Source organism: Massilia sp. 9I (assembly GCF_902506415.1).
GTDB lineage: Bacteria > Pseudomonadota > Gammaproteobacteria > Burkholderiales > Burkholderiaceae_D > Telluria.
This window is the reverse complement of record NZ_LR733275.1, coordinates 3,653,549-3,882,901: the sequence shown is the minus strand read 5'-3', so window position 1 is coordinate 3,882,901 and position 229,353 is coordinate 3,653,549. Positions and strand designations below refer to the sequence as shown.

197 protein-coding genes, 4 tRNA genes, 1 rRNA gene, 5 pseudogenes and 2 other annotated features (2 of these 209 only partly in view) are annotated in these 229,353 nt (G+C 63.6%); of the genes and pseudogenes, 89 read left to right on the top strand and 118 right to left on the bottom strand.

The annotated features are described in order from the left end of the window. The 15 genes from GV068_RS17370 to GV068_RS17300 form a co-directional block, all read right to left on the bottom strand. A protein-coding gene (locus tag GV068_RS17370) for a putative DNA modification/repair radical SAM protein (protein WP_159700523.1) crosses the window boundary here: on the bottom strand, positions 1–485 show its start. It extends 745 nt beyond the left edge of the window; 485 of the gene's 1,230 nt are visible here — the first part of the coding sequence; its start codon is at positions 483–485; its stop codon lies off the left edge, out of view. Positions 486–642: 157 nt separating this feature from the next. Then, on the bottom strand, positions 643–3,408 hold the full coding sequence (locus GV068_RS17365) for a pitrilysin family protein (protein WP_159700520.1): 2,766 nt from the start codon (positions 3,406–3,408) through the stop codon (positions 643–645). A gap of 187 nt (positions 3,409–3,595) precedes the next feature. Further along, positions 3,596–5,140 (bottom strand): SEL1-like repeat protein, encoded by a 1,545-nt coding sequence (locus tag GV068_RS17360; protein WP_159700517.1) that lies wholly within the window; start codon positions 5,138–5,140, stop codon positions 3,596–3,598. A gap of 3 nt (positions 5,141–5,143) precedes the next feature. Next, entirely contained in the window at positions 5,144–7,339 is a 2,196-nt protein-coding gene (locus tag GV068_RS17355) for a bifunctional diguanylate cyclase/phosphodiesterase (protein WP_229464566.1), read from the bottom strand. 25 nt (positions 7,340–7,364) lie between these two features. Then, positions 7,365–9,542: an HDOD domain-containing protein gene (locus tag GV068_RS17350; protein WP_159700514.1), complete on the bottom strand. Its 2,178-nt coding sequence runs from the start codon at positions 9,540–9,542 to the stop codon at positions 7,365–7,367. A 314-nt stretch (positions 9,543–9,856) separates the two neighbouring features. Further along, entirely contained in the window at positions 9,857–11,146 is a 1,290-nt protein-coding gene (locus GV068_RS17345) for a multidrug effflux MFS transporter (protein WP_159700511.1), read from the bottom strand. 6 nt (positions 11,147–11,152) lie between these two features. Beyond that, complete coding sequence (locus GV068_RS17340; protein WP_373888417.1) at positions 11,153–12,358, bottom strand: class I SAM-dependent RNA methyltransferase; 1,206 nt, start codon at positions 12,356–12,358, stop codon at positions 11,153–11,155. Between the two features lie 82 nt (positions 12,359–12,440). Beyond that, a complete protein-coding gene (locus GV068_RS17335; RefSeq protein WP_159700507.1) occupies positions 12,441–12,854 on the bottom strand; it encodes a CopD family protein in 414 nt (137 codons plus the stop codon). A gap of 14 nt (positions 12,855–12,868) precedes the next feature. Further along, positions 12,869–14,134 carry a glutamate-5-semialdehyde dehydrogenase gene (locus GV068_RS17330; protein ID WP_159700504.1) on the bottom strand — a complete coding sequence of 422 codons (1,266 nt, stop codon included), beginning with the start codon at positions 14,132–14,134 and terminating at the stop codon, positions 12,869–12,871. Positions 14,135–14,253: 119 nt separating this feature from the next. Then, positions 14,254–15,273: a DNA polymerase III subunit delta gene (gene holA / locus GV068_RS17325; protein ID WP_159700501.1), complete on the bottom strand. Its 1,020-nt coding sequence runs from the start codon at positions 15,271–15,273 to the stop codon at positions 14,254–14,256. 9 nt (positions 15,274–15,282) lie between these two features. Beyond that, positions 15,283–15,789 (bottom strand): LPS assembly lipoprotein LptE, encoded by a 507-nt coding sequence (gene lptE, locus GV068_RS17320; protein WP_229464282.1) that lies wholly within the window; start codon positions 15,787–15,789, stop codon positions 15,283–15,285. A 3-nt stretch (positions 15,790–15,792) separates the two neighbouring features. Continuing rightward, the gene (leuS, locus tag GV068_RS17315; protein WP_159700498.1) at positions 15,793–18,435 is read right to left on the bottom strand and encodes a leucine--tRNA ligase; all 2,643 of its coding nucleotides are present in this window, start codon (positions 18,433–18,435) and stop codon (positions 15,793–15,795) included. Positions 18,436–18,571: 136 nt separating this feature from the next. Next, the gene (locus GV068_RS17310; RefSeq protein ID WP_159700495.1) at positions 18,572–18,898 is read right to left on the bottom strand and encodes a barstar family protein; all 327 of its coding nucleotides are present in this window, start codon (positions 18,896–18,898) and stop codon (positions 18,572–18,574) included. 1 nt (position 18,899) lies between these two features. Next, positions 18,900–19,709 carry a 4-hydroxy-tetrahydrodipicolinate reductase gene (dapB, locus tag GV068_RS17305; RefSeq protein WP_159700492.1) on the bottom strand — a complete coding sequence of 270 codons (810 nt, stop codon included), beginning with the start codon at positions 19,707–19,709 and terminating at the stop codon, positions 18,900–18,902. A gap of 10 nt (positions 19,710–19,719) precedes the next feature. After that, positions 19,720–20,331 carry an outer membrane protein assembly factor BamE gene (locus tag GV068_RS17300; protein ID WP_159700489.1) on the bottom strand — a complete coding sequence of 204 codons (612 nt, stop codon included), beginning with the start codon at positions 20,329–20,331 and terminating at the stop codon, positions 19,720–19,722. 79 nt (positions 20,332–20,410) lie between these two features. Between GV068_RS17300 and fur the strand changes: the two genes are divergently transcribed. Further along, entirely contained in the window at positions 20,411–20,839 is a 429-nt protein-coding gene (gene fur / locus GV068_RS17295) for a ferric iron uptake transcriptional regulator (protein ID WP_159700486.1), read from the top strand. A gap of 12 nt (positions 20,840–20,851) precedes the next feature. Here fur and hrcA read toward each other — a convergent pair whose 3' ends face one another. Together hrcA and GV068_RS17285 are read right to left on the bottom strand one after the other, a co-directional pair. Continuing rightward, positions 20,852–21,868 (bottom strand): heat-inducible transcriptional repressor HrcA, encoded by a 1,017-nt coding sequence (gene hrcA, locus GV068_RS17290; protein WP_159700483.1) that lies wholly within the window; start codon positions 21,866–21,868, stop codon positions 20,852–20,854. A 68-nt stretch (positions 21,869–21,936) separates the two neighbouring features. Next, positions 21,937–22,647, bottom strand: a complete 711-nt coding sequence (locus tag GV068_RS17285) for an HAD family hydrolase (protein WP_159700480.1) — start codon at positions 22,645–22,647, stop codon at positions 21,937–21,939. Between the two features lie 241 nt (positions 22,648–22,888). On the opposite strand from GV068_RS17285, the gene GV068_RS17280 reads away from it, so the two are divergent. Together GV068_RS17280 and GV068_RS17275 are read left to right on the top strand one after the other, a co-directional pair. Beyond that, complete coding sequence (locus GV068_RS17280) at positions 22,889–23,476, top strand: hypothetical protein (RefSeq protein WP_159700477.1); 588 nt, start codon at positions 22,889–22,891, stop codon at positions 23,474–23,476. Positions 23,477–23,491: 15 nt separating this feature from the next. Next, positions 23,492–24,145: a hypothetical protein gene (locus tag GV068_RS17275; protein WP_159700474.1), complete on the top strand. Its 654-nt coding sequence runs from the start codon at positions 23,492–23,494 to the stop codon at positions 24,143–24,145. A gap of 176 nt (positions 24,146–24,321) precedes the next feature. Here the strand turns inward: GV068_RS17275 and GV068_RS24960 are convergent, their stop codons facing one another. From GV068_RS24960 to GV068_RS17255, 5 genes are all read right to left on the bottom strand, one after another. Then, on the bottom strand, positions 24,322–24,495 hold the full coding sequence (locus GV068_RS24960; RefSeq protein WP_201303306.1) for a hypothetical protein: 174 nt from the start codon (positions 24,493–24,495) through the stop codon (positions 24,322–24,324). A gap of 236 nt (positions 24,496–24,731) precedes the next feature. Then, positions 24,732–25,499, bottom strand: a complete 768-nt coding sequence (gene rsmA / locus GV068_RS17270) for a 16S rRNA (adenine(1518)-N(6)/adenine(1519)-N(6))-dimethyltransferase RsmA (RefSeq protein ID WP_159700471.1) — start codon at positions 25,497–25,499, stop codon at positions 24,732–24,734. 19 nt (positions 25,500–25,518) lie between these two features. Beyond that, positions 25,519–26,556, bottom strand: a complete 1,038-nt coding sequence (pdxA, locus tag GV068_RS17265; protein ID WP_201303394.1) for a 4-hydroxythreonine-4-phosphate dehydrogenase PdxA — start codon at positions 26,554–26,556, stop codon at positions 25,519–25,521. A gap of 10 nt (positions 26,557–26,566) precedes the next feature. Further along, complete coding sequence (locus GV068_RS17260; RefSeq protein WP_159700465.1) at positions 26,567–27,991, bottom strand: peptidylprolyl isomerase; 1,425 nt, start codon at positions 27,989–27,991, stop codon at positions 26,567–26,569. Between the two features lie 85 nt (positions 27,992–28,076). Then, the gene (locus GV068_RS17255) at positions 28,077–30,356 is read right to left on the bottom strand and encodes an LPS-assembly protein LptD (RefSeq protein WP_159700462.1); all 2,280 of its coding nucleotides are present in this window, start codon (positions 30,354–30,356) and stop codon (positions 28,077–28,079) included. A 96-nt stretch (positions 30,357–30,452) separates the two neighbouring features. On the opposite strand from GV068_RS17255, the gene GV068_RS17250 reads away from it, so the two are divergent. From GV068_RS17250 to GV068_RS17235, 4 genes are read left to right on the top strand one after another with little or no spacing between them, the layout of a single operon-like run. Next, positions 30,453–31,511 (top strand): aminoglycoside phosphotransferase family protein, encoded by a 1,059-nt coding sequence (locus GV068_RS17250; RefSeq protein WP_159700459.1) that lies wholly within the window; start codon positions 30,453–30,455, stop codon positions 31,509–31,511. Positions 31,512–31,522: 11 nt separating this feature from the next. Further along, positions 31,523–32,242, top strand: coding sequence for an N-acetylmuramate alpha-1-phosphate uridylyltransferase MurU (gene murU, locus GV068_RS17245; RefSeq protein ID WP_159700456.1), 720 nt, complete (start codon positions 31,523–31,525; stop codon positions 32,240–32,242). Beyond that, positions 32,239–33,582 (top strand): aminopeptidase P N-terminal domain-containing protein, encoded by a 1,344-nt coding sequence (locus GV068_RS17240; RefSeq protein WP_159700453.1) that lies wholly within the window; start codon positions 32,239–32,241, stop codon positions 33,580–33,582. Before murU ends, GV068_RS17240 begins: the two co-directional genes overlap by 4 nt. Next, a complete protein-coding gene (locus tag GV068_RS17235; protein WP_159700450.1) occupies positions 33,582–34,730 on the top strand; it encodes a UbiH/UbiF/VisC/COQ6 family ubiquinone biosynthesis hydroxylase in 1,149 nt (382 codons plus the stop codon). Before GV068_RS17240 ends, GV068_RS17235 begins: the two co-directional genes overlap by 1 nt. 276 nt (positions 34,731–35,006) lie before the next feature. Here GV068_RS17235 and GV068_RS17230 read toward each other — a convergent pair whose 3' ends face one another. The 4 genes from GV068_RS17230 to GV068_RS17215 form a co-directional block, all read right to left on the bottom strand. Continuing rightward, positions 35,007–35,231: a hypothetical protein gene (locus GV068_RS17230; RefSeq protein WP_373888416.1), complete on the bottom strand. Its 225-nt coding sequence runs from the start codon at positions 35,229–35,231 to the stop codon at positions 35,007–35,009. 281 nt (positions 35,232–35,512) lie between these two features. Beyond that, the gene (locus GV068_RS17225) at positions 35,513–36,970 is read right to left on the bottom strand and encodes an NAD(P)(+) transhydrogenase (Re/Si-specific) subunit beta (protein ID WP_159700448.1); all 1,458 of its coding nucleotides are present in this window, start codon (positions 36,968–36,970) and stop codon (positions 35,513–35,515) included. Further along, positions 36,967–37,308, bottom strand: coding sequence for an NAD(P) transhydrogenase subunit alpha (locus GV068_RS17220; RefSeq protein WP_159700446.1), 342 nt, complete (start codon positions 37,306–37,308; stop codon positions 36,967–36,969). The genes GV068_RS17225 and GV068_RS17220 overlap by 4 nt, the downstream gene beginning before the upstream one ends. Before the next feature lie 22 nt (positions 37,309–37,330). After that, positions 37,331–38,443 carry a Re/Si-specific NAD(P)(+) transhydrogenase subunit alpha gene (locus GV068_RS17215; protein WP_159700444.1) on the bottom strand — a complete coding sequence of 371 codons (1,113 nt, stop codon included), beginning with the start codon at positions 38,441–38,443 and terminating at the stop codon, positions 37,331–37,333. Between the two features lie 248 nt (positions 38,444–38,691). On the opposite strand from GV068_RS17215, the gene GV068_RS17210 reads away from it, so the two are divergent. Both GV068_RS17210 and mnmA read left to right on the top strand, forming a co-directional pair. After that, positions 38,692–39,174, top strand: coding sequence for an NUDIX hydrolase (locus GV068_RS17210; RefSeq protein ID WP_159700442.1), 483 nt, complete (start codon positions 38,692–38,694; stop codon positions 39,172–39,174). Positions 39,175–39,191: 17 nt separating this feature from the next. Next, positions 39,192–40,295, top strand: coding sequence for a tRNA 2-thiouridine(34) synthase MnmA (mnmA, locus tag GV068_RS17205; protein WP_159700440.1), 1,104 nt, complete (start codon positions 39,192–39,194; stop codon positions 40,293–40,295). A gap of 33 nt (positions 40,296–40,328) precedes the next feature. Here mnmA and GV068_RS17200 read toward each other — a convergent pair whose 3' ends face one another. After that, complete coding sequence (locus GV068_RS17200; protein ID WP_159700438.1) at positions 40,329–42,089, bottom strand: bifunctional diguanylate cyclase/phosphodiesterase; 1,761 nt, start codon at positions 42,087–42,089, stop codon at positions 40,329–40,331. Between the two features lie 153 nt (positions 42,090–42,242). On the opposite strand from GV068_RS17200, the gene GV068_RS17195 reads away from it, so the two are divergent. Next, the gene (locus GV068_RS17195) at positions 42,243–42,959 is read left to right on the top strand and encodes a GAF domain-containing protein (RefSeq protein ID WP_229464280.1); all 717 of its coding nucleotides are present in this window, start codon (positions 42,243–42,245) and stop codon (positions 42,957–42,959) included. Positions 42,960–42,984: 25 nt separating this feature from the next. Here GV068_RS17195 and GV068_RS17190 read toward each other — a convergent pair whose 3' ends face one another. The 4 genes from GV068_RS17190 to GV068_RS17175 form a co-directional block, all read right to left on the bottom strand. Then, on the bottom strand, positions 42,985–43,383 hold the full coding sequence (locus tag GV068_RS17190) for an ANTAR domain-containing response regulator (protein WP_159700436.1): 399 nt from the start codon (positions 43,381–43,383) through the stop codon (positions 42,985–42,987). Between the two features lie 12 nt (positions 43,384–43,395). Continuing rightward, positions 43,396–44,181 (bottom strand): 5'-3' exonuclease H3TH domain-containing protein, encoded by a 786-nt coding sequence (locus GV068_RS17185; RefSeq protein ID WP_159700434.1) that lies wholly within the window; start codon positions 44,179–44,181, stop codon positions 43,396–43,398. 74 nt (positions 44,182–44,255) lie between these two features. Then, positions 44,256–44,960, bottom strand: a complete 705-nt coding sequence (locus GV068_RS17180) for a DUF4214 domain-containing protein (RefSeq protein ID WP_159700432.1) — start codon at positions 44,958–44,960, stop codon at positions 44,256–44,258. Positions 44,961–45,067: 107 nt separating this feature from the next. Then, positions 45,068–45,736, bottom strand: coding sequence for a glutathione S-transferase family protein (locus GV068_RS17175; RefSeq protein ID WP_159700430.1), 669 nt, complete (start codon positions 45,734–45,736; stop codon positions 45,068–45,070). Positions 45,737–45,818: 82 nt separating this feature from the next. Between GV068_RS17175 and GV068_RS17170 the strand changes: the two genes are divergently transcribed. Together GV068_RS17170 and GV068_RS17165 are read left to right on the top strand one after the other, a co-directional pair. After that, positions 45,819–46,709 carry a DUF72 domain-containing protein gene (locus GV068_RS17170; protein WP_159700428.1) on the top strand — a complete coding sequence of 297 codons (891 nt, stop codon included), beginning with the start codon at positions 45,819–45,821 and terminating at the stop codon, positions 46,707–46,709. A gap of 41 nt (positions 46,710–46,750) precedes the next feature. Beyond that, a complete protein-coding gene (locus tag GV068_RS17165; protein ID WP_159700426.1) occupies positions 46,751–47,125 on the top strand; it encodes a hypothetical protein in 375 nt (124 codons plus the stop codon). Positions 47,126–47,131: 6 nt separating this feature from the next. Here GV068_RS17165 and GV068_RS17160 read toward each other — a convergent pair whose 3' ends face one another. The 3 genes from GV068_RS17160 to GV068_RS17150 are packed head-to-tail and all read right to left on the bottom strand — an operon-like array spanning position 47,132 to position 49,573. Next, a complete protein-coding gene (locus GV068_RS17160; protein WP_159700424.1) occupies positions 47,132–47,425 on the bottom strand; it encodes a DUF6587 family protein in 294 nt (97 codons plus the stop codon). Between the two features lie 5 nt (positions 47,426–47,430). After that, positions 47,431–49,311 carry a ferrous iron transporter B gene (locus GV068_RS17155; RefSeq protein ID WP_159700422.1) on the bottom strand — a complete coding sequence of 627 codons (1,881 nt, stop codon included), beginning with the start codon at positions 49,309–49,311 and terminating at the stop codon, positions 47,431–47,433. Between the two features lie 4 nt (positions 49,312–49,315). Next, a complete protein-coding gene (locus GV068_RS17150) occupies positions 49,316–49,573 on the bottom strand; it encodes a FeoA family protein (protein ID WP_159700420.1) in 258 nt (85 codons plus the stop codon). Between the two features lie 212 nt (positions 49,574–49,785). Here GV068_RS17150 and GV068_RS17145 point away from each other — a divergent pair, with 212 nt between their 5' ends. Together GV068_RS17145 and bfr are read left to right on the top strand one after the other, a co-directional pair. Beyond that, positions 49,786–49,995 carry a (2Fe-2S)-binding protein gene (locus tag GV068_RS17145; RefSeq protein WP_159700418.1) on the top strand — a complete coding sequence of 70 codons (210 nt, stop codon included), beginning with the start codon at positions 49,786–49,788 and terminating at the stop codon, positions 49,993–49,995. A 232-nt stretch (positions 49,996–50,227) separates the two neighbouring features. After that, a complete protein-coding gene (bfr, locus tag GV068_RS17140; RefSeq protein WP_159700416.1) occupies positions 50,228–50,698 on the top strand; it encodes a bacterioferritin in 471 nt (156 codons plus the stop codon). Between the two features lie 145 nt (positions 50,699–50,843). Here the strand turns inward: bfr and GV068_RS17135 are convergent, their stop codons facing one another. Further along, on the bottom strand, positions 50,844–51,764 hold the full coding sequence (locus GV068_RS17135) for a PfkB family carbohydrate kinase (RefSeq protein ID WP_159700413.1): 921 nt from the start codon (positions 51,762–51,764) through the stop codon (positions 50,844–50,846). A 17-nt stretch (positions 51,765–51,781) separates the two neighbouring features. Continuing rightward, on the bottom strand, positions 51,782–52,396 hold the full coding sequence (locus tag GV068_RS17130; RefSeq protein WP_159700410.1) for a glutathione S-transferase C-terminal domain-containing protein: 615 nt from the start codon (positions 52,394–52,396) through the stop codon (positions 51,782–51,784). A 147-nt stretch (positions 52,397–52,543) separates the two neighbouring features. Here GV068_RS17130 and purB point away from each other — a divergent pair, with 147 nt between their 5' ends. Next, positions 52,544–53,923 carry an adenylosuccinate lyase gene (gene purB / locus GV068_RS17125; protein WP_159700407.1) on the top strand — a complete coding sequence of 460 codons (1,380 nt, stop codon included), beginning with the start codon at positions 52,544–52,546 and terminating at the stop codon, positions 53,921–53,923. 34 nt (positions 53,924–53,957) lie between these two features. Here purB and GV068_RS17120 read toward each other — a convergent pair whose 3' ends face one another. Beyond that, a complete protein-coding gene (locus tag GV068_RS17120) occupies positions 53,958–55,904 on the bottom strand; it encodes a TonB-dependent siderophore receptor (RefSeq protein WP_159700404.1) in 1,947 nt (648 codons plus the stop codon). 222 nt (positions 55,905–56,126) lie between these two features. On the opposite strand from GV068_RS17120, the gene GV068_RS17115 reads away from it, so the two are divergent. The 3 genes from GV068_RS17115 to GV068_RS17105 are packed head-to-tail and all read left to right on the top strand — an operon-like array spanning position 56,127 to position 57,822. Continuing rightward, positions 56,127–56,663 carry a cytochrome b gene (locus tag GV068_RS17115; RefSeq protein ID WP_159700401.1) on the top strand — a complete coding sequence of 179 codons (537 nt, stop codon included), beginning with the start codon at positions 56,127–56,129 and terminating at the stop codon, positions 56,661–56,663. Between the two features lie 10 nt (positions 56,664–56,673). After that, on the top strand, positions 56,674–57,222 hold the full coding sequence (locus tag GV068_RS17110; RefSeq protein WP_159700398.1) for a YceI family protein: 549 nt from the start codon (positions 56,674–56,676) through the stop codon (positions 57,220–57,222). A 24-nt stretch (positions 57,223–57,246) separates the two neighbouring features. Further along, entirely contained in the window at positions 57,247–57,822 is a 576-nt protein-coding gene (locus GV068_RS17105) for a YceI family protein (RefSeq protein ID WP_159700395.1), read from the top strand. A gap of 92 nt (positions 57,823–57,914) precedes the next feature. Here the strand turns inward: GV068_RS17105 and GV068_RS17100 are convergent, their stop codons facing one another. After that, entirely contained in the window at positions 57,915–59,420 is a 1,506-nt protein-coding gene (locus GV068_RS17100; protein ID WP_159700392.1) for a glycine zipper domain-containing protein, read from the bottom strand. 287 nt (positions 59,421–59,707) lie between these two features. On the opposite strand from GV068_RS17100, the gene GV068_RS17095 reads away from it, so the two are divergent. The 3 genes from GV068_RS17095 to GV068_RS17085 all read left to right on the top strand — a co-directional run bounded on the left by GV068_RS17095 (position 59,708) and on the right by GV068_RS17085 (position 63,614). Continuing rightward, positions 59,708–59,977, top strand: a complete 270-nt coding sequence (locus tag GV068_RS17095; RefSeq protein WP_020656446.1) for a GlsB/YeaQ/YmgE family stress response membrane protein — start codon at positions 59,708–59,710, stop codon at positions 59,975–59,977. Between the two features lie 69 nt (positions 59,978–60,046). After that, entirely contained in the window at positions 60,047–61,324 is a 1,278-nt protein-coding gene (gene cls, locus GV068_RS17090) for a cardiolipin synthase (protein ID WP_159700389.1), read from the top strand. Between the two features lie 130 nt (positions 61,325–61,454). Continuing rightward, positions 61,455–63,614 (top strand): S46 family peptidase, encoded by a 2,160-nt coding sequence (locus tag GV068_RS17085; RefSeq protein ID WP_159700386.1) that lies wholly within the window; start codon positions 61,455–61,457, stop codon positions 63,612–63,614. A 43-nt stretch (positions 63,615–63,657) separates the two neighbouring features. On the opposite strand, the gene GV068_RS17080 is transcribed toward GV068_RS17085, so the two are convergent. Then, the gene (locus GV068_RS17080) at positions 63,658–65,280 is read right to left on the bottom strand and encodes a S41 family peptidase (RefSeq protein WP_159700383.1); all 1,623 of its coding nucleotides are present in this window, start codon (positions 65,278–65,280) and stop codon (positions 63,658–63,660) included. Between the two features lie 215 nt (positions 65,281–65,495). Here GV068_RS17080 and GV068_RS17075 point away from each other — a divergent pair, with 215 nt between their 5' ends. Then, positions 65,496–66,578, top strand: a complete 1,083-nt coding sequence (locus tag GV068_RS17075) for an alpha/beta fold hydrolase (RefSeq protein WP_159700380.1) — start codon at positions 65,496–65,498, stop codon at positions 66,576–66,578. On the opposite strand, the gene GV068_RS17070 is transcribed toward GV068_RS17075, so the two are convergent. After that, positions 66,541–67,206: a CatA-like O-acetyltransferase gene (locus GV068_RS17070; RefSeq protein WP_159700377.1), complete on the bottom strand. Its 666-nt coding sequence runs from the start codon at positions 67,204–67,206 to the stop codon at positions 66,541–66,543. The genes GV068_RS17075 and GV068_RS17070 overlap by 38 nt on opposite strands. Before the next feature lie 4 nt (positions 67,207–67,210). Then, positions 67,211–68,674 carry an APC family permease gene (locus GV068_RS17065; RefSeq protein WP_159700373.1) on the bottom strand — a complete coding sequence of 488 codons (1,464 nt, stop codon included), beginning with the start codon at positions 68,672–68,674 and terminating at the stop codon, positions 67,211–67,213. Positions 68,675–68,903: 229 nt separating this feature from the next. Here GV068_RS17065 and GV068_RS17060 point away from each other — a divergent pair, with 229 nt between their 5' ends. Further along, on the top strand, positions 68,904–70,091 hold the full coding sequence (locus tag GV068_RS17060; protein ID WP_159700370.1) for a globin domain-containing protein: 1,188 nt from the start codon (positions 68,904–68,906) through the stop codon (positions 70,089–70,091). Here the strand turns inward: GV068_RS17060 and GV068_RS17055 are convergent, their stop codons facing one another. The 10 genes from GV068_RS17055 to GV068_RS17010 form a co-directional block, all read right to left on the bottom strand. Further along, positions 70,092–70,970, bottom strand: coding sequence for a head GIN domain-containing protein (locus tag GV068_RS17055; RefSeq protein ID WP_159700367.1), 879 nt, complete (start codon positions 70,968–70,970; stop codon positions 70,092–70,094). A gap of 131 nt (positions 70,971–71,101) precedes the next feature. Then, on the bottom strand, positions 71,102–72,220 hold the full coding sequence (locus GV068_RS17050; protein ID WP_159700364.1) for an NADH:flavin oxidoreductase/NADH oxidase: 1,119 nt from the start codon (positions 72,218–72,220) through the stop codon (positions 71,102–71,104). A 71-nt stretch (positions 72,221–72,291) separates the two neighbouring features. Further along, positions 72,292–73,293 (bottom strand): succinylglutamate desuccinylase, encoded by a 1,002-nt coding sequence (locus GV068_RS17045; RefSeq protein ID WP_159700361.1) that lies wholly within the window; start codon positions 73,291–73,293, stop codon positions 72,292–72,294. A 4-nt stretch (positions 73,294–73,297) separates the two neighbouring features. After that, positions 73,298–78,007 carry an NAD-glutamate dehydrogenase domain-containing protein gene (locus GV068_RS17040; protein ID WP_159700358.1) on the bottom strand — a complete coding sequence of 1,570 codons (4,710 nt, stop codon included), beginning with the start codon at positions 78,005–78,007 and terminating at the stop codon, positions 73,298–73,300. Between the two features lie 189 nt (positions 78,008–78,196). Further along, positions 78,197–79,537, bottom strand: coding sequence for an N-succinylarginine dihydrolase (astB, locus tag GV068_RS17035; RefSeq protein WP_159705154.1), 1,341 nt, complete (start codon positions 79,535–79,537; stop codon positions 78,197–78,199). Between the two features lie 7 nt (positions 79,538–79,544). Beyond that, entirely contained in the window at positions 79,545–81,026 is a 1,482-nt protein-coding gene (astD, locus tag GV068_RS17030) for a succinylglutamate-semialdehyde dehydrogenase (RefSeq protein ID WP_159700355.1), read from the bottom strand. Then, a complete protein-coding gene (astA, locus tag GV068_RS17025) occupies positions 81,019–82,053 on the bottom strand; it encodes an arginine N-succinyltransferase (RefSeq protein ID WP_159700352.1) in 1,035 nt (344 codons plus the stop codon). The genes astD and astA overlap by 8 nt, the downstream gene beginning before the upstream one ends. 11 nt (positions 82,054–82,064) lie before the next feature. After that, the gene (locus GV068_RS17020; protein ID WP_159700349.1) at positions 82,065–83,093 is read right to left on the bottom strand and encodes an arginine N-succinyltransferase; all 1,029 of its coding nucleotides are present in this window, start codon (positions 83,091–83,093) and stop codon (positions 82,065–82,067) included. Between the two features lie 81 nt (positions 83,094–83,174). Continuing rightward, entirely contained in the window at positions 83,175–84,416 is a 1,242-nt protein-coding gene (astC, locus tag GV068_RS17015; protein ID WP_159700346.1) for an acetylornithine/succinylornithine family transaminase, read from the bottom strand. Positions 84,417–84,708: 292 nt separating this feature from the next. Further along, a complete protein-coding gene (locus tag GV068_RS17010; protein WP_159700343.1) occupies positions 84,709–85,650 on the bottom strand; it encodes a GlxA family transcriptional regulator in 942 nt (313 codons plus the stop codon). A 172-nt stretch (positions 85,651–85,822) separates the two neighbouring features. Between GV068_RS17010 and GV068_RS17005 the strand changes: the two genes are divergently transcribed. The 4 genes from GV068_RS17005 (at position 85,823) to GV068_RS16990 (ending at position 89,215) form a co-directional block, all read left to right on the top strand. Continuing rightward, complete coding sequence (locus GV068_RS17005; RefSeq protein WP_229464278.1) at positions 85,823–86,242, top strand: MarR family winged helix-turn-helix transcriptional regulator; 420 nt, start codon at positions 85,823–85,825, stop codon at positions 86,240–86,242. Further along, positions 86,239–86,520, top strand: coding sequence for a hypothetical protein (locus GV068_RS17000; protein WP_159700337.1), 282 nt, complete (start codon positions 86,239–86,241; stop codon positions 86,518–86,520). The genes GV068_RS17005 and GV068_RS17000 overlap by 4 nt, the downstream gene beginning before the upstream one ends. A 77-nt stretch (positions 86,521–86,597) precedes the next feature. After that, positions 86,598–87,431 (top strand): HDOD domain-containing protein, encoded by an 834-nt coding sequence (locus tag GV068_RS16995; protein WP_159700334.1) that lies wholly within the window; start codon positions 86,598–86,600, stop codon positions 87,429–87,431. Positions 87,432–87,802: 371 nt separating this feature from the next. Continuing rightward, positions 87,803–89,215 carry an FAD-binding oxidoreductase gene (locus GV068_RS16990; protein ID WP_201303305.1) on the top strand — a complete coding sequence of 471 codons (1,413 nt, stop codon included), beginning with the start codon at positions 87,803–87,805 and terminating at the stop codon, positions 89,213–89,215. 219 nt (positions 89,216–89,434) lie between these two features. On the opposite strand, the gene secF is transcribed toward GV068_RS16990, so the two are convergent. The 5 genes from secF to queA form a co-directional block, all read right to left on the bottom strand. Further along, positions 89,435–90,457, bottom strand: a complete 1,023-nt coding sequence (gene secF / locus GV068_RS16985; protein WP_159700331.1) for a protein translocase subunit SecF — start codon at positions 90,455–90,457, stop codon at positions 89,435–89,437. 2 nt (positions 90,458–90,459) lie between these two features. After that, positions 90,460–92,349, bottom strand: a complete 1,890-nt coding sequence (secD, locus tag GV068_RS16980; RefSeq protein ID WP_159700328.1) for a protein translocase subunit SecD — start codon at positions 92,347–92,349, stop codon at positions 90,460–90,462. Between the two features lie 65 nt (positions 92,350–92,414). After that, positions 92,415–92,747, bottom strand: coding sequence for a preprotein translocase subunit YajC (gene yajC / locus GV068_RS16975; protein ID WP_159700325.1), 333 nt, complete (start codon positions 92,745–92,747; stop codon positions 92,415–92,417). 214 nt (positions 92,748–92,961) lie between these two features. Continuing rightward, entirely contained in the window at positions 92,962–94,101 is a 1,140-nt protein-coding gene (gene tgt / locus GV068_RS16970) for a tRNA guanosine(34) transglycosylase Tgt (protein WP_159700322.1), read from the bottom strand. A gap of 9 nt (positions 94,102–94,110) precedes the next feature. Beyond that, on the bottom strand, positions 94,111–95,133 hold the full coding sequence (gene queA, locus GV068_RS16965) for a tRNA preQ1(34) S-adenosylmethionine ribosyltransferase-isomerase QueA (protein WP_159700319.1): 1,023 nt from the start codon (positions 95,131–95,133) through the stop codon (positions 94,111–94,113). Positions 95,134–95,238: 105 nt separating this feature from the next. On the opposite strand from queA, the gene recG reads away from it, so the two are divergent. Then, entirely contained in the window at positions 95,239–97,302 is a 2,064-nt protein-coding gene (gene recG, locus GV068_RS16960) for an ATP-dependent DNA helicase RecG (protein WP_159700316.1), read from the top strand. 74 nt (positions 97,303–97,376) lie between these two features. After that, positions 97,377–98,123 (top strand): tetratricopeptide repeat protein, encoded by a 747-nt coding sequence (locus GV068_RS16955; RefSeq protein ID WP_159700313.1) that lies wholly within the window; start codon positions 97,377–97,379, stop codon positions 98,121–98,123. A 1-nt stretch (position 98,124) separates the two neighbouring features. Here GV068_RS16955 and GV068_RS16950 read toward each other — a convergent pair whose 3' ends face one another. The 5 genes from GV068_RS16950 to pyrC all read right to left on the bottom strand — a co-directional run bounded on the left by GV068_RS16950 (position 98,125) and on the right by pyrC (position 101,773). Then, positions 98,125–98,493: a glyoxalase superfamily protein gene (locus tag GV068_RS16950; RefSeq protein WP_159700310.1), complete on the bottom strand. Its 369-nt coding sequence runs from the start codon at positions 98,491–98,493 to the stop codon at positions 98,125–98,127. Then, positions 98,493–98,828, bottom strand: a complete 336-nt coding sequence (locus GV068_RS16945) for a hypothetical protein (RefSeq protein ID WP_159700306.1) — start codon at positions 98,826–98,828, stop codon at positions 98,493–98,495. The genes GV068_RS16950 and GV068_RS16945 overlap by 1 nt, the downstream gene beginning before the upstream one ends. A gap of 65 nt (positions 98,829–98,893) precedes the next feature. Then, positions 98,894–99,907: a Gfo/Idh/MocA family protein gene (locus tag GV068_RS16940; protein WP_159700303.1), complete on the bottom strand. Its 1,014-nt coding sequence runs from the start codon at positions 99,905–99,907 to the stop codon at positions 98,894–98,896. A 13-nt stretch (positions 99,908–99,920) separates the two neighbouring features. Next, positions 99,921–100,712, bottom strand: a complete 792-nt coding sequence (locus GV068_RS16935) for a DUF3025 domain-containing protein (RefSeq protein WP_159700300.1) — start codon at positions 100,710–100,712, stop codon at positions 99,921–99,923. Between the two features lie 8 nt (positions 100,713–100,720). Next, on the bottom strand, positions 100,721–101,773 hold the full coding sequence (gene pyrC / locus GV068_RS16930; protein ID WP_159700297.1) for a dihydroorotase: 1,053 nt from the start codon (positions 101,771–101,773) through the stop codon (positions 100,721–100,723). Between the two features lie 279 nt (positions 101,774–102,052). Here pyrC and GV068_RS16925 point away from each other — a divergent pair, with 279 nt between their 5' ends. Further along, positions 102,053–103,114, top strand: a complete 1,062-nt coding sequence (locus tag GV068_RS16925) for an NF038122 family metalloprotease (protein ID WP_159700294.1) — start codon at positions 102,053–102,055, stop codon at positions 103,112–103,114. A 62-nt stretch (positions 103,115–103,176) separates the two neighbouring features. Here GV068_RS16925 and GV068_RS16920 read toward each other — a convergent pair whose 3' ends face one another. Continuing rightward, complete coding sequence (locus GV068_RS16920; RefSeq protein WP_159700291.1) at positions 103,177–103,902, bottom strand: amino acid ABC transporter ATP-binding protein; 726 nt, start codon at positions 103,900–103,902, stop codon at positions 103,177–103,179. 225 nt (positions 103,903–104,127) lie between these two features. Here GV068_RS16920 and GV068_RS16915 point away from each other — a divergent pair, with 225 nt between their 5' ends. From GV068_RS16915 to GV068_RS16905, 3 genes are all read left to right on the top strand, one after another. Next, the gene (locus GV068_RS16915) at positions 104,128–105,393 is read left to right on the top strand and encodes a dicarboxylate/amino acid:cation symporter (protein ID WP_159700288.1); all 1,266 of its coding nucleotides are present in this window, start codon (positions 104,128–104,130) and stop codon (positions 105,391–105,393) included. Between the two features lie 80 nt (positions 105,394–105,473). After that, a complete protein-coding gene (locus tag GV068_RS16910) occupies positions 105,474–106,757 on the top strand; it encodes an amidohydrolase family protein (protein WP_159700285.1) in 1,284 nt (427 codons plus the stop codon). A gap of 24 nt (positions 106,758–106,781) precedes the next feature. Then, on the top strand, positions 106,782–107,861 hold the full coding sequence (locus tag GV068_RS16905) for a type II asparaginase (protein WP_159700282.1): 1,080 nt from the start codon (positions 106,782–106,784) through the stop codon (positions 107,859–107,861). Between the two features lie 184 nt (positions 107,862–108,045). Here the strand turns inward: GV068_RS16905 and GV068_RS16900 are convergent, their stop codons facing one another. Further along, the gene (locus tag GV068_RS16900; protein ID WP_159700279.1) at positions 108,046–109,893 is read right to left on the bottom strand and encodes an ABC transporter ATP-binding protein/permease; all 1,848 of its coding nucleotides are present in this window, start codon (positions 109,891–109,893) and stop codon (positions 108,046–108,048) included. Between the two features lie 62 nt (positions 109,894–109,955). On the opposite strand from GV068_RS16900, the gene GV068_RS16895 reads away from it, so the two are divergent. Continuing rightward, entirely contained in the window at positions 109,956–110,396 is a 441-nt protein-coding gene (locus GV068_RS16895; RefSeq protein ID WP_159700276.1) for an acyl-CoA thioesterase, read from the top strand. 3 nt (positions 110,397–110,399) lie between these two features. Beyond that, positions 110,400–111,977, top strand: a complete 1,578-nt coding sequence (locus tag GV068_RS16890; protein ID WP_159700273.1) for an alkaline phosphatase — start codon at positions 110,400–110,402, stop codon at positions 111,975–111,977. A gap of 166 nt (positions 111,978–112,143) precedes the next feature. Here GV068_RS16890 and GV068_RS16885 read toward each other — a convergent pair whose 3' ends face one another. The 4 genes from GV068_RS16885 to GV068_RS16870 form a co-directional block, all read right to left on the bottom strand. Further along, positions 112,144–113,826 carry a long-chain-fatty-acid--CoA ligase gene (locus GV068_RS16885; protein WP_159700270.1) on the bottom strand — a complete coding sequence of 561 codons (1,683 nt, stop codon included), beginning with the start codon at positions 113,824–113,826 and terminating at the stop codon, positions 112,144–112,146. Between the two features lie 105 nt (positions 113,827–113,931). Continuing rightward, positions 113,932–115,617, bottom strand: coding sequence for a long-chain fatty acid--CoA ligase (locus GV068_RS16880; RefSeq protein WP_159700267.1), 1,686 nt, complete (start codon positions 115,615–115,617; stop codon positions 113,932–113,934). Positions 115,618–115,760: 143 nt separating this feature from the next. Next, a complete protein-coding gene (locus GV068_RS16875) occupies positions 115,761–116,849 on the bottom strand; it encodes an aminopeptidase (protein ID WP_159705148.1) in 1,089 nt (362 codons plus the stop codon). 25 nt (positions 116,850–116,874) lie between these two features. Next, a complete protein-coding gene (locus tag GV068_RS16870; protein WP_159700264.1) occupies positions 116,875–118,977 on the bottom strand; it encodes a molybdopterin-dependent oxidoreductase in 2,103 nt (700 codons plus the stop codon). 148 nt (positions 118,978–119,125) lie between these two features. On the opposite strand from GV068_RS16870, the gene GV068_RS16865 reads away from it, so the two are divergent. Then, positions 119,126–120,316: a M20 aminoacylase family protein gene (locus GV068_RS16865; protein ID WP_159700261.1), complete on the top strand. Its 1,191-nt coding sequence runs from the start codon at positions 119,126–119,128 to the stop codon at positions 120,314–120,316. Positions 120,317–120,360: 44 nt separating this feature from the next. Here GV068_RS16865 and GV068_RS16860 read toward each other — a convergent pair. Both GV068_RS16860 and GV068_RS16855 read right to left on the bottom strand, forming a co-directional pair. Continuing rightward, positions 120,361–121,281, bottom strand: a pseudogene (locus GV068_RS16860) (NAD(P)-dependent oxidoreductase); the annotation flags it as partial. Next, positions 121,254–121,952, bottom strand: a complete 699-nt coding sequence (locus tag GV068_RS16855; RefSeq protein WP_159700255.1) for a suppressor of fused domain protein — start codon at positions 121,950–121,952, stop codon at positions 121,254–121,256. The pseudogene GV068_RS16860 and the gene GV068_RS16855, both read right to left, overlap by 28 nt. Positions 121,953–122,094: 142 nt before the next feature. Here GV068_RS16855 and GV068_RS16850 point away from each other — a divergent pair, with 142 nt between their 5' ends. Both GV068_RS16850 and GV068_RS16845 read left to right on the top strand, forming a co-directional pair. After that, complete coding sequence (locus GV068_RS16850) at positions 122,095–122,655, top strand: acyloxyacyl hydrolase (protein WP_159700252.1); 561 nt, start codon at positions 122,095–122,097, stop codon at positions 122,653–122,655. 99 nt (positions 122,656–122,754) lie between these two features. Next, positions 122,755–124,200 (top strand): DHA2 family efflux MFS transporter permease subunit, encoded by a 1,446-nt coding sequence (locus GV068_RS16845; RefSeq protein ID WP_267874534.1) that lies wholly within the window; start codon positions 122,755–122,757, stop codon positions 124,198–124,200. A 6-nt stretch (positions 124,201–124,206) separates the two neighbouring features. Here GV068_RS16845 and GV068_RS16840 read toward each other — a convergent pair whose 3' ends face one another. The 10 genes from GV068_RS16840 to GV068_RS16795 all read right to left on the bottom strand — a co-directional run bounded on the left by GV068_RS16840 (position 124,207) and on the right by GV068_RS16795 (position 132,628). After that, positions 124,207–125,193, bottom strand: coding sequence for a retroviral-like aspartic protease family protein (locus GV068_RS16840; RefSeq protein ID WP_159700249.1), 987 nt, complete (start codon positions 125,191–125,193; stop codon positions 124,207–124,209). Further along, complete coding sequence (locus GV068_RS16835; RefSeq protein WP_159700246.1) at positions 125,190–125,693, bottom strand: hypothetical protein; 504 nt, start codon at positions 125,691–125,693, stop codon at positions 125,190–125,192. Before GV068_RS16835 ends, GV068_RS16840 begins: the two co-directional genes overlap by 4 nt. Before the next feature lie 48 nt (positions 125,694–125,741). Next, positions 125,742–126,020, bottom strand: a complete 279-nt coding sequence (locus GV068_RS16830) for a hypothetical protein (protein ID WP_159700243.1) — start codon at positions 126,018–126,020, stop codon at positions 125,742–125,744. Between the two features lie 113 nt (positions 126,021–126,133). Further along, positions 126,134–128,059 (bottom strand): DUF4214 domain-containing protein, encoded by a 1,926-nt coding sequence (locus tag GV068_RS16825; RefSeq protein ID WP_159700240.1) that lies wholly within the window; start codon positions 128,057–128,059, stop codon positions 126,134–126,136. Positions 128,060–128,336: 277 nt separating this feature from the next. Then, positions 128,337–128,450, bottom strand: a 5S ribosomal RNA gene (rrf, locus tag GV068_RS16820). A gap of 266 nt (positions 128,451–128,716) precedes the next feature. Then, positions 128,717–128,792, bottom strand: a tRNA-Ala gene (locus tag GV068_RS16815). 17 nt (positions 128,793–128,809) lie between these two features. Further along, positions 128,810–128,886 (bottom strand) — tRNA-Ile (locus GV068_RS16810). 158 nt (positions 128,887–129,044) lie between these two features. Continuing rightward, positions 129,045–129,171, bottom strand: a sequence feature (23S ribosomal RNA rRNA prediction is too short). Between the two features lie 254 nt (positions 129,172–129,425). After that, positions 129,426–129,501: transfer RNA gene (locus GV068_RS16805), tRNA-Ala, on the bottom strand. 9 nt (positions 129,502–129,510) lie between these two features. Next, positions 129,511–129,587, bottom strand: a tRNA-Ile gene (locus GV068_RS16800). A gap of 75 nt (positions 129,588–129,662) precedes the next feature. Further along, positions 129,663–129,830, bottom strand: a sequence feature (16S ribosomal RNA rRNA prediction is too short). 362 nt (positions 129,831–130,192) lie between these two features. Beyond that, on the bottom strand, positions 130,193–132,628 hold the full coding sequence (locus GV068_RS16795; protein ID WP_229464276.1) for a penicillin acylase family protein: 2,436 nt from the start codon (positions 132,626–132,628) through the stop codon (positions 130,193–130,195). Positions 132,629–132,889: 261 nt separating this feature from the next. Here GV068_RS16795 and GV068_RS16790 point away from each other — a divergent pair, with 261 nt between their 5' ends. The 12 genes from GV068_RS16790 to GV068_RS16735 all read left to right on the top strand — a co-directional run bounded on the left by GV068_RS16790 (position 132,890) and on the right by GV068_RS16735 (position 144,121). Continuing rightward, a complete protein-coding gene (locus tag GV068_RS16790) occupies positions 132,890–134,059 on the top strand; it encodes an OmpA family protein (RefSeq protein WP_159700236.1) in 1,170 nt (389 codons plus the stop codon). Positions 134,060–134,194: 135 nt separating this feature from the next. Then, a complete protein-coding gene (locus GV068_RS16785; protein ID WP_159700233.1) occupies positions 134,195–135,679 on the top strand; it encodes a B12-binding domain-containing radical SAM protein in 1,485 nt (494 codons plus the stop codon). Positions 135,680–135,748: 69 nt separating this feature from the next. Further along, positions 135,749–136,888, top strand: a complete 1,140-nt coding sequence (locus tag GV068_RS16780) for an ABC transporter permease (RefSeq protein WP_159700230.1) — start codon at positions 135,749–135,751, stop codon at positions 136,886–136,888. After that, on the top strand, positions 136,888–137,742 hold the full coding sequence (locus GV068_RS16775; protein ID WP_159700227.1) for an ABC transporter ATP-binding protein: 855 nt from the start codon (positions 136,888–136,890) through the stop codon (positions 137,740–137,742). The genes GV068_RS16780 and GV068_RS16775 overlap by 1 nt, the downstream gene beginning before the upstream one ends. 2 nt (positions 137,743–137,744) lie before the next feature. After that, positions 137,745–138,692, top strand: coding sequence for an MlaD family protein (locus GV068_RS16770; protein WP_159700224.1), 948 nt, complete (start codon positions 137,745–137,747; stop codon positions 138,690–138,692). 8 nt (positions 138,693–138,700) lie between these two features. Continuing rightward, the gene (locus GV068_RS16765) at positions 138,701–139,312 is read left to right on the top strand and encodes an ABC-type transport auxiliary lipoprotein family protein (protein ID WP_308637337.1); all 612 of its coding nucleotides are present in this window, start codon (positions 138,701–138,703) and stop codon (positions 139,310–139,312) included. Next, positions 139,309–140,487: a VanZ family protein gene (locus GV068_RS16760; RefSeq protein WP_159700218.1), complete on the top strand. Its 1,179-nt coding sequence runs from the start codon at positions 139,309–139,311 to the stop codon at positions 140,485–140,487. The genes GV068_RS16765 and GV068_RS16760 overlap by 4 nt, the downstream gene beginning before the upstream one ends. A 49-nt stretch (positions 140,488–140,536) precedes the next feature. Continuing rightward, a complete protein-coding gene (locus GV068_RS16755) occupies positions 140,537–140,866 on the top strand; it encodes a ferredoxin (protein ID WP_159700215.1) in 330 nt (109 codons plus the stop codon). A 21-nt stretch (positions 140,867–140,887) separates the two neighbouring features. Further along, positions 140,888–141,517, top strand: a complete 630-nt coding sequence (locus GV068_RS16750; protein ID WP_159700212.1) for an alpha/beta hydrolase — start codon at positions 140,888–140,890, stop codon at positions 141,515–141,517. Between the two features lie 100 nt (positions 141,518–141,617). Then, entirely contained in the window at positions 141,618–142,763 is a 1,146-nt protein-coding gene (locus tag GV068_RS16745) for a D-alanyl-D-alanine carboxypeptidase family protein (RefSeq protein WP_159700209.1), read from the top strand. A gap of 108 nt (positions 142,764–142,871) precedes the next feature. After that, positions 142,872–143,798, top strand: coding sequence for an aldo/keto reductase family oxidoreductase (locus GV068_RS16740; protein WP_159700206.1), 927 nt, complete (start codon positions 142,872–142,874; stop codon positions 143,796–143,798). A gap of 11 nt (positions 143,799–143,809) precedes the next feature. Further along, complete coding sequence (locus GV068_RS16735) at positions 143,810–144,121, top strand: metal-sensitive transcriptional regulator (protein WP_159700203.1); 312 nt, start codon at positions 143,810–143,812, stop codon at positions 144,119–144,121. 33 nt (positions 144,122–144,154) lie between these two features. On the opposite strand, the gene pssA is transcribed toward GV068_RS16735, so the two are convergent. Next, a complete protein-coding gene (gene pssA / locus GV068_RS16730) occupies positions 144,155–144,943 on the bottom strand; it encodes a CDP-diacylglycerol--serine O-phosphatidyltransferase (RefSeq protein WP_229464272.1) in 789 nt (262 codons plus the stop codon). Between the two features lie 139 nt (positions 144,944–145,082). Here pssA and GV068_RS16725 point away from each other — a divergent pair, with 139 nt between their 5' ends. Next, positions 145,083–146,057: a CAP domain-containing protein gene (locus GV068_RS16725; protein ID WP_159700197.1), complete on the top strand. Its 975-nt coding sequence runs from the start codon at positions 145,083–145,085 to the stop codon at positions 146,055–146,057. Continuing rightward, entirely contained in the window at positions 146,054–146,671 is a 618-nt protein-coding gene (locus tag GV068_RS16720) for an Hpt domain-containing protein (RefSeq protein ID WP_229464270.1), read from the top strand. Before GV068_RS16725 ends, GV068_RS16720 begins: the two co-directional genes overlap by 4 nt. Here GV068_RS16720 and GV068_RS16715 read toward each other — a convergent pair. From GV068_RS16715 to rpmH, 7 genes are all read right to left on the bottom strand, one after another. Then, positions 146,661–146,873, bottom strand: a complete 213-nt coding sequence (locus GV068_RS16715) for a hypothetical protein (protein ID WP_159700194.1) — start codon at positions 146,871–146,873, stop codon at positions 146,661–146,663. The two genes, GV068_RS16720 and GV068_RS16715, sit on opposite strands and share 11 nt — an antisense overlap. Positions 146,874–147,163: 290 nt before the next feature. Next, complete coding sequence (locus GV068_RS16710) at positions 147,164–147,736, bottom strand: DUF1439 domain-containing protein (RefSeq protein ID WP_159700191.1); 573 nt, start codon at positions 147,734–147,736, stop codon at positions 147,164–147,166. Positions 147,737–147,814: 78 nt separating this feature from the next. Next, entirely contained in the window at positions 147,815–149,191 is a 1,377-nt protein-coding gene (mnmE, locus tag GV068_RS16705) for a tRNA uridine-5-carboxymethylaminomethyl(34) synthesis GTPase MnmE (RefSeq protein WP_159700188.1), read from the bottom strand. Between the two features lie 67 nt (positions 149,192–149,258). Further along, positions 149,259–150,932, bottom strand: a complete 1,674-nt coding sequence (gene yidC, locus GV068_RS16700; RefSeq protein ID WP_159700183.1) for a membrane protein insertase YidC — start codon at positions 150,930–150,932, stop codon at positions 149,259–149,261. Positions 150,933–150,942: 10 nt separating this feature from the next. Continuing rightward, complete coding sequence (yidD, locus tag GV068_RS16695) at positions 150,943–151,209, bottom strand: membrane protein insertion efficiency factor YidD (RefSeq protein WP_159700179.1); 267 nt, start codon at positions 151,207–151,209, stop codon at positions 150,943–150,945. After that, positions 151,206–151,601 carry a ribonuclease P protein component gene (gene rnpA, locus GV068_RS16690; RefSeq protein WP_159700176.1) on the bottom strand — a complete coding sequence of 132 codons (396 nt, stop codon included), beginning with the start codon at positions 151,599–151,601 and terminating at the stop codon, positions 151,206–151,208. Before rnpA ends, yidD begins: the two co-directional genes overlap by 4 nt. Positions 151,602–151,634: 33 nt before the next feature. Then, the gene (gene rpmH, locus GV068_RS16685) at positions 151,635–151,769 is read right to left on the bottom strand and encodes a 50S ribosomal protein L34 (RefSeq protein ID WP_040378179.1); all 135 of its coding nucleotides are present in this window, start codon (positions 151,767–151,769) and stop codon (positions 151,635–151,637) included. A 459-nt stretch (positions 151,770–152,228) separates the two neighbouring features. Between rpmH and dnaA the strand changes: the two genes are divergently transcribed. The 3 genes from dnaA (at position 152,229) to gyrB (ending at position 157,533) form a co-directional block, all read left to right on the top strand. Further along, positions 152,229–153,632, top strand: coding sequence for a chromosomal replication initiator protein DnaA (gene dnaA, locus GV068_RS16680; protein ID WP_159700173.1), 1,404 nt, complete (start codon positions 152,229–152,231; stop codon positions 153,630–153,632). Between the two features lie 140 nt (positions 153,633–153,772). Next, positions 153,773–154,879, top strand: a complete 1,107-nt coding sequence (gene dnaN / locus GV068_RS16675) for a DNA polymerase III subunit beta (protein ID WP_159700170.1) — start codon at positions 153,773–153,775, stop codon at positions 154,877–154,879. Positions 154,880–155,031: 152 nt separating this feature from the next. Continuing rightward, on the top strand, positions 155,032–157,533 hold the full coding sequence (gene gyrB, locus GV068_RS16670) for a DNA topoisomerase (ATP-hydrolyzing) subunit B (RefSeq protein ID WP_373888415.1): 2,502 nt from the start codon (positions 155,032–155,034) through the stop codon (positions 157,531–157,533). A gap of 70 nt (positions 157,534–157,603) precedes the next feature. On the opposite strand, the gene GV068_RS16665 is transcribed toward gyrB, so the two are convergent. The 5 genes from GV068_RS16665 to GV068_RS16645 all read right to left on the bottom strand — a co-directional run bounded on the left by GV068_RS16665 (position 157,604) and on the right by GV068_RS16645 (position 162,003). Continuing rightward, positions 157,604–157,903 (bottom strand): hypothetical protein, encoded by a 300-nt coding sequence (locus tag GV068_RS16665; protein WP_159700167.1) that lies wholly within the window; start codon positions 157,901–157,903, stop codon positions 157,604–157,606. Between the two features lie 2 nt (positions 157,904–157,905). Further along, a complete protein-coding gene (locus tag GV068_RS16660; protein WP_201303304.1) occupies positions 157,906–158,088 on the bottom strand; it encodes a hypothetical protein in 183 nt (60 codons plus the stop codon). Between the two features lie 577 nt (positions 158,089–158,665). Further along, positions 158,666–159,952, bottom strand: coding sequence for an MFS transporter (locus tag GV068_RS16655; RefSeq protein ID WP_159700164.1), 1,287 nt, complete (start codon positions 159,950–159,952; stop codon positions 158,666–158,668). Positions 159,953–160,071: 119 nt separating this feature from the next. Beyond that, entirely contained in the window at positions 160,072–161,271 is a 1,200-nt protein-coding gene (locus GV068_RS25250; RefSeq protein ID WP_229464268.1) for an HNH endonuclease signature motif containing protein, read from the bottom strand. 165 nt (positions 161,272–161,436) lie between these two features. Next, entirely contained in the window at positions 161,437–162,003 is a 567-nt protein-coding gene (locus GV068_RS16645; protein WP_159700161.1) for a flavin reductase family protein, read from the bottom strand. Between the two features lie 139 nt (positions 162,004–162,142). Between GV068_RS16645 and GV068_RS16640 the strand changes: the two genes are divergently transcribed. Continuing rightward, positions 162,143–162,643: a hypothetical protein gene (locus GV068_RS16640; RefSeq protein ID WP_159700158.1), complete on the top strand. Its 501-nt coding sequence runs from the start codon at positions 162,143–162,145 to the stop codon at positions 162,641–162,643. Between the two features lie 12 nt (positions 162,644–162,655). Here GV068_RS16640 and GV068_RS16635 read toward each other — a convergent pair whose 3' ends face one another. Continuing rightward, positions 162,656–163,750 (bottom strand): hypothetical protein, encoded by a 1,095-nt coding sequence (locus GV068_RS16635; protein ID WP_159700155.1) that lies wholly within the window; start codon positions 163,748–163,750, stop codon positions 162,656–162,658. A 184-nt stretch (positions 163,751–163,934) separates the two neighbouring features. Here GV068_RS16635 and GV068_RS16630 point away from each other — a divergent pair, with 184 nt between their 5' ends. Continuing rightward, on the top strand, positions 163,935–164,933 hold the full coding sequence (locus GV068_RS16630; protein WP_159700152.1) for a PHB depolymerase family esterase: 999 nt from the start codon (positions 163,935–163,937) through the stop codon (positions 164,931–164,933). 75 nt (positions 164,934–165,008) lie between these two features. After that, positions 165,009–166,124 carry a serine hydrolase gene (locus GV068_RS16625; protein WP_159700149.1) on the top strand — a complete coding sequence of 372 codons (1,116 nt, stop codon included), beginning with the start codon at positions 165,009–165,011 and terminating at the stop codon, positions 166,122–166,124. On the opposite strand, the gene GV068_RS16620 is transcribed toward GV068_RS16625, so the two are convergent. From GV068_RS16620 to infA, 3 genes are all read right to left on the bottom strand, one after another. Next, the gene (locus tag GV068_RS16620; RefSeq protein ID WP_159700146.1) at positions 166,114–167,766 is read right to left on the bottom strand and encodes an ATP-binding domain-containing protein; all 1,653 of its coding nucleotides are present in this window, start codon (positions 167,764–167,766) and stop codon (positions 166,114–166,116) included. The genes GV068_RS16625 and GV068_RS16620 overlap by 11 nt on opposite strands. Positions 167,767–167,846: 80 nt before the next feature. Then, positions 167,847–169,028, bottom strand: a complete 1,182-nt coding sequence (locus GV068_RS16615) for a fatty acid desaturase (RefSeq protein ID WP_159700143.1) — start codon at positions 169,026–169,028, stop codon at positions 167,847–167,849. Between the two features lie 86 nt (positions 169,029–169,114). Beyond that, complete coding sequence (gene infA, locus GV068_RS16610; RefSeq protein ID WP_159700140.1) at positions 169,115–169,378, bottom strand: translation initiation factor IF-1; 264 nt, start codon at positions 169,376–169,378, stop codon at positions 169,115–169,117. 354 nt (positions 169,379–169,732) lie between these two features. Between infA and blaOXA the strand changes: the two genes are divergently transcribed. From blaOXA to GV068_RS16570, 8 genes are all read left to right on the top strand, one after another. Next, positions 169,733–170,521, top strand: coding sequence for a class D beta-lactamase (blaOXA, locus tag GV068_RS16605; RefSeq protein ID WP_159700137.1), 789 nt, complete (start codon positions 169,733–169,735; stop codon positions 170,519–170,521). A gap of 402 nt (positions 170,522–170,923) precedes the next feature. Then, a complete protein-coding gene (leuA, locus tag GV068_RS16600) occupies positions 170,924–172,603 on the top strand; it encodes a 2-isopropylmalate synthase (protein ID WP_159700134.1) in 1,680 nt (559 codons plus the stop codon). Between the two features lie 120 nt (positions 172,604–172,723). Further along, positions 172,724–175,561: a polymer-forming cytoskeletal protein gene (locus GV068_RS16595; RefSeq protein ID WP_159700130.1), complete on the top strand. Its 2,838-nt coding sequence runs from the start codon at positions 172,724–172,726 to the stop codon at positions 175,559–175,561. Then, the gene (locus GV068_RS16590; protein WP_159700127.1) at positions 175,558–176,025 is read left to right on the top strand and encodes a Tfp pilus assembly protein FimT/FimU; all 468 of its coding nucleotides are present in this window, start codon (positions 175,558–175,560) and stop codon (positions 176,023–176,025) included. Before GV068_RS16595 ends, GV068_RS16590 begins: the two co-directional genes overlap by 4 nt. Then, positions 176,015–176,488, top strand: coding sequence for a prepilin-type N-terminal cleavage/methylation domain-containing protein (locus GV068_RS16585; protein ID WP_159700124.1), 474 nt, complete (start codon positions 176,015–176,017; stop codon positions 176,486–176,488). Before GV068_RS16590 ends, GV068_RS16585 begins: the two co-directional genes overlap by 11 nt. Beyond that, a complete protein-coding gene (locus GV068_RS16580) occupies positions 176,482–177,327 on the top strand; it encodes a prepilin-type N-terminal cleavage/methylation domain-containing protein (RefSeq protein ID WP_159700121.1) in 846 nt (281 codons plus the stop codon). The genes GV068_RS16585 and GV068_RS16580 overlap by 7 nt, the downstream gene beginning before the upstream one ends. After that, positions 177,324–177,788: an MSHA biogenesis protein MshP gene (locus GV068_RS16575; RefSeq protein ID WP_159700118.1), complete on the top strand. Its 465-nt coding sequence runs from the start codon at positions 177,324–177,326 to the stop codon at positions 177,786–177,788. Before GV068_RS16580 ends, GV068_RS16575 begins: the two co-directional genes overlap by 4 nt. Positions 177,789–177,907: 119 nt before the next feature. Next, positions 177,908–178,648, top strand: coding sequence for an SDR family oxidoreductase (locus GV068_RS16570; RefSeq protein WP_159700115.1), 741 nt, complete (start codon positions 177,908–177,910; stop codon positions 178,646–178,648). A 9-nt stretch (positions 178,649–178,657) separates the two neighbouring features. On the opposite strand, the gene GV068_RS16565 is transcribed toward GV068_RS16570, so the two are convergent. Beyond that, positions 178,658–180,610, bottom strand: coding sequence for an FG-GAP-like repeat-containing protein (locus GV068_RS16565; RefSeq protein ID WP_159700112.1), 1,953 nt, complete (start codon positions 180,608–180,610; stop codon positions 178,658–178,660). Between the two features lie 168 nt (positions 180,611–180,778). Here GV068_RS16565 and GV068_RS16560 point away from each other — a divergent pair, with 168 nt between their 5' ends. Beyond that, positions 180,779–181,426: an HAD hydrolase-like protein gene (locus GV068_RS16560; protein ID WP_159700109.1), complete on the top strand. Its 648-nt coding sequence runs from the start codon at positions 180,779–180,781 to the stop codon at positions 181,424–181,426. Here the strand turns inward: GV068_RS16560 and GV068_RS16555 are convergent. After that, positions 181,398–182,393, bottom strand: a pseudogene (locus GV068_RS16555) (RtcB family protein); the annotation flags it as partial. The gene GV068_RS16560 and the pseudogene GV068_RS16555 sit on opposite strands and share 29 nt — an antisense overlap. 553 nt (positions 182,394–182,946) lie before the next feature. On the opposite strand from GV068_RS16555, the gene GV068_RS16550 reads away from it, so the two are divergent. The 4 genes from GV068_RS16550 (at position 182,947) to GV068_RS16535 (ending at position 187,291) form a co-directional block, all read left to right on the top strand. Beyond that, the gene (locus tag GV068_RS16550) at positions 182,947–184,185 is read left to right on the top strand and encodes a dsDNA nuclease domain-containing protein (RefSeq protein ID WP_159700106.1); all 1,239 of its coding nucleotides are present in this window, start codon (positions 182,947–182,949) and stop codon (positions 184,183–184,185) included. After that, on the top strand, positions 184,185–185,915 hold the full coding sequence (locus tag GV068_RS16545) for a hypothetical protein (RefSeq protein ID WP_159700103.1): 1,731 nt from the start codon (positions 184,185–184,187) through the stop codon (positions 185,913–185,915). Before GV068_RS16550 ends, GV068_RS16545 begins: the two co-directional genes overlap by 1 nt. A gap of 634 nt (positions 185,916–186,549) precedes the next feature. Further along, a complete protein-coding gene (locus GV068_RS16540) occupies positions 186,550–186,813 on the top strand; it encodes a helix-turn-helix domain-containing protein (protein ID WP_159700100.1) in 264 nt (87 codons plus the stop codon). 214 nt (positions 186,814–187,027) lie between these two features. Next, positions 187,028–187,291 carry a helix-turn-helix domain-containing protein gene (locus GV068_RS16535; protein WP_159700097.1) on the top strand — a complete coding sequence of 88 codons (264 nt, stop codon included), beginning with the start codon at positions 187,028–187,030 and terminating at the stop codon, positions 187,289–187,291. A 188-nt stretch (positions 187,292–187,479) separates the two neighbouring features. Here GV068_RS16535 and GV068_RS16530 read toward each other — a convergent pair whose 3' ends face one another. Then, entirely contained in the window at positions 187,480–187,866 is a 387-nt protein-coding gene (locus tag GV068_RS16530) for a hypothetical protein (RefSeq protein ID WP_159700094.1), read from the bottom strand. A gap of 1,569 nt (positions 187,867–189,435) precedes the next feature. Here GV068_RS16530 and GV068_RS16525 point away from each other — a divergent pair. The 10 genes from GV068_RS16525 (at position 189,436) to GV068_RS16480 (ending at position 200,472) form a co-directional block, all read left to right on the top strand. Next, entirely contained in the window at positions 189,436–189,873 is a 438-nt protein-coding gene (locus GV068_RS16525) for a hypothetical protein (protein WP_159700091.1), read from the top strand. A gap of 786 nt (positions 189,874–190,659) precedes the next feature. Then, positions 190,660–192,078 carry a TolC family protein gene (locus GV068_RS16520; RefSeq protein WP_159700088.1) on the top strand — a complete coding sequence of 473 codons (1,419 nt, stop codon included), beginning with the start codon at positions 190,660–190,662 and terminating at the stop codon, positions 192,076–192,078. A 13-nt stretch (positions 192,079–192,091) separates the two neighbouring features. Then, complete coding sequence (locus GV068_RS16515) at positions 192,092–193,483, top strand: multicopper oxidase family protein (RefSeq protein ID WP_159700085.1); 1,392 nt, start codon at positions 192,092–192,094, stop codon at positions 193,481–193,483. A 94-nt stretch (positions 193,484–193,577) separates the two neighbouring features. Beyond that, on the top strand, positions 193,578–193,928 hold the full coding sequence (locus GV068_RS16510; protein ID WP_201303303.1) for a copper-binding protein: 351 nt from the start codon (positions 193,578–193,580) through the stop codon (positions 193,926–193,928). Between the two features lie 92 nt (positions 193,929–194,020). Then, the gene (locus GV068_RS16505; protein WP_159700082.1) at positions 194,021–194,641 is read left to right on the top strand and encodes a DUF305 domain-containing protein; all 621 of its coding nucleotides are present in this window, start codon (positions 194,021–194,023) and stop codon (positions 194,639–194,641) included. A 91-nt stretch (positions 194,642–194,732) separates the two neighbouring features. Then, positions 194,733–195,161 (top strand): DUF4440 domain-containing protein, encoded by a 429-nt coding sequence (locus GV068_RS16500; protein WP_159700079.1) that lies wholly within the window; start codon positions 194,733–194,735, stop codon positions 195,159–195,161. Between the two features lie 30 nt (positions 195,162–195,191). Then, the gene (gene copC / locus GV068_RS16495; protein ID WP_159700076.1) at positions 195,192–195,560 is read left to right on the top strand and encodes a copper homeostasis periplasmic binding protein CopC; all 369 of its coding nucleotides are present in this window, start codon (positions 195,192–195,194) and stop codon (positions 195,558–195,560) included. A gap of 189 nt (positions 195,561–195,749) precedes the next feature. Then, the gene (locus GV068_RS16490; RefSeq protein WP_159700073.1) at positions 195,750–196,460 is read left to right on the top strand and encodes a copper resistance D family protein; all 711 of its coding nucleotides are present in this window, start codon (positions 195,750–195,752) and stop codon (positions 196,458–196,460) included. Between the two features lie 189 nt (positions 196,461–196,649). After that, positions 196,650–199,070, top strand: coding sequence for a heavy metal translocating P-type ATPase (locus GV068_RS16485; protein WP_201303302.1), 2,421 nt, complete (start codon positions 196,650–196,652; stop codon positions 199,068–199,070). 7 nt (positions 199,071–199,077) lie between these two features. Then, on the top strand, positions 199,078–200,472 hold the full coding sequence (locus GV068_RS16480) for a hypothetical protein (RefSeq protein ID WP_159700070.1): 1,395 nt from the start codon (positions 199,078–199,080) through the stop codon (positions 200,470–200,472). 57 nt (positions 200,473–200,529) lie between these two features. On the opposite strand, the gene GV068_RS16475 is transcribed toward GV068_RS16480, so the two are convergent. From GV068_RS16475 to GV068_RS16450, 6 genes are all read right to left on the bottom strand, one after another. Next, entirely contained in the window at positions 200,530–200,823 is a 294-nt protein-coding gene (locus GV068_RS16475; RefSeq protein WP_159700067.1) for an H-NS family nucleoid-associated regulatory protein, read from the bottom strand. Positions 200,824–201,100: 277 nt separating this feature from the next. Continuing rightward, entirely contained in the window at positions 201,101–204,271 is a 3,171-nt protein-coding gene (locus GV068_RS16470; RefSeq protein ID WP_159700064.1) for an efflux RND transporter permease subunit, read from the bottom strand. Between the two features lie 14 nt (positions 204,272–204,285). Then, complete coding sequence (locus GV068_RS16465) at positions 204,286–205,527, bottom strand: efflux RND transporter periplasmic adaptor subunit (RefSeq protein WP_159700060.1); 1,242 nt, start codon at positions 205,525–205,527, stop codon at positions 204,286–204,288. A gap of 9 nt (positions 205,528–205,536) precedes the next feature. Continuing rightward, positions 205,537–206,832, bottom strand: a complete 1,296-nt coding sequence (locus GV068_RS16460) for a TolC family protein (protein ID WP_159700057.1) — start codon at positions 206,830–206,832, stop codon at positions 205,537–205,539. A 73-nt stretch (positions 206,833–206,905) separates the two neighbouring features. Continuing rightward, positions 206,906–207,223: a DUF2946 family protein gene (locus tag GV068_RS16455; RefSeq protein WP_229464266.1), complete on the bottom strand. Its 318-nt coding sequence runs from the start codon at positions 207,221–207,223 to the stop codon at positions 206,906–206,908. Positions 207,224–207,311: 88 nt separating this feature from the next. Beyond that, positions 207,312–209,630 (bottom strand): cation-translocating P-type ATPase, encoded by a 2,319-nt coding sequence (locus GV068_RS16450; protein ID WP_229464264.1) that lies wholly within the window; start codon positions 209,628–209,630, stop codon positions 207,312–207,314. Between the two features lie 190 nt (positions 209,631–209,820). Here GV068_RS16450 and cadR point away from each other — a divergent pair, with 190 nt between their 5' ends. Then, a complete protein-coding gene (gene cadR, locus GV068_RS16445) occupies positions 209,821–210,264 on the top strand; it encodes a Cd(II)/Pb(II)-responsive transcriptional regulator (protein ID WP_159700048.1) in 444 nt (147 codons plus the stop codon). Positions 210,265–210,344: 80 nt separating this feature from the next. Here cadR and GV068_RS16440 read toward each other — a convergent pair whose 3' ends face one another. From GV068_RS16440 to GV068_RS16420, 5 genes and pseudogenes are all read right to left on the bottom strand, one after another. Further along, a complete protein-coding gene (locus tag GV068_RS16440) occupies positions 210,345–210,767 on the bottom strand; it encodes a hypothetical protein (protein WP_159700045.1) in 423 nt (140 codons plus the stop codon). Beyond that, the gene (locus GV068_RS16435; protein WP_159700042.1) at positions 210,760–212,637 is read right to left on the bottom strand and encodes a hypothetical protein; all 1,878 of its coding nucleotides are present in this window, start codon (positions 212,635–212,637) and stop codon (positions 210,760–210,762) included. The genes GV068_RS16440 and GV068_RS16435 overlap by 8 nt, the downstream gene beginning before the upstream one ends. After that, entirely contained in the window at positions 212,634–214,244 is a 1,611-nt protein-coding gene (locus GV068_RS16430; RefSeq protein ID WP_159700039.1) for a hypothetical protein, read from the bottom strand. The genes GV068_RS16435 and GV068_RS16430 overlap by 4 nt, the downstream gene beginning before the upstream one ends. Further along, positions 214,245–215,411 (bottom strand): tyrosine-type recombinase/integrase, encoded by a 1,167-nt coding sequence (locus tag GV068_RS16425; RefSeq protein ID WP_159700036.1) that lies wholly within the window; start codon positions 215,409–215,411, stop codon positions 214,245–214,247. A 533-nt stretch (positions 215,412–215,944) separates the two neighbouring features. Next, positions 215,945–216,199: pseudogene (locus GV068_RS16420) on the bottom strand (RtcB family protein); the annotation flags it as partial. 131 nt (positions 216,200–216,330) lie between these two features. Between GV068_RS16420 and GV068_RS16415 the strand changes: the two are divergent. Both GV068_RS16415 and GV068_RS16410 read left to right on the top strand, forming a co-directional pair. Continuing rightward, the gene (locus tag GV068_RS16415) at positions 216,331–217,386 is read left to right on the top strand and encodes a lipid A deacylase LpxR family protein (RefSeq protein WP_159700033.1); all 1,056 of its coding nucleotides are present in this window, start codon (positions 216,331–216,333) and stop codon (positions 217,384–217,386) included. 81 nt (positions 217,387–217,467) lie between these two features. After that, positions 217,468–217,905 carry a hypothetical protein gene (locus GV068_RS16410; protein ID WP_229464262.1) on the top strand — a complete coding sequence of 146 codons (438 nt, stop codon included), beginning with the start codon at positions 217,468–217,470 and terminating at the stop codon, positions 217,903–217,905. Between the two features lie 126 nt (positions 217,906–218,031). Here the strand turns inward: GV068_RS16410 and GV068_RS16405 are convergent, their stop codons facing one another. The 3 genes and pseudogenes from GV068_RS16405 to folE all read right to left on the bottom strand — a co-directional run bounded on the left by GV068_RS16405 (position 218,032) and on the right by folE (position 219,861). Then, positions 218,032–218,640, bottom strand: coding sequence for a phosphatase PAP2 family protein (locus GV068_RS16405; RefSeq protein ID WP_159700030.1), 609 nt, complete (start codon positions 218,638–218,640; stop codon positions 218,032–218,034). 176 nt (positions 218,641–218,816) lie between these two features. Next, positions 218,817–219,092, bottom strand: a pseudogene (locus tag GV068_RS16400) (transposase); the annotation flags it as partial. Positions 219,093–219,294: 202 nt separating this feature from the next. Further along, entirely contained in the window at positions 219,295–219,861 is a 567-nt protein-coding gene (gene folE / locus GV068_RS16395) for a GTP cyclohydrolase I FolE (RefSeq protein WP_159700024.1), read from the bottom strand. A 143-nt stretch (positions 219,862–220,004) separates the two neighbouring features. On the opposite strand from folE, the gene GV068_RS16390 reads away from it, so the two are divergent. Then, on the top strand, positions 220,005–220,859 hold the full coding sequence (locus GV068_RS16390) for a hypothetical protein (protein ID WP_159700021.1): 855 nt from the start codon (positions 220,005–220,007) through the stop codon (positions 220,857–220,859). A gap of 7 nt (positions 220,860–220,866) precedes the next feature. Here GV068_RS16390 and nudC read toward each other — a convergent pair whose 3' ends face one another. Beyond that, a complete protein-coding gene (gene nudC, locus GV068_RS16385) occupies positions 220,867–221,688 on the bottom strand; it encodes an NAD(+) diphosphatase (RefSeq protein WP_159705118.1) in 822 nt (273 codons plus the stop codon). Positions 221,689–221,872: 184 nt separating this feature from the next. Here nudC and GV068_RS16380 point away from each other — a divergent pair, with 184 nt between their 5' ends. The 4 genes and pseudogenes from GV068_RS16380 to GV068_RS16370 all read left to right on the top strand — a co-directional run bounded on the left by GV068_RS16380 (position 221,873) and on the right by GV068_RS16370 (position 226,024). Beyond that, a complete protein-coding gene (locus tag GV068_RS16380) occupies positions 221,873–223,552 on the top strand; it encodes a carbamoyltransferase C-terminal domain-containing protein (RefSeq protein WP_159700018.1) in 1,680 nt (559 codons plus the stop codon). Beyond that, positions 223,549–224,304 (top strand): annotated as a pseudogene (locus GV068_RS25495) (N,N-dimethylformamidase beta subunit family domain-containing protein); the annotation flags it as partial. The gene GV068_RS16380 and the pseudogene GV068_RS25495, both read left to right, overlap by 4 nt. Before the next feature lie 61 nt (positions 224,305–224,365). Beyond that, the gene (locus GV068_RS25245; protein WP_229464260.1) at positions 224,366–224,929 is read left to right on the top strand and encodes a N,N-dimethylformamidase beta subunit family domain-containing protein; all 564 of its coding nucleotides are present in this window, start codon (positions 224,366–224,368) and stop codon (positions 224,927–224,929) included. A gap of 42 nt (positions 224,930–224,971) precedes the next feature. Then, the gene (locus tag GV068_RS16370; RefSeq protein WP_159700015.1) at positions 224,972–226,024 is read left to right on the top strand and encodes a glycosyltransferase family 9 protein; all 1,053 of its coding nucleotides are present in this window, start codon (positions 224,972–224,974) and stop codon (positions 226,022–226,024) included. A gap of 337 nt (positions 226,025–226,361) precedes the next feature. Here GV068_RS16370 and GV068_RS16365 read toward each other — a convergent pair whose 3' ends face one another. The 4 genes from GV068_RS16365 to GV068_RS16350 form a co-directional block, all read right to left on the bottom strand. Further along, positions 226,362–227,471, bottom strand: coding sequence for a glycosyltransferase family 9 protein (locus GV068_RS16365; protein ID WP_159700012.1), 1,110 nt, complete (start codon positions 227,469–227,471; stop codon positions 226,362–226,364). Continuing rightward, positions 227,468–228,322 (bottom strand): glycosyltransferase family 2 protein, encoded by an 855-nt coding sequence (locus GV068_RS25240; RefSeq protein WP_159700009.1) that lies wholly within the window; start codon positions 228,320–228,322, stop codon positions 227,468–227,470. The genes GV068_RS16365 and GV068_RS25240 overlap by 4 nt, the downstream gene beginning before the upstream one ends. After that, positions 228,323–228,949 carry a DUF4254 domain-containing protein gene (locus GV068_RS25235; protein ID WP_159700006.1) on the bottom strand — a complete coding sequence of 209 codons (627 nt, stop codon included), beginning with the start codon at positions 228,947–228,949 and terminating at the stop codon, positions 228,323–228,325. 198 nt (positions 228,950–229,147) lie between these two features. Further along, positions 229,148–229,353, bottom strand: the end of a protein-coding gene (locus GV068_RS16350; RefSeq protein WP_159700003.1) for an MFS transporter. 949 nt of this gene lie beyond the right edge of the window; only the last 206 of its 1,155 coding nucleotides appear in the window; the start codon falls outside the window, past its right edge — the gene reads right to left on this strand; it ends in the stop codon at positions 229,148–229,150.

The following is a 229,353-nucleotide window of genomic DNA, read 5'->3' as shown; positions in this document are numbered from 1 at the left end:
TCGGCCCAGCGCCCCGCTTCCTCGATGAGCAGCGGGTCGGCGTCGGGAATGGTCTTGAGATGGATGTAGCCGCGGAACTTGTGCACTTCGCGCAGCTGGCGCGCCACGGCAACCAGCTGCTCCATGGTGTAGTCGGCCGACTGGATGATGCCCGAACTGAGGAACAGGCCGTCGATGTAGTTGCGGACGTAGAAGTCATGGGTCAGCTTGACCACTTCCTCGACCGAGAAGCGGGCGCGCGGCACGTTGGACGTGCGGCGGTTGATGCAGTACTGGCAGTCGTAGATGCAGAAGTTAGTGAGCAGGATCTTGAGCAGCGAGACGCAGCGGCCGTCCGGCGTGTAGCTGTGGCAGATGCCCATGCCGGTGGTGGCGCCGAAGCCGTCCTTGTCTTCGGACGAACGTTTCGGTGCGCCACTGCTGGCGCAGGACGCGTCGTATTTCGCGGCGTCGGCCAGGATTTCGAGCTTGTCGGTAAGTTCCATCGCGATGGCTGAACTGTATGGGCATACAGTATACTATCGCGGCGCAAGCACAGGGCGAACGGGGTCAACGGTGCGCCACGCTTTCCGGTTCAAAGCAGGGACAGAACGAAAAAAAGCCCGGTCATCGGACCGGGCTTTCCCTTACAACAAGTTCAGATCAGCGCAGCGGCTTGCCGTCCGCATCCACCACGCTCACCTCGCCCCAGCCGAGCGAGCGCACGCCCGCCTCGATCTTGCGCAGGTCGCCGATCACCATCCACACCACCTCGTCCGGCTTGATGAACTTGGATGATGCCGCGCCCAGCTGCTGCGGGGTGAGCGCGCGCACGTTGGCCGCGTACTTGCTCCAGTAGTCGTCCGCCAGGCCCAGGTTCACCGCCGACAGGCCGGCCGATTCCAGCGCATCGAGCGTGCTGAAACGGCCCGGCAGGCGCGCCGTCACGTTGCGCATGATGCTGTCGTACTCGGTGCCCACCAGCGGACGTTCGCCGGCCACGCCGCGCAGCTCTTTCTGGACTTCGCGCATCGCCTCGATCGTCTTGTCGGTCTGCACCGGCGCGATCACGATGAAGGGACGCTGGCCGCGCACTTCGGACAGGCGCGCCTGGGTGCCGTAGCTCCAGTGCTTGTCGAGACGCAGGTTGCGGTTCAGGCGCGAGGTCGCGATGCCGCCGAAGTTGGCCATCACCGGTTCCATCGCCAGGTCTTCAGGCTGGCCGTAGGCCTGCGACACGTGGGTCGCGACGATGGTCGATTGCGGCGCATCCGGCTTGTCGACCAGGATCAGGCGCTTGCCCTGGGTCGGCGGCACGCTGCTCATCTTCTTGGCCGGGGCCTGGCCCTGCTGCCACTTGCCGAAGCTCGCTTCGAGTGCCGGCAGCAGCTTGTCCATGGTGGTGTCGCCGGCGACCATGATGGTGGCGCTGCCGGGCTTGAACCAGGTGGCATGCCATGCGGCCAGGTCGTCGCGATTCAAGGCCTGCACGCTGCCTTCGTAGCCGGTGGCCGGCTTGCCGTAGGCGTGCTCGGCGCCGTACAGCACCGAGGGCACCAGGCGCAGCGCCAGGCTGTTCGGCTGGGCCTTCTCCTGGCCGATGACGGCGATGCGGCGGCTCTTCGACAGCGCGAACTGGTCCTGCGGGAAGCTCGGGGTGAGCGCGGCTTCCGCCATCAGCGCGAGCGAGGGCGCCAGGTTGGCGCTGGTGCCCTGCAGGCGCACGTAGGACATGTCCTGGCCGGTGCCGGTGGACATGCGCGCGCCCAGGTTTTCCAGCGCGTCCGACAGCGCAAAGGCGTCGCGGGTCTTGGTTCCCTTGTCCAGCAGGTCGAGCGCCAGCGAGGCGGCGCCGGCTTTCGCGCTGCTGTCGGATGCGGCGCCGGCATCGATCGCCAGCGAGACGTTGAAGATCGGGGCGGAATGGCGCTCCAGCAGCACCACCTTGAGGCCGTTCTTGAGCTGGGCGCGCTGCAGCGCCGGGAACTTGACGTCGGGCGCATCGCCCAGGCTCGGGAGGACCTTGCGGTCGATGGTCGACTTGGCGGCGGCCAGCTTGGGCGCCGGGCGCACCGTCATGGTGTAGTGGTTGGCGCGCAGCCAGCGGTTGGCGGCTGCCTTGACGTCTTGCGCGCTGCTGGTGGCGAAGGTCTCGAGGCGGTCGAGGTAGGCGTCCGGCTTGCCGCCGTAGGTCATGCTCTCGGCCAGCACGTCGGAGCGGCCGCCAAAGCCGCCCAGGCGCTCCAGGCTGCGCGAGAAGTCGGCCAGGTCGCTGGTCTTCACGCGTTTCAGTTCCGCATCAAGCGGGCCCTTGTCCAGCAGCTCTGCCAGGATGCGGTCCATCTCGCGTTCGACCTCGAGGGGATCGACGCCCGGCTTGACGGTGGCGATCAGGTTGAAGGTGCCGCCCAGTTCCGCATCGTTGACGCCGGCCGAGACGCTGGTGGCCCAGCCCTTGTCGTACACCAGGCGCTTGGTCAGGCGCGCGCTCTTCGAGCCGGCCAGCACGCCGGCCAGCAGGTTCAGGCGCGCGGTGTCGGCGTCCTTCCAGGTCGACACGTGCCAGGCGCGGTAGATGCGGACCTGCGGCACCTGGTCTTCCATCTCGTCGCGGATGTTGCGGTCCAGTTGCGGGATCCATTTTTCGGTACGCGGCAGCGCCGGACCCGGCGGGATCGCGCCGAAGTACTTGTTGACCAGCTCATAGGCGCGCTCCGGCGTGATGTCGCCGGCCAGCGAGATCACCGCGTTGTTCGGGCCGTAATAGGTGCGGTACCACTCCTTGATGTCGTCCAGCGACGCGGCCTGCAGGTCCTCCATGCTGCCGATGGTCGACCACGAGTACGGGTGGGAATACGGGTACATCTTGGCGCCGATTTCCTGCCACACGCGCCCGTAGGGCTGGTTTTCGCCCTGGCGCTTCTCGTTCTGCACCACGCCGCGCTCGCGCTCGAGCATCTCTTTCGAAATGTAGTTGCCGAGGAAGCCCATGCGGTCCGATTCGAGATACAGGGTGCGCTCCAGCGCCGACACCGGCACGTCTTCGAAGAAGTTGGTGCGGTCGGTGTTGGTGGTGCCGTTGCGGTTGTTAGCGCCGAGGTCGTCCATCGCCTCGCGGAAGCCGTGCGGATAGTTTTCGGAACCGTTGAAGAAGAAGTGTTCGAACAGGTGGGCGAAGCCGGTCTTGCCGCGCTTTTCGTTGCGCGAACCGACGTGGTACCACATGTTCACGCCTACCACCGGCACGCTGTGGTCGGTGTGGACCAGCAGGGTCAGGCCGTTCGGGAGCACGAATTTTTTATGTTCGATGCTGTAGGCCTTGCGGTCGAAGACGGTGGATTTGCTGGTGGTGGTCGGTGCGGCGGCGTGGGAAGGCAGGACTGCTGCGGCTGCGAGACCGAGCAGGAGGGGCAGAGCGAGTTTTTTCATGGGGCGTCTCGTGGACAGTTGTTGTATGTATGCGTCCCGTCCGATCACGCGCTGGTTGACCGCGTGGGCGGAAACCCGCCCACCCTACAGGAAGCGCTACGCTGACGCCAGTAGAAATAGATACATACGTAGGGTGGGCGGGTCTCCCGCCCACGCGTTCAAATCAGGTTTGAACAGCCTGACCGCGTCAGGAGAAGGACTGCGCCTGCGCCAGCAATTGCGGCTCCATGCGCGCCGCGATTTTCTTGAGGTAGCTGGAGGCGGCGGCGACGCCCGCGCCGCCGGCGCGCTGCACCCAGGCATAGGCCTGGACCAGGTCGCGCTGCACGCCCTGCCCCGCCGAATACATCACGCCGAGGTTGAACTGCGCCCGCGCATGGCCCTGGCGCGCCGCGCACAGGTACCAGAAGTGGGCCGCTTCGTAATCGCGCTCGATGCCCTTGCCGCAGTCGTGGCGCAGGCCCAGTTCGAACTGCGCCAGCGCGTGGCCCTGGTCGGCCGCCTTGTGGAACCAGTCGGTCGCTTCGCGCGGGTCGCCATGTTCGGAACGGTCGAGCAGCGCGCCCACCATGTACTGGGCCGGCGCGTAATCCTGATGCGCCGCGCGGCGGTACCATTCGAGCGCCTGGGTTTCGTCGCGCGCCACGCCGACGCCGCCTTCGTAGCGCAGGCCGAGGTCGAACTGGGCGCGCAGGTGGCCCTGTTCGGCCGCCTTGCGATACCAGTGCACCGCCTGGGCCGGATCGTGCGGCAGGCCGCTGCCGGCGTCGTAAAGCTGGCCCAGGTGGTACTGGGCCGAGGGCATGCCCTGTTCGGCCGCCTCGCGGTACCAGTGCGCCGCCTGGCTCGGGTCGCGTTCGACGCCCTGCCCGTGCTCGTAGCGCACGCCGAGGTTGTCCTGGGCGCCCGCGTGGCCCTGTTCGGCGGCGCGGCGGTACCAGTGCAGGGCCAGCGCTTCGTCGCGCGGCACGCCCTGACCGCTGTCGTAGATCAGGGCGAGGTTGAACTGGGAACTGGCGTGATTCTGCTGCGCGGCGCGCCCGTACCACTGGATCGCGCAGGCGCCGTCCTGCTCGACGTCCTGGCCCTTGTCGAAGCGCAGGCCAAGGTTGAACTGGGCCGGGGCGTAGCCCTGCTCGGCCGCCTTGCGGAACCAGTCGATGGCCTGCGCGCCGCTGCTGCGCAGCGCGAGGCTGAACTGCGAGCGCGCATAGCCCTGCTCCGCGGCGCGGCGGTACCACACGGTCGCCGCATCCTGGTCCTGGGGCACGCCCTTGCCGGTCTCGTACATCATGCCGAGGTTGTGCTGGGCGCCGGGCTCGCCCTGGTCGGCCGCCTGGCTGAACCAGTGCAGCGCCTGCTGCACGTCGGCCGTCACGCCCTGCCCTTTCGCATACAGCCAGCCCAGGTTGTACTGCGCCGGCGCGTAGCCCTGTTCGGCGGCGCGGCGGTACCAGTAAGCGGCCTGGCCATAGTCCTGGCCCACGCCCTGGCCCTTCTGGTACATCACGCCGAGGTTGTACTGGGCCAGTTCCAGGTCGGCGCTGGCCGCCATCCGGTACCAGGCCACCGCCAGCTCGTAGTTCTGGGGCACGCCCTGGCCACTGGCATACATGAAGCCCAGGCTGTGCTGGGCGGTCGGCACGCCGCGCTCGGCCATCCCCTTCAGGCGCAGGAATTCCGCCGTATGGCGTGCTTCCGTATCGCCGGCCTGAGCGGGGATCTCGACCATGGCTTACGCCTGGATGGCGCGCAGGCCGAACAGGGTCGGCTGGGTGCGCAGCGACTTGATGAATTCGCCCAGCGGGATCGGGCGGTAGTACAGGTAGCCCTGCATCGTCATGCAGCCGTTGGCGCGCAGGTAGCGTGCCTGTTCCTCGGTCTCGACGCCTTCCGCGATCAGGTTCAGCCCCAGGCCGCGCGCGATCGAGATGATCGCCAGGATGACCGGATAGTGGCCGCCCTCTTCGTGGATCTCTTTCACGAAGGACTGGTCGATCTTGACGGTGTGGATCGGGAAGCGGTGCAGGTAGGAGAGCGACGAATAGCCGGTGCCGAAGTCGTCGATCGCCACCGACACGCCGAGCTGGCACAGTTTGTTGAGCTGCTCGATCGCATACTGCGGATTGCGGATGCAGATGTTCTCGGTGATCTCGACTTCGATCTGGCCGGGTTGAATAGCGTAGCGCACCAGCGCGTTGCGCATCTTCTCGAAGAAGTCGCCGCGGTCCAGGTATTGCGGCGACAGGTTGAGCGACAGGCGCACGTGGTCGGTGCCGGAGGCGTTCCACTGCAGCATGTCGCGGCACAGCGCGCCGATCATCCAGTCCGAGATCGGCAGCATCAGGCCGTTCTCTTCAGCAAACGGCAGGAACTCGCCAGCCGACAGCACGCCGCGGGTCGGGTGGTTCCAGCGCATCAGCGCTTCGGCGCCGACGATGCGGCCGGTGAGCGCGTCGATCTGCGGCTGGTAGTACATCTCCAGCTCGTCCTGCTCGAGCGCGCGGCGCAGCGCCTGCTCGAGGGCGATCTTCTGGTGCGACACGTCCAGCATCGAGGTGTGATAGAAGCTGTGGCCGTTCTTGCCGAGCGCCTTGACCTGGTACATGGCGATGTCGGCGTGACGCAGCAGCTCGTCGATCGACTCGCCGTCGGTCGGGTAGATCGCGATGCCGATCGAGGCCGAGATGTGCACTTCGTGGCCGTCCAGGTCGAATGGACGCTGCAGGGTCTCGAGGAACTTGTCGGCGATGATTCTAGCGTCGTCGCGGTCGCGCAGTTCCGGCAGCACGATGGTGAATTCGTCGCCGCCCTGGCGCGCCAGGGTGTCGCCCTTGCGCAGGCAATCCTTCAGGCGCGTGGCGGCCTGCTGCAGCAGCTCGTCGCCCTTCACGTGGCCGAGTGTGTCGTTGACCAGCTTGAAGCGGTCCAGGTCGATGAACATCACGGCCAGCTCGGTCTTCTTGCGCTTGGCCTGGATCACCGCCAGGCCGAGGCGATCCTTGAACAGGATGCGGTTCGGCAGGTCGGTCAGGATGTCGTGGTAGGCCTGGTAGGAGATGACTTCTTCCGCGCGCTTGCGGTCGGTGATGTCGCGCGCCACGCCGTAGGTGCCGAAGAACTCGAGCTTCTTCACTTCCTGGTCGGGCACGTGCATGCCGATCGCGTTCAGCGAGATCGTCATCAGGGTGTTGTTGAAGGTGCGGTCCTGGCTGTTGCCGCCGCGGCACTTCAGGCGCAGCTCGACGTTGCGCGAAGCGCGTTCGTCGACGCGGCGCTCGTTGAACACGTAGCGCGCGCGCTCCAGGTCTTCCTCGTGCACCAGCAGCGAATAGTGCTTGCCGAGCAGCTCGTCGCGCGAATAGCCCAGCAGCTGGTAGGCGCGGTCGTTCACAAAAGTGAAGCGGCCTTCGTGGTTCAGGGTATAGATGATGTCCGGCGAAGAGTCCACCAGGTAGCGGTACATCTTCTCCGAGGCGTCGAGCTGGTTGGCCATGCGCTGGTTCTCGAGCGCCAGGCGGCGGCCCTTGAGCGCGTTGGCGACGGTCGCCAGCAGCTCTTCGCGCGAATAGGGCTTGCGCAGGTAATCGTAGGCGCCGCGCTTGAGCGCGCCAATTGCGGCCTCGATGCCCACTTCGCCGCTCATCACGATCACGTCGGCGTTGATGCCCTTCTCGTTGATGAAGTCCATGATCTCGTGGCCGCCGATGTCGGGCAGGCGCAGGTCGAGCAGGACCAGGTCGAAACGCAGGCGCGACAGGTGGGCCAGGGCCTCGCTGCCGGAGCTGGCGGTGGTCAGCTGGTAGCCGCGGTCGCGCAGCAGCTCGTACAGCGAGGAGAGCAGGCGCGGTTCGTCGTCGACCAGCAGCAGGCGCGGCTGGCTGTCGGCTTCCAGGGTCGGGGAATAGGGAGCCGGCTCGCCCGGAAACATGGCGTTGTGCGCGTTCATCATCACTTTATGCGGAACCCAGCGCGCGGGCCGGCAGCGCGACAGGCTCACCCAAGCCCGTGCCGACGCCGGCGCCGGACCACGCCGGCAGGAGAATTTCAAATGCAGTGCCGCTGCGGCCGCTGCGGCAGGCGATGTGGCCGCCCAGCTTCTTGACCAGGCTATGGACGATCGACAGGCCGAGGCCGTGGTGGGCGCCGTCCTTGGTGCTCTTCACCGGCGAGAACAGATGGGCCAGCACTTCGCGCGACAGGCCGGGGCCGTTGTCGCTCACGACCAGCTCCAGGTACATCTGGCGCTCGCGGTTCACATGCCCGCGGTTGACGATCTCGATGCGCCCGCCCGTGCTGCCCAGGGCTTCGATGGCGTTCTTCACCAGGTTCACCAGGATCTGCTTGAGCACGTCGGCGTCGCCCTCGATGCGGGTCGCCTCGTCGTGCATGGTGACCGAGATTTCAACCGCAGCCGGGACGAAGCCGGTGCTGCGGAACAGGCGCTGGACTTCGTCCACCACCTTGGCGACGTCGGTCGGCAGCGGGCCGGTGTCGAGCGGCTTGACCTCGGCCAGGCTGCTCACCAGCTGGCCGACGCGGTCGATCTCTTCGTTCAGGATCGACATCTCGGTGTTGACCGGCTCCTGGCGCGCCAGCTTGCTGTCGAGGACACTCAGGTAGTTCTTGATGATCGACAGCGGGTTGTTCACTTCGTGCACCACGCGGCGCGAGGCCTCGCGGTATTCCTCGGCCACGTGGGCGAGCTGGCGGCGCGCATGGCCGCGCTCGGACAGCATGTTTTCCAGTGCGGTGGCGGCCTGCGCCCCGAAGGACTGCATGAAGCGCTCGCGCCGCTGGCAGTACGGGATCTGCCAGGTGGCGATGCCGCCGATCAAGACGCCGAGGCAGCGCGCGCCTGCGACCAGCGGCACGCACACCATGCTGTCGCAGCCGAGCATGCGCAGCAGCTGTTCCTCGGCCAGGCCGAGCGGGCTGCCGTCTTCCGGTTCGCGTCCGATGAAGGCCGGACGGCGTTCCAGCGCGCTCTTGGCGATCGCGCCGCCTTTCGCGAGCGGCACGGCGAATTCGGCGATGCGCTGGCTGCCCTGGGTCGGCGCGCCCACCAGCGCGTGGCCGGTCGGGTTTTCAAGCAGGACCACGGCATTGCCGAAGTCGAACAGGATGCGCGCCGAACGCGTCATCGCTTCCAGCAGGCCGCTTTCGCCCTGCTGGCGCGCGAAGCTCTGGCCCACTTCCGAGACCAGCACCATGTTGCGCACTTCTTCGGACAGACGCTGCTGCACCGGATCGAGCGCGGGCGGCGCATAGGCCGGCGGCGCCGGGATGTCGTCGGCGCCGGCCAGATCGATGCCGAGGTGGGCGGCGGCCTTGTCGACCTGGCGCGCGGCGCCCGCCAGCATCTGGGCCGCCTGCTCGCCGTCGATGCCGCACAGGGCGGCGGCTTCGGCGACCAACACCTCGTCGTCCGGATGGCTGGACAGCACGTGGGCCAGGCGCACGATGCGGATCAGGGGATGCGCCGATTCCAGGCGCTCGCTCGGTTCGTGGTGGTACAGCACCGCGTCGGCCAGGAAGGAGTCGAGCTGCCAGCGTTCGATCAGCCAGGCGCCGGCTTCGGCGTGGGTGATCTGCAAGGTGCGCTGCTCGACGGCGCACAAGTCCTCGTCGTCGCGCGCGGTGAAGTTGAAGGCGTACTCTTTCGGGGCGGTGGCCAGCAGCGCCAGGCGGCCGACGTTGTGCAGCAGGCCCGCCAGGTAGGCTTCTTCCAGGTGCGGATACTCGGCCGCGCGCGCGATCTCCTTCGCGATCACCGCAGTGCTCAGCGAATTCTTCCAGAAGGCGCGCAGGTCGGTGCTGCCGGAATGCGGGAAGTTGTTAAAGGTCTGGAACACCGAGTCGCTGATGACCAGCGTCTTGATCATGTCGGTGCCGAGGGCAATCAGGGACTGCTCGAGATTGACGTTGCGGGTGTGGCGCTGGTAAGCGGAGCTGTTGGCCACCGCCAGCAGCTTTCCCGTCATGCCCGCGTCCTTCGAAATCAGGGCGGCCAGTTCCGGCATGCCGAGGTCGTCGGCCTGCAGGTGCTCGATGAGACGCACGAGGATCTGCGGCATAGCCGGCAGACGTGCAATCAGCAGACGATTGCGGATATCCTGATCCGATTGTTGCATGGTCTCAAACGTGGCCGCTTGTCGAGGGTTGTCCAGGCATCCCAGGACGGGCTGCCACACGGTCTTGCTCGTTTATCTACCAAACAGAACAATGTTTCGACGTTTGTTCTGGGCACGAAAAACTTATCTTAGCATATAGACATTTCTGATCGGGAACAATACTTTCTGTAAAAAGTGTTGTCGAGAAGTCGCTCTATTGCTAAAGAGGGGGCGGGACAGATGCTGGGCGAATGAAATATTATTTCATATATGCATGTGTTTGTGAAAGATTCTTTCATGCAAGAAAAAAGGCCCGGTGATGCGGGCCTCGTCGTTCAGGGCATCATCTCCCCATCGCGTATTTTCTGCCGGCGGTAGCGGCGCGCGGTCGCCCACAGGGCGATCGACAGCAGGGTGAAGCCCGCCTGGCCGAGCGCCAGCGACAGCACCGAGTGCGACAGCATGGGCGAGATCACGCCGGCCACGATCGCGCCGGCCAGGGTGGTGACGAAGGACTGGCACGAAGCCACGGTGCCGCGGATGTGGGGGAACAGGTCGAGCGCCATCAGGGTGGCGCCCGGCGCGATGATCGAGCTGCCGAAGGTGAAGAAGAACATGTGCGCCACGCTCCAGGGCAGCGCCGGCGGCAGGAAGCTGTGATACAGCACATTGAAGGTGACCGCACCTAACATGAAGAAGAAACCGACGCGGATCTGGCGCGCGAACGTCAGCTTGCCCGCCATGCGGTTGGCGGCCAGCGCCCCCAGGAAGATTCCGCTCACGGTCGGCACGAACAGCCAGGCGAAGCCCGAAGGACCGAGGCCCAGGTGCTCGGGCAGCATCACCGGCGCCGACGAGATGTAGAGGAACAGGCCGGAGAAATTCAGCGCCACCACGCCCGCCTTCATATGGAACAGGAAGGAGCTGAAGATGGCGCCGTAGCTCTGGGCCAGGAAGCGCGGATTGAAGGGCTGGCGCTTTTCCAGCGGCACGGTCTCCGGCAGGTGCTTCCACGAGAACCAGCCCAGGCCCACGGTGTACACGCACAGCCCCAGGAAGATCGCGCGCCAGTCGAAGAAGGTGACGATCCACCCGCCCAGCACCGGCGCGATGGCCGGCGCGATCGAGAAGATCATGGTCACCATCGACAGCAGGCGCGCCGCCGCCGCGTCCGAGTACAGGTCGCGGATGATGGCGCGTCCCACCACCACGCCCGCCCCCGCCGACACACCCTGCATGATGCGGAACACCCACAGGTAGTGCACCGAGCTGGCCGCCGCGCAGCCGAAGGTGCCGATCGCGAACACGACCAGGGCGATCAAGACCACGTTGCGGCGCCCGAAGGCGTCCGACAGCGCGCCGTGCCACAGCGACATCCCGGCGAAGGCCAGCATGTAGGCAGTCAGGGTCTGCTGGACCTCCAGTGGGGTGGCGTGCAGTTCGGCGCGGATCTGCGGGAAGGCCGGCAGGTAGGCGTCGATCGAGAACGGCCCCAGCATCGACAGCATGGCCAGCAGCGTGGCCAGGCCGCCGGCGGACAGCATCGCGATCTTGTGAGGGGTGGGCAGCGGAACCGGGGTGACCGGGTCCTTGGGCAGATCGTCTGGTTCGCTCGGCGGCAGCATCTAGGTCTATTCGTCCTGTTTGGGTTTCGCTTCCTCGCGGCGGTTGAAACCGGCCACCATGTCGAAGCGGAACAGGCGGCATTCGAGCGCGCCGTTGAAGAAGGGAGTCTTGCGCGATTCCTTCAGGCGCAGCAGCTTGGGCAGCTGGAGATCGGCCGTGAACAGGAAGGCGGTCCAGCCCGCGAAGCGCTGCTTGAGCGTGGTGCCGAGCGCGGAATAGAAGGACACCGCCATCTCGTCCTGCGGCACGGTGGAATCGCCGCGCACGCCGATACGCTCGCCGTAGGGCGGATTGGTCAAGAGGATGCCAGGCTCGCTGGTGGGCGGCGAGACGTGCTGGGCCTCGATCTGCTTGAGCGGCACCTCGAACAGGATGCCGGCGATCTTGAGGTTGTGGCGGGTCATCGCGACCATGTCGCCCGAGATGTCGGAGCCGAAAATGGTCGGTTCGGAAGGCAAGGCGTTCGGCTTGATCTCGGCCTTCAGCGCGGCCCAGGCTTCGCGCTCAAAACCGGCGAATTTCTCGAAAGCGAAATGGCGCCGCGCGCCCGGCGGAATGCCCTGCACCATCTGGGCGGCTTCGACCAGGATGGTGCCGGAGCCGCACATCGGGTCGAACAGTGGCACGCCCGGCTTCCAGCCGGCCACCCGCAGCATGCCGGCGGCCAGGTTCTCGCGCAACGGCGCATCACCCGTCTCTTCGCGCCAGCCGCGCTTGAACAGTGCCTCGCCCGAGGTGTCGAGATAGATGATGAAGTTGCGCTGGTCGAGGAAACCGACGATGCGCATGTCCGGCTCGCGGGTATTGACCGAGGGGCGCTTGTTGAACTGGTCGCGGAAGCGGTCGCAGACGGCGTCCTTGATCTTCAGCGTAGTGAATTCGAGGCTCTTCAGCGGCGACTTGACCGCGGTGACGTCGACGCGGATGGTGTGGTTCACGCCGAACCAGTCTTCCCAGGGCTGCTCGAGCACCAGGTCATAGATATCGTTCTCGTTGTTGTAGCTGCGCTGGCCCATGCGCATCAGCACGCGCGAAGCGATCCGCGAGTGCAGGTTGATGCGATAGGCGTCCGTCATCGAACCGGAGCAGTGCACACCGCCCGGCACCTGGTTGTGCACCCGCATGGTGGTGCTTTGTTGGGCGATTTCGCCCAGTTCTTCGGCAAGCGCCGCTTCCATGCCGCGCGGGCATGGGCAAAAGTATGAGGCCATGAGGGGTACCCTTTGTCCGTTAAAAAAAATGAGTCAGGCGCCGCCGGTCCGCACCGGCGGCAATGCAATCAGGTGATGCTGTTCAGAACGGTTTGACGACCACCAGGATCACGATCGCCAGCAGCAGCAGGACCGGCACTTCATTGAAATACCGATACCACTTGTGGCTGCGCTGGTTCGCGCCGCGCTCGAACTTCTTGAGCAGCGAGCCGCAGGCGTGATGGTAGCCGATCGTCAGGATCACGAGCGCGAGCTTCGCGTGCAGCCAGCCGCCCTTGATGCCGTAGCCCAGCCATAGCCAGAGGCCCAGCACCAGCGCCGGCACCATCAGGATCGTGGTGAAGCGGTATAGCCGGCGACCCATGCCCAGCAGGCGCTCGAGCGCGGCCGGATTGGTTTCCTGCGCCAGGTTCACAAAGATGCGCGGCAGGTAGAACAGCCCGGCGAACCAGGAGGCGATGAAGACGATGTGCAGGGCCTTGATCCAGAGGTACATGCGCTTCCTTATTGTTATTGACGGATTTCGCCGTGACCGAACACGACGTATTTCAGCGAAGTCAGGCCTTCCAGCCCGACCGGCCCGCGCGCGTGCAGCTTGTCGTTCGAGATGCCGATCTCCGCGCCCAGCCCGTACTCGAAGCCGTCCGCGAAGCGGGTCGAGGCGTTCACCATGACCGAAGCGGAATCCACCTCGCGCAGGAAACGCAGCGCGGCGCTGTAGTCTTCGGTGACGATCGACTCGGTGTGCTTCGAGGACCAGGTGTTGATGTGGTCGATCGCACCGTCCAGCCCTTCCACCACGCGGATCGCCAGGATCGGCGCGAGGTATTCGGTGCTCCAGTCCTGCTCCGTGGCGTGCTTCAGGTGCGGGTAGCCGGCCAGGATCGCATGGGCTTCCGCGTCGGCGCGCAGCTCGACCTCTTTCGTTTTGTACAGCTCCGCCAGCTGCGGCAGCACGCTTGGCGCGATCGCGCGCGACACCAGCAGCGTCTCCATGGTGTTGCAGGTACCGTAGCGGTGGCACTTGGCGTTGAAAGCCACGGGCAGCGCCTTGGCGATGTCGGCCTTGTCGTCGATGTAGACGTGACAGATGCCGTCCAGGTGCTTGATCATCGGGACCGTTGCTTCATCCATCAGGCGCGCGATCAGGCCCTTGCCGCCTCGCGGTACGATCACGTCCACGTACTGCGGCATCGTGATCAGGGCGCCGACGGCGGCGCGGTCGGTCGTATCGACCACCTGCACCGCATCGAGTGGCAGTCCCGCACCCTGCAGGCCTTCGCTCACCAGTTTCGCAAGCGCGCGATTGCAGTGGATCGCTTCCGAACCGCCGCGCAGGATCGCGGCGTTGCCGCTCTTGATGCACAGGCCCGCCGCATCCACCGTCACGTTCGGACGCGCTTCGTAGATGATGCCGATGACGCCCAGCGGCACGCGCATCTGGCCGACCTGGATGCCGCTCGGGCGCGACTTCATGTTGGTGATTTCGCCCACCGGGTCGGGCAGCGTGACGATCTGGCGCAGGCCGTCGACCATGGTCTTGATGGCGCTGTCCGACAGCAGCAGGCGGTCGAGCAGGGCCGGTTCCAGGCCGGCGGCGCGCGCGGCGTCCATGTCCTCCTGGTTGGCGGCACGCAGCACGGCCGCGTCGCGCTCGATGGCGTCGGCGATCAGGAGCAGTGCGCGGTTGCGCGTGGCGCCGTCGGCACGCGCCATCGCACGCGAGGCGGCACGGGCCTTGCGGCCCATGGAGTGCATGTGTTCGGTGATGTCCATCGTGTAGCCCGTTTCGGTTTTCGTAGGGTGGGCGGCTTGTCCGCCCACGCGTTCAAACAGCAGTTGAGTAGCGCGGCAGCCGGTTGGACGCGTGGGCGGGAGACCCGCCCACCCTACAGTTACGCGCCGCGGGCTACTTTAAGCGCCAGCTGGAGCATGGCATCCCACGCGTCCCCGGCGAAGGCTTTCGCGCGCAGGCCTTTGACCATGCGGTCGACCTGCGCCGCTTCCTGCAGGGCCGCTTCCAGCGTGGCCACCGACACGCGGCGCAGCGCCGGCTCCATCATCCGCTCGCGCGGACCCCAGATGCGGTATTCCTTGAGCAGCGCGCCCAGCGGGCGTCCCTGCGCCATCCCGGATTTCAATTTTAGCAGCGTGCGGATTTCTTCACTGACGGCCCACAAGACCAGCGGCAGGGCCTCGCCCTCGCCCTTCAAACCGTCGAGCATGCGCGCCAGGCGCGCCGGGTCGCCGTGCAGCATCGCTTCGGACAGCTTGAACACGTCGTAGCGCGCCACGTTGAGCACCGCATCCTGCACCTGCTCGAAGCTCAGCTTGCCCGGCTCGTACAGCAGCCCGAGCTTCTGGATCTCCTGGTGCGCCGCCAGCAGGTTGCCCTCGACGCGGTCGGCGATGAAGTCCAGGCTCTGGCGCTCGGCGCTCTGCCCCTGCGCGCCCAGGCGCATGCCGATCCAGCCCGGCAATGCGGGGCGCTCCACGTTCGGGATCTCGATGTAGACGGCCGCCTGCTGCAGCGCCGCCACCCAGGACGCCTTGGCGGTCTGCCAGTCCAGCTTCGGCAGGGTGACGAGGGTGAGGTTGTCGGGACCCAGGTCCTTGGCATACGCCTGCAGGGCGGCGCTGCCGTCCTTGCCCGGCTTGCCGCTCGGGATGCGCAGCTCGATCAGCTTCTTGTCGCCGAACAGGGACATGGCCTGGTTCGCCGCCAGCAACTCGCCCCATTTGAAGTTGCGCTCGACCGTGAGCACGTCGCGCTCGGTGTAGCCCTGGGCGCGGGCGGTCTTGCGGATGCGGTCGGCCGCTTCCAGCGCGAGCAGGTGCTCGTCGCTGGTGATCACGTACAAGGGCGCGAGGCCCTTGGCCAGGTGGCCCTCCAGGGCCTCAGGCCGCAGTTGCATAAGTCAGCTTCACACCGGTTTGATGGCCGCCAGGCGGCGCAGGATCTGCTGCACCAGGTCGGCCTGCATGTCGCGGTACAGGAGCTGCTCTTCCGATTCCTTGGCCAGCACCTGCGATTCGTCGAAGGCGATGTTGCGGCGCAGGGTGATCTCGGTCGGGGCCAGCAGCTCCTTGTTGTTGGCGTTGCGCACGCGGAACACCAGCGTATAGCTGAGCGAGTATTCGCGCACCCGGCCCAGGCTGTTCAGCGACAGGATCGCCTTGCCGCGCGATTCGGACAGCACGTCGAACAGCGCTTCCGCCTTGGAGGCGTCAGGCTCGATGCGCACGCCGTCGCCAGCGCGCAGGTTGCGCTTGAGCTCCGTGCCCAGCGGCGAAGTCTCGGCGAAAGCCAGGTAGATGCTCTTGAAGGGCATGTTGTACTGGCCGTTCGAGCCGCGCAGCTGGAAGCCGCAACCCGCCAGGATTGCAGCCGCCAGCAGCGCCAGGATGACGCGCACCATATTGGTCTTCATCGATTACACCACGATGTTGATGAGTTTACCCGGGACGACGATGACCTTCTTCGGCGTGCCTTCGATGAACTTCTGCACCGATTCCTCGGCCAGCGCGGCGGCTTCGATGCTCGCCTTGTCGGCGTCCTTCGCCACCTTGACCGAGCCGCGCAGCTTGCCGTTCACCTGGATCATCAGTTCGATCTCGGACTGTTCCAGCGCGGCCGGGTCGACTTCCGGCCACTGCACATTGAGGATGTCGCCGTAGACGGCGGCATAGCCCAGATCCTGCCACAGTGCGTGGGTGATGTGCGGCGCCACCGGGTTCAGCAGGCGCAGGAAGATCGAGAAGCCTTCGGCGATGACAGCGTCGCTCGCGACACCTTCCGCCAGCTTGCTGGACTCCAGCGTGTTCAGCATCTTCATGCAGGCCGAGACCACGGTGTTGTACTGGATGCGCTTGAGGTCGTAGTCGGCCTGCTGCAGCACCTTGTGCACTTCGCGGCGCAGGGTCTTCTGGGCGTCGTCGAGCGAACCTTGCTGCTGGCCTTGCAGCGCCGCCGCGATACGCTCGCGCTGCGCATAGCCATAAGCCCAGACGCGGCGCAGGAAGCGGCTCGCGCCTTCGACACCGCTGTTCGACCACTCCAGGGTCTGTTCCGGCGGCGAAGCGAACATGGTGAACAGGCGCGCGGTGTCGGCGCCGTACTGCTCGATCTGGGCCTGCGGGTCGATGCCGTTGTTCTTCGACTTCGACATCTTCTCGGTGCCGCCGATCTCCACCGGCTGGCCGTCCGACTTCAGGACCGCGCTCTGCGGGCGGCCTTTATCGTCGAAGGTCAGTTCGACGTCGGCCGGGTTGAACCAGGTCTTCTTGCCCGATGCATCCTCGCGGTAGTAGGTCTCGTTCAGCACCATGCCCTGGGTCAGCAGGTTGACGAAAGGCTCGTCGAACTTGAGCAGGCCGAAGTCGCGCATCACCTTGGTCCAGAAGCGCGCGTACAGCAGGTGCATGACGGCGTGTTCGATGCCGCCGATGTACTGGTCCATCGGCATCCAGTAGTCGTTGCGCTCGTCGACCATCTTGTCGTTCGAACCCGGCGAGGTATAGCGCATGTAGTACCAGGACGAATCGATGAAGGTGTCCATCGTGTCGGTCTCGCGGCGCGCCGGCTTGCCGCACTTCGGGCAATCGCACTTGAGGAAGGCTTCGTCCTTGTTCAGCGGGTTGCCGGTGCCGTCCGGGACCAGGTGTTCCGGCAGCACGACCGGCAGGTCCTGCTCGGGCACCGGCACCGCGCCGCAGTCGCCGCAGTGGATCATCGGAATCGGGGTGCCCCAGTAGCGCTGGCGCGAGATGCCCCAGTCGCGCAGGCGGAAGGTGACCTTCTTGTCGCCCAGGCCCTGTGCGGCCAGGTCGCCCGCCACGGCGTTGACCGCCGCGATGTAATCGAGGCCGTCGTACTTGCCCGAGTTGATGGTCTTGCCGTGTTCCTTGTCGCCGTACCACTCCTGCCAGGCGTCGAGCGAAAATTCCTGACCCGGGACTTCCACCACCTGCTTGATCGGCAGATCGTATTTTTTCGCGAAGCCGAAGTCGCGCTCGTCATGCGCCGGCACGCCCATCACGGCGCCGTCGCCGTAGGTCATGAGGACGTAGTTGCCGACCCAGACCGGCACCTGCTCACCGGTGACCGGGTGCGTCACGGACAGGCCCGTCGGCATGCCCTTCTTCTCCATCGTCGCCATGTCGGCTTCGATCACGGAGCCCAGCTTGCACTCGGCGATGAAGGCCTGCAGTTCCGGGTTGTTCTTCGCTGCGTGCTGGGCCAGCGGATGCTCGGCCGCGACGGCGCAGAAGGTCACACCCATGATGGTGTCGGCGCGGGTGGTGAAGACGTACAGCTTGCCGTCGTTGATGAGTTCACCGGCTTCGTCCATGATCACGTGCGGGAAGGCGAAGCGCACGCCGGTCGACTTGCCGATCCAGTTCGCCTGCATGATGCGCACGCGCTCCGGCCAGCCCGGCAGCTTGTTGTCAACGTAGTCCAGCAGCTCGTCCGCGTAGTCGGTGATGCGCACGTAGTACATCGGGATCTCGCGCTTCTCGATCAGCGCGCCCGAGCGCCAGCCGCGGCCGTCCACCACCTGTTCGTTCGCCAGCACGGTCTGGTCCACCGGGTCCCAGTTCACGGTGCCGGTCTTCTGGTAGATGATGCCCTTCTCGAGCATCTTGAGGAACATCCACTGGTTCCACTTGTAGTATTCCGGCTTGCAGGCGGTCATCTCGCGCGACCAATCGATGGCCAGGCCCATCGATTCCATCTGCCCGCGCATGTGCGCGATGTTCGAATAGGTCCACTCCGCCGGCGGCACATTGTTCGCCATCGCCGCGTTCTCGGCCGGCATGCCGAAGGCGTCCCAGCCCATCGGCATCAGCACGTTGTAGCCGTTCATCCGCAGGTAGCGGTACATCACATCGTTGATCGTATAGTTGCGCACGTGACCCATGTGCAGCTTGCCCGACGGGTAAGGCAGCATCGAGCAGGCGTAATACTTGCCTTTCGGGAAACGCGGGTCGTGTTCGACCGCCTTGTAGGCGTCGATCGACTTCCAGTAGGCCTGGGCGGCCTGTTCTACTTCGGCTGGACTATATTTTTCTTGCATGATTTCTGCAGACGTAATGAGGGGTGGAACCGGACATTATACTGTTTCGTATTGCACTGCGGCGAAAGGCAGAAGCGCAATAAAAAACCGCCATGCCTGTCTCGACAGGGATGGCGGTGATGGACGCTGTGGCCCCTTAGCGCAGCACGAGTTCCAGCGCCGGCTTCTCGCCGTAATCGTCGTAACGCTCGTTGATGCCGCCCACGCAGAAAGCGAGCTCTTCCAGCAGGTCGGGTGCGGCCGCCTTCATTTTTTCCGCGTCGAGGATGACGATTTCCAGCACCTCATCCGGCTTGAGCCGGAACTTGGTCATGTTCTCATCGTCGCGCAGGTAGCTCATGCAGTCCACCCAGGCGTCGATCGACTCCGCGTACGAATCGGGGAAGCCGAAGGCGCGCCGGCTCTCCGCGTGGAAGGAGGCTTCGTCGACGATGGCGGCGCCGTTCAGTTCTGCGACTGCCATCTCAAGCCTTCAGGCCCAGCACGTCGTCCATGCCGAACAGGCCGTTCGGCTTGCCCGCCAGGAAGCGCGCGGCGCGCAGGGCGCCATGGGCATAGGTCACGCGGCTGCTCGATTTGTGGCTGATCTCGATGCGCTCGCCCGTGCCGAGGAACATGACGGTGTGGTCGCCCACCACGTCGCCGCCGCGCACGGTGGCGAAGCCGATGGTCGACGGGTCGCGCTCGCCGGTCACGCCTTCGCGGCCATAGACGGCGCATTCCTTGAGGTCGCGGCCCAGGGCATCGGCGATCACCTCGCCCATCTTCAGCGCGGTGCCGCTCGGCGCATCGACCTTGTGGCGGTGGTGCGCTTCGACGATCTCGATGTCGTAGCCTTCGCTGAAGCTCTTCGCTGCCATTTCCAGCAACTTGAGGGTGACGTTCACGCCCACGCTCATGTTCGGCGCGAACACGATGCCCACCTTCTCGCCTGCCGCACGAATGGCAGCCTTGCCGGCGTCGTCGAAACCGGTGGTGCCGATCACCAGCTGCACATTGTTGGCGACGCAGTATTCCAGGTGCTGCAGCGTGCCTTCCGGGCGGGTGAAGTCGATCAGGACGTCGGCGTCCTTGAGGCCGAGGGCCAGGTCGGACTGGATGCTCACGCCAGTCAGCTGGCCGGCGAAGGCGCCCGCGTCCGTGCCCACGTGGGGCGAGCCGGCGACGTCCAGCGCGCCTGCCAGCTCGGCGTCGGGCGCGGCCTGGATGGCTTCGACCAGCATGCGGCCCATGCGGCCGCTGGCGCCGGCAACGGCGATTTTCAGCTTGCTCATGGCTGCGACCTTACGGTTGGATGACCGGAGCGCCGCCGATCTTCGCCGGTTCGACCGGACGCGATTCCGGCTTGGCCTTGGTGCTCACCTTGGCCGGGCCGGCAATGCGGTCGATGTATTCGCGCTCGGTCGGCAGGTTGCCGCCTTCGAAGCGTTCGACCTTGTCGTCCTTGAAGTAGACGGTGACGCGGCTGGTGGTCAGCTCGCCGTTGCCGCGCGCGAGGTAGAACGGGAAGTCCCAGCGATCGTCGTGGAACACGTCGGTGAGCAGCGGCGAACCGAGGATGAAGCGCACCTGGTCGCGGGTCTGGCCGACCTTCAGCTCCCTCAGCATTTCGGCCGAAACGAAGTTACCCTGCTGGATGTCGGGGCGGTAGGGCGAGAAGATCCAGAAGAACTTCTGCAGCTTGGACGCCTGGACGGTCTGGGCGCCGGCATTCGCGGCGGCGGCCGATTTCTGGGCGTCGGCGACGATGGTCGCCGGATCCGTCTCCACCGGTGCAGCCGGGCGGGTCTGGTTGCGCCAGGCCGCGCAGCCGGACAGCGTCAAGGTGCAGGCGAGGCCCGCCGCGAGTGCTGCCCGAGAGGAGAATCGACGGAAAACGGCTGGTTTGACATGCATAGGTAACCTCAAAACGTTTGAGCGGGAGCTCCAAAACGCTATATCATAAAGCACTTCCGCCAAACTACGAGTAACAAACATGAGTAACAACCCGACCGACCTGAAGGCCAGTGGCCTGAAGGCTACCCTGCCGCGCCTGAAAATCCTGGAAATCTTCCAGAACAGCAGCGTGCGGCACCTGACGGCGGAAGATGTCTACAAGATCCTGCTGGCGGATAACATGGACGTGGGCCTGGCCACGGTGTACCGCGTGCTGACCCAGTTCGAACAGGCCGGCCTGCTGAACCGTAACCACTTCGAAACCGGCAAGGCCATCTACGAGCTGAACGCCGGCTCCCACCACGACCACCTCGTCTGCCTGGACTGCGGCCACGTGGAAGAGTTCTACGACGAAGAGATCGAGTCGCGCCAGCACAAGATCGCGGTGGAGCGCGGCTTCAAGATTGCCGAGCACTCGCTGGCGATTTATGGCAATTGCGTGAAAGTGGGCTGCCCGCGCAAGGGCTGATAGAACTGAAGCTCACGGCTGGCTCAGGGCATTCGACAACAGCTTCGCCGTAATATCCACAATCGGAATCACCCGCTCGTAGGCCATGCGGGTGGGGCCGATCACCCCCAGGGTGCCGACGATGCGGCCATTCACCTCGTAGGGCGCCGTCACCACGCTCATTTCGTCCATCGGCACCAGCTTGGATTCGCCGCCGATGAAGATCTGCACCCCGCCCGCCTTGCTCGACACGTCCAGCAGCTGCATCAGGCCGGTCTTCTGCTCGAACATCTCGAACATCTGGCGCAGCGAGCTCATGTTGGACGACAGATCCGACACCGACAGCAGGTTGCGCTCGCCCGCGATCACCATGTCGTCGCCCTCGGCCATCGCCTCGCTGCCCGCCTCCACCGCCACCTGCATCAGCCTGCCCATGTCGTCGCGCAGCTGGCGCAGTTCGCCGCCCAGGCGCTGGCGCACCTCGTCGAAGGTGAGGCCGGCGTAATTCTGGTTCAGGTAGTTGGCCGACTGCGTCAGCTGGCTCGGGCTGTAGTCGACGTCGGTCAGCAGCAGGCGGTTCTGGACGTCGCCGCGCGGGTCGACGATCACCAGCAGGATGCGCTTCTCGGACAGGCGCAGGAATTCGATCTGCTGGAACACCGACTCGCGCCGCGGGCTTTGCACTACGCCGGCGAACTGCGTCAGCGAGGACAGCATCTGGGCCGCATTGGCAATCATCTTCTGGGGCTGCTGCACGGGCAGGCGCATGTGCTGGGCGGCGGCGGCCTGCTCGTCGATGTGCTGCACGGTGAGCAGGGTGTCGACGAACAGCCGGTAGCCGCGCGGCGTCGGGATCCGGCCGGCCGAGGTGTGCGGACTGGCGACATAGCCCATTTCCTCGAGGTCGGCCATGATGTTGCGGATCGTGGCCGGCGACACGTCGAGGCCGGAGATCTTCGAGAGCGCACGCGAGCCGACAGGCTGGCCGTCGGCGATGTAGCGTTCGACGAGGGCTTTGAGCAGGGTCTGGGCGCGGGGTTCGAGTTGCATGCGGGTTGCTGGGTCAGGAATGCGGAAGATCGCTCTCTATTATGCACGCTTGCGCGGCTGGCGCCAGTTCAGACGTGCTCGCGCTTGAGCCAGTCCAGCAGTCCGTCCAGATCGCTCACCTCGGCGTCCGGCCTGACTTCGTCCGGCAGGTAGTTGACCTGGCCGGTGCGGTTCATCCACACGGCGCGCAGGCCGGCGCGCTGGGCGCCGTAGACATCCAGGCGCAGGTCGTCGCCCACGTAGACCGCTTCGCCCGGCGCGACGCCGAGCAGGCGGCAGCCCTCCAGGAAGATCGCGCGGTCCGGCTTGCCGACGCCGAAGCCGGGCGCGGAGACCGAGGCGTCGAAGTGGCGCGCCAGGCCGATCGTCTGCAGATCGGCATTGCCGTTGGTGACGGAGCCGATCAGCACCCTGCCCTTCAGGCGCAGCAGGCCGGGCAGCACGTCGTCGTAGGGAATCACCGCGTTGCGGGCGGCGAAGAACTCGGTCATCGCCAGTTCCACCTTGCCGGCATCCTCGCCGGCCTGCTCGAAGGCGGCGATCAGGCCGGCGCGGCGCAGGGCGCCGAGGTCCAGCTGGAATTCCGGCTGGCGCGCCAGCAGCTCGAGCCGGGCCTGGCGCAGGGTCTCGATCGTGTACTGCTGGGCTACCCGCGGCGCATGTTCGCGCAGCCAGGCGAACAGGATCTGCTCGGCTTCGATGATGACCGGGGCGATCGGCCACAGGGTGTCGTCGAGGTCGAACAATACGGCTTTGGGCCAGGGACGGCGTGCGGTCATGGTGGGGGCGGTGGGAAGGTGGCGCTCAGGGCAAGGATAGCGAGCACGCCTGTAGAAATCAATCGTACGCAGCCTGCGGGCTACCGGCGGTTACACCGTGATACAAAGGCAAACCGTCCAGCTGCTTGCCAAATGGACTAAAATGTTGGGCGATTATTGTGTTCAATGGGTGTCCGACCGCGTGTTTGCGGCCACATTGCACATCCTTAGCACGTTCACCAGTCAGATTTTTGGAGAAATTATGAAGAGTTCGTACCTGCGTGCCGGTGCCGCGATGGCATGCGCGCTGGCGCTGACCGCCTGCGGCGGCAGCGATGGCGACCTGGTCGTCGGTGGTTCGTTTAGTGGCGTCACCAAGCCTGGCCTGGTCCTGCAGAACAATGGCGGCTCCGACCTGACGGTCGACCCGACCAGCACCGGCGCGGGAACCTTCTATTTCCCGAATTTGGTGGAAACCGATTCCAGCTACAACGTCACCGTCAAGACCATTCCGAGCAACGCCGAGAAGTGCGTGGCTTCCCAGAATACCGGCAAGGTGGCCTTCAACATCACCACCGTGCAGGTCGTCTGCACCATCCGCCAGCATGAGCTGAAGGGCACGGTCAGCGGCCTGGCCGGCACCCTGGTGCTGGTGAACGGCGCCGACCGCGTCACGGTGGCGCCTGGCGCCACCTCCTTCACCATGGCCAAGGTCAACGAAGACGCGCCTTACACCGTCTCGGTCCTGACCCAGCCCGACAACCAGACCTGCACCGTCGCCAACGGCAGCGGCACCGTGGGCCAGGCCGACATCACCAATGTCGCAGTGAGCTGCGGCCCGCGTACTTAATAAACTGGAGCAATCTTGATGAAGTTTTCCCTGATCCGTTCGGCAGCCATGCTGGCAGTGGCAGTGGGCCTCGCATCCTGCGGCGGCGGCGGCGACGATACCTACACGGTGGCCGGCACCGTCGAAGGCCTGCAATACCCTAGCCTGGTGCTGACCAATAACGGCGAAGACATCACCGTCGCGCCTCCGGCCAAGGCCGGCGACCCGGTGACCTTCAGCTTCCCGAAGAAGCTCGACTACGGCGATACCTACAGCGTCTCGGTCAAGGCCAACCCGCCTCACCAGAGCTGCGGCGTGAACCAGTTCTACCAGCTGAGCGCCGCGGACACCGCCGGCCGCCTGGCCGTGATCAACGCGCGTTTCTCGTGCGTCGTCAATGAATACACGATCGGCGGCACCATCACCGGACTGACCAAGGACAATACCGGCCTGGTGCTGGCCAACGGCAGTACCACCGGCAGCATCACGATCGGGGCGGCCGACACCAACACCACGGGCACCGCCTTCGAATACCAGATGCCGGTCACCGTTCCCTACAACCAGACCTATAGCGTCGCCGTGATCACCCAACCGAAGGGCGCCGTCTGCACCGTGGCCAACCCGAGCGGCACCATGGGCGATGCCAATGTCACCAACATCAACATCACCTGCGCCCAGACCGGCGCCTGATAGAGATATTTAATTAAATTATGTCTCGTATTTGAAAGGGAAATTGGACTTATATGCTGTGACGCAGCATAATAACTCCTGTCTCCTCCAACTCTCCTCAGAAAAGAATTGGATTTAAGCCCGCCTCAACAGCGGGCTTTTTTTTCGCCTACCCGCCGGAGGCAGCTGTCTGCGGATCAGGCCGGGCGCTTGGCCGACACCTTCACGACGGCGACCTGCGAGGCGCTGACCGACACCTGGGCATTGCCGGCGTCGGCTGCGCGGCCGATCGCAGCTTCTGCGTAGGTGCTGACGCCGGCGAGAGCCAGGGCGACGACGAAGATGGCTTCCATGTTCTTGAGGACGTTCATTTTGCGCTCCTTCAGCGTGTATTTAGTAAGCAGTTAGCCGTTGTTGGCTGTCGATGGAAGCACTTTATCGAATGGCCCTTGAAGGCTCCAGTCAGGTGCGACGGACTGCAGGAAACGGCGTCTGAAGGGCGGGAAATGCGCGATGCGCTGCGCTTGTGCAGCGCAATGCAGGGCTGGATACGGGGAGAGAATGGGCGCAGGCGGCGCGGCCGCCTGCGATCGGACGAGTCAGGAACTCAGAGCAGGTTGGCGAGCGCCACGTACTGCTCCAGGCCCACCGCTTCCGGCCTGGCGCCCGGATCGATCCCCGCCTCGACCAGCTGCGCTTCGGTGAACATCCCCGCTACGCAGTTGCGGATCACCTTGCGGCGCTGGGAAAAGGCCTTGGCCACCACCTTTTCCAGGGTGGCGCCATCGACTTCCAGCATCTGGCGCTTCGGGATCATGCGCACGATGGCGGAATCGACCTGGGGCGGCGGGTCGAAGGCGGTCGGCGGGACGATGAACATCAAATCCATGTCGTAGCGCCACTGCAGCATCACCGACAGGCGGCTGTAGGCCTTGGTGCCCGGCTCAGCCACCATGCGCTCCACCACTTCCTTCTGCAGCATGAAATGCTGGTCCTCGACCAGGGGCGCGAATTCGGCCAGGTGGAACAGCAGCGGGCTCGAGATGTTGTACGGCAGGTTGCCGACCACGCGCAGCTTTTGCCCTTCAGGCACCGGGATCGCACCGAAATCGAACTTCAAGGCGTCGCCCGAATGCACGGTGAGCTTTTCGCGCGGATAGGCTTTTTCCAGGCGCGCCACCAGGTCGCGGTCCAGCTCCACCACGTGCATGTGGTCGAGCGACTTGAGCAGCAGCGCCGTCATCGCGGCCAGTCCCGGCCCGATCTCGACCATTGTCTCGCCGCGGCGCGGCCCGATGGCGTCGATGATGTTGTCCAGGACGAGTTTGTCGGTCAGGAAGTTCTGGCCGAAGCGCTTGCGTGCGACGTGTTTCATGGGTGCTTTCTTCTTGTGTTTACTTGGTGCGCGATGCGGCCATTTGCATGGCGGCGCGGATCGCTTCGATCATGCTGCCGCAATCGGCCAGGCCCAGGCCCTGGGCGGCGAGATCAAGCGCGGTGCCGTGGTCGACCGAGGTGCGCACGATCGGCAGGCCGAGCGTGACGTTGATGCCGTGCCCGAAGGTGGCGTATTTGAGCACCGGCAGGCCCTGGTCGTGGTACATCGCCAGCACGCAGTCCGCATCGAGCAGGTACTTCGGCTGGAACAGGGTATCGGCCGGGTACGGGCCGCGCGCATCGATGCCGCGCGCCCTCGCCGCTTCCAGGACGGGCGTGATGACCTCGATCTCTTCGCGGCCCAGGTAGCCGTTCTCGCCCGCGTGCGGGTTCAGGCCGGTGACCAGGATGCGCGGCGCGGCGATGCCGAACTTGTTTTTCAGGTCGGCGTCGATGATGTCGATGACCTGGGTGAGATTGTCGATCGTGAGCGCCGCCGGGACGTCCTTCAGCGGCAGATGGGTCGTCGCCAGGGCCACGCGCAGGTAGGGCTGCTCGCCCGCCGGCTGCCCCGCCAGCATCATCACCACCTTGGACGTTCCCGTTTTTTCGGCCAGGTATTCGGTATGGCCCGAGAAGGCCACGCCGGCGTCGTTGATCGTGCTTTTCTGGAGCGGCGCGGTGACGATGCCGTCGAACCAGCCGTTCCGGGCCCCTTCGATCGCGAGGTCGAGGGTGGCCAGCACGGCGCGCCCGTTTTCCGCGTCCAGGGTGCCCGGCACCACATGGGCCGCGAGCGGCACGTCGATGACGGCCAGGCGATCCTTGCCGAAGTGCGGCAGGCCGCCGTTGCGCAGCGCCTGGGTCGACAGCGCCGAGAGGCGGATGGAAGGGTCGATCAGGCTGGCGGTGAGCGCCAGGAAGGCGGCGTCGCCGACCAGCACGCAGTTGGCGGATTCGCGCAGCGCCCAGGCCGCGCGGATCGAGATTTCAGGGCCGATGCCGGCCGGTTCGCCGACCGTGATTGCAAGCGCCGGTCGGGTTCCAGTCGACATCACCATGGGATTACTGCTCCTCGCGGAACTCGACGTAGGCGCGGTCGCGCACCTGGCGCATCCAGTCTTCCATCGCTTCCTGCAGCTTACGCTCGCGCAGGACCTGGCGGGCCAGGTTGCGCTCTTTCTGCGCGCTCTGGTCTTCGCTCTTGCGCTCGACGAGGCGCAGGATGCTGAAGCCGAACGGCGACTCGATCACATCCGAGATTTCGCCTGGTTTCAGGGTAGCCAGAGCCTGATCAAATTCCGGACCGGCGTCACCCGGCTCCAGCCAGCCCAGGTCGCCGCCCTTGGCCGCGCTGCCGGTTTCCTGGCTGTTCTGGCGCGCCAGGTCTTCGAAGGTAGCGCTCTTGTCGAGGATCTTCTGGCGCAGTTCGCGCAGCTTCTTCTTGACGTCGTCCGCCGTCATGGTCGGCGTCGGCTTCATGAGGATGACGCTGGCGCGGGTCTGCTGCACCACGGCGCCTTTCTCGGCAGCGGCGGCGTCCGCCAGGCTGCGCTGCTCCGACATCTTCAGGATGTGGAAGCCGACGTTGGTCTTGATCACCTGGGTGACCTGGCCCGGCTTCAGCTTGCGCAGTTCGGTGGCGAAGACCGGCGGCAGGCGGTCCGGGTCACGCCAGCCGATCTCGCCGCCCTTCAGCGCGTCGTTCGAATCGGAATAAGTGGCGGCCATCTTGCTGAAATCGGCGCCGGTGCGCAGCTGGCGCGCCACTTCCTCGGCGCGTGCGCGGCGTGCCGCGATCTGCTCCGGCGAGGCGTTCTCGGGCACCGCCACCAGAATCTGCGCCAGGTTCATCTCGACCTTGTCGGCGGCAAGCGCCTTCGACGCGGTGAGATAGGTGTCGATCTCGGCTTCCGAGACCTGGATCTTGGAGTCGACCTCGTGCTCGCGCAGGCGCTGCATCATGATCTCGTTGCGGATGTCGTCGCGGAACTGGCTGTAGGCCATGCCCTCTTTTTCCATCTGGTTGCGCATCTCCTGCACCGACATCTTCTGGTTCTCGGCGATGCGGCCGATGGTGGAGTCGAGCTGGCGGTCGTCGACGCGCACGCCCATTTCCTTGGCCAGCTGGATCTGCGCGCGCTCGACGATCATCGCCTCGACCACCTGGCGCTCCAGGGTGGCCTGGTCCGGCAGCTGCGTGTTGCGCGCCTTGAGGTTCTGCACGGTCTGGGCGACGCGGTTGCGCACCTCGTTCTTCGTGATCACTTCGTCATTGACCACCACGTGGATCGAATCGATCACCTTGGCATTGGCCGATGCCGGCGGCAGGAAGCCGCTACCCGGATTCGTGGCCGGCGCCGTCGACGGCACTTTGGCTTGGGCCAACACCTGGCCCGTGGTCAGCGCGCACAGCAGGGCCGTGGCGAGCGCGCGTTTTGCAGGCTTGCCTGCATGTTTAAGAACGTGGAAGCGGGTGGAACGCGTCATCTGGAAAGCACTCATTCAGGGTGAATAATCATTCTATTGCCAACGGAGCAGTCTACTGCAAGCCAGTTAAGTCGTCCTTAAAAATTCAGGGACGCCCCACGCTGGTGTTCAGCTGCGTATAGCCCGGCACGCTCCTGGTGAAGGCCCCGAGCGCGTCGCCCGGCCCCAGGCGCGAGAGGCCGTTGAGCTCGAGCTGGAAGAAGGCCGAGGTCGTCGTGGTCTGGGCAGCCGTGACGAAACGCTGGGCTCCCATGCGGAAGGTCCAGCAGTCGGCCTTGTATTCCAGGCCGACGAGGCTGTCGAGCAGCTTGCCCTTCCCGACCGGGGTCGCCCCGACCACGCCGTACGAGCGCAGCGCATAGCTCACGCGTCCGACCCCGTACCAGCGCGCCGAGATCGGCCACTGCCCCGAAAAATCGACGTTGCGGAAGCTGTCCCGCTGATAACGGTACTCGGCATTCAAGACCTTCATCCGCGCCGGCTGCCACTGCGTGCTCAGGTTCGAGCTGTACAGGTTGCTGCCGGTCGCGTCGTATTGTACGCCGCTATCGAAGCTCCAGGTCTCGGAAATGCGGCCCGAGGCCGCCAGCAGCACGTCGGAACGGCTCTGGTGCACCGGCTCGCCCGGCAGGCGCACGCGCGGCTCGTCGAAGTAGATGCGCTGGCCGAAAGCCAGGCGCAGGCGCTCGGCGCCGTCCGGCTGGATGTAGCGCGACACCACGGCGGCGGTCAGCTGGTTGGCGTCCGACACGCGGTCGGCGCCGACGTAGCGGTTCTCGCTGAACAGCTGGGCGTAGTTGAAGCCCGCGCGGCCGGTGTCGAAGTTCGGGAACAGGCTCTGGTCCTTGTACGGGGTGTACACGTAGAACAGGCGCGGTTCCAGGGTTTGCGTGACGCCGCGCCCGAACAGCGAGGCCTCGCGCTCGAACACCAGGCCGCTGTCGAGCGAGAAGGTATTCAGGCTGCGCGACAGCTTGGTCGGGCCGGTGTAGGTGGTGCCGCCCATGCTGCGGTCCAGGTCGTACCTGGTGTGGTGGCTGATGACTTTCGGGGTCACAAACCAGCCCGGGCGCACGATCGGATAGCTGACCTGGCCCACCGCCACTGCGCGGTTGCCGCGCACCCAGTCGGGGTGCCAGAAGCTCACCGCCTCGGCGTCAAAAGCCCAGTCGAAGCCGGCGACGTCGTAGCGGCCGGCGTGGAAGTTAATCTGCGGCAGGCGGTCGTAGGGACGCGGCACCGTCAGGCCGTTGGTCGGCGTGGCGGCCGGGTCCTGCAGCACCTGGTAGTTCTGGGCGCGCGCCGACAGGCTCCAGTACTGGCCGACGAGGTCGGTGCGCACCTCGCGCAGCAGCTGGCGCTCGGCGCTGGCCGCCACCGTGCGCGAGAAGTCGCTCGGGTATTCGTTGTCCGAAGCCGCGTGCAGGTTCCAGCCGTAGGACCAGTTCGGCGCCAGCGACTGGGTATGGATCGAGTCGACGCGCCAGCGGTCGGTGCCGGTCTCGCGGTCGTGGCGCAGGCCTTCGACGTGGGTTTCGCCGTTGTAGGCGCCGCGCTCGGTCACGCCGAGGTAGCGCCCGGTGGCACCCAGCTGCAGGCCGCGGTCGAACATCAGGCGCGGGAACACCGTCAGGTCGCGGTTGGGGGCGATGTTGAAGTAGTACGGCACCATCACCTCGGCCTTGCCCTTGGACCCGAAGTCCACGGTGGGCGCGAGCCAGCCGGAGCGGCGCGCGCCCGACAGCGAGAACGACAGGGCCGGCGTGGCGAGAATTGGCACGTCCTTGAAATAGAGCACCGTATTACCGGCCAGGCCGACGTCGCGCCCGCTGTCCAGGCGCAGCGTGCTGGACCTGAGGTACCAGTCCGGGTCCGGGCCTTCGCAGGTGCTGTAGGTGCCCTCGCGCACCACGGCGACGTCTTCGCCGAGGAAGTCGATGCGCGAGGCATTGCCCTGGGCGTTGTTCAGCTGCAGGCGGTATTCCGGACGCAGCAGGTAGCCCTTGCCGCTTTCCAGGTTCAGCTGCAGCTCGTCGCCCTTGTAGCGGTCGCCGAAGCGCCACATGTTGACATTGCCGGTGGCCGTGACCTGGTCTTCGACAACCAGGTAGCAGGCGGTGTCGGCGCGCAGGCGGGTCTGGCCGCGTGTCAGTTCGACATCGCGCGCCAGGTTCAGCTGGCGGTCGGGACGGCCATTGATGTCCTCGGCGCGGATCGTGATCGGCAGGGTGCTCTCATCAGGATGTGGCGCGGGGGGTACAGTCTGGGCGTACAGCGGCGCCGATGTGGCGATGGCGGCGCTCGCCAATACATACAGTGCGCGCGGCTGCCGCGGGGGAAATGGGTGGGCCGAAAACCAGCTCATGGAGAATCTGCGTGCGCCATAAAGGGCGGTATTTTTGGAATGAATCCCTTATTATATGGGAATTACCTCAACCAACCGGATTCACCAGGCCGTTTCATGTCTTCTTTGTATCAAAATTCCTTCACTTCCGCGGACAAGGACGCGCGCCTGCAAGCTTTGACCGAATGGCTGGTCTCGACCGGCCTGGTGGATGTGGAAAGCGGCCGCCCGGCATCGTCGGATGCGAGTTTCCGCCGCTATTTCCGTTACGACGTTGTCCCAGAGATGCACGAGAAGCTGGGCGCCACGCTGGTCGCCATGGACGCCCCGCCGGAGCGCGAGAACGTGCCGGCCTTCATCCACGTGCAGGGCCTGCTGATGGATGCCGGCGTCACGGTGCCGTCGATCGTCGCGCGCAAGGTCGAAAGCGGCTTCCTGCTGCTGTCCGACCTCGGCGTGACCACCTACCTGCAGCGCCTGGATTCGGACAACGCCGCCTTCATGTACTCGGATGCGGTGGACGCCCTGCTCAAGTTCCAGCTCGCCAGCGAGCCGGGCAAGCTGCCGGAGTTCGACCGCGCCTTCGCGATGCGCGAGATGAACCTGTTCCCGGAGTGGTACATCAATCGCCACCTGAACGTGACCCTGGACGACAAGCAGCAGAAGCAGCTGGACGGCGTGTTCGAGGCGATCTGCAGCAACGTGCTGGCGCAGCAGCAGGTCTACATGCACCGCGATTTCCATTCGCGTAACCTGATGTGGCTCGAACAAGGCAACCCGGGCGTGCTGGACTTCCAGGACGCGGTCTACGGCCCGGTCACCTACGACCTCGGCTCGCTGCTGCGCGACGCCTACATCCAGTGGGACGAAGAGATCGTGCTGGATTGGGTGGTGCGCTACTGGCAGAGCGCCAAGCAGGTCGGCCTGCCGGTGAACCCGGACATCGACGCCTTCTACCGCGACTTCGAATTCATGGCCCTGCAGCGCCACCTGAAAATCCTCGGCATCTTCTGCCGCCTCAACTACCGCGACAGCAAGCCGATCTACATGGGCGACCTGCCGACGGTGATGGATTACGTGCGCCGCACCGCCAACCGCTACACCGAACTGAAACCGCTGATCCGCCTGCTCGACGCGCTCGAGGACAAGGCGCCGGCGGTGGGCTACACCTTCTGAACGGAACGCCGATGAAAGCGATGATTTTCGCCGCCGGCCGCGGCGAGCGCATGCGCCCGCTCACGGACGCCTGCCCCAAGCCGCTGCTCAAGGTGCGCGGCCGCCCGATGATCACCTACCACGTGCTTAACCTGGTGCGGGCGGGGATCAAGGACATCGTCATCAACCACTCGCACCTCGGCCACATGATCGAGGAAGAGCTGGGCGATGGCAGCAAATACGGCGCGCGCATCGTCTATTCGCACGAACCGGCTCCGCTGGAAACCGCGGGCGGCATCGCGAACGCCCTGCACCTGCTGGGCGACGAGCCTTTCCTGGCTGTGTCGGGCGACATCTACGCGCCCTACTTCGATTTTTCCCAGGTGGTCGACGTCCTGAAGGACAAGGACATGCTGGGCATCCCCTACCCGCCGGACAAGCGCGACATCGCCTGGCTGTGGCTGACGCCGAATCCCTGGCACAACCCGGAGGGTGACTTCGCGCTCGACATGTACACCCTGCGCAACGACGGCCCGACCAAGTGGAACTTCGCTGGCATCGGCGTTTACCGCCCCGAGATGTTCGACGGGATCAAGGCCGGCGACTTCGTCAAGTTCGGTCCCCTGATGCGCAAGTTCATCGAGCAGGGCCGCGTCGGCGGCGAGCTGTACGAAGGCCAGTGGGTCAACGTCGGCACCGCGCAGCAGCTGGAAGAACTGAACGCGCCGCTGGCGGCCAAGACGGGGTCATGACCGCCACGGCCGGCGCTTATATCGAACGCCGTGCGCGCCTGGCTGCGCGCATGGAACCGGGATCGGTCGCGGTGCTGGCCACCGCGCCGGAAGTGCTGCGCAACGGCGACAGCGACTACCCCTACCGGCACGACAGCCATTTCTATTACCTGACCGGCTTCACCGAGCCGGAAGCGGTGCTGGTATTGCTTGCCCCTGTCGGCGAGCAGCCGGCGCGTTCGATCCTGTTCTGCCGTGACAAGAACCTCGAGCGCGAGATCTGGGACGGCTACCGCTACGGGCCGGAAGCGGCGCGGACCGAATTCGGCTTCGACGAGGCCTATCCGATCGACGAACTCGATGCGCAGATGGCGAAGCTCCTGGCGAACGTGCCGGCGCTGTACTACGCGCTGGGCCATAGCGCCGCGCTCGACGCCCAAGTGAGCAGCTGGCTCAAGGCGGTGCGCGCCCAGGGCCGCAGCGGCATCGCGGCGCCCGCCTCCGCCCACCACCTGCTCGGCATCCTCGACGAGATGCGCCTGTTGAAGGATGCGGGCGAGCAAAGCGCGATGGCGCGCGCCTGCAGCATCGCTGCGGCCGCGCACGCACGCGCGATGCGCTTCACGCGTCCCGGCGTGTTCGAATACGAGATCGAGGCCGAGCTGCTGCACGAATTCCGCCGCAATGGCGCCCAGTTCCCGGCCTATACCCCGATCGTCGCGTCCGGCGCCAATGCCTGCGTCCTGCACTACAACCAGAACAATCGCCAATGCCGCGAGGGCGAGCTGGTGCTGGTCGACGCCGGCTGCGAACTGGATGGCTACGCCTCCGACATCACGCGCACCTGGCCGGTGAACGGCCGCTTCAGCGCCGCGCAGAAGGCCTTGTACGAACTGGTGCTGCAGGCGCAGGACGCGGCCTTCGCCGCCATCGTCCCTGGCCGGCCCTACAGCTGCATGCACGAGGCGGCGGTGCAGGTGCTCGCAGCCGGCATGCTGGATCTCGGCCTGCTCGACAAGGCGAAGTATGCTTCCGCCGAGGATGCGATCGCCGGCAAGGCGCACCTGCAGTTCTACATGCACGGCACCGGCCACTGGCTCGGGATGGACGTGCACGACGTCGGAACCTACCGCGACCTGAGCGTGGCCGAGCGCCCTTCGCGCCCCCTGCTGCCCGGCATGGCGCTGACCGTGGAACCGGGCATCTACGTGCGTCCGGCCGAAGGCGTGCCGGAGGCGTTCTGGAACATCGGCATTCGCATCGAGGACGACGTCATCGTCCTTGATAAAGGCTGCCGTGTACTCTCCAGCGACGCGCCGAAAGGCGTGGCCGAGATTGAACAACTGATGGAGAAGCGCTGATGGCGGGCGAAGTGCTGGATGTCGATGTGGCGATCTGCGGCGCGGGCCCGGTCGGCCTGGCGCTGGCGGCGCACCTGGCGCGCCGCGGCATCGATGGCAAACGTATCGCCCTCATCGACGGCAAGTCGCTGGGCCAGGCGATCACGGACCCGCGCTCGATCGCCCTGTCCTGGGGCAGCGTGCAGCTACTGGAAGAAGTGCGGGCCTGGCCGCTGCCGGCGACGCCGATCCACGAGATCCACGTCTCGCGCCGCGGCCAGCTGGGCCGCAGCCTGATGGACCGCGCCGAGCACAAGCTGCCGGCGCTGGGCTACGTTGCACGCTATGGCGACGTGGTGGACGCGCTGGCGCGCGCCTGCGACAAGGCCGGCGTGCAGACCCTGCGTCCCGCGCGCGTCGATTCCTTCGATGAACAAGCCGATGGCGTACACCTGCGCCTGGACGACGGCCGCAGCGTATTCGCGCAGGTGGCGGTACAAGCCGAGGGCGGCGTCTTCGGCCAGCAGGACAGCAAGGCCCAGCAGCGCGACTACGGCCAGACCGCCCTGATCGCGCGCGTGAGCGTGAGCGAACCGATCGCACACCGCGCTTTCGAGCGCTTCACCGACGAAGGCCCGCTGGCCCTGCTGCCGCAGGACGGCGGCGACGGCCACCAGTACGCCCTGGTGTGGTGCATGACGCCCGAGCGCGCGACAAGCATCCAGATGCTCGACGACGACGCCTTCCTTGTCGCGCTGGGCGACGCCTTCGGCGCCCGCCTCGGCAAATTCACGTCGGCCTCCCCTCGCGTCGCCTTCCCCTTGGGCCTGAACGCCGAAGCGCGCGCAACGGCCCGCACGGTCGCCATCGGCAACGCCGCCCAAACCCTGCACCCGGTGGCCGGCCAGGGCCTGAACCTCGGCCTGCGCGACGCCACCGTGCTGGCGCGCCAGTTCGCCCGCGGCGCCGGACCGGAAGCCGTCGACGCCTTCATGAGCGAACGCGCGAACGACCGCCGCCTGACCATCAGCCTAACCGACACCATGGCACGCGCCTTCATCGGCGGCGGCCCACTCCAGCCTCTGCTGGGCCTGTCCCTCGCAGCCCTCGACCTCGTCAAACCCGCCCGCCTGCTCCTCGCCGACCTGATGATGTTCGGCCGCCGCTAATCCCAACAATTGGGGTCAGAGTCGAATTATTCGCCAAGATCCTCAGATCATCTGGCCATGATCAATTGATCGTAATCCGAACCAATTGACCCGAAGATCAAGCCCAACAATTCGACTCTGACCCTAATTTTCCAGACCAGAAACCTCACCCAATCCAATTAGGGTCAGTGTCGAATTATTTGCCAAGAACCCTGAAACAACCGACCACGCGCCATTTTTCATGGCTGCGCGCCAGATCGATCGATCAATTGGTCAACAATTTGACTCTGACCCTCATTAGGGAGCGAGGCGCTCGACGGTGTTTCGTTTGGGCGTAGCGTCTTCGTGGAACAGGTCGGCCAGATATTCAGCCAAGCCGTCTTCGCTTATATCAGGAGGGACGATGAAATCGGCGGGACGGCGTGTCCCGTCGTTGCCTGGATAGAAGGCAAGCCAGAATCCTGGCTTGCCCCGGATCACAATGAGCTTGCCAAACACCTTGAAGCGCAGTTCATCCATCATTGAATAAATAGGGTCAGAGTCGAATTATTGGCCAAGAATTTCGGATCAGTTGAGGAGGCGCCATGTTTCTTGAAGCGGCGACTGATCGTCGGATCAATTGGCAAACAATTCGACTCTGACCCTAGCTCGGATCAATTGATCCATCGATGGATAAATAGGGTCAGAGTCGAATTATTGGCCAAGAATCCTGGATCAGTTGAGGAGGCGCCCTGTTTCATGCAAGCGCGACTGATCGTTGGATCACTTGGCGAATAATTCGACTCTGACCCCATTTAACTTGATTACTCGACGGCCTTGACCATCGATTCGATCACCTTCTTGGCGTCACCGAAGACCATCATCGTGTTCGGCTGGTAGAACAGGTCGTTGTCCAGGCCGGCGTAGCCAGAGGCCATCGAGCGCTTGTTGACGATGATGCTTTTTGCCTTGTAGGCCTCGAGGATGGGCATGCCGGCGATCGGGGATTTCGGGTCCTTCGCGGCCGGGTTCACCACGTCGTTCGCACCCAGCACCAGCACCACGTCGGTCTGGCCGAATTCGCCGTTGATGTCTTCCATTTCGACCACCTGGTCATACGGCACCTCGGCCTCTGCCAGGAGCACGTTCATGTGGCCGGGCATGCGTCCCGCTACCGGGTGGATCGCGTAGCGCACCTGCACGCCGTGCTCGGTCAGCTTGTCGACCAGTTCCTTCACCGAGTGCTGGGCGCGCGCCACCGCCAGGCCGTAGCCGGGGACGATGATCACGGATTCCGCATTCTGCAGGATGAAGGCGGCGTCGTCGGCCGAGCCGGACTTCACCGGGCGCTGCTCTTTCGCGGCGCCGTCATCCACGGAAGCCTCGCCGCCGAAGCCGCCCAGGATCACGTTGAAGAAGGAGCGGTTCATCGCCTTGCACATGATGTACGAAAGGATCGCGCCGCTCGATCCCACCAGCGAGCCGGCGATGATCAGCATTGAGTTGTTCAGCGAGAAGCCGATGCCGGCCGCCGCCCAGCCCGAGTAAGAGTTCAGCATCGACACCACCACCGGCATGTCGGCGCCGCCGATCGGGATGATGATCAGGACGCCCAGCAGGAAGGACAGCGCGGCCATGATGATGAAGGGCGTCCACGCGGGCGCCACGTCATCCGAGAAGCAGAACACCAGCCCCAGCGCGATGATCGCGATCGCCAATACCAGGTTGAGGATGTGCTGCCCGGCGAAGCGCACCGGTGCGCCCTGGAACAGGCGGAATTTGTATTTGCCCGACAGCTTGCCGAAGGCGATCACCGAACCCGAAAAGGTCACCGCGCCCACAAAGGTGCCGATGAACAGTTCGAGCCGGTTCCCGAAAGGCAGTGCGCCGCCGCGCTCGGCGATGTTGAAGGCCCAGGGCTCGGACACCGCGGCGATCGCGATGCACACCGCGGCCAGGCCGATCAGCGAGTGCATCGCGGCCACCAGCTCCGGCATCTTGGTCATCTCGACCTTCTTCGCCGCCACCGCGCCGATCGCGCCGCCCACTACCACGCCCAGCAGCACCAGGCTGAAACCCATGCCGCTGCCGGTGGCCAGTTCCGCCTGCAGCTTGAACATCAGGGCGATGGTGGTGACGACCGCGATCGCCATGCCGGCCATGCCGAAGGTGTTCCCGATGCGCGCCGTCGACGGCGAGGACAGGCCTTTCAGGGCCTGGATGAAGCAGACCGACGCCACCAGGTAGAGCAGCGTCACGACGTTCATGCTGATGAAGTTCATGCCCGCTCCTCCGCGCCAGTCGCTTTCGCGGCCGCCTCGCCCGGGCGCTTCGGCTCCTTCTTCTTGAACATCTCGAGCATGCGGCGCGTGACCATGAAGCCGCCGAAGACGTTCACCGCGGCCAGCGCCACCGCCAGGGTGCCGGATACCTGCCCGGCCAGGCCTTCGGTCAGGCCGGCGGCCAGCATGGCGCCGACGATGATGATGGCCGAGATCGCGTTGGTCACCGCCATCAGCGGCGTGTGCAGCGCGGGGGTGACGTTCCAGACCACGTGGTAGCCGACGTAGATCGCCAGTACGAAGATGATCAGGTTGATGATGGTGTGGCTGATATCCATGCTTCGCTCCTCGTCTCCGTTTTTATGTCCTGAGCACCGCGCCGTCCGCGCACACCAGCGTGGCGCGCACGATCTCGTCCTCGCGGTCGATCACGAGCCTGTCTTCCTTGTCGATCACCAGCTTGAGGAAGTCCAGCACGTTGCGCGCGTACAGGGCCGAGGCGTCGGCCGGCACCAGGGACGCCAGGTTCGGCTCGCCGATGATGTGCACCCCGTGCTTGATCACGGTGTGGCCCAGTTCCGTCAGCGGGCAGTTGCCGCCCTGTTCGATCGCCATGTCGACGATCACCGAGCCCGGCTTCATTGCCTTGACCGTCTCTTCGCGGATCAGGATTGGCGCCTGGCGCCCCGGGATCAGGGCGGTGGTGATGATGATGTCGGCCTGCTTGGCGCGCTCGTGCACCAGCGCCGCCTGGCGCTGCATCCACGCGGCCGGCATCGGGCGCGCGTAGCCGCCCACGCCCTTGGCGATCTCGCGCTCCTCGTCGGTCTCGTAGGGCACGTCGATGAACTTGGCGCCGAGCGACTCCACCTGTTCCTTCACCGGCGGGCGCACGTCGGAAGCTTCGATCACGGCCCCCAGACGCTTGGCGGTGGCAATCGCCTGCAGGCCGGCCACGCCGACGCCCATGATCAGCACACGCGCGGCCTTGACCGTGCCGGCCGCCGTCATCAGCATCGGCATGAAGCGTCCGTAGGTGTTCGCGGCCAGCAGCACGGCCTTGTAGCCGGCGATGTTGGCCTGGCTGGACAGCACGTCCATCGACTGCGCGCGCGTGATGCGCGGCGCGGCTTCCAGGGCAAACGCGGTCAGGCCAGCGCCGGCCAGGGCGGCCAGGTTTTCGGTATCGAAGGGGTTCAGCATGCCGACCAGGACGCTGCCGGGCCGCATGCGCGAGCGCTCGGCGCCATCGGGACTGCGCACCTTGAGCACCATGTCGGCCCCGAGCGCACTGGCGCCGTCGACGATGGTGGCGCCGGCCGCCTCATACGCGGCGTCGGGGTAGGAAGCGCGCACGCCGGCCCCGGCTTCGACCAGGATCTCGTGCTTCGCAGCCAGTTTCTTGACGGTTTCGGGAGTTGCAGCGACGCGGGTCTCGCCCGGCCTTGTCTCGGCCGGTATGCCAATTCTCATGAATCCCTCCGTTCAGTGGACACATCTGTCCACAATCTACCATGTAATTACGGCAATTGCTCGACAACAAATACTAAAAAATCAATATTCGATTGTGGCGAAAACGCGGCAAAGCCACCAGCGTCACAGATGCATTGTTTGCAATGAATCAAGGCCATTTAACGACAGGCAAGCGCACTGGAGTGGGCATGGATGAGCAGAGGTGCCCGCTGTCAAGGTAGAATACCGGCTCATTTTCAAGGACGCGCATGACCGATATCTTCAAACCATCCGTGACCGTCGCCGCGATCATCGAGCGCGATGGACGTTTCCTGCTGATCGAGGAAGAGACGAGCGAAGGCGTGAAGCTGAACCAGCCGGCCGGGCACCTCGATCCCCACGAGTCGCTCGAGCAGGCGGTCATCCGTGAATCGCTTGAAGAAACCGCACACGAATTCATCCCGACCGCGCTGGTGGGGATGTACATGTCGCGCTACCATTCGAAATCGCGCGGCACCGACGTTACCTACCTGCGCTTCACCTTCTGCGGCCACGCCGGCCGCGAGCTGGACCAGCCGCTCGACGACGGCATCCTGCGCACCCTGTGGATGACGCGTGACGAGATCGCAGCCACGGCCGACCGCCACCGCAGCCCGATCGTGCTGCAGTGCGTGGACGACTACCTGGCCGGCCACCGCACCCCGCTGCACCTGCTGTACACCCATCCTTCGGTGTTCGAAGGCGGGATTTAAAGAATACGGAATCTGAAATGAGCAAGAAAAAAGTCGTGATCGGGATGTCGGGCGGTGTCGACTCCTCGGTCGCGGCGTGGATGCTGAAGGAACAGGGCTACGAAGTCATCGGCCTGTTCATGAAGAACTGGGAAGACGACGACGATTCGGAATACTGCTCGACCCGCCAGGACTGGATCGACGCGGCCAGCGTGGCCGACGTGGTCGGCGTGGACATCGAGGCCGTCAACTTCGCCGCCGAATACAAGGACCGCGTGTTCGCGGAATTCCTGCGCGAGTACCAGGCCGGCCGCACCCCGAACCCGGACGTGCTGTGCAACGCCGAGATCAAGTTCAAGGCCTTCCTCGACCATGCGATGAAGCTGGGCGCCGACCTGATCGCGACCGGCCACTATGCGCGCGTGCGCGAGAACGACGGCCGCTTCGAACTGCTCAAAGCCTTCGACCACACCAAGGACCAGAGCTACTTCCTGCACCGCCTGAACCAGGCCCAGCTCTCGAAGTCGCTGTTCCCGCTGGGCGAGATCCCGAAGACGGAAGTGCGCAAGATCGCCGAACGCCTGGGCCTGCCCAACGCGCAGAAGAAGGACTCGACCGGGATCTGCTTCATCGGCGAGCGTCCCTTCCGTGATTTCCTGAACCGGTACCTAGCGCACAAGCCGGGCCCGATGAAACTCGACACCGGCGAAACCGTGGGCGAGCACATCGGCCTCTCCTTTTATACCCTGGGCCAGCGCAAGGGCATCGGCATCGGCGGCCTGAAGTCGCGCAAGAATGCGGACGGCACCAGCGAGCCGTGGTTCGTGGCGCGCAAGGACGTCGCCAGCAACACCCTGTACATCGTGCAGGGCCACGACCACCCGTGGCTGCTGTCGCCGCACCTGGAAGCGGGACAGGCCAGCTGGGTCGCGGGCGAGGCGCCCGTCAGTGGAAAAGCACTGTCGGCCAAGACCCGCTATCGCCAGGCCGACGTGGCCTGCACGGTGAACGCCGACGGCTTGGCGCGCTTCGCGCTCGATTTCACGGATCCGCAGTGGGCGGTGACGCCGGGCCAGTCGGCCGTGCTCTATGACGGCGACGTGTGCCTGGGCGGCGGCATCATCGACAGCAAGGCGGAATAAGCTGGTAGCGGGCGGCGCGTCCGCCCGTGCCCATCAGCGCGCCGCCAGCCAGGCGGCCAGCGCCTCCGGCGCCATCGGGCGCCCGTAGAAGTAACCCTGCGCCTCGTCGCAGTCCGCCGCGCGCAGCAGCGCCGCCACCTCTTCCGTCTCCACCCCTTCCGCCACCACCCGGTGGCCGAGGTCGTGCGACAGCTTGATCATGGTCGTCACCAGCGCATGGGTGCGCTCGTCCTTCTCCATGCCGCGCACGAAAGACTGGTCGATCTTGACCACGTCGGCCGGCATGTCCTGCAGGTAGGACAGGCTGCTGTAGCCGGTGCCGAAATCGTCGATCGCGATCTTGACTCCGCCCTCGGCCAGGCGCGCCATGGTGTCCTGCGCGGCGCGTGGTTTACGCATCAGCGCACTTTCCGTCATCTCCAGCGCCAGGCAGGCCGGGTCCAGTCCGTGGCGCGCCAGGCCATCCAGCACGCGCTCGCAGAAATCGGGTTCTTCCAGGTTCACCGCCGACACGTTGACCGCCACCTGCAGCGTCACGCCCTCGGCATGCCAGGCCGCCAGCTGGCGCAGCGCGGCGGCCAGCACCCATTCGGTGGTGGCGCGCGCCAGCGAGGTGGTTTCGGCGATCGGCATGAATTCGCCCGGCCCGATCGGGCCGGCTTCCGGGTGGGTCCAGCGCAGCAGGGCTTCCACGCCGAAGCAGCTGCCGTCGCGCAGCGAGACCTTGGGCTGGAAGACCAGGTGCAGTTCTTCCGGCTCTGCCAGCGCGCGTCCCAGTTCGCTGATCAGCCAGAAGCGGTGGCGGTAGGCGGCGTCCTGCTCGGCCGAGTACACGCGCAGGCCGGACTCGGCGTCGCGCGCATCGTGGGCGGCGCTGTGCAGGTTGCGCAGCACGTCGAGCGGCGCGTCCTGGCCGACCGCGAGGCGCACGAGGCCCACGGTGGCGGTGGTGAGAAAGGCCGCCTGGCCCATCGGCGTGCGTTCGGACAGCCAGGACATCAGCTGGCCGCTGAAGCGCACCAGCGAGTGGCCGAGCGGCGCCAGGAAGGCGAACTGGGTGGGACCGACGTGGTAGACCTTGCCGCCGCCGGCGAGGCGGCGCAGGTCCGGCGCCGCGGCGCGCACGATGTCGTCGAGCCAGGCGCTGCCCATCACGCGCATGGCGTCGCTCAGTTCTTCCGGCGTGGCGAGGCTGACCAGGGCCGCCAGCTGGGGCTCGCCCTCGGCCATGACCAGGGACAGGTCGCGCACGTCGCTCACGAACTGGTTACGGTTGGGCAGGCCGCTGACCGGATCGATCCGGCCCAGCGCATGCTGCAGCTCGATCTGCGCCATCACCATCGCCGCCAGGTCGGTCAGCGTGGCGCGTTCCCCGTCGGTGACGGCGCGCGGCTCGGTCCCGAGCACGCACATCGCCCCCAGGCAGTGGCCGGCCTTGGTGACCAGCGGCGCGCCGAGATAGAAGCGGATCCCGCTCTCGGCCAGCGGACTGTCGCGGAAGCACTCGCTCTCCAGCAGGTCCGGCACTTCCAGCATGCGGCCGCTGTCCGCCACCGCCGCGCAGGGCGCCTTCAGGCGCGGGATCGTGCTGTGCTCGACGCCCACCTTCGACTTGAACCACTGGCGGTCGGTATCCGTCAGCGAGACCGCGGCAATCGGTAGCTGGAACAGCTGTGCGGCCATGCGGGTGATGCGGTCGAAGGCTTCGCTGGGAGCGGTATCGAGCAGTTCAAGCTGGCGCAGGGTTTCCAGGCGGCTGGCTTCTTGGAGTGGCAGGTGGTACGGTGCATTCATGGGGCGGCCTTGGCAGTCGCACACCTCGATGGCGCACGTATTTATCGGAAGTGACGATTATAGACCGATTTTTGGGAATAGTGATGCTTGTTGTCAATTTTTTGACATATAAATACGCATTTCCGTCAAATATTGTCGAGTTTCGGATAGAATGTGCCCATCGAACGACACGTAAGCAAGAACATGATCAAGGAAGATCCCGTCCTGACGACGCGCGAAGCTGCCGAGCTGCTGGGCATTGCCGTCAGCACCGCGCAGATATGGATGGAAAGCGGCGCCCTGCCGGCCTGGAAGACGCCGGGCGGGCATCGCCGCGTGCGCCTGAGCGCGGTGCGCCAGCTGCAGGCGCAGCAACAGGCCGCGCCGCCCGCGCCGCCGGTCAGCGCCGCGCCCGCGCCCGCCGTGGAAGCGGCGCCGTCCTTCGAGCCGCCATCGAGCCATGCCCTGCTCGACACGCCGCGCGAGGAAGTCTTCGAGCGCCTGGTGCGGCTGGCCGCCCACGCGACCGAGTGCCCGATCGCCCTGATCACGGTGTTGGCCGGGCAGCGCCAGTGGTTCAAGGCGCGCGTCGGGATCGCACTGCAGGAGACGCCGCGCGACTGGGCCTTCTGTAACGGGGCGCTGGCCACCGGCGCGCTGTTCGTGGTGGGCGATGCGGCAAGCGACGCGCGCTTCGCCGCCAACCCGCTGGTGACGCGGGAACCGCACATCCGCTTCTATGCCGGGGTGCCGCTGGAAGATGCGCAGGGACGCCGCTTCGGCACCCTGTGCGTGCTGGACCGCGAACCGCGCCGCCTGCGCGCGCGCGAAACCCGCGCGCTGCAGGAACTGGCGGAGATCGCGTCGGACGAAGTGAAGCGGCGCGGCTGAAAGTTTGCCTGCGCTGCGCGGAAAATCAGTCTGCGTTGCCGGAGGCCGCCTGCTGTTTGCGCACCACCGCGATCACGGTATTGCGGATGGTCTTCAGCACGGCGTCGGCCTTGAAGGGCTTGACGATGAAGCCGTGCACGCCGCGCCCGATGGCGTCCTGAATCGCGCCCGCGTCCAGCGTGCCGGAGACCATGAAGACCATCGCCTTCGGCAGCTGGGCGCGCAGTTCCTCCACCACCCGGCTGCCGTCCTCGACCTGTTCGCGCGCGATGCAGACGATCTGCGGGCGGTGCTTCATCGCCTGCACCAGCGCCGCATGGCCGGTATGGGTTTGCGCGACGACGTCGTAGCCGCCGTCCAGCAGCACGGTATTGAGCAGGCCGCGCGAAATGGCGCTGCCGTCCACGATCAATGCCTTCAGCATCGGCTCTTTCCTTCAATGTGATTCATAGGCCAGCATGTTCCAGGTGACGCCGAGGCGCATGTCGAGCTTGAGCGCCACCAGGCAGCGCGAGATCTCGAGTATCTCACGCTCCGCGCGCAGCCTCTCGCCCAGCGGCGTCTTGAGGATGCCGGCGCCGGCCACCACGGCGTCCAGGCTGCCGTAGGCGTTGAGCAGGCGCGCCGCGGTCTTCATGCCGATTTTCGAGACGCCCGGCACGCCGTCGGTCGGGTCGCCCATCAGCGCCAGCAGGTCGTGCAGCAGTTCCGGCGCCACGCCGAAGCGCTGGCGCACCCAGGCGTCGTCGTGCCACTCGTTCTTGAAATGGTCCCACACCAGCGCGCCATGGGCGACCAGCACATGCAGGTCCTTGTCGGTGGTCGCGACGATGGCCTCGCCCCGCGCCTCGTTCAGCCAGCGCATGACGCCGGTGGCGATCACGTCGTCGGCCTCGACCTCGGGTATGGCCAGCACCTGCAGGCCGGCCTGGCGCAGGCGCTCGTGAAACTCCGGCAGCGCCTCGCGCAGCGGCGCCGGCATCGCGGCGCGGCCCTCGCGGTAGCGCGGATACAGCGCGTGGCGCCAATTCGGGCCGCCGTAGTCGAAGGCCGCCAGCACGTGGGTCGGCGCATGCGTTTCCAGCACGTTGCGGAAGGACGAAAAAGCGTGGCGCAGGGCGATGCTGGCCTTCAGGTCGGAGTCCGGTTCGGGGCTGGCTTCGTAGACGCGGCGCACGATGTTCAGGCCATCGATCGCGAGCAGCTTTCCCTGTTTGCTCATGGTGGTGCGGTGTACGGGATGGTGGCGGCGCCGCCATGATAAACCGGGCGGCGCACGGCGCAAAGCGCGAAGGCTTAGCCCCGCGTGATCGCCGCCAGGGCCTCGTCGACCAGCGCGCGCAGCTCGGCGTCGGTGGTAGCGGCGCTGACCTTGGCCAGCACCTGGCGCAGCGCGGCGACCCCGCTGTCGCGCTGGTAGGCCGCCATCCGTTCCGGGGTGTCGAGGGCGGCGGTGAAGGCGACCGCCAGGTCGGTCTTGCGGTCGAAGGCCTGCAGGTCGGCCAGGGCCGCGCCGGCCAGCAGGGCCACCGGTATCTGCCCGCGCCGGAGCGCGCCGCTGGACAGCGCGCCGGACCAGTAGGCCAGGCCGCCCGGATCGGGATCGCGGTTGAACAGGTTGCGGTACATCGCCGTCACCGCCGCGGCGTCGCTGCCCGAATACAGCGCGACCGCTTCCGGGCTCTCGGCCAGGCTGTCGAGCACCTGGCGCACGCCGTTCTCGACGCCGTAGCGGAAGTAAGCGGCGCCCATGTCCATCGGCAGCGCGGCCTGACGGCTGACGTCCGCGAAGTAAGCCAGGCCGGCAGGTTCCGCGGCGCGGCCCAGGTAAGCCAGATAGAGTTGCTGCGCGATCCGCTCGTGGTCCACCTGCGAGACCGGCACCGGCGTCAGGGTGCGCGCCGGGGACGCGGCTTCCTGCTCCACGCCGCCGCAACCCGCAAGGGCGCAGGCGACGGCAAGCGCCAGCAGGGGGTGACGGGATGACGGCAGGACAAACATGGCGGCTCCGGGTTGGATGAAGCCGTCATTATGCCTGCGTGCATTACCAAATAGCTAACAGATAGTGCTATTTTGTAAAACTTGTGGCGAAAACGCCGCGACCCGGTTCAGGCGTAGTCGTACTTGCCGCCCCGTTCGAGCGCGCGTGCATAGGCCGGACGCGCATGGATCCTTTGCAGGAAGGCGCTCAGCTTCGGGTACTGGCTGCCCAGTCCCCCGCGCGAGGCGGCCGCCTCCAATGCAAAGCTCATCTGGATGTCGGCGGCGCTGAACTCCTCGCCAGCGAACCAGGTCGACTTGCCCAGCTCGGCTTCCAGGAAGTCGAGCTGGCTACGGATATTCGGCAGCACGAAACTGTCCTTCACCTTGCGTGCGATCGCGCGCGCGATCGGCTTGGCGAAGAAGGGCATGGGGCCGTTCTCGACCTTGTCGAACACCAGCTTCATCAACAGCGGCGACATGGCCGAGCCCTCGGCGAAGTGCAGGAAATAGGTGTAGCGCAGGCGCTCCGGGGTGCCGACAGCAGGCACCAGGCGCCCATTTCCATAGCGGCCGGTGAGGTATTCGACGATGGCGCCGGATTCGGCCACGACCAGGCCGTCATCGCTGATCACCGGCGACTTGCCGAGCGGGTGCACGGCCTTGAGTTCGGGCGGCGCCAGCATGGTCTTGGGATCGCGCTGGTACTTCTTGATCTCGTAGTCGAGCCCGAGCTCCTCGAGCAGCCACAGGATGCGCTGCGAGCGCGAATTGTTCAGGTGGTGGACGACGATCATGGGCGTATCAGTAGAGTTCGACAGGACGCCAGCTTAGCATGTTGTGCGCCTGCCAACGGACCCGGCCGCTATCCTTGGTCCCATGAATGGATCGGTCTACATCGGCATCTCCGGCTGGCGCTACGTGCCCTGGCGCGGCGTGTTCTATCCCAAGGGCCTGGCCCAGCACCGCGAGCTCGAATACGCGGCAGGCCAGTTGCCGAGCATCGAGATCAACGGCTCTTTCTATTCGCTGCAGCGGCCCGAATCCTACGCCGCCTGGCACGCGGCGACGCCGCCCGGCTTCGTGTTCGCGGTCAAGGGCAACCGCTTCCTCACCCACATGCTCAAGCTGAAGGACATCGAAGGCCCGCTGGCCAACGTGCTGGCCTCCGGTGTGTTCGAGCTGCGCGACAAGCTCGGGCCTTTCCTGTGGCAGTTCCCGCCGGTGATGAAATTCGACCCGCAGCGCTTCGAGCACTTCCTGTCGCTGCTGCCCCAGGATACCGACAGCGCCCTGGAGCTCGCGCGCCAGTACCAGCCGCGCATGGAGGGCCGGGTCTCGCTCGATGCGGGGCCCAATCGGCCGCTGCGCCACGCGGTCGAGATCCGCCACGAGAGCTTCATGGATCCTGCCTTCATCGCCATGCTGCGGCGCTATAAGGTGGCGCTGGTGGTGGCCGACACCGCCGGCCGCTGGCCGCTGTGCGAAGACGTGACGGCGGACTTCGTCTACATCCGCCTGCACGGCGACAAGGAGCTGTATGCGAGCGGCTATGGGGATGAGGCGATCGCCGCCTGGGCCGCGCGCATCCACGCCTGGCGCCAGGGCAGACAGCCGCAAGGCGCGCGCCTGGTTTCAAACGTGGCGCCGCCCAGGAAGAAGGCGCGCGACGTCTACTGCTACTTCGACAACGACATCAAGGTGCATGCACCCTACGATGCCAGGCGCCTGATCGCGGCGGTAGAGACAATGGCGGCGCCGAAGGACTAGAATGGAAGTCCACCCATGCAGTGCTTGACCAGGAGGCTATGATGAAAGTGCTTCGCGTCTGTACCGCTGTTACCACCCTGCTGTTCTCCACCACCCTGTTCGCCGCCGACAGCGCCCCATTGAGGACGGTGAACGGCATGCTCGTCGACAGCGCCGGCATGACGGTCTACACCTATGACAAGGACACACCGAACAGCGGCAAGAGCAGCTGCGTCGCCACCTGCGCCAAGAACTGGCCTCCGGTGATGGCGGAGGGTACGCCGGCCGCGCCCTACTCCGTCGTCACGCGCGAGGATGGCGGCAAGCAGCTGGCGCACAAGGGCAAACCCCTGTACACCTTCGTCAAGGACAAGAAAGCGGGAGAAAAGACCGGTGACGGCGTCGGCGGCGCCTGGCACGTAGTCGCCGGTGACTAGCTGCGGCTAGCGGCGCTGGTGGATCTTGATGACCTTGCCGTTGCCCTTGCCGGGCGGCGGCGCGGGCTCGGCCGGCCCGCAGGTATTGCAGCTGCTGCAGCCGCTGCCGCCAGTGCTGCCGCTGCCGCAGCTGGCCGAGGTGTCCAGCCACTTCACGAGCCAGGCCGCGGGCGCCGACTGACCGTCGTCTTTCGACAGGCGATGCACGATGGCGCGGCGCCAGCTCTCCGGCAGGTACTTGGCGCCGATATACAACGCGGCCAGCGCGACGATGATTCCTGTCACCAGTTCCTGCCACATGCGCGTCAAGCTCCCGTGAAGTACAAGGCCGTGCGGTAGACGATGAAGGCGGCCACGTAGGCCAGGCTGAACATGTAGCCCGCCATGATCCAGGCGTAGCGGCGGCTGCCGGTTTCGCGCGCCACCGTGGCCAAGGTCGGCAGGCAGTGCGGCGCGTAGACGTACCAGGTAAGGAGCGACAGGCCGGTGGCCAGCGACCAGGACTGGGCGATCAGCGGCGCCAGGGTATTGCCGACTTCATCGCCGCCCGACAGCGCATACACCTGGCCGAGGGCGCCGACCGCGACTTCGCGCGCGGCCATGCCCGGCACCAGGGCGATCGCGATCTCCCAGCCGAAGCCGATCGGGGCCAGGATGACTTCCAGGGCGCGGCCGATCATGCCGGCCACGCTGTAGTAGACCGGCGGATGGGTCGCGCCTTCCGGTGCGCCCGGGAAGCTCGACAGCACCCACAGCATGACCATCATGGCCAGGATCAGGGTGCCGACCCGTTTCAGGAAGATCTTGGCGCGCTCCCACAGGCCGGTCGCCAGGGCGCGCGGCTGCGGCCAGTGGTAGGCCGGCAGCTCCATCATCAAGGCATGCTGCTTGTAGTCGCTGCGGCGCTTCATGAACCAGGCCACCGCCATCGCGCTCAGGATGCCGGCCATGTACAGCACGAACAGCACCAGGCCCTGCAGGTTCATCAGGCCGCCCACTTCCCGGTCCGGGATGAAGGCGGCGATCAGCAAGGCGTACACGGGCAGGCGCGCCGAGCAGGTCATGAGGGGCGCGATCATGATGGTCACCAGGCGGTCGCGCGGGTTCTGGATGGTGCGCGCGGCCATGATGCCGGGAATCGCGCAGGCGAACGAAGACAGGAGCGGCAGGAAGGCGCGGCCCGACAGGCCGACGCTGCCCATGATGCGGTCCAGCAGGAAGGCGGCGCGCGGCAGGTAGCCCACGTCCTCCAGCAGCAGGATGAAGAAGAACAGGATCAGGATCTGCGGCAGGAACACCAGCACGCTGCCGACGCCGGCGATGATGCCGTCCACGATCAGGCTGTGCAGCACGCCTTCGCCCAGCAGCAGGCCGACCCGTTCGCCAAGGGCGCCGACGCCGGCCTCGATCAGGTCCATCGGCATGCCGGCCCAGCTGAACACGGCCTGGAAGATCAGGAACATCAGGGCCGCCAGAATGACCGGGCCCAGCACCGGGTGCAGCACGAGGTTGTCGATCTTCTCGGTCAGGTTGCCGCGGTCGGCGCCGGCAGAGACGGCAAGCTCGAGGATGCGGCGCACGTCGCGCTGGGTGTCCTCGACCGGCACCGCGTCGATCGCCGACAGCGGATTCGGTTGCACGGGCGCGCCGAAGCTCATGCGGTCGAGCTCGGCCAGCAGGGCCTCCTCGCCGCCGGTCTGGATAGCGACGGTTTCGACCACCGGCATGCCCAGTTCGCGCGCCAGGACGGCGGTATCGATGGCGATGCCGCGCTTCTTCGCGACGTCGACCATGTTCAGCACCAGCACCATCGGCAGGCCGAGGCGCTTGAGTTCGAGCACCATGCGCAGGTTGAGGCGCAAATTGGTCGCGTTGACCACGCACAGGACCGCGTCGGGCGCGGATTCGCCCGCGCGCAGGCCGGCCACCACGTCGCGCGTGATGGCTTCGTCCGGCGTCTGGGCACTCAGGCTGTAGGCGCCGGGCAGGTCGAGCACGCGAAATGCGCGGCCACCGGGCGAGGTAAAACTGCCTTCCTTGCGTTCGATGGTCACGCCGGCGTAGTTTGCGACCTTCTGGCGCGAACCGGTCAGGCGATTGAAGAGTGCGGTCTTGCCGCAGTTGGGATTGCCGAGCAGTGCGACCAGGGGCGTGCGCGACGCCACCTGTTGTTCCATGACACCCATTCGCTTATTCCGGCTTGATCGACACGAGGGCCGCTTCGAAGCGGCGCAGCGCGAAGGTCGACTCGCCGACCTTGACGGCCAGCGGGCCGCCCAGCACGCGCTTGAGCACGCGGATACGCTCGCCCGGCACGAAACCGAGTTCCATCAGGCGACGCTGGACGTCGAAGCCACCCTGCTGCGCAGGCGGCGCCAGGTGGATCACGGTGCCGCTCTGGCCGGGCTGCAGGGCGTCGAGCGTGGTGAGGGAAGGAGCTAAAGTCATGGTCGCGTCCGGTATGTGTAGCGCTGATGAGACAGATACTTAGCATCATAAACCTAAATGCGAATTATTTCTATTTGCGCTTTGATCACACCACAAAGAAAGATCACGCGAACACAAAATTCCTGTTGCAAACGGGGCCGAGTTTATGGAGAATAGAACACGAATGAGATTGATTCTCATTTAAATGCCAAGTTATCAAGGAACCCGAAGCGATGATCGTTTGTGTCTGCAATAACATCTCCGACCGTGAAATCCGCCAGGCGGTCGACCTCGGCATCACCTCGGTGGCCGAACTGCGCAAGGAACTCGGCGTCGGCACCATGTGCGGCAAGTGCGTCAGCTATGCACGCGAAGTCCTGCACGAACACGTCGAGAGCAAGACCACCATCACCGAAGTGCGCCGCATCCCGCAAGCGGCCTGAGCTGTACCAGATCTCTCTCCTGGCCCCGCGATGCGGGGCTTTTTTTCGCCCGTTCGGCGGGGACTGAGAAGCGTTTTCAGAGTGGACTGAGAACGCTTTTCATTCCCGCGCTTTTCTCGCTTTTTTGCACGATTTCGAGGGCTTTTTTCGTCTTTTTAAGCGATTTTGGCCCGAATCCGGATGGCTTGTTTGCTATCATGGAGCCCATTCAAAAACATCAAGGGCATCCCACATGAAAGGCGACCAGAACGTTCTTCGTCTGCTCAACGCACAGCTGACCAACGAACTCACCGCGATCAACCAGTACTTCCTGCATGCACGCATGTACCGTCACTGGGGCTTCGGCAAGCTGGCCAAGAAGGAGTACGACGAATCGATCGGCGAGATGAAGCACGCCGACAAGCTGATCGACCGCATCCTGATGCTGGATGGCCTGCCGAACCTGCAGGCGCTGCACAAGCTGCTCATCGGTGAATCGACGCAAGAGATGCTGGAATGCGACCTCAAGCTGGAGCGCGGGGCCCAGGTGACGGTCAAGGAAGGCATCGCGGCAGCGGAAGCGGCGGCGGATTACGTGACGCGCGATTTGTTCCTGATGATCCTCGAGGATACCGAGGAGCATATCGAATGGCTGGAAACGCAGTTGGATCTGATCGTGAAGGTGGGGATTCAGAACTATCTGCAGAGCCAGATCAGCGAGTAAGGCAGTTCTGCGTAAACTTGGATCCCGGCCTGCGCCGGGATGACGGTTTGAAGGCTAGCTAAGCAAATTTGGCCAACACAAGTTGAACCGTCGTTCCGGCGAAGGCCGGAACCCAATTTTGTGTGCGGAGACCTAGTGCTTCAAATTACCGCCACTTCTTCATCCACTGATCGTAAAACCCCAGATCCCGCGGCACCGCCCCCGGTATCGCGCAGATCGCCCCCGCGAACTCGTTGGCGCGCGCCAGGCTGACGTCCAGCGGCCAGCCCCGCATCTTCCCCAGCAGGAAAATCGCCGAGAAGGCATCCCCCGCCCCCACCGTATCGATGACGAAGGGCGGCGCCGGGGTATCGCGGGTAATCAGGACCTGGCCGTCCGCGCCGAAGTACACCGAGCCGCGGTGGCCCAGCGTGACGATCAGGGCGTCGAGCGAGAACATCTGCAGCAGCGCCTGGCAGGAGGCGTGCACCTCTTCGGCCGCCAGCGCCGGATCTTCCGGCTTGATCTGGAAGTACCAGCCGAACATCGCCTGCAGTTCTTCCTCGTTGACCTTGGCGATATTGGCCGCCTGCAGCGAACGGGTGACGACGCGTTCATCCACCTGGCCGTCGCGCAGGTTCAGGTCGAGGTAGCGCAGCGCCCCCGTGGTCTCCACCAGCGCGTTCAGGGTGGAACGCGAACGCTCGTTGCGCTGGGCCAGGGTGCCGAAATAGAAGATGCCCGGATCCGCCGCTTCCATCGCCGCCTGGGCCGCCTCGCGCTCGATGAAGTCGTAGGCCTGGTTCGGCAGGATCGTGAAGCGGTGGCCGCGCGCGCCGCGCTCGACCAGCACGCGCCCGGTCTCCTCGATGGCATCGAGCTGCAGCCCGGCTTCGCTCATGGCGAAGCGCTCGAACTCCGCGCGCACCGCGGCGCCCGGCTTGTCGTTGCCGATGCGGGTGATCATCAGCTGCGGCGCCATGAAGGCGGCCAGGTGGCGCGCCACGTTGAATGGCGCGCCGCCGACCACCTGCTCGGTGCTGAAGTCGTCGACCAGGGCCTCGCCGTAGACGGCCGTGGTCGCCATGGGGTTGGCGGCCGTACTCACGCGAGGAAGGGCGCGGTGTCGCGGAACGACGGGCGTTCGGCGAGTTTGTCGGCCAGGCGCGCCAGGTTCGGATAGTCGCCGCGCCAGTCGATCTCGGGGAAGCGGAAGGCGAGCCAGCCCAGCGCGCAGCCGGCCGCGACGTCGGCCAGCGTGTAGTGGATGCCCATGCAGTAGGCCGATTCGCCGAGGCGTGTCGACATCTCGCGCAGGCCGGCATGCACCTTGCCCAGCTGGCGCTCGATCCACTGGGCGCTCTGCAGCTCGGGCGCGCGGTCGCGGCGCTCGATGAAGACCAGGATGGCGGCGTCCAGCACGCCGTCGGCCAGCGCTTCCCACACCTTGACTTCGGCGCGGTCACGGCCGTTCGGCGGCAGCAGCTTGCACACCGGGGAGATGGTGTCGAGGTATTCGGCGATCACGCGCGAGTCGTACAGCGTGCTGCCGTCTTCCATCACGAGGCAGGGGATCTTGCCCAGCGGGTTGACCTGCTGGATCATGGTCTCCGGCACCCAGACGTTCTCCTGTTCGAAACTGAAATCCAGCTTCTTGTCCGCCATCACGACGCGGACTTTACGCACAAAGGGACTGGTGACTGAACCGATGAGTTTCATACATGCCCGAATAAGAAGATTGGGTGCCAGTATAACATCGCCATTTTGCCGCTTGTCTGCGCCGGACCGGTCCCGGCAAGACCGCGCGCGCAAGGCCTCGCGCCGCACCCGGTGGTAAAATCCGCGTTTTTGCACGGACCGCCCGCCATGACCTCTACCGTCCCCTCCCCTACCCTGTCGGCCCTGTCCCCGCTGGATGGCCGCTACGCGTCGAAAACCGACAAGCTGCGCCCGATCCTGTCCGAAGCGGGCTTCATGCACCACCGCGTGAAGGTCGAAATCGCCTGGCTGCAGGCGCTGTCGCAGGCCGGCTTCCCGGAGATCAAGCCGTTCTCGAGCGAAGCGAATGCTCACCTCGAACGCATGGCGGCGAACTTCGGCGAGCCGGAAGCAGCGCGCATCAAGGAGATCGAGGCGGTCACCAACCACGACGTCAAGGCGGTGGAGTACTGGCTCAAGGAGCAGGTGAAGGACGTGCCGGAACTGGTGGCGGCGAGCGAGTTCATCCACTTCGGCTGCACCTCGGAAGACATCAACAACACCTCGCACGGCATGATGCTGAAAGCGGCCCGTGACGGCGTACTGCTGCCGGCCCTGCAAGGCATCATTGCAAAGCTGACCGACATCGCCCACGTCAATGCCGATCTGCCGATGCTGTCGCGCACCCACGGCCAGACCGCCAGCCCGACCACCCTCGGCAAGGAATTCGCCAACGTGGTCGCGCGTCTGCAGCGCGCCGTCAAGCGCATCGCCGACGTCGAGATCCTCGGCAAGATGAACGGCGCAGTGGGTAACTACAATGCGCACCTGTCGGCCTACCCGGGATTCGACTGGCCGGCGTTTTCCAAAGAGGTGATCGAACAGCGCCTCGGCCTGGTCTTCAATCCCTACACCATCCAGATCGAACCGCACGACTACATGGCCGAGATGTTCGACGCCATCGCGCGCACCAACACCATCCTGCTCGACCTGAACCGCGACATCTGGACTTACGTCTCGCTCGGCTACTTCAAGCAGAAGCTCAAGGCCGGCGAGATCGGCTCGTCGACCATGCCGCACAAGGTCAACCCGATCGACTTCGAGAACTCGGAGGGCAACCTGGGGCTGGCCAACGCGGTGCTGCGCCACATGGCCGAGAAGCTGCCGGTCTCGCGCATGCAGCGCGACCTCACCGATTCGACCGTGCTGCGCAACATCGGCGTCGGCTTTGGCTACGCGCTGCTGGCCTACGACAGCTGCCTGCGCGGCCTGAACAAGCTGGAAGTGAACGCGGCGCGTTTGGAAGCGGACCTGGACGCGAGCTGGGAAGTGCTGGCCGAGCCGGTGCAGACCGTGATGCGCCGCTACGGCATCGAGAATCCCTACGAGCAGCTCAAGGAACTCACCCGCGGCAAGGGCATCACCCGCGAAGCGCTGCAGGAGTTCATCGGCAAGCTGGCGATTCCGCAGGAAGCCAGGGACCTGCTGCTGCAAATGACGCCGGCGAACTACACCGGTCTGGCCGCGGAACTGGCGAAAGCCATCTAAGTAGTGAAAGGGGCAGCTGGGCTGCCCCTTTTCTTTAATACTCCCAGATCAGCTTCGCGCCCAGGCGCCGTTCGATCTCGGCGCGGTACAGGATCGTCCCGTATTCCCCATGGCCGCCGGTGAGGTTCTCGCCGGTCAGCGACAGCTCCAGCCCCGGCCGGATGCGCCAGCCGAAGCGCGCGTCCAGCGCCGTGTACGAGCGCACGTCCGGGAAGGACTTGCCCGCCACCTTGCGCAGCGTGAGCTCGACGTCGCGCCGGTCGTCGATGCCGTAGACCGAGCGCAGCTGGAAGGTATGCGCCGGGTCGCGCTTGGCCACCCGGATCGCGCCGGTGTCGGTGCTGCCGGGCTTCAGGTCCAGCTTCTGGTGCATCGCGGTCCAGCCGGCCGACAGGCGCCAGCGCTGCGCCGCCTGCCAGCTGCCCCAGGCCTCGATCCCGCTCGCGCGCCCTTCCATCAGGCTGTCGAAGGTGATGAAGCCGGCCGGGTTGGTTTCCGTCGTACGCAGGTAGTCGTAATCGTGGTGGAACAGGGTCACGGAATAGGACAGCGGCGCCACCGGGTTGCCGCGGTAGCCCAGTTCGAACACCTGCGCCACTTCGCCGCGTACCTGCGGCCCGCCGCGCAGCAGGAAGGGCGGACGGCCCGGCAGGAAGGCGTCGACGTCCAGGCGCGACGGCGCACGCACGGTGCGCGAGGCCGCTGCCCACAGCGTGTGCTGGGGCGACAGGCGCCACGACAGGCGTGCGCTCGGCAGCCATTCGGCGCCGGTGTATTCGTTGTATTCGACGCGGCTGCCCAGGGTCAGGTACCAGTCCTGCATGAGGGCGATCTCGTCCTGCGCGAACAGGCTGGCCCACTGCTGGGTGGTGCGCGCCGGTAGGAAAGCGACGGTCGGGCTGTTGTCGACGCGGTCGCGGCTATGGCGGTAGTTGGCGCCCCAGACGATGCGGTGCGCGCCGACTGGCGCGAGCGTGTGCTGGAACTGCAGGTCGGTGGTGGTCAGGCGCTCGCCGAACAGCGGCTCGGCGCGGCGCAGGGTGTGATCGAAGTAGGCCTGCGCCAACAGGCTGCCGCCATTGTCCAGCGCGTGTTCCCAGCGCGCGGTGAGGTTGATGCCGTCCGAGCGCACCCGGCCCAGGGTGGCGGGCACGCCGGGTGCGGCGATCTCGCCCGGGGCCGGCTGGTCGAAGCGGCCGCGGTAGGCATTGCCGATCAGGCTGACACGGTCGGCGCCGCGCTCCCAGTCGGCGCGCGCGCCCACCAGGGTGCGGCGATAGGAATCGTTGACCGGCGCGCCGCTGGCCAGTTCGCTGTCCTCGCGCCAGGTGGTCTTGCCGAAGGCGCGCCAGGCGACGCCGTTTGCCGTGGTGCCGCCCTGCCGGAAACTGGCGGTGGCGCCATCGGTGGCGGCCTGCAGGACGGCCATGCTGCCCTGGGTATCGTGCGCCGCGCGGGTGGTGATGTTGATGACGCCATTCACCGCGTTCAGGCCCCACAGCACCCCGCCCGGGCCGCTGATCACTTCGATGCGCTCGACGTCTTCCAGCATCACTTCCTGGGCGTCCCAGAACACGCCGGAGAACAGCGGCGTGTAGACCGAGCGGCCGTCGACCAGCACCAGCAGCTTGTTCGAATAACTGTTGCCGCTCTGGTTCAGGCCGCGCGCGCTGATGGAATAGCTGTAGCCGTTGATGCGCGCCACGTGCAGGTTCGGCGCCAGGCGCAGCACTTCCGGCAGGGTGGCGGCGCCGGAGCGGCGGATGTCGTCGGCGGTGATGACAAAGACGGCGGCGGCCGCATCCTGCAGGCGCTCGGGACGCTTGGACACCGACATCACAGGGATATTCGCCAGTTCTTCGATCGACAGGTCGGCCAGGTTTTCGGGTTTGAGGTCGCGGTTTTCGGCCAGGGCCGGCAGTGCGCAAACAAAAGCCAGGCAGGCGGCGAGTCGTCTCAGCGGGAAGTGCGAATGTGGCATACGAGGGTCGGCGATCATATATTGCTCCCTGGCACCATATGGTTTCGCCAGTAATCTCTGATAAACGGTTTTTTTGACGATTTTACATTCCCGACGCCGTGGCTGGGCAGGTTTTGCAATCCGTGCTAGTGTACCCAGCGAAAAATTGCCCTCAGCAGCAGGCTCCCGTAAAGACTGGTATAGTTAGTTCTAACACGTACAACTTTCCAAAAAAGAATCTTTATGCACCGTTACACCACTCCGGCCATCGTCCTGCACTGGCTGATCGCGCTGCTGATTGTCGGCACCTTCACGCTCGGGCTGGTGATGACGGACATCCCCGGCATCACGCCAACCAAGCTGAAATACTTCAACTGGCACAAGTGGGCCGGCGTCGGCGTGCTGCTGCTCGCCGCGCTGCGCCTGCTGTGGCGCCTGTTCCGCCATCCGCCGGCCTACGCCGACGCCATGCCGGCCTGGCAGCGCGGCGCCTCCCACGGCCTGCACTGGCTGCTGTACATCCTGATGTTCGCCGTGCCTCTGTCGGGCTATTTCTACAGCCTGGCCAGCGGCTATCCGATCGTCTGGTTCGGCGTGATCGAACTGCCGGTGCTGATGGGGCCGGACCCGCTTCTGAAGCCCGTGCTGAAGGATGTCCACTACTGGCTCAACATGCTGCTGGCCGGCCTGGTCGGCCTGCACGTGGCGGCCGCGTTCAAGCACCTGCTTGTCGACCGCGACGGCGTGATGGCGCGCATGCTGCCTTTTTCTTCTCGTTAAGGAGTTCCCGATGAAACCACTGAAAGGCCTGTTGCTGGCCTCCCTGTTCGCCAGCGCCATCGCCGGCGCCGCTCCCCTGAAAACGGATCCTGCCAAGAGCAGCGTCACGGCCACCTTCAAGCAGATGGGCGTGCCGGTCGACGCCAGGTTCAAGCAATTCAGCGCGCAGATCGACTATGACGCGGCCAAGCCGGCCGCATCGAAAGCGACGGTCGAGATCCAGACCGCCAGCCTCGACCTGGGCGACGCCGAGTACAACAAGGAAGTGGCCAAGAAGGAGTGGTTCAACGTCGCCCAGTATCCGAAGGCGAGCTTCGTCTCCACCGCCATCGCCCCGGCCGGCGCGGGCAAGCTCAATGTGAAGGGCAAGCTGACCATCAAGGGCAAGAGCAGCGACGTCAGCTTCCCGCTCACCCAGAAAACGGAAGCAGGAAAACAGGTTTTCGAAGGTCAGCTGCCGATCAAGCGGCTGGCCTTCAACATCGGCGAAGGCGAGTGGAAGGACACCAGCATGGTCGCCGATGAAGTTGTCATCAAGTTCCATATCACCGCGCAGTAATCCACCTCAGCAAGGGAAAGTCCTATGAAAATCAAGCACCTGATCGCGGCCCTGGCCGCTTCGAGCACCCTCGGCGCCGGCATCGCCTTCGCCGCCGACACCTACAAGATCGACCCGAGCCACACCTACCCGAGCTTCGAGGCCGACCACATGGGCATCTCGGTCTGGCGCGGCAAGTTCAACAAGACCGAAGGCACCGTGGTCCTGGACCGCGAGAAGAAGACCGGCAGCATCGACATCGTCATCGACACCACCAGCGTCGACTTCGGCCACGAAGGCATGAACGGGCACGCGAAGAAGGCCGACATGTTCGACGTCGCCCAGTTCCCGACCGCGACCTTCAAAGCCAAATCGATCAAGTTCACCGGCGACGTTCCGACCTCGGCCGATGGCGAACTGACCATCCGCGGCGTGACCAAGCCACTGACCCTGAACATCAACAAGTTCAAGTGCATCGAGCACCCGATGACCAAGCGTGAAGTGTGCGGCGCCGACGTCACCGGCGTGTTCAACCGCGGCGACTACGGCATCAACGTCGGCCTGCCGCGGTTCTCGCCGGAAGTGAAACTGGCGATCCAGGTGGAAGCCGGAAAGCAGTAATCGCTTTCCCAAAGAAAAAGCCCCGGTGCATTCAGTGCACCGGGGCTTTTTTTCATCCTGCAGCCGCCCGCATGGGGCGGCCATCGTGCAGATTAGCGGCCGTCGCGGTCGGCGTCACCCGGAATCGCGCGCTCGACCTTGTGCCATGCGGCACGCGAGGCGTGCTTGGCCTGTTCCCAGCTCAGGCGCGAATTGCCCTTGGTGCGTTCCCACTCGGTCGACAGCTCGTTCTCGTGCATGTCGTAGCTGCCCGGATAGCGGCCTGCCGAGTTGTAGCCCAGCGCATAGGCCGGTGCGTAGTCGTCGTAGGTGTAGCCCGGGGTGTAGTACGGCTGGGTCTGGTACGCAGTGCGCCAGTGGGCGTCTTCCGCCTGCGGGTTGACCATCTTGGCCACGCCCTTGCCGGCCATGCCGCCGACTGCCGCGCCGATACCGGCGCCGACCACCGCACCGACCGGGCCGCCGACGGCGCCGCCGATCACCGAACCGCCCACCGCCGCACCGGCGCCGGCGCCGGCGCCGGTTGCCAGGTGGTGGTCACGCAGTTCGTCGCCCGGTTTCGGGTTCACGACTTCGCCGGTACCCTTGCCTGCTGCACCGCCGGCCAGGCCGCCGATGACGGCGCCCGCAGCGGCGCCCACCGGGCCCGCCACCGCACCTGCAGCCGCACCGACCGCTGCGCCGCCGCCCGCGCCGACGCCCTGCGCCAGGTTATGGTCGTTCAGGTCGTCGGTCGCCTTCGGGTTCACCACTTCGCCCGCGCCGCGGCCGGCTGCGCCGCCCGCCAGGCCGCCGACCACTGCACCGGCAGCCATGCCGATCGGGCCTGCCGCCGCGCCGGCCATTGCGCCGACTGCCGCGCCGCTGCCGGCGCCCACGCCCTTGGCCAGGTAGTGTTCCGACAGGTCGTCGCCCGCTTTCGGGTTCACGACTTCGCCCACGCCCTTGCCGGCCATGCCGCCGGTGACCGCGCCGATGGCGGCGCCGGCCACGGTGCCGATCGGGCCGGCTGCCGAACCGATGGCCGCGCCTGCCGCTGCGCCGCCCAGGGCGCCGACACCGGTGCCGATGATGTGGGTGCCGCCGCTGTCGGTCCAGGATTGTTCGATGTGGCGTGCGTCTTCGTCCGAACGGGCGTTCACGCCCATCACGATGCCGCCGCTCTTGATGCCTTCTTCATAGTGCTTGGCGCGTTCTTCCGGGATGCCTGCGCCGATCAGGGCGCCGATCAGGCCGCCGGTGATACCGCCGGCGCCTGCGCCGGCCAGGGCTGCCGCCAGCGGGCCGGCGACGACCACGCCCAGGCCTGGCAGCACGAGGGTGGTGCCGACGGCGGCGATGCCGGCCAGCACGGCGCCGATGGTGCCGCCGATACCGGCGCCGATGCCTGCGCCTTCGGCAGCCTTGCTGCCCAGTTCAGTGTCGGTGTCGTGGAAGTGGGTCTTGCGGGTGGTGTCCGACATCATCAGGTTGACGTCGTCCTTGCTGTAGCCGCGGGTCGAGATCGAGCTATAGGCGCGTTCGGCGCTGGCACGGTCAGGGAACAGGCCGGTAACCATGCGGGAATTTTGGTTGTTATTCGAATCGTAGTTGCTCATGGCGAATCCTTTCAGAAGGTTCAGGTACTGGTGACTGCAAAACGGTATTCGGTGTTGCAAGTGTTGAAACCTTATGCCCCACACGGGACCTCTTCTGTTCGCTGACGCACCGTACCCATTTTCTTTTTACTCATCCGTACGGTGCGCCAGAACAGGCTTGCAGATTCGCCGTCTAACGTTCGTTGCCGCACCGACCTGAAGGGGACTGGTCTCTAGACTTTTCTCCATGGCCACGGCAATTTAATCGGCCTGGGGGTATGTTTTCTTACACTTGAAGGAGGTACACCATGTTATTCATCATTTGGATCGTTGTCGGTGGTATTCTGGGCTGGCTGGCCAGCATGGTCATGAAAACCGACGCAGAGCAAGGCATGATTCTCAATGTCGTGGTTGGTATTGTCGGCGCCTTCCTGGGCGGCTGGCTCCTGTCGCCGCTGTTCGGCTCCGGCACCATCAATTCGGACGACTTCAGCGTTTCGTCGCTGCTGGTTTCGTTCCTGGGCGCCGTCATCCTGCTGGCTATCGTGAACCTGCTGCGTCGCGGCCGCGTTCGCTAATAGCGAGTGGAATGCACTTTCTAAAAACCAACGCTTTATGCGTTGGTTTTTTTACGCCTGCGATTCGCCATGCGCCCAAAACTGTTCTGGACAATATTAATCACGGTCGCCCTCACGCTGGTCGGCGGCATTCTCGCGCTCAATTTCATGCCTGGCGAGAAGCAGATCGAGACCCGCCTGGCGCGCCAGTACGAAACGGATGACCCGCAGTTCCGCCGCTCGCTCGGCGTCCTGCTCGGCCCGCCCCTCCTCGAAGGCAACAAGGTCGACGTGCTGCTCAACGGCGACCAGATCTTCCCCGCCATGCTGGACGCGATCCGGAAGGCAGAGAAATCGATCACGTTTGAAACCTATATCTACTGGTCCGAATCGATCGGCAAGGAATTCGCCGACGCCCTGATGGAGCGCGCCCGCGCCGGCGTCAAGGTGCACGTGATGCTCGACTTCATGGGCAGCGTGAAAATGGATCTGGCCCAGATCGACGAGATGAAGAAGGCTGGCGTGCTGGTACAGCGCTATCACAAGCCGGTGTGGTGGAAGCTGGCGCGCCTGAACAACCGCACCCACCGCAAGCTCCTGGTCATCGACGGCAAGCTCGGCTTCACGGGCGGGGTCGGCATCGCCGACCAGTGGCGCGGCAACGCCCAGGACGAGAATCACTGGCGCGACACCCATTTCCGCATCCAGGGTCCGGTGGTCGGCCAGATCCAGGCCGTATTCAACGACAACTGGCTGAAGGCCACCGGCACCGTGCTCGACGGTCCGGATTATTTCCCCGCCTTGCAAGCCGTGGGCGACATGCCGGCCCAGATGTTCTCCAGCTCGCCTACCGGCGGCAGCGAATCGATGCACCTGATGTACCTGATGGCGATCACCGCAGCGCGCAAGACCATCGACCTGTCGGCGGCCTACTTCGTGCCGGACGACCTGACCATCCGCACCCTGATCGAAGCGGCCAAGCGCGGCGTGCGCGTGCGCATCCTGATGCCGGGCAAGTTCATCGATTCCGACCTCGTGAAAGCCGCCTCGCGCGAGCGCTGGGGCGAGCTGCTGGCGGCCGGCGTCAAGCTGGCGGAATACCAGCCCACGATGTACCACGTGAAGGCGCTGATCGTCGACGAGCTCCTGGTGTCGGTCGGCTCGACCAATTTCGACAACCGCTCCTTCAGCATCAACGACGAAGCCAACCTGAACGTCCTGCACCGCGAGTTCGCGCGCCAGCAGACCGCGATCTTCGAGGACGACTGGAAGCGTTCGAACACGGTGACGCGCGCCGAGTTCCGCGAGCGGCCCTGGTGGCAGCGCGTGACCACCAGCGTGGCTTCGCTGGTTGGCGAGCAGCTGTAAAGATAATTCCTGGAGGAAAAGGAGCACTTTGTCGGCGCGAAATAGTGGTTGACGATGCATATACGTATTACGGATACTCTCGGATGCTCCGCGGAGCCCGAGTGTTCCCATCCCAACTTCATAGACGCGAATGAAAAAGACCCTCCTCTCGCTGGCCATCCTGACCAGCTTCGCCGCACAAGCGGACGAAGGCATGTGGATGCCGCAGCAGCTGCCACAAGTAGCCAAGCAACTGAAAGCCGCCGGCCTCAAGCTCGATCCGGCCACCCTGACCAAGCTGACCGAATTCCCGATGGGCGCCATCGTGAGCCTGGGCGGTTGCTCGGCCTCCTTCGTGTCGCCGCAAGGCCTGGTCATCACCAACCACCACTGCGTGTACAACAGCGTGGCAGTCAACTCGACGCCGGAACGCGACCTGCTGGCCAACGGTTTCCTGGCCAAGAACTTCGCCGAGGAACTGCCGGCCGCGCCGGGCAGCCGCGTCTACGTGACCGAGGAAGTGGCGAACGTCACCAGCCAGATCATCACCCCGGACGTCGCCAAGCTGAGCGGCAAGGCGCGCATCGACGCCATCGAGAAGAACCAGAAGAAGCTGGTGTCGGAATGCGAAAAGGATGCCGGCTACCGCTGCACCGTGGCCAGCTACTACGGCGGCCTGGAGTTCTACCGCCTGAAGCAACTCGAAATCCGTGACGTGCGCCTGGTGCACGCCCCGCCGGCCGGCGTCGGCAAGTTCGGCGGCGACACCGACAACTGGATGTGGCCGCGCCACACCGGCGACTACGGCTTCTACCGCGCCTATGTGAGCAAGGACGGCAAGGCCGCCGAGTTCTCGAAGGACAACGTGCCTTACCAGCCGAAGCACCACCTGAAGATCGCCACCGAAGGTTCGAAGGAAGGCGATTTCATCATGGTGCTGGGCTACCCGGGCCGCACCAACCGCCACCGCCTGCCGTCGGAAGTCGCCTCGACCTTCGACTGGAACTACCCGGCCTTCGTGGCCGCCTCCGGCGAGACCCTGGCGATCATCGAACGCGAGACCAAGAACGACCCGGCCGCCAAGCTGAAGTATGCCGGCCAGATCGCCAGCGTCAACAACTACTACAAGAACCGCAAGGGCATGCTGACCTCGTACGCGAACAGCGACTTCCTGCAGCGTAAGACGGCCGAGCACAAGGCCCTGAAGGCCTGGGTCAACGCCAACCCGGCGCGCAAGGCGCAGTACGCCGCCGACATCGAGCAGGCCGAGAAGCTGATCGCCGAGCGCGACGCCAGCGCCAAGAAGGGCTTCTACCTGGGCTACGCCCAGCCGAAGTTCCTGTCCTCGGCGCGTTCGCTGTACCGCCTGGCCAACGAGCGCACCAAGCCGGACGCCGAGCGCAAGAGCGGCTTCCAGGAACGCGACATGCCGCGCTGGAACTCGATCGTGGCAGGCCAGGACCGCACCTACGACGAAAAGGTCGACAAGGCGCTGGTGCTGAACTTCCTGACCAAGTACAACGCGCAGCCGGCTGCCGAGCATGACGCGGCCTTCGACGCCGCGCTGGGCATCCGCGCCGGCATGAGCGAGCTCGAGCTGAAGGCCGCGCTGGACCGCATCTACGCCGGTTCCAAGCTGGCCAACAAGGAAGAGCGCGCGACCTGGCTGACGAAGTCGCCGGCCGAATTCCAGGCCTCGCACGACAGCTTCATCCGCGCTGCCGTCGCCATGTACGACGCGGGCCTGAAAGAAGAAGCCAAGGAAGAGGAACTGGCAGGCAAGATCCAGCAAGCCTACGGCAACTACATGAAGGCCAAGATCGCCTACATGAACAGCAAGGGCCAGGCCGTCTACCCCGACGCCAACGGCACCCTGCGCGTCACCTTCGGCAAGATCGCCGGCCGTGACGTCGGCGCCGACGGCACCGAAGGCTGGACCGCGTTCACGACCATCAAGGGCGTGGTGGCCAAGCACACCGGCGAGGGCGAGTTCAACGCGCCGGCAGCCCAGCTGGCCGCGATCCAGGCCAAGGACTTCGGCAAGTACGTCGATCCGAAGCTGAAGACCGTGCCGGTCAACTACCTGGCGACCCTGGACATCACCGGCGGCAACTCGGGTTCGGCAGCGCTGAACTCGAAGGCCGAGCTGATCGGCCTGGCCTTCGACGGCACCCTGGACTCGATCATCTCGGACTGGGACTTCAACAAGGCCATGACCCGCGACATCCAGGTCGACGTGCGCTACATCCTGTGGAACATGAAGCACGTGGACAAGGCGGATAACCTGCTCAAGGAAATGAACGTGCAATAAGCCTTCGGCTAGCGTTCCCCTGCGGCGCCTTCGGGCGCCGTTTTCATTTCTGCTTCAGTTTTTCCAGCGCGGCCAGGGCCGAAGCCGAACTGCGGTCCAGCGCCAGCGCCTTGCGGTAAGCTTCCTCCGCCTGCACGCGCTCGCCCAGCGCCAGCTGCGCCGCCCCGATCCCGTCCCAGGCGTAGGAAGCCTCCGGGTAGCCCTCGGCCCACAGCCTGAAGTCGGCCAGCGCCGCCGCCGGCTGGCCTTTCGCCAGCAGCGCGTGGCCGGCGCGGTAAAACTCCATCTGCACGTCGGCATAGCGGTTGCGCGGCTGCGCGCGCCAGTCGGCATAGGCCTTGCGCTGGCCGTCCGGCGTGGCCGGCGCCTGAAGCAACAGGTCTCCCAGCGGTGTCGCGGGACGATAGGCCAGGACGGCGGCCAGGGCCGGATCCTCGCCGCGGCGGTAGGCGTCGAAAGTGAGCGGCGCCGCCACCGCGGGCGCGCTCCAGGGGCGGCGGTCGCGCTCGTCCTCCTGCCACCAGATGGTCGAGACCCGCACCGTGATGCCGCTATTGGGCAGCGTGATCCGGCGCGAGTCGCCGTGCGAATTCGCCTTGCCGCCGGTGGGCTCGCCCACCAGCACCGCCTCGGTATATTTTTCCAGGTCGTTGACCAGGAACTGCGCCGCCGAGAAAGTGCTGCGGCCCGTGATGGCGAACAGTTGGCGCTTCGCTTCCGGCGGCGTGGCGCGCAGCAGGGCTGCGATCAGGGGCGGCACCAGCATGCCGTTGCCGCCGCGGTTCAGGCGCAGGTCGAGCACGATCTTCTCCACCGGCTGGCTGGCCGCAGCCTGCCCGATGCGCGCCGCGAACTGCGCCAGCGACTCCTCTTTCTCGTTGCCGACCTGGTTGAACTGCACGTAGAGCAGCTTGTACGCGCCCAGGTACTCCATGCGGAACTTGCTGTCGGCGTCCTTGAGCCACAGCGGCGTCGTGGCGCGCGCATCGACCCAGCCGGGGCGCGGCATGAAGCTGGTGTCGGTATCCGGCGGCATCATGGTAGCCGGCTGCGGGTTGCTCAGCTCGACCGTGCTGCGTTTTCCATCGCGTTCGATGACGAGGCGCGCCCGGTCGGGCGAGTCCGACAGGCCGAAGGCGTGCAGCACTTCCGGCATCGCCAGGAGGTGCGGTGCGAAGAACAGCGCGTTCTGCTCGTTGTCGCGGCCGACGATTTGGCGCACCGCCGCGTAGGCCTGCGCCACCGTCCTGTCGCCGAAGCCGATTACCTTGGCGCCGACCAGGTCGCGGTGCGCTTCGTGCGCCGTGCGCACGTACAGGCCGTCATCGAAAAAGTACAAACCAATGGGGAAGGCGCGAAAGCCGATTTTCGGGTCGCGCGTCGGCGCGATATTGGTGTGGCCGTCTTCCACCATGCCCACGATGCGCGCCATCTCGACGATGACCTGGTGGCGCGGCAAGCTGTCCAGCTTCGCGTCGAGCGCGGCGATCGCAGCCTGGAACTGCTCGCGCGTCATCGTATGGTAGAGGTTGCGGTGCCGCACCGGCATCGTCTCCGCCATCACCTTCAGGTCCTCGCGCCACTGCTGCGGCGTGAGCTTGTCCGTTTGCCCGAATGCGGGCAGGCTGCCGGTAACGAATACCGCAGCCGCGATCCAACGCCACATGGTGCCTCCCCAGTTTGTCGATGGGTTCATGCTAGCCATCGCGGTGGCGCAGCGCCCCGGGAGTGCGACAGCCTGCATATTGGCGGGGACAGGACGCACGAACGGCGGACGGATCTTCCCGTTCGCCCCACCGATCGTGCAGTCCGTCGCGTGCCGGGTGCGCCGCATGCAGATGCAAGGCTATGCTCTTTCCATCAACCGGAAAGGACACACACATGAAGAAAGCATGGCTGTTCATCGGCGCGCTGCTGGCATCCGCCTGCGCCCTGGCGCAGGAAGCCCCCGACCCGTACGCGAAGTCGCGCGCCATCATCGAAGACCTGGGCCGCATCAGCGCCCCGACCGGCGTGCAGGAGTCGTACAAGACCCGCATCGGCGGCGTCGACCAGTGGCTGAACGTGCGCGGCCAGGACCGCGGCAACCCGATGATCCTGTTCGTGCATGGCGGCCCGGCCTCGCCCGTCACCCCGACTATGTGGCAGTTCCAGCGTCCGATCGAGGAATACTTCACGGTGGCGAACTGGGACCAGCGCGGCGCCGGCAAAAGCTACGGCGAGACCGATCCCGACAAGCTGGCGCCCACCATCCGCATCGAGCGCTACGTCGACGACGCGATCGAGGTGGCCGAGCATCTGAAGGCGCGCTACGGCAAGCGCAAGCTGATCCTGATGGGTCACAGCTGGGGCACTATCGTCGGCATGCGCGCTGCGCTGAAGCGCCCCGACCTGTTCTACGCCTACGTTGGCATCGGCCAGGTGCTGAGCGTGCGCGAGAACGAGCGCATCAGCTTCGAGTACGCCTACGAGCGCGCCAAACGCGAGAACAACGTAGAAGCGGTCAAGGAGATGGCCTCGATCGCGCCCTACCCCGGCGACCAGCCGATCACACGCGAGCGCATCATCATCGCGCGCAAGTGGCCGCAGCACTACGGCGGCCTGTCGGCCTTCCGCAGCGATTCCAGCTACTTCTTCCGCGGCCCGCTCCTCTCGCCCGAGTACACGCCGGCCCAGGTGCAGGACATCGACAAGGGCAGCGTGCTGACCCTGGGCCGGGTGCTGCCGGAATTCCTGGAGGTGGACTTCTCGAAGGTGAAGCGCTTCCCGATCCCGGTGGTGATGTTCCTGGGCCGCCACGACTACACCACGCCGGCGGCGCCGACGGTGGACTGGATGGACAAGGTCGACGCGCCTTACAAGCGCATGGTGTGGTTCGAGCGCTCGGCCCATATGGTGCCGTGGGAAGAACCAGGCAAGCTTCTCGTCAGCCTGCTCGAGGTGGTGAAACCGCTGGCGAAATGATGGTCTCCAGCTCGGCCGCGATGGTAGCGGCCAGCTGGTGGATGTGGAAGCCGTCGACGAAGCCGTGGTGCGCCTGCACCGAGAACGGCAGCTCCAGCCGGCCGGCAGGCAGGTCGCGGTACTTCCCCCAGGCGAAGGACGGGATGTCCGGCTGCGCCAGCGAGGCGCTCGGATGCTGGATCGAGGTAAAGGCGAGCCAGGGGATGCAGGTGACGAAGACCTGCTCCTTGGCTTGCAGGGGCGTGCGCGCGGCGTATTCCATGTTGAGCTCCGCCATGCTGCTGGCCGCCTCGCGCGCCGCGACGCCGCGCGCGACGAATTCGCGCAGGTCGTCGGACCAGTCGAACTGGGCGAAATTCAGGTCATTGTGCTGGTTGACCACCGTGAAGGACGGGATCAGGCGCTCGATGCGGATCACTTCGCCGTCCAGGATACGGTAGCGGAAGTTCTCGACCTTTAGCACCGAGCGCAGTACGGCGCACAAGAGCACGTGGAAAGGCGCCAGGCCCTGCTCTTTGCACCAGGCCCGGAAATCGGGAAGCTCGAGCGGGAAGCAGATGTTGACCGCGGCGCTGTCCATCGCATCGAACAGGGCAAAGCGGTCGCGCCGCCGCTCGAACTTCTCCATTTTTCTAGCCCTTGTTCAGCCGGCTGTGGCGCACGCTGTACAGGAAGTAGGTAGCCACTGCCACGGCCATCCAGATGAAGAACACGCGGAAGGTGGCTGGCGACAGGTCCTTCATGATGTACAGGCAGGCGCAGATCGACAGGCCCGGGATCAGGTAGGGGCCGAAGGGTACGCGGAAGTTGCCCGGCTCGCCGCGGCCCTGCTTGGCGCGGATCACCGGCACGGCGATCGATACCACGATGAAGGCGGTCAGGGTACCCATGCTCACCATGTCCCACAGGAAGGTGGAGTCGACCAGGCCGGCCACGACGGCGACCACGGCGCAAACGATCAGGGTATTGCTGACCGGCGCCAGGGTACGCTTGTTCACCTTCTGGAAAGTCTTGGGGATCAGGCCATCGCGGCTGATGGCGTACAGGATGCGGGTCTGGCCGTAGATCGTCACCAGGGTCACCGAGAACACCGACACCACGGCGCCCGCCGACAGCACCAGCGCCGGCCAGGCCTGGCCGGTCACGTTCTGCAGGATCACCGACAGGCCGGCCTGCTGGCCCGCGAACATGTGCGAAGACTGGGCGCCCATCGCGGCGACGGCTACCAGCAGGTAGAAGACGGTCACGATCAGCAGCGCGGCCAGGATCCCGATCGGGACGTTGCGGCGCGGGTTATTGGTCTCTTCGCCGGCGGTGGCGATGGTGTCCAGGCCGATGAAGGAGAAGAACACGGTGCCGGCGGCGGCGGTCACGCCGGCCATGCCCACGAAACCGCTCTCCTTGTCCGGGTTGAAGAAGGGCGTGAAGTTGTTGGCGTCGAAGCCAGTCAGCGCGATCACCGAGAAGAAGATCAGGATCGCCAGCTTGACCAGCACCATGATGGCATTGGTGGTGGCCGATTCCTTGGTGCCGCGGATCAGCAGGATGCAGCACATGGCGATCAGGATCACCGGCGGCAGGTTGAAGTTACCCGGGCTGAAGTGGACGTTGTGGTGGTCCGACACGAACATCGGCGAGCGCAAGTGCGCCGGGATCTCCCAGCCGAAGGCGTTCATCAGGAAGTTGTTCAGGTAGTCCGACCAGCCGATCGCCACCGCGCTGCCGGCCAGGCCGTATTCGAGCAGGAGGCAGGCCGCGACGATGAAGGCGGCGAACTCGCCGACGGTGGCGTAGGCGAAGGAATACGAGGAGCCTGCGGCCGGCACGCGGCCCGCCAGCTCGGCGTAGCACAGCGCGGTCAGTCCGGCGGTGAGAGCGGCAAGGAGGAAGGACAGGATCACGGCCGGACCGGCCTTCGGCACCGCCTCGACCATGGTGAAGAAGATGCCGGTACCGATGGTGGCGCCGACACCGATCATGGTCAGCGGGAACAGGCCGAGCGAACGTTGCAGGCCGCCTCCGGCACTGTCGCCATCGTCGTGGTGACGTTCAGCTGTTTTAGTGCGGATCAGCTTTTGGCCCAGGGTCAGATTCACGGCATGTCCTTTGAATTGGCGGCGTCTTCGACGGCACGCAATCGGCCGCCGGTCAAAAGCTGCGATTATAAGAGCAGTTGAATTTTTCCAATAAAATAGTTTGCATAAAGATGCACTTCATAAACATCTTTTGTTAGAATGAGCGCGTCCGCACGGTGCACACGATCCAGTCCGGACCATTTTTTGGCTTTAAACATGCATAAATAATGAATCAATAAGGAATTTCACCATGATCTCGAACGCTTCCCGCCCCTACATCGACGCTTCCGTTCCCGTCCTGCGCGAACACGGCCTGGCCATCACCACCACCTTCTACCGCAGCATGTTCGAGGCCCATCCGGAGCTGAAGAATCTGTTCAACATGGGTAACCAGACCAGCGGCGTGCAGCAGCAATCGCTGGCCTCGGCCGTGTTCGCGTATGCCGCCAACATCGGCAACGCCGCGGCGCTCGGCCCGGTGGTCAGCCGCATTGTGCACAAGCACGCGTCGGTGGGCATCCGCGCCGACCACTACCCGATCGTCGGCCACCACCTGCTTGGCGCGATCAAGACGGTGCTGGGCGAGGCCGCCACCGAGCCGCTGCTTGCGGCCTGGGAAGAGGCCTATACCTCGCTGGCGCGCCTGCTGATCGATGCGGAAGCGAAGATGTACGAGGACGCCGGCGTGCAGCCGGGCGAGACCCGCGCGATGCGCGTGACGGCAGTCGAGCGGGAGAGCGAGAACGTGATCTCGATCCGCTTTGTCCCGCAGGACGGCGGCGCCCTGCCCTCGTTCAAGGCGGGCCAGTACGTCAGCGTGGCGGTCGACTTCGAAGACGGCCGCCGCCAGCTGCGCCAGTACAGCCTGTCGGACGCGAACGGCAAGGACTCCCTGCGCATCTCGGTCAAGCGCGAGGATGGCGGCGCGCATGCGGCGGGCGAGGTCTCGACCTGGCTGCACCAGAACGTGAAAGTGGGCGACCTGCTGAACGTGACCCACCCCTTCGGCGACTTCCTGCCCGACACCGAGTCGAACGAGCCGGTGGTGTTCCTGTCGGCGGGCGTCGGCATCACGCCGATGATCGCGGCGCTGAACCGCATCGCGATGGTCAATCCGGAACGCCGCGTGATCTTTGCCCATGCGGCGCGGAATACGGCGCAGCATGCGCACCAGGCCGACATCCAGGCCGCGCAGGCGCGCATGCCGCACCTGCAGGTGGTGAGCTTCCACGAAGAGGGGGAAGAAGCCGGTGTATTGAAAGGGAAGATGATGCTCGAGCGCCTGCCTTCGTGGCCGCGTACCGAGACCGAGGTCTACCTGTGCGGCCCGCTGCCCTTCATGCAGGCGCAGTGGAACGCCCTGCTGGCGGCCGGCGCCCCGGCGGCGCGCCTGCACCGCGAGGTCTTCGGTCCGGACCTGCTGGACAATTTGCTGTAATCAATCGATCAGGTGCACGTTGCGGCCGCTGACGCTGCGCTGCGCCGGGTGGCCGTACACGCGGATGCCGCCCGAACCGCCGCCATGCGCGATCAGCGACTGCTTGACGGTGGCGCGGATGCCGCCCGAGCCGTCGGCCGCGAGGTCGGCGTCCTGGGTCGACAGGCTGGCCAGGTCCAGGTTGCCGGAACCTGCCACGCGGGCATTCAGCGAACGCACCGCACCGCCGGCCTGCAGCACGCCCGAACCCGACACGCTGGCGCGCAGGTAGTCGCCGCGCACTTCGCCGATGTTCATGCGGCCCGAACCCGACAGGCCCAGGTCGGCGCTGGCGCTGCTCAGTTCACCCGCATCGAGCACGCCCGAGCCGCTCACGCGCGCCAGCAGGCTGTCCACCTTGCCCGCCAGGCGCACCTGGCCGGAACCGCTCTTGCGCACTTCCAGCGGCGACCCGTTCAGGTCGCGCACATGGATCTGGCCGGAGCCCGAGGCATTCACCTCGGTCAGGCGCGGCGTGGTGACCACGATGCGCACCGGATTCTGGCTGCGCAGCTGGCGCTCGTTGTAGATCTTGAGGGTGTTGCCCCGTTCCTCGGTGCGGATGTAGGGCAGCAGGTTGCCGTCGGCTTCGACCAGCAGCGAAGGCGTGGGACCGACGCGCACCTCGACCTGCATCGAGCCGCTCACATCGAGCTCGCCGTGCGCGGCCACCTGGCGCTGGTCGCGCGCCGCGATGCCATTGCCTTCGACCGTACTGTTGCTGAACACCGACTGCATGCGCACGTCGCCGTCGTTCGGCGCGACGATGATGGCGCAGCCGCTCATGGCAGCGACGGCGGCAAGGGTGGCAAGGACAAGAAGTGGTCGTGGCGAACGCATGGCATGAATCCCGGGTGGTTGTTGACAGATGCGACTTTAACAATCGCCCTGCCACCCCGCCCCACCCATGCGACAGGCTGCAAGAAACGCCGGCTGAGCTGCGCCTGGGCGGCGCGAGCGCCGACAGCCTGTCAGCGCTGCCCCAGGCGCGTACTGCCGAACAGCGCCTTGTATTCCCGGGGCTGCGAACGCCAGTACTGGGGCGGTGCGAACACCTGGTCGCCCAGCTGGGCCGCCGCATGCCAGGGCCAGCGCGGGTCGTACAGCATGGCGCGCGCCAGCCCGATGACGTCGGCCTGACCCTGCTGCAGGATGTCTTCCGCCTGCTGCGCCTCGGTGATCAGGCCCACGCCGATGGTCGGCATGCCGGTCTCCTCCTTGATGCGCTGTGCGAATTCGACCTGGTAGCCCGGGGCGACCGGGATCTTCTGCAGTGGCGACAGGCCGCCGCTGGACACGTGGATGAAGTCGCAGCCGCGCGCCTGCAGCTCGCGCGCGAAGCGCACGCTCTGCTTGATCTCCCAGCCGCCCTCGACCCAGTCGGTGGCCGAGATGCGCATGCCCACCGCCATCTCTTTGGGCACGGCGGCGCGCACGGCGTCGAAGACCTCAAGCGGAAAGCGCATCCTGTTCTCCAGCGAACCGCCATATTCGTCCTCGCGGGCATTCGATAGCGGCGAGAGGAACTGGTGCAGCAGGTAGCCGTGGGCGCCGTGCAGCTCGATGCCGTCCAGCCCCAGCGCATGGGCGCGGCGCGCGGCCTGCACGAAGCCGTCGCGGATGCGCGCCAGCCCTTCCCGGTCGAGCGCCAGCGGCACGGTCTCGCCGTCGGCGTGCGGCAGGTTCGACGGCGCGACGGTCTGCCAGCCGCGCGGCTGGCCAGGCGGGATGTTGGCGCCGCCTTCCCACGGCACCTCGCTCGAGGCCTTGCGGCCGGCGTGGGCCAGCTGGACGGCGACCTTGATGGGTGAATGACGGCGGATGGCGGCGACGATGGGCCTGAGCGCTTCCTGATGCGCGTCGGACCACAGGCCCAGGTCGTCCGGCGAGATGCGGCCTTCCGGCGTCACCGCCGTCGCTTCGATGATGAGCAGGCCGGCGCCGGACAGGGCCAGGCCGCCCAGGTGGATCATGTGCCAGTCGGTCGGCAAGCCGTCGACGCTTGAATACTGGCACATCGGGGCGATCGCGATGCGGTTGGGGAGTTGCAGGGGACCCAGGGTGACTGGGGAGAAAAGCATGCTGGACATGAGGCCTCCGCGAGATGCAAAGGCCCCAGTCTAGCTTGCGAAGGAAAAGGCTGCTGCGGGCTTGCCCGCAATCAGCCGATGCGCGTGACCATCAAGCCGGCGCGTAGCCCAACCCGTACGTCCGGATTCGGGAACACGACCAGCTCCTCGTCATGCTCGACCTTGTACACGGTATCGCCATCCGTCGCGATGACCTCGCCCCTCTTCATCGGCGTGAAGTTCCAGGTCTCGCGGCCCACCGACATGCTGAACGCATCCGACAGCTTGACCACCTGCCGTGCCGTCGCGAACACGTGCGGCGCCGCCTTGGCCCCAGCGGCCGGCTGGCCGCGCAGCAAACGGTCCAGCGCCTTCGACGCATCGGCGAACTGCGACAGGTCATTCTGACCCAGCGTCCCGACCCGCCCCAGTTCCACGGTACTGCCGGCGGCGCCATGGTGCTCCGACGAGTAGTAGCTGTAGGTGCCGACCGATTTCGGGTTCATGATGACCGCGCCGATCGCCGCCTCCCCCAGCCAGTCGATCAGCGCCTTGCGTGGCGCATCAGGAATGATCTCGGGCACGATCGCGAACATCGGATAGTGCGAGGGACGGATCGCCGTGTGCAGGTCGAGGTGCCAGCGCTGTGGCCCTGCCCCTTCGAAGAAGGCGCAGGTGGCGGCGATCAGGGCATCGGCACGCGCCGCCTCGAAGGCGGAGGCCAGCGCACCGCGCTCCGTACGGAACATGCGGTTCAGGTCTGCATCGATAAAACGCTTGCCCTGCGCGATCGCGTCGATGTTCCCGACGCACAGCATCAGGTCCACCGCGAGTTCGCGCGGAGTGCGCGCCAGGGCTTCGATCAGCCAGGCCACCATCTCGATCGGCCCGGTCTCGTCGCCATGCACGCCCACCGACACCAGCACGGCGGGCCGCGCTGCATCTGGAGCAGCATGCTTCACCGTGAGGATGCCGGTGGCCGGCAGGCTGACCGTGAAGCCGGCCTGCGCGAAGCGCTGCGCGACCGCGCCGAAGTCGGCTTCGGCCAGCGCGCGCACCGCTTCCGGCAGCGCAGAGTTAGCGGCTGCGCTCATCGGCTCAGGCAGCCAGGCGGTCCGGGCTCGAACCTTCCGACAGCGCCCAAACGTCCAGCATCGCCTGCTCCAGCTCGACCGGCTGTGCGAAGCCGGTCAGGCCGCGCGCTTCCGTCACTTGCTTGACGGCTGCCAGCGGGTCGCCGCCCTGGCCGGCGCGCTCGATCACCTGCAGCAGCAGGCGCTGCTGGGTGCGGCGCAGGGCCTGCATCGCATAGTTGCGCAGCTGTTCCTGCGACTTGCTCTGCGCCGGCAGCTTCAGGCCGCGCTCGAGCGTGTCGATGCCGGCCTGCTGGCGCAGGGCCATGCCGACCTGCAGGAACTGGGCCAGGCTCATGCCGCTCGGACGCTGGACCGAGACCGCCGCGAACAGGAAGGTGGCCAGCGACTCGATGGTCTCGACCGCCTTCCAGGCCGCGGTGAAGGACGATGGCAGGCCGCTGTGGCCATCGGCTTCCGAACGGGCCGGGGTGAGCGAACGCAGCTGGTCGGCCTGGCCGAACAGCGTCGACAGCTCGGCCATGCCGTCGGTACCGGCTGGCAGCGACAGCACGCCTTCGATCACGGCGCGCAGCAGCGCACGGGTGCGCGCATCGACCGCCATCGACACGTCACGCGGCACCTTCAGCGCATCGGCGTCGAGCGCGTCGAACACCGGCGCCAGGTGCAGTGCCGACCAGGCGCGGGCCCAGGCCTTCACCACTTCGGTTTCCTCGACGCGGTGCTCGGCAGCCAGGTCACGCAGCATCAGCGGACCGCAGCGGTTGACCGCTTCGTTAGCCAGCACGGTTGCCAGGATGGCGTTGGCCAGCGGGTGCTTCAGCGGATCGCGGGTGGCAACCAGCTGGGCCGGGAAGTAAGGACGCAGCAGCGAATCCGCCCAGCTCTCGCCGGTCAGGTCGATCGCCGCGAGGGTGCGCTTGAAGCGGTTCTTGACGTTGGCGATCACCACCGCCAGTTCCGGTGCGGAGAGGCCCAGGCCCAGTGCCTTGCGGCGCTGCAGCTCGGTGTCGCTCGGCAGCTGTTCCAGCTCGCGGTTGACGGCGCCTTCCGATTCCAGGTTGCTGATCAAGGCGGCGTAGCCATCGACCACCGAAGCGGTGGCCTGTGCCTGCGCCTCGCGGGTCAGGAGGTGGGTTTGCAGGGTGTTGTCGCGCAGGACCAGGTCTTCCACGGCGCCGGTCATTTCGTTCAGCACGCGGTTACGGTCGGCTTCCGGCAGTTCGCCCGCGTTGACTTCGGTGTCCAGCCAGATCTTGATGTTGACTTCGTGGTCGGAGCAGTCCACACCCGCCGAGTTGTCGATCGCATCGGTGAAGATGCGGCCGCCGGCGAGGGCGAATTCGATACGGCCGGCCTGGGTCGCGCCCAGGTTGCCGCCCTCGGCCACCACCTTGCAGCGCAGTTCGTTGCCGTTGACGCGGATGCGGTCGTTGGCGCGGTCCTTCACCTGGGCGTGGGTTTCATTGGACGCCTTGATATAGGTGCCGATGCCGCCGTTGTAGAACAGGTCCACCGGCGCCAGCAGGATGCGGTGCATCAGCTCTTCCGGCGACAGCGAGGTTTCCTTGATGTCCAGGGCTGCACGGACTTCCGGGGTCAGCTCGATCGAACGCGCGCTGCGCGGGTACACGCCGCCGCCCTGCGAGATCAGGCTCTTGTCATAGTCTTCCCACGACGAACGCGGCAGCGCGAACATGCGCTCGCGTTCCTTGAACGAGACCGCGACGTCAGGGGTCGGGTCCAGGAAGATGTGGCGATGGTCGAATGCCGCCACCAGCTTGAGCTGGCGCGACAGCAGCACGCCGTTGCCGAACACGTCGCCCGACATGTCGCCCACGCCGACCATGGTCACCGGGGTGCTGGTCATGTCGTGGCCCAGTTCGTAGAAGTGGCGCTTGACCGCTTCGAAGGCGCCCTTGGCGGTGATGCCCATCTTCTTGTGGTCGTAGCCGTTCGAGCCGCCCGACGCGAACGCGTCGCCCAGCCAGAAGCCGCGCTTGACGGCGATGCTGTTGGCGATGTCCGAGAAGGTCGCGGTGCCCTTGTCGGCGGCGACCACCAGGTACGGGTCGTCCTGGTCGTGGCGCACGGTGTTGTCCGGCGGGACGATCGCGCCGCGCACGCGGTTGTCGGTCACTTCCAGCAGGCTGGCGATGAACTCGCGGTAGCAGGCTTCGCCTTCCGCCGCCACGACTTCACGCGCAGCGCCGGCCGGCATCTGCTTGCACACGAAGCCGCCCTTCGAGCCGGCCGGCACGATGACCGCGTTCTTCACCATCTGCGCCTTCACCAGGCCCAGCACTTCGGTGCGGTAGTCTTCCATGCGGTCCGACCAGCGCAGGCCGCCGCGGGCGACCGGGCCGCCGCGCAGGTGCACGCCTTCGAAGCGGCGCGAGAACACGTAGATCTCGCGGTACGGGCGCGGTTCCGGCGCGAGCGCCAGATTGCTGGTGTCGACCTTGAAGATGATCTTCTCACCGTCGTTTTGGAAGTAGTTGGTGCGCACGGTCGCCAGGGCCAGGTCAACCAGGGCCGCCATGATTTCTTCGGTGTCGGCGTGGTTCACGGTCGACAGGCCGGCCTTGAGCGCGGCCAGCTTGGCGGTGCCGGCACTGTGCTCGGTGTCGCCCAGCTTCGGATCGAAGCGCAGCAGGAAGGCGGTGACGAATTCCTTCACCAGGGCCGGCTGGGTGCGCAGGGTTTCGGCCATGTAGCGCACCGAGAACTTGGAGCCGAGCTGGCGCCAGTAGCTGATGTAGGCGCGCACCAGCTGCACTTCGCGCAGCGACAGGCCGCCTTCGATGGTCAGGCCGTTCATGCGGCCGTCTTCGGCCTCGTTGTTGAACAGTGCGGTGAACAGCTCTTCTGCCACCGGGATGATGCCCGGCTTGACCAGCTTGGCGCCGCTCTCGTCGTCCACGGCCAGCGCGGTGACGTTGTGGACCACGCCGTCGGCGGTCTTGATGGTCCAGGTCTGTTCACGGTCGACGGCGACGCCGGCGTTCTGCAGGGCCGGCAGGATGCGCGACAGCGAGGGCACGTTCTCGCCCGAGTACAGGCGGATCGAGGCGTCGATGCCGTTGGCGGCGTCGCCCGGCTCCACGCGCACGGCCACGTGCTCGTGCTGGCCGTTGTTCAGCACGGCCTGCAGGTCGCGGAAGGCGGTTTCCGGGGCGGTATTGGTGACAAACGAGACCGGCAGGTTGGTGCCGAGTTTGCGCAGGCTGCTGCGCAGGCCGGCGTCTTCGATGGTGTTGGTGACGGCGGCGTAGCGGTCATGCCAGCCGTCCAGCACTGCCAGCAGCGGTTGCTGGATGTCGGTTTCCAGGTCGAGCGGATAGCGGGCGGCGTGCGCGATCAGGTAGACGCGGGCCAGCGGGCCGTCGGCCACCAGGGTCTGCACGCGGACGTCGCGCGCACCCGAGCTGTCCTTCAGGGCCGAGGCCAGGCTGGAAGCGACGGCGGCGCTGTAGCGCTCGCGCGGCAGGTAGACCAGCACGTTCAGGTGGCGCGCATACACGTCGCGGCGCGCGAAGACTTTCGGGCGCGGCTGCTTGTACATCGACACGACCGAGGAGCACACCTGGGCCAGCCAGTCCGGATCGGCTTCCAGGGCTTCGGTGCGCGGCAGCGACTCGAGGATCTCGACGAACTTCTCGGCGCGGAAGCCTTCCTGGCGCACGCCGGCGATCGACAGCACCTTGGCCACGCGGCCGCGTGCGAACGGCAGGCGCGCCAGCGGGGTCGCGGTGGCGGCGCGGGTGAACAGGCCGACGAAGCAGTGTTCGCCCAGGATGCGGCCCTGGGCGTCGGTGTTGCGCACGCCGATGAAATCGAGCGGCTGGTCGCGGTGCAGGGTGCCCTCGACGTCGGCCTTCACGATCGACAGGGTGTCGGCGCGGCGCGACAGGGTTTCGAAGTCGCCCGGGATGTTGGCCAGGCAGGTGCCGTAGACCGGGTGCGCGGTGTCGGCAAGCACGCCGATGCGGCTCGGGATGTCGCGCTCGAGTTCGCGCACGCCTTCCTTCACCATGTAGTAGGCGTAGCCGAAGGGCTCGAAGCCTTCGTTCTTGGCCCACTCGAGGAAGGCGGCCACTTCCTGGCCTTCCGGCGTGCCGGCATTGGCGGCCGCTGCGGCCACCGCGGTCATGCGGTCGGCCATCTTGACGGCGTCGCGGTGCACGGTGGCGGCGTCGCTGGCGACCATGCGCAGGCGCGCGGTCAGGGTATCCAGTTCGGAGAATTCGAGTTCGTCGCTCATCAGGATCAGCACGATCGATTCCAGCGGCGCGCCGGCTTCGCCGACGGCGCTTACCAGCCCGTTGGCGTCACGGCGCACCGGCAGCACGGCGTTCATCACGCCGGAAGCGCTCTGGCGCTCCTTGCGCAGGGCCATGACGAAAGAATCGACCAGGTAAGGCATGTCGTCGTTCAGGATCAGCAGTGCGGTCGCCATGCCGCCACGCGCGTCGACGTAGCGCATCTGCGCGATCTGGCAGCCAGGGCCGCTGCGCTGGGCCAGCTGCGAGAAACCTTCCCACAGCACCGGGGCCAGGCTTTGCGGCGCGGTGCCGGCCAGGTCTTCATCGTCGAGGGAACCGAGCCAGGCGCTGATGAGCGCGCCCACCTGCGCATTGGCGCCGGCGGCGGACTGGTTTGCGTTGACCAGGGTAAGCGTCTGGTTGCGCAAATCTTGAGACATGTCGTTCATGTTACTTCTCCAAAGTTTGTGTGCCTGGGGCGCTGTGGCTTGTGGCTTGGCGCCGCCCTGGCTTTATATGGACGGGGGTGTCCCGTCCGAATTCCGCGTGCGCCCCGGACATCCGGGGCGCGACAATCCGTTATTAAAACATGCCCTAGGCAGCGGGTCACCCGCCGCGCATGTGCGTGTGCAGCACTGCTACGACAGGTCGTAGAGGCCGGGCAGGCCGAGGATCCGTTCCAGTTCCTCGAGCGCCGCGAGACATTCGATCGCCAGCTGCGGGTCGGCCAGGTCCTTCGGCTCGATCCGGTCGCGGTAGTGCGTCTCGACCCAGGCGACCAGCTGCGCGTACAGGGTTTCGGTCATGATCACGCCGCCGTGCATCGCTTGCGCTTCGTCCTCGGTGAGGGCGACGCGCAGGCGCAGGCAGGCCGGCCCGCCGCCATTGCGCATGCTCTGGCGCAGGTCGAATTCGACCAGTTCGTCGATCGGGCCGCCGCTTGCCACCATCCCGGCCAGGTAACGCGCGACTGCCTCGTTCTCGCGGCACTCGTGCGGCACCACCAGCGCCATGCGGCCGTCCGGCTTGCTGAGCAGCTGGCTGTTGAACAGGTAGCTGGCGACAGCGTCGCCGACCGGCACCTGGGCGCTTGCCACGCGCACCGGCACCAGGTCGGTGTCGACGGCGCCCATGGCGCGCCGCAGCGCGTCCAGCGTGCCGGCTTCGTCAAGGAAGGCCTGGTCGTGGTAGAACAGCACGTTGCCGTTGCCGACCGCGATCACGTCGTTGTGGAACACGCCCTGGTCGATCACGTCCGGGTTCTGCGAAGCGAATACGGTGCGCGCCGGGTCCAGGCCGTGCAGGCGCGCCACCGCCTGGGAGGCTTCCAGGGTCTGGCGCGCCGGGTATTTCTTCGGGCTGGGCGCAGACGGGTCGAACTCGGCGCGGCCGTAGACGAAGAACTCCACTCCCGGGGCGCCATGGGCGGCGGCGAAGCGCGTGTGGTTGGCGGCGCCCTCGTCGCCGAAGGCCGGCACCGGCGGCAGCGCGTCGTGCACCACGAAGCGGTTCGAGTCGGCGAAGATCGCGCGCAGGGTGCGCGTGGCCTGCACGTACTCTTCCGAGCGGTGCAGCTTGTTGTTCAGGTTCGCCGGGGTGAAGTGCACGCGGCCATCCGCCGTGTCGCTCGACGGGCTGACGGTGGCCGCATTGGCGGTCCACATCGGCGCCGCCGAATAGGCGCAGGCCAGGATCACGGGCGCTTCGCGGAAGGCGCGCGCCAGCACGTCGGCGTCGGTGCCGGAAAAGCCGATGCGGCGCAGCAGGCGGAAGTTGGGACGCGCCTGCGGCGGCATCACAGCCTGGGCAAAGCCGCGCGCGGCCAGTTCACGCATCTTGGCCAGGCCCTGCAGGGCGGCCTGGCGCGGGTTCGAGGCGCTCCTCACGTTGCTGAAGGAAGCGACGTTGCCGAAGGAGAGTCCGGCGTAGTTGTGGGATGGCCCTACCAGGCCGTCGAAGTTGAATTCGCGGGCAGTCAGCATATGTTTAGAAGGTCAGTCCCGGCGACAGCTTGGCCGGCATTTCGAGTTCCGCCGTCTCGATCGAAGCGACCGGGTAGGCGCAGTAATCGGCGGCGTAGTAGGCGCTCGGGCGGTGGTTGCCCGACTTGCCGACGCCGCCGAACGGAGCCGAGCTGGCCGCGCCCGTGGTCGGGCGGTTCCAGTTGACGATGCCGGCGCGCGCGCGCAGCGAGAAGCGCTTCCACAATGCTTCGGAAGGCGAGAGCAGCGCCGCGGCCAGGCCGTATTCGGTGGCGTTGGCCACGCGCAGGGCGTCGTCGAAGTCCTGCACGCGGATTACCTGCAGCAGCGGACCGAACCACTCCTCGTCCGGGATGCCCTGGGCATCGGTGGTGTCGACGATGCCGGCGGTGACGAAGCCAGCGTTCGGATCGGGCTGTTTCATCTGCAGCAGCACCTTGCCGCCCTTTGCTGCCATGTCGGCCTGGGCTTGCACCAGGCGCGCGGCGACGGCGGCGGAGACCACCGGTCCCATGAAAGGCTGCGGCTCGGCTTTCGAGGGGCCTACCTGCAGGGTCGACGCGACCTGCACCAGGCGGTCGAGGAAGGCCTGGGCCTGCGGCGTATCCTGGATGACCAGGCGGCGCGCGCAGGTGCAGCGCTGGCCGGCCGAGATAAAGGCCGACATCACGGCATGGTGCACGGCGGCATCCAAAGCCTTCGGGTCAGTCGGGATGTCCCACACCACCAGCGGATTGTTGCCGCCCATTTCCAGCGCCAGCATCTTGCCCGGCTTGCCGCCGAACTGCTTGTGCAGGGCCATGCCGGTCTGGCTGCTGCCGGTGAACAGGATGCCATCGATGTCCGCGTGCTGGCCGAGCGCCACGCCGGTATCGCGGCCGCCGTTCACCAGGTTCAGCACGCCCTTCGGCAGGCCGGCCTGTTCCCACAGCTGCACGGTTTTCACGGCGGTGCGCGGTGCGTACTCGCTCGGCTTGAAGACCACCGTGTTCCCGGCGATCAGGGCCGGCACGATGTGGCCGTTCGGCAGGTGGCCGGGGAAGTTGTAAGGGCCGTAGACGGCGAACACGCCGTGCGGGCGGTGGCGCAGCACGGCATTGCCGTCGGCGACCTTGGCAGCCGTCTCGCCGGTACGGGCGCCATGGGACTGGACCGAGATGTCGATCTTGTTCGCCATGGTGGTCACTTCGGTGCGCGCTTCCCACAGCGGCTTGCCCACTTCCTCGGCGATGATACCCGCTAGTTCTTCGCTATGTTCCTTGAGCAGGTCGCGAAAACGCGTGCAGACGGCGATGCGCTCGTCCAGCGGCGTCAGCGCCCAGGCTTCGAAGGCGTCGCGTGCAGCGCCGGCCGCACGGGCGACGTCTTCCGCCGTGGAGGCATTGCTGGTCCAGGTCTGCTTGCCGGTCGACGGATCGATCGTGGCCAGCTCCGGGCCGCTGCCGGCGAGCCACTCGCCGCCGATGTAGTTCGAGAGATTAGGCATTCGCGTTCTTCCTTGGGTTGAGTGGCAGCGTGCGTACTTCGTCGCCCGCCTGCACGTGCAGCTGCGACAGCTCCTGGGCCGTCAACTGGATGCGGGTGGCGCCCGGTACGCCGCGGGTCAGGATCATGCGGAAATCGGTGAGCCTGGTGTTCGACACCAGGAGGTGTTCGGTCTCGTCCTCTGCGTGGCCCTCCACTGCCACTGCCAGCACACTGTCGCGCACCGCGCGCAGCTCGGACACGCGGCCCTGCAGCACCGGGCCGGCATCGAAAATGTCGACGTAGCCTTCGTAGTGCATGCCTTCGTTTTCCAGCAGCTTCTTTGCCGGCTGGGTCGAGGTATGGACCTTGCCGATCACTTCGCGCGCCGAGTCCGGCAGGTAGTCCACGTACAGCGGCTGGCGCGGCATCAGCTCGGCAATGAAGGACTTCTTGCCGATCGCGGTCAGGCCGTCGACGTGGTCGAAGTCCATCTTGAAGAAGTGGCGGCCCAGGCCTTCGTAGAAGGGCGAGACGCCGTTCTCGTCCTGGAAGCCGCGCATCTCGGCGATGATCTTCTCGGTGAACAGCTGCTGGAACTGGGCGATGAACAGGAAGCGGCTCTTGGAGAGCCACTTGCCGTTGAAACCGGCGCGGAACTGGGGCAGCAGGAACAGCGAGCACAGTTCGGACGAACCGGTCAGGTCGTTCGACAGGTATAGGGTCTCCATGCGCGTGAACACGTTCAGTTCGCGGCTGCAGTGCACCAGGGTGCCGATGCGGTAGTTATAGAAAGGCTCGGTGAGGCCGACCGCGCCCTTGATCGCGCACACGCCGGCGATGCTGCCGTCCTGGGTGTGCTCGAGCACGAACATGTAGTCGCGCTGTTCGGGCGGGATGCTCTCGTTGAAGGAGGCGACCGCGGTCGTGACGCGGTCACCCAGCATCTTGCGGTCGGGTTTCAGCGTGGTCATGCCGCTGCCGGCCTGGCGCGCCATCTCGATCAGGGCGTCCAGGTCGTCGGTTTTCACTGCACGGATTACGAGCATCGGTTCCTCTCTCAGATGCGCACGCAGGTGACGCTGTCGCCGGCGGACACGCCGAGCGCCTGCTGGGCGTCGCGCGACAGGCAGATAGCCTGCGCCGAATCGACCGGCGGGCAGGATGTGATGACGGCGCGGAAGTTCTGTTCGCTGCTCGCCACCGCATACGTCACCGGTTCTTCGGAGCCAGCGGCGCGGCCGGCATTCTCGACCTGGCGCACGTGCGAGGCGCAGAAGGAACGCAGCGCTTTCTTGTGGGCCTGCAGGATCGGGCCGCCGTCGAAGATGTCGATGTACTCGTCGGCTTCGAAGCCTTCTTCGGTGAGCAGGTTGAAGGCCAGCTGGCCGCTCGGGTGGATCTGGCCCAGCGCGGCCTGGGCGTCGCCCGGCAGCAGCGGCACGTAGACCGGATAGTGCGGCATCAGCTCGACGATCAGGGTGCGGTTGCGCGCACCGTCGATCACGCGTTCGGCGTCGAGGAAGTCCATCTTGAAGAACTTGCGGCCCAGCGCATTCCAGAACGGCGACTGGCCTTCGCCGTCGGTGACGCCGGCCAGCGGCACGAAGAAGCGGTCGCCGAAGCGCTGCGGCGCCGTCACCGCGTACAGCAGGCGCGCGCGCGACAGCAGCGCGGCTTCGAGGCCGGCGCTGTCGCGGTTGCGGATGTAGAAGCCCGACAGGTGCGAGTAAGCGGTCAGTTCCGAGCACAGGGTCAGCGCATGCACGCTGTGGCTGATGTTCAGGTCGCGCGAGACCTGCTGGATCACGTCGTTGCGGAAGGCGAAATAGGTGCCGTTCGAGCCGGCCGAGGCGTGGATCGACGAGGTGCCGACCACTTCGCGCGTGCGCAGGTCTTCCAGCACGAACTGGTAGGACTCCTCGCTCGGGATGTCGACGTGGGCGGCGAACGAGGCGATCGAACGCTCGACCGACGCGACGATGGCTTCGCGCGTGCGCGGCAGGGTGTGCACGCCGGGGATCGACACCGTGGCCATGGCCTCGAGGGCGCCGATATCCGCGCGTTCTACCGGACGAACTACATACATGCGAACTCCCAAAATGGGTTCAACTCAAACGGCAAGGCCGGCCATACCCCGAAGAGCTGGCCGGCCGCAGGCAGGCGAAATTTAGCCGGCGATGAACGCCTCGACGGCTTCGCGCATCAGGCGGTCGGCCTGCGCGATCTGCTCGTCCGACACCACCAGCGCCGGCGCCAGGCGCACCACGTCGGGGCCGGCGATCAGCAGCATCAGGCCGAGCTTTTCGCAGACCTTGGTGTAGTCCTTGGAACGGCCCTTGTACTCACCGGCCATCGGCAGGCCGATCAGGAGGCCCTGGCCGCGCGGCTTGCCGAACAGCTGCGGGTAGTCGGCGGAGAGCTTCTCCAGGTTGGCGAAAATCTTGCTGCTCGCTTCCTTCACGCGCGCCAGGAAGCTTGGCTGGTTGATGGTCTCGACCACTTTCAGGCCGACGGTCGCCGCCAGCGGGTTGCCGCCGTAGGTGGTGCCGTGCGAGCCGACGTTGAAGTGCATGCCGATTTCCTCGGTGGTCAGCATGGCGCCGATCGGGTAGCCGTTGCCCAGGGCCTTGGCCGAGGTCAGGATGTCCGGGGTGACGCCGGTATCCATGTAGGCGTAGAAGGCGCCGGTGCGGCCCACGCCCGACTGCACTTCGTCGAACACCAGCAGCGCGCCGGTCTGGTCGCACAGTTCGCGCAGGGCCTTCAGGAAGTCGCGATCGCCCGGGATCACGCCGCCTTCGCCCTGGATCGGCTCGACGATCACGGCGGCGACATCGTCGGTGATCGCGGCGCGCGCGGCTTCGATGTCGTTGTACGGGATGTGGTTGATTTCCTGCGGCAGCGGCTCGAAGCCTTCGGTGTACTTCGGCTGGCCGCCCACCGAGACGGTGAACAGGGTGCGGCCGTGGAAGGACGACAGGAAGGACACGATGCGCGACTTGTGCGGGCCGAACTTGGTGTGCGCGTATTTGCGCGCCAGCTTCAGGGCCGCTTCGTTGGCTTCGGCGCCCGAGTTACAGAAGAAGGCGCGGTCGGCAAAGGTCGCTTCGGTCAGGGCCAGGCCCAGGCGCAGCACCGGCTCGTTGGTGTAGCCGTTACCGAGGTGCCAGACCTTGTTGGCCTGCTCGGTCAGGGCCGCCACGATCTGCGGGTTGCAGTGACCCAGGCTGGAGACCGCGATGCCCGAGGTGAAGTCCAGATACTGCTTGCCTTCCTGGTCCCACAGGTCCAGGCCCGCGGCACGCACCGGCACCATGGCCGCCGGGGCGTAGGTCGGGACGAGGACTTCGTCGAAGGTCTGCCGAGTGACAGGCCGCGTGGTGACACCCGAATCAAGCTTTGCGTTCATGGCTTCTTCCTCATCTATAAGTCGGTTGTGCGGGGGCGAAATGCCGCGCAGGATCGAACCATTATAGAAACGCTACCTGACAAGTTCTTGCAGAAGTGCGACAGGGATTTTCGTTTTTAGTCGGAGAAATATTGCGTGAATTACAAGCAGCCTAACCAACGCCGTTCCGGCGCAGGCCGGAACAATGCCACAGGCATTGTTCCGGCCAATTTTGCCTGCTATTAGGTACTGCTTGAGCTCTCACGTTGCCGAGGAATTGGATCCCGGCCTTCGCCGGGATGACGTGCGACGACTACTGCCCCAGCTTGCGCTGCCGTTCCTCGCGCGGCGTGTTGCCGAACAGCGCACCGAATGCGGTCGAAAAGTGCGAACCGGACGAGAAGCCGCACATCAAACCCACCTGCACGATCGAGTAATTGGTCTCGAGCAGCAACTTGCGCGCCCGTTGCAGGCGCAGTTCGAGGTAATAGCGCGAGGGCAGGCTGCCGAGGTATTGCTTGAACAGGCGTTCCAGCTGGCGCCGCGAGATGCCCGCCAGCCCGGCGATCTCGTCGGTGGACAGGGGTTCTTCGATGTTGGCTTCCATCAAGGCCACGGCCTCGGTCAGCTTCGGCTGCAGGGTGCCGAAGCGGGCCTGCAGCGCCACCCGCTGGCGCTCGTCCTTGCCGCGCACGCGGTCGATGCACAGGATTTCCTTCACCTGGGCCTGTACCGTGGCGCCGAAGATCGTTTCGACCAGGGTCAGGGCGAAGTCGATACTGGCCGCGCCGCCGCAGCAGGTCAGGCGGTTGCGGTCGAATTCGTAGAGATTGGGCGTGAACAGGGCCTGCTCGGCCAGCGCATTGGTGTCGGGATACAGCGCCCAGGGCAGCGCGGTGCGCACGCCGTGCAGGGCGCCGGCATCGGCCAGCCACAGCACGCCGGCGCCGACGCCGCCCCAGAACGGCGCGGCGCGGCAGCGCTCGACCAGGGCGCGGCAGTTCGCGGGCTTCAACGCGGCTTCGGCCTCGTCGGCCACCAGCAGCACCAGGTGCCAGTGGCGGCCGGCGTCGGCGCTGAACTTGTCAGGACTGCGCACGTCGACGTGCAGCAGCTCCGGACCGAGCAGCTTGGCGGCCAGGCGCAGCGGCTGCACCAGGCCGGACCAGGTCAGCATGTCCGGCTCGCCCGCATTCACCAGCAGCACGCGCAGCGGCCGCTCCTGTGCCAGTTGGGACAGGTCAGCAGGCTGCATCGGGGCGGATGGAGGCGGGTCGCATGGCCCGACATCATACCGGAGAACATCGGAGTCCATTTCCTGCTGCTCCGCCCGCCGCACATGTCAATCCGTCAAAGCCGGCGGCCAGCTATAATCCTGCCCCATGGGGGAACGATATTTAAAGAGTGTCCGGCTGCTGGCCGAATGCATGCAAGGCTTCGAGCGTTTTTCCGGCGAATCGGTGCGCCAGCACGGGCTGACGCACGCCCAGTTCGATATCATTGCCACGCTGGGCAATACACCCGGCATGAGCTACAAGGAACTCGGCGAGCGCACCCTGATCACCAAGGGCACGCTGACCGGCGTGATCGACCGGCTGGAACAGAAGGGCCTGGTGCTGCGCGAACAGAGCAGCGACGACAAGCGCTCCTTCTTCGTGCGCCTGACACCCCCCGGCGAGGAGGTGTTCGGCACCGTGTTCCCGCAGGTCGTAGCGCGCGGCAAGCAGTTGTTCACGCAGTATGGCGATGCCGATTTCGACGCGCTGGAAAACGTGCTGCGCAGGCTGCGCGACGAGATCGCGGCCGGCGTTCCTCCCCACTCACCACAAGCAAAGGAACTGCCTTGAAAACATCCCTGATCGAAGGCAAGAAGCCTGCCCATTTCGACAAGCACATCATCGGCAACATCCTGCTCGATGTCGCCCCATTGGACGAAGTCAGGCAGGAAGCCATGCTGATCGGCGTGCGCAACGAGGCCGGCGAGATCTACCGCCTCATCGGCGCAACCAAGCTCAACAGCTTCATGAACGCCACCGAAGAGCTGCTCGACCTCGGCCTGGTCGATGAGCTGCAGGACCTTGAGGAACAGAAGGAAGGCTGCGACGCCATCTTCGGCGAGCCCTGAACCTTTCCCAAGCGTCAAATAATTCCTTAGAGAAATTCCTCCTTTTTGCAGGAGGCGATAAGGGTATAATTTTTCGAATGGACCGACTCACTGCCCTCAAGAGCATCGCCGCCGAGGCAAGCCGTGGCGAGCTCAGCTTCCCAACGAACGTCGACGCGACGCTCAAGCTGCAACGCGCCCTCGGCGAGCCCGACTGTCATACCGAGATGGCGGCGCGCCTGGTGCAGGCCGAGCCCCTGCTCGCCGCGCGCACCGTGGCGATCGCCAATTCGGTGGCCTACAACCGTGCCGGCCACGACGTCACCAACGTCCGCGCGGCCGTGCAGCGGGTCGGTTTCCGCACCCTCGGCGCCCTGGCCGCTTCGGTCATCGTGCGCCAGCTGGCCAGCGAGATCGTCGACCCCGGCCTGCGCGCCAAGGCCGACGCCCTGTGGATCCACTCCGCCCACGTGGCCGCGCTGGCTCAGGTCATCGCGCGCCGCGTCTCCTTCGTCGATCCGGAAACTGCGTTGTTCGCCGGCATCGTGCACGAAGTCGGCGGCTTCTATCTGTTGTCGCGCGCCGAGGAATTCCCTGGCCTGGTGGATGACTGCGCCGACGAGTGGATCGAGCATGGCGAAGTGGCGATCGGCCGCGGCGTGCTGCTCAAGCTAGGCGTGCCGGTGCCGGTGATGGGCGCAATCGAAGCGCTGTGGAACGGCATGCGCGCGCTGCCGCCGGAAACCCTGGGCGACACCCTGCTGCTGGCCAAGGATCTGGCCCCCTTCCCTTCTCCGCTGCACGAGCGCCCCGGCGCCAGCACGATGGACTCGGCCGCCACCATCGACTTTACCGTGGGCGAAGGCACCCTGGCCCAGGTGCTGGCGGAATCCGCCGAGGAAGTGAAGAGCCTCACCGCCGCCCTGCTCTGATGTGACCGTTTGGACAAAAAAAATGCCCGCTTGATAGAAGCGGGCAAAGTCCAAAACTAGGGATGTCCTGAAAGAGACGCTTCCACTATAAGGCTCGCTCCAGTCCGCTTCCGTGCGCTGATTCACACAGCACAGACAGTGCAAAAAAAAACCCGCTCGATGGGAGCGGGTGAAGTCCAAAACTAGGGATGTCCTGAAAGAGACGGTTCCACTATAGGTCCTGCGCCGGGCGCGCTCGGTGCGCTGATTCACTTTGGCGGCACTTTTCTTTGATACGCAAGGTATCGGGCAGTGCTACCGCTGCGGGAATGCCTTGGCAGGACGGGAGGTTTCGCCGGAAGCTGCAAGTCCGACAACGCTCTCTTCGCACCATGCACCCATCACGCCGCCGTTTCCTGGTTCAGGCCATGGCCGGGGCAGGCCTGCTGACCCTGCCGCCCCTGCCGGCCCTGGCCGCACCCGTCATCCTCGTCCCGAACCTTACCGGGCTGTATCCGGTGGAAGTTGCCCGCGTGGTGGCGCCCGGCACCACGCAGGAGGTGGCGCAGGCCGTGCGCGACTGGCCCGGGAAGATCGCCGTTGGCGGCGGTCGCTACAGCATGGGCGGCCAGGTCGCGATCCGCGGCGGGCTGCACCTCGACATGCGCGGCATGAACCGATTGCTGCGCCTCGACCCGCAAGCGCGCGTGGCCCGCGTCCAGGCCGGCATGCGCTGGCGCGAATTGCAGGATGCGCTCGATCCGCTGGGCCTGGCGGTGCATACCATGCAGAGCTATGCGAACTTCACCGTCGGCGGGGCGGTGTCCGTGAATGCCCACGGGCGCTACGTCGGCAACGGACCCGTGGTGAATTCGGTGCGCGCCCTGCAGCTGGTGCTGGCCGACGGTTCGGTGGTGGAAGCGACGCGCGCCCATAACGCCGAGCTGTTCCGCGCCGCCGCGGGCGGCTATGGCGCCATTGGCGTGATCACCGAGGTCGAGCTTGATCTGGCGCAAAACACGCGCATCGAGCGGAGCGTCGATGCGGTCGCGCTGGACGACTATGCCGCCTGGTTCCAGCGCCTGGCCGAACGGGGCGACTGCGTGTTCCACAACGCCGACCTGCTGCCGCCGCTGTTCGATGCACCGGTCGCGGTGTCCTGGCGCCGCACCGGCAAGGCGCTGACCGAGCCGGCCCGGCTGGTGCCGCGTGGCCAGTCCTATGGACTCGAGCAGAACGCCGTGTTCGCCATGACCGAACTGCCGCGCGGCGACCTGCTGCGCAGCAAGCTGATTCATCCGCTGCTCCTCGCACGCCCTGCCGTCAAATGGCGCAACCACGAGGCCAGCCGGGACGTCGCGGAACTGGAACCGCGCACGCGCCGCATGTCGACCTACGTGCTGCAGGAATACTTTGTGCCGGTACGCCACTTCACCGCCTATGCACGTGCGATGGCGGCGGTGATCCGGAAACACGATGCCCAAGTTCTGAACGTCTCGGTGCGCCACTCGCCGGCCGACCACACGGCGCTGCTGCCCTGGGCCAAGGAAGAGGTGTTTTCCTGCGTGGTCTATTACAAGCAGCGCACCCACCTGGACGCCCGGCGCAAGACCGGCGACTGGACCCGTGAGATGATCGAGACCGCGCTCGCCTTCGGCGGGCGCTACTACCTGCCCTACCAGCTGCATGCCACCCGCAGCCAGTTCGAGCGGGCCTATCCGGAAGTCGGAAGCTTGCGCCAGCTCAAACGTAGCGTGGATCCACAGCAGCGTTTCAGCAATGAACTGTGGGCCAGTTACCTGTAAGAAGCGGCCGGGGCAAAAAAAAACCCGCTCCGGTTGGGGAGCGGGTGAAGTCCAAAACTAGGGATGTCCTGAAAGAGACAGGTCCACTATAGGGACCGCCCCTGTAGCGCTCTGTGCGTTACCCCACATAAACAGCCAAAATGTCACATCCGTTTGATCTGGATGTAAAAAATGCCGCCGCGGCAGGGGCCGGGGCGGCATTTTTGACACGGACGGGTGTCAGACCACGGCGCCGTCGGTCTCGTCTTTTTCCTTGACCGGCTTGATCAGGTCTTCGCGCTTGACGCCCAGCCACATGGCCAGCGCAGCGGCGACGAACACCGACGAGTAGATGCCGAAGCAGATACCGATGGTCAGCGCGATCGCGAAGTTGTGCAACGCGTGGCCGCCGAAGAACAGCATCGACAGCACCATCATCTGGGTCGAACCGTGGGTGATGATGGTACGCGAGATGGTGCTGGTGATCGCATGGTCGATCACCTGGGGTACCGTCATCTTGCGCTGCTTGCGGAACATTTCGCGGATCCGGTCGAAGATGACGACCGATTCGTTGACCGAGTAGCCCAGCACCGCCAGGATCGCCGCCAGCACCGTCAGCGAGAATTCCAGCTCGAAGAAGGCGAAGAAGCCCAGGATGATGACGACGTCGTGCAGGTTGGCGATGATCGCCGCGACCGCGAACTTCCACTCGAAGCGGATCGCCAGGTAGGCGACCACGCCGATGATCACCATCAGGAGTGCGTTCAGGCCGTTCTGGGCCAGTTCGTCGCCGACCGCCGCGCCGACCGCTTCGACACGCTGCAGGCTGACCACTTCCTGGCCGGCCGCGTTGACGCAGCTGGTGCGGTTGACGGTCTGGCCCTTGTCGGTGGTGACCTGGGTGACCTTCGGCGCGCCCTGTTCGGACGCGCAGATGGCGTTGAATACCTGGGTCGAGGCGCCGGTCTGGGCCTGGCCCGCGAGGATCGGCAGGCGCAGCAGCACGCCCTGGGCGGTGCCAAAGCTGGTCACTTCAGGCGCTTCGTAGCCGATGGTGCGCAGCGTGTTGCGGATCTTTTCCTGGTCCGCGGCATGCGGGTAGTGCAGCTCCATCACGGTGCCGCCGGTGAACTCGACCGACCAGTGCAGGCCCTTGTGCCACAGGAAGAACACGGCCGCCAGGAAGGTCACCACGGAGATCACATTGAGGATCAGCGCGTGGCGCATGAACGGGATGTCCCGTTTGATCTTGAAAAATTCCATCTTTATTCCTGAGTCGCTTGTTGCTGGTTAGGCGTAAAACCGTCTTTCCAGACCGTGCCGATCGAGATGTGGGTCAGTTTCTTCTTGCGGCCGTACCAGAGATTCATCATGCCGCGGGCCACGAACACGGCCGAGAACATCGAGGTCAGGATGCCCAGGCAGTGCACCACGGCGAAGCCGCGGATCGCACCGGAACCGAAGATCAGCAGCGCCAGGCCGACGATCAGGGTGGTGACGTTGGAGTCGAAAATGGTGTCCCACGCATGCTTGAAGCCGGCGTTGATCGCCATCTGCGGCGGCGCGCCCGCGCGCAGCTCCTCGCGGATGCGCTCGTTGATCAGCACGTTGGCGTCAATTGCCATACCGAGCGCCAGCGCGATTGCCGCGATACCCGGCAGGGTCAAGGTGATTTGCATCATCGACAGCAGGGCCAGCAGGAACAGCACGTTGGCCGCCAGCGCCAGCGCGCTGATGAAGCCCACCAGGTGGTAGTAGATGATCATGAACGCCGCGATCGCCACGAAGCCCCACACGGTCGAGTGCAGGCCGCGCGAGATGTTCTCGGCGCCCAGCTGCGGGCCGATCACGCGTTCCTCGATGAATTCCATCGGCGCCGACAGCGCGCCCGAGCGCAGCAGCAGCGCCAGTTCGTTGGCGTCGGCCGAGGTGCCCATGTTGGTGATCTGGAAGGTCGAGCCGAGTTCGCTCTGGATGGTCGGGGCCGACAGCACGTTGTACTTGCCCTTTTCCTTCAGCAGGATTGCCATGCGCTTGCCGACGTTGTCGCGGGTGGCCTGGCGGATGCGGCGGCCGCCGTCGCCGTTCAGGTCGAGCGAGACGGCCGGCTGCTGGTTCGAGTCGAAGCTGGCGACGGCGTTCGAGATGTAGTCGCCGGTCAGGATGATGTCTTTCGACACCACGATCGGCGCGCCGCGGCCTTCGGTGAACAGTTCCGAGTTCAGCGGGATGGCGGCGGTCAGTTCGGTGCCCGGGGTCACGGTCGAATCGACCATGCGCAGTTCCAGGGTGGCGGTGCGGCCGATGATGTCCTTGGCGCGCGCCACGTCCTGCACGCCCGGCAGCTGGACGATGATGCGGTCGGCGCCCTGGCGCTGGATCAGCGGCTCGGTGGTGCCCAGTTCGTTGATGCGCTTGGACAGGGTGGCGATGTTCTGGTTCACGCCCTCTTCGACGGTGCGGGTGAGCGCGGCCGGCTTCATGGTGGCGATCAGCTTCAGGTCGGCGCCGTCGGCGGCTTCGGCGAAGTTCAGGTCCTGGAATTGCGCGGCCAGCGCGGCGCGCGCCTGGGCACGGGTCTCGGCGTCGCGGAAGCGCACTTCGACGGCGTTGCCGACGCGCTCGATGCCGGCGTGGCGGATGTTCTTGTCGCGCAGCTGGCTGCGCACGCTGGCCTGCACGCCCTTCACCCGGGTGTCGAGCACGGCCTTGGCATCGACCTGCAGCAGGAAGTGGACGCCGCCGCGCAAGTCCAGGCCCAGGTTCATGGGCTTGGCGTTGATCGCCTCCATCCAGTGGGGCGTGTTCTTGGCCAGGTTGACGGTGACGATGTAATCGGGATCTTGCGGATCGCGGTTGAGGTCGCGTTCCAGGGCCAGCTTGGCCTTGAACTGGGCGTCGGTGCTCGCGAAGCGCGCCCGCACCGAGGTGGTGTTGCCGGTGCCTTCCAGGCCGACCGCGGTGGCCGGAACGCCGTTGCGCTTGAGCGCATCCTCGACCAGGCCGACGGTGGCGCTGGTGATATTGACCGTCGATTTACCGGTGGTGACCTGCAGTGCCGGCGATTCGCCGAAGTAGTTCGGCGCCGTGTACAACGCACCCAGCAGGAGCGCGATGGCGATCAGTAGATATTTCCAGACGGGATAGCGATTCATAGTGTTCCAGCGTTCAATGTTGGGCACGCTGCGGCCCCGGAGGGCCGCGCCATGTGCTTACTGGCTTACAGGGCCTTCAGGGTGCCTTTCGGCAGCAGCGTCACCACTGCATTCTTCTGGACCACGATCTCGGTGCCGGTGGCGATTTCCAGGGTCACGTAGGTGTCGGCGACCTTGACCACGCGGCCGAGGATGCCGCCGGCGGTTGCCACTTCGTCGCCCTTGCCCAGCGCGTCCATCATCGCCTTCAGCTCGCGCTGGCGCTTCTGCTGCGGGCGGATCATGAGGAAGTACATGACCACGAACATCAGGATCAGCGGCAGGAAGGTGGTCATGCTACCCATCAGGCCAGGATCGGCAGCTGCGGTGGTTTGCGCGTACGCGTTGGAAATGAACACAAGAACTCCGATTGTGAGATTAAAAAAATAAGCGGTGTATTCTAGCACCGGCCATGGGGCCCGGGACAATCTGGAGGTATGTAGGTTTGCAATTCCAAATTGCAAGATGTTGCAGGAAATTTAAGTGCGGAACCTTGCCGCCTCCAAGAACTTGGGGGAATAATGCCGACGGCAGTGTTCCCCCATGCGAAGATACTCAACAGTAAGTGCTCGCTTACACGCCGCGGCTACGGTCAGCCCGGAACTGGATCCGGAACTCGTTGAACTTGTCGGCATCGATGGCATCGCGCATTTCCTGCATGATCTTCAGATAGAAGTGCAGGTTGTGGATCGTGTTGAGGCGCGCGCCCAGGATCTCGTTCGAGCGGTGCAGGTGGTGCAGGTAGGCGCGCGAGAAGTTCTTGCATGAATAGCAATCACAGCTCTCGTCCAGCGGCGCCGTGTCATCCTTGTAGCGCGCATTCTTGATCTTGACGTCGCCGAAGCGGGTGAACAGCCAGCCATTGCGGGCATTCCGGGTCGGCATGACGCAGTCGAACATGTCGACGCCGTTCGCCACGCCTTCGACCAGGTCTTCCGGCGTACCGACACCCATCAGGTAGTGCGGTTTGTTTTCCGGCAGGCGCGGACCGACGTGGGCCAGGATGCGCTGCATGTCTTCCTTCGGCTCGCCCACCGACAGGCCGCCGATCGCCAGGCCCGGGAAATTAATATCCTCGAGGCCCGCCAGCGACTCGTCGCGCAGCGTCTCGTACATGCCGCCCTGGACGATGCCGAACAGCGCGTTCGGGTTTTCGCCGCGATTGAACTCGTTCATCGAACGCTGGGCCCAGCGCAGCGACATGCGCATCGACTTGGCCGCTTCCTCGCTGGTGGCCGGACGGCCGTCGATCTCGTAGGGCGTGCATTCGTCGAACTGCATCACGATGTCCGAGTTCAGCGAACGCTGGATCTGCATCGACACTTCCGGCGACAGGAACTGGCGCGAGCCGTCGATCGGCGAGGCGAACTTGACGCCCTCTTCCGTGATCTTGCGCATCGCGCCCAGCGAGAACACCTGGAAGCCGCCCGAATCGGTCAGGATCGGACCGTCCCAGCCCATGAACTTGTGCAGGCCGCCGAATTTGTCCAGCACCGCGGTGCCCGGGCGCAGCCACAGGTGGAAGGTATTCCCCAGGATGATCTGCGAGCCCACTTCGCGCAGCTCGATCGGGTCCATCGCCTTGACCGAGCCGTAGGTCCCGACCGGCATGAAGATCGGGGTTTCGATGGTGCCGTGGTTGAGCTTGAGGCGGCCGCGGCGCGCATGCGACAGGCCGCTGGTGTCTTTTTTAAGGAGGGTAAATTCGAGCATCGGTATGGATTAGCGTGAACGCGTGGTCAGCAGCATGGCGTCGCCATAGCTGAAGAAGCGGTATTCGTTGGCGATCGCATGCTGGTAGGCCTTGCGGATCGCGTCGTAGCCGGCAAAGGCCGACACCAGCATCATGAGCGTCGACTTCGGCAGGTGGAAATTGGTGATCAGGCGAGTGACCGTCTTGAAGGTGTAGCCCGGCGTGATGAACAGCGCGGTATCGTCGCTGCCGGCCTTGAGTTCCCCCGACTGCGAGGCCGATTCCAGCGCGCGCAGCGAGGTGGTGCCGACCGCCACTACGTCGCGGTTAGAGGCTTTCGCGGCGCGCACCGCATCCACCGTCTCCTGGGGAATCGTGTACCACTCGGAGTGCATCTTGTGCGCCGCCAGGTCTTCGACCCGCACCGGCTGGAAGGTGCCGGCGCCGACGTGCAGGGTCACGTAGGCGAACTTGATGCCCTTTTCCGCCAGGCGGTCCAGCAGCGGCTGGTCGAAGTGCAGGCCGGCGGTCGGCGCGGCCACCGCGCCCGGCTCTTTCGAGTACACGGTCTGGTAACGCTGCTCGTCGAATTCATCGGCATTGTGCTCGATGTAGGGCGGCAGCGGCAGGCGGCCATGGGCCTCGATCAGCTCGAACACGTCTCCCTCGAAGTGGAGGGTGAAGAACTCGCCGGCGCGCTCGCCGGTGGTGACCTCGAAGGCGTCGGCCAGGCGGATGCGGGTCCCCGGTTTCGGCGACTTGGAGGCGCGCACCTGCGCCAGCACCGTGCGGCTGTCCAGCACGCGTTCGACCAGCACTTCCACCTGGCCGCCGGTTTCCTTGACGCCGAAGAAGCGCGCCTTGAGCACGCGGGTATTGTTCATGACCAAGAGGTCGCCCGGCTGGAGCTGATCGACGATGTCCGCGAAATGGCGGTCGGTGATCTGGTCCCCATCGAGCTGCAACAGGCGCGAAGCACTGCGGTCTGGCAGCGGCAGCTGCGCGATCCGCTCTGGCGGCAGGTCGAAATCGAAATCGGAAAGCGAGTACATTGTCTTCAATTCTGGGAAAATGGGTGCTGCCAGCCTTACAATAGAGGCTGCAGAGCGTGCGGCGAACCCTCTATTTTACGCCAGCATCTGCTTAAATGCCGCAATATGCCCGCCACCAAGACGCCATCCGCCCCCAAAACCATTGAATCCAAGCTCGCCCGGCTGGGTTTACGCACCGACATGGATCTGGTGCTGCACCTGCCGATGCGCTACGAGGACGAGACCAAGGTGGTCACGATCCGCGAAGCGTCCATGCGCGGTCTGCAGACCTGGCAGGTCGAGGGGGTCGTGGTCAAGAATGAAATTTCCTACAAGCCGAGACGCCAGCTGCTGGTACAGATCTCGGACGACACGGGCGAGCTGCAGCTGCGCTTCATGAATTTCTACGGCAGCCAGGTCAAGCAATTGTCCGAAGGCGTGAGGGTGCGCGCGCGCGGCGAACTGAAACACGGCTTCTTCGGCGCCGAGATGGTCCACCCGACCTACAAGGTGATCAACGAGGGCGCGCCGCTTCCCACCTCGCTGACACCGGTGTATCCGTCCGGCGAAGGCCTGTCGCAGACCATCCTGCGGCGCGCGATCAACGACGCCATGAAACGGGTCGACTGGCGCGATACCCTGCCCAACGCTTTCCTGAGCCGCCTGCAGCTGTGGGACTTCGAGCCCTCGGTGCGCCTGCTGCACTACCCGCCGGCCGACGTCGACGAATACGCGCTCACCGAGCGCAGCCACCCGGCCTGGACCCGCATGAAGTTCGACGAGCTGCTGGCGCAGCAGCTGTCCATGAAACGGGCGCAGCGCGCGCGCCGCGAAAAGGGCGCCCCCACCCTGCGTGCGGTGGGCGAACTGTCCGCCGCCTTCCTTGCCGCCCTGCCCTTCCAGCTCACCGGCGCCCAGCAGCGCGTGGTGAAGGAAATCGGCGCCGACCTGCGCGAAGGCTATCCAATGCAGCGCCTGCTGCAGGGCGACGTCGGCAGCGGCAAGACCGTGGTGTCGGCCCTGGCCGCCGCCCAGGCCATCGACAGCGGCTACCAGGCGGCCCTGATGGCGCCGACCGAGATCCTGGCCGAGCAGCACTTCCGCAAGATCGCGGCCTGGATGGAGCCGCTCGGCGTAAAAGTGGCCTGGCTGACGGGCAGCCTGAAAAAGAAGGAAAAGGACGCGGCCAAGGAGCTGATCGAATCGGGCGAAGCGCGGCTCGTGATCGGCACCCACGCCCTGATCCAGGACACGGTGCAGTTCGCGAAGCTGGGTCTCGTGATCGTCGACGAACAGCACCGCTTCGGCGTCGGCCAGCGCCTCACGCTGCGCAACAAGGGCAGCGACGGCCTGGTGCCGCACCAGCTGATGATGTCGGCCACGCCGATCCCGCGCACCCTGGCCATGACTTATTACGCCGACCTCGAGGTCTCGGTGATCGACGAACTGCCGCCGGGGCGCAGCCCGATCGTCACGCGCGCCATCGACCAGAACCGGCGCGACGAAGTGATCGAACGGGTGCACGCAGCGGCCCAGGAAGGGCGCCAGGTCTACTGGGTCTGCCCGCTGATCGAGGAATCCGAGGTGCTGCAGCTGCAGACCGCTACCGAGACCTACGAGACCCTGGCCGAAGCCCTGCCTGACCTGGTGGTGGGCCTGGTGCACGGACGCCTGAAGCCGGCGGAGAAGCAGGTGATCATGGATGCTTTCATCGAAGGCAGCATCCACGTGCTGGTGGCGACGACTGTGATCGAGGTCGGGGTCGACGTGCCGAACGCCTCCTTGATGGTGATCGAGCATGCCGAGCGTTTCGGCTTGTCGCAGCTGCACCAGCTGCGCGGGCGCGTCGGCCGCGGCTCGGCAGCCAGCGTGTGCCTGCTCCTGTACCAAAGCCCGCTGGGCCAGGTGGCCAAGCAGCGCCTGCTGACGATGCGCGAGACCACCGACGGCTTCGAAATCGCGCGGCGCGACCTGGAGATCCGCGGCCCCGGCGAATTCCTGGGCGCGCGCCAGTCCGGCGAAGCGATGCTGCGCTTTGCCGACCTGGAAAGCGACCAGTGGATCGTGGAAAAGGCGCGCGAGGTGGCGCAGTACCTGCTGGATAACAGCGAGCGCCCCGAATACATGGCCATCGTCGATGCCCACTTGACGCGCTGGCTGGGCGGGCGTGAGGAGTTCCTGAAAGTCTGATCGTGACAATCGGAGAGAAATCGGGCCAGCAAACCCGGCTATCGTGAGGGTTTGATCCTTCAGCCGCCACCGCCATGCCCTTCCTCGGACTCGGACTTCACCTGATCGTCGCCATCTTCTTCGCCGTCCATGCCGTGCGCACCGGACGGCCGATGTACTGGCTGATGATCCTGTTCGCCTTTCCCCTGCTCGGCAGCATCGTCTATTTCGCCGCCGTGTTCCTGCCGCATTCGCGCCTCGAGCGCCAGGCCAGGCTGGCCGGCCACGCGCTGCAACGCAAGCTCGATCCGGGCCGCGACGTGCGCGAAGCGCGCGCCGCTTTCGACCTGACGCCGACCGCGCACAACCAGATGCGCCTTGCCTCCGCGCTGCTGGAAAGTGGGCAGACTGCCGAAGCGGTGGCGCAGTACGACGCCTGCCTGCAGGGTCCCTTCGCCAACGATCCCGAAGTCATCCTGGGCGCTGCGCGCGCCAAGGCCGCACACGGCCAGCCGGAAGCGGCGATCGCTCTCCTGGTTCCGTTGCAGCAGAAGCAGCCTGGTTTTCGTCCGGAAGACATCGGTCTGGTACTGGGCCGCGCATATACCGCCATCGGACGCCAGGCGGAAGCCGGCGCCCAGTTCGCTGCGGTCGCGGAGCGCTTCGGCAGCATCGAAGCAAGGGTCGAGCTGGCCCTGTGGGCGCTCGCCAACGGCGACGAGGCAGTGGCGCAGCGCGAGCTGAAGGAAATCGAACATGCGCGACGCCATATGACGAAGTACACGCTCGACCTGCACCGCGAGCTGCTCCGTCGGCTGGACGCCGCCCTAGGTGCGCGCTGATTCAGGTACTGATGGCGTTGGTGAAGACCAGCCGGTTACCGAACGGGTCTTTCACCGACATGTCACGCGAGCCCCAGGGCGTATCGTCGATGCCCGGCCTGGCGTAGCCGTAGTTCTTCTCCGTCAGTTCCGCGTGATAGGCGTCGATGTCCTCTACTTCGATGCGCATCGCTGCGCCGGGGCAGCAGTCGCCGTGGTGTTCGCTCAGGTGCAGGATGCAGCCGTCGCGTGAGACCTGGAGATAGAGCGGCAGGTCGGGCTCGAAGCGGTGCTCCCAGTCGACCTTAAAGCCGAGGAAGCCGACGTAGAACTCGCGCGTTTTGGCTTCGTCGAAAACGCGCAGGATGGGTGTGAGGGCACGCAGCTGCATCACTCGTCCCGGGTCAGTTCGACGCCGTCCACCGTCATCTTCCATTTGTCGCCCTCGCGGTGCGGCGGCTTGCTGACCACGAAGGTGGTCGTGACGAAGCTGACGCCCGCCTCGAAGCTGTCGCCCTTGAAGCGCTGCAGGTCGATGCTGAGATTGACCTGGTCGTTCGGTCGCCCGCGCTTGTATTCGACCTTGCCCTGCTTCGTCAGCGACAGCTGCATGTCCTTGCCCTGCCAGCTGCCGACATAGGCCATTTTATCGGCCGGGACTGGGGCGGCCCAGGCACTACCGGCGAGCAGGCCGGCACACAGGACGAGAAGGGATGAGACGCGCATGGAGACTCCGCTGGAAAGATAATGGGTACCATCCCAGTATTTGCGCAGCGCTCCGGCTTGTCAATTCAGGCGGCATGGGCCGGGCGCACACTCTTGCGGTCGCTGTCGTAGCTCAGCCCGATCTGGCGCCGGATCTCGTCCATCACGCCCATCAGCGCCAGCGTTTCGTCCAGCCGCATCGCCGGGCTTTCCAGCAAGCCGGCGCCAAAGCAGCGCTGCGCTTCCATCACCTCGTGCACGTAGCCGTTGCCCAGGTAGGGCGTGTCGACGGTGCGGGAGCTGCCGTCCTCTAAGGTCACGGTCACGCTCTTCGCGCGGTGGAACATCGTGTTCATGCGTACGTGGCCGCGCGAACCCGACACCGTCAGTTCGCAGGGCGTGCGCGCCTGGAAGGAGCAGCTGCACACCGACAGGGCGCCTCCTTCGTGACGCAGCGTGAAACCCGTCTGCACGTCGACGCCTGTGTCGCCCATCTCGGCCTGGGCCTTGATCCCGGCCACCGGGCCCAGCAGCGCGGTCGCGATCGAGAGCGGGTAGATGCCGAGATCGAGCAGCGCACCGCCGCCGAGCTCCGGGTTGAAGACGCGGTGCTCGGCGCCGAAGCCGGCCGTGAAGCCGAAGTCGGCCACCACCTGGCGTACCGTGCCGATCTCGCCGGAAGCGATGATGCGCCGCACTTCGTCGAAGGCCGGCAGGAAGCGCGTCCACATCGCCTCCATCAGGAACAGCCGGCGCGAGCGCGCCAGCGTGACCACCTGCTCGGCTTCGCGCAGGTTCATGGTGAAGGGTTTCTCGACCAGCACGCCCTTCCCGGCGCGCAGCGCCATCAGGGCATTCTCTGCATGCTGGGGATGCGGCGTGGCGATGTAGACAAGGTCGATGCCGGCGGCATCGGCCAGCTGCTGGTAACCGCCATACGCTTGCGCAGCGCCGAATTCCTGCGCGAAGGCCTGCGCCTTCTCCAGGCTGCGCGAGGCCACTGCCGCCAGCTGCGCGCCCGGTACGTCCTTGAGTGCGGTGGCGAAGGCACGCGCGATCTTGCCGGTGCCGAGGATGCCCCAGCGTACTACGTTTGCCATACGGCTTGTCCTTTCAGGTTTGTCGTTTTGGACGGAACACCGTCGTATCGAGATAAAACGCCGCGTCCTGCTCCTGCCACCAGCCCGGCACGCCGAGCACCGGCAGCGGCGTGAAACTCGAGGTGGCCAGTCCTTCGGCGGCCAGCCCGTCCGCGATGTAAGCGTCGAGCCAGGCGCGCTGGGCGCCGGGCGCCAGGGCAAGCACATCATCGCCGACAAAGATGACACGCGTATGTGCGGTGATGGCCTTGCGCGGCGCCACCAGCTTTTCCATCAGCGCGTGGCCAAACAGCCAGAGTCGCACATCGCGTTCGAACACGGCGCGCTTTTCATGCAGCGCGGCGAGCCACTGGTGGCCGCGCAGCTGGTCCACCAGTGCATGTCCGGCGCTGCTGTCGCGCACCACCAGCAGGGCGGCGTTCTCGTCGAAGATGGTGGCGGCGTCGCGCGCCGGGCCGCGCGACTTGCCGACGCCGGCCTGGGCGATCTGGGCCGCCTGCAGGGCGTTGAGCTGGCGCTTGATGAGCGGGAAGGTCTGCCATACCAACCCGTTGAAGAAGTCGTGCAGGTTGTCGCGCGTCGGCACCTGGCCGGTGGCGCCGATGAATTCCTCGTAGGCGCTACCGTCCGGCAACGCGCTTTGGGGCACGAAACGCAGCGGCAGGCCCTGGTGGTTGCGCAGGCCTGCTGCTGCCGCATTGTGGTTGAAGGCAGCAACGAAGTCGCTCCCCTCCAGCGCCAGCCGTTCAAAGGCCGGCCGCACCGCGTCGTACCACGGGCGCGGCCAGTCGATCTGCGACAGCATGTCGATGCTCAGTCCACCATCTTCCAGTTGATGGTCTCGCCGGCGTTGAGCGGCACCAGCTGGTGCTCGCCGAAAGGCACGGTCTCCGGCAGGGTCCAGGCTTCGCGCTTGAGCGTGATGCTGCCCTGGTTGACCGGCAGGCCGTAGAAGGCCGGGCCGTTCAGGCTGGCGAAGGCTTCCAGCTTGTCGAGCGCGCCCGCCTGGGCGAAGGCTTCGGTGTACATCTCCATCGCATGCAGCGCGGTGTAGCAGCCGGCGCAGCCGCAGGCCGCGTACTTGGTGTGTACTGCGTGCGGCGCCGAGTCGGTGCCGAGGAAGAAGCGTTCGTCGCCGCTGGTGGCGGCGGTGACCAGCGCCAGGCGGTGTTCCTCGCGCTTGAGCACCGGCAGGCAGTAGTAGTGAGGACGGATACCGCCGCGGAAGATCTCGTTGCGGTTGTACAGCAGGTGGTGGGCGGTGATGGTGGCCGCGATCGGGCCTTCCGCCTCGGCCACATACTGGGCCGCTTCCTTGGTGGTGATGTGCTCGAACACCACGTTCAGGGCCGGCATGGCGCTGCGCAACGGGCGCATCACGCGCTCGATGAACACGGCCTCACGGTCGAACAGGTCGATGTCGTTGTCCGTCACCTCGCCGTGCACCAGCAGCGGCATGCCGACTTCCTGCATCACTTCGAGAGTCTTGTAGCACTTCTTGAGGTCAGTGACGCCGGCGTCCGAGTTCGTGGTGGCGCCGGCCGGATACAGCTTGACCGCGTGGACGAAGCCGGAATCCATCGCGCGGCGGATCTCGTCCGGATCGGTGTTATCGGTCAGGTACAGCGTCATCAAAGGCTCGAAGGACACGCCCTCAGGGAGCGCGGCCAGGATGCGCTCGCGGTAGGCGCTCGCCATGGTGGTGGTGGTGACTGGCGGCTTCAGGTTCGGCATCACGATCGCGCGCGCGAACTGGCGCGCGCTGTGCGGCAGCACGCTGGACAGCGCCGCGCCGTCGCGCAGGTGCAGGTGCCAGTCGTCGGGGCGGGTGATGGTGATGGTGTCGGGGGTTTCGATGATGGACATGGCGGCTCTCGGATTGCGGATGCCGACATTTTACCGGAGCCACTGTCTGTGACGCACTCGACGCCACGTCTGTACATACACGGAAACAATTCTGTCCTGACGGAATATTTTACATTGTGCGGTGCGGCATTCCACTCGGAAAAATTTTTCCTTTAATAAACAATACCTTAAAATTTCTGGCCTGAAACTTGCTTATAGAAAAGTAGCCGATTCAGTGGCATGGCGAGTGGCTCGAGGATGTCGCCAAGAATAATTTCAAATATACGGAAATAGAGACTCATGAAAACCCTGAAAAACCTGCTGAAGATTGTTCCACTGCTGGCATGCGCGTACGCGGGCTCGGCCCAGGCGCTGACGATTAACTTCACCTACGACCCGGCAATGGACGCGCGCGCACTGGCCGGCTTCCAGACCGCAGCCAACCGCTGGCAGAACGTCCTGCACGACAACGTGCAGGTCAACCTGAACATCGCCTTCGCGGCGCTGAACCCGGGCGTGCTCGGCTCGACCAGCTCGACCCAGGGCACCGTCAGCTACGCCGGCTTCCGCCAGGCCCTGATCAACGATGCCAAGACCACCACCGACCTCGCGGCGATTGCCAACCTGCCGGCAGGTCCGTGCATGAGTGTGATGATGAATGGCACCGGCATCAATCCGGCAGGTAGCGGCAATATCGCGACCTTCGTCGACAATAACTGCAACGAAAACAACCGCACCATCCGCGCGACCTGGGCGAATTTCCGCGCCCTCGGCCTGATCCCTGACAGCGACAAGCGCTCGGACGGCTCGATCTCCTTCAGCAGCGGTTTCGCCTCGATCTTCGATTTCGATCCGACCGACGGCATCGGCGCCGGCATGATCGACTTCATCGGTGTGGCCACCCACGAAATCGGCCATGCACTGGGCTTCATCAGCGGTGTCGATACGCTCGACCTGAACCGTAGCGGCGGCTTCTCGGATGCCCTGTTCACCTACATCGCACCGGCTGACGTGTTCCGCTGCTCGCCTGCGAGCAAAGCCGCCGGCGCCGACATCGACTGGTCTGCCGACAACCGCGACAAGTTCTTCTCGCTGGATAACTGCACTACCACCCTGTCGATCTTCTCGAACGGCCGCACCAACGGCGACGGCCAGCAGGCCAGCCACTGGAAGGACAACCGCGGCATCGGCATCCTGGACCCGACCGCGGCCCGCGGCGAACTGCTGGCGATCAGCCAGATGGACCTGATGATGTTCGACGCCATCGGCTGGGACGTCCCGGAACCGGCATCGATCGCCCTGTTCTCGCTGGGCGCCGCCGCCCTGGCAGGCTCGCGCCGCCGCAAGCAGAAGCAGGCGTAATCGCTTGAACGCGACATGAACAACGGCGCCCTCGGGCGCCGTTGTGCTTTGCAGTGGATGAATTAATGGATGATCCGCGCCAGGAACTCGCGCGCCCGCTCCGACTGCGGCGCATTGAAGAAGTCCTCCTTGGGGCGGTCCTCGACGATGCTGCCGTGGTCCATGAAGACGATCCGGTCCGCCACCTTGCGCGCGAATCCCATCTCGTGGGTCACCACCATCATGGTCATGCCTTCCTGCGCCAGCCCCACCATCACGTCCAGCACCTCGCCGATCATCTCGGGGTCGAGCGCCGACGTGGGTTCGTCGAACAGCATCGCCACCGGGTCCATCGACAGCGCACGCGCGATCGCCACGCGCTGCTGCTGGCCGCCAGAGAGCTGGCTCGGGAACTTGTCCTTGTGCGCCAGCAGGCCGACCCGGTCCAGGTAGGCCAGGCCGCGCTCGAGCGCATCGGTCTTGCTGCGTCCCAGCACCTTGACCTGGGCCAGGGTCAGGTTGTCGCGCACCGACAGGTGCGGGAACAGTTCGAAATTCTGGAACACCATGCCGATGCGCGCGCGCAGCTGCGACAGCCTGGTCGCCGGATCGCCCACCGAGACGCCGTCGACCACGACCCTGCCCTCCTGGAACGGCTCCAGCCCGTTGACGGTCTTGATCAGGGTGGACTTGCCGGATCCCGAAGGCCCGCACACCACCACCACGTCGCCGCGCGCGACATGGGTGCTGCAATCGCGCAGCACCTGGAAGCTGCCGTACCACTTGCTGACATTCTCGATTTCGATCATCTGGTGCCTGTATTTGTTTGTGCTTCGCCGCGCGCGAACGCGCAGGATGTAAGCATGCTTGACAGCATTTCCAACGCCTAGGATACTGCGAAACTTGCATTATTCTCCAGATCTGGCCGTTCTTCTTCCGAGCCAGCGCACCGCCCCGATAACTCCACCCGCGACAGCGTTATCCCCTGCCGCGGGCTTTGCACAGGTCCTGACACAGGAACGCAGGAAGCACTTATGACCACCAAACGAAACCGCCTGACTACTTATATCCTGATCGGCCTCGTGCTCGGGATCGTCGTCGGCTACGTGGCCAACACCAACTTCGCCAACCCGGCCGGCTTCGCCGATACCATGTCGCTGGTCACGACCCTGTTCCTCCGCCTGATCAAGATGATCATCGCGCCGCTGGTGTTCTCGACCCTGGTGGTCGGCATCGCCAAGATGGGCGACGCCAAGGAAGTGGGCCGCATCGGGGTCAAGGCGCTGGGCTGGTTCATCATCGCCTCCATCATCTCGCTGTCCCTGGGCCTGGTCCTGGTGAACCTGTTCCGTCCGGGCGACGCGATGGCGCTGTCCGGCGCGGTGCCGCCGATCGGCACGTCCTCGGGCATTGCGACCTCCAGCCTGACGCTGAAGGAATTCATCACCCACCTGGTGCCTGCCTCGATCGTCGAAGGCATGGCCAAGAACGAGATCCTGCAGATCGTCGTGTTCTCGATCTTCTTCGGCACCGCCGCCGCGGCCGTGGGCGCGCGCGCCACCCCGCTGATCGACGCCGTGGACGGCGTCGCCCACATCATGCTGAAGGTCACCGGCTACGTGATGAACTTCGCCCCGATCGCCGTGTTCGCGGCGGTGGCCGGCGTGATCGCCAAGAGCGGCCTGGGCGTGCTCTCGACCTACGGCATCTTCATGGCCGAGTTCTACCTCGGCATCGTGCTGCTGTGGGTGGTCCTGATCCTGATCGGCATGGCCTTCCTCGGCCCGCGCGTGCTGCGCCTGATTAACGAACTGAAGGAACCGACCATCCTGGCCTACACCTGCGCCTCGTCGGAAGCCGCCTTCCCGAAAACCCTGGAAGGCCTGGAGCGCTTCGGCGTCAAGAACCGCCTGGCCGCCTTCGTACTGCCGATCGGTTACTCGTTCAACCTGGACGGCTCGATGATGTACTGCACCTTCGCCGCCGTGTTCATCGCCCAGGCCTACGGTATCGAACTGGACATCTCGACCCAGCTGACCATGATGCTGGTGCTGATGCTGACCTCCAAGGGCATGGCCGGCGTGCCGCGCGCCTCGCTGGTCGTCATCGCTGCCACCCTGGCCCAGTTCAACATCCCGGAAGCCGGCCTGCTGCTCCTGCTGGGCATCGACCACTTCCTGGACATGGCCCGTTCGGCCACCAACGTGATCGGCAACGGCATCGCCACCGCGGTGGTCGCGAAGTGGGAAGGCGACCTGGCCGAGCCGAACAAGGATCCGGCGGTCGCGCCGCTGCGTTGAGCGCACATACCTAGCTTCAGTACCGAAGGCCTTCCAGTGATGGAGGGCCTTTTTCATATAACCATAATGAGGAGCGAGACATGAAACAGCTGTACATGGCAGGCCTGCTGCTGGTTGCAACGGGCGCCAGCGCCGCCACCCAGACGGTCGACTGCGGCCGCCTGCTGGATGTGAAGAGCGGCACCTGGCGCGAGCGCGTCAGCATCGTGGTCGAGAACGGCGTGATCAAATCGGTCGGCCCGATGACCCAGGCCGCGGGCAACGTCGACCTGTCGCGCCATGCCTGCCTGCCGGGCCTGATCGACATGCACGTGCACCTGACCAGCGAAACCGCGCCGGTGGTGGACGCCTACCGCGACCGCCTCACCGCCGATCCGCAGGACATGGCCTACCGCTCGGTCAAGTATGCAAACCGCACCCTGATGGCGGGCTTCACCACGGTGCGCGACCTCGGCGCGGCCGACGGCCTGAACGTGTCGCTCAAGCGCGCCATCAACGCGGGCGAAGTCCCCGGTCCGCGCATGTTCACCGCGGGTAAATCGATCGCCACCACCGGCGGCCATGCCGACCCGACCAACAACCTGTCGCACTTCCTGAGCGAGCGGGTGGGCCACCCCGGTCCGGAACAGGGCGTGATCGACAGCCCCGAAGAAGGCCGCCAGGCCGTGCGCCAGCGCTACAAGGAAGGCGCGGACCTGATCAAGATTACCGCCACCGGCGGCGTGCTGAGCCAGGCTGCCAACGGCCAGAACTCGCAGTACACCGAGGACGAGCTGAAGGCGATCGTCAGCACCGCCAAGGACTACGGCTTCCGTGTCGCGGCCCACGCGCACGGCGCCGAAGGTATGAAGCGCGCGCTGCGCGCCGGCGTCGACTCGATCGAGCACGGCACCCTGATGGACGACGAAGTCATCCAGCTGTTCAAGAAGACCGGCAACTGGTACGTGCCGACCATCTCGGCCGGCCGCTACGTGGCGGACAAGGCCAAGATCGACGGCTACTATTCCGACCTGGTGCGCCCGAAGGCTGCCGCGATCGGCCCGCAGCTGCAGGCCACGTTTGCGCGCGCCCACAAGGCCGGCGTGAAGATCGCCTTCGGCACCGACGCCGGCGTGTTCCCACACGGCGAGAATGCCAAGGAGTTCGGCTACATGGTCGAAGCGGGCATGAAACCGATCGAGGCGATCCGCGCCGCGACCCTGCACGCCGCCACCCTGCTCGACCAGTCCGCACGCCTGGGTCAAGTGGAGCCGGGCTTCGCCGCCGACATCGTGGCCGTCGAAGGCGACCCGCTGCAGGACGTGAAACTGCTCGAGCAGGTCAGGTTCGTCATGAAGGACGGCGTCGTCTACAAGAAGCCGTAACGAGTTCTATTGAAGGAGTATCACATGCTGCACCAAGGTTTCACCCGCGCCATGACGGCGCTGTTCGCCTTTCTGTTCCTGCTCGCCTCGGCGGCGCAGGCGCAGACGGCCAAACTGCCCAACGTGACCATCCTGGCGACCGGCGGCACCATCGCCGGCACCGGCGCCACCAGCACCACCACGGTCGGCTATACCGCCGCTACCGTGGGTGTGCAGTCGCTGATCCAGGCGGTTCCGGAAATCACCAAGGTCGCCAATGTCACGGGCGAGCAGGTGTTCCAGATCGCCAGCGAGAACATGGGCAACGAGCACTGGCTGATCCTGGCCAAGCGCGTCAACGCCCTGCTGGCGCAGCCGAACGTGGACGGCATCGTCATCACGCACGGGACCGATACCCTGGAAGAGACGGCCTACTTCCTGAACCTGGTGGTCAAGAGCAAGAAGCCGGTGGTGGTGGTCGGGTCGATGCGCCCGTCCACCGCGCTGTCGGCGGACGGCCCAATCAACCTGTACAACGCCGTCAACCTGGCCGGCAGCCAGGCTGCGATCGGCAAGGGCGTGCTGGTGGCGATGAACGACCAGATCCACGCGGCGCGCGACGTCACCAAGTCGAACACCACCACCGCCGACACCTTCCGCACCGCGGAGCTGGGCATGATCGGTTACATCCAGGGCGGCAAGCCGTTCTTCTACCGCGAGGTCACGCGCAAGCACACGACCGAGACCGAATTCGACATCACGAAGCTGGATGCGCTGCCGCAGGTGGACGTGGCCTATGCGTATGCGAACGTGGGCGACGTGGCGGTAAAGGCGCTGGTGGCAGCCGGCGCCAAGGGCCTGGTGCATGCGGGCGTGGGTAACGGCAGCTTGCCTGCCAAGACCAAGCCGGCGCTGATCGCCGCGCGTGAAAAGGGTGTCGTGATCGTGCGCTCGGCGCGCGTGGGCCAGGGCATCGTGGCGAGGAATGGCGAGGCCAATGATGATCAGCTGGACTTCGTGGTGTCGGATACGCTCAGCCCGCAGAAGGCGCGCATCCTGCTGATGCTGGCGTTGACGAAGACCAGCAATACCAAGGACATTCAGCGGATGTTCTATACCTACTGATCCGCATACTTCCTTCCTTTGTTAGCTTAGAAACCGTCATTCCGGCGAAGGCCGGAATCCAATTTTGCATGCGTACCGATACTGCATGCGTCCTCACTCCACAACGGAATTGGATCCCGGCCTGCGCCGGGATGACGGTTCATCCTGTGGTGGCAAAGAACACCCTGCAGCGAAACGCAACGATCTACTTCGCAATCTCCAACGGCGGCGACGCCAGTTCCTCATCCGGCCGCGCCAGCTGCCGTTCCCACATCTGCTGATACAGCCCGCGTGCCGCGAGCAGGGACTGGTGCGTGCCACGCTCGACGATGCGTCCGTGATCCAGCACGATGATCTGCTGGGCATCCGCGATGGTCGACAGGCGGTGCGCGATCACCAGGGTCGTGCGGTCCTTCGCGATTTCCTTCAGCTGCGCCTGGATCGCCTGCTCCGACTTGGAGTCCAGCGCCGACGTCGCCTCATCGAAAATCAGGATCGCCGGGTTCTTCAGCAGCGTGCGTGCGATCGCCACGCGCTGCTTCTCGCCGCCCGACAGCTTCAGGCCGCGCTCGCCCACCATGGTCTGGTAGCCGTCCGGCAGGCTCTCGATGAAGTCGTGGATCGAGGCGGCGCGCGCTGCAGCCACGATATCCTCGTGCGAAGCGCCCGGCCGGCCGTAGGCGATGTTGTATTCGATGCTGTCGTTGAACAGCACCGTATCCTGCGGCACGATGCCGATCGCGGCCCGCAGCGAGGCCTGGGTGATGGCGCGCAGGTCCTGGCCGTCGATGCGGATCGCGCCGCCGTTCACTTCGTAGAAGCGGAACAGCAGGCGTGACAGGGTCGACTTGCCCGAGCCGCTGTGGCCCACCACCGCGGTGGTGGTGCCGGCCGGGATGGAAAAATCGACGTCGAACAGGATCTGGCGCTTGGCCTCGTAGCTGAACTCGACGTGCGAGAACTCGACCTGCGCGCCGCGCGTCACCAGGGGCTGCGCGCCCGCGCTGTCGGCCACTTCGCGGTTCTGGTCGAGCAGCGAGAACAGGCGCTCCATGTCGGCCAGGCTCTGCTTGATCTCGCGGTAGATCACGCCCAGGAAGTTCAGCGGGATGTACAGCTGGATCATGAACGAGTTCACCAGCACCAGGTCGCCCAGGGTCATGGTCCCGGCGATCACGCCTTCGGTCGCGCGCCACAGGATCAGCGTCACCGCGGTGGCGATGATCAGGGACTGGCCGGTGTTCAGGAAGGACAGCGAGGTTTGCGAGCGCACCGCCGCGTTCTCGTAGCTTTGCAGGCCCTGGTCGTAGCGCTTGGCTTCATATTCCTCATTGCCGAAGTACTTCACCGTTTCGTAGTTGAGCAGCGAATCGATGGCCTTGGTATTCGCCTTGGAGTCGAGCTCGTTCATGGTGCGGCGAAAGTGCGTGCGCCACTCGGTCACGATCACGGTAAACGCGATATAGCTGGCCAGCGCCACCGCGGTGATGGCGCTGAACCAGATGTCGTAGTTGAGCACCAGGTAGCCCAGCACCAGCGTGATCTCGACCAGGGTCGGCAGCACGTTAAACAGGGAATACGAGATCAGCGAGTTCACGCCGCGCGTGCCGCGCTCGATGTCGCGCGTCATGCCGCCGGTCTGGCGGTTCAGGTGGAAGCGCAGCGACAGCGCGTGCAGGTGGCGGAACACCTTCAGGGCGATGGTCCGTACCGCGCGCTGCGTGACGCGTGCGAACAGGAATTCGCGCAGCTCGGTAAACACGGTGGTGGACAGGCGCAGCAGGCCGTAGGCGACCAGGGCGCCGAGCGGCAGCACCAGCAGCGCGTGCGGGTCTTTCGGATCGATCGCGAGCTGGTCGATCAGGCGCTTGAGCACCAGCGGCACGCCGACGTTGGCCATCTTGGCGCCGATCAGCGCGGCGAGCGCGGCCAGCACTCGCCACTTGTAGACCCACAGGTAGGGGAACAGGGTACGCAGCGTGGCCCAGTCGTTGCGCGGCACGCCCTTCGCATCGGGCGGTAAAGGGACACTTGAAGCAGGAGTACGTCGCATGGCAGGGCTTGGGGATTTATGGTTCAATTCGGGACGATTGTAGCTTTTACCGAGAAAACAAGATGACCACGCCACAAAATGCCGCCTCCCCTTCTCCCACTCGCCTGCCGCAAGGCAAGATGCCGGAACTGCGCGTGATGCCCGCGCCGTCCGACGCCAACGTGTACGGCGATGTGTTCGGCGGCTGGATCATGGCCCAGGTCGACGTCGCCGGCTCGCTGCCGGCCACCCGCCGCGCGAACGGCCGCGTGGCGACCATCGCCGTGAACTCCTTCCTGTTCAAGCAGCCCGTGTTCGTGGGCGACCTGCTGTCCTTTTACGCCGACATCGTCAAGGTCGGCAACACCTCGATCACCGTCTGCGTCGAAGTCTATGCCGAGCGCAACCGCCTGCAGGCCGACGTGGTGAAGGTCACTGAAGCGACGCTCACCTATGTCGCCACCGGCCCGGACCGCAAGCCGCGCCAGCTGCCGCCGCTCGATTCCCTGATCTCGCACCAATAGAGCATGACGGCGCGCCGGCTGTTCCTGCTCGACGCCGCAAGGCTGTCGGCGGCGCTGGCCAGCGCCAGCCTCAGCGCCTGCGCCTCGTCCGCGAAAGGCCCCTACCCCTTCAGCCTGGGCGTCGCCTCTGGCTCGCCGCTGCCCGATTCGGTCATCCTGTGGACCCGCGTCCTGAGCGACCCGCTCAAGGCCGAGAGCACGCCGCCGCTGGCGATGAGCGTGCGCTGGGAGGTGGCGCAGGACGAGGCCTTCCGCAACATCGCAGCGAAGGGCTCCGCCGTCGCCACGCCGGAGCTCGCCCACAGCGTGCACGTCGACGTGAAAGGCCTGGCGCCCGGCCGCTGGTACTGGTACCGCTTCATGCTGGGCGACGCCGTCAGCCCGGTCGGGCGTACCCGCACGGCCCCGGCGCGCGAGGACATGCCGGCCCGGCTCAAGCTGGCGGTGGCCTCCTGCCAGCACTGGGAATTCGGCAGCTACGCGGCGCATCGCCACATCGCGCAGGCCAGTCCCGACCTGGTCGCCTTCCTGGGCGACTACATCTACGAGTGGGGCCCCTACCAGCTGCGCCATCCGCAGAAGGTGGTGCGCAGCGACGAGTCCTTCACCCTGGCGGACTACCGCAAGCGCTACGCGCAGTACAAGAGCGATCCGGACCTGCAGGCGGCGCACCTTGCCGCGCCCTGGATCGTGACCTGGGACGACCACGAGGTGGCCAACGACTACGGCGGCCTGCGCGACGAGCGCCTGGCGCGCGACTTCGCCACCCGCCGCGCGGCCGCCTACCAGGCCTTCTACGAACACATGCCGCTGCGCCTGCCGAAGGTAGTACGCGACGGTTTCACTTCTGTCGAAATGTTCCAGCGCTACGATTGGGGCCGGCTGGCGCGCTTCCACGTGCTCGACGACCGCCAGTACCGCTCGCCGCAGGCCTGCCCCAAGTCGGCCACGCGCGGCGGCTCGAACGCCGTGTTCGCGCGCGCCTGCGAAGCATTGCGCGATCCACGCCGCAGCATGCTTGGCGCGGAACAGGAAGCCTGGCTCGAGTCCGGCCTGGCGACCTCGCGCGCGAAATGGAACATCCTGGCGCAGCAGACCCTGATGGCGCAGTCGAGCAGCGTGCCGATCGTGACGCCGGAGGACGGGCGCTTCTGGACCGACGGCTGGGACGGCTATCCCGCGGCGCGCCGGCGCCTGCTCGACACCATCGTCAAGCACGGCGCGCACAACCCGCTGGTACTGGCCGGCGACGTGCACGGCTTCTATACGACTTCGCTGCGGCCAGACTTCTCGAAGCCGGTGTCGAAGCAGAATGCGGTGGTGGCCACCGAGTTCGTCGGCACCTCGGTGACCTCGAGCTCGCGCCCGCAGGCGCGCACCGACGAGCACGTAGGCAGAAATCCGCACATGCTGTACGGGCGCAGCGACCGGCGCGGCTACATGCTGATGGAAGTCACGCCGAAGGAGACCTTGAGCCACTTCATGGGCCTGGACGACGTGCAGAATGCAAAATCGGCCATCGCAGAACTGGCTGCGTTCCGCGTGGCCGACGGGGTGGCAGGCGCCGAGCGCTTGGGCTAACGCATTGCCACGAAATTGGGTTCCGGCCTTCGCCGGAACGACGGTTTCAACGCTAACCCAGAGATAGAGCATCCTAATTCCGCAGCCGTAAAGCCGTCATGCGCGCCACTGGCGCCCATGACTCCCCGCGCAGGCGGGGATCCAAGTTTAGATGAGCAGAATTAGCTCAAGCCGACTGTTTCTCGTCCCTCAGCTCGCGGCGCAGGATCTTGCCGACGTTGGTCTTCGGCAGGGTCTCGCGGAACTCCACGAATTTCGGGCGCTTGTAGCCGGTCAGCTGCTCCTTGCAGAAGGCGATCACCTGCTCGCTGGTGAGCGCCGGGTCCTTCTTGACGATGTAGAGCTTCACCGCTTCGCCCGAATGCTGGTCCGGCACGCCCACGCAGGCCACCTCCAGCACGCCCGGCAGCGCCGCGACCACGCCTTCGATCTCGTTCGGATAGACGTTGAAACCTGAGACCAGGATCATGTCCTTCTTGCGGTCGACGATGCGGGTATAGCCCTCTTCGTTCATGATGCCGATGTCGCCGGTCTTGAAGAAGCCATCGGGCGTCATGACCTTGGCGGTTTCGTCGTCGCGCTGCCAGTAGCCGGCCATCACCTGCGGGCCGCGCACGGCGATCTCGCCGGCGGTGCCGAACGGGACCTGGTTGCCGGCTTCGTCCAGGATGCGGATCTCGGTCGAAGGCAGCGGCAGGCCGATGGTGCCGGTGAAGTCGCTGATGTCGCAGCGGTTCGCGGTGACCACGGGCGAAGTCTCGGACAGGCCGTAGCCTTCCACGATCGGGGTGCCGGTGATTTGCAGCCACTTGTCGGCCACGGCTTTTTGCACGGCCATACCGCCGCCTGGGCATACCAGCAGGCCCGAGAAATCGAGCTTGGCGAAGTCCGGGTTGTTCACCAAGCCGTTGTACAGCGTGTTCACGGCCGGGAAGATGTTGATGCGGTAGTCGCCCAGCTCCTTGATGAAGCCGCCGATGTCGCGCGGGTTCGGGATCAGGAGGTTGACGCCGCCCACGCGCAGGCCCAGCAGCGCGCACACGGTCAGCGCATAGATGTGGTACAGCGGCAGCGCGCACACGAACTGCGGCTGCTCCCCTAGCTTGATCTTGCTGAGGGTCGGCGCGAACCAGGCTTCGTTCTGCAGCACGTTGGCGATCACGTGCTTGTGCAGCAGCACCGCGCCCTTGGAGACGCCGGTGGTGCCGCCGGTGTACTGCAGGAAGGCGATATCGTCGTGGCCGATGGCGACCGGACGCAGGGTCGCGCCCGAGGCTTGCGCCAGCATGCGCTTGAAGCCGATCGAACCCGGCAGCGACCAGGCCGGCACCATCTTCTTCACCTTGCGCACCACCAGGTTGACCAGCATGCCTTTCACGCCGCCCAGCAGGTCGCCCATGCTGGCGACCACCACGTGCTTCACGCTGGTATTGCCGATCACCTGCTCCAGCGTGTGCGCGAAGTTCTCCAGCACCACGATGGCTTCGGCGCCGGAATCCTTCAGCTGGTGCTGCAGTTCGCGCGGGGTGTAGAGCGGATTGACGTTGACGATCACGTAGCCGGCGCGCAGCACGGCGGCCATGGCCACCGGGTACTGCAGCACGTTCGGCAGCATGATGGCCACGCGCGCACCCGGTTGCAGGCCCTGGGCCTGCAGCCAGGCGGCCATGCGGCCCGACAAGCGATCCAGCTCGGCGAAAGTCAGGGTCTTGCCCATGCACGCATAGGCCTTGCGGTCGGCATACTTGCGGAACGCCTCCTCCAGCAGATGCGTCAGGGAGCGGTACTGCGTGGGATCGATCTCCGCAGGTACGCCTTCCTCATACGACTTGAGCCAAAACTTGTCCATCCGTGCCTCACCTTCTGTATTCGATGCTGTCCAATAAAACGCGAAGCCGCCCGGGACACGGGCGGCTTCGCGGACCGGCGCCATACGCCGGCCATCAACCTGCCGTCAGGCGGTCGTTTCCGCCTGTTTCTCGTCCCGCAATGCGCGGCGCAGGATCTTGCCGACGTTGGTCTTCGGCAGCTCGTCGCGGAACTCGATGTATTTCGGTTTCTTGTAGCCGGTGAACTGCTGCTTGCAGTAGTCCATCAGCTGCTCGGCGGTCAGGTTCGGGTCCTTGCGCACCACGAATACCTTCACCGCTTCGCCGGAATGCTCGTCCGGCACGCCGATCACGGCGCATTCCAGGACGCCCGGGTGGCCGGCGATCACGCCTTCCAGTTCGTTCGGGTACACGTTGAAGCCCGAGACCAGGATCATGTCCTTCTTGCGGTCGACGATCTTCACGTAGCCCTGTTCGTCCATGATGCCGACGTCGCCCGACTTGAAGAAGCCGTCCGGCGTCATGACCTTGGCGGTTTCATCGGGGCGGTTCCAGTAGCCAGCCATCACCTGCGGGCCGCGGATCGCGATCTCGCCGATCTGCCCGATCGCCATCGGCTTGCCCTCGTCATCGAGGATCGCGATATCCGTAGACGGCACCGGCAGGCCGATGGTGCCGCTGAAGTCCTTGATGTCGGCGCGGTTGCAGGTGGCCACTGGCGAGGTCTCCGACAGGCCGTAGCCTTCGATGATGCTGGTGCCGGTCACCTGCTTCCACTTGTCGTTGACGGCCTTCTGCACCGCCATGCCGCCGCCGTTCGAGACCTTCAGCCCGGAGAAGTCCAGGCCCGCGAAATCCGGGTGATTCACCAGCGCGTTGTACAGCGTATTCACCGCCGGCAGCATGTTGATCTTGTACTTGCCCAGCTCCTTGATGAAGCCCGGGATATCGCGCGGGTTCACGATCAGGATGTTCAGGGCGCCGGTGCGCATGCCCCACATCGCACAGGCCGTCAGCGCGAAGATGTGGTAGAGCGGCAGCGCGCATACGATCACCACCTGCTCGCTGGTGTCGCCCATCGCCGGCTTCGACCATGCTTCGGACTGCAGCACATTGGCGATCACGTTGCGGTGCGTGAGGGTCGCGCCTTTCGAGACGCCGGTGGTGCCGCCGGTGTACTGCAGGAAGGCGACGTCCGAGGCCTTCAGCTCGACCTTCGTGAACGGCATCTTCGCGCCCTGCGAGAGCGTGTCCTTGAAGCGCACCATGTTCGGCAGCGAGAACTCGGGCACCATCTTCTTGACCGAGCGGACCACGAAGTTGACCAGCATGCCCTTGGCGCCGCCCAGCATCTCGCCCATGCTCGCCACCACCACGTGGCGCAGCGGGGTCTTGCCCATCACCTGCTGCACGGTGTGCGCGAAGTTCTCGAGCACGATGATCGCTTCGCTGCCCGAGTCCTTGATCTGGTGTTCGAGTTCGCGCGGCGTGTACAGCGGGTTCACGTTCACCACGGTGTAGCCGGCGCGCAGCACGGCTGCGATCGCGATCGGGTACTGCAGCACGTTCGGCATCATGATCGCCACGCGCGCGCCGCGTTCCATGCCGCGGCTTTGCAGCCAGGCGGCCAGTTTCTTCGAGTAGGCATCCAGCTCGCCGTAGGTCAGGTACTTGTCCATGCACACATAGGCGTTGCGGTCGGCGTATTTACTGAAAGATTCCTCCAGCAGGTGCACGAGCGAGCCGTACTGATCGGGATTGATCTCGGCAGGTACGTTCGGGGGGTACGACTTCAGCCAGATTTTGTCCATCGGATGCCCTTTTTGTCTCGAATTTATCGTTGTGGGGGCGCGCGAAGCTTGCGCCTTTGCTATCGCCTGATTGTGATGCTATCGGGCAGCGGCAATGCGCGCAAGTTCTTTTAAGTCGATTGGAACGTGTCCTCTATCTGGGCTTATTTACTCAAACCCGCGCCATCCCCCATGGTGCGCTGCACCACCAGCGGCGCGCTCGGCGCCGGCGCCGCGAGGTTCTTCAAGACCCGGTGCCGGTCGGCCTTGTCGAGCTTGGCTAGCTGGTTGACCGATTTGTAGAAAGCGGACCAGGTACGCTCCTTGCGCAGCAGGGTGCGGAAGGCCGGCACGAAGTCGTTGTAGGTGGCGATCGAGGCCAGGTGGGCGTTCGACAGCGGCTCGGCGAAGAAGCGGTCGTAGCCAGCGTAGCCGCCCCAGTTCGCCTTCAGCACCTGGTAGTCGTCCTTCAGCGCGATGAACAGGCGCGCCTTGGTGGCGCGCTTCTCTTCCTTGCCGAGCGCGCTGGCATACAGCTTCTCCAGCTCGCCGCGGTAGCGCACCAGCAGCGCCATGAAATCCTTCTTGCGCACCGTGTAGCGCTCGAAGGCCTCCACCATGGCCGGGTTGCCGAAGCGTTCCAGCCAGCCCTCGACCCCGGCCTGCTCCACCGCGGAAGCAAAGGATTCGTTGAACTTCGAGTCGCCCGGCACGTACACCACCTGGTGCGCCAGTTCGTGGAAGATCAGGCGCGCCAGTTCCGCGTCCGGATAGTTGATGAAGGTCGAGATCAGGGGATCGCTGAACCAGCCCAGGGTCGAGTAGGCGCTGACGCCGCCCACTTCCACGTCATTGCCCTGCGCGCGCAGCTGCCTGGCGTAGGCCTGGGCTTCGTCCTTGCTGTAGTAGCCGCGGTAGTTCACGCAGCCGGCCACCGGAAAGCACCACTGCATGGGTTTCAGCGACAGCTCGGGGGTGGCGACCACGTTCCACAGCACATAGGGGCGCTTGAGGTTGGTGAAATTGGTGTAGCTGCCGTTATCGGGCAGTTTCAGTTCCTGGATCGCGTAGCGCCGGATCTGGCGCGCCGCCTCCAGGCGGTGGCGCAGGGTCGGCTTGGTGGCGGGATCGGCCAGCCAGTCATCGATCGAACGGGAATCCGTCAGCAGTTCGAGCTGGCCCTGGGCGGCCTGGGAGTAGTAGGAAAGGGATGAGCAGCTTGACAACATCAAGGCCGCGCTTGCTGCGGCCATCAGGGGCCGGAAGGCCTGGGAGAATCTAGAGGGTTTCATCTCGCGTCGAGGGGGCAAGTTTTTCAACCTGCACCAGGGTGTCGTAGAAAGTAGGCGCCCTGCCCATGTCGGTCAATCGCTGGCTGGTCACTTCGTTGGCGTTCTTGCCGTCGCTGGAAAGCTTCTTCCACCAGATCGACAAGCCCACCACCAGCCCTTCGCGCGCCTTGTCGGTGACGCGTGCACGGGCAACGAATGAGCCGCGGTCGTTATAAATGCGCGCCATGTCACCGTGCTTGACGCCGCGTCGGGCGGCGTCGTTCGGGTGCATGTCGAGGTGCGGCTCGCCCTCGGTTGCGCGCAGGCTCTGTACATTGACAAAGGTTGAGTTAAGGAAGTTCCTTGCCGGTGGAGAGATCATCGCCAGCGGATATTTCTTCGCCAGCTCCGGGTTGGAGGCGGGCGATTCGTACGGCGGGATATAGGCCGGGACCGGGTCGAGCCCGTCCTGCGCCATGCTGCTCGAATAGAATTCGCACTTGCCCGACGGGGTCGGGAAGCCGCCCTCGGCGAACGGCGCATCGGGCATATTCAGTTTCTGCCAGCCCTTTTTCTTGAGCGACTCCCAGTCGAAGTGCACCGCGCGTTCGTGGCGCTTGTCGAAGGCCTGGGCGGCCAGTTCGTCGTCGGTCTCGCGGAAGCAAGGGTCGTCGAAGCCCATGCGCGCAGCCAGCAGGCGGAAGAACTCGGTGTTTGGCTTGGCTTCGGCGATGGGTTGAATAGCCGCGTTGTTCGCCATCATGTACAGGTGGCCGTAAGCCAGGTGCGCATCGACGTGCTCGAGCTGGGTGGTGGCCGGCAGCAGGATGTCGGCGTAGTCGGCGCTGTCGGTGTGGAAGTGTTCCAGCACCACGGTGAACAGGTCTTCGCGCTCGAAGCCCTTCTGCACTTTGGCGGAGTCGGGCGCGATGGCGAGCGGGTTGGCGTTGTAGACGATGACGGCTTCGATCTTCGGGCCGAATTCCGGCGAGGCTTCCTTCAGCAGGTCGTCGCCGATGGTGGTCATGTTGATGGTGCGCGGCATGCGGCCATCCAGCAGGTCCGGGCGCTGCAGGGCCGGGCGGTTGGCCGGGAAGGAGCCCGAGGTCGACAGCTGCACGCCGCCGGCCGGGTGGCGCCAGGCGCCAACCAGGGCCGGCAGGCAGGCGATATTGCGCACCGCCATGCCGCCGCCGCGCACGCGCTGCAGGCCGTAGTTCATGCGGATCGCGGCGCCCTCGCCGCTCCTCGCGGTCTGGCCGTAGACGCGCGCCAGTTCCACTACTTCTTCCACCGTGATGCCGCAGGTCTCGGCGGTGCGTTCCGGGGTCCATTCCAGCGCGCGCTGCTTGAGTTCTTCGTAGCCGAGCGTGTACTTCGACACGTAGTCGTGGTCGATCAGGTCTTCCTGGATCAGGACATGCATCATGCCCAGCGCCAGTGCGGCATCCGTGCCCGGCAGCAGGGCAATGTGCTGGTGGCACTTCTCGGCCGTGAGCGAGCGATACGGATCGATGGCGATCAGCTTCGCGCCGCGGCGCTTGGCTTCCTGGACGCGCATCCACAGGTGCAGGTTGGAGGCGATCGGGTTGCCGCCCCAGATCAGGATCAGCTTCGCGTTCTGGAACTGCTCGATGTCGGTGCCGATCGAGCTGCCGATGGTGTACTTGTAGCCGGTCGCGCCGGCCGTGGCGCAGATGGTACGGTCCAGCAGCGATGCCCCGATCTTGTTGAAGAAGCGCAAAGACATCGAGTCGCCCTGTACCAGTCCCATGGTGCCGGCATAGCTGTACGGCAGGATCGCCTCGGGGTTGCGCGCGGCGATCTCGCCCAGGCGTCCTGCGATCTCGTCAATTGCCTGTTCCCACGTGATGCGTTCGAACTTGCCCTCGCCCTTGCGGCCCACGCGGCGCATCGGATACAGCACGCGGTCCGCATGGTAGGTGCGCTCCACGTAGCGCGCCACCTTGGTGCACAGCACGCCCGCGGTGGTCGGATGCTCCGGATCGCCCTTCACTTCCGTTGCCACGCCATTGTCGACGGTGACGAGGATGGCGCAGGTATCGGGGCAATCGTGGGGGCAGGCGGCGCGGACTTGTGTGACTGACATGAGTGGGAGAGGAGCAGAAATACTTCGTTAAACCAATACTTTATACGATCTTGGCGTGCGCCGTCCCCTCCTCTTTTACTGGGTGTTTGAGGCAGGCTACAATGGTTCTAAACGTGCAATGCAAGCATGACAAAAAAGGGAGAGATCAATGAAACTCGTGGAACCAATCCTGGCGCAGCAAGCGCAGTTGCAGGAGATCCGCCGCGACCTGCATGCGCATCCAGAACTGTGCTACGAAGAACAACGCACCGCTGACGTGGTGGCGGCGAAGCTGACGGAATGGGGCATCCCCATTGTGCGTGGCCTGGGCGTGACCGGTGTGGTCGGCATCGTGAAGAACGGCACGTCGAATCGCGCGATCGGCCTGCGCGCCGACATGGATGCCCTGCCCATGCAAGAGATCAATGGCTTTGCCCATGCCTCGCGCCATCCGGGCAAGATGCACGCCTGCGGCCACGACGGCCATACCGCGATGCTGCTCGGCGCCGCCCTGCACCTGTCGAAGCACCGCAACTTCGACGGCACCGTGTACCTGATCTTCCAGCCGGCGGAGGAAGGCGGCGGCGGTGCGCGCCGCATGATGGACGATGGCCTGTTCGAACAGTTCCCAATGGAGGCGGTGTACGGCATGCACAACTGGCCGGGCATCCCGGAGGGGAATTTCGGCGTGGTCGCCGGGCCGATGATGGCGTCCAGTAACGAGTTTCGCGTCGTGGTGCGCGGCAAGGGCGCACATGCGGCACAACCGCACCGCGGCATCGACCCGGTGATGGTGGCGGTGCAGATCGCGCAAGCCTGGCAGACCATCGTGTCACGCGAAAAGAACCCGCTGGAATCGGCGGTGCTGTCGATCACCCAGATCCACGCGGGCAGCGCCACCAATGTGATTCCCGACGAGGCCGAGCTGATCGGCACGGTGCGCACCTTCTCGACCGGCGTGCTGGACCTGATCCAGCGCCGCATGGAAGAGATCGCTTCCGGCGTCGCGGCGGCCTTCAATGCCTCGGTCGACTTCAGCTTCAAGCGCAATTACCCGCCGCTGATCAACCATCCGGAGCAGACCGCGTTTGCGGTCGAAGCGATGCGCGCCGTGGTGGGGGCCGATCGCGTGGACACCGATGTCGAGCCGACCATGGGGGCGGAGGATTTCGCCTTCATGCTGCAGGAGAAGCCGGGGTGCTATGTGTTCATCGGCAATGGCGAAGGCGCGCACCGCGCGGGCGGGCATGGGCTGGGGCCGTGCCAGCTGCATAACACGAGCTATGACTTCAACGATAATTTGCTGCCGATTGGGGCGAGCTTCTGGGTGCGGCTGGTGGAGATGAGTTTGCCTGTGTAAGGTGGGCGGGAAACCGTGATCTGGTCCACTGGACCAGATCACCCCTACGGTAGCTGGTCAGGCGCGCTGCCCAGCCTTAAACCCGGATTCATCTGTTCAAGCGCCAGCAAAGCCGCAGCATGGTCGGCTGTCGGCAGCGCTTCCTCGATCGTCTCATACTGCCGCGTGACCAGCTCCGTCACCGGCAGCGTCAATCCCGCCGCTTGCGCCGCCGCCAGCACATTGCGCAAATCCTTCAGCTGGCTCTTCACCTGCCCACCCGGCACGAAGTTCCGCTCCAGCATGCGCTGCCCGTGCACCTCGAGAATCCGGCTTCCCGCGAAGCCACCGCGGATCGCCTCGCGCACCGCCGCCGGATCGGCGCCGGCGGCCTGCGCCAGCAGCAGCGCTTCCGCCACCACGTTCAAGGTCGCCCCGACGATCAGCTGGTTGCACAGCTTGGCCACCTGCCCGCTCCCTACGGGACCGACGCGCTGCGGCTTGCCCATCGCCTCCAGGATTTTTACCACTTGGTCAAAATCCGCGGCCTCGCCGCCCGCCATGATCGCAAGCGTACCCGCTTCGGCGCCGCCGACACCGCCCGACACCGGCGCATCCATGAAACGGCAGCCCTGCCCCGCCAGGCGGGCATGAAAGGACAGCGCTTCGTCCTGCCGCGTCGAGCTCATGTCGATCCACAGCGTGCTTGGCGCGAGCGAAGGCAGGGCGGCGGCGATTACCTCGCCCACCACCGGTCCTGCTTCCAGAATCGAAATCACCACCTCCGCGCCGCGTACTGCCTGCGCCAGGTCCGCTACCGGCTCGGCCCCGCTCGCGCGCAGTGCCTCGGCTTTCGCGAACGTGCGGTTCCAGGCGCGTACCCGGAAACCGGCCTGCGCCAGGCGCGCAGCCATTGGCTTTCCCATCAGGCCAATGCCGAGGAAGGCAATGGTCTGCATCAGAACAGTCCGAGGAACTTCTTGACCGTGTTTTTGCGGCCCGGGACCACGAGGTCGGTCACGCCTTTGTCGTTGAAGCCGTCGAGCAGCGCCGGGAAGCCCTTGCGCTTCACCAGGTTCAGCTCGGACTCAAAGAGCGGCACCACGCAGTGGAAATAGACGTCCTTGCCGTCGCGCTCGAGCGAGGCGAAGGCCTCCGGCGCCGAGGCCGGCGGCAGCAGGATCGCGCCGGTGAACTCGACGCCCTTGGCATAGGGCTTGGCCGGGTGGCCGTTCGGCACCGTGTGGCCGAGGCCCAGCCAGGTCGCGTGCTGGTGCGGATAGTGGGCCAGGTGGCGCAGCAGGGCCACCGGCCAGTACCAGCGCTCGTCCTGTACCGACTGTTCGTCCAGCTTCCAGTCGGCTGGCAAGGCCATCATCAGTTCGGCGTAGGGCGGCGCGCCTTCCGGCACGGTCATCGGGCGGCTGCTCATGCCCGAGGTCACCAGACGCAGGAAGGGAGTACGCTCATTGGCCGGCACCACATGGATGTCGACCTGGACCGGGTCGGCAATGGTGTCGTGGAACACGGTATCGATCCGGCCGAGGTGAGCGGCAATGTGCTCCGCCACAGGGTCGTGCGGCAGGACGGTCGGTGCGACCTGCTGCTGGGTCGGCGCGGCGAGCGGATACAGGGGAGTGCTGGTGGGTTCGGTCATGCGGATCGAAAGTAAAAAGGTGCGTGCTGCGGGGCGTCTATCATACCCGCGCGGCAGCGCAAGGTGGCGTTCAGCGCCGAATTGTTCACGCTAGTACAATAGCGCACTGCACAATATTTCTGTCTTGTTAAGAAAGAAAGCCATGTCCAACGTGAAGAAGTTTGCCGGCATCACCGCCGCTCTCGCGGCCGCCTTCTGCGCCCAGGCCGCCCATGCCCAGGCCCTCGGTGGCTGGGCCGACTCGGCCTCGATCGAATACGGCACCAATCCCGAGCAGCGCATGGTGCGCCTCGCCGTCCAGAACGACTGGGACCAGCGCTGGTTCGCGCGTAACGGCTACCACCTGTCGGGCTACTGGGAAACCAACGTCGCCCTGTGGCGCCTGCACGCTTATCAGAACGTGCCGGGCCGCAAGAAGAACATCGCCGTGGTCGGCTTCACCCCGGTGTTCCGCTACCAGAGCGACAGCAAGCTCGGCCTGTACGGCGAGATCGGCGTCGGCGTCAACCTGTTCTCGAAGCTGTACAAGAACGAGGACAAGGAGTTGTCGACCGCCTTCCAGTTCGGCGACCACATCGGCGTCGGCTACACCACGGCCAAGTGGGACTACAGCCTGAAGTTCCAGCACTATTCGAACGCCAGCATCAAGCGCCCGAACTCCGGCGCGAACTGGGTCGTCGCCAAGGCGGCCTACCGTTTCTAAGCGCCTCGGCGTGCGCGCAGCGGGGCGAGCCCCTGTTGCGATCCATGTCACAATCGGGCCGGGGCGGGCCACCCGGCCTGCCAGCATCACGAGGCCCGATTGACTGACCCCAGCATCATCAAACGCTACCTGCCGTGGCTCGTCGCGACTGCCCTGTTCATGGAGCAGCTCGACGCCACCATCGTCAATACCGCCATTCCAAGCATCGCGGCCAGCCTGCAGGTCACGCCGCTGAGCCTGAAATCGGTGGTCACCAGCTACATCCTCGGCCTGGCCGTCGGCATCCCGCTCAGCGGCTGGATGGCGGACCGCTTCGGCACCCGGCGCGTGTTCTTCATCGCCATCTCCGTGTTCACCTTCGCCTCGGTCCTGTGCGGCCTGTCGCTGAACGCGCAGATGATGACGGCCGCGCGCCTGCTGCAGGGCCTGGGCGGCGCCATGATGATGCCGGTTGGACGCCTCGCCATCGTGCGCACCTTCCCCAAGAGCGAGCTGCTGGGCGCGATGAACTTCGTGATCATCCCGGCGCTGATCGGTCCGCTACTGGGGCCGACGGTCGGCGGGCTGATCGTGCACTGGACCTCGTGGCGCGTGATTTTCTTCGTCAATGTCCCGGTCGGCCTGGCCGCGCTCTACCTGGTCTGGAAGCACATGCCCGACTACCAGGGCGTGGAGAAACGCCCGCTCGACGTGCTCGGGCTGATCCTGTTCAGCAGCGGCACCGCGATCCTGTCCTGGCTGCTGGAAGTATTCGGCGAGCACTCGCTCGACTACCTGACGGCCGGGCTGCTGCTGGCGTTGTCGGTCGGCCTGCTGGGGGGCTATGCCTGGCATGCCCTGCACACCAAGTATCCGCTGTTGCGGATCACCCTGTTCAAGGTGCGTACCTTCCGCATCTCGGTGGCGGGTGGTTTCCTGACCCGGCTGGGCGTGGGCGGCCTGCCCTTCCTGCTGCCGCTGCTGTACCAGCTGGGACTGGGCCTGCCGGCCTGGCAGTCGGGCCTGTTGATGATGCCTGCGGCGATGGCCGCGATGGGCATGAAGATGTTCGCACCGAAGCTGCTGGCGCGCTTCGGCTACCGCAATATCCTGACCGCGAACACGGTGTGCATCGGCCTGACCATCGCCCTGTTCACCCTGGTCGGTCCGGGCACGCCCTTCTATGTCATCGTCGCCATCAGCCTGGCGCAGGGCTTCTTCAATTCGCTGCAGTTCTCCAGCATGAACACGCTGGCCTACGCCGACATCGAGCCGCAGGACTCGAGCATGGCCAGCACCATGTCGAGCTCCTTCCAGCAGCTGTCGATGAGCTTCGGCCTGGCCGCCGGTTCGATCGTGACCGCCTGGTTCCTGGGTCCGGTGGCGCAGGACAATCGGGTCGCGGTGTCGCAGGCGCTGCACCACGGTTTCGCCACGCTGGCCGCGATGACGCTGCTGTCCTCGGTGGTGTTCTGGCGCCTGCGCCGCAACGACGGCGACAGCATCAGCCGCGGCCAGGTCAAGGTCAAGGAAGCGGCCCCGGTCGAGCAGCAGATGAACGGCTGAGGCGTCTTAGAGCGTTTGTGGAATCACGTCGACCTTCCCGCGCTTCATCACGCGCGGTGTTGCGATCGGCGAGAAGTAGATCTTCTGCTGGCTGATTGCGATATACACGCGGTGACGGTGCAGGAAGTCGGCGCCGAGCACCAGGATTTCCCCTGAATGCGGCAGGTCCATCAGGCGCAGGTCGAGGTCCTTCACTTCCAGGGCACCGATGGTCAGCAGCGGCAGCGGCAGCTTCCACACCGGCTTGTCGGCCTTGTCTCCCGGCAGTGGATCCTCGCGCAGGGCGCCCGGCGAGTCCGGCGTGAGTCCCAGCCTTGCCGCGGCGGCCTTGGGCAGGTAGGACTGCGGCGTCGAGGTGGACAACAGGGCCGTGATGGTCTGGCCATTGATGCGGACATGGAACACCACCCGCGAATCGCGCTTCCATGGGTCGCCCATGCTCATCACCGCGACGGCCTGCGGATCCCAATACGCCAGGTGCTCGCGAAAGCAGCCCTTGGGCTGGAAGACCTTGAGATAGCCCGCATCAAGTGCCACTTCCAGGTCGTGTTTCAGCAGCACCCCGGCGCCGATCCGCACGCCGAACGTATCGTCCATGAAGTCTTCGACCGGGAAGTCGCCGCTCTTGCCTTGGTTCGGGCCGAAGGAGAAATCCTTGATCGGCGCGATCATGATCTCGCGCAGGATGTCGACGCCGGTATCGTTGCGCGCATCCGCGGCGAAGAGCCTGCTCGTAGTGCTGCGCACCGGGATACCGAGCCGCTCCAGCACCTTCTTGTTGAACACGGCCGACTCCTGGGCAGCGGTGCTCAGCATTACGGGCACGCTGGCGCTGCCGATCGCGGCTTGCGCAACCGGGCGCAGGTCGTCGGTAAAGGTGAGTGGGATGTTCGCCTGCTCGCCGATGCGGCAGCCTCCTGGCAGCGCTTGCGCGAAGGCCGCCTGGGAGAGGACGAGAGCGGCCAGGACGGCATACGCGCGCAGGGACCTCATTGCGAATCCAGGCAGGCGCCGGTTTTGCCGCCCGCGAGCGGGATCGGGCTGCCCGGCTTTTCGACGTGGTAGTACAGCGAGACGATTTTCCAGCCGGCGTCATCGCGGTACAGCTGGACGCTGTTGACGCCGGTGTAGTCGGCCTTGGCGGCCCCAGGATCGCGGCGCGTTTCGACGACGCTGTACACGGTCGCGAAGCGGTCGTATTCCTTCACCTCGCGCACCACTTCGCATTCGTGGAAACCGTGCGGCCGCGGCTGGCGCTGGGCGGCGACGAAGTCAGCCGCCTTCATCGCGTTGAAGACTGGTTTGCCCTCGCGATAGATGCCGCCCACCACCACCGCGTCGCTGCGGAACAACTGCTGCAGGCGATCGGCGTCGGCTGCGGCGCTCGCTGCGTGGCTGGAAGCTTTCCATAGCTCGGCCACGACAGCGGCCGGCGTGCCGGCGCCGGCGATCAGGGGGAAAGTGGCAAGGATAAGGGGCAGCACACGGCGCATGCGGGATCTCCGGAATGGGATCCCGGCAGTATAGCTGCCTCGCTGAACCTAGTGCCGGCCTCGCCTTCCCCAGCCGCCGTGGTGGTGTCCTCCACGGCCGTAGTAACCGCCGCCGTCATGGTGGCGCGGCCGGTCGTAGTAGCTGAAGCCGAAATCCAGCGTGACGGGCGGCCCGACGTAGGTCGGATAGCCGTAGTTGGGATAGTTATATGCGGGATAGCCCGCATCGTAGGCATAGGGCGGCGCATAAACACAGCCTCCTAGCCCGACAGCCAGCAAGAAGGCCGCGGCGATGCGTGGCAGCAGGCTTGTGCGCTTGACGTCCATATGCACTCCCGGAGAACGGCGAACCTGATTCAGTGTAGTCCGGGGTGCAGTTTTTTCAATGCAAAAAAACCCGCCCGGCATGCACCGGACGGGCCTCGCGAAGCTGCGTGGACTCAGAGGCCCATCACGAAATACTTGATCCCAGCTGCCTGCGGGGTAGCCGAGCCCTGCTGGACGAGCACAACACGGCGGCCGGCGGCGCTGTGCCAGATCTTGAGGCCATAGGTCTGCTTGCCCTCGATAACCGGCAGCTCGGCCGAGCCGCCCGGGAAGAACAGCGGGCTGTTGAAGATCTGGTACCTGGACGGCAGCGTGGTCGCGGACTGGTACCAGTCGTTCTTCGCCGCCAGCACAACGGTCTCATCCTTGGCGAACGAATTGCTCAGGGAGACGATCGATTCGCCGCTGCCCAGGGTCAGGGCGCCCGCGTAGCGCAGGTTGCTGGTATTGAAGATGTTGCCGGTGCTGGTGAACAGCAGGTCCTGGGTTTCCGACAGGTAGAGCGGCGTGCTCATGCTGTAGTCGCCGTGGTAAGGCGAATCGCCCGAATCGATGACGTTGTTGGTGGCGGGATCGATGGTGAAGAAATTCAGGTCGGCCGGCGATAAGCCCTGCGACATCAGGAAGACCTTGTTCTTCAGCCCTGCGTAGATGCCGTATTGGGTGCCGTAGAAAAAGGCGAAGGAACCCGTGACCGGCTTGCTGATGTCTTCGCCGGTACGCGCGTTGAAGTACACGATGGACGGGGTCACCCACTGGCCGCCGGTCTGGCCGATGAAGTAGGCGATTCCGGTATCGGTGAGGAAGGCGTCGGTGTGCTTGCCGCCGGTGGCGAAGGACTTCACGAGCGTGGCCGACTCCAGGTCGACCAGGCTGGCGACGCTCTCGTATAGCACGATCGCCAGCTTGCCGTTGGGGCTCAGGCTAAAGTTCTTCACCGGCGCCGGCAGGGGGACGCTGCGCACCGAGCTGGCAAATGGATCGACGATGCTCAGCGCATTCGGATTGGTCGAGATCGTGATCACCTTTTCCAGCCCGCGCGAATATCGTGCGTCGGTCGGGACGAAGCCGAGGGGCGGCGGCGCGATCGATACGTAGGTCGTGGCCGTGGAGCGGGTAGCGCCGTCGTCGATCTGCAGGCTGAGGCGGTACATGCCTTCACGGTCCGGCGTGATGGTCGGGAAAGCCGTGTTCGCATTCAGCAGCGGGGCGCTGCTGCCGGCCGGCCGCTCGGTGACCGTCCAGCTGTAGCCCAGGTTCTCGTTGCGGCCCAGGCTGTTGGAGCCATCGAGGGTAATGGCGCTGCCGACGACGCCGGTGCGGGCCGGGCCGGCGTCGGCCACCGCGATGTAGTTCACGCCCGGCTCGCGGTAGGCGACGCCGTTGCCGATCAGGGCTTGGACGCCCTCCTGGTTCTCGGGGCTTTCGCTGAATCCGGCCAGCACGTCGGCAAGCGAAGCCTGCCGGTTGCGCAACACGCCGACCCAATACTGGATCCCGGCTGGCTCGCCTTCGCGGCCCAGCACGTTGCGGTAGTAGCGGCTCACGACGTCGGTATCGCTGGGGTTGATGCCATAGACCTGGCGGTATTCGCTGGACTTGATGAAGTCCTGGGCGATCGCGTTCAGGCTGGATCCGTTGTCCATCACCTGAATCCAGTAGCTCAGGCCACGAACGTCCGGGGTGCGGGCGAAGGCCGCCTTGTACATGCGGTAGGCCATGCCGGCGTTGCCGTCGACATCCATCGCGTAGGTGAAGTCGTCGAAGCGGACCCGACTGTTGGCGCCCACGCGGGTCACGACCGCGGTCACGTTATGGGTGAGCTGCACGCTGCCGGCCACGCGCTCGATCTTGTAGTCGGCGCGCTTGCCGGGCATGGTGATGGTACCAACGACCGCCTGCACCTGGGCGGCGCTCTTGTTGCTCATGCTGGCGCTGCCGGGCGCAGTGTCGCTGCCGCCGCAAGCTGCCAGCGCTGCCGCCAGCACAAACGATACGGCATGTACGGAAGAGAAAGGGAAGCGCTTGGCTGTCCACATGGCGAGGTCCTCAGAATTGCAAAATAGTGATTCTAGGGACGGCCGAGTGCTTTTCACAATCATTTCTGCAGCAATGCGTGCGTTCGCTGAAGAGTATGCGCGGTGCGTGAAAAACGTTGTGAAACCGCTGTTAGCGTGCAGTCAGAAGTGGACGCCCAAAAGCAAAAAGCCCGCTCAGAGTGAAGATTCGCAGTGCGAATCTGAACGGAGCAGGCCTTTGCGCGCAAGCGCAAAAAGCCCCGCAGAGATCACTCTGCGGGGCTTTCGCATATAACTAGCCTGACGATAACCTACTTTCACACTGGTTGCAGCACTATCATCGGCGCAAAGTCGTTTCACGGTCCTGTTCGGGATGGGAAGGGGTGGGACCGACTTGCTATGGTCACGCAAGCTACTACGTCCTTCATCGCCTGTAATCGCCAAGGCATCCACCATGTGCACTTATTCGCTTGTCCCTATAACGTTGGCCCCTCATGAGTTAAGGGATCGTCATAGAAATCAAGAGTACAGCTTGTTGCATGTTTGTTGATACTTGATTACTACCCTAAGTGTGTGTTTCCACACGCTTAAAAAAACTTTACTTCTTCCAGATTGTTAAAGAACGAAAACTACACTTATCTAAAGCGCAGGCTTTAGATAAATGCAGTAACAGTAGAGTGGTGGAGGATGACGGGATCGAACCGACGACCCCCTGCTTGCAAAGCAGGTGCTCTCCCAGCTGAGCTAATCCCCCAGGATCTTATCCCGTGTTGGTAGGGCTGGTTGGACTCGAACCAACGACCCCCGCGTTATCAACACGGTGCTCTAACCAGCTGAGCTACAGCCCCGAACTTGGAACACTGCTACTGTTTCTTCTCACAACAGTCGATAAGCGTGGACGCTTGATGATGGAGCGTTAGCTCCCGGTGCTACTCTAGAAAGGAGGTGATCCAGCCGCACCTTCCGATACGGCTACCTTGTTACGACTTCACCCCAGTCACGAATCCTNTGCATACCTATGTATTCAGTATGCAATGACCTAAAAGGCCGGGTTTCCCCATTCGGAAATCTGCGGATCAAAGTGTGTTTGCTCACTCCCCGCAGCTTATCGCAAGCTACTACGTCCTTCATCGCCTGTAATCGCCAAGGCATCCACCATGTGCACTTATTCGCTTGTCCCTATAACGTTGGCCCCTCATGAGTTAAGGGATCGTCATAGAAATCAAGAGTACAGCTCGTTGCATGTTTGTTGATACTTGATTACTACCCTAAGTGTGCACTTTTACATGCACGCTTAAAAAAACTTTACTTCTTCCAGATTGTTAAAGAACGAAAACTACACTTATCTAAAACCCAGGCTTTAGATAAATGCAGTCAGAACAGTAATTGGTGGAGGATGACGGGATCGAACCGACGACCCCCTGCTTGCAAAGCAGGTGCTCTCCCAGCTGAGCTAATCCCCCCGTGAAACGTGGTAGGGCTGGTTGGACTCGAACCAACGACCCCCGCGTTATCAACACGGTGCTCTAACCAGCTGAGCTACAGCCCCGATACTGTTCTTCATTCGACAGTCGATAAGCGTGGACGCTTGATGATGGAGCGTTAGCTCCCGGTGCTACTCTAGAAAGGAGGTGATCCAGCCGCACCTTCCGATACGGCTACCTTGTTACGACTTCACCCCAGTCACGAATCCTGCCACTCGCCGCCAGGTTGCCCCGCGCTGCCGTTCGACTTGCATGTGTAAAGCATGCCGCCAGCGTTCAATCTGAGCCAGGATCAAACTCTTCAGTTCAATCTCTGTTTGTTGGCATTGCTGCCATCGGTATTGCTACCGAGTCGCTCACTCAAGATACTGACCGTCATCCCATTGCTGGGACAACGCTTAATACTTTTGTGAACATTTGATAATTTAAGTAATCACTGACCGAAGCCAGTGGCACCTTCATCAAACGCCCACACTTATCGACTGTTGATTGTTAAAGAACTTCGTATTCTGTCTCTTGCTATCGCTGCGAAGCGTTGTGTTCGTCAGCAGCAGAGGAATGAGATTATGCGCGTTCTGATGAGCGCCGTCAACACCCAAATTTGAGTGTGTGCGTCATTCAGACAGAATCCGGCGCCTGCGGCGCCGGATTCATGGCAGCTCGCGCTGCCTTAGTCGCGCAGCGTGATGCTGGTGTAGCTGCAGTCAGCCTTGATGTCCTTCATCGAGAACGGCAGCACCGGCCACTGTTTGCGCGAGTAGGCCAGGGTCTGGTCGGCGTACCACGGCGACTTCGGATCGACCGACTGGCCATAGGTCAGCAGCGCCTGCGCCACCGGGCCGTTCTCGTCAAAGCTCACCGTCTGGATGTAGCTCTGACCCCAGTACACCCCGATGTAGCCGGCCGGCGTCAGCGGGGTCGCCATGGTCAGCGAGCTGTAGCTGCCGTCCTCGTCGCCAACGCCGCCGTGCAGCGCGATGCGCACGCCGTTGCGCGGTTCGACCTGGTAGTCGCCCAGGCGGCCGTCGAGCGGCACGTTCAGGGACTGCAGCTTTTGCGCCGCCGTCTTCAGCGCCGCCAGCATGGCGGGCTTTGCCGCCGGCGCGACACCGTTCGGGGTGTGCACCGGGTCGGCCGGGTCGAACGGGGTGGTCCACTTGTTCGGGAGCTTCGAGGCGATGCTCCAGAATTCGCGGAACAGGACCGCGCCGCGGCTATCGACTTCGGCGCGGCGGTCCCAGGCCTGCAGCGTGGTGCATGCCTGGCGCGTCAGGGCGTCGGTGGTAGCGGTGCAGGCAGGCAGCAGTTCAGGCAGCACCAGTTCGGCCGCATGCACGCGGTTGGAGAATGCCAGCGCCTGCATGTCGGTCAGGCCGATCTTGCGCTTCTGCGCCAGCAGGTCCTCGAGCTGGCGGAAGCCGAGGCGGGTACGCAGGCTCTGCTCGGCGCCTACGCTGCCGTACAGAGGCGAGTAGCCATAAGGCGCGGGGCCGTTCAGCAGCTCTTTCGGATTGGTCAGCCAGTAGCTGTCGTTGGAATTGCCGACGTAGTCGGTGCGCATCAGCCACGGCGCGTTCGCCGGCGAGAAAATGCCGCTCGGCGTCTTCGCATCCTGGCCCCAGCCGCAGGCGCTATTCGAACCATCGAACAGCAGGGCTTCCTGCAGCAGCAGGCAACCGTTGATGAACTTGTCCGTGTACATATGCGGGACCACGCTGGCGTCCGCGTACAGGGTGTTGCCGTTGCGGTCGGCCGCCACCGTGTTCACCCATGGCAGACCCACCACCTTGTCGAGCGAGGCCTTCAGCTCGCGCACGCTGCCGGACTGGCCGATGCCCAGCCACTGCTCCAGCATGCGGGTGTTGTTGCGGTTCGGGTCGGCCAGCACGAAGGCGGCCTGCGAGGTCCAGGTCAGGCCCGCCTCCGGACGAACGATCACCGCGCCCTGATGGCTGAAGTAGAAGGACTTGCTGGTGCGGGCCAGCGAACCGTCGGCCTGCAGGGCCTCGACCGTGACGGTCTTGGACGTCATCTTGCGGCGCTGCCCGTCATACAGATAGGTAGTACCGGTCGGGTCGGTGGCATCCAGCGCCAGGCGGAAGGTGTTGAAGTGGTAAGCGGTGGTGACCGTGTGGCTCCAGGCTACGTCCTTGTTGAAGCCGATGACGATCGCCGGCACGCCGCCGATGATCACGCCCATGGCGTCATAACGGCCCGGGACCGTCAGGTGCGCCTGGTAGAAGCGGTCCGAGGTCGTCCACGGGAAGTGCGGATTCCCCAGCAGCAGGCCGCGGCCGTTGCTGGACAAGTCCTTGCCGACCGCCAGCGCATTACTGCCGATGCCCTGGTTGTTGAGCTTGTCTAGCTGGGCCACCAGGGTGCTGGTGTCGAGCTTGCGCGGCGCCAGCTTGGCCAGCTGTACCGGCGCGCCGGGCACGCGGCCGCCGGCCACGAAGTCGGCGGCGAAGACCTGGCCGGAAGCATGCAGCGCCTTCTCGGCGACCACCAGGGCCATGTCGTCGAAGCTGATCGGCTTGACCCACTTGGCGCCGGCGCAGGCGGCCGGCAGCTTGCTGCCGTAATCCTTGAGGTAGCGGTTGTAGCCCTCGACGAAGCCTTCGAGCAGCTGGCGCGGCTCGGATGGGCCGGAGGTGTAGCCCGCGCGCAGCTGGTCGATGTCGAGATAGCCCTTGAAGAAGAAGTCGCTGTCGCCGTTCTTCAGATCCATGAAGCCGCTGCCGCCGCCATACTCGTCGCCGGTGCGCTGGCGCGGACGCGCTTCGGCGCCGAACCAGCGCGAGCGCTCGCCGCGCACGGTCAGCACCGAGTCGGCGAACATGCAGACGTTGTCCTGGGCGTAGGCATAGGCCAGGCCATAGGCCAGGCTACGGAAATCGGTGGCGCGCACATGCGGCACGCCGTGGCTGGTGCGCGCGACGTCGACCTTGATGCGCGGAGAGGACGAAATGCTGGCGGCGGTCGACGACATGGTTGACGCCTGCAAGGTCTCTTCCTCGCCGCGGCCGCAGGCGGCCAGCGCCAGTGCGAGCGCCGAGCCGAACATCAGCTTGACAGGAAGCGGGAATGCGGTAGTGCGGCCTTGCATGGGAACCTTTCTGCGTCATTACGCCATATAAAGATGAGCGCATCACTTTAACCCCGAAGCATTGCCCGCACGATATGCAGTTCCCATAAATGGATGAGAAAAAAGCGGAGCCGAACACGGCGTTGTTATTTCGAGAATATTGCAAGTTATGCGAGTTACCTAACGGTAAGCATCATGCCGAAAGGTAATACTTGAGACCTCAGCCATGACCACGCCTTTTACCGCGGTCATTACCTGCAACTACATTTCGAAGATAAAACAATGAACACTCCGAAGACTCTCGCCGCATCGATCGCACTGGCCTGCGCAACCATCATGAGCGCCCACGCTGCGCCCCAGGACACCACTACCCAGCCGGTGCAGGCCGACTCGGCTTTCGTGAACCCGGACTGGGCCAACAGCGCCTGGTACATGGGTGCGGGAGTCGGCCGTACCCGTGCCAAGATCTATAACAACGACCTGGCGCGCCGCATGTCCGGCGCCGGCCTGCCGCTGACCGGCTTCAACGCCGACAACAAGGACACCGGCTACAAGCTGTTCCTCGGTAAGCAGTTCAACCGCTACTTCGCCGTCGAAGCAGGCTATTTCGACCTGGGCGAATTCAGCTTCGACGCGATGACCACCAACAACCGCATGCTGCACGGCGAAACCAAGTTCCGCGGCGTGAACCTCGACCTGGTCGGCCAACTGCCGCTGTCCGAGCGCTTCTCGCTGCTGGCCCGCGCCGGCGTGCAGTACGCCCGTGCGACGACCCACTACAGCGGCAACGTCCTGAACGCCGTCAGCGGCCCGAACCCGCCGCACGAAGGCCGCCGCCACGCCAAGCTGGGCCTGGGCGCCGAGTACAAGTTCACCGAAGCGCTGGCACTGCGCGCCGAGATCGAGCGCTACCGCGTGACCGACGCCGTACAGAACAATGGCGACGTCCACATGACCTCGCTGAGCCTGGTCTACAAGTTCGGCCGTCCGGCCAAGGCCGCCTACGTGCCGCCGGCACCGGTCGAAGTCGCTCCGGCCCCGGCGCCAGTCGCCGAGCCGGCCCAGCCGGCACCGCAGCCGGTCCCGACCTCGGAAAAGGTCTCGATCGCAGCTGAAGCCCTGTTCGACTTCGACAAGGCGATCGTCAAGCCGGAAGGCCGGGCGGCACTGGACGAGTTCATGTCGAAACTGGAAGGCCTGAACACCGAAGTCATGATCGCCGTCGGCCACACCGACTCGGTCGGCACCGACGCCTACAACCAGAAGCTGTCGCTGCGCCGCGCCGAAGCCGTCAAGGCTTACATGGTGTCGAAGGGCCTGGACCCGGCGCGCCTGTACACCGAAGGCAAGGGCGAGAGCCAGCCGGTCGCCGACAACGCCACCGCCGAAGGCCGCGCCAAGAACCGCCGCGTGACCATCGAAGTGGTCGGTACCCGCACCGTCAACAAGTAATCTGGAATGACGGACAGGAAGCCGCCCGGCGCAAGCCGCGGCGGCTTCCTGCGTTTACGGCGAGCAGGAAGTCCTTGAGCGCTGCGCCGCCGTAGCGCAGTAAAATGAGGTCTTTGCCTCGCCCCGCCTGCCATCATGACCATCCTGCTTTCCACCCTCAACGCCCGCTACACGCACGCCTCGCTCGGCCTGCGTTACCTGCTGGCGAACATGGGCGCCCTGCAAGCCCAGACCCGGATCCAGGAATTCGTCATCGGTGCCAAGACCAGCGACCTGGTCGAGCGCATCCTGGCGCATCAGCCGCGCATCGTCGGCCTGGGCGTCTATATCTGGAACGTCGAAGAGACCACCCGCCTGGTGGCGATGCTCAAGCGGGTCGCGCCGCAGGTGACGATCGTGCTGGGCGGCCCCGAGGTCTCGCACGAGACGGGCGAGCAGGAGATCGTGCGCCTGGCCGACTACGTGGTCACCGGCTGGGGCGACGTCACCTTCCCCAAGCTCTGCGGCGAGATCCTGAATGGCCCGAAGCCCCTGATGAAGGTGCACGCCGGCGTGCAGCCGCCGATGGCGGAGATCGCCCTGCCCTATTCTTTATACAGTGATGAGGACATCGCCCACCGCACCCTGTACGTGGAAGCCTCGCGCGGCTGTCCGTTCAAGTGCGAGTTCTGCCTGTCCTCGCTCGACAAGACCGCCTGGCCCTTCCCGCTCGACGCATTCCTCGCCGAGATGGAAACGCTGTATGCACGCGGCGCGCGCCTGTTCAAGTTCGTCGACCGCACCTTCAACCTGAACGTCAAGACCAGCCTGCGCATCATGCAGTTCTTCCTCGATAAACTCGCGGCGAATCCGAACGACCCGGTCTATGCCCACTTCGAGCTGGTCCCCGACCACCTGCCGGAAGCGCTCAAGGAGACTATCGCCAGGTTCCCGCCGGGCGCGCTGCAGTTCGAGATCGGCATCCAGAGTTTCAACCCGGAGGTCCAGGCACTGGTCAGCCGGCGCCAGGACAATGCCAAGGCCGCCGACAACATCCGCTGGCTGACCGAGCACTCGACCACCCACCTGCACGTGGACCTGATCGCCGGACTGCCGGGCGAGGACGTGGCCAGCTTCGCGCGCGGATTTGACCAATTGGTCAAACTCGGCGCCCAGGAGATCCAGTTCGGCATCCTCAAGCGCCTGCGCGGCACCCCGATCATCCGCCACACCGAGCCCTTCGGCATGGTCTACGACCCTTATCCGCCGTATACCGTGCTGGCCACCAGCCAGGTCGACTTCCCGACCATGCAGCGCCTGGTGCGCTTCGCCCGCTACTGGGACCTGGTCGCCAACTCGGGCCGCTTCGCCAACACCACGCGGGTGCTGCTGGGCGAGGCCCCGTTCGACAATTTCATGGCCTTTTCGGATTGGGTCTACACAAAGACGGATGCCACCCACCGCATCGCACTCGAAAAACTGGCCAAGCTGGTGCAGGAATGGCTGCAGCTGCGCGGCATGGAACGCGCGGAAGCGGCGGCGCTGCTGGCCTCGGACTACGCGGGCAAGGTCGACACGGTCCACGCACCAAAGCCGGTAGCGGCGGCGCCGGAACGGCAGGTACGCCATCTGGCCGCCTGACAGGACGAGCAGCCGCACTCTGTTAGATAGCGTGTAGCAGCGATAACGATTCTCTTTTACACTGGCGCAATGCAGATTGAAAATGCGCCAATATTAACCATCCAGCATCCCGGGCCCGCCGACAGCGCGGGCCAGTCTGTCATGGCGAGTGGCGTATGGCAGGTGCACACCCTGTCGCAGAAGGGCGTGCTGAAGGCGATCACGCGCACCCTACGCGCCCTGAAAAACAAGAACACCCTGGCGTGGGACCTGTCCGGGATTGAGCGGCTCGATCACGTCGGCGCCCAGATGTTCTGGAACGCCTGGGGCAAGCAGCGCCCCGCGCGCCTGACGCTCGATCCCAACCACGAAGAGCTGTTCGGCCGCATCGAGAAGGCCAGCGCCATCAAGCTGCCGCGCCACCGCGTCAGCCCGCTGAACTGGCTGATCGTGCTGGGCGGCGGCATCCTTACCTTCTTCGAGCACTTGCGGGCTTTTGTGGGCCTGATCGGCCAGCTAATGATCGACATCGGCCGCTTCATCCGGCGCCCGGTGGCCGGCCCCTGGCGCGAGATCTCGGCGAACATCTACCATTCCGGCTTCCAGGCGCTCGGCATCACGGCCATGGTCGGCTTCCTGATCGGGATCGTGCTCTCCTTCCTGTCGTCGCAGCAGCTGCGCATGTTCGGCGGCGACATCTACATCGTCAATATCCTGGGCATGTCCGTGATCCGCGAGCTGGGGCCGCTGCTGGCGGCGATCCTGGTGGCGGGCCGTTCCGGTTCCTCCATCACGGCGCAGCTGGGCGTGATGCGGGTGACCGAAGAACTCGACGCCATGCTGGTGATGGGCATTTCGCACGGCCAGCGCCTGATCATGCCGAAGGTGATCGCGCTGGCGATCTCGATGCCGCTGCTGGTGGTGTGGACCGACGCCATGGCCCTGATCGGCGGCATGGTCTCGGCCAAGATCGAGCTGGGCCTGTCGTTCCGCTACTTCGTGCAGAAGCTGCCGGATGCGGTGCCGGTGGTGAACTACACCATTGGCCTGCTCAAGGGTTGCGTGTTCGGCATGCTGATCGCGCTGGTGTCCTGCCACTTCGGCCTGCGCATCGAGCCGAACACCGAAAGCCTGGGCCGCGGCACCACCACCGCCGTGGTCACCGCGATCACCGTGGTGATCCTGGCCGATGCGGTGTTCGCCATCATCTTCAACGGTGTGGGGTTCTGATGGCAGATACCAAAAACCGGCAGCCGCAACGCCTGAACAAGCGACCCGAGGAAGACGTCGGGCCGCCGGTGGTCGAGATCCGCAAGCTGTGGACGCGCTTCGGCCGCACCGTGGTGCACCAGGACCTGAACCTCGACATCTACGCCGGCGAAATCCTGACCATCGTCGGCGGCTCCGGCACCGGCAAGACCGTGCTGCTGCGCCAGATGCTGGGCCTGGAACGCCCCTCGGAAGGCTGCGTGAAGGTCTTCGGCCAGGACATCACCGCGGCCGACGCCCAGCAACTGCAGCGCATGCGCAACCACTGGGGCATGCTGTTCCAGCAGGGCGCGCTGTACTCGGCCCTGACCGTGTTCGACAACATCGCCTTCCCGATGCGCGAATTGCGTTCGCTGCCCGAGGACGTGATCCGCGACGCGGTGCTGCTCAAGATGGACATGGTGGGCCTGGGCCCCGAGCACGCCAACAAGATGCCGTCCGACCTGTCGGGCGGGATGATCAAGCGCGTGGCCCTGGCGCGCGCCCTGGCGCTCGAACCGCAGCTATTGTTCCTGGACGAACCCACAGCGGGCCTGGATCCCGATCTGTCGGACTCCTTCGTGGCGCTGATCCAGACCCTGCACAGTGAACTGAAGCTGACCGTGGTGATGGTCACCCACGACCTCGACACGCTGTTCGCCCTCTCGTCGCGCATCGCGGTGCTGGCGGAGAAGCATGTGCTCGCGGTGGGGCCGGCCTGCGACGTGCTGCGGGTCCAGCATCCCTTCATCAAACACTTTTTCCTGGGCCCGCGCGGCCAGCGGGCGCTGGAAGTGCTCGAAGAGCGCCAGGCCCAGAACGATTCGGAGGACTGAGTATGGAAAACAGGTCATATGCCCTGATGACAGGCGTGTTCACGATCGCCCTGGTGATTGCCGCGGTGCTGGCCGGTCTGTGGTTCAACCGCGACCGCACCGAGCTGCTGCCTTACGAGATCGTCACCACGCAGTCGATCCCGGGCCTGAACCCGCAGGCCACGGTGCGCTACCGCGGCCTGGAGGTGGGCCGGGTCGAAGAGATCGTGTTCGACCCGCGCGTGACGGGCCAGATCCTGATCCGGCTGTCGGTCGAGAAGGATTCGCCGATCACCACCACTACCTTCGCCTCGCTCGGCTACCAGGGCGTGACCGGGATCGCCTTCATCCAGCTCGACGACGACCGCACCGGTTCTCCGCGCCTGGCCGCGCGCGAAGACCATCCGGCGCGCATCCCGCTGCGTCCGGGCCTGCTCGACCAGCTGGAAAAGCGCGGCCTGGCCATCCTCGAGCGCACCGAAAAGATCACCGAGAGCCTGGACAAGATGCTGGGCCCCGAGAACCAGAAGACCATCGTCGGCGCTTTTGATAGCATCGGCAAGGCCGCCGACGCCTACGCCGCCATCCCGCAAAAGCTCGACCCGACCATCGAGCGCCTGCCGGCGCTGGCGGCCAAGCTCGATCGCAGCCTGACTTCCTTCGATGCGGCCGCGGCCAGCGTCGACACCACCGCCGACAGCTATAAGCAGCTCGCCGTCCGCCTGCAGCAGCCGGACGGCCCGATCGAACGCCTGAACGGCGCGATCGGCTCGTTGCAGTCGGCCACCAGCAACCTCGAACTCGAAACCCTGCCGCACGTCGTCCAGATGACCGACGAGGCGCGCGGCGCCCTGCGCGCCGTGAAGCGCACCGCGACTTCGCTGTCCGACCGCCCGCAGGGCATCCTGTTCGGCGCGCCGAGCGCCCAGCCGGGACCGGGCGAACCGGGCTTCGTGCCACCGACCAAATGAGGACCAACGTGACCGCATACCGCTCCTTTATCGCTCTCGCCGTGACCCTCGTGCTGGCCGGCTGCGCCAGCAACAAGGCCCAGGAAAGCACCACCTACGATTTCGGTCCCGCCGCCATGACGCAACAGGCCGCCACCGCCCCGGCCGGCATGCCGGCCCTGGTCGTGATGGACGCCACCGGCCCCGCCGCCCTCGAGAACGAGCGCATGTACTACCGCCTGAACTACGCCGATGCGCTGCAGGCCCGCACCTATGCCAACAGCCGCTGGGCCAGCAACCCGCTGCAGATGCTGACCCAGCGCGTCAAGACGCGCCTGGCGCAGTCCGGCATGAAGGTGCTCTCAAGCACCGACGCTTCCACCAACGTGCCGCTGCTGCGCGTGGAAGTCGACGACTTCGTGCATGCCTTCACCGGCGTAGCGCAGAGCGAAGGCCAGATCACCCTGCGCGCCTCGCTGTTCAGCGACCACCGCCTGCTCGACCAGCGCAGCTTCACGCGCACCACGTCCTCACCGAGCGCCGATGCGCCGGGCGGCGCACGGGCGCTGGCCGCCAGCACCGACGCCCTCGCCGCCGACATCCTGGCCTGGCTGGCGACGGTCGACACCCGGAAACGATGACCAAATCGAGCGTCAGCGTCGAGCAGCGCGAGCGTCCGCGTGAAGGACGCGGCTCGCCCATCTCGCGCGCGGCGCTGCTGGCCTACCTGCTCCTGATTATCTACGCCAGCTGGTACCCGTTCTCGGGCTGGCGCGACAGCGGCCTGCCCCTGTTCACCTTCCTCAACCTGGTCAAGCAGCGCTACTGGACCGGCTTCGACGTCGGCGTCAACATCTTCGGCTACGCCCCGCTCGGCATGCTGCTGGTGCTGTCGATGTATCCGCGCATCCGCGGCATCTGGGCGGTGCTGCTGGCGGCCGTCGCCGGCGTGCTGGTGACGCTCACGATGGAAACAGTGCAGAACTTCCTGCCCAGCCGCGTGCCGTCCAACCTCGACCTGTTCACGAATGCCGGCGGCTGCCTGCTGGGCGCCATCCTCGGCGCATGGTGGGCCCCCGGCCTGCTCGACCGCAGCCGCCTGTTCCAGCTGCGCCGGCGCTGGTTCGCGCCCTACGCCAGCCAGGGCCTGGTATTGGTGGCGCTGTGGCCGCTGGCGCAGATCTACCCGCAAAGCTATCTGTTCGGCCACGGCCAGGTGCTGCCCATCATCTCGGAATGGCTGTCGCGCTGGTTCGATACCGAGATCGACCTGGTCAGCATGCTGCGCCCGGACACCGTCATGACGGTGGAGCAGTACTGGCTGTCCGAGACCATCATCACGGCCTGCGGCATGACCGGCGCCGTGCTGACCCTGATGTGCCTGGTGCGCCGCAACGCCCCGCGTTTTCTCCTGATGGTGGTCTTCCTCGCCACCGCGCTGCTGCTCAAGACCCTGGCCAGCTCGCTGCTGTTCCGGCCCGATAACGCTTTCGTGTGGGTGACGCCGGGCGCCGAGGGCGGCTTCATCATCGGCCTGATCATGCTGGCCGGCCTGGTATTCGCGCCCCAGGTGGCCCAGCGCCGGCTGGCGGTGGTGACGCTGGTCCTGAGCCTGATCGTGGTGAACACGATCCCGGTGAATCCCTACTTCGTCTCCACCCTGCAGGGCTGGGTGCAGGGGAAGTTCCTGAACTTTAATGGCGCGGCCCAGTTCCTGTCCCTGCTGTGGCCCTTCTTCGCACTGTGGTTCCTGCTGCTGCCCTCGCACAAGCTGAACCGCCAGGAGCCGCGACCCGGCGCGCCCGACGGGGCGTGATGCCGTATCATGGCGCCTTGCGCCTGCGCCACCATTTGACGAGACCGACATGAACGACGACGCCAAACCCTTTTACAAGCACCACGTCTTCTTTTGCATGAACGAGCGTGAAGGCAAGGATGCCCGCCAGAGCTGCGGCAAATGCGGCGCCGAGAAAGCACAGAAGCACGCCAAGAAACGCATCAAGGAACTCGGCCTGAACGGCGAAGGCAAGGTGCGCATCAACCAGTCCGGCTGCCTGGACCGCTGCGAGGAAGGCCCGGTGCTCGTGGTCTACCCGGAAGGCACCTGGTACACCTACGTGGACACGGCCGACATCGACGACATCATCGACACCCACCTGGTGGGCGGCCAGGTCGTGGAACGCCTGAAAATCTGATTACAAGTAGAGCAAGCCGCAATGAACAAGTACTCCCACAAGTTTACCCTCGACGGCCGCGCCGGCAAGATGCAGTGCATCCTCGACCTGCCGGAAGCCGCCCCGCGCGGCATCGCCCTGGTGGCGCACCCGCACCCGCTGTACGGCGGCACCATGGAGAACAAGGTGGCCCAGACCCTGGCGCGCACCTTCGTCAACCTCGGCTACGCCACCGCGCGCTTCAACTTCCGCGGCGTGGGCGAGTCGGAAGGCGTGCATGACGACGGCCGCGGCGAGGTGGACGACATGGAGGTCATGTACCAGCACATGACCGAACAGTATCCGGGCCTGCCGGTCGCGCTGTCGGGCTTCTCCTTCGGCACCTTCGTGCAGGCCCAGTTCCAGCAGCGCCTGATTGCGGAGGGCCGCCCGGCCGAGCGCCTGGTGCTGGTCGGCACCGCCGCCGGCAAGTGGCCGATGCCGCCGGTACCCGCGGACACCATCCTGATCCACGGCGAACTTGACGATACGATCACGCTGCAGGAAGTGTTCGACTGGGCGCGCCCGCTCGACATCCCGGTGACCGTGATCCCGGGCGCCGACCACTTCTTCCACCGCAAGCTCGGCCACATTAAAAATCTTGTCGTAGAAATGTGGCGGCGTGACATTTGACGCCAGCGCTGTGCAATAATTAGGCTCTTCTTCCAAGGCAATACTTGACGGTGTTGCCTTGCGCACTACTGCATTGGCATTTTTTACAGGCTTATCTCCCATGAAAAAACTGTTAGCGGCCGTGGCCGCCAGCCTGCTGATGGCTTCGGCCAGCGCACAGACCGTGCCGGCACCGACCATCGCAGCCAAGTCGTGGCTGCTGCTCGACGCGACCAGCGGCCAGGTCATCGCGGCGCAGGATCCGCACGCGCGCATCGAACCGGCTTCGCTCACCAAGGTCATGACGGCCTACGTGACCTTCGCCGCGATCCGCGACAAGCGCCTGACGCTGAACACGATGGTGAACGTCTCGACCCGCGCCTGGAAAGTCGACGGCAGCAGCTCGAAGATGTTCATCGATCCGGCCACGCCGGTGTCGGTCGACGACCTGCTGCACGGCCTGATGATCCAGTCGGGTAACGACGCCGCGGTGGCGCTGGCGGAAGCGGTGGCGGGCGACGAAGGCACCTTCGCCACCCTGATGAACCGCGAAGCGCAGCGCATGGGCATGAAGAACACCCGCTGGGCCAACCCGCACGGCCTGCCGGATGCGAACAACTACTCGACCGCGAGCGACCTGTCGATCCTGGCCGCGAACGTGATCAAGGACTTCCCGGAGTTCTACAAGATCGACTCGATCAAGCAGTTCACCTACAACAAGATCACCCAGCAGAACCGCAACCGCCTGCTGTGGCTGGATCCGACCGTGGACGGCATGAAGACCGGCCACACCGAGTCCTCGGGCTACAGCATGATCGCCTCGGCGCGTCGCCCGAACGGCAACGCCGGCCAGCGCCGCCTGATCTCGGTGGTGCTGGGCACCGCCTCGGATTCGGTGCGTACGCAGGAAAGCCAGAAGCTGCTGAACTGGGGCTTCCAGAACTTCGACACCGTCAAGCTGTATTCGAAGGGCCAGGCAGTGCAGACCGTGCCGGTGTGGAAAGGCTCGGAATCGACCGTGAAGCTCGGCTTCACCCGTGACGTGCTGGTGACGGTGCCGAAGGGCGTGGCAGGCAAGATGAAGCCGGTCCTCGAGCGCAAGGACCCGCTGGTCGCCCCGCTGGCGCGCAATGCGCAGGTCGGCTCGGTGAAGATGATGGTCGACGGCAAGCCGCTGATCGCGCTGCCGATCGTGACGCTGGACGAAGTGCAGGAAGCAAGCATCTTCGGCCGCGCCTGGGATTCGATGCGTCTCTGGATGCAGTAATCCGGCGCCAGCCCCTCATGAAAGCCCGCCCGTGCGAGAAGCCGGGCGGGCTTTTTGTTTTTGCATGCCCCGCTATAATCGTGCCATTCACACCAAGGACCCACCGCGATGACCCACCCCCTGCCCGCCGACCTGCACTGCCCCCGCATCGCCACGCGCGAGGGCGGACTCGAACTCTCGCGCATCGTGGCCGGCATGTGGCGCATGAACGAATGGGGCATGCCGGTGGCGCAGCGCGTCGCCTTCATCGAGCAGTGCATCGAACTGGGCGTCACCTCGTTTGACCACGCCGACATCTACGGCGACTACGGCGTGGAGGGCGTGTTCGGCGAAGCCCTGCGCGCCCAGCCTTCGCTGCGCGCGCGCATTGAACTGGTGAGCAAGTGCGGCATCAAGCTGATCTCGCAGAAGCGCCCGCAGCACGCCATCCAGCACTACGACACCACGGCGGCGCACATCGTCGCATCATGCGAGGAATCGCTGCGCCAGCTGGGGACCGACTACCTCGACCTGCTGCTGATCCACCGTCCCGATCCGCTGATGGACTTCGACGAGATCGCCGAGGCCTTCACCCGCCTGCAGCAGGCCGGCAAGGTGCGCCACGTCGGCGTGTCGAACTTCACGCGCCACCAGTTCGAGTGCCTGAACCGCCGCGTGCCGCTCGCCACCAACCAGGTCGAGTTCTCGCCGATGTACACCGCCCCGATGTTCGACCAGACCTTCGACGGCATGCAGGACCTGCGCATCGCGCCGATGGTGTGGTCGCCGCTGGGGGGCGGCCGCCTGTTCACGTCAAGCGATGCGCGCGCATCGGAAGTGCGCAGCGTGATCCAGGAAATCGCCGAGCGCATGGAACAGCCTTTCGCCAGCGTGCTGTTCGCCTGGATCATGCAGCTGCCGAGCCGCCCGATCCCGCTCACCGGCACCGGGCGCTTCGAAGCGATCCGCGAAGCGGTGGCGGGAACCCGCTTCCAGCTCGAACGCGGCGACTGGTTCCGCATCCTGCGCGCGGCGCGCGGTCACGAAGTGGCGTAGGCCCGAGCGCCATGGCCGACACCCCGCTCAAGATCGTCGAGGGCAGCGCCCTCACCGCCCAGCAGAAGAAGGACCTGCTGAACCGGCTGGCGCGCATCGAAGGCCAGCTGCGCGGGGTGCAGAAACTGGTGGCGCTGGCGGCCGGGCCCGCGGACGTGGATGCCGTGGCCCAGCAGATGGCGGCGGCGCGCAAGGCGCTCGACCGCTCCTTCGTGCAGCTGCTGGCCGGCGCGGTCCAGACCCAGACCGGCAATGCCGCCGACCTGGAGGAAGCGCAGGCGCGCGCGGCGCACCTGGCGGCGATGCTCGATAAGTTTGCGTAGCGTGGGCGGGAGACCCGCCCACGCTACGAAGCCTTAGTCTTCATAGACCTTGGGCGGTGCGATGCCGCGCCAGCCGGTGCGCCATGCGATGTTGAGCAGCAAGGTCGCACTCACGTACAGCAGGAAGAACAGCACGAAGAAGCGCGTCTGCAGCACCGCGAGCAGCACCGCGCACACGGCCAGCAGCGCCAGCATCACCTTGCCGCGCGGGTGCTTCGAGCTCGGGAAGCGGATGGTCGAGACCATCAGCGTGCCCACCGCCACCATCAGGGCGATGATCGCGAAGCATTGCGCCATGGTGGTCGCCGGATCGGGCCAGGCCACCACCACCGAGGCCACGCAGGCCGCGCCGGCGGTGATCGGCATGCCGACGAAGTAGCGCGGGTCGGTGCGGCCGACCATCACGTTGAAGCGCGCCAGGCGCAGCGCGCCGCAGGTGACGAAGATGAAGCAGGCCAGGCCGCCCATGCGCACCAGGGTCGGGTGCGCGGCACTCTGCTGCGCGAAGCCATAGCAATACAGCAGGAGGCCCGGCGCGCAGCCGAAGTTCATCACGTCGGCGATCGAGTCGAGCTGCACGCCGAAGCTGGACTGGGTATTGGTGGCGCGCGCCACGAAGCCGTCGAGCGCATCGAACACGCCGGCCAGCACCAGCAGGATCGCGGCCAGCCGGTAGTCCGACGGGGCGCCGACGTGCGCATTGTCGACCGAGATCACGATGCTGCCGAAGCCGCAGGCAATCGACAGCAGCGTCACGAAACTGGGCAGGGCGAACTTGGCGCGCGCGAGGCGTTCGCGGCTGGTGGGCTTAGGTTGCGACAATTGGCGACTCGGCAATAGGGACGATGCCATATTCTACAGGGAGCGAAATAAGCTGGCGTCGCGCAACACCGCAGCGGGCATGGTGCGGTGTTTTGCTCTAGAATGTCGCTTCATTTTCAGTATTGACAGGAGTTGTAATATGAGCTATATGCCGCGCTGGCGTTCCCTCATTGCCGCATTGGTGGCCGCATCGACCCTGGCCGCTTGCGGTGGCGGCGGCACCGACAGCGACAGCACGGGCGTAAGCGTCACCCCGTCCGGAAGCAACCAGACGCCGGCCACGCCGAGCGCGGTGCCGGGCGATAACGCGCCTGTCTCGGTCGGCAACATCGCCGTCGATGGCCGCAACTGGATCAACTACCGCCGCGCCCAGCTCGGTGTGCCGACCGTGACCGAGAATGTGCTGATCAATAATGCGGCGCTGGGCCATTCCGAGTACCTGCGCACGAATAACGTGATGAGCCACGACCAGAAGACGGGCAATCCGGGCTTCACCGGCGTGACGCTGAAGGACCGCCTGAATGCGGCCGGCTATACCATTCCGGTCAACGGCTATGCGTATGGCGAGGTGATCTCGGGCACGACCAACGGCAGCGGCTTCTACATGGCCGAGGAGCTGATCACCGCGATCTTCCACCGCTTCGTGATGTTCGAGCCGAAGTTCCGCGAGATCGGCACCGGCGCCGCCACCTCCTCGAGCCGCTACAACTATTTCACCGCCGACTTCGCGACCCGCAACGGCTTCGGTCCCGGCATCGCCGCCAACGCCATCGTCATCTGGCCTTTCAGCGGCCAGACCGGCGTGACGCCGAACTTCTTCAGCGACAGCGAAGACCCGGATCCGGTCCAGGGCATCAATGAAGTTGGCTATCCGATCAGCGTGCACGCCAACATCGACGCCCCGGTAACGATGCAGACCTTCACCGTGCGTCCGCGCGGCGGCAGCAACCTGCAGGTACAGATGGTCGCCTCGTCGACCGACCCGAGCAAGCGTACCGCCATCGCGATCGTCCCGCTGGCGCCCTTGAAGAGCGCCACCACCTACGACGTCAGCTTCGCCGGCACGGTGAACGGCGCTCCGATCACGCGCGACTGGTCGTTCACGACGCGGTGAGCGGACTCCCCTCCGCCATCAGTAGCGGCGCCGGCCTGGAGCCGGCGCTCGACACCGCCGCGGGGCTCGATCGCATGATGGGCGACGCGGCGATGTACCTGCGCGTCCTTTCCCGTTTCCGTTCCGAGTACGCCGGCAATGTGGCGCGCCTGCGCGCCGCCCTCGCCCTTGGGGACCTGACCCTGGCGCACCGCATCGCCCATACCCTGAAGGGCGCGGCGGCGATGATCGAGGCGCGCGGCCTGCGCGCGCTCGCGGTGGAGATGGAACAGCTGCTGCGCAGCGGCACCCACGCGAACGCCGCGCTGGTCGACCGGCTGGAGGCCGAGCTGGCGCGCGTGATGGCGCAGGTGGATGCCCAGATTGCCGCATCCGGCGGCGGCCCTGCCCCGATCGAGGCGGGATTAAACGACAGCGAGCTGGCGCGCCTGTGCGCGCTGCTCGACGTCGGCGACAGCGGCGCCCAACGGTTCATGGCGGAGAAGCGCGCCGGTCTGCGCATCCGGCTGGGTGCGGCGCGCATGACGGAACTGGAGACGGCGATGGCCGCGTTCGACTACGAACGAGCCCTGCGCGTGCTCGACGCCCACGGAGGGCGCCAGCCTAGCGGGTAAACTCCGCTTCCTCGTCGAACGAATCGGCGCAGGTCTTGCCGCAGAAACGGCGCACGCTGTCGAGCGGTTTCTCGCAGTACCAGCACGATCCTTTCGCAGGCAGGCTGGCCCGCGATGGCATGACGGAGGGTACGGCAACCGCTGCGAGCACTGGCTCGGTCGCCAGCCCGTTCTCGGGAAAACTTTCCTGTGTCGTTTCCAAGATCCACCCCCTACACGACAGACTGAAGTCCAACCAAGATTACTTCAGCGGAACATCGTGCCCATGAGAAACCTCAAGCGCGGACCGCGGCGGGTTCGCGCCACGGCAGTTCAGTGCCAATTCACTCGTCTCAGTGTGCGCCGAATGGACTGGCTCTGCAATCCTGAACTGTTGATTCGACTTTGGAACAACAATTCCTCCAAAGACTTACATCGCATCCTGCGATCGTTCGCAAAAATAATAGCGTATCGCTAATTTCCGCGCTTGAGGCCGTGTACGTGGCGGAAAAACTACTTCGCCGGCTCCAGCGTTACGAGCAAACCAGAGCGTGTGGTTTCGATGCGAGTCGGGATGTACTGCACGCCTGCGTAGCGCAGGTCGTCCGGGTTGAAGGTGTAGACCGGGGTGTCGCGCACCACGGTGTCGATCAGGGTACTGGCCACGCGCGCTAGCTGGCGCTCGGTCTCGGGGCTGGCGCCGACCACGATGCGGTCGACCCGCGGCTCTGCCATCATCACAGCCGGGCGGCCGGGATCGACGTAGAGGCGGCCGGAAAAGGCCAGGCTGCCGCTCCAGGCGTCGCGTGCGAAGGGGGGCGAGACCGAGGCGTCCAGCTCTAACGCTACCCGATCGGCTTCCGGCTGGATCGACAGCTGCGGCCGCGACAGGCGGATGTCGAACACCTGCAGCAGGCGGTTGTTCATGGGGAAGCGGCGCTCGAGGCCGGCCTGCAGCTTGTGCAGGGGTAGTTCGACCTTGCGCGGGCCGACCAGGCTGGCGCAGGAGGACAGCAGCGTGCAGGCGGCAAGCGCCAGGCCCGCGCCCATCATCCGGCGCCGATTCAAAACGGGTGTCTTCGTCATGTTGTTCTCCAGTACAGTCCGTAGGGCAAGCCTAGCACGCCACTACAGGCTGGACCGTGACGATACGCTCTTCCCCCGTTATTTCCCGATGCAGAAGCGGCTGAAGATCACGCCCAGCAAATCGTCCGGCGTGAACTGCCCGGTGATGCTGGAGAGCTGGTCCTGCGCCAGGCGCAACTCCTCGGCGAACAGGTCGAGCGACTGGTCGTCCTGCATCGCATGCTGGCGCGCCAGCTCCAGGTGCTCGCGCGCGGCGCGCAGCGCGATCAGGTGGCGTTCGCGCGCCAGGTAGAGCGATTCGCCGGTCTGCTGCCAGCCGGCGATGCGCAGCAGCTCGGCGCGCAGCAGGTCGATGCCGAGCTTCTCGTGCGCCGACAGGTACAAATGGGTGGCGTCGGGCGACACGTCCATCGAAGGCTTGTGGCCGGACAGGTCGATCTTGTTCCAGATGCGCACCACCGGCACGCCCTGCGGGAACGCGGCGACGATCTTCTCATCCTCCGCGCTCGGGCCCAGGTTGGCGTCCAGCAGGTGCAGGATCACGTCGGCCTTGCCGACTTCGCCCCAGGTGCGTTCGATGCCGATGCGCTCCACGACATCGATGCCTTCGTCAGTGCGGATGCCGGCGGTGTCGATGATGTTGAGCGGGATGCCTTCGATCTGGATGGTCTCGGTGACCTTGTCGCGCGTGGTGCCGGCGATCGGCGTGACGATCGCGACGTCCGCGCCGGCCAGGGCGTTCAGCAGCGACGACTTGCCGACGTTCGGCTGGCCGACCAGCACCACGTTCAGGCCTTCGCGCAGCAGCGCGCCTTGCGCCGCCTGGCGGAACACGTTCTCCAGCGCCTCGATGATGCCGGCCAGCTGGCCGCGCGCATTCGACTTCTCGAGGAAGTCGATCTCCTCTTCCGGGAAGTCGAGGGTGGCCTCGACCAGCATGCGCAGATTGATGGTCTGGTCGACCAGGTGGTGCACCACCTGCGAGAACGCGCCCGACAGCGATTGCGAAGCCGACCTGGCGGCGGCTTCGGTGGAGGCGTCGATCAGGTCGGCCACCGCTTCGGCCTGGGCCAGGTCCAGCTTGTCGTTCAGGAAGGCGCGGCGGGTGAACTCGCCCGGCTCGGCCAGGCGCAGGCCGAGCGGGCCGCCCGCTTCGAGCACGCGGGCGAGCAGCATCTGCAGCACCACCGGGCCACCGTGGCCGTGCAGTTCGAGCACGTCTTCGCCGGTATAGGAATGCGGGCCGGGAAAATACATGGCCAGGCCCTGGTCGATCACGTCGCCGTTCGCTGCCTTGAAGGGGATATAGGTGGCGTGGCGCGGAGCCAGCTTCACGCCCGGGAACAGGGCGTCGATCAGCGCGACGAGCGCCTTACCGGAGGCGCGCACGACGCCGATGCCGCCGCGGCCGGGGGCGGTGGCGATGGCGGCGATGGGAGAGGTGTCGAGTTTCATGGGGCGATTGTAAAGGATGTAAAAAAGCCCGCGCGGACGCGGGCTTTCGGGTGAGACCGGAAGAGACTTACTTCGCCGCGCCGGTCTCGAACTTCTTGGTGATGACCCACTGCTGGGCGATCGACAGGATGTTGTTGACCACCCAGTAGAGCACCAGTCCCGACGGGAAGAACACGAAGATCACCGAGAACGCTAGCGGCATGAACAGCATCATCTTCGCCTGCACCGGATCGGCCGGCTGCGGGTTCAGCTTGGTGGTGATGTACATCGAAATCGCGTAGATGATCGGCAGGATGAAGTACGGATCGCGCTGGGTGAGGTCGGTGATCCACAGGATCCACGGCGCGCCGCGCATCTCGACCGACGACTGCAGCACCCAGTACAGGGCGAAGAACACCGGCATCTGCACCAGGATCGGCAGGCAGCCGCCCAGCGGGTTGATCTTCTCGGTCTTGTACAGCTCCATGGTGGCCTGCTGCATCTTCTGCGGGTCGTTCTTGTAGCGCTCGCGGATCGCCTGCATCTTCGGCGTCACCACGCGCATCTTGGCCATGCTGCGGTAGCCGGCCGCCGACAGCGGGAAGAAGGCCAGCTTGATCAGGACGGTCAGGGCGACGATGGTCCAGCCCCAGTTACCCAGCAGCGCGTGCAGGTGGTCCATCACGAAGAAGATCGGCTTGGCGATGATGGTCAGCATGCCGTAGTCCTTCACCAGCTCCAGGCCCGGCGTGATGGTTTCCAGGGTCTTTTCGTCCTGCGGGCCCGAATACAGGCGCGACTCGGTCGAGACGGTGGCGCCCGGCGCCACGCTGCCCAGCGGCTGCACGGTGCCGATCGCGTACAGGTTGGTGGCGATCTTCTTGGTGAAGATGTCGCGCTGCGCCTTGTCGGCCGGGATGAAGGCCGAGACGAAGAAGTGCTGCGAGATCGCGACCCAGCCGTTGTTGGCCTTGGTCGAGTGGGTCGCCTTGCCCTTCTCGATTTCCTCGAAGGTCAGCTTCTGGTACTTGTCTTCCGCGGTGTACAGGGTCGGGCCGGTGTAGCTCGACATGAACCACGAGTCGTTGGCCGGCTTGTTGCCGTCGTGCTGCAGCTGCAGGTAGAGCGATGGCTGGACCGGCGCCTGCGACAGGTTGGTCACGTCATGGCGCACGCCAATGGTGTAGTCGCCCTTACGGAAGGTGAAGGTCTTGGTCAGGCGCACGCCGCCCTGCTCCGCGTCCAGCACCAGTTGCACGTTGCCGTTGGCGTCACGGGTCGGCGCGCCGCCGCGGACCGTGAACGGGGTCTGGTGGTTCGGCAGGACGCCGGCCGGGGTCGAGCCGATCAGGCCGGTCTGGCCGAGATAGGTGTTCGGACCGCCGACGTTGAACAGCACCTGGTTCTTGGTCTTGTCGAAGTGGTCCGCGAACTTCAGCAGTTCGAGGCGCTTGATGACGCCGCCGAGGGTGTCGATGTCGGCCTTCACCACGTCGGTGGTGACGGTGACGCGCTGGCTGACCGGCGCGGCTGCGGCTGGCGCGGCGCCCGGGACAACCGGAGCGCCCGGCACGGCGGCGGCGCCCGCTTGCGCGGCGGCCGGCACGTCGTTCGGCTTCGGTTGCTGCTGCGCCACCTGGGCGGCCGGCGGCGCCGGCGAGAACAGTGACTGCTTACCGTTGGCCACCATCCAGTTGTTCCAGAGAACAATCAGGGAAATGGCGAACACGATCCACAGGACGGTACGTTTATTGAGTTCCATTGGAGTCTAGTCAGGAGTGGTTACAACCGCGAGCGGCTGGTGGAGGTTGCTTGTGCTGGTCCGCGGCCGGCGGGACGAAGTCGACGCCGCCCGGGTTCCACGGATGGCAGCGGCACACACGGCGCGCAGCCAGCAGCGAACCGCGTGCGGCGCCATGGACGCGCAGCGCTTCGATCGCATAGTTGGAGCAGGTCGGGTAGAAACGGCATTTCTGCCCGAGGAGCGGGGACAGCAGCAGCTGGTAGCCGCGAAGGAACCAGACCAGCAGCGTCTTCATGGTGAGGGCGGCGCAGGGCGGCGTGGTCGCTGCGAAGCGAACAGGCGCGTGAGCTCGGCGCGCAGCTCTTTTTTCAGGGCGCGCGTGGTGGCCGGCCCGTCCTTGCCGTTGACCGGGCGCGACAGGCGCACGATGCAATCGACCGGCTGGAGCTGGTTGGTGCGGAATACTTCGCGCGTGACGCGCTTGATCGTATTGCGGGTGACGGCGCGCGGTGCGAAGCGCTTGGCCGCGACGACGCCCAGCCGCGCGTGCGGCAAGGTCGATGGTCGGGTGTAGAGCACGAAATGCGCGGATTTTTGCGTCGGCCGCAAACGAAAAACGGATGAAAACTCATCCGTTTTAACGATACGCCGAACGCGCGCGAAGTCGTGCGAACCCTCGCCTGTCATGGCCGACCGCGTCGATCTGCTGGTCTAAGGAACTTAGACAGCCAGGCGCTTGCGGCCCTTGGCGCGGCGGGCGTTCAGGACTTGACGGCCACCACGGGTAGCCATACGTGCGCGGAAGCCGTGCGTACGCTTGCGACGGACGACGGAAGGTTGGTAAGTACGTTTCATGGTGGTCTCGCTTAAAGCAAAAGTAAGTGCAAAATCGGGTCTGACGTCGTGTCAGGATTCGTCGCCAATGACAGTTCGCAGATGGTTAAGCCAGCGTCACGCCACAGGGATACTCGTTTTCGCCCGGACAACCTTGTGCCGACGATGTCAGCTTGATATGGCGCACGGACGGGGAACCCTGAATTAGACACGATTTGCAGTCCAGCTGTCAAGAATGCTGTTGTTTCCTGATGAGCCTGCGTCATGCGGTTTCGGTTGAAAATTATGGGCCCAACCCTCGGGACACTTCGAAAAACCGTCGCGAGCGGCAGCAATGGTGGTTGAGAAGCGCAGCTGTACGAGGAGTACAGCGAGCATCGCAAACCGCCAGTGCAACGCGCAGCAGGTTTTTCGAAGTGGCCTGTGGATAACTTTGGCAGAGACAGGTAAAATAGCGTGTTACGTATCAATTAGCGAAGTATGGAAAATTTTTGGCAGACCTGTTCCGCGCAACTGGAACTCGAGCTGACGCCGCAGCAATACAGTGCGTGGATCAAATCGCTGGTCGTCCTCGATTACGAGGACGGCAAGCTGCGCATCGCCGCACCGAACCGGTTCAAGCTCGACTGGGTCAAGACGCAGTTCGCCACCCGCATCACCGAGCTCGCCTGCCAGTACTGGGAAGCCCCGGTCGAGGTGCAGTTCGTGCTCGACCCGAAGAACAGCCCGGCCAAGAAGCCGGCGGGTCCCGCCACGGCCGGCGCCGGCGAAGGCGGCGCGGCGCCTGATTTCAATGCGCCCCGCCCTGCCGAACCGTCTCCGAGCCAGGGCAACGTGAACATCGCCAACTCGCCCAAGCGCGAGCAGAGCCGCATCAACACGGACCTGACTTTCGACAGCTTCGTGACCGGTAAGGCCAACCAGCTGGCGCGCGCCGCCGCGATCCAGGTTGCCAATAACCCGGGCGTCTCGTACAACCCGCTGTTCTTCTACGGCGGCGTCGGCCTCGGTAAGACCCACCTGATCCATGCGATCGGCAACCAGGTCATGGCCGACAACCCGAACGCGCGCATCCGCTACATCCACGCCGAGCAGTACGTGCGCGACGTCGTCACCGCCTACCAGCGCAAGGGCTTCGACGACTTCAAGCATTACTACCATTCGCTCGACATGCTGCTGATCGACGATATCCAGTTCTTCGGCGGCAAGAGCCGCACGCAGGAAGAGTTCTTCTATGCGTTCGAGGCGCTGATCGCGGCCAAGAAGCAGATCATCATCACTTCGGATACCTATCCGAAGGAGATCACCGGTATGGACGACCGCCTGATCTCGCGCTTCGACTCCGGCCTGACGGTGGCGATCGAGCCGCCGGAGCTGGAAATGCGCGTGGCGATCCTGCTCAAGAAGGCGCAGTCGGAAAGCGTGACCCTGTCGGACGACGTGGCCTTCTTCGTAGCGAAACATTTGCGCTCGAACGTGCGCGAGCTGGAAGGCGCGCTGCGCAAGATCCTGGCCTACTCGCGCTTCCACGGCAAGGACATCACCATCGACGTGGTGAAGGAAGCCCTCAAGGATCTGCTGTCGGTGCAGAACCGCCAGATCTCGGTGGAGAACATCCAGAAGACGGTGGCGGACTTCTTCAACATCAAGGTGGCGGACATGTATTCCAAGCGCCGCCCGGCGAACATCGCCCGCCCGCGCCAGATCGCGATGTACCTGGCCAAGGAGCTGACCCAGAAGAGCCTGCCGGAGATCGGCGAGCTGTTCGGCGGGCGCGATCACACCACCGTGCTGCATGCGGTGCGCAAGATCGCGCAGGACCGCCAGAAGAATGCCGAGTGCAACCATGAGCTGCATGTGTTGGAGCAGACGCTGAAAGGCTGACCGCGTGGGCGGGAAACCCGCCCACCCTACGAAAACCGGGATTCGGCCCAATATTCGGGGGAGTTTGTGTTAATCCCCGGCAATTGGCAAAATAGTGTTAGAGCAATAAGACCATTAATAATTATTAACTGAGGATATCTATGCAACTGGTCAAAACCACCCGAGACACGCTTCTCCGGCCACTGCAGATCGTGAGCGGTATTGTCGAGCGTCGGCACACTATGCCGATTCTGGCCAATATCCTCATTCGCAAGGACGGCGAAAGCGTCTCGTTCCTCTCGACCGACACCGAAGTCCAGATCACCACGCTCGCGAACATCGGTTCGGGCGACGACGTGACCGGCACCACGGTGGCGGCGCGCAAGCTGCTGGACATCCTGCGCGCGCTGCCAGAATCGGGCGACGTCACCATGACCCTGCAGAACAAGCGCCTGGCCGTCCAGAGCGGCAAGTCGCGCTTCGCCCTGCAGACCCTGGCCGCGGAAGAATTCCCGACCGTGTCGGTGGCCGACAGCTACAACGCCACCGTCACCCTGCCGCAGAAGACGCTGAAGCACCTGTTCAACATGGTGCACTTCTCGATGGCCCAGCAGGATATCCGCTATTACCTGAACGGCCTGCTGCTGGTGCTGGACGGCCAGAACATCATCGCCGTGGCGACCGACGGCCACCGCCTGGCCTTCTGCCAGGTGGAGACCGAGCAGTCCTTCGAGCGCCAGGAAGTGATCATCCCGCGCAAGACCATCATCGAACTGCAGCGCCTGCTGGAAGAAAGCGACGAGGAAGTGCGTCTCGATATCGCCGCCTCGCAGGTGAAGCTGACCTTCGCCGACATCGAGCTGGTCTCGAAGCTGGTTGAGGGCAAGTTCCCTGACTACACCCGCGTGATCCCGAAGGGTTACAAGAACGAGTTCACCATCGGCCGCGACGAGCTGCTGCGTTCGCTGCAGCGCGCCGCCATCATGACCAGCGATAAGTTCAAGGGCGTGCGCTGCATCATCGAGCCGGGCGTCATGAAGATCAGCTCGACCAACGCCGACCAGGAAGAGGCGGTCGAAGAACTCGAGATCGACTACGGCGGCGACACCATCGACATCGGCTTCAACGTGACCTACCTGCTCGACGTGCTGAACAATCTCAAGTGCGACCAGGTGAACATCGCGCTGGGCGATTCGAATTCGTCGGCGCTGATCTCGATTCCCGAGAATGGCGACTTCAAGTACGTCGTCATGCCGATGCGGATCTAATCAGCGAGCAGCCGACACGCCCGAGATAGGAATTAGCCTCAACCCGTCGTCCCGGCGCAGGCCGGGATGACGGTTCAGGGGCTGCTGGTAAAAGGCGAAGCAGCCTGGCAATCAAGCAGTCCCTGAATTACCCGTTATATAGAAAGCAGTCCATGTCCGAGAATACCCAACCAGAAATGACTCCCGCCCCGAAGGCGGACGAATACGGCGCGTCCTCGATCCAGATCCTGGAAGGCCTGGAAGCGGTGCGCAAGCGCCCGGGCATGTACATTGGCGACACCTCGGACGGCACCGGCCTGCACCACCTGGTGTTCGAGGTGCTCGACAACTCGATCGACGAAGCCCTGGCCGGCTACTGCACCGAGATCCACGTCACCATCCACTCCGACAACTCGATCTCGATCACCGACAACGGCCGCGGCATCCCGACCGGCGTCAAGATGGACGACAAGCACGAGCCGAAGCGCTCGGCGACCGAGATCGCCCTGACCGAACTGCACGCCGGCGGCAAGTTCAACCAGAACTCGTACAAGGTGTCCGGCGGCCTGCACGGCGTCGGCGTCTCCTGCGTGAACGCCCTGTCCAAGCTGCTGCGCGTGACCGTGCGCCAGAAGGGCAAGGTCCACCAGCTCGAATTCGTACGCGGCGTGCCGATCGACCGCATCATCGAGGTCGTCGACGGCGTCGAAGTCTCGCCGATGAAGGTCCTCGGCGACACCGACAAGCGCGGCACCGAAGTGCACTTCTGGGCCGACGAGGAAATCTTCACGCACGTCGAGTTCCACTACGAGATCCTGAGCAAGCGCATCCGCGAGCTCTCGTTCCTGAACAACGGCGTCAACATCAAGCTGAGCGACCACCGCACCGGCAAGGAAGAAGTGTTCGCCTTCGAAGGCGGCACCCGCGGTTTCGTCGAGTACATCAACAAGGCCAAGACCGTCCTGCACCCGACCGTGTTCCAGGCAACCGGCGACCGCGTATCCGACCAGGGCACCAACATTTCGGTGGACGTGTCGATGCAGTGGAACGACGCCTACAACGAGCAGGTGCTGTGCTTCACCAACAACATCCCGCAGCGCGACGGCGGCACCCACCTGACCGGCCTGCGTGCGGCGATGACGCGCGTGATCAACAAGTACATCGACGAGAACGACTTCGCCAAGAAGGCGAAGGTCGAGATCTCGGGCGACGACATGCGCGAAGGCCTGACCTGCGTGCTGTCGGTGAAGGTGCCGGAGCCGAAGTTCTCGTCGCAGACCAAGGACAAACTCGTGTCGTCGGAAGTGCGCGGCCCGGTGGAAGAGATCGTGGCCAAGACGCTGACCGACTTCCTGATGGAGAAGCCGAACGACGCCAAGATCATCTGCGGCAAGATCGTGGAAGCCGCCCGTGCCCGTGAAGCGGCGCGCAAGGCGCGCGACCTGACCCGCCGCAAGGGCATCATGGACGGCCTGGGCCTGTCCTCGAAGCTGGCCGACTGCCAGGAACGCGACCCGGCGCTGGCCGAGCTGTACATCGTCGAGGGTGACTCGGCAGGCGGCTCCGCCAAGCAGGGCCGCGACCGCAAGTTCCAGGCCATCCTGCCGCTGCGCGGCAAGGTGCTGAACGTGGAAAAGGCGCGTTTCGAGAAGATGCTGTCGTCGGAGCAGATCACCACACTGATCGCGACCCTCGGCACCTCGATCGGCCCGGACGAATTCAACGTCGACAAGCTGCGCTACCACCGCATCATCATCATGACCGACGCGGACGTCGACGGCGCCCACATCCGCACCCTGCTGCTGACCCTGTTCTACCGCCAGATGCCGCAGCTGGTGGAGCGCGGCCACATCTACATCGCGCAGCCGCCGCTGTACAAAGTGAAGGCCGGCCGCGACGAGCGCTACCTGAAGGACGACGTTGAGGAAGCCAGCTACATGATGACGTTCGCGCTGAACGCCGCCTCGCTGATTCCGCGCGAAGGCGCCGACCCGATCTCCGGCGAAGCGCTGAGCGAGCTGGTGCGCCAGTACAACCTGTCGAACGCCATCATGATGCGCCTGACCCGCGTGATCGACCGCGCCGCGCTGACCGCGATTACCGGCGGCGTCACGCTGGACATGAGCACCCTGGAGAAGGCGGAAGAATCGGCCAAGGCGATGGAAGCGGCGATCAAGGATCCGGCCGTGAAAGTGGTCGTGCGTTCGGACGAGCTGTCCGAGAAGCACTCGCTGCGCATCGAGCGCATGCGCCACGGTAACGTGAACGTCACCTCGATCGACGCCGACTTCGTGCTGAGCAATGATTACGCCGTGCTGGCCAACGCGGCCGCCACCTTCCAGGGCCTGATCGGCGAAGGCGCCATCATCCGCCGCGGCGAAGGCGACAAGATGAAGGAGTTCGCGGTGCGCGGCTTCCACGAAGCCATGATCTGGCTGCGCGAAGAAGCGGAACGCGGCGTGAGCAAGCAGCGCTACAAGGGTCTGGGCGAGATGAATCCGGAACAGCTGTGGGAAACCACGATGGACCCGACCGTGCGCCGCCTGCTGAAGGTGCAGATCGAAGACGCGATTGCGGCGGACCAGATCTTTACCACGCTGATGGGTGACGAAGTGGAACCGCGACGTAACTTCATTGAGAGCAATGCGCTGCAGGCGGGGAACATCGACGTCTAAGCGCTCTGCGTTTCAAAGCAAACGGCCTCTTCGTGAGGCCGTTTTTATTTGTATGCTCTATCAGCACGAACTACTCGATGTCTTCCTCATACTCGCTCAGACGTTTCAGCACTGCTTGATTCTTTGCATACTTGCGCTTCAGCTGCGCAAGCTTCTTGTCGGTTCCGGTGCAGAGCTTTCGGATTTCCCGTTCGACTTCCCGCATGCGCTTTTCGTCTGGCGGGTCCGGGAACTCCCCTCGGAAATGCTCACATCCGTCACGCTGTTTCACATACTTGGCAACATCGGCGGGAAGCTTGGGTTCCGCCGCGCTCACCGAACCAAGACTAAACAGAAAGGCGGCAACCACTGTTTTGGTTGTAGTTCGCATCGTTATGCTCCCGTGTCGGACCAATGTGCGTCATCACGACCATTGCGGTTGTACTTGATGACGCCGTAGCTTGCACCCACACGATGAAGCTCACGGTTCATGCCTGTGCGCGGCAACCTGTCGATATCGATGAGTTCGCCGTATGCATCGCGTATCAGCAGGTCTCCAGACCAGTTAATGCTCATATCGATGCCGCATCCAACGGTGTGCCGCGATCGGAGTGAGGGTGCGACACCCAGCCGCACCATGTCAAATCCCCGGACCATATCGCGCCGCTGCAACAGAGTCGGCGTCCGAGTATTCACCATCCCGATCACAGTGTTCCCACGATATGGGTACCCCATCCATCGCAGGTACATTTTTTGCAGAGATGCGACTCTTATTGATCTTCCACGACCAATGCATCAAGTAAGCACGCTTCGGGGGCCGGAAAGTCGCGTTGATAGTCACCGTCGCCCCAGCGGCACGTAAGGCGTCAATGAACGCTTCCGCGTGGTCTCGAAACGGCAGCCGCAGATCTTGAAGATCTTCCGATCCGCGATATCGGGAAACCCAATCACGTCCGCTGAGTTCCAAGCTTGGTCCTGGCGCAGCCTTTTTGTCTCGGCCGTCCGTCGGCTTTTTAGTCATGCTCGCTCCATTAACGAGACTCACTATTAAAGATGAGCCTTGTATGGAGCACGTTGCGTTTGAACACAGTCTTGCCAACAGTGCCTAAAGCGTCAACATTCGGAACCGCCTAGCGCTCCGTGTAGCATGAGCTTACTCGTGCTCAGGGATTGGGCGAACAACCAGGAACTGATATGACATCGCCCCAAGGAAAGCGATGCCCGCGCCAGTCAGCAAGGCTGGCACGAAGGACCAGCTTTGCGCGATGTACCCGGTGAAGATCGGCGCCAAGGCTCCGCCAATAAACCCGCCAAAGTTCTGGATCGCGCCAAGTGAGGCAACGCGGCTGCGCGGCGCCACCGCAGTGGCGAGCGACCACGAACAGGCCGATGCCGCGTTGGCGAGGAAGATGACGACCGAGATGCAGGCGATGGCTGCGGTATTGCTCTCGACCAGCGCCGCTGGAATCGTGAACGCCACCATGCCCAGCATAGCCAGCACCACCGCCGTCCGGCGACCGGTCACGGCAGATGAAGCGTGCCGGGTGATCCGGTCGGAAGCCCAGCCTGCCACCAGGGCGCCGGCAAATCCGCACACGAAGGGAATCGTGGCTGCAATGCCGACGTAGGCCACGTCCATGTGGCGCTCGGTGCGCAGGTAACCGGGCAGCCAGGTCAGGAAGACCCAGTTCAGGTAGACCGAGCCAAAGAAGCCAAGCAGCATGCCCCAGGTAGCGCGGTGGCGGAAAAGTGCACGCCACGATGCGAATCCCGCCTTCGGAGCGGCTTCGAGACTCTGGCCTTCATCCAGGTAAGCGCGTTCGGCTTCCGACAATTCCTCCCGTACCGGATCGCGATACAGCATGACCCAGACTACGGCCGCGACGACGCCCAGCGCGCCCGTGACGAAGAAAGCCCAGTGCCAGCTGGTTGCGGCAATCAAGGGTGACAAGCACAAGGGCGCGAGCGCAAATCCGAGTGGCGACGCGGAGTTATAGATGCCGGTGGGCGTCCCGCGCGCCCGCAGCGGAAACCAGTTGCTGACGACCCGTGCCGCCGCCGGGAATTGCGGCGCCTCACCGATACCGAGCACGATCCGCGCCAATACAAACCAGCCGAAGCTCGACACCAGGCCGCCTGCAGTTTGCGCCAGCGACCACAGCACCAGACCCGCGCCAAGCAGCCAGCGTGGACCGATCTTGTCGACAAGCGCCCCAACTGGAAGCTGGCATAGCGCGTAGCTCCAGGAGAACGCTGAGAGCAACACCCCCATTTGGCTGAGCGAAAGATCAAGGTCGGCGCGAATGAACTCGTTGGCGACCGCAAGAGTGGCCCGATCAAGATAGTTGATGACACCAGTTACGACCAGCAGCACGAGTGCTAAGGCCTGACGGCGACGGATGCGTTGTGGTACAACTTTATTAGCAGTGATAGTGATCATTCCACGATCGTATCAAATCACTGTTCCCAATGTGTAAGATATTTTCAGTCTAATGACATCGCTCTTCAAGACCACGTGCGACAAATCTTATTGCATTAGGCCAGTGAACACTAACTGAATTAATCTTCAGCGATTGCGATCTTCGTATGCATCAGTGACATTCCCACCTGATTAAGTGAAACTTTCCCCCCATGAGTCGAGGTGGTAGCTTTCATCGCATACAACGAACCAAAGTGTCTCTCTCTGTGGCAGTTTGGGCAAAGAGCAATAGCGTTTTCAATTGTATCCTCACCACCCTGCGATAACGGCAGTCGATGGTGCACTTCCAAATACGGCTCTTCATTTGAGCTACGCAAAAATGGAGCTGGTTTGACACAGCTTTCGCAAATTCCTTGCGCTCGATACAGCACCTCTGCAATGACGTCCGGATTTCTCAAAAATGCGGTAGTTTTGACCGAATAAGAAATCGGGCGCTTCGGCGCCGTGGCAAGACGCTTTAGCCTTTCACTGCGTGTTCTCTCTTTAGATTTCCGAACACCCTTCTCCAATTTTTCCTGGACTTGTTCAAAGCTCATTACAGTCGCATTTGATACTTCACTGACCCTCCGGAGTTTGAATGCCTTTCTACCTTCATCTTCCTCTACGAGATCAACATAATTAAATACGCCACGGAAGATAAATGGAGCAGTCTCAGAATCTCGCGTAAAGGTAACAACCGGAATATCTGGGTTATCCTTAATCGCCTTATTCGGCTTAAAGTGCAGACCGAACTTACCAGAAATACTTTTGAGATAATATTTCAGAATCTCACCGCTCTGAATCCACTCATTTGGATAACGTCCTTCGGACAAAGTGGCCTTAATAATGACTGCAACGGGCTCATCATTTGCCTCCAGTACAAACATGCCTCCCGCTCGGGTATCATAATTTCGAGCCAGTATTAAAATGTCATGAACAGGATATTGCTGCCCGATCACAAAGTCGCTGATTTTCAAGCAATCGTTCGCCCAAGGCTGGAATCTTTCCTCAAATTTTCCGACGATATCCTCGAATGTCTCCAATCCGTGCTTCTTGATTTCCTGATAGATTGGATCATTCTTTGCCGCATTGAAGCGCTGCAGATAGTAGAGCAAATCCCCGACACGAGTGAACCGATCTAGCCACTGATCTGAATGTTTGATCTTATTTTTTATTTCTTGTGATAGTGCGCTGTTCAATGCCGGGATCTGCACTGTAGATTTAACGAATGCGCGAGCAAGTTCAATTGGATCCGCACGTTGTTCATCATTTTCTGCATCGCTTTTTACAATCGTTTCCATGTATCGCCTGTCCTCACTCAGCTAGGCAATCAATAGCTCAGGTTCGCTACTGTTGCACTAAAGATATTGAACAGATTCTACACGCAGTCGTGGGTGCTAAAACTTCGTGTTGTTCTATGACCTCAAAATAGGACTTTCTTATGCAGCTGGGTTACGGGCGCTTAACTATCGGGGCTCCATAGAAAGCAAAGCCGCCGAGCGGCGGCTGACCACCTTCCCCGCCACCATGAACACCCCGTCGCCGGTGTAGTGAAGCGTCTCCGGATGCTTCGGCGTCCTTGCCGCCCGCGCGGCGATCACTTCCCAGATGAAGAAGTTGTACTTGTCCACCAGGCTGTCGTCGTGCAGCCGGCAGGCGAAGTGCGCATGGCATTCGCGAATGGCCGGCGCATCGACGCCTTCCATCGTCTCCGGCGTCAGGTCGAAGCGCTCGAACTTGTCGATCTCGCTGCCGGACGTGGTGCCGATGCCGACCACCGCATCCAGCAGCGCCGTCGTCGGCAGATTGATCACGCACTGGCGGCTTTGCCGCACCAGCTCGAAACTGTGGTTACTCGATGCAATCACACAGCCCACGAGCGAGGGTGAAAACTCCATGACCATGTGCCAGCCCATGGTCATGATGTTGCGCTCCCCTTCCCAGCTTGAACTGACGAGCACGATCGGCCCCGGCTCCAGATAGCGCCGAATCTTTTCCAGTGGAACATCCTGCTTCATATACCTGCGTGCCATGTCCGTCCCCTCGCGTACGTTTGCCTGAGGCAAGCCCGGTTTTCCAGGCTGAGTTGCTATAGTAAGACCCATCAGCAACCAGCCGGAGCACGCACCGATGCGACTTCTTCATCGAGCCGCCACCACACTCGGAGGGATTTTGGTTTCTACTATCGCACTCGCCGCGCCCGAACAGCAGGCCGCGGCCTTCATGGACATCTATTCCTCGCACTGCCTGAAGTACCTGCACGACTTCGACGGCCTGCGCAAGCAGCTCGCGCCCCTGCCGCAGCTCCCCGCGGAGGCGGCGGCGATGTTCCTGCAGGGCGCCAAGGGCGGCGCCTGGTCGGTGCCGAGCAAGCACGGGCAGTTCGTGCTGGTGGTCCATTCGGACAAGAACCTGTGCGCGCTGTACGCCAAGACGGTGCCGGCCGCGACGGCCCAGGCGATGTTCGAGAAGGTGGTGGGCAAGGCGCCTGAACCCTTCCGCGCCGAGCGCAAGCGCAATACCTCGGACAAGGGACCGGACGGCGTCAAGAGCACCGTTGCCTACGAGTGGAGCACGGATAAGTCCGAGCGCAAGCCACTGTTCGCGCTCACTACCACCACCAGCAAGAGCAGCGTGGCGCAGGGCGTCGCCACTGCCGCCATCGGCCACTGATCCTGCCCTGGCTCAGGGCAGCTTGATCTTGATGACCGCGTTGCCCGAGGTCGCGTAGAGGTTGCCCTTGCCGTCATTGGTAATGCCGCGCAGCGGCGCCAGCGTGCCGGGCAGGTTCCCGGCCTGCAGCGTGGCGCTGCGCGCGGTGCCGGCCACCGTTGACACCACGCCCGCCGGCGTGATCCTGCGCACCAGGTTGTTGACCGCGTCGGCCGCGTAGACATTGCCCTGCGGGTCCACCGTCAGGGCCACCACCTCTTCGAAACTGGCCGCACTGGCGCTGCCGTTGGCTGCACCGCGCGCGTTCGGCGAACCGGCCAGCCGGTTCAGGACGTTCATCGTGGCGATCGTGGCGCTGTTGGTGCGGCTGATGGTGCGCTGCAGGTCGAACACGTAAACGTTGCTGCTGCTGTCCGTCGCGACACCGCGCGCCTCCGGGTTGCGCGTGCCCATCAGGTCCTGGGCCACTTCCGGCCCTTCCAGCATGACGGTGCCGCCCGCGAAGCGGCGCGTGCTCAGGCCGTTGGTCACCAGCAACTGGCCGCGCGGATCGACCGCGATTCCTTTCGGTTTGACCGCCGGCATGCTGGCCGCGGTGACGTTGCTGCCCACCGGGATGGTCGCATACGTGCCGACCTGGCCGTTGCTTGCGACGCTGCGGATGCGCATGTCGTCCGTGACGTACAGGGTGCCGTTGCTGTCGATCGCCAGCGCCAGCGGTTCGACGAAGCGGGCACGGTCGCCCGCGCCGTCGACGTACTGGTTCGAATTGACGGCACCGGCCAGGGTGGTGACGGCGCCCGCCGGCGTGATCTTGCGGATCAAATCGTTGCCGGAGTCGGCCACGTACAGGTTGCCGGCGGAGTCGATGGCGATGCCGCTGGGGGTGTTGAAGCGCGCCGCCGTGCCGCTGCCGTTGGCGCTGCCTGCATCCGTGGCGCTGCCGGCGACGATGGTGATGGCTTGCTGCGCGGGCGGCGGCGGCTGTTCCTCGTCGTCGTCCTTGGGCGGATGGTCGCCGCAGGCCGTCAGCAGCAGCATCAGTGCCGATGCGCCGAAGAGCTTGAGGCGCGGGCGCGCGGACGTGCCAAGAACCGGTCGTTTCATCGTTATCTCCAGGCTGCAATGGGCAAAATGCTAGCACGGAAGCAGCGCCCGGACCGGCGCGATGTCCATGCTCTCAGCATGAATCAAGCTTCACGCATGCATCCTGCATCTTCTCGCCGCTTTCTATCCGCTTGAGAAAGTGGTGTGGTTCAATATCGCCAATTCAAACAAGCGAACCCTGTCCATGCCCGGTTATGCCAGCGTCAAAGCACACCTCGATGCCGTCCTGCGCGGCAGCAGCGACAGCATGCGTCCTGGCCTCGTGCCCGTGGCTGCCACGCTGGCGCGTCCGGAAGGCGCGCGCCGCTACCTGGTTGCGGCGCCGCCAGGTTCCAGCCCCGGCGGACGGCCGCTGGTCGTGATTCTGCACGGCGCCGGCGCGTCGGCGCAGCAGGTGTTGGGCCAGGCCTTTCCGCCGTCGCCGCTGTCCGTGTTTCTCGAGATCGCGGCGCGCGACGGCCTGGTGGTGATCGCGCCGGATGCCGGCAAGGGCGGCTGGAGCGACTGCTTCGCGGCGAGTGAGCGCGTGGCCCGCAAGGACGACGTCGGCTTCATCGGGGCACTGATCGACCACGCGCTTGCCCACCACGATGTCGACCCTGGCCGCGTCTACCTGATCGGCGTCTCGCGCGGCGGCTGGATGGCCTATCGCGCGGCCGCCGAGATCCCGCAGCGGCTGGCGGCGTTCTCGGTGGTGCTGGCGGGGATGCCACCGCCCGGCCGCTGCCCGGAGCCCACCACGCCGCTGCCCGCGCTGGTGTTCGGCTGCACGGCGGACCCGCTGATCCCCTACCACGGCGGCAAGCACCGGTACGCGCCCTGGTTCATCGAACCGGTGCGTGGCATCGAAGACAGCGTGCGCGCCTGGCGTGAACTGGCCGGGCTGCCCGATACGCCGGAGGTCGTGCGGGTCGCTCCAAGCGACCCGCGCGGCCGCACCAGCGTCACCCGCAGCATGTGGGGGCAGGACCCAAGCGGCATGCAGGTGGGCCTGTACCGCATCGACGGCGCCGGCCACGCGGAGCCGAGCCGGCTGAAGCGCTACCCGCGCTTCATCAACTGGCTGACCGGCCTGCAGAACGCCGACCTGGAGGTGGCGGAAGCGGCCTGGGAGTTCTTCCGCGCGAAGCGCTCATGCGCATCTCATCCGCAAACGGGGCCGGTTCACACACGCATTGCCTGACTTCGCTCCATTCCCGGTGTCGGTCTTGAAACCGGCGTGCTCCAATAGCCGCAGCTCGCAACCACGGAGGCCCACATGAAGACGCTACCGGATTCGCCCATTGCACGCATGCGTGCGTGCTTCCTCGCGCTGGCGCTGGCCGCTCCCGCAGTGTGGTCCGCGCCGATGCCGGCCTGCGACACGGCCTCCATCGCGGCGGCGGGCTTTGCGCCGCAGGCGCTGTGCCGGGTGCTGGATGCGTCGCTAAGCGACGGCGCCAACGTGCATGCGATCCTCGTCATGCGCCACGGTGCCCTCGTCGTGGAGCGCTACTACGCGGGCAAGGACCGCTCGATCTGGTCGCTGTTCGCGCGCACCGTGCAGTTCGATGCGGACACGCGCCACGACCTGCGTTCGGTCAGCAAGTCCGTCACCAGCCTGTTGTGGGGTATCGCACAGGCTGAGGGGCGCACGCCAGGCCTGGATACGCCCGTGCTCGACCTGTATCCGGAACTGGCCGACCTCAAGACCGGGGGCCGCGGGGCGATCACGCTGCGCCAGCTGTTCACCATGACCAGCGGCCTGGCGTGGGAAGAGCCAATTCGCTATGGGATGGGCAACGACGAGACCGGCCTGTACTGGCGCAGCTCGCAGGCGCGCTACCTGTTCGACCGGCCGCTGGCGGCCTCGAACGGCTTCAACTACAACGGCGGCGCCACCGCGGTGCTGGCCGACATCCTGGCGCGGCGCACCGGCATGCCCGTGACGGAATATGCCCGTCACAAGCTGTTCGCGCCACTCGGCATCACGGATTGGGAATGGCAGACCGACCTGCGCGGCCGTCCGATGGCCTTCGCCGGCCTGCGCATGCGCCCGCGCGACCTTTTGAGGATCGGCCAGCTGGTGCTGCAGCGCGGCCAATGGCAGGGCAGGCAGATCGTGCCGGCGGCATGGATCGACGAATCCCTGGCGCCGCGCGTGGAGACCGGCGACGGCCTGCAGTACGGTTACCAGTGGTGGAGCGGGACGGTGGAGGCGCTGGGCGGCCGGCACCGCTGGCATGCGGCTGTCGGCAACGGCGGGCAGCGCCTGTTCGTCGTGCCCGCGCTCGATCTGGTCGTGGTGATCACGGCCGGCGGCTACAACGAAGCGGGGAGCGGGCGGCATGCGAACGGCGTATTCCGCGCGCTGGCCGCCAGCCTTACACCTTGAGGTCCACGCCGCCGCTCATGCGGTCGAGGAACTGCACCGAGGCGCGCTCGCTCATCACCAGCACCAGCTTCAGGCGCGCGCGCGTCATGCCCACGAAGAGTTTGCGCAGCGTGGGTTCATCCATCTCGTCGAAATCGATCTCGGTGAAGATCAGCGCCGGCGCCGACTGGCCCTTGAAGCGGTACACCGATTCGGCCAGCAATCCTCCCTCGCGGAATACCGGGTTGCCGAACAGGTCGTAGGCGCCGGTGAAGGAGCGCAGCGTGTGGGCGTCGCTCAGTTTATCGAGCTTGAGGATGGCCGATTTTTCGCGCCCGCGGAAGGAGCAGATCGCGATGTCGGTGCGCCCGAAGCCGGCGGCCAGGCACAGGGTGACGGCGCGCCGGGTCTGCGACAGCATGGCCTCAAGGTCGCCTTCCGGGTAGGTGAGTTCTTCGATGTCGGCGCCCTTGAACGGGCTGCCCGCCTCCACCGGCTGGCTGACGGCGCCGATCGACCCGAGCATCTGCACCACCTCGCGCGGGCTGCGGTAGTTGGTGTTCGAGTGCAGCACCACCCAGTCGGGCAGCGGCACCATCTCCTTGCCATACAGGTTCTGGTCCGGGTCTTCCAGCCAGATCGCGCGCCCGCCCTCCTTCAGCATGCGCAGCACGATGTCGCGCCAGGTGGTCGTGAAGTCCTGGCCCTCGTCGACGATGACGACGTCGTACTGCCAGGTCTCGGGCAGGTCGGCCGAGGCCAGCACGCCCTCGATGTCGGCCCACACGGTGGGCGAGCCGTAGTCCGGCGTCTTCCCCTGCGCGCGCAGCCAGGCGTCGCACAGCTCGTGGAAGTTGGCCACCCGGCCCCCGGCGGGCACCAGGCGTTCGATATGGTCGGCCAGCGGGCGGTTGAAGCAGACGTAGAGCGGGCGCAGGCCGGCATCGATGGCGGCGGTGTACTCGGCCAGCGCCAGCTGGGTCTTGCCGCTGCCGGCGGTGCCCATCACGCGCAGGCGGAAAGGTGAAAACTCGAGCCGGCGCGCCCAGGTGGCCAGGCCGCCGGACAGGCGCGTCACCATGCTGGTGGCGCAGCCGATCATCGAGCTCGGGTCGGGGCGCAGGCTCAGGGTGTCGCCGAGGTAGCGCGTGACGCGGTCGAACTCCTCGGTGCGCGGGGTGAGCGGCAGGATCTCGCGGATCTTCGCGCCCAGGCGGCCCTTGTTGGTGGCGTCGATGATGTGGCTGGGGTCGATGCCGGCCTGCTGCGGGTCCTTGACGATGTAGTCGGGGCAGTACAGCAGGTAGTCGATCGACAGCTCGCCCTGGTAGCGCTTGGCGAAGCCCTCGATGGTGTGCAGGATCTGGTGGCGGATCTTGCGCGGCTTGCCCTGGTAGTTCTTCACCAGGCCGTCCTTGGATTCGTTGAGGAAGCCGGCAATCTGTTCGATCAGGAGCAGCCTGCCGTTCGGCGCCACGATGATGAAGTCGATGTCGCCGTAGGCCGAGAAGCCGTGTTCGACATTGGTCCAGTGGACGCCGTGGTAAATCTCGTAGGGCGTGTCGGACAGGCGCTTCTCGAGCAGCGTCAGGGTTTCGATTTCACGTGCGGCGGAACCGGTGACGGACATCTCGCGCCAGCCGGCAGGATGGATATGGGCCATGGATCGTCGCTCACCTCTTTTTAGGATAGCAACATTGTAAGGCCGATCATGCTTGTTGCCAGCACCGTTGAACCGGGCGCTTACGCATACCCCCGCAACTCCGCCGCAAACGCGCGCATGTGGGCGCACTTGTCCGCCGCCGCCTTGGCGCACCAGGCGCTCAAGGCCTCCAGCAGCTGCTCCTCGCTGGCCAGCGAACGGTGCCACAGCTGGGCCAGCTGCTCGCGCAGGGCCTGCACCCGGCGCAAGTAGTCGCTGGACGCCAGCAGGCCGCCCAGCCGGCCCGCTTCATCCCCGTCCAGGTAGCCCGGATCGCGGCTCAGCAGGCGCAGCGCGGCCTTGCGGTTGAGACCCGCGGCCAGCGGGAGGCTGCGCAGCTCGCGCCGCCACACGGGCTTGAGGCGCGCGGTCAGCGCCGCCATCACGCGCGCACGGTTGGCCAGCACGGCGCGCAGCGTGGCGGCGTCGACCTGCGCATGGCGGTAGCGGATGCCGGGTGGCGCCGGCAGCGGCCGCGCCCGCGCCAGGCCGAGCGCCTGCAGCAGCCGGATGTACATCCAGCCGATGTCGAACTCGTACCATTTGACGGACAGCTTGGCCGAGGTGACGAAGGTGTGATGGTTGTTGTGCAGCTCTTCGCCGCCGATCAGGAGGCCCAGCGGCACGATATTGGTCGCGGCTTCCTGGCAGTCGAAGTTGCGGTAGCCGATGGCGTGCCCGGCGCCGTTGATGACGCCCGCCGCCAGCACCGGGATCCACAGCATCTGGATGCCCCAGACCGACAGCCCGACGATGCCGAACAGCGCCACGTCGATGATGAGCAGCAGGCCCACGCCCTGCCAGCTGAAGCGGCCGTACAAGCGGCGTTCGATCCAGTCGTCCGGACAGCCGGCGGAATAATGCGCGATGGAGTCAAGGTCGCGGCTGGCGCTGCGGTACAGCTCGGCCCCGCGCAGCAGCACGGTGGAGAGGCCCGCCTGGCGCGGGCTGTGCGGGTCACCGGGACGTTCGCAGTGGGCGTGGTGGCGGCGGTGGATGGCGACCCATTCGCGCGTCACCATGCCGGTGGTCAGCCACAGCCAGAAACGGAAGAAGTGCGCCACCATGGGATGCAGCGAGAGCGCGCGGTGCGCCTGGTGGCGGTGCAGGTAGACGGTGACGGCGACGATGGTTACGTGGGTGGTGAGCAGCGTCCAGGCGACAATGCCCAGGAAGGATGTGCTCGTCAGGCCATCGGCCAGGAAACCCAGGAACGCGTCCATCGCTTGCTCCCATGTCGGATGAGGGAGCCATTATGCGCGCTTCCATTGCAGGAAGCGCGCGCCTGCATTGCGCAGGCTGAGCTGGATCAGCGGCGGCGCGGAGCCGGACGCGGACCCGAAGGACCGCGGTTCTCGATGTGGCGGAAGGTGATACGGCCCTTGTTCAGGTCGTACGGCGACATCTCGAGGGTGACGCGGTCGCCCGCGATGATGCGGATGTGGTTCTTCTTCATGCGGCCCGAGGTGTAGGCGATCAGCTGGTGACCGTTTTCGAGGTTAACGCGGAAACGCATCTCAGGCAGGATTTCGGACACGAGTCCGTTCATTTCGATCAGTTCTTCTTTGGCCATTGCTAATTCTCCTAATGCGTGGATGACGGCCCGCACGGCGCGCGGGTCGCTGAATCGTCGGTCGCACCGCCCGGAAAAGCATGGCGGCGTGGGTAGTGGTGCTCGTGCTGGCCTGACCGTGGCCAGGGTGGAGAGAAGGAAGCGCGCGGACCGCTGCGGTGCAGGACGGTGGCGGAGGCTTGGGCGGCGGCGCGGTGTGCGTTCAACTGCGGGGCCGGGAGGAAGTCGGAAGCGCTGCTTCGACGACAGACCGCCAGTATATCACTTATGGTGCTTCCCTGCAGAAAGGGCCCGGTTTGGCCGGCGCGCCGAATGTTGCAAAATTGCTATACTGCATCTTTTGATGGAGGCTCGATGCACTTGAAATCCCTGATGGCGCTGGCGCTGCTAGCTGGCGCGGCGCTTCCCGCTGCAGGCCAGGGCGCGATCCGCTGCACCCTGCTGGTGGACGCCGACACTGGCAAGACGCTGGTGCGCGACGGCCAGTGCGAGCAGCGCGTGTCTCCGGCCTCGACTTTCAAGGTGGCGATCAGCCTGATGGGCTACGACAGCGGCATCCTGGTGGACGAGCAAAACCCGCTGCTGCCTTTTCGCGCTGGCTACGTCGACTGGCTGCCGGAATGGCGCACCGCGACCGATCCGGCCGCGTGGATGAAGCTGTCCGTGGTCTGGTATTCGCAGCAGCTCATCACGCGCCTGGGCGCCGAGCGCTTCCAGTCGTACATCGACCGCTTCGACTACGGCAACCGCGACGCCTCCGGCAACCCGGGCAAGGCGGACGGCCTGAGCCAGGCCTGGCTGAGCAGCTCATTGAAGATCTCGCCGGACGAGCAGGCCGTGTTCCTGCGTAAGCTGGTCACCCGCACCCTGCCGGTGTCGCGCAAGGCGGTCGACATGACCGCGTCGATCATGCGCTACCCGATGCTGCGCAACGGCTGGGACCTGTACGCCAAGACCGGCACCGGCTCGGAGCCGGGCATGCAGCCGCATGGCTGGCTGGTGGGCTGGACCACCAACGGCAAGCGCACGGTGGTGTTCGTGCGCCTGGTGCAGGATGCCAAACGTGAGAACGGCGCCCGCGCCGGCCTGCGCGTGCGCGACGCCTTCATCAAGGAGCTGCCGGCGCTGCTGGAGCGCCTGTAAGTATTCCGCACCGCACAAATATTTGCTTGACACGCCATCCGCTCTTCTTTTAGAGTGGATCGCATGTCTTTCCACCTGCATCTGTCGACTTCCCTACCTGCCGCCGGCGCGCTAGCGCTGGCTGCCCTGCTACTACGCGCGTAATCCACGCCGTACGTCCCGGCTCTCCGCCGGTCCCCAAGCAGTCAAGGAAAGTTGCACCGATGTCCAAGATTCCGTTCCACTCCCAGTCGTTCTCCACCACCGGCGCTACCCTGCCGGAAGCTTCGCGCGCCCAGTTTCGTCTGCTGCTAAAGCTACCGACCGGTTGCCGGGCCTAGCGTTCGTGGCCCGCCCGGCAGCCTGCCGCCACACCACCGCCCCCACAGGGCCCGTCGTGTCACGCAATCAGGAGCAAACGAAATGTTGAAGAATCCCGCCGCCAAATACCGTCCTTTCCCTGCCGTCCAGCTGGCTGACCGCCAGTGGCCGAGCCGCAGCATTACCCGCCCGCCGATCTGGATGAGCACCGACCTGCGCGACGGTAACCAGGCCCTGATCGAGCCGATGAGCCCGGAGAAGAAGCTGCGCTTCTTCGAGATGCTGGTGAAGATCGGCATCAAGGAGATCGAGGTCGGCTTCCCTTCGGCTTCGCAGACCGACTTCGACTTCGTGCGCATGCTGGTAGAAGAGAACCGCATTCCGGACGACGTCACCATCATCGTGCTGACCCAGGCGCGCGACGAACTGATCCGCCGTACGGTGGAAGCTGCCGCCGGGGCGAAGCAGGCCATCGTCCACGTCTACAACTCGGTGGCGCCGGTGTTCCGCCGGGTGGTGTTCGGCATGGAACGCGAGGAGATCGTGCAGATCGCCGTCAAGGGCACCCGGCTGATCAAGGAGCTGGTAGCAGGCCATCCGCAGACCCGCTGGGGCCTGGAATACTCGCCCGAATCCTTCTCCACCACCGAGCTCGATTTCTCGAAGCAGATCGTGGATGCCGTCAGCAGCGTGTGGCAGCCGACCATCGAGAACAAGATGATCGTCAACCTGCCGTCCACCGTGGAAGCCAGCACGCCCAACGTCTACGCCGACCAGATCGAGTGGATGTGCCGCCACCTCGAGCGGCGCGAAGCCCTCGTCATCAGCGTGCACCCGCACAACGACCGCGGCACTGCGGTGGCGGCGGCCGAGCTGGCGGTGATGGCCGGCGCCGACCGCGTCGAGGGCTGCCTGTTCGGCAATGGCGAACGCACCGGCAACGTCGACCTGGTGACGCTCGCCATGAACCTCTACACCCAGGGCATCGACCCGGGCCTGGACTTCTCGGACATCGACGCGGTGCGCCAGCTGGTGGAGGAATGCAACCAGCTGCCGGTGCACCCGCGCCATCCGTATGCGGGCGACCTGGTGTTCACTGCCTTCTCCGGCTCGCACCAGGACGCCATCAAGAAGGGCTTCGCGGTGCAGAAACCTGATGCGATCTGGGAAGTGCCCTACCTGCCGATCGACCCGGCCGACCTGGGACGCAGCTACGACGCCGTCATCCGCGTCAACAGCCAGTCAGGCAAGGGCGGCATGGCCTACCTGCTGCAGCAGGAGTATGGCCTGGAGCTGCCGCGCCGCCTGCAGATCGAGTTCTCACGCGCGGTGCAGCGCATGGCCGACGCCACCGGCCGCGAAGTCGCCGCCGCCGACATCCACGCGCTGTTCTCGCGCGAATACCTGGAACAAGGCACGCCTTACGATTACGTATCGCACCGCATGGTGGAAGACAGCGCGCAGGGCGTGCAGATTTCCCTGAACCTGGCGCGCCACCACGCGCCGCAGGCCTTCGAGGGGCGCGGCAACGGCCCGATCGACGCCTTCGTGAACGCGCTCGGCCTGGACGTGCGCGTGATGGACTACCACGAGCATGCGATCGGCCGCGGCGCCGACGCGCGCGCCGCCTGCTACGTCGAACTGCGCGTGGGCAGCGGCCAGACCCTGTTCGGGGTCGGCATCGACAGCAATATCGTGACGGCCTCGTTCCGCGCGGTGCTGTCGGCGGTGAACCGCCACCTGGCGATTGCCGGCACGGAAGAGACGGCGATCGCAGCCTGAGGTAGCGCGAGACTGTTGCATTGGTGCATATAAAAGTATTGCTACAGTGAAAAATTCATTGTTGCAATGCTGTATCTGATGCACACTTCGGGACATCGATGCTTTGACGCAGGCCGAGCCGTGTCCTTTCCGTCCTTCTTCGCCCTTCTGTTCGCGGGCGGCGCCTTGCGCCGCCGCCGCGCATTGGCGCGCTGGCTGCCGGCGTTCGCCTTCTTCCTGACGACACTGCTGGGAAGCGGCATGGCGCAGGCCACGGTGTACACCTTCGCCGGCGGCGCGGTCGACACCTGCACCCTGTCGAACAAGGTCTATACCTGTCCTTACCCGGCCTACCTGGACTGGGACGATGCGGTGGTCATCGGCTCCGGCTACACCCTGAAGGTCACTACCAGCGTTACCGTCACCTACAACCAGGGCCTGACGATGCAGGCCGGCTCCAGGCTCGTCGTGACGGGCAACCTCGACATCAAGGGCATCAATCCACCCAACCTGAAGGTCGCGGACGGCAGCTTCATCGACGTCGGCGGCAAGTTCTCGATGGGCGACCTGAAGCAGTCGCTGTCGGCCGACATCACGGCCAACGACATGAGCCTGGGGACGGATGCGATCACGATCAACGGCAACCTGACGTCCAAGACCTCGATCGCCATCGGCTCCTACGCCACCATCAAGGGCGACATCAGCGGCACCATCATCACCACCTCGGCCCCCGTGAAGATCACCGGCAACGTCACCGCCACCACGTCGTTCAGCCTGGCCTCCGGCAGCACGGTGACCGGCACCGTCGATACCGGCAGCCTGGTCCTCGAATCGTCCGAGGCCCTGATCGACGGCTCGGCCTACGTGAACACGGCGCGGCTCGAATATCATGGCCGGGTCTCCGGCATCATCTACTGCAAGAACGGCACGGCCAAGAACAAGTGTGACTGCGTGACCAACAACAGCGGCTACGCGGTCAACAAGACCAACGGACCGACCTGTGAAGCCCCGTCGCCCAAGACGCCGCACCATTTCCTGATCACCCATGACGGCCAGGGCGACACCTGCCTGCCGGAGAAGATCACCGTTACCGCGTGCGCCAACGCGACCTGCACCGCGCCCCATTTCGCTGGGACGGTCTCGGGCAGACTGACCGGCACCGGCGATGCGTTCACGATTGCCGAGAACGCCGGCTCGGTAGTAGTCAATGCGACACGCATCGCAGCGGGCGCGGTAACGTTCGGCCTGAGTGAGTTGACCCTAGCCCCCGACACCGGCCTGGCCTGCTACCGCTCGGACAACAACAGCAACAGCTGCGTGATGAACTTTTCCGGCGGCGCCAAACTCAAGCTGACCGTTTCTCCACATCCGGCAGCCACGGACAACATCCTCGCCATGGTGGCGGCGGTGAAGGCGAACGACGACAACACCGCATGCATCGCCGCATTCCAGGGCGTGGCCCACGACGTTCAGTACAGCTGCAACTACAGCAAGCCGAAGACCGGAACGCTGCCGGTGGCGCTGGGCGGCCAGTCGCTGTCGTGTGCCGCATCGGGCGCCACCGCCGCAGCAAAGACTATCAGCACCTCGTTCAACATGAATGGCATCGCGCAGTTGCCTGTCAAGTACGCCGACGCCGGCGAGGTGACCCTGAATGCGCTGCTCGACAACCAGAAGGGCGTGGCCAAAGGCGAAGGCAAGATAGTTACCGCGCCCGCTTCCTTCCTGATCGAGCCGGCCACCGGCACTATCCGCGCCGGCGCTGAATTCGATCTCAAGCTCACCGCGCGCAACGTTGCCGGCGCGACCACGCCGAATTTCGACACCGCAGACCTGAACAGTGCGAGCGGGGTCAATCATGCCGTCGCACTCGGTGTCGACTGCCACAAGCAGGGCGGTAGTCTGGGGACCGTTGCGCCGGCCTCGCCAGCTTTTACCGACGGCGTCGCCGCGCTGAAAGCCACTTGGTCTGACGTCGGCCATATCGACCTGAAGGTCAGTCTGACCGACTTTCTCGGCTCCGGCCTCAAAGTCGCAAACACGACAAACACTGCCGCTGCCGGAAGCTGCAGCGGCAAGGTCGGCCCCTTCATCCCGGCCTACTTCAAAGTCGAGCTGGCGGATACCCGAGGCTTCTACTACTCGGGCGAGCCTTTCCCGCTCAGGGTAAGCGCGATGAACAAGGCTGGCGCGGTCACGCTCAACTACACGAACAGCCTGGCGCTTAGCGAAGCCCTTACCCTCACAGCAGTGGACAAGGATGGCGTCGCATTCGCCACCGCGCCCGGCGTGCTGGCCGATGCGGCCATTACCGCGGCGCAGTTCGAGAACGGCGTTACGTCCAGTGCTACTCCGGTCAAGCCAAAGTACACCTTTAACACGTGGCCGAACGCTCCCACCCAGGTCCGCCTGCGTGCCAGCAACGGAAAGCCTGCCGGCACGGATGTCGTGTCCTCGGCCCCCGCCGGCGCCGAAGCGGCCATTCCCCAGATCCGCACCGGCCGCCTGCGCATCGGCAGCCGCTTCGGCGGCCTGAAGGCGAACCTGTCGATTCCCGTCACCGCCGAGTACTGGACCGGCAAGAGCTGGTTGCTCAATGGCGACGACGGCTTCACCACCATCCCGCGCGGTGCATTCGCGCTCAAGCCGACCGTCTCCGGCATGGCGGTCTCCGCCACCTTTGCCGACCCCTTGATGCTGGTGAACGGCGCGGCCGCCTTCAACCTGAGCGTGAGCGCGGGTGGCCCCGGTCCGGTCGAGATCGCGGTCAACCTCGGCAGCTTCTTGCAAGACAATACCTGCATCGGCAACACCGTCGGCACCGGCCTGGCCACCAACGCCGCCAACAAGCCGTGGCTGCGCCCTGTCGTCACCGGCTGCGGCGGCACCATGGCGCGCGATCCCTCGGGACGCGCCACCTTCGGGGTCTACACGCCGGAAAACCGCCGCATCATCCACGTGCGCGAGGTGTTCAATTGACGCACTTTCCCCGGCATGCGCGCGGCTTCACGATGGTCGAGCTGATCATGGTCATGGTCTTGATCGGCGTGCTGGCCGCCATCGGCGTGCCCAGGCTCATGGGCGACAACAGCTTCGCCGCCGCCACCTTCGGCGACGAAGTCGTGAGCGCGCTGCGCACCGCGCAGAAGACCGCCGTCGCGCACCGCCGCCTGGTGTGCGTGAGCGTGGCGGCGACCGCGGTCACCCTGCGCCAGGCGACCAAGGCGAACGAAGGCGCCTGCAGCCTCGCCCTCGGCGACAATTACAGCACCAGCGCCGGCGGCGTGGCGGCATCGGCCCACACCATGTACTTCCAGCCGAACGGCCTGATTACGAGCGATATCGCGGGCCGCAACGCGATGCGCGGCAGCGTGGTGATCAGCCTGGACAACAACCCGCGCCGGACGATCGTGTTCGAAGGGAGCACCGGCTATGTCCAGTAGGCGCATGGCCGGGGTCACCCTAGTGGAGCTGGTGATCGCGATCGTCATCATCAGCGCCGCGCTGGGTGGCCTGGTGGCGGCCTTCACGCGCGCCAACCGCGCCAGTGCCGATCCCGTGGTCACCCAGCAGATGCTGGCCATCGGCGAGAGCATGATGGAGGAAGTCCTGCTCAAGCCCTTCAACGCCGCCGACAACGAGGTGGCGGCGCCGACCCGCGCCCAGTTCAACGACGTGCGCGACTACGACACCACGGACGATGCCCTGCCCGGCTACACCAGCACCGGCATCCGCAACCTGGACGGCGACGTGATCGACGGCCTCGGAACCTACAATGTCAGCGTGCGCGTCAACAACGTGGCAATCGGCGGCATTGCCGCGGCCGACGCCCTGCGCGTTACGGTGACCGTCACCCACGGCGCCGAGCAGCTGACGCTCAACGGATGGAGGACCAAGCCATGGTAGGCCGGCAGCGCGGTGTCACCCTAGTCGAGCTGGTGATCGTGATCGTGCTGATCGGCGCCATCGGCGCGATCTTCGCGATGCAGCTGCGGCCGACGATTCAAGGCTACCTTGCGGTAGGCAAGCGCGCCGCGCTGACCGACCAGGCGGATACGGCGCTGCGCCGCATCGTCACCGAAGTGCGCGCCGGGGTGCCGAACTCGCTGCGGCTGGCGAATGCCCAGTGCCTCGAGCTGGTGCCGACCATCGACGGCGGACGCTTTCGCGCCGGTCCGGACGTCAGCCAGGCAGGCGGCGAGGCCGCGCTCGACTACGACAAGCCGGCCACCGAGTTCGACGTGATGACGCCCTTCACCACGCGCCCGGCCGCGAACGACCTGGTCGTGATCGGTAACCTGAATCCGGGCGACGTCTACAACAAGACCAACGTTTCCACGATCATCGAAGTGACCGATCATACCGGCGCCGATGCCTGGAAAGGCGTGCACCGCCTGAAGGTCTCGGCCACGCGCATCCCTTTCGGCTACGAGGACGGCCGCTTTGTGGTGGTGCCGGGCGGCGAGCAGGCGGTGAGCTACGTCTGTACCGGTGCGGGGCTGGTGGACGGCAAGGGCCAGGGCAGTCTGTACCGGGTCACCCGCAACATCGCCGCAGTCCAGAGCTGCGCCGTCCCGGCCAACTCGCCGCTGCTGGCCTCGAACGTGGCCAGGTGCGAGTTCACATATTCTCCCAACCAGGGCGCGACCCAGCAGAGCGGCTTCGTCCAGCTGCAGCTGACCCTGGCCGACGGCGGCGAATCGAGCGCGCTAACCCTCGGCGCCCACGTGAGCAACGTGCCATGACGCGCCCGCGCCAGTCCGGCTTCGCCTACATCGCCGCGGTGGTCCTGTTGATCGTGGTGGCCCTGGTCTGCGTCGCCCTGCTGCGCCTGTCGAACACCCAGCAGGCCACGGTCAACAGTTCGCTGTTGGGCGCGCGCGCCAGCCTGGCTGCTCGCGGCGGCATCGAATGGGGCTTCTACCAGCTGCGCAATGGCAATTGCGCTGCCAGTACGACGCTGACCGACTTCGTCGCCGACAGCGGTTTCCGTGTCACGGTGCTGTGCAAGGCCACCACCTTCAAGGAAGGCGAAGACAGCACCGGCGCCGCGGTGCTGAAGCGCACGGTGCAGCTGGAGGCTTTCGCCTGCAACGGCGGAGGCTCCTGCCCCTCCGAAGACCCGGCGACGGTGACGCGGCCCGAGTACATCGAGCGGCGGCGCGTGGCCACCACTTGCGTGATGGGTCCCGCGGGCCTGTGCTGACGCCTTCGCATCCACGCCATTGTTGAAGCAAGCGGAATAATCTTGCTTCCCAGCTGCTAATTATCTTTTTCGGATAATGGTTCATCATGCATCCATCCACTCACCACACAGGAGGAAGCATGAACCAGGATCGCAAACCGGTCGCCATCGTCACCGGCGCCTCGCGCGGCATCGGCGCCGCCCTCGCCCAGCGCCTGGCCGAGGACGGTTACCAGGTGGTCGTCAACTACGCCAGCAACGAAGGCGAGGCCCAGCGCGTGGTGGCGACCCTGCACGCGACCGGCCACAGCGCGATCGCGGTCAAGGCCGACGTCGCCAATGCGGACGAGGTGCGCGCGCTGTTCGACACGACCGAACGCGAACTGGGCAAGGTCGACGTCCTCGTCAACAATGCGGGCGTGCTCAAGACGATGCCGCTGGCCGAAACCTCGGACGAGCTGTTCGCCCAGACCTTCGGCGTCAACGTGCAGGGCACCTTCAACACCCTGCGCGAAGCGGCGCGCCGCCTGAACGACGGCGGGCGCATCGTCAACTTCTCGACCACCGTGCTGGCCATGAAGCTGCCCGGCTACGCGATCTACAGCGCCAGCAAGGCGGCGGTGGAAGCGATGTCGGGGGTGTTCGCCAAGGAGCTGCGCGGACGCCGCATCCGCGTCAACACGGTGGCGCCGGGGCCGGTGGCAACCGAGCTGTTCTTCTCCGGGAAGACCCAGGAACAGATCGAGCACTTCGCCAAGCTGCCGCCGCTCGAACGCCTGGGCGAGCCGGACGACATCGCGCGCATCGTGTCCTTCCTGGTCAGCGAGGAATCCGGCTGGATCAATGGCCAGGTGCTGCGCGCCAACGGCGGCACCGCCTGAGCCAAGCGATCAGCCGTAAGGCGTGTAGGCGACGCCGTTGGCCATGACACCGACCAGCGCGGCCTGGTTCTCGCCGCTTTCGCTGAAGCCGGCCAGCACGTCGGCCAGCGTGGCCTGGTGCTTGTCGAGGACCTCGGTCCAGTAATCGACGCCGGCCTTTTCGCCGGGGCGCTGCAGCACGTTCAGGTAGAACTTCTCGACGATCTCGCGGTTCGACGGACTGGCGCCGTACACGTCGCGGAATTCCTTCGAGGTGACGAAGCCGCTGGCGACGGAGCCGAGCGACTGGCCGTTGTCCATCATCGCCAGCCAGTAGCCGAGGCCCGGCAGGTCCGGGGTGCGCGCGAAGGCGGCCTGGTAGATGCGGTAGGCCTGGCCGGCGGTGCCGCCGATGTCCAGCGCGACCGCGGTGTCGCCGAACTGCACGCGCTCGACGTTGACCAGGGTATCGGTGCCGTCGGCGCCGGACAGGTCGCGCACGGTGGCGACGCCGTCCTTCATCGTGACCTGGTAGCCGGCCGCGGTTTTCGTGTACACCACCTTGTCGCGCCCGGCGCCGCCGTCGATGCTGTTGCTGGCCGCGTTCTGGGTGATGGCGTCGTTGCGCGCGGTGGCGGTGATGGTGGCGGCCGGCGGCAGCGCCTTCACCGCCAGCGCCGTATTGGCGTACACCGTTCCCTGGTACACGTTGATGCCGCTGAAGCTCAAGCCCTTGGCCGTCTCTACCGGCAGGCTGAAGGGGCCGACGAAATACTGATCGTTGGCCAGCGCGGTCAACTGGCCGGCGCGCAGCGCCACCTCGAAGTGGCCGAAGCCGTCGTTGGTCCAGACGATCGGCGTATTCGCGCTCGGCAGGTCGTTCATGAACTGGGTGACGACGATGTCCTTGCTGCCGTCGCCGTTCACGTCCATCAGGCGGATGAACTGGCTGGCGCCGATGTTGCTGTCCTGGTTGGGCAGGCCCTCGCGGCTGTCGGCGGCCTTGAAGTGATCGAGGGTGGCGTCGACGAAGCTGCCGCCGTCGTTGCGCACCACCTCGAGCGACCAGCCGTCGGCATAGGCGGTGTTCGGCGTCGATTCGGACGACAGCAGCAGCAGGTCCTGGTCGCCGTCGCCATCGATGTCCATCGCCGCGATGTCGTGCACGATACGGAAGTCGCCGAAGTAGCCCTGCGGCAGGAAGCTCGTCGCGGAAGCGGAGAAGCCGCTGCCGGTGTTCCAGTACACCAGCGAGCGGTGCTCGCGGTTGTACGGGTTGCCGTCGTTGCCCAGCACGAGGTCGAGCCGGCCGTCGCCGTTCAGGTCCGTCAGCAGCGAGGCGGTGAAGCCGAAGCCGCCGTTCTGGCGATTCAGCAGGCCGCCCGAAGCGACCGGCAGGCCGGCGTCGGAGCGGGTGAATTTGCCGGTCCCGTCGCCGAACAGCACATAGGACTCGGTCGGGCTGGCCGGGCTACTCAGGTTACCGACGAACAGGTCGAGATTGCCGTCGCGGTTGATGTCGCCCACCGTCGCGCTGTGGGTGTAGTCGCTTACCTGCGGCAGGTTGGCGCTGGCATCGATGTAGCCGCCGCCGGCCTTGCCCAGCAAGAGCTTGTTCTGTGCGCCCGGGAAGGGCTCGGCGTCGTAGCCGTGGTCGGCCACGAACAAGTCCATCAGGCCATCCTTGTTGAAGTCGGCCTGGATCACTTCGCGCGGGTGGATGGTGGTGAAGCTCGCCGGCAGCATGCCGCTCGGCGCCGGCCTGTAGGTGCCGTCGCCATTGCCGAGCATAAGCAGGGCCGGCTGGCCGGTTGCGCTGGCGCCGCTGCCATTGAAGGGGTAGTAGGCGCCGAAGGTGAGGATGTCCTTGATGCCGTCGCCGTTGGCGTCGACCACTTCCGGCACCGCCTGCGAGGCCTGGTTCACGGGAAGGGGCGCCGAGGAGCGCGCCATGTCGAAGTAGTCGTCGGCGTTCTGGATCATGTGTTGTCGGTTTGGGAGAGCTGCCCCACGGGCGCAATGCGTAAAATTCTGTCAGGAAACTTTCGTATACTCAAGACATCTACCGAAAATCGATTCTGAACAGGCAAGATAACAACACATCCATCCCGGCGCCCCTATAATCGGCGCGAACAACGCGACGATACTGCCATGTCCTACCGCCTTGCCATTTTCGACTTCGACGGCACGCTGGCCGATTCCTTCCCTTTTTTCATCAGCGTGTTCAACCAGATCGCCGACCTGCACGGCTTCCGGCACGTGGGCGCGGACGAAGCCCAGGACCTGCGCCACCACGACACCCGCGCCATCATGCGCCACGTCGGCATGCCGGCCTGGAAGCTGCCGCTGGCCTCGCGCAGCTTCATCGGCCTGATGCGCGAGAACGCGGCGCGCATCCCGCTGTTCGAGGGCGTCCGCGAAGCCTTGCTGAGACTGGACCGCGAAGGCGTGCGCCTCGCCATCGTGTCCTCCAATTCGGAGCAGAACGTGCGCACGGTGCTGGGCCCGCAGCTCAGCAGCCTGTTCGGGCACTATGAATGCGGGATGTCGATCTTCGGCAAGGCGGGACGCATCCGCAAGGTGGTCAGGCGCGCGTCCGTCGCGGCGGAGCACGCGCTGTACGTGGGCGACCAGGCGATGGATGCCGAGGCGGCGCGCAAGGCCGGTGTGGCCTTCGGCGCCGTGAGCTGGGGCTATGCGCCGATCGAGGCCCTGCGGCGGGCGGCGCCGGACCGCGAGTTTGGCACGCCGGCCGAGTTCCTGCACATCCTCAACCCTTCACGCACACGATCTGCTTGAGAGTGTGCACGACCTCGACCAAGTCGCGCTGGGCATGCATGACGGCGTCGATGTCCTTGTAGGCCATCGGGATCTCATCGATCACGCCTTCGTCCTTGCGTGATTCCACGCCTTGCGTGGCGCGCTCGACGTCGGCTTTCGTGAAGCGGCGCTTAGCCTCGGTGCGGCTCATCACGCGCCCGGCGCCATGGCTGCAGCTGTTGAAGCTTTCCGGATTTCCCTTGCCGCGCACGATGAAGCTTTTGGCGCCCATCGATCCCGGGATGATGCCGAGCTCGCCTTCACGAGCCGATACCGCGCCCTTACGCGTGACGAAGACATCCTTGCCGAAGTGCTTCTCCTTCTGCACATAGTTGTGGTGGCAATTGACTGCCTCCACATGCGTTTCGAAGGCTAGCGGGATGACCTCGCGCATCGCGCGAATTACGTTGTGCATCATCACTTCACGGTTGATGCGCGCGAACTTCTGGGCCCAGCCGACCGCTTCCACGTAATCGTCGTAGTGCTCGGTGCCTTCCTCGAGGTAGGCCAGGTCCTGGTCCGGCAGGCTGACCTGGTGACGCCGCATGTCCTGGCGCGCCAGCTCGATGAAGTGGGTGCCGATCGCATTGCCGACCCCGCGCGAGCCGGAGTGCAGCATCACCCAGACGAAGCCCTCTTCGTCCAGGCAGACCTCGACGAAGTGGTTACCACTCCCCAATGTTCCCAGGTGCTTGTAGTTGTTGGTGCCGCGCAGCTTCGGATATTTGCGGCAGATCTCGTCGAACTCGCCCTTCAGCCTGGCCCAGGCGGCGTCGACCGGTGGTGGCGGATTGTTCCAGGAGCCGACGTCGCGTCCCTTATGGTTGCGCGTCTTGGGCGACATGCCATGCGGCACCGCCTGTTCGATGGCGCTGCGCAGGCCGTGCAGGTTGTCGGGCAGGTCGGCTGCGCGCAGGGTGGTCTTGGCCGCCATCATGCCGCACCCACTCTTACGACATGGTAACTGTTACCTCCATCCTGTCATAGGAGAACCTTGCATGCCTTCCGGGGTAACAGTTTGAGGAAGTGCTCACAAATCAGGTAACAGTTGACGATTCATCGTGTTCTTTCGAATGCGCCACGGAAACACAGCATAGTTAATTAAGCTGACCGAGGTCAATCGCCTTGACGGTAGCGCACTGCTCGCCCATGACGCACACCTAGGCCATGCGTGCTGAAGGTCAGTCCCAACAGGCCGAGCGTGCTCTGCAGTTACTGGCAGCTACTAAATACTGCACAGCAGGAGTAACATATGTTGTAATTCCACTTATGCAACTTAGAGTTTTTACGAACCTACGTGAGTGCAGCTTGCCAGACTCATTTGTCTCCAGGCTAGTCTGCGCTTTAACAAGGCATCAGGCGCAAGAAGCTAGTTGCTATAGCCACCTGTGGGCGGTACGGCTGCGCAGCCAGGAACTCAACTTCAACGGACCTCTATAGATGATAGTTCTTAAGTTTTGGCTGACCAACTTGCCAACCCAAGGAAATTAAGGGACCCCATGAATTCAACAGCTTCGCATCTGGACAACTGGGCCGGGCTTTTGGTCGACCCATCGATTTGCGAAATTGGCGGAGAAAATAATAATGAAGGTGTAGATTACGCCCGCTATTTGGCAATGGCATTTATAATCCAAATGGAGCGTGAAAATCATAACGACTATGTTGTGATTTTTGAATATCTTCAAGATATAGCTTTAATCGACTCCTCGAAGTATCCTACGAGCGCAAAGCTCGTCCAAGTTAAAAAGAAGTCACGTGGAACGTGGAGCAAAGCCGCGCTGTGTCGTGAAGACAAGAGCAGCAGTGACTCGCCTACTATACCAGACGTAATACCAGGCGCAGCACCAGAAAAAAAGAAGAAAAAATCTTCTACCCCAAAAAAACTTGGTGCGAAATCACCGCTTGGGAAGCTGCATCTATGCGTAGAAAAGCTTTCTTCCACAGTTAAAACATCTGGAATTTTTATCTCGAATGCAGCATTTGATGTAAAAGACTCAGCTGGGGCTTTAGCGCAGGCCAACACAGTCTTGCCACTAGACACACTCCACACTGATGAAGTCGAGTACGTTAAAGAAAAGCTGTGCAAAGAGCTTGGTGTTACAACCTTGCCTCATCTCTCAAATATATCACTTGAGCAATCAAAAGTTATTCCTGCGGCGATGCGAGAAACAGTACGCGGAATGATTGACGAAATGCTAGCAAAAAACCATCCAACCCTTCCGAATATATCTGGAAGATTGCAAGAACAACTACTATCTATTTTCTCAACGCTCTCCGGCCCGCCTGGCATAATTAGCTCACTTTCCGAAATTCTGGCGCGAAAAGGTTTCACTAGAACACAGTTCACCAACATCGTCATGTCGCATGCTGCAACCCGGAACGCGACTGAAAACCTCGACATGGTAATCGACGGGCTAAAAAAAGAAGGGATGGCCGCGAGAGCTGCAGACCGGCTACGTGCTCAGGCCAGTCGACTCCAAATACAATTGGTACGTCAGCCGGACGCTAAGGAAGCGCTTAACTGGGAAACCGCGGTGCAGGCCGCCAGGACATACGTCGACTGTAACAGCTATTTGGAAATTATAAGTCATGTAGAAGCAGCGTTGGTCGAGAGTAAACAGACATCCAAAATCTCGCTCCCTAGCGATAACACAATTTCTGCCATCGCCTTACTTGCCATCATATATGTCGACCAAGAACCTCCGGCGCTTAGTTCGCAATTTACGAACCAAATCTAATGAAAAACTTCCAATTCAACAGACTCTTTCTTCTATCCGAAACAAGTCGGAAAGCGCGAATAGTCAAGTTCGAAGTGAACTCGAACGCAATCGTAGGGACAAATCACACGGGTAAATCTACCATTTCGCGCTCGTTATTTTTTGCTTTCGGATGCAATGTTCGCCCCTTCGGAAACGAATGGGATAAAAACGCCGCCACAGCGGTGGAGTTTCAAATTGGGGACACCGCCTACACCATGCTCCGCAGTGCGGGAATCTTCAGTTTGTTTGACGCTACCGGTTCCGTTATCTGGGTTGTAAGCGACGAAAGCGAGCTTAGAGAAAAAATGTCTGACCTACTAGACTTCGGTCTAGTCCTGACGGCGAATCAAACTAATGAGGTTCGCAAAGCTCGTCCCGCATTCTTTTTTGTTCCTTTCTATATTGACCAGGATGGAAGCTGGGATGCTCCGTGGAGAACATTCCAGTCACTTGGTGAGTTTAGACAGTGGGACGTTCCAACAATTGAGTTAGCCCTCGGCATTCGCTCTTCAGAATATTGGCGAAAATTTGGTCAGTTATCTGAGAGGAAACATGAGCTCGAAGACGCACGCACTGAACAACGAGTTTTGACAGGAACGCGCGATAAGCTAGCAAAGCAGTTCCCGTCCGTGCCATGGCACTTAGACGCTATCTCATTTAGACGAGAATTGAGAGAATTCGAAGCTCATGCAAGTGACTTAGCGGTACGGCAAGACGCGCTTATGGGACGCGTAGCCGAAGCTACCGCGACAAGAGACTCTCTGCTGGCTCAAGTTCAGTTAGCGGAAGATGCTTTGCTTTCACACTCTGAAGACATGCAATTTTTGGAATCATTTAAAGTTGGCGCTTCAATCGAGTGTCCTACATGTGGAACTGAGCATATAAACTCATTTTCTGAACGCTTAAAACTTGAAGCTGAAGCCGACGAATTACGTCAGCTCAGACAATCTTTGGTTGGCCGCGTAAAAAAAGCAGAGAAGAATCTCGAAGAAGCTCAGCTTGACATACTTAGAGTGCACGACAAGGCACAGAGATTAGATAACTATCTGGATATAGAAAAGAACCAGATTAAACTAAGGGATATAATTGACCGAGCAGGCGTTGACCGAGCCTTCTCACTTATCGACGCGCAGAATTCCGAGGTTGATACTTCCGTAGTAAATTTAATGAAAAGCATTGAAGCTCTTCAAATTAGCCTAGCAGGGCTCGAAGACAAGAAACACGCAAAAAACGTTAAAGAATATTTTAACTCGTGCTATTCCAATTTCGCTACTCAACTTGAAGTGCCAGCTTCGCTTAGCAAACGGTCAGGGCCTGTAAGCAGAAAACCACAGCAGGGCGGAAGTGGGGGACCGCGTGCAGTGTTAGCCTATTATTTTGCTCTCTCCCATACCGCCGCAAAATATTCCAAAGGAATTATTCCACCGTTGGTCATCGATTCTCCGCATCAAAAAGCACAGGATGAAATCAATCGACCGATAGTAACAGAGTTTATATTCCGAAATAAGGTACCTGGGCAGCAACTAATTGTTGGAATCGAAGAAGGCTTGCCTGCCTCGATAAAACTCGGCAACAACGATAGCGAAACCCGCCTAATGGAGAAGTTCAATCTTTTACGTGAAGAAGATTATCCCAGCGCGTATAAATGTATTCAGCCATTAGTTCAAGCCTCAAGAGAATATCTGCGTAAGCAGAGCGAGGCTAGCTAACAGATAGTCACCACCATTTTTTTGAATTTTAAAGTTTTTAAAGCAAATCAATTAACGCAAAATTTTTTGCCACATATATCGACTAACCTCGAAAGACACATGTGTCGCTGTAATGAAAACTGAGAGGAATACTGGCCAGCTTCCGCTTAGTAGTAACTTCTTTGGTTTACAAGAACTTTCGACTACCCGGACGGATGCAGTGGCACGCCTAGTCTCGGACATGATAGAGACGATTTTCTCCCGAGGCGTAGCTTCTGGTAGTTTCGCGAGACGACAAAAATCTGCAAGCGACATCATGTGGACACGAGTTTCTGGGTTTTTCTCAGCGTACGCGACCGCGGCGTGGAGACCCTTCTTCGCGTCATCTGACATCCCTGGCATATGGAGGTACTGAGAAGTAATCTTCATTGTCTCTTCTGTTTAACGTGGCAGGCTATTCAGTGGTCGCTGCACGCCGCCCGGAGGCAGACGCTGATAACAGCAGACTCGTGCATATGAGTAGAGGCAGTAGTTGTTCGGGCCATTTGACAAAATTGCAACCACCCCTCCAGATAATATTCTATCTTGGAATATTCCATTTTGGACTATTTTCTCGTGCCGTGCAAGCTGTTACCTTCGGCCAGCTACGCACACAATGGAAAAAACTATTTATACGCAAGAGTACAGTGTCATGCTTAAGGTTCTTCGGGAGACGCGGGAGCGTGCTGGCCTTACTCAAGTTGACATCGCAGCGAAGCTGAACGTTACACAAGTCTTCATCAGCAAGTGCGAAGGCGGGCAGCGTCGATTGGACGTCATAGAGTTGCGTGCTTGGTGCAATGCTTTAGGGATTTCAACCGCAGAGTTCATCAGCGCAGTCGAGCTGGCGATTGTTCGTACGGACGAGGTGCGACCCTAGCCTCCGCAGGACGTCATTGCACTTTAAGGTCTAGGTGCGTACATACGTCAGGAACACCAAGAACCGTCACCTCCCGTTCCGCAGTGTCGGCAGTGCGCTGGCTCAGCTGAGCATAATAGTGACGCTTACTCCCCTACCTCTCTGGGGCTGTTAAGGGTTTGCATAATATCCGTATATCGGCTAATCTGAGAATAGCTGATATACGGATATTTTTATGCCACTGCTCCCCTCCTCCTTTAGGCTTGTAACCGCAGCTCAACTCGGTCAGTTGCTTGTGGCGGCACGCAAGCAATGCAAACTTACTCAAGCACAGGTAGGTCACCGTGTATGCCTAAGTCAGAACCGCATCTCGTATCTGGAGAAGAACCCAGACGACATTAGCTTCAGACAGCTTCTTATGTGGTCCGCGGCTGTTGGACTGGAACTCCACCTCGCGGAGCGAGACAACGGCGAGTTGCAGAATGAGCCGGAATGGTGAGTACGAGCCCGCTGCGTGCCCATTTGTTGTTGTCGATGTTACGCTTCGGTGGCGAAACGTGCTCAGCCGGGACGCCGGACAAAAGTGTCCTAGTAGGACAGTTTTCCACCCTTTTCCCGGAGTGGTAACTTATCTATGACACCTTATGCGTCTCCACGACCTTGCTCTGACGACGGGGCGTTCAGGAACTACTTTGTTTGTCCATAATCTAGTTCCAAGCTTCGCTCGCGGAGGCGGTCCAAAATCCACTTCTGTTCGCTTTGCGTATAGGGCCACTCCCCCTGCTGAACTTTCCGAATCACCGCCAGACGAATCCGCTCTAAATTTTTCTCATCAGTCCATTCTGGAAACTCTGCTTTTTTACGCTTGAAATACGTGACCAACTGACTGACGAGGTCGTCCGCCGCTTCAAAACGGCGCATGATTTCTTCATGTGACCGTCGAGGAATTTGATACGTTCCATTGTCGCCGCGGTGCAGCAATACTTTGTGCTGCGCGCCGCTTATTGCGCCAACAATTGGCTCATTAGGGAAATCCGGATGTAGCTCTCGGCCTGCAGCTTGGGAAGTTCGCACATCGACTCTCTTTCGTAGGATGGTAGGGCTCGGCGTGAGCAATTACGGCGCGATTCAATGACTGGCGAACGACTCCCGATGACCTTGTGTGACATGTCGAGTAAGCGGAAGGCAACCGGAAATGAGACGCCTCTTCACCGTACCACCTGCTTTTTACCGAGGTCAAGGCAAAGCCGCTTGCACTTGGCGCCTTTGCATTTTCGAGTTATACGAGCGGTTGTTAGACTTCCACTGCACGGCCCACAGTTGACTTCCAGAAGGAACGAAGCTACCTAATGCAGTCGATTCGGGAATCCGAGCTTTGGTTTCGCGTTCTAAGAAATGATGGCTTACTTGCTGCGGTAGTGCCTGGGAACGTACGTGCCATCACGTCTCGTGTAACCGCTGACGTGCGTCGTCTTGGGTCTCAAGGTTGTCGCGCTAATGTCCCCGGCGCAAGAGCCATTCTCAGCGCAAGAAGGGCCGCTCGGGGCCAGCAGTGCCGGTCGTCGAGAGATGCTTGAGATAGAAGCAGAAGTTGGTGCCTCGAGCCTGGCGGTTGAGCTTTCAGCCCTCTCATACGACGACCGCTGGACATTAGTGCCGTAGGCGCTAGTAGCGTGGGCATACCCTGCATTCCCTCGCTGTCCAAGCGCCGAAGATAGCGCCTCGGAGGGGCGGACGGTATTAATACAGGTGCTGAATCCCTTTTGACAGTTGTACGCATTCCGTCGAACTGCAGATTCTTCAATGGCAGTGCGCTGGGTGTCGGTAAGCAGATGAGTATCGCACGAAGAGTATCCACTATTACATTTTCGGAAGTTGCGGGTTAAGTCGAGACGCCTCCGCTTGCCTGCGCTGCTCCGCTGTCATGAGCGATACATCGCAACCAGAATAACCACTATTGCAGCTCCTGAAATTTCGGTTCAAGGTCGAGACCGTGACTTGGTCACGCTGCTGTTCAGTCAGCAATGTTGAGTCACAGGCAGAGTAGCCACTATCGCAGTTGCGGAAGTTGCGCTTTCAGTTGCAGTTGCGACTCGCTGACTTGGGCTTGCTGTGAACGCGTTAGGAGGGATTGGTTGCAGCTGCTGTAACCGCTATCGCAGTAGCGGAACTTCTTTGCCTGGGCCGATGCATCAACTTGAGCTCGCTGATGTTCTGTCAGCATCGTCATGTCACAGCGAGCGTACCCTCTGTCGCAATACCGGAAATTTCGTGCCAGGGCAGCCCGGCGCACTAGTTCGAGCTGTCGCGCGTCTAGGAGGGAGATGTCACAACTTGAGTAGCCAGCTTCACGCAAGCGGTAGTTCTGGCTGAGTTTCGCATCCTGCGCGCGTGCGTGTGCTGACACGAGAAGCAGCAGTGAAAGCACGAGGCGGATGAGGTTCATTAGTTTGGATGATGCTGGAATGTTGTAAATAAATGCGAAGGCGCAGGATTCTATTGCTCAGCATTATTGCTTTCTGTTTGCAATAATGGCAACTCCGGTCTAGTTCGCGATTTCGCTTGACCTTCCCACTGTTGGAAGCTGTATCGTTCGTTTGGGTCGCCTTGACGATACAAACGACCGTGCTACACTCTCAGCCAATGAATCGAACCCTGAAAACCTACTTGCTATGGCTGCTGATTGCCGTGATGCCCTTTCAGGCATTCGCGGCAAACGTACTGCGCACGTGCAATTCTGGTCATCAGGGTATGACCATGGTTGCAGTGGCGTCAATGGACCACGGCGAAGCTTCGGCAAGTTCACATGATGCCGTGATGGCCCAGCAGTCCGGTAATGAGGAAGAGTGCCCAGAGATGGTCTCCTCAGCCGACCAAAGTAACGACACTTCCGAACCACCCAATCACGGGTCATGCAGCGCTTGTGCTGCGTGCTTTGTTTGTGCTGTTGCACCACCGCAATTGTTGGCCTTTAAGCCTTCCTTCAATAGCGCTGAGGTTTATGTGACCTTTGGCTCTACTCTCGTGGCCGGTTTCATTCCCGACAGTCTCGAACGTCCCCCTCGGCATCTCGCCGCTTAATCGTTTTTGGTAGCAACGACGCGCGTACTCGCTCGTATTCCGTTGTGCTTTTGTCGCGCATTACTGCTGCGCGTCTACTTTCGATTATGGGACGACTATGTTCTCCAAATGTTTTGTTGCCGCCAGTGCGGTAGCCGTAACTTCGTTCGCGGCCATCGCCGGCGAGCCACCAGCTTCACTCAAAGCGGCCGACCCGGCTGCGCAGGTTTCACAAACGACGTACACGTCCGCTTTCTCTACTTACATACCGGTTGCTACGGATAACGTCTCGCCTGACAAAGTTTGGAAAGAGGCAAACGCTACCGTCGCGAGTGAGGGTATGCACGGTGGCGCTCACGCGGACCACGCGCCAGCAGCGCAGGGTGCAGGGAGCCACAGTGGCCACACGATGCTGACTCAAGGCGCGACTTCGGGCGCCCATGCCGGCCACGGAACACCATCCGAACCGACTGGCCAGCCCCCCCATGCGGGTCATCAGATGCCAGCTCAAGCTATCGCTCCAGCGGCCCCGACTGGCCAACGTTCGCCGGCAGCGCATACAGGCCATCAAATGGCACCGGTGGTAAAGCACGACCCCCACGCAGGGCACCAGACGGCACCAATGACTAAGCCTGACCCACACGCCGGGCACCGGATGGCGCCGGTGCCAAAGCCCGACCCTCATGCAGGACACCAGATGGGCCAGGAAAAAATGCCGGCCAATGCTACTCGCCCAGCCCCTGCAAAGGGTGCGGCGAATGAAGCGTCGCATGAACAGCATCAGCAACAAGGAAAAGAGACGAAGAAATGACGCCTATCGTTTTCACACCATTACTCAAGACTTCCACTCTCTTGCTGGCCGTATCGGTTTTAGCCGGATGTTCGACGTTGTCCAATGACGGCGGGGCGAGCGACGTCTCGAAGTTGACGCAGCCCCGTATCGGCTTTGGAGTGGCCGGCGAAAGAACCGACAGCGACGCGCAGGCTAGCTCTGCCCAAGTCTCCAAGCTCCTGGCAGCGCCTTTGACGCCTGACTCTGCGGTGCAGATTGCATTGCTCAACAACCGCGGCCTTCAAGCTTCGCTCGCTGAGCTCGGTGTATCCGAAGCCGACTTTGTCCAGGCCGGCCGTATGCGTAACCCGGGCTTTTCGTTTAGCCGGATGCGTGGCGGCGACGAGGTTGAAATTGAACGTAGCGTGATGTTTGACCTGATTGGTCTGGTGACTATTCCACTGCGAAGCAATATTGAACGTGGCCGGTTTGAACAAGCCAAGCTGACCGCTGCGTCAGAAGCAGTGCGCTTGGCTAGCGAAACCCGTCGTGCGTACTTCAGCGCCGTGGCAGCTGCTCAGACAGAGAAATTTATGAGCCAAGTAGTGACTTCAGCCGAGGCTGGAGCCCAGCTCGCGCAGGAGCAAGCCAAGGTTGGCAACTGGAGCAAACTGGACAGGGCACGTGAGCAGGCTTTCTATGCGGAGGCAACGACGCAGTATGCCCGCGCCCGCCACGCTTCTACGGCAACACGTGAGCAACTTGTCAGGTTATTAGGCCTCTGGGGTTCAAACGTCAACTTTAAGATTCCCGACCGTCTTCCAGACCTCCCACAAAAGCCAAATGAACCGGGAGCGCTCGAGGCTCTTGCAATGGAGCAGAGACTCGACATCCAGATTGCCAAGCGGGACGTTGACGCTACCGCTCGGTCGCTGGGTCTGACAAACGCTACAGGCTTTATCAATGTCCTGGACGCTGGATACGCCAACAAGAGCATTACCGGGGCGCCTCGGGAGAACGGCTACGAAATATCGCTCGAGTTACCTATCTTTGACTGGGGCGGGTCTCGACGTGCTCGTGCGAAGGCAACGTACATGCTCTCTGTCAATCGTACCGCCGACGCTGCTGTTCGCGCGCGCTCGGAAGTGCGCGAAGCGTACTCGGCATACCGCACGACCTATGACGTCGCCAAACACTATCGCGATGAGGTAGTCCCGTTAAGGAAGCAGATTTCGGAAGAGGTCCTCCTTCGCTACAACGGGATGCTCGCCAGCGTTTTCGAGTTGCTGGCTGACTCGCGCGACCAAATCACGAGCGTCAACGGCGCCATTGAAGCGCAACGAGATTTCTGGATTGCAGAGACGGAGCTGCAGGCCGCCATAAATGGCAGCGGCGGGGCCGTTTCGCGGCCAACCGTTACAGCGTCGAGCTCCGCGCTAGCGGCTGAACATTAATTGGAGAGTTGAGATGGTTTCACGTAGAGATTTGTTTACCGGTGCGGCGGCACTGGTTGGGGCCGGGGTGGTCAGTCGAGTCGGCGCAGCATCCCTCCCGGAAGCAGTAATCATGCAGAGCGCAGCGACGCAGGTTCCACCACCGCCACCGAATGGCCGTCCTTACAATCCGGTTGTGACGCTCAACGGGTGGTCGCTCCCATGGCGCATGAACAACGGTGTCAAGGAGTTCCATCTGGTTGCTGAGCCGGTTGTTCGTGAGTTTGCGCCTGGCATGAAAGCAAACCTTTGGGGGTATAACGGCGCCTCACCAGGGCCGACCATCGAAGTGGTAGAAGGTGACCGTGTTCGTATTTTTGTGACCAACCGCCTGCCGGAGCACACCAGCATCCACTGGCATGGTCAACCACTGCCAAATGGTATGGATGGTGTTACCGGTTTGACGCAAAAAGGCATCCAGCCCGGCAAGACGATGGTGTACGAGTTTGAGGCTAAGCGGCCCGGCACGTTCATGTACCACCCGCATGCCGACGAAATGGTGCAGATGGCCATGGGGATGATGGGCTTTTGGGTGACCCACCCGAAGAATCCCAACTTCATGAAAGTCGACCGCGATTACGTATTCCTGCTTGGTAGCTACGACATTGAGCCAGGAAGCTTCGTCCCGAAGACCTCGACAATGCTGGACTTTAATTTGTTCACGTTCAACAGTCGCGTCTTCCCAGGTATCGACACGATGGTCGCGCGCCAGGGTGAGCGTGTGCGTATTCGCTTCGGCAACCTGACGATGACCAATCACCCGATTCACCTGCACGGGCACGAATTCGAAGTGACCGGCACGGACGGTGGTTGGACCCGGCCGGAGTCGCGTTGGCCAGAAGTGACCGTTGACGTTGGCGTGGGCCAGATGCGTGCCATCGAGTTTGTCGCGAATAACCCTGGTGACTGGGCATTCCACTGCCATAAGTCTCATCACACCATGAACGCCATGGGCCACGACATCCCAACCATGATTGGCGTCTCCCAGCGCGACGCTGCGAAGAAGATTAGTTCAATCATTCCGGACTACATGGCAATGGGCTCTACGGGCGGGTCTATGGGCGAAATGGAGATGCCACTGCCGGAAAACACTCTTCCGATGATGGGTGGCCAAGGCCCCTTCGGCGGCGTCGAAATGGGCGGCATGTTTACCGTGATGAAGGTTCGTAAAGACCAAAAGCGAGGAGATTACAGCGACCCGGGGTGGTACAAGCACCCAGCCGGAACCCTAGCCTATGAATGGAATGGCGCCCCGCCTGAAGCGGTTAGGAGTACGTCCGCCGGCGGGCAGTCCATGCCTGCGCCGAAGCCGGCGCAGAACGTAGAGTTTAACGTCCGCAAACCGTCGGGCCACTCCGGGCACTGACCGGCAATAGGATTGCTGAGTAAGTTAACCGAATCGGAAGTCGTAACTGGCGGTCAGCAAACGTCCGCTAACTAAATTGAAAGAAGAGATACCAATGAAAATCGCAAAAATCGTCACCCACTTCGCTGCAGCTACGTTCGCGCTGACCGCCTTCAATAGCGTCATGGCTCAAACGCATGACCACGGAAATCACGCAGCTACTGCTGTCGCTGGCCAAGAAACGACCATGTCCGATGGCGAAGTCAAGAAGGTGGATAAAGACACCGGTCGCCTCACCATCAAACATGGCCCGCTTGAAAACCTGGGCATGCCAGGCATGACGATGGTGTTTGGTGTGAAGGATGTCTCAGCTCTCGATGCGCTCAAAGCAGGCGACAAAATCAAGTTTGTCGCCGAAAAGCTTGAGGGACGATACGTCGTCACGCAGTTGGCAGTTCAAAACTAAGTCAGAGCAGTAGACGGCGTCGTCGTCCTAACTCAGCGCCGACGCTGGCCGTAAGGGGGATGAGTATGTTTGCAACCAACCAAGGAGTAAATATGAAAATCTCGAAAATTGCAGTCGCTTCGTTCGCGTTCATTGCTATGTCCGCAAGTGCTATGCCACAGCATCAAAGTGGCTCGCACGGCGGCGCCGGACACGACATGGCGAATATGCACTCGATGCACAAGAGCTCACCGAACGCCGCAAAAGCGCCCTACGAACAGCAGTTTTTGGACACGATGGCAATGCACCATCAGATGGCAATGCATATGGCCAGCCTGGTCGAGAGTCGCTCAGATAGCCAACACCTCAAGGATATGGCCAAGAAGATGATGGCCGAGCAGGAAAAAGAGATTGCCCAGCTCAAGGGATGGAAAGAGCAGTGGTATGCCGGCAAGCCCGAGGCGATGAACATGAAGATGGCAGGGATGCCGGAGTCGATGAAAGGGATGTCGAGCGAAAAGCTGACTTCCGCCAAGGGTGAACAGTTCGACCGGCTGTTCGTGGACATGATGAGCCAGCACCACAAGGGCGCCATCAAGATGGCCCAAACTGCAGCGCCAAAACTTCAACATGCCGAAGTCAAGGAGTTTGCGAACAAGCTCGTTGAAATGCAGAAGAAGGAAGTGGCGCACATGGCCGAGATGAAAAAATCTTGGGCAGCGCCGAAGAAGTAAGAAGTTCGAGAGTAGTTAAGAGCACGACAAGTCTAGTAATCGAAAATCGGCTTGTCGGGCTATCCCAACCATTACAGACATATAAAAATCTATGCGCCAAACAATTTTTGCCCTCTTGCTCTCTGCTACGTCCCTCCAGGCATTCGCTGCGACTCCACTCGAAACCGTCTCTGCGTTCCATAACGCGCTGTCAGCGGGGAAGGCCGACGCGGCTACTGCTTTCCTCTCCCCGACTATCCAGATTTTCGAATCCGGTTACGTCGAGCGTTCACGCGACGAATATGCTGGCCACCATCTGCCAAGTGACATGGCCTTTGCTAAAGCGACGAGCCAGACAGTCATTCGCCAGAACGAGCGAGTTGAGGGGAATATCGCCATCGTCACACGCGAGACGGAGACAAAGGGCAAGTTCAAAGGAACGAACGTCCACTCGTTTGGGACAGAGACTGCCGTACTGGAAAAGCAGGGCGACAAGTGGCTCATAACGCATGTTCACTGGTCTTCCCGTAAAGCTAAGTAACCAAAACCTACATAGACATAGAGGTCAAACATGAAAACAGTTCAAAAAATCGTAGCAGCATGCGTCTTTGCCGCAGCTACCCTGACAGCCCCACTGGCGATGGCGCACGCAAAGCTTACAGCTTCGAACCCGACGCCAGGAGCCGTTTTGGAAGTGGCCCCGGCCGAAATTTCTCTGACCTTCAACGAGAAAGTTGAGCAAGCGTTTAGCACTGTGACGTTGACTTACACCGACGGTAAGGTTGTCGAGACTGAGAAGGCGAAGGTCGATGCCGCCAACCCGGCAATTGTGCGCATCCAAACCAAAGGCCTGACCACCGGTACTTATACCGTTAAATGGGCCGTCGCCGGCCATGACGGTCACCGCCGTACGGGCACGTTCTCGTTCTCGGTGAAATAAGTGGATAGCGTCTTGGGCCTTCAGGTTGGGTCAGTCATTGCCTTGAACGCCGCGTTCGCGTGGCTTGTTGGCTCATGGCTGGCCCGCCGTTGGCTTGTGGCGTCAGGTATTCCACGTACAGATGCTGAAGCCCTACTGCGCTCGGGAGACATTGTCGCGGCTACACTCGGTGTGCTCGGGACAGGTGCTATGTTGTGGGCATCCGCTGCCGTAATGGGGGGCGTAAGCTTACAAGAAGCCAAGGACGTAGTCTGGCAGATGTTAACCATGACAAGTATTGGGCGGGCTGGCTATATCTCGTTTTTTGCGATTACCCTGGTACTGCTCATTCGAGCACTTCGTTCGACCGCAGTGTGGCGCGAGTGGACAGCGTTGGCGGCTCTAGGTCTCTTCGCGTTTGTACGCGCGTCAATGGGGCATGCCGGTGAAAACGGTTACTGGGCTCTGCCCTTCGCAGCAGAAGTAGTCCATCTGACTGCGATGGGGGCATGGACGGGCTTGGTCGTTGTCTCAGCGTGGAAAGCAGTTGGTGCTCATGCAGGACAACCTGACTTGAACCCAATGGCCCGCTACCTGGATTCGATGTCCGCGGCGGCTATGGTCGCAGTTGTAGCAGTGTTTGTCACTGGTCTGTTTAATGCATGGCACAGGGTAGGAACATTGGACAACCTGCTTGGAGACAGCATCTACACCACTGCCCTTTGGGTAAAGGTCTGCTTAGTAAGCATTGCTCTTGTGCTCGGAGGGTACAACAAGTTCATCGGACTAGCCCTTGCCCGACGCTCAGTGCATGGTCTTGAGCGCGTGAAGTTCGCGCTGAAGGTGGAGAGCATTGTCTTGCTTGCTGTGTTGTCCGCAGCTGCGGTTTTGACTTCGCAGCAGCCGCCGGCTGCAATGTAGTAGCCGACTGTTCAGATACCGCACATCGATGCGGTCTCTGAACAACAAGAATGTGCTTGACCTTCCCATCAAGGGAACGTTTATAGTAAGTCATGACTAAGTCTGAATGCATAGACAAGCAACTGTGCCGCATCTTTCATCGGTAGCGCTGCAGTTTTGACGTGACATCACGACACTGGGAGGCCGACCATGACTGAGAGCAAGGCTACACACGACCACGCGGCCGAACACGGAAATCATCATCATGCCCACGGTGCGGACTCCATGCACCATTCGGAGCAACCAGCGAACTCAAAACCGTTCATCGACCCTGTATGCGGGATGAAGGTTGGTGCAAACCCTGAGCGAGAAATTACGTTTGGGGGCGAGGTCTACCACTTCTGCAGCCCAAAGTGCATGGAGAAGTTCAGAGCCGCGCCGGAGAGTTATTTGGCTGCCGCGAAACCGGCAGAAGTTCGTCTAAAGGACGCTCCCACAGGGACGATGTACACCTGCCCGATGCACCCCGAGATTCGACAGGCCGTGCCAGGTAACTGCCCGATTTGTGGCATGGCGTTGGAACCTGAACTTCCTTCTTTGGACGACGAAGAAAATCCGGAACTGGTGGACTTCCGTCGGCGCTTCTGGTGGACGCTACCTCTGACAGCAGCGGTTTTTGCCCTCGCAATGTTCGGCCATATGCTTTTCCCGGCAGGCCTACCAGGACAAAGTTGGATTGAGTTAGTGCTAAGCACACCGGTCGTTATCTGGGCCGGCTGGCCATTCTTCGTGCGATGGTTCCAGTCCCTCATGCGCATGAGTCCGAATATGTGGACGCTCATTGGCTCAGGGGTCATGGCTGCGTATGGCTATAGCGTCGTTGCTACCTTAGCCCCGAACGCTTTTCCGGTCAGTTTCGCTAGCCATGGCCGCATCGGTGTGTACTTCGAGGCGGCGGCAGTAATTGTTTCGCTGACGCTGCTCGGGCAAATCCTCGAGCTCCGTGCGCGCTCGCAAACTTCTGCTGCCATCAAATCGTTGCTGGGTCTGGCTCCCAAGACTGCACGCCGTATCGCTTCAGACGGAAGCGAAGAAGATGTTCCGCTGACCCATGTACACGTGGGAGATTTCCTCAGAGTTCGCCCGGGCGAAAAGGTCCCGGTGGATGGACTGGTGTCGGAAGGGGAAAGCGCCGTTGACGAGTCGATGCTTACAGGCGAGCCTGTGCCCGTAACAAAACGACCTGGTGACCGGCTAATAGGTGCGACCATCAACACAAGCGGCAGCCTCGTAATGACCGCTGAGAAAGTTGGGTCAGAAACCATGCTATCGCAAATTGTTCAGATGGTTTCGCAGGCCCAGCGTTCGCGCGCGCCAATGCAGCGCTTAGCTGACTTGGTAGCCGGGTACTTCGTGCTTGTTGTCGCCGTTATCGCTGTTCTTACCTTTGTCGTTTGGGGCCTCTTCGGGCCTGAGCCGAGTTGGGTATTTGGCTTTGTGAATGCAGTGTCGGTCCTCATCATCGCTTGTCCATGCGCATTAGGCTTGGCGACGCCAATGTCCATCATGGCGGCAACTGGAAGGGCCGCAACCCAGGGAGTGCTGTTCCGCGACGCAGCTGCTATCGAAGACCTTCGAAAGGTGAACACCATCATTGTGGACAAAACGGGCACGCTAACGGAAGGAAAGCCGGCGTTCAACACCGTTGTCGCGGCGCCAGGGTACAACGGTGAGTACGTCTTGCAGCTTGCCGCCAGCCTCGACCAGGGCAGCGAGCACCCGTTGGCTCACGCAATCGTGGCTGAGGCGAAGAACCGAGGGATTTTGCTATCGAAGCCCGAAACCTTCGAGTCTGCCAGCGGTATTGGGGTGACCGGTATCGTAGGCGGAAAACGGGTTGCACTAGGAAACACCGCACTGATGGAGTCTTTGGATGTTGACTGGCACGCCCTCACGGGACCTGCTGAGAGTCTGAGAGCCGAGGGTGCCAGCGTAATGTATCTCGCCGAGGGAGGCGTGCTGGTAGGCCTGCTGGCAGTATCTGACCCTATCAAGGCTACGACAATAGAGGCGCTGACGAATCTCCGTAACGATGGAATAGCTGTTGTGATGGCTACTGGGGATGGCATCACGACGGCTCGCTCAGTTGCCTCAAAACTGGGAATAGACGAGTTCTACGGCGAAGTAAAGCCGCAGGACAAGCTTGCATTGGTAGATAAATTGCAGAAAGAGGGCCGGGTTGTCGCAATGGCTGGTGACGGTATCAACGACGCGCCGGCGCTCGCCAAAGCAAACGTCGGCGTAGCAATGGGTACGGGGACGGACGTGGCCATCAACAGTGCCCACATCACCCTTGTGAAGGGAGACCTGCGCGGTATTGCTGTCGCTCGTTCCATTTCCGTACAGACGGTGCGAAACATGTGGCAAAACCTCGGCTTTGCCTTTGTCTACAACGCGCTTGGGATACCACTGGCCGCTGGAGTGCTGTATCCGTTCACTGGACAGCTGTTGTCTCCCATGGTTGCCGCGCTTGCCATGAGTCTTAGCTCCGTCTCCGTAATTACTAACGCGTTACGCCTTCGCGGACAGGCGGCGCCGAGTAACCAAGCCATAAGCTCGCACCAAGGATAGGGACCATATGCAAACTTCCGACATCGTTACTGACAACCCGGCAAGCAAGTATGACTCGACCAGGTTGCCAGCAGAACAGCTCAACAGTTCCTGCTTTTGCAGCAGCTTGGATAAGTCTGCGCTGAAGTCGGCGCTGTCCTGCGAAGTGCATGACGATATGCTATTTGAACTGATAGAGGAACGATGCCCGTACCTGTTCTCGGCACGGCCCGTTTTCATTTCCAATACCCAGGCGGCCAGAATTGAGGAGGTAGTACGTGCCCTCGAGTCTGTCATTAAGCTCCCCGCGTACAGAGAGCTTGTACTGGCCGATGCGCCCGATATTGCCAAGAGAGAGGCCAGCGGTGCACGAGGGGTGTTTTTCGGATACGACTTCCATCCGGACGGCGCGAACCTCGGCCTCATCGAAATAAACACAAATGCTGGAGGCGCGATGCTCAACGCTGCTATGGCAAGGGCGCATCGAACCTGCTGTCTGGACGATACGCAGCTGGCACAAGCTGTCCTTTCCGGCGCCGTGTTCGAGGACGAGATAGTGCAGATGTTCCAGGCAGAATGGGCCTGCGCAAAGCGAGCTTTGCCTTTGCGAACCATTGCGATAGTCGACACTCAACCTCAGCAACAATACCTCTACCCAGAATTCCTTCTGTTTCAGCGGCTCTTCGCCACGAACGACATCAATGCCGTCATTGCCGACCCGGGTGAACTTAACTTCAAAGATGGCGCGCTGTGGTCTGGTGAGCTTAAGATTGACCTGGTCTACAATCGGCTTACCGACTTCATGCTCGAGGCGCCTGAGTCGCGCGCTCTGCGTGATGCGTACTGCGAGGACGCGGTTGTACTCACTCCACACCCGCACGCTCACGCTGTCTACGCGAACAAGCGAAACCTCACGATATTGAGTGATGCCACTGTACTCGAAGCACTTGGGGTACCCCAGGCGACTATCGACATATTGGTCGCCAACGTGCCTTTCACCGAGAGCGTCACGACCAATAACGCGGAACGATTGTGGAACGAGCGACGCAATCTGTTCTTCAAGCCTGTCGCTGGATACGGAGGCAGAGCGGCCTACCGGGGCGACAAGGTAACGAAGCGGGTTTGGCAAGAAATCTTGTCGGGCGAATACATCGCTCAGCGAGTTGTCGCTCCTGGTGTTCGGGTTTCCGGTACGGCTGACAGTCCCGAGACTTTGAAGTTCGACTTGCGCAGCTACGTGTACAACAGCCGAGTCCAGTGGACAGCCGCGCGTGTCTATCAGGGGCAGACCACGAACTTCAGGACTCCGGGCGGCGGATTTGCACCTGTCTACAGTCTGGGCGATGAAGAAGTGACTGCGGAGTTGAAGGCCATCAGTGAGGCAGCAAGCAGCAGGAGCTGCTGCTCTAATGACTGTAAATGACTGAGCGTGCCGCCGTTAAACCGAAGCCATCTCAATTTATCAGGACGCAACTACCTGTTATTTGATGAGGAATTTTTCTTTGTCTCGACCGTTGAGCCAACGTGGTGCCCGGCCGCGGCCCGTCCAAGTTGCTCCGGAGTCCGGGTCGCGATACTTAGCCTGAACCGTGCCTTTTTTCTCTGACTGCTTTGCCTTCTTGTTTGGCTCTGCAAAGTCGGATGGCGATAGCTTGTGCGCATCCATGAGCTCACGAACTTTTCGACGGGCATCACTAAGCTCATCTTGGCGTGCTTGCTCGGCAAGAATCTGCAACTTTGCAATTTGTTCCTGGTATTCCTGATAGGTTGGCATAGCTTATCTTTTCTGATATGTGGAGTCAGCAATTTATCACGACAACGCTTGAATCGACTGATACAGCAAATTCCACGCGTGTTTAGAACATCGGTTGCTATTGCTTATTAAGTAGTTCTTCCGTGCCGGCGCGCGGGCGCTAATGAAACTGCTAGGATTCTTTATTGCCTGTGCGAAGAGGGGGGCCAACAACGCTTACCTTTGCAAATAATGCCAATGCGTAGGTGCCTTTAATCCTCAGCGGCCGAGCTATTCCCTCAGCCGCTGCTGGAACCGGTTAAGAGATAACTTCCTGCTTCATGCCAGCCACCATGACACCATTTCTGCGGCGATAGGCGAACCGGTACAAGATTGGCAGAACAAGCAGCGTCAGCGCCGTAGAGGAAAGAATGCCGCCAATGACGACCGTTGCCAGCGGCCTCTGGACCTCGGCGCCAGTCCCAGTTGCAATGGCCATTGGGATAAACCCGACTGAAGCCACGAGAGCGGTCATAAGCACTGGTCGCAGACGGGTCAACGCCCCGTCGTGGATGGCGTCATGAAGCGGCCTTCCGTCTTCCTGCAGGCGCTTGATAAACGAGACCATTACCAGTCCGTTTAGCACGGCAACACCTGATAGCGCAATGAAGCCGACAGCGGCTGAGATTGAGAGCGGAATCCCACGGAGCCATAGTGCGAGCACTCCACCGGTAAGCGCGAACGGAATCCCGGAAAACACAATCAACCCATCTCGAAGGTTACCGAACATCGCGAAGAGCAGAGTGAACACTAGAAGCAGTGCCAGCGGGACTACCACTTTTAGCCGGCCGGTCGCTGACTCTAACTGCTCAAACTGGCCACCCCACACTGTCCAGTACCCCGCAGGTACCGAAACTGACTTTTCAATCGACACCTGGGCTTCGTTCACAAAAGAACCGATGTCTCGCCCGCGAACGTTCGCCGACACGACAACACGTCGCTTTCCGCTTTCTCGACTAATCTGGTTGGGCCCAGGGCCAACCTCCAGAGTAGCAACCTCACGCAACGGAATGAAACGCGGGCCAGAGGTCGATTGCTCGAAGCGAGGGAGCGAAATTGGCAGGCGTCCCAGCGAATCCAAGTCGTTCCTAGTGCCCTCCGGGAGTCGAACTACGATGCCGAATTGACGGTCTCCTTCGAAGACCGTTCCCGCTTCCTTACCCCCTACAGCAGTGGCGACAGCGTTCTGGACATCGCTTATGTCCAGACCATATCTCGATGCCTTGTTTCTATCGATATTTATCGCTAACGTCGGCAAGCCCGTTGCCTGCTCAACTTTCACATCAGTCGCGCCAGCGACCTTCGCCAAGGCCTTGGACAGTCGCTCAGCAGTTTCGGTGAGCACCTCCATGTCGTCCCCAAACACTTTAACAGCAACGTCGCTACGGACCCCAGAGATGAGTTCGTTAAACCGGAGCTGGATTGGCTGAGAGAACTCGTAGGCGTTACCAGGCAGAGTTGCCGCAGTTGCTTGAATCGCCTCAAGCAACTCGTCGCGGGACTTTTTCGGCTTCGGCCACTGTGCTTCTGGCTTGAGCATCACGTAGCCGTCAGACATCGTTGGCGGCATTGGGTCAGAGGCTACCTCAGACGTTCCGGTGCGAGCAAACACGCGTTCAATTTCCGGATGCTTGGCTTTTAGCTCACGTTCGAGCTGAGCTTGCATAGCCACTGTTTGGGACAAGCTTGTACCCGGGATGCGGTTTGCGTTGATGGCAAAGTCTCCCTCGTTCAGGCTTGGCGCAAATTCGCTGCCAAGACGCGTCGCCAGAAGGCCCGACAGTAAGATGCTGACTACGGCGAACGTAATGACGACAGGACCGTTAGCCATGACCTTGCGAAGGAGCGGCTCGTAGAGCCGCTTGGCTTGGTGCATCAATCTGCTTTCCTTCTCCGCCACCGACTTACCGATGAACAGCGCTACGGCGGCAGGAACGAAAGTAATCGAAAGAATCATGGCTCCGAGCAGGGCGATGACGACGGTTATAGCCATCGGATGGAACATCCGGCCTTCAACCCCAGAGAGGGCGAAGATGGGCAGGTAAACCACCATGATGATGAGCTGGCCGAAGAGTAGCGGCCGGCGCGCCTCGCGCGACGCTGCGAACACCTCTTCAAAGCGTTCCGTTCGAGTCAGCGGGCGCCCGAGACGTCCCTGCGCTTCTGCAAGCTTTCGCACACAGTTTTCGACGATTACCACGGCCCCGTCGATGATGATGCCGAAGTCCAGGGCCCCCAAGCTAAGCAGGTTAGCGCTGACCTTGTACGTGACCATGCCTGTAAAGGTGAAGAGCATCGAAAGCGGTATGACCATTGCAGCGATGATTGCAGCGCGGATGTTTCCCAGGAAGAGAAACAGCACTGCGACGACGAGCAACGCGCCCTCTACCAAGTTCTTCTTGACGGTATTGATGGCCTTGTCGACCAGCACCGTTCGGTCATAGACCGTTATTGCATGCACGCCTTTCGGAAGGGTTCGATTAATCTCCTTCATCTTCAGGTCGACCGCTTGGGAGACGGCGCGGCTGTTCTGACCGATAAGCATAAAGACCGTTCCAAGCACCACCTCGCGCCCGTTGTCAGTCGCGGCGCCAGTACGAAGCTCTTGGCCAATACTTACTTCAGCCACATCCCGAACGCGAATTGGGATTCCCTGAGCGGTTCCCAAGGTGATACTCGCAATCTCATCAAGCGTCCGTACCTGTCCCGGTGCGCGAACTAGAAGCTGTTCGCCGCGACGCTCGATATACCCGGCGCCCGCAGTGCTGTTGTTACGGTCTATCGCCTCGACAATGTCTTTCATCGTGAAGCCGTATGCGGCCAGGCGCTGCGGATTGGGGGCGACGTGATACTCCTTCACGTATCCACCGATGGAATTGACCTCAGTGACGCCAGGCACAACCCGAAGCTGTGGCTTGATAATCCAGTCTTGAACTTCCCGAAGGTCCGTTGGCGTGTACGGTGTCCCATCGGGCTTGCGTGCGTTCTCATCGGCCTCTACTGTCCAGAGGTAGATTTCTCCGAGACCCGTCGAAATGGGACCCATTTCCGGGGTGACGCCCGCAGGTAGGCGCTCTTTTGCCTCCTGCAGCTTTTCGTTCACGAGCTGCCGGGCAAAGTAGATGTCGGTCCCGTCTTTGAACGTCACCGTCACTTGCGAAAGTCCGTAACGAGAAATGGACCTTGTCTGCTCAAGATTCGGCAGACCGGCCATTACGTTCTCGATAGGATACGTTACCCGTTGCTCCGACTCGAGCGGCGAGAACCCGGGCGCCGCAGTGTTAATTTGGACCTGAACATTCGTGATGTCCGGGACGGCGTCGATGGGGAGACGTTGATAGTTGTAGACTCCAATCGCCGCCATACCGACGACGATTAGAAGGACCAGCCATCGGTGCGCGATGGCAAAGCGGATTAGACGTTCGAACATGAGTGCGCTCCGCCTTAGTGAGAATCTTCGTCGCTGGATTTACCCAGCTCCGCTTTGATTACAAAGCTGTTGCCGGCAGCGTACTCGGTGCCTGGGGCGAGCCCCTTCGTCACCTCGACCGTCGCAGTATCTCTACGGCCAAGAGTCACGTGCTCCGCTCGGAAGCCTCCAGGCATACGGACGAATACCGTTGGCTTCTCTTCAACAGTTTGAATCGCGGCCGCTGCAACCGTGACCGGGGCTTCCTGCTGATTCGACTGGAGCTGTACCTCGACGTTGACGAACAGTCCCGGACGCCAGGACAGGGCGGGATTGGGGAGGACAACGCGGGCGGTGGCAGTGCGAGTTTCAGCACCGAGCAGCGAGCCGACGTATGCAATCTTCCCGACGGCTTCAGTGTCAAGCGCGCTCGCTCTGACCGTGACCTGCTCCCCAACACGCACGTTACCGAGGTCACCGGCCGGCACCGCAACATCCGCCCAGACGGTGGAAAGGTCAGCAATGGTAAAGAGGGACGAGTCCTCTTTGACAGACTGACCCAAGGAGACGGCCTTTTCTACGACTACACCATTGAAGGGGGCCCGGAGCTCGTAGCTGTTCAACCCGCCTTTCGAATGGGCGCTGGAGCCAAGTGCGCGGAGCTTTTGCTCCGCGTTGCGATAGTCGATTTCTGCCTCCTGCATCGCCTGGCGGGCCTGGAGGTAGTCCTGCTCTGCTGAGATTTTCTCTTCCCACAGTTTCTTCTCACGCGCGAGGGTCGTTTTGGCTAGCGATAGTCGCTTTTCGGCAGTGAGCAGTTGGCTACGCAGGTCGGAGAGTTCCACGCTTGCGATAACGGCCAGCACTTGCCCCTTTTTCACTGATTGACCGATGTCTGCGTGTACAGCCTGTACGGTCCCCTCAAGGAGTGGGACAACCTGTGCCGTCCTGTCCTGGTTGAACTTAATCTCTCCCGGAAGAGTAAGCGTAGAACGAATCGTAGCTGGCCCTGCCTTTAACACCTTGATTCCTGAAGCTGCGATTTGAGCGTCGGTGAGTTTAACGCTGTCAGAATGCGCTTCTTCGGCTTCATGGGCTTCTTCACCCGCTTCGCCTCCCTCCTTACTCACAACCTGTTCCTCAGCATGCTCTGCCTCGCCTGTCTCGGCGGCTGGAGCCTGTGGCTTGGTCAATAGGATGAGGAACGCCAGGACGGCGCCTATGGCTACGATGCCGACGACGTACGCCAGCTGTTTCTTTGAAATTTTGCTGTCCATTTTCTTCTCTTAGTGTTCGATGCTCGGCATGTCTTCGCCGGTAATACGTGTGATGTCCGCGGCGGCACGATGCGATTCAGAGAACGCACGCAGGTAATCCGCTTTCGATTGGATAAGCGTGCGCTGGGCATCTAGCACATCGAAATAGGCGAACTTGCCGAACTCAAACCCCTTAACGGCAGCGTCATATGCGCTTTGGGCACCTGGAAGAATCTCGGAGGCGAGTACCTGAGCCTCATGCCGAGACACGCGCAGCCGTTCGTACGCCTGGGCAAGGCCGTTGTAGGTCTTGGTCTCGGCAGCTTCGAACTCATCCTTTGCAACATCTGTTCGACGGAGTGCTTCAAGGACGTTTCCACGGTTCCTGTCGAATAGAGGTAGAGGTACTGAGAGGCCAAAGACTGCTTGATTTCGGCCCAGCTCAGCCGACCGCTTTACGCCGGCCGTAATGGCGACGTCGGGAGTACGCCTGCTCTGTTCAACTGCGACGAGGGCCTCGCGGCGAGCCACTTCTACACGAGCGCGGACTACCCCAGGCAAGGACGAGAACTTAGCAACTAGCACTTCCCAGCTTGGAAGCTCGGGGAGAATGGATACCGTGCCAACGGCATGCTTGAATTGCGGAGAGACGTTTTTCCACGTAGAGGCCAAGGCAAGCCGAGCGTTGCTTAGTTCACTCTGCGCTTTTGACACCTCGAGACGAACATACGACTGCGCGACACGTGCCCGGGTTTCCTCTACGGGCGAGGCTTTCCCTGCTTGGACGCGTTTGGAGACCGCAGTCGTCACTCTATCGGCGACGTCTTGTGATTCCTGGGAAAGTCGCAAACGCTCCTGTGCCGCCACTGTGTTCATGAATGCCGTAATGACATCAGCCTGAACCGCGGCTCGCCTGACGCGTAGGTCCGCCTGTGCCGCGTCCTGGGCCCGTTCAGCTGCGCTCACACGGCTGGAACGTCTGCCGCCTAGTTCAAGCGGTTGGCTGAGCTGAACAGTAGTTTCTCTGGTCTCGCGCCTGGTGTCCTCGACACCAATCTCAAGAGTCGGGTTCGGTAATGACCGAGCCTGCATCGTGGCCGCGTCTACGGCCAGGACCTCATGTTCGGCTGCCCGGAGTTCAGGGTTCGCCTCTATGGCCAAGCGAAGCGCGGCTTGTAAAGATAACGAGTCTGAGGTTTCACGCGTTTGGTTTGTAGCATTTGATGGCATCGAATGCCCAAGCTGCGCAGGCGGGCGTGCCGTTATTTGGGCAAGAGCTGGACAGCTCAATGCCACCGCTAGAAGCGGAATAATTGGTCGATACATCGAATTCTCCGAAATTTGGACGAAATTCGACGGGACCCCTGGTTAGGGATTAACTGAGGGAGTCTCGTCGCTGCTAGGCGACGAGATGCCAGTCGGGCTTTGAGGGGCCTTCTGGGATATGTGACGAGTAGTTCAGCGCTCCAGGTGCTGCATGACCACGTGCTTCAGGATTCGGAGGTTCGTCAGGGGTACTGGTGAAAAAGGCATGGGAGAAGAGGTGGCAGTATTCGCAGTCTGCGTGCGCTTTTTCCATCTCTCCGTCGTCGTCGGCCGCGCCGAACTTCTCCTCATGCTCGTGCGCATGGTGCCCGAAATGCAGGGAAGCTCCGGTCTCGTGCTGGCAATACGCGGCAGCAGCTGACCAAGAATACTGGGCAGGCAGTACGAGCATCAACAGTATGAGGAGAAGTCTTTTCACGGTGCGGACGATAGCATAGGTATGGTTACGACGAAGTGTAGGCCGACAACATGGGCGTGTTCTATGACTGTGCTTTGCTAGATTTCAGCAGGCGAAGTCCGTTGAAGACGACCAGTAAGCTTGCTCCAACGTCAGCGAACACGGCCATCCACAACGTCGCAGAACCAGCTAGCGCAAGAGCAAAGAAGACTGCTTTGATGCCGAGAGCAAGGACTATGTTCTGAATCAGAATCGCATGGGTCGAGCGGCTGAGGGAAACAAACGAAGCAAGTTTTGTAAGGTCGTCGTTCATGAGCGCAACGTCTGCAGTCTCGATGGCGGTATCGCTGCCGGCAGCCCCCATAGCAAACCCGATGTCTGCCTTGGCCAACGCTGGAGCATCGTTAATGCCGTCACCAAGCATGCCAACCATACCGAATTGCCTTTGAAGTTCTGCTACTTCTTCTAGCTTCCGCTCCGGCAGAAGCTGCGCGAGAACAGTGCCAATCCCAGTTAGCTTTGCTACATGCTGTGCTGTTCGCTCGTTATCGCCGGTGAGCATCACAGTGGTAACGCCCATCTGCTTCAACCGGTCAATTGCCAGCGCGGCTTCCGGACGAACTGAATCGGCCACTGCAATCACCCCTAGAACTGACGCGAAGTCGGCCAGGATGACTGTCGTCTTCCCTTGTTCTTCGAGGCTGCCGAGGACTTGTTCTACCGCGGGAGTAATGAGGCCCAGTTCCCTTATCAATCGCTGGTTACCCAAGTGGTATGCCACTCCGCCGACGGTGCCCCGAACTCCACGTCCTGGCAGCGATTCAAAGGACGATACGGGCATCGGTGCGCCACTTGACGCGGAGGCAGCGACAATCGCACTCGCCAAGGGATGCGACGAATTCATGTCCAGACTACCGGCAATACGCAGAACGTCTTCGCTTGAGAGGGACGACATCGTAGCTACTTCGGTGACTTTCGGCCGGCCGGTCGTTAGCGTACCGGTTTTATCTACAGCCATAGCTCGAAGTCTGTAGCCGGTTTCAAGGAACTGGCCACCTTTCACCAAGATGCCCATCCTTGTTGCAGCAGTGAGGCCGCTCACGATGGTCACCGGCGTAGAGATGACCAGGGCACAAGGACAGGCGATGACCAGAAGGACTAGGGCCTTGTAGAGCCATGGGACAAATTCTCCGCCGAATACCAGAGGCGGAACTAGCGCGACCGACAACGCCAGGAGGACCACGGCAGGAGTGTAGTAACGCGCGAAAACGTCGACAAAACGCTGGGTCGGTGCCTGATTGCTCTGCGTTTCCTCGATTACTCGGACGATTTTGGCAAGGGTGCTGTTTCGGCTGTCCGATGTCGCCCTGACTTCCAGGACACCTCGCTCATTGATGGTGCCGGCAAAAACCTGGTCACCGGCCGCTTTGTCGACAGGTACGCTTTCGCCGGTAATAGGTGCCTGGTTTACCGAAGACTCGCCGCCCTGGACAATGCCATCGAGCGGGATGCGGTCACCAGGCTTCACTAGAAGGACATCGCCGACTTGTACCGCTTCAACCGGTACTTCGCGCAGTTCACCATTAGGCGACCGAAGGTTGGCCACGTCAGGTGCCAGCTTGAGCAGACTGTGGACGGCGTTCCTGGCCCTAGTGAGCGATAGGCTCTCGATGAGTTCTGCCACAGCGAAAAGGAAGACAACCATTGCGGCCTCTGGCCATTGGCCGATTACGACCGCGCCGATGACCGCAAGGCTCATCAGGAAGTTGATGTCGAGCGTCAGATTACGTAGTGCGATGACCCCTTTTCTCAGCGTCGGTATCCCACCAGTCGCAATCGAGACAAGCGCAAAAAGCACTACCAGCGGAGACGAGTCTGTGTGCGTCGTCCATGCAAGCACCTCCGCTATCGCAGCAGTCGCTCCCGAAATCACTAGCATGACCTTCTGGCCAGATGTAAGGCCGGCAGGCGCCGGTACAGCGCCTCGGGAGGTACCGACGTCGTCAAGGACTTCAGCCTTCATACCGATGTCGCGCAACGCGGCTGCAATTCGGTCAGAGCTCTCTAGCTCATGATGAATAGTCAACACCCTGCTCATGAGGTTAAATTCGAGCCGAGAAATACCTTCAATCGGCTCAATCTTATTTCGGATGAGACGTTCCTCAGTCGGGCAATCCATATTGGAAATGTGATACCGCACCATTTTTGACCCGGTCGGCATTACGGTCGGGGTCACCGCTTGCGAAGCGTCAAATGCAGCTGCTGAGCAGCACGTTACCTCAGAAGCACTGACCTCAATTGTTTCGCCCACGGGAACTTGGGATGCCTCCAGCGAACAGTTTCCTCGGTCAGGGCGCCCCGCGCAACCGAGCGTGCCTGATGCATCTTGTCCTTGGCTCATTCCCTGGTCAGCGTGACTCGTGATGGCACCTGCTGCATTGCAGCGGCTGGATTCCTGTGGCGTGCTCGCAGGCGCGCTTGAGCAGCAAGAGTTCGTCTTCGTTGAAGTCATTTCGCTACTTCCAATTTGCGGTATGCTTTCATTAGAAACCCTGTAGTCACTACGGGGTCAAGCATTTTTGGGAGAATTTATGCGAATTGGTGAACTGGCCAAACACACCGGCTGCGATGTGGAAACTGTACGCTACTACGAAAAGGCTGGGCTGCTCCCGGAGCCAACGCGCAGTAACGCCGGCTATAGGCAATATCAGAACGCGCATTTGGAACGTCTACAGTTCATCCGCCACTGCAGGACGCTCCAGATGAGTATCCCGGACATTCGCGTGCTCCTAGACCTCCAAGGCCAGCCAACAACTGGCTGCCAAGCTGTGAACGACCTGCTCGACCATCACATTGCCCTGGTGCAGGTTCAGATGAGGAAGTTGCGAAGCTTAGAGGACCAGCTTGTCAAGCTACGCCACCAATGTGAAAAGCCACACTCGGTCCAGGAGTGCGGAATACTACAAAACCTAAGTGCTGCTCAAACCAATGAGTGTGCTTGCCACGATGAATCTAAGCAGCATGCCGTTGCGTAACCAACATGCCACGGCCATATGCGGATTAGCTCGCGGTCCTTACTAATGCACTCCAAACCATTTGCGTTATTTGACTGGGGCTATAAATTGGAACCGGGCCCATCTTGCGAAGTCCTTGGGCGCAGTGGCCGCACGCCCGCTTCGAGTACAGCAACTTCTTTTTCAAGTCGCTTGACAAGCAGCGTTAACCTCGCATTTTCACTGGCTAACCTACCGTTAATTCGTTTAATTTCCTTCAGGTCGTTACGTAGCTCAGCAGAACGGTCCAGAGTGGTCTTCAAGTCATCACGTTGCTTCTCTAATCGCTGCTTGGCACCTCGTCCTCTAGCCACTCGAATTTGCTCTGCAATTTCCGGATATTTTGTGTGAATCAGGGTATGGCTTACACCGGCCAATCTTGCCACCTCACTGATAGATGGCGCCTTGCCTTGCGGACCTAAATCCCTTTTCAGCTTTGTAAAGGCAAGTGAGATTCGCTTAGCTGTGTCAAGCGATTTAGACATTTTCTCCCTCCCCTTTCGAGATTAGCTTTGCGAGGACGGCGTCAGCGGCAGCGAGGCTCCTCCTGACTTTGTCCTGGCCTCCCGGCCCGATATCGTCTAGTTCAATGAGCTCAATCTGCTGCTCCCGAAGGCTCCGCCAAACATCGGTAAAATGGTCATCGATTACGCCTTTCGCGCAACCGTCGCATCTTGGCGCCTCAAATAGCCCACGCCCACCACAGTCTTTCGCCTCCCCCAAACACCAACTGTGACCTGTACTTCGGATGTTGAGACCTTCACGAATACTTTCAACGAAATCCTTATGGCTTTTAAAAAACATCGGTTGATGATGCCTGCCAGGATAAGCCTTAATCCGACTTCCAAGCCCCCCCGCCAATGGAGTTGCATTCTCCATCCAATGGGAAACTAGAGCTAAATCGAAGTAACTAGTCTCTTCTTCGATAAGCTCATAAAGTTCTTTATCCGTTTCGGGTAATTTCGCATACCATTCTGTCATTAACATAGATGCATGTTTATAGTGATGCTGCAGCGTAACCAGGTCGATTCGATGACCCTTGTTGAGATGCACCACGATTACAGCATACGTCCGACGGAAACGGTGTGTTGACAAATTCGATGCTAAGCGTATGCCTCGCCTTTGAGCGAAAGCTTGTAATTGCTTATTATGAGATTTCGTGTCAGTAGAAACTACGCCACGTGACGACGCGCTCAAGAACAGGCGTGTAGAGTTCCTCTTTAGTTCCAGGATTCGCAAAGCCAGTTGACTACCTTCGTCAGCCGGCAATGCTGCGCAATACTCGATTTCAGCTGCTGCAAGCTCCGCCACGACCCTCCGCTGCAATGGTTGAGAAAACCGCTCAAGAATTGCAACGGCCTTTTTGACAATTTCTGGCGCGAGCCATCGTTGTGGCCCGTCACCGACCTTACGCGTTGTAGATTTAAGCCACCAGTAGGTCACTCCGTTCACGACCTCTGAATACACACATCCACTTCGTATGTCGCCTAACTCATGCACCCGGCATCCCGTCGACTGGGCTAACACAATGTAAGCCGCCGTGCGAATGTCTATCAAAGCGGACTCATAATCATATACATCTTTAAAACCGGCCTCTCGAACCTTTACCTTCTTTACCTCATCGCCCCAAGCGCGCCGACTCATGCACGTGCTCGGTAAAGCCCAATCCGCGTCGAGGTAATCCCGGAGATTAAGGAGGTTGTCCGCGTTGTTCAAATGCCCCAATGCTGCGCTGAACAGCTGTGCTGCATCTCGCAGTGGAATGAGTTCTGTACGCCTGTCGTCGCCTGCATCCGGCTCCCATAAAGGACCTACCTCTTCAGAGCGTAATGCAGAAACAGCCTCATCTGTGAAACTGTCAACGATAAAACGTCTCATGTCATACACTCTTCGCAGAATGGCAACGTGAGATGCTAAAGTCCGGTCGACAACTCCCTTCGAACGCAATTTTTGAAGGTAACGAGCAAGGTCAAAAGCCCGCACATCTCTAAATCGCCGGATACCTGAAGCGCTGCACCATTTTGCGAAGGCGTTTAATGTTATAGCGCGTTTCGGCAGCGTTGCTGGGTCCAGCTGAACACCACCCAAAGGCTTTTTATAAGTGAACGCTGAAACCACGCTCTTCAAAGACTCGACCCATTCCGGCGGGGACTTTTCCCAATAAATCTCTTTGTCAGACTTGCCCCGAGCAGCATGCGGAAAGTGCGGTGTGTAGTCCCATACCATGTCACCATAATAAGATACCGGCACAGAAATTTCGCTACCAGAGCTTACCTGAGTCATAATAAGCGAATCACGCTCAACTTTAGGCAGGGCCGACGGGTCAGCGTGATTTTTATACAGAATTTGGCTCACACTACAGACCTTAACGCAGATAACACGTTCGCCGAGCGCCACATAGGGTGAGGTTCCACACGGGCCCGAGCTTTTTCAAGGTCGACCGTCCGCTGATTAAATTTAGGCGCAACATCCCTATCTATAATCCGAACAATCCAAGCAAAAAGTTTATTCCAATTATCGACGCCAATATTACTACGCTGGTCAAAAACGGCCCAATAGAAGCTATAAAGCTTATATAAGTCATCTTGAGTAATCACTTGGGATTTGCAGCGAAAACAAGATAGAAAATCTACGCAGTGAGTCCCATTTTTTGGGGACAGCTCGCCGTTTATCGTATCGCTACAACCGGAGTGCGGGGTACTCTGATAGCTGTTACGGTCAGACAAAGTTGCAACCAAAACTTCGCCTGCCAGCCTATGCTCCTCATGCATATCGGGCGTAACTGTCAAATACCTTTCCGCTACCTTTGGCGTATTAGAAGCACTTTTGGAAGTTGCGAGCAAATCGCCATTAGATGCTCGCCATATTCGATTGTGTTTCGTGTTTCGGAACAGCTGGCTACTCATTTTAAGACGCGTTCCATCATCACGTAGGAGTTGATACTTCTCGGCAAAATTAACTGCGATACTGCTTAACTCCTGTGTGCTTAGTGTACGCAGAGTCATATCAAGCTTGCGAAACATCCATAGCCGGCCTTCCAATTCAGTACCGATAGCGTCTGAGGCCTCTTCCTCTGTCAGCTCAACAACTCGCTGACACAGTTTGTAAACGTCCAAAGAAACCACTTTGGTTTCCGAAGGTTGAATCGACGTGGTTGTATACACTCCGGCACGGCCTTTAAACATAACCAGTATCTTTCGGTTGATGCGTGGATGGTCTATAAAGCATCGCGACAAATCCCTCGAAATTTCTAAAAACGGAGTGGGATTAACACCTGTCTTTAAAAGAACCGCAAAAGCACATAAGCCTAATTGCGTGCGAAGACTTCCTGGATGTGTTCCATCAAAAATTTGAGCGACTTCAAGCGAGAGAGGCCTCAAAATTCTTTCTCGCTCGTCATCTGAAAGCGGCCTTATATAGTTTCTCCGGTTTCTCGTTGCTGTAGAACCAGGAAACGGATTTGATGGAAAAATCCGCGTTTCGAGCACTAGCTTTCGGCGGATTAGCTCTTTTAAAACCGTCTTGGTTTTATTAAAAACCGTCCGCGCCGTATTCGGAGACCAGCGTTCCCCATCAGGTTTCATTCTCATGGAAAGCCAACCAATGTAGGACTCCATCAACGAAAGATTGATATTGACGAGAAGTGGAGGATTTCCTTGGCTAGCCAACTCCTTGCAAAAACGCCACCAATTAGCTAACCCACTGCTCACGACGGTTTCAAGCGTCAACGGCTTAGGTCGCCCGGCAGTGACCATCGCCGCTAGGGCACCTGAGATTGCGTAGACCGTCTCGTCAAAGCCAAACCCAAGATAGGATGAAAAATCAGCGACTGTCACTCGTCCGTTCGGAAGAAGTATAGAAATCCTGACGGAGCTATACCGGGCCTCGACTCCTACAGTATGAATCGGGATGACTGGCGCTGGAACTGAGCCGCCAGCGTTAAAGTCCTTTTTCTTAGCCATTTAAACCCTTTCCTCTAAATAACTTAACGCAAGTGCATCTATCTCTGATTGATACTGCGTCCCATAGGCATCGTCTATCGAGTCGAGTTGATGAACATATTTCATTGTTGTCAGGACGGAGGAGTGGCCTAAAAGCCCCATCAAAATATGAAGTGGAGACCCTTTGATTCGACCGGCCCGCTTTAGGTCGTCAAGGGCAGCCAGCGTATGGGTCGCAAATGTATGCCGCAGCAAGTGAGGATACATGTGAAATCCAATTTTCTCACCGAGCCGCGCTAGAGGCTTATCAAAGCCATCTGCGACAAATGGCAGCCCATAACGGGTGAGAAAAAGGTGTGGGCTATTGATGGTGCTCGTGCGCTCTAATCGTGAACGTACAGTTTCTCGGTATTGCCATAGTTGATTCATACATAGTACCGATATTCGAACTTTGCGCGACTTATCATTCTTGGTATCCATGCTGTTCGGATTTAGATGAACGGAAATTGATTTGACCTTTGCAGACAGCTTTCCGCAATCCATCACATATTCTGCTGGAAAAGTGACGATTTCTTCGGCTCGAAGCCCAGCGTTGAGGCCAAGATGTAACATCGCTCGATGTGTCGGATTTCTTGTTTGACGTAACGCAAGTTCAATTTGCCTTCTTGAGAGAACAGCTAATGTATTCTCTACTTCAGGTATGTGCAAATCAGTCGATTTGGCTTTCCGACTGCGGCTCGAGGTATGGCTCAGCATTCCTTCCTGATGGAGGGAAACTACCTCTATTTCCCGGAACGGGAGCGATGGTATCAAACCGACCTTTAAAGCCCACACGTAAAAGCGCTGAATCAAACCAGTTTTATCATTGATGTATCCTGGCTTATTTCCAATTGTCTTATCGCACCAACTAACGTAATGAACTAACGGCGGAACATCGCCGCTGCCAGATTCTGGAATGTAATCCCAATTGAGTTTTTTCGCTTCCAAATAGCCGAAATAATCGTAGAGGTGGCGCCCATACGCGTTCCAAGTCTTCAGGTCCTTTACACTGCGCTTACGCAAGAGCTCGTCGACAAAAAAATCTAGCGCAACATTTACAATCTTTCCGGTCGAGTCCACTAGTATTGGGAACCCTTCATACGACTGATTACCTACTTCGAAACTGGAGTCGCTGAAATATATTTCCATGAATTTGCAGCAAGCAATTTAAGACACATCCAAATATCCTTCGCTACCCGTACCCACAGCAAAAGGAAAGCCAACCATATTTTGGTCGAGTGGCGCGGATGAGTCAAACGCTGCTGTAAGACAGTTTATGAATTGCAGCTATACTATGAAATCGAACTTATGCTGTGCCCCACGCGGGAAGCCTTGTTTGTATACCGTTAAATGACGCAATGTCAATTAGTGAAGCTTCGAAAATTTAATTTCAGTTTTCAGATATAACGTGAATCTCAACCATGTCGAGCAGCACGGTGCTCGTTATTACGAATACGAACGGAATTTTTTCAGAGCATTACCAGAATGTCTGTAATTTTGCCGTAGTAGGCGAGAATGTGACTGCGGAGAGGGACTTATAGACCACGGGATGTGAACGGAAGAATCTGTTCACTGAGGACGGAAGGAGAATGGCTTACGGCGCTGGCCGCTTGAATCTAGCTGAGAATTTTGGCTGACTTCTTGGTGCGGCTCTGGGGTTTCAAATCGATGTCGGAAGACCAGCCGATGTCCACGCCGACCGCGGCGGGAATCACCGCGCCCAGGGTCGGGATCACGCTGCCGATGGTCGAGCCCTTGCCGACGTGGACGTCCGGCATCACGGCGACATGGTGGAACACGAAGGGAAGCTGGGCCAGTTTTTCCAGCTGCTGCTTCGCTTCCGGCTCGACCGGGACGCCCTGCGTCCACATCTTGACCGGCTTGCCGCCCTCTGGCGAGAGCAGCTGGATGCTTGATTGGCTGTCTTGCTGTTTCATGGACCTATCTTCGCGCAAACTGGAAAACGATGGGGCACGCCTCGCATCGACATCCTCCCTGCCGCAGATCAAAGGGGCGCTTTAACACAGGCACAAAACTGGAGGATATTTCAAATAAGAAAGGACGACCCATGCACGCCATCGGCCGCGTTCTTGCCTTCTCCCTGTGCCTGGCCCCCCTGCCTTGCGCCGCGCAGGAAAAGCCGGCGACTGCGGCGCGCGCATCACCCGCTCGATTTGTTACCTGGGAAAACGACAGCTGGTTCAAGACCGACCGCTACTACACCAACGGCGTCCAGTTCTCTTCACGCAGCCTTGATGACACGCGCGGCGAGCACGTGCGGCGCTGGACGAATGAGGCTTGCCGTCTGTTCGGCTGCGCAGACGCCCGCCTGCTGTTCACCCAGCACAGCATCGGCCAGCTGATGTACACCCCCGCCGACATCACCATCGCCGCGCGCCAGCCCCAGGACCGCCCATGGGCCGGCCTGCTCTACGCCGAGCGCCAGTGGCTGTTCCTGGCGCCCGATGGCGAGACGATCACGAGCTTCGCGGCCCAGGCCGGCGTCAGCGGCAGGCTGTCGCTCGCCGAGCAGGCGCAGAAAGTGTTCCACATCATCTTCGACCGCCCGACGCCGCAAGGCTGGGACAACCAGGTCGGCAACACCCTGGCGGTACTGGTCTCGGCGGAACGGCGCTCGGCCTGGCCGCTGCTCTCGGGCCGGCTGGCGGGCGACGTACGGCTGCATACGGCCGGCCACTGGCGGCTCGCGGTGGGCAGCATCATGAGCTATGCGGCGGCCGGGGTGACTGTGACGATCGGCAAGAACCTGCCGCCCGTGTCGCCGGCGCCGCCGGGCATGGGCAACCGCCTGGGGCCGCTGGACACCGCATGCCGGTGGCGCTGGGTCGAGTGCAGCGTTGTGCTGGGCGCGGAGGCGCGCGGCATGGCCTACAACCTGTTCCTCGAAGGCCGTCCCTGGAAGGAAGATCCCGGCGTCAAGCCGCGCCGCTGGGTGGGCGACGTCAGCGCCGGGCTGCGCCTGGATTTCCCCGGCACGCGGGGCAGCGTGCATGGCCCCTGGTTCGCGCAGCTGCGCGTGATCCGGCGCTCGCCCGAGTTCTACGGCGCGGCCCACGTGCATCCGCATACGGTCGGCTCACTCACGCTAGGCACGGACTTCTGAGCGGCGGTTGCGCCCGCCCCATGGCGCTTCTATACTCCGTCAGGCAATGCCTTCACGCATCATTTGACAACGGAACCGCCAATGCGCAAGCTCTTCTCCCTGCCCGTCCCCCTTGCGGCCCTGCTGGCGCCGCTGCTGCTGGCCGGCTGTGTCAACGACACGGCCAGCTACCAGATCGACGGCAAGGACCGTTCGCTGACCCTGCGCGTGGTGCAGGATTATTTTTGGAGCAAGAACGTGGGGCTGCGCCTGACCGCCACCCGCATGCCGGACTGCATGCGCCAGCTGAACCTGGGTGAGGTAACCCTGTCGGGACTGGACATCGAGCTGTTCGCGAGCGGTCCGAACGTGTACACGCTGCGCTCGGGCGAGGAGGTGTGGCAGGTCGACACCCAGGCCTGTACCGAACTCGAGGCGCCGGAAGCGAATGCGGTCACCGGCCAGGCGCTGGGCAGCTTCCACATCGACGAGCACGACAAGCTGGTATTCGAAGCGGCGACGGCGCCTTCGGCGGAATAAAGAACAGGGTAGAAAGCGCGGCCGGCACGGAAACCCGCCCACGCTTCCTGCGTGCGTTGGATCCCCTCGCACCGACGCAGGTGGCGACCAGTACATTGCCGGCCGCGCTTCCTACCCGGACCTTTCTCAGGGGCGCAACCAGCCGCGCCCGATCGGTACCGCCAGCACCCGGCGGTACATGCCTTCCGTTACCGGCAACAACCTGGCGCAGGCGGCGCGCAGGGCCGGCGTACTCATCAGCCATGCCATCGCGGCCGACATTACCAGCGCGCCCGCCATGTCCTTCGGCCAATGCACGCCCAGGTAGACCCGCGACCAGGCCACCACCAGCGCCAGAGGCAGCAGAATCCAGCCGATCCGGCGCGCCTCCTGCACGCGGCTGAAGGCCAGCACCAGGGCTACCGAGAAGATGCTGGTGGCGTGGTCGCTCGGGAAGGAGCTGTCCGGATCGTGCAGCAGGAAGGTATGGCCGACCTCGAGCACGAATGGGCGCGGGCTGTACCAGAAGTGGCCGATCAGGTTGTTCAGGGTGAGCGCGCAGACCGCGGCGATGAGGGCGCGGAGGGCGACCTCGCGCGCAGGCCTGGCGCCGCCCATCCACAGCATCACGAGCGAGAGCGGCACCACGAAAATCAGCCATTGGGCGGCGAAGATAGCACTCAGCAATTGCCAGCCGGCGAGGCCAGCCTGCGCATTGAGGGCCGAGAACAGGAGGAGGTTGAGGTGCTCGATCATGGTGCCGGCCCACAGATAAATTATTGATAATTTTTCTTTAGCTTAGCCGAACGCGGCCGGCGCACATTTCGAGAAAGTGCAACAGATTGTGACAATGTCGTGTCAATGGCGTTAACAACTGCCGTAGCTCAATGACGGTTGAGCAGTCGGCGCAGCTGGGCCAGCTCGACATCGCGCCCGGATTTCTCGAGCACGCTTTCCAGCAGGGTACGGTCGCCGTCGCGCAGCATGGTCCACTGGGTGAAGTATTCGTGCACCGTGCGCCATGGGGGAAACCCGGGCGGCATGCTGCGCCAGGTGGCGCCGGTATGGAGGAAATACAGGACGGCGCAGAACACGTCGTACAGGTCGTGCTTGCGCGGGCGGGTCTTGCGCCGCGCCGCTTCCAGCATGCCGCGTACGGGCTCAAACTGTTCGCGAGAAATATCGCTGGGATAGGCCGGACGGTCCATGGCGCCCTCCGAAAATAACTTGGAGGGTGGCGATCCGGAACAGGTTCCAAGACAAACCCGGCCCTCGCGGAGGGCTTCTAGATTTTAGAGCGTCTAATAAACCCCCAGGGCAAGGCGGATCGCCGCAGCGGCGGACCGCGAAGACAGTACCTTAGTACGGCGAGACGATCCAACACCGCCATGGGGGAATTGTTAGGCGCTCTTAATCCCTTGCGAGCGCCAGGAACTCAGTGCGCAGCGCCAGGTTCGGCTGCAGTTCGCCCAGCAGGGCGGAGGTGATGGTCTCTTCGCCGATGGCGCGGATGCCGCGGCTTTCCATGCACATGTGGCGGCACTTGACGACCACGCCCACTGCCTTCGGTTCCAGCACTTCCATCAGCGCGTTGGCGATCTGGATCGTCATGCGTTCCTGCACCTGCAGGCGCTTGGAGAAGATGTCGACCAGGCGGGTCAGCTTCGACAGGCCGACGATCTTCCCGTTCGGCAGGTAGCCGACGGTGGCCTTGCCGAAGAAGGGCGCCAGGTGGTGTTCGCAGTGGCTGTAGACCGGGATGCCGCGCACCACGATCAGCTCGTTATATTCCTCCGCGCCATCCTCGAAGGCCTTGAGCACTTCGACGGGATCCTGGTCATAGCCCGAGGTCCAGTGTTTCCAGGCCTTCGCCACGCGCGCCGGCGTCTCATGCAGGCCCGGACGATCAGGATTCTCGCCCAGGCTGGCCAGCAGGCGGCGCCAGTCGTGTTCGGTGAAAGCTTCTTTGTCAGACATGGTGAACCTTAAAAAATCGATTGCCGCAAGTATATAGAAAATGCGGGGAAGGCACCGGGCGCTGCCGGTTTATTGAGCAAAGTTAATGTGTCCCTGCCAAGCGCCGGTAGCGTGGAAGCTGGTTCCTCGCCTGGGAGATCGCCATGTTCGGCAGCACCGTCCTCGAAGTCGCCATCGGCCTGACGTTTTGCTACGGCATCCTGGCGCTGGTCGTCAGTACCCTACAGGAAGCGCTGGCGGCGGCCTTCAGCCTGCGCGCCAACATGCTGCTCGCTGCTATCAAGCGCATGCTCGACGACCCGCGCTGCGAAGCGCTGGCGCAGAGCCTGTACGACCATCCGCTGGTCAATCCACACGGCAGCACGCAGGCCCGCCGTCCGCTTTCAGTAAAACCATCCTACATCGAACCGGCGCACTTCGCGATCGCGCTGCTGGATTCGCTGCGCAGCAACCCGGCGATTCCGCTGCAGGCGGCGATCGAAGCCCTGCCCGACGAGCAGGTCAAGCGCGTGCTGCTGGCCCTGTACCGCCAGTCGAGTGGCGACCTGCAGCGCTTCCAGGAAGGCATCGCCGGCTGGTTCAACAGCGCGATGGAGCGCCTGTCCGGCGTCTACAAGCGGCGCCAGCTCCTGATTTCATTCCTGCTGGCCCTGCTGCTCACCATCCTGCTGAACATCGACAGCGTGCACCTGTTCCAGACCCTGTGGCAGAACCCGACCCTGGCGGCCCACATCAAGGCTGCGCCGACGGCGCTCGATGCGGAAGCGCTGCGCCAACTGTGGTCGCTGCCGATCGGCTGGACCAGCTTCCCACCACATTTCGACTCCGCGTTTGCCCTGCAGGTGGCGGGCTGGCTGATCACCGCCGGCACCACCCTGTTCGGCGCGCCCTTCTGGTTCGACCTGCTGCAGCGCGCGGTCCAGCTGCGCAGCACCGGCGCCAAGCCGCAAGCGCAGCCGGTCCGCACCGGGGCGGAAAGCGTGCCGGCGCAGTCCTAGAGCGCTCTCAGCGGCCTTGTGGGCGGTGCGCGTCCACTAAGACACTGGATACGGAAATGTGCGGCACCCGTTCGGGCCATTCGTCGTTCGGCCCGAACCAGCGCGCCTCGGACAGCTCGGTCGTATCGATGCGGATCTCGCCGTCCAGGTAGTCGGCGGTAAACGCCAGCATCAGCGAATGCGGGAAGGGCCAGGACTGGCTGGCGAAGTAGCGCAGGTTCTGCACCCGCAGCCCCACCTCCTCGTAAACCTCGCGGTGGATCGCCTCCTCCACCGATTCGCCCGCTTCCAGGAAGCCGGCCAGCGGTACGAAGCGCTTGGTTGGCGAGGCCAGGTGCATCGCCAGCAGCACGCTGTCGCCCTTCCTGATCAAGACCATCATCGCCGGTGAAATGCGCGGATAGGCCATGTGGCCGCAGGCCACGCATTTATAACAGCGCTCGCCCGCCGCCAGCACGGTGCCGCTGCCGCAGGCGCCGCAGAAGCGGTGGGTGCGCGCCCATTCGGCCACCTGGGCCGCGCGCGCCGCCAGGCCCAGGCGCTCCTCGTCCATGTCCGAGAACAGCGAGCGCAGGCCGCGCAGCGCATACCCCGGCGGCAGCGCCGGTTCGCTGTCGAACCAGCCGGTCTCGCAATAGCGCTCGCCGTAGAGGCCGAGCGGCTGCAGGCGCGAGGGGTCCACTTCCAGCTGGTCCAGCGTCGCGCTGTCGGGCAGCGCGAGGTCGTGCTCGCGCACCAGCAGGCGGCCGCCGTGGAACAGGAAGCTCAGGGGCGCGGGGTCGGGACGCGGTGCGAACAGCGGGGTGAAGGTGGCGGGGGTCTGGAGCATGGTCGGCATCAGGGACGGACAGGACAATGCGCCGATCATACCGCCTTTCTTCTCGCCTTACTTTCACCCCCGTCAGGGCGGCGCGGCGGCATCCAGCATTTCGGCAAACGGCGTGAACTAATCAAGGCTCATCAGGCTCAAAGATGGGCTGTTCCGAATCGCACCAAAAAACCAGGAGAAGACGATGGACGACACCCCCGTTGTGCTTGGTATCAACCGGACGCAGGACGCCAGCATCTGCCTGATGCACGGCTCGCACCTGGCCTGGGCCATCCAGAAGGAACGTCTCACACGACGCAAGCACCACTGGGGTAAACCCGGCGACCTGCGCGAGCATTACCTGCCGCGCCTGCCAGGCCTCGAACGCCCGGTCGACATCGTGGTCGAGTGCTTCTCGTCCGACGAAGAGATCCGCAGCCTGCCCCAATACGAAGAAGAGCTGGCCGCCAGCCTCGCGCTGGCCCGCGGCAACCGCCGCGCGCGCATCTCGCACCACCTGGCGCACCTGTACAGCGTGTTCCATCCATCTCCCTTCGACGAAGCCGCGGTGATGGTCATCGACGGCCAGGGCAGCCCCGTGTCCGACTTCACCGAGGCCTGGAGCGGCGCCGCCGATACGCCCGGCGACTGGCGCGAGGTCTCGTCCTTCTATAGCGCCACGCGCGGCGGCATCCGTTGCATCGGCAAGCAGGTCTGGGACCGAGACGACGCCCGCCTCGTCGGCCTCGGCATGTTCTACTACCTGCTGACGCAGGCGATTTTTCCGGGCGAAGGCAACGAGGGCAAGGTCATGGGCCTGGCGCCCTACGGCGACCCGGCGGCCCTCGGCCTGCCCGCGCTCGAAGTCGAGGGCATGGCGGTCGGCATCCCGTCCGCGTGGCGCTCGCTGCTGCGCGAGCGCAGCCGCTTCCGCTTCGGCAGCGCCGAGTCACGCTTCACCGACAGCGCCAACCTGGCGGCGGCAGGGCAGCGCGCCTTCGAGGATGCCCTGCTCGCGCTGGCGCACTGGCTGTACCGCCAGACCGGGGCCGAGCACCTGTGCTTCGCCGGCGGCACTGCGCTGAACTGCTCCGCCAACGAACGCCTGCTGCGCGAGACCCCGTTCCGGCGCGTGTTCCTGCCGCCGGCGCCGAGCGACGCCGGCACCGCGCTGGGCTGCGCCATCTACGGCCTCACCGAACTGGCGGTCCGTCCCTGCGACTTCCGCTGGAGCGCCGACTACCTCGGCCCGCCGCCCCAGCTGGCCGACATCGAAGCGGCGCTCGACGGCGCCGCCGACCTGGTCATCGAACGCCCGCGCGGCCGCGACGCCCTGTGCGCGCGCATGCTCGACCTGCTGTGCACGGGCCGCGTGATCGGCCTGTACCAGGGACGCAGCGAATTCGGCCCGCGCGCGCTGGGACACCGCAGCATCCTCGCCGATCCGCGCCGCGACCGCATCCGCGACTGGATCAACGCGCGCGTCAAGCAGCGCGAATGGTTCCGCCCACTGGCGCCGGTGGTGCCGGAAGAGCGCGCGGCCGCCTATTTCGACGTGGCCGGGGCTTCGCCCTTCATGCAGTTCGCCGCGCCGGTGCGGCCGGAGGTCGCGCCCATGCTGCCCGCCATCACCCATGTGGACGGCACCGCGCGCCTGCAGACTGTCGGCCCCGCCGACGACCCGCTGCTGCGCGCCCTGCTGGCCGGCTTCGAGGTGCGCACCGGGGTGCCGGTGCTGCTCAACACCTCGTTCAACGGCAAGGACGAACCCATCGTCGAAACGCCTTTCGAGGCCGTGGCCGCGTTCCGGCAGATGCCGCTGCACGCGCTGGCGATCCCACCCTTCCTCGTCACCAAGCGCAGCGAGCCGGAGCTGCCGGTATGATCCGGGCCTACCCGGGCCGTCCCAGCGTGCAGGCAGGCGACACCCTGCAGCTGCACGTGGCGGGCGACGAAGCCCGCTTCCGGATCGCCATCTACCGCTGGGAGCACGGGCTAACGCCCGTGCGGCTGGGTGGCATGCCGCGCGGGGGCTGGCTGCGCGCCGAGCAGCTGCCCGACGGCCGCCCCGACGAGGACTGGGGGTGGCCTGCCTACCCGGTCGAGACCGGGAACGACTGGCCCTCGGGCGTCTACCTGGCCCACCTCGAAGTACCGCAGGGCGGCGAGCTGCGGCTATCCGCCGATTCGGCCGCCGCGCTGTTCGTGGTGCGCGCCAGGGCCAGCCAGGCGATCCTGTACAAGCTGCCGGTCGCCACCTGGCATGCCTACAACTGCTCCGGCGGCGGCTGCTTCTACACCAATCCGCCCCGCTCGCAGCAGCCGCCCGGCGCCCGCGTCTCGCTGCGCCGTCCCGGCGGCGGCATCGGCGGCGCCACCTGGGGCGCACCGGACCACTACGACTGGCGCTCGCCGCGCCAGACCTTCGCCCACTGGGACGCGCGCTTCATCCGCTGGCTCGCACGCAGCGGCTACGCCGTCGACTTCTGTACCGATATCGACATCCATGCGCAGCCCGCGCTGCTGCAGGATTACCGCCTGCTGGTCAGCGTGGGCCACGACGAATACTGGACCGAAGACACGCGCGACGCGGTGGAAGACTTCGTGGCCGACGGCGGCAACCTGGCCCTGTTCGGCGCCAACCTGTGCTGGTGGCGTCCTACGCGGCCCGATCCCCCTGGTCGACGACGCCACCGCGATGGTGTGCCACCAGGGCGGCAAGCATGGCGCCTGGGACCACTGGTGGCCCGCCAGCGGCGCCGGGCGGCCGGAAGACGCCCTGAGCGGCGCCAGCTACTGCCATGGCGGCGGCTGGTGGGACGGCCCGCGCGAGACCACCGGCTTCATCGTCCAGCAGTCCGGACATTGGGTCTTCGATGGCACCGGCCTGGCGCGTGGCGATGCGCTCGGCGCCGACACCTGGCCGCCCTTGCCGGGCTACGAATGCGACGGGGTGCCGGTCGACCACATCGGATCGGACGGCATCGCCACCCTCTCGGCCTGGCGCGACGAGGCCGGGACGCAGGACGGCTACCAGCTGCTTGCCGCCTGTCCGCTGGACCGGCGCTGGCAGGAGCTGCCGCCGCGCGAGCGCCACGGCGCGGGCGAAGGCATCCATGTCGCGGCGATGGGCATGTTCCGCCACGGTGGCACTGTGTTCTCCGCCGGCACCACGGACTGGGCCCAGGTGCTGGGCGATGCGCGCGACCGCAGGGTCGACCGGATCACGCGCAATGTCCTTGATCGTTTATCCCGGGCGTGAACCGACCCCTTGCCTGCCTCATGCCAGACTTCCGGAGCACACATGACTCGACGTCCGTTCCTGCATCATCATGAAATTCGCAGCGTCATCGTCTTTCGCGCCCTGCAGCTGGGGGACATGCTGTGCGCGGTGCCCGCCCTGCGCTCACTGCGCGCGGCCCTGCCCGAGGCCAGGATCGTTCTCACCGGACTGCCCTGGGCGGCGCAGTTCGCGCAGCGCTTCGACAAGTACATCGACGAATTCCTTCCCTTCCCGGGACACCCGCTGCTGCCCGAGCAGCCGGTGCGCCACGAGGAACTCACGTCCTACTATGCTTCCATCTGCGACCGCGGCTTCGACCTGGCGCTGCAGCTGCACGGCAGCGGCGACGTCAGCAACCATATCGTCGGCGGATTCGGCGCCAGCGCCATGGCCGGCTTCACGCGCGGCGAAGCGAGCCAGAGCGAGCGCACCCTGCTCGTGCCCTACCCCAACATGGGCTCGGAGCAGGAACGGCTGCTGGCGCTGCTGGACCGGCTGGGCGCACCCTTCGCCGGCGCGGAACTCGAGTTCCCGCTGAAGCGCGAGGACATCGAGGAACTCGAAGCCAGCAAGGTCGCTCCCGATCTCGAACCCGGCAACTACATCTGCATTCATCCCGGCGCGCGCAAGCGCGACAAATGCTGGCCACCAGGGTGCTTCGCCGAGGTCGCCGACCAGCTCAGGCATGAGTTCGGCTTCGACACCGTGCTCACCGGTTCCGCCGACGAAGCCCCGCTGGCGCGCGCGGTGGCCCAGCACATGCGCACACCGGCAATCGAAGCGGCGGCGCCGATTTCGATCGGGGCGATGGCCGCATTGATGAGCCGGTCGCGGCTGCTGATCTGCAACGACACGGGGGTTTCGCACATCGCCGCCGGCCTTGGACTGAACAGCGTAGTGGTGTTCAGCAAGGCCGACATCGCCCGCTGGGCGCCGACCGACCGCCTGCGCCACCGCTGCATCTGGGATCCCGCCGCCGAGCGCTCCGCCGTCGTCCTCCAGCACGCGCGCGCCCTGCTTACCGGAACGGCCCCAAGCGGCCAGCGCGCGGCTGGGATGTGGCCGTATTGGTGAGGCCGAGGCGCAGCCTGGATATCGTCTTATTAGTCGAGGCGAGGCGCAGCAAGAACCTGGATCATTGATGAAGTCGCGGCGAGCCTGGAACTGGCGTTAGTGGTGAAGTCGGGGCGAGCCTGAGCCTGGCGCTAGTGGTGAAGTCGCGCCTTCAGGACCTTGGCCTGATTGGTGAAGTCGCGGCTGCGCCGGGATATGGATTCGCCGGTAATGGTCGAGGCGCCCTGCCGTCTGTGACGACGGTCCATGCGGCTGAGTTCGAGACGCCCCGGAGCTCGGGCTGTTCAATGCCTCGAGAGTGCACCGGCTACGAAAGGTGGTGTTGCCGTGGCCGCGTTCAAATGCGGGATGCGATTCCCGGACAACCATCGTGTGGATTCCATACCCGCAGCTGCGACAGCGCATGCCCCAGCACTTCATCGACCGCGACCTCGTCCACGAAGCTCTCCTGGTGCGCGCAGCGCGATGCGCGGTTGTCGGCACCGCACACCGTGCATCGCACCTGCGCCGACACGGCGGCCCGCAGCAGCCCGGGACGTAGCGGTGCGCCGTCGACCAGGTTAGTGTGCCAGAAGATGCCGACCGCGGGCGTGCCGATCGCCAGCGCCAGGTGCAGCGGGCCAGTGTCGTTCGACACCACCAGCGCCGCACGCTCGAGCACGCCGCACAGGCCGCCTAGCCCAAGCCTGTCCGCAAGATCCAGGGCCGGATGACGCATGCCCGTCACCACTTGCCGTACCAATGCCGCCTCCTGGGGCGTTCCGTTGACGGCGACCAGCGCTCCCCGCGCCGCCAGCGCATCGCCGACGGCGGCAAACCGTTCAGGAGGCCAGCAGCGGCGCGCATCGGACGATCCCGGCTGAAGCAGCACCAGCGGACGGTCCGGACCTGGCGGCAGGACCTGCGCCGCCGCCGCACGGTCTGCCGGCGTTACCGCCAGTTCGCTTGGCATCCACGGGAGCGTGGCCCCCGCCAGGGCGGCGATCTCCAGCAGCGCCAGGCGCCGGTTCGCAGGTTCCACGTGGGGCACCCAGCGGTCGAGAGGCGCCGCGCCATCCGCACGCGCACCGATACTCAGGCGCCCGTTAAGCCGCTTGGCGAAGGGATTCGAACTCGCTCCTCCGCCATACATCTGCGCCACGATATCGAAACGCTCATCCCGCATGCGCGCGACGAAGTGCTCGACGGCAGCAGCATCGGCAGCATCGTCCGCCAGCCCACCCACGCCGGGAACGGCCGGCATCGCGACGACCCGGTCGACCGGTCCCGGCCGCCCTTGCAGGAATTGCGCATGCCATTCCTTGCCCAGGAAGACCAGCTCGGCCTTGGGATAAGCATGCTTCAGCGCATGCAGTGCCGGCAGGGAGAAAACGAAATCGCCGACGGCATTCGGCCGCAGTACGGCGATCTTTTTCACCCCGCCCAGCCGCTGCGGATCTGCACTCATGGCCGGACCTGTGCAGCTGATGCATGCTCCTGCTGGTCGCCCTGCGCCAGCAAGGCCCAGGGCGCGTCGACTTCGCGCTGCTTCAGCGTCGTCGGCAGCTCCATGTGATAGGCGCCGGAGGGCAGCATGCCGCAGCCGCCGAAGCGCTCCATGACGCGTAGCTGGGCCAGTACGTCTTCGCCGCAGTGCTCGGCCGGCAGCGCGGGCCAGAAGTCGAAGCCGCCCGCGACGCGCAGCCTGGCGGTGTCGAACAGCACGCAGCCGCCTACCCAGGCCACCCGGTAGGCGCGCGGCGCTTCGGCCGGCACGCCGAGGCGGCGCTGCAGGTGGAACAGGTTGGCCGCGCTGTGCAGGTGGTGGCGTGCCCAGGCGCTGTCGCCGGGCCGCACGGTCTCCGGGGCGACGCGTCCATCCCAGAACGTGACGCTCTCCTGCGCCGGCCGCTCCTGCCCCAGGTAGCTCAGGCCATGCACTGCGCTGCCGGCGAAACCGCAGCCCTGCCCTACGAGCAGGCGGTGCAGGCGGCCCACCAGGTCCGGCTCGAGGATGACGTCGTCGTCGAGGAACAGGCAGTAAGGCGCGTGCGCCTGCGCCAGCAGAAAGGCGCGCTGCTCCGCCATGCCGCGCCGCGGCAGGTGGTGCCAGGTCTCGACCGGAATCCCCCGCGCCCGCAGGTAGCGCAACACGGCCACCACCTCGGGCTGGCCCAGGGCGCTCGCGCCCGCCGTCTGGTCGGACACCACGATGCGCAGGTCGGGGTAGTCCTGTGCGCCGACCGCGGTGAGCGTCACTGCCAGCGCCGCCGGCCGGCCACACGTCGGGACGAGTATGTCGATGCGCGGCCGGTCCATTCAGCTCCCCGCCGGCATGGTGCCGCCCACGGGCTGCCCGTACAGGTAGGGATTGAGCGCGGGATCGTTGTACATCTTGAACTGGCGATAGACCTTGAAGTAGGCTTGGCCCGCGGCGGCCTCGCGCAGCAAGCCGTCGAGACAGGCGGCGAGATCGTGGCGCTGGGTGATCAGGCGCTGCAGCCGGGCGCTGCACGCCTGCACGTGGGCCTGGCCGGCATCGCTGCGCTCGGTCTGCAGGCGCATGTGGTGCATCTTGAGCGACAGGATCGACAGCCGGTCCATCATCGCGCCCGGCGTCTCGCTCGACAGGCGCGCGCCGGGACCGGGCTCGATGCGGTCCAGCGCGGCAAGCAGGGCTTCGTCGATGGCTTCGACCGCGTCGTTGCGCTGCTGGTTGTAGCGGTCGATCAGGCGCTTGCTGGTGGCGATCGCGGCGGCGGGAACGTCGACCCGGCGTGCGCGGTCTTCTTCCTGCCACAGCAGGCAGTTGAAATGGTGGTTGGCGCTGATGGCGCGCCAGATCCCGGCAAGCTCGGCTGCACCGTGCAGGGCCGGCCAGTCGGGTTGGGCGAGCTCGGCATCGTGGAAGCGCGTTACCGCGGCCGCATCGACAGTGCTGGACATGAGGTCTCCTCTCCGTATCGCTGCATGGTTGGAGAGGGCGCGCGCGGCGAAGTTCGGCGAATGCCGGGGCTGGCTTGGGCTAGCGCAAACGGCCGCCGCCAGGCGAAAAAAAACGCAGACGGCGCTCGGCGCGGTCTGCGTTGGAAAGCCGGCTTGCGCCGTGCGAGGACGGTGTGCCGGCCGAAGCCGGCAAAAACATTACTTCAGCAGTTTGGTACGGCTTGCCACAAAAGCGATGACCAGCGACAGCATGCCGACGTAGGAGATCGCTGCCTGCATGCCGACGAAGTGAGCAACGGCGCCGATCACCGGCGGGCCCATCAGGCTGCCGCTGTAGGCCATGCTGGCGACGGCGGCCAGGGCCATCGGGCCTTGTGCGCCGGCTGCGCTGAACACGAAGGGGA

Bases quoted from the DNA above. Each gene is read 5' to 3' on its own strand.
- GV068_RS16410 (WP_229464262.1), top strand. From the start codon at position 217,468: ATGCGCAAGCTCTTCTCCCTGCCCGTCCCCCTTGCGGCCCTGCTGGCG.
- GV068_RS16505 (WP_159700082.1), top strand. From the start codon at position 194,021: ATGAAAATCTCGAAAATTGCAGTCGCTTCGTTCGCGTTCATTGCTATG.
- astA (WP_159700352.1), bottom strand. From the start codon at position 82,053: ATGCTCGTAATCCGTGCAGTGAAAACCGACGACCTGGACGCCCTGATC.
- GV068_RS16935 (WP_159700300.1), bottom strand. From the start codon at position 100,712: ATGCTGTCGCAGATCGACTGGCCGCGCCCGTGGTACGACGCGGTGCGG.
- GV068_RS17250 (WP_159700459.1), top strand. From the start codon at position 30,453: ATGTCTTCTTTGTATCAAAATTCCTTCACTTCCGCGGACAAGGACGCG.
- GV068_RS17280 (WP_159700477.1), top strand. From the start codon at position 22,889: ATGAAGAGTTCGTACCTGCGTGCCGGTGCCGCGATGGCATGCGCGCTG.
- GV068_RS16785 (WP_159700233.1), top strand. From the start codon at position 134,195: ATGACCATCCTGCTTTCCACCCTCAACGCCCGCTACACGCACGCCTCG.
- GV068_RS16550 (WP_159700106.1), top strand. From the start codon at position 182,947: ATGAATTCAACAGCTTCGCATCTGGACAACTGGGCCGGGCTTTTGGTC.
- rsmA (WP_159700471.1), bottom strand. From the start codon at position 25,499: ATGAAACACGTCGCACGCAAGCGCTTCGGCCAGAACTTCCTGACCGAC.
- GV068_RS17045 (WP_159700361.1), bottom strand. From the start codon at position 73,293: ATGAGCGCAGCCGCTAACTCTGCGCTGCCGGAAGCGGTGCGCGCGCTG.
- GV068_RS16900 (WP_159700279.1), bottom strand. From the start codon at position 109,893: ATGCGACGTACTCCTGCTTCAAGTGTCCCTTTACCGCCCGATGCGAAG.
- GV068_RS17175 (WP_159700430.1), bottom strand. From the start codon at position 45,736: ATGATCGTCGTCCACCACCTGAACAATTCGCGCTCGCAGCGCATCCTG.
- purB (WP_159700407.1), top strand. From the start codon at position 52,544: ATGACCTCTACCGTCCCCTCCCCTACCCTGTCGGCCCTGTCCCCGCTG.
- GV068_RS17120 (WP_159700404.1), bottom strand. From the start codon at position 55,904: ATGCCACATTCGCACTTCCCGCTGAGACGACTCGCCGCCTGCCTGGCT.
- GV068_RS16635 (WP_159700155.1), bottom strand. From the start codon at position 163,750: ATGAAACGACCGGTTCTTGGCACGTCCGCGCGCCCGCGCCTCAAGCTC.
- GV068_RS16615 (WP_159700143.1), bottom strand. From the start codon at position 169,028: ATGGACGCGTTCCTGGGTTTCCTGGCCGATGGCCTGACGAGCACATCC.
- GV068_RS16920 (WP_159700291.1), bottom strand. From the start codon at position 103,902: ATGATCGAAATCGAGAATGTCAGCAAGTGGTACGGCAGCTTCCAGGTG.
- bfr (WP_159700416.1), top strand. From the start codon at position 50,228: ATGAAAGGCGACCAGAACGTTCTTCGTCTGCTCAACGCACAGCTGACC.
- yidC (WP_159700183.1), bottom strand. From the start codon at position 150,932: ATGGAACTCAATAAACGTACCGTCCTGTGGATCGTGTTCGCCATTTCC.
- GV068_RS16365 (WP_159700012.1), bottom strand. From the start codon at position 227,471: ATGAGTGCAGATCCGCAGCGGCTGGGCGGGGTGAAAAAGATCGCCGTA.
- GV068_RS17350 (WP_159700514.1), bottom strand. From the start codon at position 9,542: ATGCAACAATCGGATCAGGATATCCGCAATCGTCTGCTGATTGCACGT.
- GV068_RS16535 (WP_159700097.1), top strand. From the start codon at position 187,028: ATGCCACTGCTCCCCTCCTCCTTTAGGCTTGTAACCGCAGCTCAACTC.
- GV068_RS17040 (WP_159700358.1), bottom strand. From the start codon at position 78,007: ATGAACGACATGTCTCAAGATTTGCGCAACCAGACGCTTACCCTGGTC.
- GV068_RS16865 (WP_159700261.1), top strand. From the start codon at position 119,126: ATGAAACTCGTGGAACCAATCCTGGCGCAGCAAGCGCAGTTGCAGGAG.
- GV068_RS17075 (WP_159700380.1), top strand. From the start codon at position 65,496: ATGAAGAAAGCATGGCTGTTCATCGGCGCGCTGCTGGCATCCGCCTGC.
- rnpA (WP_159700176.1), bottom strand. From the start codon at position 151,601: ATGACAGGCGAGGGTTCGCACGACTTCGCGCGCGTTCGGCGTATCGTT.
- astC (WP_159700346.1), bottom strand. From the start codon at position 84,416: ATGAACGCAAAGCTTGATTCGGGTGTCACCACGCGGCCTGTCACTCGG.
- GV068_RS16500 (WP_159700079.1), top strand. From the start codon at position 194,733: ATGCGCCAAACAATTTTTGCCCTCTTGCTCTCTGCTACGTCCCTCCAG.
- GV068_RS16830 (WP_159700243.1), bottom strand. From the start codon at position 126,020: ATGGACGTCAAGCGCACAAGCCTGCTGCCACGCATCGCCGCGGCCTTC.
- GV068_RS16460 (WP_159700057.1), bottom strand. From the start codon at position 206,832: ATGTATCGACCAATTATTCCGCTTCTAGCGGTGGCATTGAGCTGTCCA.
- mnmA (WP_159700440.1), top strand. From the start codon at position 39,192: ATGAGCAAGAAAAAAGTCGTGATCGGGATGTCGGGCGGTGTCGACTCC.
- GV068_RS17095 (WP_020656446.1), top strand. From the start codon at position 59,708: ATGTTATTCATCATTTGGATCGTTGTCGGTGGTATTCTGGGCTGGCTG.
- GV068_RS16710 (WP_159700191.1), bottom strand. From the start codon at position 147,736: ATGACGAAGACACCCGTTTTGAATCGGCGCCGGATGATGGGCGCGGGC.
- GV068_RS17060 (WP_159700370.1), top strand. From the start codon at position 68,904: ATGATCTCGAACGCTTCCCGCCCCTACATCGACGCTTCCGTTCCCGTC.
- GV068_RS16565 (WP_159700112.1), bottom strand. From the start codon at position 180,610: ATGATCCAGAACGCCGACGACTACTTCGACATGGCGCGCTCCTCGGCG.
- infA (WP_159700140.1), bottom strand. From the start codon at position 169,378: ATGGCCAAAGAAGAACTGATCGAAATGAACGGACTCGTGTCCGAAATC.
- GV068_RS16745 (WP_159700209.1), top strand. From the start codon at position 141,618: ATGAAAAAACTGTTAGCGGCCGTGGCCGCCAGCCTGCTGATGGCTTCG.
- GV068_RS16370 (WP_159700015.1), top strand. From the start codon at position 224,972: ATGACTCGACGTCCGTTCCTGCATCATCATGAAATTCGCAGCGTCATC.
- GV068_RS17005 (WP_229464278.1), top strand. From the start codon at position 85,823: ATGCAAGGCTTCGAGCGTTTTTCCGGCGAATCGGTGCGCCAGCACGGG.
- GV068_RS16880 (WP_159700267.1), bottom strand. From the start codon at position 115,617: ATGGACAAAATCTGGCTGAAGTCGTACCCCCCGAACGTACCTGCCGAG.
- copC (WP_159700076.1), top strand. From the start codon at position 195,192: ATGAAAACAGTTCAAAAAATCGTAGCAGCATGCGTCTTTGCCGCAGCT.
- GV068_RS17155 (WP_159700422.1), bottom strand. From the start codon at position 49,311: ATGGGTGTCATGGAACAACAGGTGGCGTCGCGCACGCCCCTGGTCGCA.
- GV068_RS16645 (WP_159700161.1), bottom strand. From the start codon at position 162,003: ATGGCACGCAGGTATATGAAGCAGGATGTTCCACTGGAAAAGATTCGG.
- GV068_RS16795 (WP_229464276.1), bottom strand. From the start codon at position 132,628: ATGCAAGGCCGCACTACCGCATTCCCGCTTCCTGTCAAGCTGATGTTC.
- GV068_RS17310 (WP_159700495.1), bottom strand. From the start codon at position 18,898: ATGGCAGTCGCAGAACTGAACGGCGCCGCCATCGTCGACGAAGCCTCC.
- GV068_RS16750 (WP_159700212.1), top strand. From the start codon at position 140,888: ATGAACAAGTACTCCCACAAGTTTACCCTCGACGGCCGCGCCGGCAAG.
- GV068_RS16735 (WP_159700203.1), top strand. From the start codon at position 143,810: ATGGCCGACACCCCGCTCAAGATCGTCGAGGGCAGCGCCCTCACCGCC.
- GV068_RS16625 (WP_159700149.1), top strand. From the start codon at position 165,009: ATGAAGACGCTACCGGATTCGCCCATTGCACGCATGCGTGCGTGCTTC.
- secF (WP_159700331.1), bottom strand. From the start codon at position 90,457: ATGGAATTTTTCAAGATCAAACGGGACATCCCGTTCATGCGCCACGCG.
- hrcA (WP_159700483.1), bottom strand. From the start codon at position 21,868: ATGCAACTCGAACCCCGCGCCCAGACCCTGCTCAAAGCCCTCGTCGAA.
- GV068_RS17285 (WP_159700480.1), bottom strand. From the start codon at position 22,647: ATGACCGCACGCCGTCCCTGGCCCAAAGCCGTATTGTTCGACCTCGAC.
- GV068_RS16755 (WP_159700215.1), top strand. From the start codon at position 140,537: ATGAACGACGACGCCAAACCCTTTTACAAGCACCACGTCTTCTTTTGC.
- GV068_RS16995 (WP_159700334.1), top strand. From the start codon at position 86,598: ATGGACCGACTCACTGCCCTCAAGAGCATCGCCGCCGAGGCAAGCCGT.
- GV068_RS17010 (WP_159700343.1), bottom strand. From the start codon at position 85,650: ATGCAGCCTGCTGACCTGTCCCAACTGGCACAGGAGCGGCCGCTGCGC.
- GV068_RS25245 (WP_229464260.1), top strand. From the start codon at position 224,366: ATGGTGTGCCACCAGGGCGGCAAGCATGGCGCCTGGGACCACTGGTGG.
- GV068_RS17240 (WP_159700453.1), top strand. From the start codon at position 32,239: ATGACCGCCACGGCCGGCGCTTATATCGAACGCCGTGCGCGCCTGGCT.
- GV068_RS16770 (WP_159700224.1), top strand. From the start codon at position 137,745: ATGGAAAACAGGTCATATGCCCTGATGACAGGCGTGTTCACGATCGCC.
- GV068_RS16870 (WP_159700264.1), bottom strand. From the start codon at position 118,977: ATGTCAGTCACACAAGTCCGCGCCGCCTGCCCCCACGATTGCCCCGAT.
- GV068_RS17190 (WP_159700436.1), bottom strand. From the start codon at position 43,383: ATGCTGAAGGCATTGATCGTGGACGGCAGCGCCATTTCGCGCGGCCTG.
- GV068_RS25235 (WP_159700006.1), bottom strand. From the start codon at position 228,949: ATGTCCAGCACTGTCGATGCGGCCGCGGTAACGCGCTTCCACGATGCC.
- GV068_RS16940 (WP_159700303.1), bottom strand. From the start codon at position 99,907: ATGGCAAACGTAGTACGCTGGGGCATCCTCGGCACCGGCAAGATCGCG.
- GV068_RS17185 (WP_159700434.1), bottom strand. From the start codon at position 44,181: ATGAGCAAACAGGGAAAGCTGCTCGCGATCGATGGCCTGAACATCGTG.
- GV068_RS16450 (WP_229464264.1), bottom strand. From the start codon at position 209,630: ATGAGCCAAGGACAAGATGCATCAGGCACGCTCGGTTGCGCGGGGCGC.
- GV068_RS16455 (WP_229464266.1), bottom strand. From the start codon at position 207,223: ATGCTCGTACTGCCTGCCCAGTATTCTTGGTCAGCTGCTGCCGCGTAT.
- pyrC (WP_159700297.1), bottom strand. From the start codon at position 101,773: ATGTCCATCATCGAAACCCCCGACACCATCACCATCACCCGCCCCGAC.
- GV068_RS17115 (WP_159700401.1), top strand. From the start codon at position 56,127: ATGCACCGTTACACCACTCCGGCCATCGTCCTGCACTGGCTGATCGCG.
- blaOXA (WP_159700137.1), top strand. From the start codon at position 169,733: ATGCACTTGAAATCCCTGATGGCGCTGGCGCTGCTAGCTGGCGCGGCG.
- murU (WP_159700456.1), top strand. From the start codon at position 31,523: ATGAAAGCGATGATTTTCGCCGCCGGCCGCGGCGAGCGCATGCGCCCG.
- GV068_RS16415 (WP_159700033.1), top strand. From the start codon at position 216,331: ATGCACGCCATCGGCCGCGTTCTTGCCTTCTCCCTGTGCCTGGCCCCC.
- GV068_RS16575 (WP_159700118.1), top strand. From the start codon at position 177,324: ATGACGCGCCCGCGCCAGTCCGGCTTCGCCTACATCGCCGCGGTGGTC.
- GV068_RS17135 (WP_159700413.1), bottom strand. From the start codon at position 51,764: ATGGCGACCACGGCCGTCTACGGCGAGGCCCTGGTCGACGACTTCAGC.
- GV068_RS16390 (WP_159700021.1), top strand. From the start codon at position 220,005: ATGTTCGGCAGCACCGTCCTCGAAGTCGCCATCGGCCTGACGTTTTGC.
- GV068_RS17360 (WP_159700517.1), bottom strand. From the start codon at position 5,140: ATGGTCGAGATCCCCGCTCAGGCCGGCGATACGGAAGCACGCCATACG.
- GV068_RS17160 (WP_159700424.1), bottom strand. From the start codon at position 47,425: ATGTGGCAGGAACTGGTGACAGGAATCATCGTCGCGCTGGCCGCGTTG.
- GV068_RS16430 (WP_159700039.1), bottom strand. From the start codon at position 214,244: ATGGCTAAGAAAAAGGACTTTAACGCTGGCGGCTCAGTTCCAGCGCCA.
- recG (WP_159700316.1), top strand. From the start codon at position 95,239: ATGCCCGCCACCAAGACGCCATCCGCCCCCAAAACCATTGAATCCAAG.
- GV068_RS16560 (WP_159700109.1), top strand. From the start codon at position 180,779: ATGTCCTACCGCCTTGCCATTTTCGACTTCGACGGCACGCTGGCCGAT.
- GV068_RS16760 (WP_159700218.1), top strand. From the start codon at position 139,309: ATGACCAAATCGAGCGTCAGCGTCGAGCAGCGCGAGCGTCCGCGTGAA.
- GV068_RS17330 (WP_159700504.1), bottom strand. From the start codon at position 14,134: ATGGACATCACCGAACACATGCACTCCATGGGCCGCAAGGCCCGTGCC.
- GV068_RS17210 (WP_159700442.1), top strand. From the start codon at position 38,692: ATGACCGATATCTTCAAACCATCCGTGACCGTCGCCGCGATCATCGAG.
- dnaN (WP_159700170.1), top strand. From the start codon at position 153,773: ATGCAACTGGTCAAAACCACCCGAGACACGCTTCTCCGGCCACTGCAG.
- GV068_RS16480 (WP_159700070.1), top strand. From the start codon at position 199,078: ATGCAAACTTCCGACATCGTTACTGACAACCCGGCAAGCAAGTATGAC.
- GV068_RS16945 (WP_159700306.1), bottom strand. From the start codon at position 98,828: ATGCGCGTCTCATCCCTTCTCGTCCTGTGTGCCGGCCTGCTCGCCGGT.
- GV068_RS17020 (WP_159700349.1), bottom strand. From the start codon at position 83,093: ATGTATGTAGTTCGTCCGGTAGAACGCGCGGATATCGGCGCCCTCGAG.
- GV068_RS17070 (WP_159700377.1), bottom strand. From the start codon at position 67,206: ATGGAGAAGTTCGAGCGGCGGCGCGACCGCTTTGCCCTGTTCGATGCG.
- lptE (WP_229464282.1), bottom strand. From the start codon at position 15,789: ATGAAGACCAATATGGTGCGCGTCATCCTGGCGCTGCTGGCGGCTGCA.
- GV068_RS16790 (WP_159700236.1), top strand. From the start codon at position 132,890: ATGAACACTCCGAAGACTCTCGCCGCATCGATCGCACTGGCCTGCGCA.
- GV068_RS17150 (WP_159700420.1), bottom strand. From the start codon at position 49,573: ATGACTTTAGCTCCTTCCCTCACCACGCTCGACGCCCTGCAGCCCGGC.
- GV068_RS17130 (WP_159700410.1), bottom strand. From the start codon at position 52,396: ATGAAACTCATCGGTTCAGTCACCAGTCCCTTTGTGCGTAAAGTCCGC.
- mnmE (WP_159700188.1), bottom strand. From the start codon at position 149,191: ATGAAACTCGACACCTCTCCCATCGCCGCCATCGCCACCGCCCCCGGC.
- GV068_RS16630 (WP_159700152.1), top strand. From the start codon at position 163,935: ATGCCCGGTTATGCCAGCGTCAAAGCACACCTCGATGCCGTCCTGCGC.
- tgt (WP_159700322.1), bottom strand. From the start codon at position 94,101: ATGCTCGAATTTACCCTCCTTAAAAAAGACACCAGCGGCCTGTCGCAT.
- GV068_RS16490 (WP_159700073.1), top strand. From the start codon at position 195,750: ATGTTGTGGGCATCCGCTGCCGTAATGGGGGGCGTAAGCTTACAAGAA.
- GV068_RS16485 (WP_201303302.1), top strand. From the start codon at position 196,650: ATGACTGAGAGCAAGGCTACACACGACCACGCGGCCGAACACGGAAAT.
- GV068_RS17300 (WP_159700489.1), bottom strand. From the start codon at position 20,331: ATGCATGTCAAACCAGCCGTTTTCCGTCGATTCTCCTCTCGGGCAGCA.
- dapB (WP_159700492.1), bottom strand. From the start codon at position 19,709: ATGAGCAAGCTGAAAATCGCCGTTGCCGGCGCCAGCGGCCGCATGGGC.
- GV068_RS16475 (WP_159700067.1), bottom strand. From the start codon at position 200,823: ATGCCAACCTATCAGGAATACCAGGAACAAATTGCAAAGTTGCAGATT.
- GV068_RS16840 (WP_159700249.1), bottom strand. From the start codon at position 125,193: ATGAGGTCCCTGCGCGCGTATGCCGTCCTGGCCGCTCTCGTCCTCTCC.
- GV068_RS16825 (WP_159700240.1), bottom strand. From the start codon at position 128,059: ATGTGGACAGCCAAGCGCTTCCCTTTCTCTTCCGTACATGCCGTATCG.
- GV068_RS16425 (WP_159700036.1), bottom strand. From the start codon at position 215,411: ATGGAAATATATTTCAGCGACTCCAGTTTCGAAGTAGGTAATCAGTCG.
- GV068_RS16890 (WP_159700273.1), top strand. From the start codon at position 110,400: ATGACGGCGCGCCGGCTGTTCCTGCTCGACGCCGCAAGGCTGTCGGCG.
- GV068_RS16950 (WP_159700310.1), bottom strand. From the start codon at position 98,493: ATGCAGCTGCGTGCCCTCACACCCATCCTGCGCGTTTTCGACGAAGCC.
- GV068_RS17215 (WP_159700444.1), bottom strand. From the start codon at position 38,443: ATGAGAATTGGCATACCGGCCGAGACAAGGCCGGGCGAGACCCGCGTC.
- GV068_RS17335 (WP_159700507.1), bottom strand. From the start codon at position 12,854: ATGTACCTCTGGATCAAGGCCCTGCACATCGTCTTCATCGCCTCCTGG.
- GV068_RS25240 (WP_159700009.1), bottom strand. From the start codon at position 228,322: ATGGACCGGCCGCGCATCGACATACTCGTCCCGACGTGTGGCCGGCCG.
- GV068_RS16570 (WP_159700115.1), top strand. From the start codon at position 177,908: ATGAACCAGGATCGCAAACCGGTCGCCATCGTCACCGGCGCCTCGCGC.
- GV068_RS16520 (WP_159700088.1), top strand. From the start codon at position 190,660: ATGACGCCTATCGTTTTCACACCATTACTCAAGACTTCCACTCTCTTG.
- GV068_RS16990 (WP_201303305.1), top strand. From the start codon at position 87,803: ATGCACCCATCACGCCGCCGTTTCCTGGTTCAGGCCATGGCCGGGGCA.
- GV068_RS16405 (WP_159700030.1), bottom strand. From the start codon at position 218,640: ATGATCGAGCACCTCAACCTCCTCCTGTTCTCGGCCCTCAATGCGCAG.
- GV068_RS17200 (WP_159700438.1), bottom strand. From the start codon at position 42,089: ATGAATGCACCGTACCACCTGCCACTCCAAGAAGCCAGCCGCCTGGAA.
- GV068_RS16885 (WP_159700270.1), bottom strand. From the start codon at position 113,826: ATGGACAAGTTTTGGCTCAAGTCGTATGAGGAAGGCGTACCTGCGGAG.
- GV068_RS17260 (WP_159700465.1), bottom strand. From the start codon at position 27,991: ATGACGCGTTCCACCCGCTTCCACGTTCTTAAACATGCAGGCAAGCCT.
- GV068_RS16465 (WP_159700060.1), bottom strand. From the start codon at position 205,527: ATGGACAGCAAAATTTCAAAGAAACAGCTGGCGTACGTCGTCGGCATC.
- rpmH (WP_040378179.1), bottom strand. From the start codon at position 151,769: ATGAAACGTACTTACCAACCTTCCGTCGTCCGTCGCAAGCGTACGCAC.
- GV068_RS16510 (WP_201303303.1), top strand. From the start codon at position 193,578: ATGAAAATCGCAAAAATCGTCACCCACTTCGCTGCAGCTACGTTCGCG.
- GV068_RS17085 (WP_159700386.1), top strand. From the start codon at position 61,455: ATGAAAAAGACCCTCCTCTCGCTGGCCATCCTGACCAGCTTCGCCGCA.
- leuS (WP_159700498.1), bottom strand. From the start codon at position 18,435: ATGCAAGAAAAATATAGTCCAGCCGAAGTAGAACAGGCCGCCCAGGCC.
- pdxA (WP_201303394.1), bottom strand. From the start codon at position 26,556: ATGTCGACTGGAACCCGACCGGCGCTTGCAATCACGGTCGGCGAACCG.
- GV068_RS25250 (WP_229464268.1), bottom strand. From the start codon at position 161,271: ATGGAAACGATTGTAAAAAGCGATGCAGAAAATGATGAACAACGTGCG.
- GV068_RS16380 (WP_159700018.1), top strand. From the start codon at position 221,873: ATGGACGACACCCCCGTTGTGCTTGGTATCAACCGGACGCAGGACGCC.
- GV068_RS16660 (WP_201303304.1), bottom strand. From the start codon at position 158,088: ATGAGCATTAACTGGTCTGGAGACCTGCTGATACGCGATGCATACGGC.
- GV068_RS16655 (WP_159700164.1), bottom strand. From the start codon at position 159,952: ATGATCACTATCACTGCTAATAAAGTTGTACCACAACGCATCCGTCGC.
- cls (WP_159700389.1), top strand. From the start codon at position 60,047: ATGCGCCCAAAACTGTTCTGGACAATATTAATCACGGTCGCCCTCACG.
- secD (WP_159700328.1), bottom strand. From the start codon at position 92,349: ATGAATCGCTATCCCGTCTGGAAATATCTACTGATCGCCATCGCGCTC.
- GV068_RS17110 (WP_159700398.1), top strand. From the start codon at position 56,674: ATGAAACCACTGAAAGGCCTGTTGCTGGCCTCCCTGTTCGCCAGCGCC.
- cadR (WP_159700048.1), top strand. From the start codon at position 209,821: ATGCGAATTGGTGAACTGGCCAAACACACCGGCTGCGATGTGGAAACT.
- GV068_RS16775 (WP_159700227.1), top strand. From the start codon at position 136,888: ATGGCAGATACCAAAAACCGGCAGCCGCAACGCCTGAACAAGCGACCC.
- leuA (WP_159700134.1), top strand. From the start codon at position 170,924: ATGTTGAAGAATCCCGCCGCCAAATACCGTCCTTTCCCTGCCGTCCAG.
- gyrB (WP_373888415.1), top strand. From the start codon at position 155,032: ATGTCCGAGAATACCCAACCAGAAATGACTCCCGCCCCGAAGGCGGAC.
- GV068_RS17220 (WP_159700446.1), bottom strand. From the start codon at position 37,308: ATGGATATCAGCCACACCATCATCAACCTGATCATCTTCGTACTGGCG.
- GV068_RS17145 (WP_159700418.1), top strand. From the start codon at position 49,786: ATGATCGTTTGTGTCTGCAATAACATCTCCGACCGTGAAATCCGCCAG.
- GV068_RS16850 (WP_159700252.1), top strand. From the start codon at position 122,095: ATGTCCAACGTGAAGAAGTTTGCCGGCATCACCGCCGCTCTCGCGGCC.
- fur (WP_159700486.1), top strand. From the start codon at position 20,411: ATGAGTAACAACCCGACCGACCTGAAGGCCAGTGGCCTGAAGGCTACC.
- GV068_RS16875 (WP_159705148.1), bottom strand. From the start codon at position 116,849: ATGGCCGCAGCAAGCGCGGCCTTGATGTTGTCAAGCTGCTCATCCCTT.
- GV068_RS16580 (WP_159700121.1), top strand. From the start codon at position 176,482: ATGGTAGGCCGGCAGCGCGGTGTCACCCTAGTCGAGCTGGTGATCGTG.
- GV068_RS16440 (WP_159700045.1), bottom strand. From the start codon at position 210,767: ATGTCTAAATCGCTTGACACAGCTAAGCGAATCTCACTTGCCTTTACA.
- holA (WP_159700501.1), bottom strand. From the start codon at position 15,273: ATGCAACTGCGGCCTGAGGCCCTGGAGGGCCACCTGGCCAAGGGCCTC.
- GV068_RS16470 (WP_159700064.1), bottom strand. From the start codon at position 204,271: ATGTTCGAACGTCTAATCCGCTTTGCCATCGCGCACCGATGGCTGGTC.
- GV068_RS17165 (WP_159700426.1), top strand. From the start codon at position 46,751: ATGAAAGTGCTTCGCGTCTGTACCGCTGTTACCACCCTGCTGTTCTCC.
- GV068_RS17340 (WP_373888417.1), bottom strand. From the start codon at position 12,358: ATGGCCTCATACTTTTGCCCATGCCCGCGCGGCATGGAAGCGGCGCTT.
- GV068_RS16895 (WP_159700276.1), top strand. From the start codon at position 109,956: ATGACCACGCCACAAAATGCCGCCTCCCCTTCTCCCACTCGCCTGCCG.
- GV068_RS17365 (WP_159700520.1), bottom strand. From the start codon at position 3,408: ATGAAAAAACTCGCTCTGCCCCTCCTGCTCGGTCTCGCAGCCGCAGCA.
- GV068_RS17355 (WP_229464566.1), bottom strand. From the start codon at position 7,339: ATGTTTCCGGGCGAGCCGGCTCCCTATTCCCCGACCCTGGAAGCCGAC.
- GV068_RS16665 (WP_159700167.1), bottom strand. From the start codon at position 157,903: ATGCGAACTACAACCAAAACAGTGGTTGCCGCCTTTCTGTTTAGTCTT.
- nudC (WP_159705118.1), bottom strand. From the start codon at position 221,688: ATGCTCCAGACCCCCGCCACCTTCACCCCGCTGTTCGCACCGCGTCCC.
- folE (WP_159700024.1), bottom strand. From the start codon at position 219,861: ATGTCTGACAAAGAAGCTTTCACCGAACACGACTGGCGCCGCCTGCTG.
- astD (WP_159700355.1), bottom strand. From the start codon at position 81,026: ATGCCTAATCTCTCGAACTACATCGGCGGCGAGTGGCTCGCCGGCAGC.
- GV068_RS17050 (WP_159700364.1), bottom strand. From the start codon at position 72,220: ATGTCCAGCATGCTTTTCTCCCCAGTCACCCTGGGTCCCCTGCAACTC.
- GV068_RS16540 (WP_159700100.1), top strand. From the start codon at position 186,550: ATGGAAAAAACTATTTATACGCAAGAGTACAGTGTCATGCTTAAGGTT.
- GV068_RS16525 (WP_159700091.1), top strand. From the start codon at position 189,436: ATGAATCGAACCCTGAAAACCTACTTGCTATGGCTGCTGATTGCCGTG.
- GV068_RS17080 (WP_159700383.1), bottom strand. From the start codon at position 65,280: ATGTGGCGTTGGATCGCGGCTGCGGTATTCGTTACCGGCAGCCTGCCC.
- GV068_RS17235 (WP_159700450.1), top strand. From the start codon at position 33,582: ATGGCGGGCGAAGTGCTGGATGTCGATGTGGCGATCTGCGGCGCGGGC.
- GV068_RS17100 (WP_159700392.1), bottom strand. From the start codon at position 59,420: ATGAGCAACTACGATTCGAATAACAACCAAAATTCCCGCATGGTTACC.
- GV068_RS24960 (WP_201303306.1), bottom strand. From the start codon at position 24,495: ATGAACGTCCTCAAGAACATGGAAGCCATCTTCGTCGTCGCCCTGGCT.
- yidD (WP_159700179.1), bottom strand. From the start codon at position 151,209: ATGAAGACGCTGCTGGTCTGGTTCCTTCGCGGCTACCAGCTGCTGCTG.
- GV068_RS17105 (WP_159700395.1), top strand. From the start codon at position 57,247: ATGAAAATCAAGCACCTGATCGCGGCCCTGGCCGCTTCGAGCACCCTC.
- GV068_RS16915 (WP_159700288.1), top strand. From the start codon at position 104,128: ATGACCACCAAACGAAACCGCCTGACTACTTATATCCTGATCGGCCTC.
- GV068_RS17055 (WP_159700367.1), bottom strand. From the start codon at position 70,970: ATGCGTTCGCCACGACCACTTCTTGTCCTTGCCACCCTTGCCGCCGTC.
- GV068_RS16515 (WP_159700085.1), top strand. From the start codon at position 192,092: ATGGTTTCACGTAGAGATTTGTTTACCGGTGCGGCGGCACTGGTTGGG.
- GV068_RS16955 (WP_159700313.1), top strand. From the start codon at position 97,377: ATGCCCTTCCTCGGACTCGGACTTCACCTGATCGTCGCCATCTTCTTC.
- GV068_RS17225 (WP_159700448.1), bottom strand. From the start codon at position 36,970: ATGAACTTCATCAGCATGAACGTCGTGACGCTGCTCTACCTGGTGGCG.
- dnaA (WP_159700173.1), top strand. From the start codon at position 152,229: ATGGAAAATTTTTGGCAGACCTGTTCCGCGCAACTGGAACTCGAGCTG.
- GV068_RS16585 (WP_159700124.1), top strand. From the start codon at position 176,015: ATGTCCAGTAGGCGCATGGCCGGGGTCACCCTAGTGGAGCTGGTGATC.
- GV068_RS16780 (WP_159700230.1), top strand. From the start codon at position 135,749: ATGCAGATTGAAAATGCGCCAATATTAACCATCCAGCATCCCGGGCCC.
- GV068_RS16620 (WP_159700146.1), bottom strand. From the start codon at position 167,766: ATGGCCCATATCCATCCTGCCGGCTGGCGCGAGATGTCCGTCACCGGT.
- GV068_RS16905 (WP_159700282.1), top strand. From the start codon at position 106,782: ATGCTGCACCAAGGTTTCACCCGCGCCATGACGGCGCTGTTCGCCTTT.
- GV068_RS16835 (WP_159700246.1), bottom strand. From the start codon at position 125,693: ATGCGCCGTGTGCTGCCCCTTATCCTTGCCACTTTCCCCCTGATCGCC.
- GV068_RS17255 (WP_159700462.1), bottom strand. From the start codon at position 30,356: ATGAGCTGGTTTTCGGCCCACCCATTTCCCCCGCGGCAGCCGCGCGCA.
- GV068_RS17170 (WP_159700428.1), top strand. From the start codon at position 45,819: ATGAATGGATCGGTCTACATCGGCATCTCCGGCTGGCGCTACGTGCCC.
- queA (WP_159700319.1), bottom strand. From the start codon at position 95,133: ATGTACTCGCTTTCCGATTTCGATTTCGACCTGCCGCCAGAGCGGATC.
- GV068_RS17345 (WP_159700511.1), bottom strand. From the start codon at position 11,146: ATGCTGCCGCCGAGCGAACCAGACGATCTGCCCAAGGACCCGGTCACC.
- GV068_RS16855 (WP_159700255.1), bottom strand. From the start codon at position 121,952: ATGACCGAACCCACCAGCACTCCCCTGTATCCGCTCGCCGCGCCGACC.
- GV068_RS16910 (WP_159700285.1), top strand. From the start codon at position 105,474: ATGAAACAGCTGTACATGGCAGGCCTGCTGCTGGTTGCAACGGGCGCC.
- GV068_RS17180 (WP_159700432.1), bottom strand. From the start codon at position 44,960: ATGTTTGTCCTGCCGTCATCCCGTCACCCCCTGCTGGCGCTTGCCGTC.
- GV068_RS16725 (WP_159700197.1), top strand. From the start codon at position 145,083: ATGAGCTATATGCCGCGCTGGCGTTCCCTCATTGCCGCATTGGTGGCC.
- GV068_RS16740 (WP_159700206.1), top strand. From the start codon at position 142,872: ATGACCCACCCCCTGCCCGCCGACCTGCACTGCCCCCGCATCGCCACG.
- GV068_RS17230 (WP_373888416.1), bottom strand. From the start codon at position 35,231: ATGATGGATGAACTGCGCTTCAAGGTGTTTGGCAAGCTCATTGTGATC.
- GV068_RS16545 (WP_159700103.1), top strand. From the start codon at position 184,185: ATGAAAAACTTCCAATTCAACAGACTCTTTCTTCTATCCGAAACAAGT.
- GV068_RS16925 (WP_159700294.1), top strand. From the start codon at position 102,053: ATGAAAACCCTGAAAAACCTGCTGAAGATTGTTCCACTGCTGGCATGC.